The 230,686-nt window shown below is 52.4% G+C and carries 212 protein-coding genes and 3 pseudogenes (2 of these 215 running past the window's edge); 101 read left to right on the forward strand and 114 right to left on the reverse strand.

Annotated features, from left to right (window positions below):
• Positions 1-291: the 3' portion of a multidrug/spermidine efflux SMR transporter subunit MdtI gene (gene mdtI / locus FDX22_RS05110; protein ID WP_040233868.1), read on the forward strand. It extends 39 nt beyond the left edge of the window; 291 of the gene's 330 nt are visible here — the last part of the coding sequence; the start codon falls outside the window, past its left edge; its stop codon occupies positions 289-291.
• A 35-nt stretch (positions 292-326) separates the two neighbouring features.
• Here the strand turns inward: mdtI and FDX22_RS05115 are convergent, their stop codons facing one another.
• From FDX22_RS05115 to FDX22_RS05125, 3 genes are all read right to left on the reverse strand, one after another.
• Positions 327-1,148, reverse strand: a complete 822-nt coding sequence (locus tag FDX22_RS05115; protein WP_117343082.1) for a serine protease — start codon at positions 1,146-1,148, stop codon at positions 327-329.
• Between the two features lie 269 nt (positions 1,149-1,417).
• Positions 1,418-1,738, reverse strand: coding sequence for an acid resistance repetitive basic protein Asr (asr, locus tag FDX22_RS05120; RefSeq protein ID WP_115259947.1), 321 nt, complete (start codon positions 1,736-1,738; stop codon positions 1,418-1,420).
• Positions 1,739-1,875: 137 nt separating this feature from the next.
• Complete coding sequence (locus tag FDX22_RS05125; RefSeq protein WP_115258540.1) at positions 1,876-3,363, reverse strand: carboxypeptidase M32; 1,488 nt, start codon at positions 3,361-3,363, stop codon at positions 1,876-1,878.
• A gap of 178 nt (positions 3,364-3,541) precedes the next feature.
• Between FDX22_RS05125 and FDX22_RS05130 the strand changes: the two genes are divergently transcribed.
• Positions 3,542-4,231, forward strand: a complete 690-nt coding sequence (locus FDX22_RS05130; RefSeq protein WP_146716804.1) for a CPBP family intramembrane glutamic endopeptidase — start codon at positions 3,542-3,544, stop codon at positions 4,229-4,231.
• Positions 4,232-4,263: 32 nt separating this feature from the next.
• On the opposite strand, the gene FDX22_RS05135 is transcribed toward FDX22_RS05130, so the two are convergent.
• Positions 4,264-5,517, reverse strand: a complete 1,254-nt coding sequence (locus FDX22_RS05135; protein ID WP_115258539.1) for an MFS transporter — start codon at positions 5,515-5,517, stop codon at positions 4,264-4,266.
• 96 nt (positions 5,518-5,613) lie between these two features.
• Between FDX22_RS05135 and FDX22_RS05140 the strand changes: the two genes are divergently transcribed.
• From FDX22_RS05140 to bioD, 3 genes and pseudogenes are all read left to right on the forward strand, one after another.
• On the forward strand, positions 5,614-6,513 hold the full coding sequence (locus tag FDX22_RS05140) for a LysR family transcriptional regulator (RefSeq protein ID WP_117343086.1): 900 nt from the start codon (positions 5,614-5,616) through the stop codon (positions 6,511-6,513).
• Between the two features lie 128 nt (positions 6,514-6,641).
• Complete coding sequence (mlc, locus tag FDX22_RS05145; RefSeq protein ID WP_115259946.1) at positions 6,642-7,862, forward strand: sugar metabolism global transcriptional regulator Mlc; 1,221 nt, start codon at positions 6,642-6,644, stop codon at positions 7,860-7,862.
• Between the two features lie 125 nt (positions 7,863-7,987).
• Positions 7,988-8,654: pseudogene (gene bioD / locus FDX22_RS05150) on the forward strand (dethiobiotin synthase).
• On the opposite strand, the gene clcB reads toward bioD, so the two are convergent.
• From clcB to FDX22_RS05180, 6 genes are all read right to left on the reverse strand, one after another.
• Positions 8,610-9,899, reverse strand: coding sequence for a voltage-gated ClC-type chloride channel ClcB (gene clcB / locus FDX22_RS05155; RefSeq protein ID WP_146716805.1), 1,290 nt, complete (start codon positions 9,897-9,899; stop codon positions 8,610-8,612). The pseudogene bioD and the gene clcB sit on opposite strands and share 45 nt — an antisense overlap.
• Complete coding sequence (gene dmsD, locus FDX22_RS05160; RefSeq protein ID WP_115258537.1) at positions 9,899-10,513, reverse strand: Tat proofreading chaperone DmsD; 615 nt, start codon at positions 10,511-10,513, stop codon at positions 9,899-9,901. Before dmsD ends, clcB begins: the two co-directional genes overlap by 1 nt.
• A gap of 42 nt (positions 10,514-10,555) precedes the next feature.
• Complete coding sequence (locus tag FDX22_RS05165) at positions 10,556-11,410, reverse strand: dimethyl sulfoxide reductase anchor subunit family protein (protein WP_115258536.1); 855 nt, start codon at positions 11,408-11,410, stop codon at positions 10,556-10,558.
• Between the two features lies 1 nt (position 11,411).
• Positions 11,412-12,029 (reverse strand): DMSO/selenate family reductase complex B subunit, encoded by a 618-nt coding sequence (locus FDX22_RS05170; protein WP_146716806.1) that lies wholly within the window; start codon positions 12,027-12,029, stop codon positions 11,412-11,414.
• Positions 12,030-12,039: 10 nt separating this feature from the next.
• Positions 12,040-14,478 carry a selenate/tellurate reductase subunit YnfE gene (ynfE, locus tag FDX22_RS05175; RefSeq protein ID WP_117343091.1) on the reverse strand — a complete coding sequence of 813 codons (2,439 nt, stop codon included), beginning with the start codon at positions 14,476-14,478 and terminating at the stop codon, positions 12,040-12,042.
• Positions 14,479-14,626: 148 nt separating this feature from the next.
• Complete coding sequence (locus FDX22_RS05180; protein ID WP_146717033.1) at positions 14,627-14,875, reverse strand: DUF1161 domain-containing protein; 249 nt, start codon at positions 14,873-14,875, stop codon at positions 14,627-14,629.
• 163 nt (positions 14,876-15,038) lie between these two features.
• On the opposite strand from FDX22_RS05180, the gene FDX22_RS05185 reads away from it, so the two are divergent.
• On the forward strand, positions 15,039-15,749 hold the full coding sequence (locus tag FDX22_RS05185; protein ID WP_146717034.1) for a YnfC family lipoprotein: 711 nt from the start codon (positions 15,039-15,041) through the stop codon (positions 15,747-15,749).
• A 5-nt stretch (positions 15,750-15,754) separates the two neighbouring features.
• Here FDX22_RS05185 and speG read toward each other — a convergent pair whose 3' ends face one another.
• Entirely contained in the window at positions 15,755-16,315 is a 561-nt protein-coding gene (speG, locus tag FDX22_RS05190; RefSeq protein ID WP_115258532.1) for a spermidine N1-acetyltransferase, read from the reverse strand.
• A 37-nt stretch (positions 16,316-16,352) separates the two neighbouring features.
• Positions 16,353-16,694, reverse strand: a complete 342-nt coding sequence (locus FDX22_RS05195; protein WP_096757095.1) for a DUF1283 family protein — start codon at positions 16,692-16,694, stop codon at positions 16,353-16,355.
• A gap of 153 nt (positions 16,695-16,847) precedes the next feature.
• Here FDX22_RS05195 and FDX22_RS05200 point away from each other — a divergent pair, with 153 nt between their 5' ends.
• From FDX22_RS05200 to FDX22_RS05220, 5 genes are all read left to right on the forward strand, one after another.
• A complete protein-coding gene (locus FDX22_RS05200) occupies positions 16,848-17,174 on the forward strand; it encodes a YnfA family protein (RefSeq protein ID WP_115258531.1) in 327 nt (108 codons plus the stop codon).
• Positions 17,175-17,282: 108 nt separating this feature from the next.
• A complete protein-coding gene (rspA, locus tag FDX22_RS05205) occupies positions 17,283-18,497 on the forward strand; it encodes a starvation-sensing protein RspA (protein WP_096757093.1) in 1,215 nt (404 codons plus the stop codon).
• A 13-nt stretch (positions 18,498-18,510) separates the two neighbouring features.
• The gene (locus FDX22_RS05210) at positions 18,511-19,530 is read left to right on the forward strand and encodes a Zn-dependent oxidoreductase (protein WP_135912069.1); all 1,020 of its coding nucleotides are present in this window, start codon (positions 18,511-18,513) and stop codon (positions 19,528-19,530) included.
• Positions 19,531-19,583: 53 nt separating this feature from the next.
• Entirely contained in the window at positions 19,584-20,963 is a 1,380-nt protein-coding gene (locus FDX22_RS05215; protein ID WP_146716807.1) for an MFS transporter, read from the forward strand.
• A 155-nt stretch (positions 20,964-21,118) separates the two neighbouring features.
• Positions 21,119-22,585: a mannitol dehydrogenase family protein gene (locus FDX22_RS05220; protein ID WP_146716808.1), complete on the forward strand. Its 1,467-nt coding sequence runs from the start codon at positions 21,119-21,121 to the stop codon at positions 22,583-22,585.
• 76 nt (positions 22,586-22,661) lie between these two features.
• Here FDX22_RS05220 and ydfZ read toward each other — a convergent pair whose 3' ends face one another.
• From ydfZ to ydfG, 3 genes are all read right to left on the reverse strand, one after another.
• Positions 22,662-22,865: a putative selenium delivery protein YdfZ gene (gene ydfZ, locus FDX22_RS05225; protein WP_096757090.1), complete on the reverse strand. Its 204-nt coding sequence runs from the start codon at positions 22,863-22,865 to the stop codon at positions 22,662-22,664.
• A gap of 190 nt (positions 22,866-23,055) precedes the next feature.
• Positions 23,056-23,742: a GntR family transcriptional regulator gene (locus tag FDX22_RS05230; RefSeq protein ID WP_115258527.1), complete on the reverse strand. Its 687-nt coding sequence runs from the start codon at positions 23,740-23,742 to the stop codon at positions 23,056-23,058.
• 86 nt (positions 23,743-23,828) lie between these two features.
• Positions 23,829-24,575, reverse strand: coding sequence for a bifunctional NADP-dependent 3-hydroxy acid dehydrogenase/3-hydroxypropionate dehydrogenase YdfG (gene ydfG / locus FDX22_RS05235; RefSeq protein ID WP_096757088.1), 747 nt, complete (start codon positions 24,573-24,575; stop codon positions 23,829-23,831).
• 71 nt (positions 24,576-24,646) lie between these two features.
• On the opposite strand from ydfG, the gene dcp reads away from it, so the two are divergent.
• Positions 24,647-26,692, forward strand: coding sequence for a peptidyl-dipeptidase Dcp (dcp, locus tag FDX22_RS05240; RefSeq protein WP_146716809.1), 2,046 nt, complete (start codon positions 24,647-24,649; stop codon positions 26,690-26,692).
• 151 nt (positions 26,693-26,843) lie between these two features.
• Positions 26,844-27,764 carry a diguanylate cyclase gene (locus FDX22_RS05245; protein WP_146717035.1) on the forward strand — a complete coding sequence of 307 codons (921 nt, stop codon included), beginning with the start codon at positions 26,844-26,846 and terminating at the stop codon, positions 27,762-27,764.
• Between the two features lie 268 nt (positions 27,765-28,032).
• Here the strand turns inward: FDX22_RS05245 and mgtS are convergent, their stop codons facing one another.
• Positions 28,033-28,128, reverse strand: a complete 96-nt coding sequence (gene mgtS, locus FDX22_RS05250) for a protein MgtS (protein WP_096757085.1) — start codon at positions 28,126-28,128, stop codon at positions 28,033-28,035.
• 243 nt (positions 28,129-28,371) lie between these two features.
• Complete coding sequence (gene ydeE, locus FDX22_RS05255) at positions 28,372-29,559, reverse strand: efflux MFS transporter YdeE (RefSeq protein ID WP_146716810.1); 1,188 nt, start codon at positions 29,557-29,559, stop codon at positions 28,372-28,374.
• A 198-nt stretch (positions 29,560-29,757) separates the two neighbouring features.
• Here ydeE and eamA point away from each other — a divergent pair, with 198 nt between their 5' ends.
• Positions 29,758-30,657: an O-acetylserine/cysteine exporter gene (gene eamA, locus FDX22_RS05260; RefSeq protein WP_117343106.1), complete on the forward strand. Its 900-nt coding sequence runs from the start codon at positions 29,758-29,760 to the stop codon at positions 30,655-30,657.
• Positions 30,658-30,688: 31 nt separating this feature from the next.
• Here eamA and marB read toward each other — a convergent pair whose 3' ends face one another.
• Genes marB through marR form a run of 3 tightly spaced genes read right to left on the reverse strand, consistent with a single transcriptional unit; the run spans position 30,689 to position 31,774 of the window.
• Complete coding sequence (gene marB, locus FDX22_RS05265) at positions 30,689-30,907, reverse strand: multiple antibiotic resistance protein MarB (RefSeq protein WP_146716811.1); 219 nt, start codon at positions 30,905-30,907, stop codon at positions 30,689-30,691.
• Positions 30,908-30,937: 30 nt separating this feature from the next.
• Entirely contained in the window at positions 30,938-31,321 is a 384-nt protein-coding gene (marA, locus tag FDX22_RS05270; protein WP_138140554.1) for an MDR efflux pump AcrAB transcriptional activator MarA, read from the reverse strand.
• Between the two features lie 18 nt (positions 31,322-31,339).
• Positions 31,340-31,774 carry a multiple antibiotic resistance transcriptional regulator MarR gene (marR, locus tag FDX22_RS05275; protein WP_096757081.1) on the reverse strand — a complete coding sequence of 145 codons (435 nt, stop codon included), beginning with the start codon at positions 31,772-31,774 and terminating at the stop codon, positions 31,340-31,342.
• A 256-nt stretch (positions 31,775-32,030) separates the two neighbouring features.
• Here marR and FDX22_RS05280 point away from each other — a divergent pair, with 256 nt between their 5' ends.
• Positions 32,031-32,696, forward strand: coding sequence for a MarC family NAAT transporter (locus FDX22_RS05280; protein ID WP_096757080.1), 666 nt, complete (start codon positions 32,031-32,033; stop codon positions 32,694-32,696).
• A gap of 53 nt (positions 32,697-32,749) precedes the next feature.
• Here FDX22_RS05280 and FDX22_RS05285 read toward each other — a convergent pair whose 3' ends face one another.
• Both FDX22_RS05285 and FDX22_RS05290 read right to left on the reverse strand, forming a co-directional pair.
• A complete protein-coding gene (locus tag FDX22_RS05285; RefSeq protein ID WP_146716812.1) occupies positions 32,750-33,940 on the reverse strand; it encodes a sugar transporter in 1,191 nt (396 codons plus the stop codon).
• A 149-nt stretch (positions 33,941-34,089) separates the two neighbouring features.
• Complete coding sequence (locus tag FDX22_RS05290; protein ID WP_115258521.1) at positions 34,090-34,965, reverse strand: LysR family transcriptional regulator; 876 nt, start codon at positions 34,963-34,965, stop codon at positions 34,090-34,092.
• A gap of 102 nt (positions 34,966-35,067) precedes the next feature.
• On the opposite strand from FDX22_RS05290, the gene sad reads away from it, so the two are divergent.
• The 6 genes from sad (at position 35,068) to FDX22_RS05320 (ending at position 41,156) form a co-directional block, all read left to right on the forward strand.
• A complete protein-coding gene (gene sad / locus FDX22_RS05295; RefSeq protein WP_117343107.1) occupies positions 35,068-36,456 on the forward strand; it encodes a succinate-semialdehyde dehydrogenase in 1,389 nt (462 codons plus the stop codon).
• Between the two features lie 117 nt (positions 36,457-36,573).
• Positions 36,574-37,500 carry a glutaminase B gene (gene glsB / locus FDX22_RS05300; RefSeq protein ID WP_096757076.1) on the forward strand — a complete coding sequence of 309 codons (927 nt, stop codon included), beginning with the start codon at positions 36,574-36,576 and terminating at the stop codon, positions 37,498-37,500.
• Positions 37,500-37,859 carry a DUF4186 domain-containing protein gene (locus tag FDX22_RS05305; RefSeq protein ID WP_117343108.1) on the forward strand — a complete coding sequence of 120 codons (360 nt, stop codon included), beginning with the start codon at positions 37,500-37,502 and terminating at the stop codon, positions 37,857-37,859. Before glsB ends, FDX22_RS05305 begins: the two co-directional genes overlap by 1 nt.
• An 81-nt stretch (positions 37,860-37,940) precedes the next feature.
• Positions 37,941-38,468: an N-acetyltransferase gene (locus tag FDX22_RS05310; protein ID WP_146716813.1), complete on the forward strand. Its 528-nt coding sequence runs from the start codon at positions 37,941-37,943 to the stop codon at positions 38,466-38,468.
• 106 nt (positions 38,469-38,574) lie between these two features.
• The gene (locus FDX22_RS05315; protein WP_096757073.1) at positions 38,575-40,026 is read left to right on the forward strand and encodes a tagaturonate reductase; all 1,452 of its coding nucleotides are present in this window, start codon (positions 38,575-38,577) and stop codon (positions 40,024-40,026) included.
• A gap of 215 nt (positions 40,027-40,241) precedes the next feature.
• Positions 40,242-41,156: a bestrophin family protein gene (locus tag FDX22_RS05320; protein ID WP_161959037.1), complete on the forward strand. Its 915-nt coding sequence runs from the start codon at positions 40,242-40,244 to the stop codon at positions 41,154-41,156.
• A gap of 5 nt (positions 41,157-41,161) precedes the next feature.
• Here FDX22_RS05320 and FDX22_RS05325 read toward each other — a convergent pair whose 3' ends face one another.
• Positions 41,162-41,545 carry a GFA family protein gene (locus FDX22_RS05325; RefSeq protein WP_115258515.1) on the reverse strand — a complete coding sequence of 128 codons (384 nt, stop codon included), beginning with the start codon at positions 41,543-41,545 and terminating at the stop codon, positions 41,162-41,164.
• A gap of 327 nt (positions 41,546-41,872) precedes the next feature.
• On the opposite strand from FDX22_RS05325, the gene FDX22_RS05330 reads away from it, so the two are divergent.
• Together FDX22_RS05330 and FDX22_RS05335 are read left to right on the forward strand one after the other, a co-directional pair.
• Positions 41,873-44,632: an autotransporter outer membrane beta-barrel domain-containing protein gene (locus FDX22_RS05330; RefSeq protein ID WP_146716814.1), complete on the forward strand. Its 2,760-nt coding sequence runs from the start codon at positions 41,873-41,875 to the stop codon at positions 44,630-44,632.
• 369 nt (positions 44,633-45,001) lie between these two features.
• Positions 45,002-45,508 (forward strand): CaiF/GrlA family transcriptional regulator, encoded by a 507-nt coding sequence (locus tag FDX22_RS05335; RefSeq protein ID WP_117343112.1) that lies wholly within the window; start codon positions 45,002-45,004, stop codon positions 45,506-45,508.
• Between the two features lie 104 nt (positions 45,509-45,612).
• Here FDX22_RS05335 and tam read toward each other — a convergent pair whose 3' ends face one another.
• Positions 45,613-46,371, reverse strand: coding sequence for a trans-aconitate 2-methyltransferase (gene tam / locus FDX22_RS05340; protein ID WP_115258512.1), 759 nt, complete (start codon positions 46,369-46,371; stop codon positions 45,613-45,615).
• Between the two features lie 157 nt (positions 46,372-46,528).
• Between tam and FDX22_RS05345 the strand changes: the two genes are divergently transcribed.
• On the forward strand, positions 46,529-47,083 hold the full coding sequence (locus FDX22_RS05345; protein WP_115258511.1) for a GNAT family N-acetyltransferase: 555 nt from the start codon (positions 46,529-46,531) through the stop codon (positions 47,081-47,083).
• A gap of 343 nt (positions 47,084-47,426) precedes the next feature.
• Here FDX22_RS05345 and FDX22_RS05350 read toward each other — a convergent pair whose 3' ends face one another.
• The 3 genes from FDX22_RS05350 to FDX22_RS32550 all read right to left on the reverse strand — a co-directional run bounded on the left by FDX22_RS05350 (position 47,427) and on the right by FDX22_RS32550 (position 48,660).
• Complete coding sequence (locus FDX22_RS05350) at positions 47,427-47,741, reverse strand: hypothetical protein (RefSeq protein WP_135912058.1); 315 nt, start codon at positions 47,739-47,741, stop codon at positions 47,427-47,429.
• A complete protein-coding gene (locus tag FDX22_RS30875; protein ID WP_255432753.1) occupies positions 47,728-47,856 on the reverse strand; it encodes a hypothetical protein in 129 nt (42 codons plus the stop codon). The genes FDX22_RS05350 and FDX22_RS30875 overlap by 14 nt, the downstream gene beginning before the upstream one ends.
• 483 nt (positions 47,857-48,339) lie before the next feature.
• Positions 48,340-48,660 (reverse strand): phage baseplate protein, encoded by a 321-nt coding sequence (locus FDX22_RS32550; protein WP_370316937.1) that lies wholly within the window; start codon positions 48,658-48,660, stop codon positions 48,340-48,342.
• A gap of 106 nt (positions 48,661-48,766) precedes the next feature.
• Here FDX22_RS32550 and FDX22_RS05360 point away from each other — a divergent pair, with 106 nt between their 5' ends.
• On the forward strand, positions 48,767-49,021 hold the full coding sequence (locus tag FDX22_RS05360) for a hypothetical protein (RefSeq protein ID WP_117342769.1): 255 nt from the start codon (positions 48,767-48,769) through the stop codon (positions 49,019-49,021).
• 345 nt (positions 49,022-49,366) lie between these two features.
• Here FDX22_RS05360 and FDX22_RS05365 read toward each other — a convergent pair whose 3' ends face one another.
• Positions 49,367-50,392 carry an alpha/beta hydrolase gene (locus tag FDX22_RS05365; protein WP_242461268.1) on the reverse strand — a complete coding sequence of 342 codons (1,026 nt, stop codon included), beginning with the start codon at positions 50,390-50,392 and terminating at the stop codon, positions 49,367-49,369.
• Between the two features lie 274 nt (positions 50,393-50,666).
• On the opposite strand from FDX22_RS05365, the gene FDX22_RS05370 reads away from it, so the two are divergent.
• The 6 genes from FDX22_RS05370 (at position 50,667) to FDX22_RS05395 (ending at position 56,484) form a co-directional block, all read left to right on the forward strand.
• On the forward strand, positions 50,667-51,833 hold the full coding sequence (locus FDX22_RS05370; protein WP_186805280.1) for an aldo/keto reductase: 1,167 nt from the start codon (positions 50,667-50,669) through the stop codon (positions 51,831-51,833).
• 14 nt (positions 51,834-51,847) lie between these two features.
• The gene (locus FDX22_RS05375; protein ID WP_146716817.1) at positions 51,848-52,528 is read left to right on the forward strand and encodes a heavy metal response regulator transcription factor; all 681 of its coding nucleotides are present in this window, start codon (positions 51,848-51,850) and stop codon (positions 52,526-52,528) included.
• Positions 52,529-52,543: 15 nt separating this feature from the next.
• The gene (locus FDX22_RS05380; RefSeq protein ID WP_146716818.1) at positions 52,544-54,001 is read left to right on the forward strand and encodes a heavy metal sensor histidine kinase; all 1,458 of its coding nucleotides are present in this window, start codon (positions 52,544-52,546) and stop codon (positions 53,999-54,001) included.
• Positions 54,002-54,065: 64 nt separating this feature from the next.
• Positions 54,066-54,545, forward strand: a complete 480-nt coding sequence (locus FDX22_RS05385; protein ID WP_146716819.1) for a cupin domain-containing protein — start codon at positions 54,066-54,068, stop codon at positions 54,543-54,545.
• Complete coding sequence (locus FDX22_RS05390; protein WP_146716820.1) at positions 54,523-55,281, forward strand: carboxymuconolactone decarboxylase family protein; 759 nt, start codon at positions 54,523-54,525, stop codon at positions 55,279-55,281. Before FDX22_RS05385 ends, FDX22_RS05390 begins: the two co-directional genes overlap by 23 nt.
• 138 nt (positions 55,282-55,419) lie before the next feature.
• Complete coding sequence (locus FDX22_RS05395) at positions 55,420-56,484, forward strand: alpha/beta fold hydrolase (RefSeq protein WP_117342774.1); 1,065 nt, start codon at positions 55,420-55,422, stop codon at positions 56,482-56,484.
• A 52-nt stretch (positions 56,485-56,536) separates the two neighbouring features.
• Here the strand turns inward: FDX22_RS05395 and FDX22_RS05400 are convergent, their stop codons facing one another.
• Positions 56,537-57,409: an aldo/keto reductase gene (locus FDX22_RS05400; protein ID WP_146716821.1), complete on the reverse strand. Its 873-nt coding sequence runs from the start codon at positions 57,407-57,409 to the stop codon at positions 56,537-56,539.
• A gap of 220 nt (positions 57,410-57,629) precedes the next feature.
• Here FDX22_RS05400 and FDX22_RS05405 point away from each other — a divergent pair, with 220 nt between their 5' ends.
• Positions 57,630-58,529 carry a LysR family transcriptional regulator gene (locus tag FDX22_RS05405; RefSeq protein WP_117342776.1) on the forward strand — a complete coding sequence of 300 codons (900 nt, stop codon included), beginning with the start codon at positions 57,630-57,632 and terminating at the stop codon, positions 58,527-58,529.
• An 89-nt stretch (positions 58,530-58,618) separates the two neighbouring features.
• Here the strand turns inward: FDX22_RS05405 and FDX22_RS05410 are convergent, their stop codons facing one another.
• The 3 genes from FDX22_RS05410 to FDX22_RS05415 all read right to left on the reverse strand — a co-directional run bounded on the left by FDX22_RS05410 (position 58,619) and on the right by FDX22_RS05415 (position 60,732).
• Positions 58,619-59,410 (reverse strand): carboxymuconolactone decarboxylase family protein, encoded by a 792-nt coding sequence (locus tag FDX22_RS05410; RefSeq protein WP_146716822.1) that lies wholly within the window; start codon positions 59,408-59,410, stop codon positions 58,619-58,621.
• A 24-nt stretch (positions 59,411-59,434) separates the two neighbouring features.
• Positions 59,435-59,590 carry a cyclophilin-like fold protein gene (locus tag FDX22_RS29980; protein WP_161959027.1) on the reverse strand — a complete coding sequence of 52 codons (156 nt, stop codon included), beginning with the start codon at positions 59,588-59,590 and terminating at the stop codon, positions 59,435-59,437.
• Positions 59,591-59,682: 92 nt separating this feature from the next.
• On the reverse strand, positions 59,683-60,732 hold the full coding sequence (locus tag FDX22_RS05415; protein WP_146716823.1) for an NAD(P)-dependent alcohol dehydrogenase: 1,050 nt from the start codon (positions 60,730-60,732) through the stop codon (positions 59,683-59,685).
• Positions 60,733-61,194: 462 nt separating this feature from the next.
• Between FDX22_RS05415 and FDX22_RS05420 the strand changes: the two are divergent.
• Positions 61,195-61,467: pseudogene (locus FDX22_RS05420) on the forward strand (aldo/keto reductase); the annotation flags it as partial.
• A gap of 34 nt (positions 61,468-61,501) precedes the next feature.
• Here the strand turns inward: FDX22_RS05420 and FDX22_RS05425 are convergent.
• Positions 61,502-62,395, reverse strand: a complete 894-nt coding sequence (locus tag FDX22_RS05425) for a LysR family transcriptional regulator (protein WP_146716824.1) — start codon at positions 62,393-62,395, stop codon at positions 61,502-61,504.
• Between the two features lie 148 nt (positions 62,396-62,543).
• Here FDX22_RS05425 and FDX22_RS05430 point away from each other — a divergent pair, with 148 nt between their 5' ends.
• Positions 62,544-63,308, forward strand: a complete 765-nt coding sequence (locus FDX22_RS05430; RefSeq protein WP_146716825.1) for an SDR family oxidoreductase — start codon at positions 62,544-62,546, stop codon at positions 63,306-63,308.
• 100 nt (positions 63,309-63,408) lie between these two features.
• Here the strand turns inward: FDX22_RS05430 and FDX22_RS05435 are convergent, their stop codons facing one another.
• The 5 genes from FDX22_RS05435 to FDX22_RS05455 all read right to left on the reverse strand — a co-directional run bounded on the left by FDX22_RS05435 (position 63,409) and on the right by FDX22_RS05455 (position 68,678).
• Positions 63,409-63,891 (reverse strand): GNAT family N-acetyltransferase, encoded by a 483-nt coding sequence (locus FDX22_RS05435; protein ID WP_146716826.1) that lies wholly within the window; start codon positions 63,889-63,891, stop codon positions 63,409-63,411.
• On the reverse strand, positions 63,882-64,178 hold the full coding sequence (locus tag FDX22_RS05440; protein WP_168246960.1) for a DUF1778 domain-containing protein: 297 nt from the start codon (positions 64,176-64,178) through the stop codon (positions 63,882-63,884). The genes FDX22_RS05435 and FDX22_RS05440 overlap by 10 nt, the downstream gene beginning before the upstream one ends.
• A 112-nt stretch (positions 64,179-64,290) precedes the next feature.
• Positions 64,291-66,273, reverse strand: coding sequence for an alkyl/aryl-sulfatase (locus FDX22_RS05445; protein ID WP_137400165.1), 1,983 nt, complete (start codon positions 66,271-66,273; stop codon positions 64,291-64,293).
• Positions 66,274-66,581: 308 nt separating this feature from the next.
• On the reverse strand, positions 66,582-67,211 hold the full coding sequence (locus tag FDX22_RS05450; RefSeq protein ID WP_117342784.1) for a winged helix-turn-helix transcriptional regulator: 630 nt from the start codon (positions 67,209-67,211) through the stop codon (positions 66,582-66,584).
• Positions 67,212-67,490: 279 nt separating this feature from the next.
• On the reverse strand, positions 67,491-68,678 hold the full coding sequence (locus FDX22_RS05455) for an OmpP1/FadL family transporter (RefSeq protein WP_146716827.1): 1,188 nt from the start codon (positions 68,676-68,678) through the stop codon (positions 67,491-67,493).
• 850 nt (positions 68,679-69,528) lie between these two features.
• On the opposite strand from FDX22_RS05455, the gene FDX22_RS05460 reads away from it, so the two are divergent.
• From FDX22_RS05460 to FDX22_RS05480, 5 genes are all read left to right on the forward strand, one after another.
• On the forward strand, positions 69,529-74,868 hold the full coding sequence (locus FDX22_RS05460; protein ID WP_146716828.1) for a peroxidase family protein: 5,340 nt from the start codon (positions 69,529-69,531) through the stop codon (positions 74,866-74,868).
• Positions 74,869-74,878: 10 nt separating this feature from the next.
• Entirely contained in the window at positions 74,879-76,618 is a 1,740-nt protein-coding gene (locus FDX22_RS05465) for a type I secretion system permease/ATPase (protein WP_146716829.1), read from the forward strand.
• 2 nt (positions 76,619-76,620) lie between these two features.
• On the forward strand, positions 76,621-77,955 hold the full coding sequence (locus tag FDX22_RS05470) for an HlyD family type I secretion periplasmic adaptor subunit (RefSeq protein WP_117342788.1): 1,335 nt from the start codon (positions 76,621-76,623) through the stop codon (positions 77,953-77,955).
• Positions 77,956-78,112: 157 nt separating this feature from the next.
• The gene (locus tag FDX22_RS05475) at positions 78,113-78,400 is read left to right on the forward strand and encodes a VF530 family DNA-binding protein (RefSeq protein ID WP_096757060.1); all 288 of its coding nucleotides are present in this window, start codon (positions 78,113-78,115) and stop codon (positions 78,398-78,400) included.
• A 12-nt stretch (positions 78,401-78,412) separates the two neighbouring features.
• Positions 78,413-79,780, forward strand: coding sequence for a glycoside hydrolase family 10 protein (locus tag FDX22_RS05480; protein WP_096757059.1), 1,368 nt, complete (start codon positions 78,413-78,415; stop codon positions 79,778-79,780).
• Between the two features lie 40 nt (positions 79,781-79,820).
• Here FDX22_RS05480 and FDX22_RS05485 read toward each other — a convergent pair whose 3' ends face one another.
• Positions 79,821-80,459, reverse strand: a complete 639-nt coding sequence (locus FDX22_RS05485; RefSeq protein ID WP_135912040.1) for a helix-turn-helix domain-containing protein — start codon at positions 80,457-80,459, stop codon at positions 79,821-79,823.
• A 198-nt stretch (positions 80,460-80,657) separates the two neighbouring features.
• Here FDX22_RS05485 and FDX22_RS05490 point away from each other — a divergent pair, with 198 nt between their 5' ends.
• Both FDX22_RS05490 and FDX22_RS05495 read left to right on the forward strand, forming a co-directional pair.
• Positions 80,658-80,996, forward strand: coding sequence for a DUF3302 domain-containing protein (locus FDX22_RS05490; protein WP_096757054.1), 339 nt, complete (start codon positions 80,658-80,660; stop codon positions 80,994-80,996).
• 2 nt (positions 80,997-80,998) lie between these two features.
• Positions 80,999-82,138 carry an HlyD family secretion protein gene (locus FDX22_RS05495; RefSeq protein WP_115259944.1) on the forward strand — a complete coding sequence of 380 codons (1,140 nt, stop codon included), beginning with the start codon at positions 80,999-81,001 and terminating at the stop codon, positions 82,136-82,138.
• 48 nt (positions 82,139-82,186) lie between these two features.
• On the opposite strand, the gene FDX22_RS05500 is transcribed toward FDX22_RS05495, so the two are convergent.
• On the reverse strand, positions 82,187-84,127 hold the full coding sequence (locus FDX22_RS05500) for a methyl-accepting chemotaxis protein (RefSeq protein ID WP_146716830.1): 1,941 nt from the start codon (positions 84,125-84,127) through the stop codon (positions 82,187-82,189).
• A gap of 156 nt (positions 84,128-84,283) precedes the next feature.
• Complete coding sequence (gene hdeB, locus FDX22_RS05505) at positions 84,284-84,613, reverse strand: acid-activated periplasmic chaperone HdeB (protein WP_115258498.1); 330 nt, start codon at positions 84,611-84,613, stop codon at positions 84,284-84,286.
• 400 nt (positions 84,614-85,013) lie between these two features.
• On the opposite strand from hdeB, the gene FDX22_RS05510 reads away from it, so the two are divergent.
• The 7 genes from FDX22_RS05510 to FDX22_RS05540 are packed head-to-tail and all read left to right on the forward strand — an operon-like array spanning position 85,014 to position 91,939.
• Complete coding sequence (locus tag FDX22_RS05510) at positions 85,014-85,880, forward strand: MurR/RpiR family transcriptional regulator (protein ID WP_146716831.1); 867 nt, start codon at positions 85,014-85,016, stop codon at positions 85,878-85,880.
• Positions 85,881-85,894: 14 nt separating this feature from the next.
• The gene (ddpX, locus tag FDX22_RS05515) at positions 85,895-86,482 is read left to right on the forward strand and encodes a D-alanyl-D-alanine dipeptidase (RefSeq protein ID WP_096757050.1); all 588 of its coding nucleotides are present in this window, start codon (positions 85,895-85,897) and stop codon (positions 86,480-86,482) included.
• A gap of 16 nt (positions 86,483-86,498) precedes the next feature.
• A complete protein-coding gene (locus FDX22_RS05520) occupies positions 86,499-88,061 on the forward strand; it encodes an ABC transporter substrate-binding protein (RefSeq protein ID WP_096757049.1) in 1,563 nt (520 codons plus the stop codon).
• 48 nt (positions 88,062-88,109) lie between these two features.
• Positions 88,110-89,132 carry an ABC transporter permease gene (locus FDX22_RS05525; protein ID WP_096757048.1) on the forward strand — a complete coding sequence of 341 codons (1,023 nt, stop codon included), beginning with the start codon at positions 88,110-88,112 and terminating at the stop codon, positions 89,130-89,132.
• Positions 89,129-90,025 carry a D,D-dipeptide ABC transporter permease gene (ddpC, locus tag FDX22_RS05530; RefSeq protein ID WP_096757047.1) on the forward strand — a complete coding sequence of 299 codons (897 nt, stop codon included), beginning with the start codon at positions 89,129-89,131 and terminating at the stop codon, positions 90,023-90,025. Before FDX22_RS05525 ends, ddpC begins: the two co-directional genes overlap by 4 nt.
• Positions 90,022-91,008, forward strand: coding sequence for an ABC transporter ATP-binding protein (locus FDX22_RS05535; RefSeq protein ID WP_137400136.1), 987 nt, complete (start codon positions 90,022-90,024; stop codon positions 91,006-91,008). The genes ddpC and FDX22_RS05535 overlap by 4 nt, the downstream gene beginning before the upstream one ends.
• Entirely contained in the window at positions 91,001-91,939 is a 939-nt protein-coding gene (locus FDX22_RS05540) for an ABC transporter ATP-binding protein (RefSeq protein ID WP_137363310.1), read from the forward strand. Before FDX22_RS05535 ends, FDX22_RS05540 begins: the two co-directional genes overlap by 8 nt.
• A gap of 27 nt (positions 91,940-91,966) precedes the next feature.
• On the opposite strand, the gene FDX22_RS05545 is transcribed toward FDX22_RS05540, so the two are convergent.
• Positions 91,967-92,857 carry a LysR family transcriptional regulator gene (locus tag FDX22_RS05545; RefSeq protein WP_096757044.1) on the reverse strand — a complete coding sequence of 297 codons (891 nt, stop codon included), beginning with the start codon at positions 92,855-92,857 and terminating at the stop codon, positions 91,967-91,969.
• A 142-nt stretch (positions 92,858-92,999) separates the two neighbouring features.
• Here FDX22_RS05545 and FDX22_RS05550 point away from each other — a divergent pair, with 142 nt between their 5' ends.
• The 6 genes from FDX22_RS05550 to FDX22_RS05575 are packed head-to-tail and all read left to right on the forward strand — an operon-like array spanning position 93,000 to position 98,715.
• Entirely contained in the window at positions 93,000-93,707 is a 708-nt protein-coding gene (locus tag FDX22_RS05550; RefSeq protein WP_096757043.1) for a CoA transferase subunit A, read from the forward strand.
• Positions 93,708-93,709: 2 nt separating this feature from the next.
• Positions 93,710-94,366 carry a CoA transferase subunit B gene (locus tag FDX22_RS05555; protein ID WP_115258492.1) on the forward strand — a complete coding sequence of 219 codons (657 nt, stop codon included), beginning with the start codon at positions 93,710-93,712 and terminating at the stop codon, positions 94,364-94,366.
• A gap of 10 nt (positions 94,367-94,376) precedes the next feature.
• Entirely contained in the window at positions 94,377-95,582 is a 1,206-nt protein-coding gene (locus FDX22_RS05560) for an acetyl-CoA C-acetyltransferase (protein WP_146716832.1), read from the forward strand.
• A complete protein-coding gene (locus FDX22_RS05565; RefSeq protein ID WP_146716833.1) occupies positions 95,572-96,495 on the forward strand; it encodes a 3-hydroxyacyl-CoA dehydrogenase family protein in 924 nt (307 codons plus the stop codon). The genes FDX22_RS05560 and FDX22_RS05565 overlap by 11 nt, the downstream gene beginning before the upstream one ends.
• Before the next feature lie 43 nt (positions 96,496-96,538).
• Positions 96,539-97,933 (forward strand): GntP family permease, encoded by a 1,395-nt coding sequence (locus FDX22_RS05570; RefSeq protein WP_197970846.1) that lies wholly within the window; start codon positions 96,539-96,541, stop codon positions 97,931-97,933.
• Positions 97,934-97,944: 11 nt separating this feature from the next.
• Entirely contained in the window at positions 97,945-98,715 is a 771-nt protein-coding gene (locus FDX22_RS05575; protein WP_096757038.1) for a 3-hydroxybutyrate dehydrogenase, read from the forward strand.
• A gap of 42 nt (positions 98,716-98,757) precedes the next feature.
• On the opposite strand, the gene FDX22_RS05580 is transcribed toward FDX22_RS05575, so the two are convergent.
• Positions 98,758-99,189 (reverse strand): OsmC family protein, encoded by a 432-nt coding sequence (locus FDX22_RS05580; RefSeq protein ID WP_096757037.1) that lies wholly within the window; start codon positions 99,187-99,189, stop codon positions 98,758-98,760.
• A 228-nt stretch (positions 99,190-99,417) separates the two neighbouring features.
• Between FDX22_RS05580 and sra the strand changes: the two genes are divergently transcribed.
• The 5 genes from sra (at position 99,418) to FDX22_RS05605 (ending at position 104,210) form a co-directional block, all read left to right on the forward strand.
• Positions 99,418-99,558 (forward strand): stationary-phase-induced ribosome-associated protein, encoded by a 141-nt coding sequence (sra, locus tag FDX22_RS05585; RefSeq protein ID WP_096757036.1) that lies wholly within the window; start codon positions 99,418-99,420, stop codon positions 99,556-99,558.
• Positions 99,559-99,737: 179 nt separating this feature from the next.
• Positions 99,738-101,435, forward strand: coding sequence for a malate dehydrogenase (gene maeA / locus FDX22_RS05590; RefSeq protein ID WP_115258488.1), 1,698 nt, complete (start codon positions 99,738-99,740; stop codon positions 101,433-101,435).
• Between the two features lie 309 nt (positions 101,436-101,744).
• Complete coding sequence (locus FDX22_RS05595; protein WP_146716834.1) at positions 101,745-103,460, forward strand: ABC-F family ATP-binding cassette domain-containing protein; 1,716 nt, start codon at positions 101,745-101,747, stop codon at positions 103,458-103,460.
• 187 nt (positions 103,461-103,647) lie between these two features.
• Positions 103,648-103,926 carry a type II toxin-antitoxin system RelE/ParE family toxin gene (locus tag FDX22_RS05600; RefSeq protein WP_096757033.1) on the forward strand — a complete coding sequence of 93 codons (279 nt, stop codon included), beginning with the start codon at positions 103,648-103,650 and terminating at the stop codon, positions 103,924-103,926.
• A complete protein-coding gene (locus FDX22_RS05605) occupies positions 103,926-104,210 on the forward strand; it encodes a HigA family addiction module antitoxin (protein WP_096757032.1) in 285 nt (94 codons plus the stop codon). Before FDX22_RS05600 ends, FDX22_RS05605 begins: the two co-directional genes overlap by 1 nt.
• Positions 104,211-104,314: 104 nt before the next feature.
• Here FDX22_RS05605 and fdnI read toward each other — a convergent pair whose 3' ends face one another.
• Genes fdnI through fdnG form a run of 3 tightly spaced genes read right to left on the reverse strand, consistent with a single transcriptional unit; the run spans position 104,315 to position 108,909 of the window.
• On the reverse strand, positions 104,315-104,971 hold the full coding sequence (gene fdnI, locus FDX22_RS05610; RefSeq protein WP_096757031.1) for a formate dehydrogenase-N subunit gamma: 657 nt from the start codon (positions 104,969-104,971) through the stop codon (positions 104,315-104,317).
• Positions 104,964-105,848, reverse strand: coding sequence for a formate dehydrogenase N subunit beta (gene fdnH, locus FDX22_RS05615; RefSeq protein WP_115258486.1), 885 nt, complete (start codon positions 105,846-105,848; stop codon positions 104,964-104,966). Before fdnH ends, fdnI begins: the two co-directional genes overlap by 8 nt.
• 13 nt (positions 105,849-105,861) lie before the next feature.
• Positions 105,862-108,909, reverse strand: coding sequence for a formate dehydrogenase-N subunit alpha (gene fdnG / locus FDX22_RS05620; RefSeq protein ID WP_146716835.1), 3,048 nt, complete (start codon positions 108,907-108,909; stop codon positions 105,862-105,864).
• Between the two features lie 288 nt (positions 108,910-109,197).
• Between fdnG and yddG the strand changes: the two genes are divergently transcribed.
• The 3 genes from yddG (at position 109,198) to FDX22_RS05635 (ending at position 112,143) form a co-directional block, all read left to right on the forward strand.
• Positions 109,198-110,079: an aromatic amino acid efflux DMT transporter YddG gene (yddG, locus tag FDX22_RS05625; RefSeq protein ID WP_117342800.1), complete on the forward strand. Its 882-nt coding sequence runs from the start codon at positions 109,198-109,200 to the stop codon at positions 110,077-110,079.
• A gap of 460 nt (positions 110,080-110,539) precedes the next feature.
• Positions 110,540-111,619 carry a porin OmpD gene (ompD, locus tag FDX22_RS05630; protein ID WP_146716836.1) on the forward strand — a complete coding sequence of 360 codons (1,080 nt, stop codon included), beginning with the start codon at positions 110,540-110,542 and terminating at the stop codon, positions 111,617-111,619.
• Positions 111,620-111,762: 143 nt separating this feature from the next.
• Complete coding sequence (locus tag FDX22_RS05635; RefSeq protein ID WP_096759399.1) at positions 111,763-112,143, forward strand: GFA family protein; 381 nt, start codon at positions 111,763-111,765, stop codon at positions 112,141-112,143.
• Here the strand turns inward: FDX22_RS05635 and FDX22_RS05640 are convergent, their stop codons facing one another.
• Positions 112,144-113,631, reverse strand: a complete 1,488-nt coding sequence (locus tag FDX22_RS05640; RefSeq protein ID WP_096757025.1) for an MFS transporter — start codon at positions 113,629-113,631, stop codon at positions 112,144-112,146. It abuts the gene before it with no gap.
• Positions 113,632-113,747: 116 nt separating this feature from the next.
• On the opposite strand from FDX22_RS05640, the gene FDX22_RS05645 reads away from it, so the two are divergent.
• The 7 genes from FDX22_RS05645 to FDX22_RS05675 all read left to right on the forward strand — a co-directional run bounded on the left by FDX22_RS05645 (position 113,748) and on the right by FDX22_RS05675 (position 123,645).
• Entirely contained in the window at positions 113,748-114,326 is a 579-nt protein-coding gene (locus FDX22_RS05645) for a TetR family transcriptional regulator (RefSeq protein ID WP_115258482.1), read from the forward strand.
• Positions 114,327-114,533: 207 nt separating this feature from the next.
• Positions 114,534-115,919, forward strand: coding sequence for a NarK family nitrate/nitrite MFS transporter (locus FDX22_RS05650; RefSeq protein WP_135912030.1), 1,386 nt, complete (start codon positions 114,534-114,536; stop codon positions 115,917-115,919).
• 55 nt (positions 115,920-115,974) lie between these two features.
• Entirely contained in the window at positions 115,975-119,715 is a 3,741-nt protein-coding gene (locus FDX22_RS05655; protein WP_146716837.1) for a nitrate reductase subunit alpha, read from the forward strand.
• The gene (gene narH, locus FDX22_RS05660) at positions 119,712-121,256 is read left to right on the forward strand and encodes a nitrate reductase subunit beta (RefSeq protein ID WP_096757018.1); all 1,545 of its coding nucleotides are present in this window, start codon (positions 119,712-119,714) and stop codon (positions 121,254-121,256) included. The genes FDX22_RS05655 and narH overlap by 4 nt, the downstream gene beginning before the upstream one ends.
• Entirely contained in the window at positions 121,256-121,951 is a 696-nt protein-coding gene (gene narW, locus FDX22_RS05665) for a nitrate reductase molybdenum cofactor assembly chaperone (RefSeq protein ID WP_146716838.1), read from the forward strand. Before narH ends, narW begins: the two co-directional genes overlap by 1 nt.
• Positions 121,948-122,628 (forward strand): respiratory nitrate reductase subunit gamma, encoded by a 681-nt coding sequence (narI, locus tag FDX22_RS05670; RefSeq protein WP_096757016.1) that lies wholly within the window; start codon positions 121,948-121,950, stop codon positions 122,626-122,628. Before narW ends, narI begins: the two co-directional genes overlap by 4 nt.
• A gap of 120 nt (positions 122,629-122,748) precedes the next feature.
• Complete coding sequence (locus tag FDX22_RS05675) at positions 122,749-123,645, forward strand: PhzF family isomerase (RefSeq protein WP_146716839.1); 897 nt, start codon at positions 122,749-122,751, stop codon at positions 123,643-123,645.
• A gap of 51 nt (positions 123,646-123,696) precedes the next feature.
• On the opposite strand, the gene nhoA is transcribed toward FDX22_RS05675, so the two are convergent.
• On the reverse strand, positions 123,697-124,542 hold the full coding sequence (gene nhoA / locus FDX22_RS05680; protein ID WP_137363321.1) for an N-hydroxyarylamine O-acetyltransferase: 846 nt from the start codon (positions 124,540-124,542) through the stop codon (positions 123,697-123,699).
• A gap of 157 nt (positions 124,543-124,699) precedes the next feature.
• Between nhoA and FDX22_RS05685 the strand changes: the two genes are divergently transcribed.
• The gene (locus FDX22_RS05685; protein WP_146716840.1) at positions 124,700-125,272 is read left to right on the forward strand and encodes a flavin reductase family protein; all 573 of its coding nucleotides are present in this window, start codon (positions 124,700-124,702) and stop codon (positions 125,270-125,272) included.
• Between the two features lie 208 nt (positions 125,273-125,480).
• Complete coding sequence (locus tag FDX22_RS05690) at positions 125,481-127,457, forward strand: alkyl/aryl-sulfatase (protein WP_137363323.1); 1,977 nt, start codon at positions 125,481-125,483, stop codon at positions 127,455-127,457.
• A 39-nt stretch (positions 127,458-127,496) separates the two neighbouring features.
• Here the strand turns inward: FDX22_RS05690 and pptA are convergent, their stop codons facing one another.
• Both pptA and FDX22_RS05700 read right to left on the reverse strand, forming a co-directional pair.
• A complete protein-coding gene (gene pptA / locus FDX22_RS05695) occupies positions 127,497-127,724 on the reverse strand; it encodes a tautomerase PptA (RefSeq protein WP_146716841.1) in 228 nt (75 codons plus the stop codon).
• 22 nt (positions 127,725-127,746) lie between these two features.
• Positions 127,747-128,682, reverse strand: coding sequence for a LacI family DNA-binding transcriptional regulator (locus tag FDX22_RS05700; RefSeq protein ID WP_249420988.1), 936 nt, complete (start codon positions 128,680-128,682; stop codon positions 127,747-127,749).
• Between the two features lie 388 nt (positions 128,683-129,070).
• On the opposite strand from FDX22_RS05700, the gene FDX22_RS05705 reads away from it, so the two are divergent.
• Both FDX22_RS05705 and FDX22_RS05710 read left to right on the forward strand, forming a co-directional pair.
• Entirely contained in the window at positions 129,071-130,267 is a 1,197-nt protein-coding gene (locus FDX22_RS05705) for an L-talarate/galactarate dehydratase (RefSeq protein ID WP_146716842.1), read from the forward strand.
• A 74-nt stretch (positions 130,268-130,341) separates the two neighbouring features.
• Positions 130,342-131,652 (forward strand): MFS transporter, encoded by a 1,311-nt coding sequence (locus FDX22_RS05710; RefSeq protein WP_117342807.1) that lies wholly within the window; start codon positions 130,342-130,344, stop codon positions 131,650-131,652.
• A 139-nt stretch (positions 131,653-131,791) separates the two neighbouring features.
• Here the strand turns inward: FDX22_RS05710 and FDX22_RS05715 are convergent, their stop codons facing one another.
• The 6 genes and pseudogenes from FDX22_RS05715 to FDX22_RS05745 all read right to left on the reverse strand — a co-directional run bounded on the left by FDX22_RS05715 (position 131,792) and on the right by FDX22_RS05745 (position 138,407).
• Positions 131,792-132,565, reverse strand: a complete 774-nt coding sequence (locus FDX22_RS05715) for an amino acid ABC transporter ATP-binding protein (RefSeq protein WP_146716843.1) — start codon at positions 132,563-132,565, stop codon at positions 131,792-131,794.
• Complete coding sequence (locus tag FDX22_RS05720; protein WP_117342809.1) at positions 132,549-133,475, reverse strand: amino acid ABC transporter permease; 927 nt, start codon at positions 133,473-133,475, stop codon at positions 132,549-132,551. The genes FDX22_RS05715 and FDX22_RS05720 overlap by 17 nt, the downstream gene beginning before the upstream one ends.
• Positions 133,476-133,484: 9 nt before the next feature.
• The gene (locus tag FDX22_RS05725; RefSeq protein ID WP_115258469.1) at positions 133,485-133,994 is read right to left on the reverse strand and encodes a GNAT family N-acetyltransferase; all 510 of its coding nucleotides are present in this window, start codon (positions 133,992-133,994) and stop codon (positions 133,485-133,487) included.
• A gap of 9 nt (positions 133,995-134,003) precedes the next feature.
• Positions 134,004-136,262, reverse strand: a pseudogene (locus FDX22_RS29985) (NtaA/DmoA family FMN-dependent monooxygenase).
• 25 nt (positions 136,263-136,287) lie between these two features.
• Complete coding sequence (locus FDX22_RS05740) at positions 136,288-137,409, reverse strand: amidohydrolase (protein ID WP_115258466.1); 1,122 nt, start codon at positions 137,407-137,409, stop codon at positions 136,288-136,290.
• Positions 137,409-138,407 (reverse strand): MsnO8 family LLM class oxidoreductase, encoded by a 999-nt coding sequence (locus FDX22_RS05745; RefSeq protein ID WP_146716846.1) that lies wholly within the window; start codon positions 138,405-138,407, stop codon positions 137,409-137,411. The genes FDX22_RS05740 and FDX22_RS05745 overlap by 1 nt, the downstream gene beginning before the upstream one ends.
• Positions 138,408-138,903: 496 nt before the next feature.
• Here FDX22_RS05745 and FDX22_RS05750 point away from each other — a divergent pair, with 496 nt between their 5' ends.
• A complete protein-coding gene (locus tag FDX22_RS05750; RefSeq protein WP_146716847.1) occupies positions 138,904-140,445 on the forward strand; it encodes a PAS domain-containing methyl-accepting chemotaxis protein in 1,542 nt (513 codons plus the stop codon).
• 146 nt (positions 140,446-140,591) lie between these two features.
• A complete protein-coding gene (gene ansP / locus FDX22_RS05755; RefSeq protein ID WP_146716848.1) occupies positions 140,592-142,034 on the forward strand; it encodes an L-asparagine permease in 1,443 nt (480 codons plus the stop codon).
• Between the two features lie 43 nt (positions 142,035-142,077).
• Here ansP and FDX22_RS05760 read toward each other — a convergent pair whose 3' ends face one another.
• The 4 genes from FDX22_RS05760 to FDX22_RS05775 all read right to left on the reverse strand — a co-directional run bounded on the left by FDX22_RS05760 (position 142,078) and on the right by FDX22_RS05775 (position 145,387).
• On the reverse strand, positions 142,078-142,299 hold the full coding sequence (locus tag FDX22_RS05760; RefSeq protein WP_096756998.1) for a YgdI/YgdR family lipoprotein: 222 nt from the start codon (positions 142,297-142,299) through the stop codon (positions 142,078-142,080).
• 137 nt (positions 142,300-142,436) lie between these two features.
• Entirely contained in the window at positions 142,437-143,498 is a 1,062-nt protein-coding gene (locus FDX22_RS05765) for a YncE family protein (protein ID WP_115258463.1), read from the reverse strand.
• 209 nt (positions 143,499-143,707) lie between these two features.
• Positions 143,708-144,742, reverse strand: coding sequence for an NADP-dependent oxidoreductase (locus FDX22_RS05770; RefSeq protein WP_117342817.1), 1,035 nt, complete (start codon positions 144,740-144,742; stop codon positions 143,708-143,710).
• 69 nt (positions 144,743-144,811) lie between these two features.
• Positions 144,812-145,387, reverse strand: coding sequence for an XRE family transcriptional regulator (locus FDX22_RS05775; protein ID WP_096756995.1), 576 nt, complete (start codon positions 145,385-145,387; stop codon positions 144,812-144,814).
• A gap of 37 nt (positions 145,388-145,424) precedes the next feature.
• On the opposite strand from FDX22_RS05775, the gene mddA reads away from it, so the two are divergent.
• Entirely contained in the window at positions 145,425-145,943 is a 519-nt protein-coding gene (gene mddA, locus FDX22_RS05780) for an L-methionine sulfoximine/L-methionine sulfone acetyltransferase (protein ID WP_146716849.1), read from the forward strand.
• Positions 145,940-146,389: a DMT family transporter gene (locus tag FDX22_RS05785; protein WP_096756993.1), complete on the forward strand. Its 450-nt coding sequence runs from the start codon at positions 145,940-145,942 to the stop codon at positions 146,387-146,389. The genes mddA and FDX22_RS05785 overlap by 4 nt, the downstream gene beginning before the upstream one ends.
• A gap of 87 nt (positions 146,390-146,476) precedes the next feature.
• Here the strand turns inward: FDX22_RS05785 and FDX22_RS05790 are convergent, their stop codons facing one another.
• Together FDX22_RS05790 and FDX22_RS05795 are read right to left on the reverse strand one after the other, a co-directional pair.
• Entirely contained in the window at positions 146,477-146,710 is a 234-nt protein-coding gene (locus FDX22_RS05790; RefSeq protein WP_096756992.1) for a YdcY family protein, read from the reverse strand.
• Between the two features lie 17 nt (positions 146,711-146,727).
• Complete coding sequence (locus FDX22_RS05795; protein WP_146716850.1) at positions 146,728-148,326, reverse strand: ABC transporter substrate-binding protein; 1,599 nt, start codon at positions 148,324-148,326, stop codon at positions 146,728-146,730.
• A gap of 282 nt (positions 148,327-148,608) precedes the next feature.
• Between FDX22_RS05795 and FDX22_RS05800 the strand changes: the two genes are divergently transcribed.
• From FDX22_RS05800 to FDX22_RS05810, 3 genes are read left to right on the forward strand one after another with little or no spacing between them, the layout of a single operon-like run.
• Positions 148,609-149,919, forward strand: a complete 1,311-nt coding sequence (locus FDX22_RS05800; protein ID WP_146716851.1) for an SrfA family protein — start codon at positions 148,609-148,611, stop codon at positions 149,917-149,919.
• A gap of 4 nt (positions 149,920-149,923) precedes the next feature.
• Complete coding sequence (locus FDX22_RS05805) at positions 149,924-152,905, forward strand: virulence factor SrfB (RefSeq protein ID WP_096759398.1); 2,982 nt, start codon at positions 149,924-149,926, stop codon at positions 152,903-152,905.
• Positions 152,902-155,061 (forward strand): virulence factor SrfC family protein, encoded by a 2,160-nt coding sequence (locus FDX22_RS05810; protein ID WP_146716852.1) that lies wholly within the window; start codon positions 152,902-152,904, stop codon positions 155,059-155,061. Before FDX22_RS05805 ends, FDX22_RS05810 begins: the two co-directional genes overlap by 4 nt.
• Positions 155,062-155,069: 8 nt before the next feature.
• Here the strand turns inward: FDX22_RS05810 and FDX22_RS05815 are convergent, their stop codons facing one another.
• A complete protein-coding gene (locus FDX22_RS05815; protein ID WP_096756988.1) occupies positions 155,070-155,243 on the reverse strand; it encodes a GhoT/OrtT family toxin in 174 nt (57 codons plus the stop codon).
• A 192-nt stretch (positions 155,244-155,435) separates the two neighbouring features.
• Here FDX22_RS05815 and yncL point away from each other — a divergent pair, with 192 nt between their 5' ends.
• The gene (gene yncL / locus FDX22_RS05820) at positions 155,436-155,531 is read left to right on the forward strand and encodes a stress response membrane protein YncL (protein ID WP_115258458.1); all 96 of its coding nucleotides are present in this window, start codon (positions 155,436-155,438) and stop codon (positions 155,529-155,531) included.
• A 224-nt stretch (positions 155,532-155,755) separates the two neighbouring features.
• On the opposite strand, the gene FDX22_RS05825 is transcribed toward yncL, so the two are convergent.
• On the reverse strand, positions 155,756-157,486 hold the full coding sequence (locus FDX22_RS05825; protein ID WP_146716853.1) for a SulP family inorganic anion transporter: 1,731 nt from the start codon (positions 157,484-157,486) through the stop codon (positions 155,756-155,758).
• A 389-nt stretch (positions 157,487-157,875) separates the two neighbouring features.
• Positions 157,876-158,742, reverse strand: coding sequence for an arylamine N-acetyltransferase (locus FDX22_RS05830; protein ID WP_117342822.1), 867 nt, complete (start codon positions 158,740-158,742; stop codon positions 157,876-157,878).
• Positions 158,743-158,985: 243 nt separating this feature from the next.
• Here FDX22_RS05830 and FDX22_RS05835 point away from each other — a divergent pair, with 243 nt between their 5' ends.
• The gene (locus FDX22_RS05835; RefSeq protein WP_146716854.1) at positions 158,986-159,900 is read left to right on the forward strand and encodes a LysR family transcriptional regulator; all 915 of its coding nucleotides are present in this window, start codon (positions 158,986-158,988) and stop codon (positions 159,898-159,900) included.
• Positions 159,901-160,213: 313 nt separating this feature from the next.
• Here the strand turns inward: FDX22_RS05835 and patD are convergent, their stop codons facing one another.
• The 6 genes from patD to FDX22_RS05865 form a co-directional block, all read right to left on the reverse strand.
• Positions 160,214-161,641 (reverse strand): aminobutyraldehyde dehydrogenase, encoded by a 1,428-nt coding sequence (patD, locus tag FDX22_RS05840; protein ID WP_146716855.1) that lies wholly within the window; start codon positions 161,639-161,641, stop codon positions 160,214-160,216.
• Positions 161,642-161,662: 21 nt separating this feature from the next.
• Positions 161,663-162,469 carry an ABC transporter permease gene (locus FDX22_RS05845; RefSeq protein WP_096756981.1) on the reverse strand — a complete coding sequence of 269 codons (807 nt, stop codon included), beginning with the start codon at positions 162,467-162,469 and terminating at the stop codon, positions 161,663-161,665.
• Positions 162,459-163,403 carry an ABC transporter permease gene (locus FDX22_RS05850; protein WP_096756980.1) on the reverse strand — a complete coding sequence of 315 codons (945 nt, stop codon included), beginning with the start codon at positions 163,401-163,403 and terminating at the stop codon, positions 162,459-162,461. The genes FDX22_RS05845 and FDX22_RS05850 overlap by 11 nt, the downstream gene beginning before the upstream one ends.
• A complete protein-coding gene (locus tag FDX22_RS05855) occupies positions 163,404-164,420 on the reverse strand; it encodes an ABC transporter ATP-binding protein (RefSeq protein ID WP_096756979.1) in 1,017 nt (338 codons plus the stop codon).
• A gap of 16 nt (positions 164,421-164,436) precedes the next feature.
• The gene (gene ydcS, locus FDX22_RS05860) at positions 164,437-165,582 is read right to left on the reverse strand and encodes a putative ABC transporter substrate-binding protein YdcS (protein ID WP_117342825.1); all 1,146 of its coding nucleotides are present in this window, start codon (positions 165,580-165,582) and stop codon (positions 164,437-164,439) included.
• Positions 165,583-165,912: 330 nt separating this feature from the next.
• Positions 165,913-167,322, reverse strand: a complete 1,410-nt coding sequence (locus FDX22_RS05865) for a PLP-dependent aminotransferase family protein (RefSeq protein ID WP_146716856.1) — start codon at positions 167,320-167,322, stop codon at positions 165,913-165,915.
• Between the two features lie 350 nt (positions 167,323-167,672).
• Here FDX22_RS05865 and FDX22_RS05870 point away from each other — a divergent pair, with 350 nt between their 5' ends.
• The 4 genes from FDX22_RS05870 (at position 167,673) to FDX22_RS05885 (ending at position 170,628) form a co-directional block, all read left to right on the forward strand.
• Entirely contained in the window at positions 167,673-169,076 is a 1,404-nt protein-coding gene (locus tag FDX22_RS05870; RefSeq protein WP_115258451.1) for a cytochrome ubiquinol oxidase subunit I, read from the forward strand.
• On the forward strand, positions 169,076-170,086 hold the full coding sequence (gene cydB / locus FDX22_RS05875) for a cytochrome d ubiquinol oxidase subunit II (protein WP_146716857.1): 1,011 nt from the start codon (positions 169,076-169,078) through the stop codon (positions 170,084-170,086). The genes FDX22_RS05870 and cydB overlap by 1 nt, the downstream gene beginning before the upstream one ends.
• Entirely contained in the window at positions 170,086-170,211 is a 126-nt protein-coding gene (locus FDX22_RS05880) for a DUF2474 domain-containing protein (protein WP_096756972.1), read from the forward strand. The genes cydB and FDX22_RS05880 overlap by 1 nt, the downstream gene beginning before the upstream one ends.
• A 186-nt stretch (positions 170,212-170,397) precedes the next feature.
• Entirely contained in the window at positions 170,398-170,628 is a 231-nt protein-coding gene (locus tag FDX22_RS05885; RefSeq protein ID WP_096756971.1) for a DUF2554 family protein, read from the forward strand.
• A 3-nt stretch (positions 170,629-170,631) separates the two neighbouring features.
• Here FDX22_RS05885 and FDX22_RS05890 read toward each other — a convergent pair whose 3' ends face one another.
• Together FDX22_RS05890 and FDX22_RS05895 are read right to left on the reverse strand one after the other, a co-directional pair.
• Entirely contained in the window at positions 170,632-172,593 is a 1,962-nt protein-coding gene (locus FDX22_RS05890; RefSeq protein ID WP_146716858.1) for a U32 family peptidase, read from the reverse strand.
• A 78-nt stretch (positions 172,594-172,671) separates the two neighbouring features.
• On the reverse strand, positions 172,672-173,208 hold the full coding sequence (locus FDX22_RS05895; RefSeq protein ID WP_146716859.1) for a helix-turn-helix domain-containing protein: 537 nt from the start codon (positions 173,206-173,208) through the stop codon (positions 172,672-172,674).
• 105 nt (positions 173,209-173,313) lie between these two features.
• Between FDX22_RS05895 and FDX22_RS05900 the strand changes: the two genes are divergently transcribed.
• On the forward strand, positions 173,314-174,480 hold the full coding sequence (locus FDX22_RS05900) for a benzoate/H(+) symporter BenE family transporter (protein ID WP_146716860.1): 1,167 nt from the start codon (positions 173,314-173,316) through the stop codon (positions 174,478-174,480).
• Here FDX22_RS05900 and FDX22_RS05905 read toward each other — a convergent pair.
• A complete protein-coding gene (locus FDX22_RS05905) occupies positions 174,463-175,332 on the reverse strand; it encodes a helix-turn-helix domain-containing protein (RefSeq protein ID WP_146716861.1) in 870 nt (289 codons plus the stop codon). The genes FDX22_RS05900 and FDX22_RS05905 overlap by 18 nt on opposite strands.
• Positions 175,333-175,520: 188 nt before the next feature.
• On the opposite strand from FDX22_RS05905, the gene FDX22_RS05910 reads away from it, so the two are divergent.
• Positions 175,521-176,429 (forward strand): DMT family transporter, encoded by a 909-nt coding sequence (locus FDX22_RS05910; RefSeq protein WP_096756966.1) that lies wholly within the window; start codon positions 175,521-175,523, stop codon positions 176,427-176,429.
• 43 nt (positions 176,430-176,472) lie between these two features.
• On the opposite strand, the gene FDX22_RS05915 is transcribed toward FDX22_RS05910, so the two are convergent.
• The 3 genes from FDX22_RS05915 to tehA all read right to left on the reverse strand — a co-directional run bounded on the left by FDX22_RS05915 (position 176,473) and on the right by tehA (position 178,910).
• Positions 176,473-177,144 (reverse strand): DUF3313 domain-containing protein, encoded by a 672-nt coding sequence (locus FDX22_RS05915; protein ID WP_115258444.1) that lies wholly within the window; start codon positions 177,142-177,144, stop codon positions 176,473-176,475.
• Positions 177,145-177,312: 168 nt separating this feature from the next.
• Positions 177,313-177,909: a tellurite resistance methyltransferase TehB gene (tehB, locus tag FDX22_RS05920; protein WP_096756964.1), complete on the reverse strand. Its 597-nt coding sequence runs from the start codon at positions 177,907-177,909 to the stop codon at positions 177,313-177,315.
• Entirely contained in the window at positions 177,909-178,910 is a 1,002-nt protein-coding gene (gene tehA, locus FDX22_RS05925) for a dicarboxylate transporter/tellurite-resistance protein TehA (RefSeq protein WP_115258443.1), read from the reverse strand. Before tehA ends, tehB begins: the two co-directional genes overlap by 1 nt.
• 113 nt (positions 178,911-179,023) lie before the next feature.
• On the opposite strand from tehA, the gene ydcK reads away from it, so the two are divergent.
• Entirely contained in the window at positions 179,024-180,004 is a 981-nt protein-coding gene (ydcK, locus tag FDX22_RS05930; protein ID WP_146716862.1) for a YdcK family protein, read from the forward strand.
• Here the strand turns inward: ydcK and rimL are convergent.
• Positions 179,996-180,541: a 50S ribosomal protein L7/L12-serine acetyltransferase gene (gene rimL / locus FDX22_RS05935; protein WP_146716863.1), complete on the reverse strand. Its 546-nt coding sequence runs from the start codon at positions 180,539-180,541 to the stop codon at positions 179,996-179,998. The genes ydcK and rimL overlap by 9 nt on opposite strands.
• Before the next feature lie 218 nt (positions 180,542-180,759).
• Between rimL and alr the strand changes: the two genes are divergently transcribed.
• Entirely contained in the window at positions 180,760-181,986 is a 1,227-nt protein-coding gene (gene alr, locus FDX22_RS05940; protein ID WP_146716864.1) for an alanine racemase, read from the forward strand.
• A gap of 66 nt (positions 181,987-182,052) precedes the next feature.
• Here the strand turns inward: alr and FDX22_RS05945 are convergent, their stop codons facing one another.
• The 3 genes from FDX22_RS05945 to FDX22_RS05955 all read right to left on the reverse strand — a co-directional run bounded on the left by FDX22_RS05945 (position 182,053) and on the right by FDX22_RS05955 (position 185,637).
• Positions 182,053-182,277: a YdcH family protein gene (locus FDX22_RS05945; RefSeq protein WP_003833168.1), complete on the reverse strand. Its 225-nt coding sequence runs from the start codon at positions 182,275-182,277 to the stop codon at positions 182,053-182,055.
• A gap of 167 nt (positions 182,278-182,444) precedes the next feature.
• The gene (locus FDX22_RS05950; protein ID WP_117342838.1) at positions 182,445-184,100 is read right to left on the reverse strand and encodes a glucan biosynthesis protein D; all 1,656 of its coding nucleotides are present in this window, start codon (positions 184,098-184,100) and stop codon (positions 182,445-182,447) included.
• Positions 184,101-184,293: 193 nt separating this feature from the next.
• Positions 184,294-185,637 (reverse strand): VOC family protein, encoded by a 1,344-nt coding sequence (locus FDX22_RS05955; RefSeq protein ID WP_146716865.1) that lies wholly within the window; start codon positions 185,635-185,637, stop codon positions 184,294-184,296.
• 598 nt (positions 185,638-186,235) lie between these two features.
• Here FDX22_RS05955 and FDX22_RS05960 point away from each other — a divergent pair.
• The 6 genes from FDX22_RS05960 (at position 186,236) to FDX22_RS05985 (ending at position 189,368) form a co-directional block, all read left to right on the forward strand.
• A complete protein-coding gene (locus tag FDX22_RS05960) occupies positions 186,236-186,565 on the forward strand; it encodes a hypothetical protein (protein ID WP_115258438.1) in 330 nt (109 codons plus the stop codon).
• A gap of 11 nt (positions 186,566-186,576) precedes the next feature.
• The gene (locus tag FDX22_RS05965; protein WP_135912001.1) at positions 186,577-186,789 is read left to right on the forward strand and encodes a hypothetical protein; all 213 of its coding nucleotides are present in this window, start codon (positions 186,577-186,579) and stop codon (positions 186,787-186,789) included.
• A gap of 142 nt (positions 186,790-186,931) precedes the next feature.
• Positions 186,932-187,129, forward strand: a complete 198-nt coding sequence (locus FDX22_RS05970; protein ID WP_115258436.1) for a hypothetical protein — start codon at positions 186,932-186,934, stop codon at positions 187,127-187,129.
• Positions 187,130-187,193: 64 nt separating this feature from the next.
• Positions 187,194-188,228: a hypothetical protein gene (locus FDX22_RS05975; RefSeq protein WP_146716866.1), complete on the forward strand. Its 1,035-nt coding sequence runs from the start codon at positions 187,194-187,196 to the stop codon at positions 188,226-188,228.
• An 88-nt stretch (positions 188,229-188,316) separates the two neighbouring features.
• Positions 188,317-188,835 carry a hypothetical protein gene (locus FDX22_RS05980; protein WP_146716867.1) on the forward strand — a complete coding sequence of 173 codons (519 nt, stop codon included), beginning with the start codon at positions 188,317-188,319 and terminating at the stop codon, positions 188,833-188,835.
• A gap of 50 nt (positions 188,836-188,885) precedes the next feature.
• A complete protein-coding gene (locus FDX22_RS05985; protein ID WP_135911998.1) occupies positions 188,886-189,368 on the forward strand; it encodes a hypothetical protein in 483 nt (160 codons plus the stop codon).
• A gap of 580 nt (positions 189,369-189,948) precedes the next feature.
• Here the strand turns inward: FDX22_RS05985 and FDX22_RS05990 are convergent.
• The gene (locus tag FDX22_RS05990) at positions 189,949-190,851 is read right to left on the reverse strand and encodes a manganese-dependent inorganic pyrophosphatase (RefSeq protein WP_146716868.1); all 903 of its coding nucleotides are present in this window, start codon (positions 190,849-190,851) and stop codon (positions 189,949-189,951) included.
• A gap of 220 nt (positions 190,852-191,071) precedes the next feature.
• Between FDX22_RS05990 and FDX22_RS05995 the strand changes: the two genes are divergently transcribed.
• Complete coding sequence (locus tag FDX22_RS05995; RefSeq protein ID WP_135911996.1) at positions 191,072-191,995, forward strand: LysR substrate-binding domain-containing protein; 924 nt, start codon at positions 191,072-191,074, stop codon at positions 191,993-191,995.
• A gap of 46 nt (positions 191,996-192,041) precedes the next feature.
• Here FDX22_RS05995 and FDX22_RS06000 read toward each other — a convergent pair whose 3' ends face one another.
• The 10 genes from FDX22_RS06000 to FDX22_RS06045 form a co-directional block, all read right to left on the reverse strand.
• Complete coding sequence (locus FDX22_RS06000; protein ID WP_115258431.1) at positions 192,042-193,730, reverse strand: methyl-accepting chemotaxis protein; 1,689 nt, start codon at positions 193,728-193,730, stop codon at positions 192,042-192,044.
• 169 nt (positions 193,731-193,899) lie between these two features.
• The gene (locus FDX22_RS06005) at positions 193,900-195,018 is read right to left on the reverse strand and encodes an S-(hydroxymethyl)glutathione dehydrogenase/class III alcohol dehydrogenase (RefSeq protein WP_096756948.1); all 1,119 of its coding nucleotides are present in this window, start codon (positions 195,016-195,018) and stop codon (positions 193,900-193,902) included.
• A 32-nt stretch (positions 195,019-195,050) separates the two neighbouring features.
• Positions 195,051-195,326 (reverse strand): metal/formaldehyde-sensitive transcriptional repressor, encoded by a 276-nt coding sequence (locus FDX22_RS06010; protein WP_003833178.1) that lies wholly within the window; start codon positions 195,324-195,326, stop codon positions 195,051-195,053.
• Positions 195,327-195,494: 168 nt separating this feature from the next.
• Positions 195,495-196,757 carry a Y-family DNA polymerase gene (locus tag FDX22_RS06015; protein WP_135911994.1) on the reverse strand — a complete coding sequence of 421 codons (1,263 nt, stop codon included), beginning with the start codon at positions 196,755-196,757 and terminating at the stop codon, positions 195,495-195,497.
• Positions 196,758-196,759: 2 nt separating this feature from the next.
• Positions 196,760-197,179 (reverse strand): translesion error-prone DNA polymerase V autoproteolytic subunit, encoded by a 420-nt coding sequence (locus tag FDX22_RS06020; RefSeq protein ID WP_117342847.1) that lies wholly within the window; start codon positions 197,177-197,179, stop codon positions 196,760-196,762.
• Positions 197,180-197,387: 208 nt separating this feature from the next.
• Positions 197,388-198,494: a DUF4056 domain-containing protein gene (locus tag FDX22_RS06025; protein ID WP_135911993.1), complete on the reverse strand. Its 1,107-nt coding sequence runs from the start codon at positions 198,492-198,494 to the stop codon at positions 197,388-197,390.
• The gene (locus tag FDX22_RS06030; protein ID WP_117342849.1) at positions 198,495-199,625 is read right to left on the reverse strand and encodes a BamA/TamA family outer membrane protein; all 1,131 of its coding nucleotides are present in this window, start codon (positions 199,623-199,625) and stop codon (positions 198,495-198,497) included.
• Positions 199,625-200,563 carry a porin family protein gene (locus FDX22_RS06035; RefSeq protein ID WP_161959023.1) on the reverse strand — a complete coding sequence of 313 codons (939 nt, stop codon included), beginning with the start codon at positions 200,561-200,563 and terminating at the stop codon, positions 199,625-199,627. The genes FDX22_RS06030 and FDX22_RS06035 overlap by 1 nt, the downstream gene beginning before the upstream one ends.
• Positions 200,564-200,594: 31 nt before the next feature.
• On the reverse strand, positions 200,595-201,710 hold the full coding sequence (locus FDX22_RS06040) for a BamA/TamA family outer membrane protein (RefSeq protein WP_181491362.1): 1,116 nt from the start codon (positions 201,708-201,710) through the stop codon (positions 200,595-200,597).
• The gene (locus tag FDX22_RS06045; protein WP_137399058.1) at positions 201,707-203,323 is read right to left on the reverse strand and encodes a mechanosensitive ion channel family protein; all 1,617 of its coding nucleotides are present in this window, start codon (positions 203,321-203,323) and stop codon (positions 201,707-201,709) included. Before FDX22_RS06045 ends, FDX22_RS06040 begins: the two co-directional genes overlap by 4 nt.
• A gap of 311 nt (positions 203,324-203,634) precedes the next feature.
• On the opposite strand from FDX22_RS06045, the gene FDX22_RS06050 reads away from it, so the two are divergent.
• Complete coding sequence (locus FDX22_RS06050; protein ID WP_146716869.1) at positions 203,635-204,543, forward strand: DMT family transporter; 909 nt, start codon at positions 203,635-203,637, stop codon at positions 204,541-204,543.
• 49 nt (positions 204,544-204,592) lie between these two features.
• On the opposite strand, the gene cybB is transcribed toward FDX22_RS06050, so the two are convergent.
• The 7 genes from cybB to deoC form a co-directional block, all read right to left on the reverse strand.
• Positions 204,593-205,123: a cytochrome b561 gene (gene cybB, locus FDX22_RS06055; RefSeq protein ID WP_115258383.1), complete on the reverse strand. Its 531-nt coding sequence runs from the start codon at positions 205,121-205,123 to the stop codon at positions 204,593-204,595.
• 161 nt (positions 205,124-205,284) lie between these two features.
• Complete coding sequence (locus FDX22_RS06060) at positions 205,285-206,184, reverse strand: sugar phosphate isomerase/epimerase (protein WP_146716870.1); 900 nt, start codon at positions 206,182-206,184, stop codon at positions 205,285-205,287.
• Positions 206,181-207,311: a Gfo/Idh/MocA family protein gene (locus FDX22_RS06065; RefSeq protein WP_146716871.1), complete on the reverse strand. Its 1,131-nt coding sequence runs from the start codon at positions 207,309-207,311 to the stop codon at positions 206,181-206,183. Before FDX22_RS06065 ends, FDX22_RS06060 begins: the two co-directional genes overlap by 4 nt.
• Before the next feature lie 57 nt (positions 207,312-207,368).
• Positions 207,369-208,751 (reverse strand): sugar porter family MFS transporter, encoded by a 1,383-nt coding sequence (locus tag FDX22_RS06070; protein WP_161959024.1) that lies wholly within the window; start codon positions 208,749-208,751, stop codon positions 207,369-207,371.
• A gap of 121 nt (positions 208,752-208,872) precedes the next feature.
• Complete coding sequence (gene rbsD, locus FDX22_RS06075) at positions 208,873-209,373, reverse strand: D-ribose pyranase (protein WP_146716872.1); 501 nt, start codon at positions 209,371-209,373, stop codon at positions 208,873-208,875.
• A gap of 29 nt (positions 209,374-209,402) precedes the next feature.
• Entirely contained in the window at positions 209,403-210,314 is a 912-nt protein-coding gene (locus tag FDX22_RS06080; RefSeq protein WP_170974155.1) for a ribokinase, read from the reverse strand.
• Positions 210,315-210,385: 71 nt separating this feature from the next.
• Entirely contained in the window at positions 210,386-211,087 is a 702-nt protein-coding gene (deoC, locus tag FDX22_RS06085) for a deoxyribose-phosphate aldolase (RefSeq protein ID WP_115258376.1), read from the reverse strand.
• A 241-nt stretch (positions 211,088-211,328) separates the two neighbouring features.
• On the opposite strand from deoC, the gene FDX22_RS06090 reads away from it, so the two are divergent.
• Both FDX22_RS06090 and FDX22_RS06095 read left to right on the forward strand, forming a co-directional pair.
• Entirely contained in the window at positions 211,329-212,219 is an 891-nt protein-coding gene (locus FDX22_RS06090; RefSeq protein ID WP_161959026.1) for an AraC family transcriptional regulator, read from the forward strand.
• Positions 212,220-212,327: 108 nt separating this feature from the next.
• Positions 212,328-213,254, forward strand: a complete 927-nt coding sequence (locus tag FDX22_RS06095; RefSeq protein WP_146716873.1) for an alpha/beta hydrolase — start codon at positions 212,328-212,330, stop codon at positions 213,252-213,254.
• A gap of 42 nt (positions 213,255-213,296) precedes the next feature.
• On the opposite strand, the gene aldA is transcribed toward FDX22_RS06095, so the two are convergent.
• The 3 genes from aldA to hrpA form a co-directional block, all read right to left on the reverse strand.
• Positions 213,297-214,736, reverse strand: a complete 1,440-nt coding sequence (aldA, locus tag FDX22_RS06100) for an aldehyde dehydrogenase (RefSeq protein ID WP_146716874.1) — start codon at positions 214,734-214,736, stop codon at positions 213,297-213,299.
• Between the two features lie 199 nt (positions 214,737-214,935).
• Positions 214,936-215,733, reverse strand: coding sequence for a YdcF family protein (locus FDX22_RS06105; protein ID WP_186805281.1), 798 nt, complete (start codon positions 215,731-215,733; stop codon positions 214,936-214,938).
• 122 nt (positions 215,734-215,855) lie between these two features.
• Positions 215,856-219,758 (reverse strand): ATP-dependent RNA helicase HrpA, encoded by a 3,903-nt coding sequence (gene hrpA / locus FDX22_RS06110; RefSeq protein WP_146716876.1) that lies wholly within the window; start codon positions 219,756-219,758, stop codon positions 215,856-215,858.
• A gap of 201 nt (positions 219,759-219,959) precedes the next feature.
• On the opposite strand from hrpA, the gene azoR reads away from it, so the two are divergent.
• Positions 219,960-220,565, forward strand: a complete 606-nt coding sequence (gene azoR / locus FDX22_RS06115; RefSeq protein ID WP_115258370.1) for an FMN-dependent NADH-azoreductase — start codon at positions 219,960-219,962, stop codon at positions 220,563-220,565.
• Between the two features lie 49 nt (positions 220,566-220,614).
• On the opposite strand, the gene FDX22_RS06120 is transcribed toward azoR, so the two are convergent.
• From FDX22_RS06120 to FDX22_RS06175, 12 genes are all read right to left on the reverse strand, one after another.
• Positions 220,615-220,806 (reverse strand): hypothetical protein, encoded by a 192-nt coding sequence (locus FDX22_RS06120; RefSeq protein WP_096756937.1) that lies wholly within the window; start codon positions 220,804-220,806, stop codon positions 220,615-220,617.
• Positions 220,807-220,889: 83 nt separating this feature from the next.
• Positions 220,890-221,291: a hypothetical protein gene (locus tag FDX22_RS06125; RefSeq protein ID WP_146716877.1), complete on the reverse strand. Its 402-nt coding sequence runs from the start codon at positions 221,289-221,291 to the stop codon at positions 220,890-220,892.
• Complete coding sequence (locus FDX22_RS06130; RefSeq protein ID WP_146716878.1) at positions 221,267-222,571, reverse strand: phosphatase PAP2/dual specificity phosphatase family protein; 1,305 nt, start codon at positions 222,569-222,571, stop codon at positions 221,267-221,269. The genes FDX22_RS06125 and FDX22_RS06130 overlap by 25 nt, the downstream gene beginning before the upstream one ends.
• Entirely contained in the window at positions 222,561-224,321 is a 1,761-nt protein-coding gene (locus tag FDX22_RS06135; RefSeq protein ID WP_146716879.1) for a bifunctional alpha/beta hydrolase/class I SAM-dependent methyltransferase, read from the reverse strand. Before FDX22_RS06135 ends, FDX22_RS06130 begins: the two co-directional genes overlap by 11 nt.
• On the reverse strand, positions 224,314-224,952 hold the full coding sequence (locus tag FDX22_RS06140; protein ID WP_370316940.1) for a lysophospholipid acyltransferase family protein: 639 nt from the start codon (positions 224,950-224,952) through the stop codon (positions 224,314-224,316). The genes FDX22_RS06135 and FDX22_RS06140 overlap by 8 nt, the downstream gene beginning before the upstream one ends.
• A gap of 6 nt (positions 224,953-224,958) precedes the next feature.
• Positions 224,959-225,876 (reverse strand): phosphatidate cytidylyltransferase, encoded by a 918-nt coding sequence (locus FDX22_RS06145; protein ID WP_117342860.1) that lies wholly within the window; start codon positions 225,874-225,876, stop codon positions 224,959-224,961.
• Complete coding sequence (locus tag FDX22_RS06150; protein WP_096756931.1) at positions 225,873-226,478, reverse strand: CDP-alcohol phosphatidyltransferase family protein; 606 nt, start codon at positions 226,476-226,478, stop codon at positions 225,873-225,875. Before FDX22_RS06150 ends, FDX22_RS06145 begins: the two co-directional genes overlap by 4 nt.
• Positions 226,479-226,584: 106 nt before the next feature.
• Positions 226,585-226,908, reverse strand: coding sequence for a YdbL family protein (locus FDX22_RS06155; RefSeq protein WP_137399048.1), 324 nt, complete (start codon positions 226,906-226,908; stop codon positions 226,585-226,587).
• Positions 226,909-226,915: 7 nt separating this feature from the next.
• Positions 226,916-227,107: a YnbE family lipoprotein gene (locus tag FDX22_RS06160; protein WP_003020350.1), complete on the reverse strand. Its 192-nt coding sequence runs from the start codon at positions 227,105-227,107 to the stop codon at positions 226,916-226,918.
• Positions 227,104-229,743, reverse strand: coding sequence for a YdbH family protein (locus FDX22_RS06165; RefSeq protein ID WP_146716880.1), 2,640 nt, complete (start codon positions 229,741-229,743; stop codon positions 227,104-227,106). The genes FDX22_RS06160 and FDX22_RS06165 overlap by 4 nt, the downstream gene beginning before the upstream one ends.
• 231 nt (positions 229,744-229,974) lie before the next feature.
• A complete protein-coding gene (locus FDX22_RS06170) occupies positions 229,975-230,310 on the reverse strand; it encodes a hypothetical protein (protein WP_135911980.1) in 336 nt (111 codons plus the stop codon).
• A gap of 10 nt (positions 230,311-230,320) precedes the next feature.
• On the reverse strand, positions 230,321-230,686 hold the 3' portion of the coding sequence (locus tag FDX22_RS06175; RefSeq protein ID WP_135911979.1) for a hypothetical protein. 87 nt of this gene lie beyond the right edge of the window; 366 of the gene's 453 nt are visible here — the last part of the coding sequence; its start codon lies off the right edge, out of view — the gene reads right to left on this strand; its stop codon occupies positions 230,321-230,323.

The following is a 230,686-nucleotide window of genomic DNA, read 5'->3' on the forward strand; positions in this document are numbered from 1 at the left end:
ATGGCCATCGTGCTGGAAATTGTCGCTAACGTTTTTTTGAAATTTTCCGATGGTTTTCGTCGTAAAGCCTATGGTGTGCTGTCATTGGTCGCCGTGCTGGCAGCCTTTAGTGCGCTGTCTCAGGCGGTAAAAGGCATCGACCTTTCCGTTGCTTATGCCCTGTGGGGGGGATTCGGGATTGCCGCCACGTTGGCCGCAGGCTGGGTGCTTTTTGGTCAGCGCCTGAATAATAAAGGCTGGATCGGCGTGGCATTGTTGCTGGCCGGTATGATCATGATTAAACTCGCCTGATAAAAATGCTGCCTGTATCTGCGGGCAGCATGTTGTTATCCCTTCGCTAACGCGTCCAGTTTATCGCGAAAACCGGTGACCGAAATCGCGCGGTTATCGGCCCGCCAGCGATCTTTCGCCGCCGGCGCGGAACTCTGCACACCAATCAATTGCCAGCCCGCATCTGTCTTCAGCATCAATGGGGAACCGCTGTCACCCGGGAGCGTGTCGCACTGATGAGACATGACGGTGTTTTGCGCCCAGCCGGTCACTACACAATCCTGATGCGCATACAGATCGTCCAAATGGTCTTCCGGGTAGCCTGACTGAGTGACTTTGCGATCGGCGGCTTTCAGCGCAGCGGTTAATGCGGTTTTATCGCCTTCATACAAGGGAAGCGGTGTAATTCCTGATGGGGGGTAACGCAACACCACCAGACCAAAATCCCAGGGTGCCGCAGAAGGGGGCACAATCCAGCCGTCGCCATCCGCTTTTAAGCGCTTGCCAAGTGAAGGATCAACCCGTGCCTCAATGCCGTGGATTTCATAGCGCCAGACGCCTTTTTTTGACACAAAGCGCAGCGCAACGGCTTTATCCGGCTTGCCTTTAGGGGGCGTTAACAGACAGTGCCCGGCGGTCAAGGCCAGATGCGGAGAAATGAGCGTGGCCGTACACAGGTTACCGCTGGCGGTTTCCAGTTGTCCGATGGCGTCCCAGGGCGATTGAGTCGGGTCTGGGATCTGTACGCGATCGTCATGACCAAAGAAGAGCGTTTTAATGTCTTCAGCTTCAGTGGCGGGCGTTGCTGGCCGATCCGCATGCGCAACGACAGGAGAAAGACAAATAGAACCCAGTAATACCGCAATGGTTTTATGCATATCACACTCTGGTGGGGAATTATGATTATTAAAAGCAAACCCTCAATGAATACTATAGACGGGACGGTGGGAAAGTGGGAGTAAAATCAGGTAACTACACTCAGGAAAGATAAAAGTGCGTGGCAATAAGGCCGCAAATTATCAGTGTAATAAGAATGAACTCAAAGCGGTAATGGGACACCCTTTTACCCTCCGAACGCGGCGCTAAACCGACAAGAGCTAGCGCCGTAGGCGCTGGCGTGGGGGACGCCAGCGTTATTTCTGACGGATTATGCCGCTGGCTGAGCCGCAGGTTTAGCTGCGTCGTGTTTTACGGCTTTTTTGCTGTGCTTTTTAGCTGCCTGTGCTTTTTGCTCTGGTGCTTTTTGTTCTGCAGCAGGTTTAGCGGTGGTTTTTTTGGTGTGTTTCTTGGCAGATTGCGCTTTCTGCGGTGCCGCCTTGTGCTGTTTTTTATGATGTGTGGTTTTAGCCGGGGCTGCTTTGGTGGTGGCTGCAGCGGCCGGAGTCGTGGTGGCCGTTGTTTCAGCAGCAAATGCAGCAGAAGACAGACCCATAGCAGCGGCAACAACCAGAGCTAATACTTTTTTCATTGTCATACCCTCGATTTGGTTTTTCATTCAACCCCACTGCGGGGCCGTTGAAATAACTATATCGCTGTAATATCAAGGCTTCCGTGAGTCATTGGTTTCGGCGTGTAACCATATGTACAATGACTCACGGTAAGCAATTACAGATAACGGGCTTCCAGATGTGCGCGGAAATAGCGGCTACTGAGTGGTTCACCGGTGGCCTGCGTAATCAGCTGTTCGGTGGTAAAGCGGCTACCGTGCTGCCAGATGTTCTGGCGTAACCAGTCAAACAGTGCGCTGAAATCACCCTGAGCAATGGCCGTTTCTAACCCCGGCAACGCGCGATTTGCCGCACTAAACAACTGTGCTGCATACATGGCTCCAAGGGTATAGGAAGGGAAGTAGCCAAAGCCACCGTCGGTCCAGTGGATATCCTGCATACACCCATTACGGTAATTGCCGATGGTTGACAGCCCCAGCCACGCCTGCATTTTCTCATTCCACAAGGCCGGAATATCATCGACTTCAATGTCGCCGTTAATCAGTGCTCGCTCGATTTCGTAGCGCAGGATCACGTGGGCGGGGTAGCTCACTTCATCGGCATCAACGCGGATAAAGCCCGGCTTCACCTGCTGGTTCCAGGCGATAAAATTGCTTTCTTCAAAGGCGGGTTGATCGCCAAAATGCCGCTTCACCGCCGGGATTAACCGCGTCAGGAAGGCGCTGCTTCGACCCAGCTGCATTTCAAAGAACAGGCTTTGGGATTCATGAATGGCGGTAGAGCGTGCCAGGGCGATAGGTTGACCGGACCAGTTACGCGGCAGGTTCTGCTCATAGCGGGCATGGCCGGTTTCATGGATAACGCCAAACAGTGCGCTCAGCAGTTCGTTTTCATCATACCGTGTGGTGATACGCACATCTTCCGGTACGCCGCCGCAGAATGGGTGGGCGCTAATGTCCAGCCGTCCGCCCGCAAAGTCGAATCCCAACTGCGCCATGGTCTCAAGGCCTAACTCGCGCTGCACCGCCGTCGGGAAAGGGCCAACCGGCGCGATTAACGATTGCCGGGACTGTTTGGCGACCACCTTGCTTAACAGGTCCGGGAGCCAGCCTTTGAGGTCGGCGAATAACACGTCCAGGCGGGCGCTGGTCATGTCTGGTTCAAACACATCCAGCAGCGCATCATACGGTGAACAACCTTTGGCCTCGGCACGCAGCCTGGCCTCTTCGCGGCTGTACTTCACCACATCCTTCAGGTTCTCAGCAAAACCTTCCCAGTCATTGGCCGGGCGCTGGCTGCGCCAGGCGTGTTCGCAGCGGCTACCCGCAAGGGATTTGGCTTCAACCAGTGATTCCGGCAACAATGATGCCTGATGATGCAGACGCGACATTTCTCGCAAATTGGCCTGTTCAACATCATTCAATTCTTCGTGTTGCGCGCCGGCAATCCAGGTGGCGACCTTAGGATCGGTTAACAGCTGATGTTCCAGGACGTTCAGTTCCGCCAGCGCTTCGCCACGGGCCTGGCTGCCACCAGGAGGCATCATGGTGAACATGTCCCAACTGGCGATAGCCGAGAGGTGGGAGAAGCGAGAGAGCCGCTGGAACGTGCGGGTGAGCTGTTGGTAATTCGTACTGTTACTCATTATTTTCGTTCTCGTTCTGTTGGACCAGACCTGTGAGTCTAACGTGATTTACCGCATTTACCCATTCCTCGGCAGAGAATGCGAAATGTTGGTAGCTTGTAAGTGATAATGATACTTTTTATCATAAACAAAATTTGATGTTTTAAACTATGGCGTAATCTTTTAGCAGGGAGCCGGTATGCAACAGGAAATCAGTAGTGACTATATCGCCAGAACTCGGGCAGTATCCGGTTGTTTTTCGATGTTTATTCTGATGTTTGTCCTCACGTTTGTCCCCCTTTTTTTTGCTGAAAGCGCGCTGTTACAGGCGCAGGGATTACTGTTCCCACTGCTGTTTGCTGCGGAGTTCGTTGTGCTGGTACCGCTGTATTATTTCTTTTTTAGCAAAAGAGCAGGTCTGGGAAAGGGCACGTTTAACGTGACGTGGTTTGGTATTTTATTTGTCGCACTTTTGCTGGTGCAGTTTGCCGGGCCCTGGCTGCTGGGAATAAGACAAAATGAAGAATGGGTGACAACCCAGGTATCACTACGTAGTTATGCGCTGTGGCTGTCGAGTTTGTCGCTGATATTTATTGCCCCGGTTTATGAGGAAATGATTTTCCGCGGCTGCCTGTTCAATGCCTTTCAGTACTGGTTCAAGGATAAAACCTGGTTGACGTCAGCGGTGGTGTCCGCCATTTTCGCGCTGATGCACACGCAGTATGTGGATTTTAGGACGTTATTGCTGTTGTTTATCGTGTCACTGGTTCTGATTTATGCCCGAATTAAAAGTAACGGCATACTGATGCCAATTATGCTGCATATCTTGATGAACGGGACGGTGGTGGGCATGCAAATCGCGGCTCAGGCATTCGTGCCGTCCACGTAATGCGGTGTGCCCGGCGATACCGGGCATCACAATCAGGCGTGCAAACGGTGATGTAAACGGGACCCCACCAGTAGCGCAAGGATCAGCATCAACGCAATAAACCCGCCGACGCCGTTCCAGCCGTAGTTATGCCAGAAAACGCCACCCAGCGTACCCGCAATGCTCGATCCCAGGTAATAACAGAACAGATACAACGACGAGGCCTGACCTTTGGCGCGTTTAGCGCGCGGACCAATCCAGCTGCTGGCCACCGAATGTGCGGCAAAGAAACCGGCGGAAAAGAGCAGCATCCCGGCAAAAATCAGCCACAGTGAGGTGAACAGCGTCATCAACAAGCCTACGAGCATCACGCCAGTCGAGAACAACATCACCGGGCCACGACCGTAGCGGGTGGTCATTGACCCTGCTTTGGGGGAACTCCAGGTACCGGTAAGGTAAGCCACGGACAGCAGGCCGACCACCGCCTGACTGAGTTCCCAGGGCGACAGCATCAGGCGGTAGCCGATGTAGTTAAACAGCGTGACAAACGACCCCATCAATAAGAATCCGACCACGAAAAGTAGCGGCAATCCGGGGTCACGCCAGTGCAGGCGGAAATTAATAAACAATGACTTAGGCCGCAGTGACGTCGGTCTGAAGTGGCGGGATTCGGGTAAGATTTTCCAGAACATCAGCGCGGAGGCCAGCGCAAAACAGCCGATAGCCGCCAGCGCAATACGCCAGTTAAAAAAGTCGGTAAATACTCCGCTGATCAACCGGCCACTCATGCCGCCAATCGAGTTACCGCTGATATACAGCCCCATCGAAAAGGCGACAAAGCTAGGGTGGATCTCCTCGCTGAGATAGGTCATACCTACCGCGGCGACCCCGCTTAATGACAGGCCAATCAATGCACGCATGATCAGGATACCGTGCCAGCTGGTCATCATCGTTGAAAGTAAGGTGCAGCAGGAAGCCAGCAGGAGCGCGGTGACCATTACCGGCTTGCGGCCAATGGCGTCGGAAAGCGGGCCGGTAAACAGGAGACCGATTGCCAGCATGGCGGTGGAGATAGACAGTGAAATACTGCTGCTGGCAGGCGATACGCCAAACTCATGGGACAGTACCGGCAGGATCGGTTGTACACAATACAGCAGGGCAAATGTCGCCAGCCCGGCGGAAAACAGTGCCAGCGTGACGCGCATAAAAGAGGCGGTGCCGCGTTTTATAAACGCATCTGGCGGGGAGATATTCTGTTCATCAACATCGCTTGTCGGGGCAGTATCGACAGTAGTTGTACGGCTCACATGAAATCCATTGGGTATACAGGACTAGTCTTTAGAGTATGAAAATCACAATATTCTGTCTAATATATTAATAATCTCAAATAATATTTTAAAAATATGAATATTGAACTGCGTCACCTGCGCTACTTTGTGGCGGTTGCGGAAGAACTCCATTTTGGCCGTGCGGCGGCGCGGCTGAACATTTCCCAACCTCCGTTGAGCCAACAGATCCAAATCCTCGAGCAGCAGGTGGGTGCCAGATTGCTGGCGCGAACCAACCGCAGCGTGGCGCTGACCGCCGCAGGCAGGCAGTTTCTGGCCGACAGTCGGCAGATCCTCGGGCTGGTGAATGAAGCTGCAGCAAGAGCTGAACGTCTGCATTTGGGCGAAGCGGGTGAGTTGCGTATCGGATTTACCTCCTCAGCACCGTTTATTAAGGCGGTGTCAGATACGCTGTCCTTTTTTCGCCAGGCTTACCCCGATGTGCATATGCAAACCCGTGAAATGAATACCCGCGAGCAGATTGCCCCATTAAGCGAAGGGACGCTGGATATGGGACTGCTGCGCAATACGCAACTGCCAGACACTCTGCACCGGGAGGTTATCCTGCACGAACCGCTGATGGCGATGATCCCTCGAGCGCATCCATTGGCACAAAAGCCGGTTGTTACTCTGGCGGAACTTTCCCGCGAGCCGTTTGTCTTTTTTGACCCGCACGTGGGGACCGGATTGTATGACGATATTCTTGGCCTGATGCGTCGCTACGACCTGAAGCCGACTATAACTCAGGAGGTCGGGGAGGCGATGACCATTATCGGCCTGGTGGCGGCGGGGTTGGGGGTGTCTATTCTGCCAGCCTCCTTTAAACGGGTACAGCTGTATGAAATGTGTTGGGTACCGATAGCAGAAGAGGATGCTGTATCTGAAATGTGGCTGGTGTGGCCTAAACATCGCGAGCAAAGCCATGCTGCGCAACGCTTTCGCCAGCAGCTTTTAGCGGCGGTACAGCGTGCTTAAATTAGTTTAAAAACCGGTGAAAATGTGCGGTAAATCACACGGCTAAGTAAAAAGTTGACGGAAACCATTGAAGTACTTCACCATAGCCTACAGATTATTTCGGAGCGCGAAAATAAAGGGAGTAAGTGGTGGTTGCTGATAGTCAGCCTGGGCATATCGATCAAATTAAGCAGACCAATGCGGGCGCGGTTTATCGCCTGATAGATCAGCTCGGACCGGTATCGCGTATTGATCTCTCTCGCCTGGCGCAATTAGCGCCTGCCAGTATTACCAAGATTGTCCGCGAAATGCTCGAAGCACATTTGGTGCAAGAACTGGAAATCAAAGAAGCTGGGAGTCGTGGGCGTCCGGCCGTTGGCCTGGTTGTCGAGACGGAAGCCTGGCACTACTTATCTATTCGTATCAGTCGTGGCGAAATTTTTCTCGCACTGCGCGATCTCAGCAGCAAACTGGTGGTTGAAGATTGCCTTGAAATGGCGCTGGTCTCCGAGATCCCGCTGCTCGATCGTGTGATTGCGCAGGTCGATCAATTCTTCATTCGTCATCAGCAAAAGCTTGAACGCTTAACGTCCATTGCCATCACCATGCCGGGCATTATCGATACCGAGAATGGCATCGTTCATCGCATGCCGTTTTACGATGACGTTAAAGAGATGCCACTGGGTGACGCGCTGGAGAGTCATACCGGGGTACCGGTATACATTCAGCACGATATCAGCGCCTGGACCATGGCTGAAGCGCTTTTTGGTGCATCGCGCGGTGCCCGCGACGTGATTCAGGTAGTGATTGACCACAACGTGGGCGCGGGGGTGATCACCGACGGCCATTTACTGCATGCGGGCAGCAGCAGTCTGGTCGAGATTGGCCATACGCAGGTGGACCCGTATGGCAAGCGTTGTTACTGCGGGAATCATGGGTGTCTGGAAACGATAGCCAGTGTAGACAGCGTTCTTGAACTCGCACAGGTGCGTCTGAAGCAGTCGATGAGCTCCTCACTGCATGGCCAACCGTTGACGGTGGATTCAATATGCCTTGCCGCCATGCAGGGTGATTTATTGGCGAAAGATATTATTAACGGCGTCGGTACGCATGTGGGACGCATCCTGGCCATCATGGTGAATTTATTCAACCCGCAAAAGATTTTGATCGGTTCTCCGCTCAGCAAGGCCGCAGATATTCTGTTTCCGACCATTGCTGACAGTATTCGCCAACAGGCGTTGCCAGCCTACAGTAAGCACATTGTTGTTGAGAGCACACAGTTTACCAATCAGGGAACGATGGCGGGGGCCGCACTCGTGAAGGACGCGATGTATAACGGTTCTTTGTTGATTCGTCTATTACAGGGTTAACATTTTTTAACTGTTGTACAAAAAATTGCGCTATCTCAAGCTGATTCAGGTTCTCTTACCTTAGACTTTCTCCACTGTATTATTTTCCTGGCTTATATTTTCAAAGCATAACGGTGGAGTTAGTGATGCTGAAGCGTTTCTTTATTACAGGTACAGACACTTCTGTTGGGAAGACAGTGGTTTCCCGCGCATTACTACAAGCGTTAGCGTCAGGGGGTAAATGTGTTGCGGGTTATAAACCCGTGGCTAAAGGCAGCAAAGAGACGCCGGAAGGCTTGCGGAACAAAGATGCGCTAGTGCTGCAAAGCGTTTCTTCCCTGGAATTGCCTTACGAGGCGGTCAATCCTATTGCGCTGAGCGAAGACGAAAGTAGTGTGGCGCATAGCGGCCCGATCAACTACACCCTGTTGTCCAATGGACTCGCCAGCCTGAGCGAAAAGGTTGATCACGTGGTGGTCGAAGGGACCGGCGGGTGGCGCAGTCTGATGAACGATTTGCGTCCGTTGTCGGAGTGGGTGGTTCAGGAACAGCTACCCGTGCTGATGGTAGTGGGGATTCAGGAAGGCTGCATTAATCATGCCATCCTTACGGCGCAGGCGATTGCCAGTGACGGACTGCCGCTGATTGGTTGGGTAGCGAACCGCATTAACCCCGGATTGGCGCATTACGCTGAAATCATCGACGTGCTCGGCAAGAAATTACCTGCCGCGCGCAGAGCAGCGAGAGCTGTCTCAGTATATCCGACTGTCAATGCTCGGCAGCGTGCTGTCGGTAGATAGAGTCATGGCGTAACGTTCGCGACAGCACGGAAGCCACGACGCAAGCAATCAATAAGCCGGGGAGTAGACGATACTCCCCGGTCATTTCACAGACCATCAGCGTAGACATAATCGGTGCGTGCGTTGTCGCCGCCAACAACGTCGCCATCCCGGTTAATCCCAGCAGCACCGCAATCTCATCTGTATCGGGAAGCCAGAATCCCCACAGGCGACCCAACAGCATACCAACCGACAGGCCGACAAACAGGGTCGGTGTGAACACACCGCCCGGCGCGCCAGAACCACTGCTGGCCAGTACAGCCAGTAATTTGCAGATAAAAATCCCGGAGATAACCGAAAGCAGCGGCGGGGAGAGTAAAAACGACTGCACCACGCTGTAGCCATTTCCCCAAACGGTTGGTGTGAATATCGACAGCACGCCAACGATCAATCCCCCCAGCGCCAGCTGCCACGGTGGTGAAAGTTTCAGGCGTAAAAAACCGGTGTGGCTGGTGGTCATCAGCCACATAAAGAGAGGGCCGCAGATCCCTGCCGCCACGCCGGTACTGACAATCATCAGATAGTCCAGCGCGTGCAGCTCTCGCGACAAATGCACGGTATAAAGCAGCGCGTTGCTGTCACTGAGTAAATGAGTGGTGAGCAAGGCGACAACGGCGGAGACGACAACCGGTCCCAGCGATGCCAAAATTAACGTGCCAAACAGGACTTCAGCAATAAACAGGCTGCCGGCCAGTGGCGCATGGTACGCACCGGCCATGCCGGCGGCAGCACCGCAGGCAATCCATAACTTCCATTCCGTGCGTGGGGTAAAGCGTTGTGCAAAACAGGATGCTGCCAGCGCCGCCAGTAAGATCATGGCGCCTTCTCGTCCGATGGCACTCCCGCTGGCGACCACCAGCAATGACGCCAACGACTTCACCAGGCTGGCGCTAACGTCAAACTGGCCGTCAGTTTGCAGTGCTTCCATATAATCCGTAGGCGCCTGCGGGCGCTGCCGGTTAAATTTCTGCCAGCCCCACAGCAGTAAGCCTGCGGCAAGGCCGCCCAGAGCCGGGGTCAGCATGCGTCGCAGTGGTGACAGACTGGACGCCGCATTAACCAGACTGCCGGTGTCATTACTCAGGAAAAGCCACTCCAGGAGCAGCATGGCGTGGCGGAACCCGGCCACAGCCAGTGCTGCCAGGATACCAATCAGCGCGGCGAACACCAGACGGCGAAGCATTGCGCGCAGGTCGGGATAGGCGTGCAAATGATGCATTAACGAAATAATGGCTTCACAGCGACGGGGATCAACAACTGCGACTGCCAATGCGCCAGCGTGAGTCGGGCCAGTTCCCCCAGGGCCTGATAAAACGGATGATCGGCTTTCTCGATAAAGACTTCGAGGAAACGGCCCGACCAGGGTAACAGATGCCAGGCCAGCAGTTGTTCGCACGCGTTGTGATGGCCATTTTCAGCAAGCCAGGCGGTTAATAGCAGCAGAGAGCCGAAGTGATCTTCGGGTTCGTTTTGCTGCATGTCGAACTGGATACCGTTGTCGCGCATCCACTGACGCAATGCCAGCGTGGATTCACCAAACAAGACGTTTTCACGATCCAGCCAGACGGAACCCCATGGTGGAGAAGGCAGTGCGTACGGACCAACGAACAAACGCTGCCAGGCCTGTGAGAGTGATTCATCGGCTTCAATCTGAAACTGGCTAACCAGTTCGCACAGCGTATCGTCAGACAGTGGCCATTGCGTCTGCCAGCCATTGGCTCTTAGCGCACTAATGAGCGGGGCCGCTTCTGCGCTGTCTGGCGCATAGTAAAATAGTGCACCCAGCACGCGCGCTGCGGTGGAGAAGTTGTCACGTTGAGAAAAAGAGGTCATGCAAACAATCCTGAAAAGTGCGGGCTTCCCCGCACTCGTGAGTTAACCTGCAACAGCCATACCGACTGTCATATGCAGACCGTAAAACAATCCGCGGCCAATGATTTCACCGGCAAGCAGGAGAATTAAGCCGAGCGCCAGACCTGTAATATGAGGTTCTTTGCGGCGGATCAGGGGGCAAATCCAGCAACCCAGACCGGCGGCGAGCAACAGGATGCGCCAAACCTGCAAACGGCCATACTCGGGTACCAGCGCCGTTGCGTGTTGCACCGAACTGTGAATTTCACCGAGCGACACGCCCTGTAGAGCAATAACCCCAATGCAAACCAACAGGGCCAGAACGCTAATGCTGGCGTATGTCGCGGCGTTAAATGAGACGCGAACGGTACGCAGTAGCAGGGCAGCAAACAGCGGGCCACTCAGCAACACCGTCATGAAAAAGGCCACGGTGGTGTAACCATTATACCAGGTCGGCACGGTCTCTATCTGGTAAACCTGGGTCATCGCCCAGACAAATACAACGCCGAGGAGCATGCTCACCAGCAGCCAGATTTTACCCAGCGCTGCGGGCATTTTACCGAGAAAAGCCACCAGCCACCAGACGCCACCGATGGCGAAAAATAACGATCCGCTGGCTATTTCGTTACTCAGCGCCGAGGCACCGACCCGGTTTAGTGAATTAAGTGCCCGCAGTGGAGAGCCCAGGTGCATTACCGAGGCGAGAAACCCGATGCCCATCACCACCCACAGAAAGAACATGCTGCGAACGAGACGCTGTCTTGTCGCATCATCTTTGGCGGAGAGCCAACATAGCCCGCTCACAATCAGCGCGCCAACGACGCATTGTCCTAGTACCGTAAACAGTACCAGCGGCCATTCATGCCATCCATTGCCCATGTTACACCTCCCTCGGGTTTGCCAGATAACCGGTGGTATCCCCGGTTGGACGGCTGTTGGCGTTGGGTTTAATCACAATGTTCGGTTTGGTAAAGTGTGCACCCGGTAGTGGAGCCACCGCCGCCAACGTCCCGTGCTTTTTGCGCAGTTCATCAATGGGGCCAAAGTCCAGCGCGCGTAACGGGCAGGACTCAACGCAGATGGGTTTTTTACCGTCGGCAACGCGGTCATGGCAGCCGTCACATTTGGTCATATGTCCATTGGTCGCGTTGTACTGCGGAGCGCCGTAAGGGCAGGCCATATGACAATAGCGGCAGCCAATACACACGTCCTCATCAACAACGACAAAGCCATCTTCACGTTTATGCATGGCTCCGCTCGGACACACCTTAGTGCAGGCCGGATCTTCGCAGTGGTTACATGAGATCGACAAATAATAGGCGAAGACGTTTTGCTGCCAGACGCCGTTATCTTCCTGCCAGTCACCCCCTGCGTATTCGTAAATACGCCGGAAGCTAACATCCGGGGTTAAATCTTTATAGTCTTTACAGGCCAGTTCGCAGGTTTTGCAACCGGTGCAACGGGCGGAGTCGATAAAAAATCCGTACTGCGCATTCATGAGCTATTCCTTAAACCTTCTCAATCTCAACCAGGTTAGTGTGCTGCGGGTTACCTTTGGCTAACGGTGACGGGCGCTGGGTGGTGAGTGTGTTAACACAGGCACCATGGTCAATTTTGTCGCCAGACATATCAGCATCGTGCCAGGCACCCTGGCCCATTGCGCTAACGCCGGGGAGAATACGCGGGGTCACTTTTGCGGGAATACGCACTTCGCCACGATCGTTATAAACACGCACCATATCGCCATTGGAAATACCACGCTTTTGCGCATCCAGTGGGTTAATCCAGACTTCCTGGCGACAGGATGCTTTGAGAACGTCGATGTTGCCGTAGCTTGAGTGGGTTCGAGATTTATAGTGGAAACCAAATAGCTGTAGTGGGAAGTGACTGCGTTTGGGATCGTCCCAGCCTTCAAAGGTCGATGCGTAAACAGGCAGCGGACTAATCACGTCATCTTTCTCTAGTTCCCAGGTACGGGCAATTTTTGCCAGTCGACTCGAGTAGATCTCAATCTTGCCTGACGGTGTCTTCAGTGGATTGGCATCAGGGTCTTCGCGGAACTTCTTGTAGGCGACATAGTGCCCGTTAGGATCTTTACGCTTATAGATCCCCATTTTTTTTAGCTCATCATACGAAGGCAGTGCAGGGTCTTTAGCCAGCATTTTGGCATACAGGTACTGCAGCCATTGTTCTTGCGTGCGTCCTTCGGTAAACCGTTGGTGGATGTCGTCTCCAAGACGTTTCGCGATTTCGCTCATTATCCAGTAGATGGGTTTACGCTCGAATTTTGCGGAAGTCGCGGGTTGAATAAAAATCAGGTATCCCATATTCCCGGCGTAATCGTTCGGAATAATGTCTTCTTGTTCAACGGTCATCAGGTCGGGCAGCAGAATATCGGCATATTTGGCCGAGGAGGTCATGAAATTCTCAATGACCACAATCATTTCGCATTTCGAATCATCCTGCAGGATCTCATGCGTTTTATTGATATCCGAATGCTGATTGATAATGGTATTGCCCGCATAGTTCCAGATAAATTTAATCGGTACATCCAGCTTCTCTTTTCCGCGCACGCCGTCGCGGGTGGCAGTCATCTCGGTTCCACGTGCGATAGCGTCGGTCCAGCTAAAACAGGATATTTGCGTCTTGATGGGATTGTCGGGCAGCGGCATGCGCTCAATCGTAATGGTATAGGTGGATTCGCGTGCGCCACTGTTACCGCCGTTGATGCCCACATTACCGGTCAGGATGGGTAACATGGCAATGGCGCGGGAAGTCAGCTCACCGTTTGCCTGGCGCTGTGGCCCCCATCCTTGACAGATGTACGCTGGTTTGGCGCTCCCAATCTCTCTGGCCAATTTAATAATGCGCGCGGCTGGGATCCCGGTGATGTGCGATGCCCATTCTGGTGTTTTTGCAATGCCATCGTCGCCGTCACCCATTATATAGGCTTTATAATGTCCGTTTGCGGGAGCGTCGACCGGAAGGGTTTTCTCATCATAACCAATACAGTACTTGTCGAGGAACGGTTGATCGACAAGCTCCTCAGTAATCAGTACCCAGGCAATTCCTGCCACCAGTGCGGCGTCAGTGCCCGGACGAATCGGGATCCACTCATCTTCACGACCCGCTGCGGTATCGGTATAACGAGGGTCGATAACAATCATTCTGGCATTTGAGCGTTCCCGGGCTTGCTCCAGGAAGTAAGTAATACCGCCACCGCTCATACGCGTTTCGGCAGGATTATTGCCGAACATAACGACCAGTTTCGTGTTTTCGATGTCTGAAGTGCTATTGCCGTCGTTTGAGCCGTAGGTGTAGGGCATTGCGGCTGCAATTTGGGCCGTACTGTACGTCCCATAGTGGCTGAGGAAGCCGCCATAGCAGTTCATCAGGCGCGCCACTAGCGAGGCATAAGGGGAAGAACGGGTAATGTTGCCACCGACAATGCCGGAGGTGTAGTTAATGTATACCGCTTCATTGCCGTATTTCTGTATGGTATTTTTTAGACCGGCGCTGATGGTGTCCAGGGCTTCCTGCCAGCTAATACGTTCAAATTTACCTTCACCACGTTTACCAACACGCTTCATAGGATAATTAAGCCTGTCAGGGTGATTAATACGTCGGCGGATAGAGCGACCGCGCAGGCAGGCGCGGACCTGGTGATTACCATAGATGTCATCGCCGGTATTGTCGGTGTCTACCCAACAAACTTCGTCATCTTTGACATGTAACTGCAAAGCACAGCGACTGCCGCAGTTAACTGAGCATGCGCCCCAGACGATTTTTTCTTCAACCGGCGAGATTGATTGCTGTACCGCAGCGGCAGCGGTACGCATCCCGAAAGGCAGTGACACGCCTCCTGCGGCAAGCGCGAGTGTACCGATAGCCGAGGACTTCACTAACGTCCTGCGGCTAATACCTCCATATTGGTCAACTTCAGACATAACCCACTCCATTATAGTTATCGCTATATATTACGTGTCACAACGAAATTAATAGCATGCTAATGATGGGCTGAGTTTACCTATTCTGGGGTAGGGCTTATTAATGCATATCAAATTAAGCGTAACCCTCCGCGAACGGAGGGCAGGTTTATTGCGGTTCGGCGGGGTGACCGTCCTGAGATGGCGTACTATTGGCGGGGGCGTTGCCGCTGCTGGTACGCGCGTAAAGGATTTTATGCGTGTCGTTGGCACAATGTCCCACGACCAGAGAATCCGGTCGATCGGCCTGGTCGTTTGGCACGATACTTAAGGTGAAGCTGTCTTGTGCAACGCCATTATTAATAATACGCTGCTCAATATCGCTCCTGACTCTCTCGCACGATTCAGGTGCCGCCAGAACCTATGGGGAGGCGAGGATAAGCAAACTTGTGACAATTCCTGTAGAGAATTTCATCACCAACTCCTTTCATGACAGACATTTATTAAGATTAGCATTTCTGGTGTAAATAACTGTATTTGCTAATATGATTGAGAATAATCTCTTTATGCCGGTGAAAAATGTGAAGAAACAGACCTTGTTAGGTTTCCTGTGCGTCGTGTTGAGCGGCTGTGATAACGGCAAGGCGTTGGTTTCCTTCACGCCGGAAATGGCCAGTTTTTCCAATGAATTCGAGTTTGATCCGCTGCGTGGTCCGGTAAAAGATTTCAGCCAGACACTGCTGAATGAGAAAGGTGAAGTGGCCAAGCGTGTGCGTGGCACTCTCTCGCAGGAAGGCTGTTTTGATACGCTGGAATTACACGATATTGAGAGCAACAGCGGAATGGCGTTAGTGCTGGATGCTAACTATTACCTGGACGCCGAGACGCTGGAAAAAAAGATCCGTTTACAGGGGAAATGCCAGTTGGCGGAATTACCTGCTGCCGGGGTGGTGTGGGACACAGATGATAACGGCTTCGTTGTTTCAGGAACAGGGAAAGAAATGCAGGTGCAGTACCGGTACGACGCGGAGGGCTATCCGCTGGGAAAAACCACCATCAGTAAAGACAACACGTTACGTGTTAATGCGAAACCGTCAGCCGACCCGCTGAAAAAACTGGATTATACGGCAGAGAGTCTATTGAACGATCGTTCGTTGGGAAACGTCACGCAAACGTGTGAATACGATGATCATGCGAATCCGCTCAACTGCCAGCTTGTCATCGTTGATGATAGCGTGAAGCCGGCAGTTGAACACCATTACACGATTAAAAACACCATTGATTACTACTAACCGCGTTACTGTGCAGTAGCCTGCAACAGGTTGGAACCGGGTGTTTTATGTTCCGCCAGATACTGATGCTGGAAGATACACATGCGGATGGTGTTACGGTACTGTCCGTTAATAAAGAACTCGTGAATCAACTCGCCTTCCACCATAAAACCAAGTTTGCGGTAGATGTGAATGGCTTTTTCATTCTCTTTATCAACGATCAGATACAGCTTATATAAATTGAGTACGGTGAAACCGTAATCCATCGCCAGTTTTGCCGCGCGTGTGGCGAGACCTTTGCCCTGGAAATCTGGCGAAATAATGATCTGGAATTCGGCACGGCGGTGTACATGGTTAATTTCCACCAGTTCCACCAGACCGGCTTTTTCACCGTTGCACTCCACCACAAAGCGGCGTTCGCTTTGGTCATGAATATGCTTGTCATACAGGTCCGACAGCTCAACGAACGCTTCGTACGGTTCTTCGAACCAGTAACGCATCACGCTGGCATTGTTATCAAGCTGATGGACAAATCGTAAATCTTCACGCTCCAGCGGGCGCAGCTTAACACTGAGGGCGCTTGTCATAACGTATCCTTTCCATTTCCTTTATTGGGCATAAAAATTATGGCGCGACGGTACGGCCGGTGCGGCGGTCAAGGCAGCGCAGGGTGTTCGGTTCCCAGTAGGCATTAATGTTGGCGCTTTGCTCGCATTTATCGCGGCTGTCAAAGGCCACGTCGGCTTTATCCCACTCTTTCTCAGTGCGCGTATTTACTTTCTGGCGTAACTGACGCGTGTCGTTCCACTGTTCCTTTTCCATCGCCGCCTGTTGACGACTTTGGGCACTGTCGCCGGACTCAATGACCAGTTTGCTGGTTTCAGCAAAGGCGGAGGAGGTGTATACAACTGCCGCCAGCGTCAACATGGCCGTCAGGCACAGGCGCTTGCTCAGTGTGTTGTTCATGGTGAATTCCTTTAATGAGAAAGGCAAAAAACGATAAAACAGGGTTAAATTCTACACCATTCCTGTTCCGGGTCATACCCGCCTGGCGGATATGGATAAACTGCCCGCATTCTGTCGTATCATGTTTAAACCAAACGTCACTGAATACTGTCCATGCTTAAAACGACATTACTTTTTTTTATCACCGCGCTGTGCGAAATTATCGGCTGCTTTTTACCCTGGCTCTGGTTAAAGCGAGGCGCAACGGCCTGGTTGCTTCTTCCGGCAGGGGTGTCACTGGCCTTGTTTGTCTGGTTGTTGACGCTGCACCCGACCGCGAGCGGGCGCGTATACGCGGCGTATGGTGGCGTGTATGTGGTAACCGCACTGATGTGGCTGCGCATTGTTGATGGTGTAAAACTGAGCCTGTACGACTGGTCTGGCGCGTTGATCGCGCTGTGCGGGATGTTGATCATCGTGGCTGGATGGGGGCGCGCATAGCGCCTTTTTTTGTGATCAGCTAGCGATTTTACGATCATTATACTTGTATGGTAGTAGCTCAGTTGAGTAAATTTCCTGCATCAGACACAGCGATGTAAGGAATAGAGAATGAAGATTGTAGGGGCTGAAGTTTTTGTCACCTGTCCAGGGCGTAATTTCGTCACGCTAAAAATTACCACTGAGGACGGGATCACGGGGTTAGGTGATGCCACGCTGAACGGACGTGAGTTATCCGTTGCGTCCTATCTGAAGGACCATGTCTGTCCGCAACTTATTGGCCGCGACGCGCACCGCATTGAAGACATCTGGCAGTTCTTCTACAAAGGCGCGTACTGGCGTCGTGGTCCGGTCACGATGTCGGCGATATCTGCCGTTGATATGGCGCTGTGGGATATCAAAGCGAAAGCCGCGAATATGCCGCTTTATCAGCTGCTGGGTGGCGCGTCCCGCGAAGGCGTGATGGTTTACTGCCACACCACCGGCCGTACCATTGACGATGTGCTGGAAGATTACGCGCGCCATCAGGAGATGGGCTTTAAAGCGATTCGCGTCCAGTGCGGCGTGCCGGGTATGAAAACCACCTACGGTATGTCAAAAGGCAAAGGCCTGGCCTATGAGCCAGCGACCAAAGGGCAGTGGCCGGAAGAGCAGTTGTGGTCGACGGAAAAGTACCTTGATTTTACCCCTCAGTTATTTGACGCCGTGCGTAACAAATTCGGCTTCAACGAACACCTGCTGCACGACATGCATCATCGCCTGACGCCGATTGAAGCCGCGCGGTTTGGCAAAAGCATTGAGCAGTATCGTTTGTTCTGGATGGAAGATCCGACGCCAGCTGAAAACCAGGAATGTTTCCGACTGATTCGCCAGCACACGGTGACGCCGATTGCGGTAGGGGAAGTCTTCAACAGTATCTGGGATTGCAAACAGCTGATCGAAGAACAGCTGATCGACTACATCCGCACCACTATTACCCATGCGGGCGGCATCACCGGCATGCGTCGCATTGCGGATTTTGCGTCGCTGTACCAGGTGCGCACCGGCTCTCACGGACCTTCTGATTTGTCACCTGTCTGCATGGCTGCTGCGCTGCACTTTGACCTGTGGGTGCCAAATTTCGGCGTACAAGAATATATGGGTTATTCCGAGCAGATGCTGGAGGTCTTCCCGCATAACTGGACGTTCGATAACGGCTATATGCACCCTGGTGACAAACCGGGTCTGGGTATTGAATTCGACGAAAAACTCGCGGCGAAATATCCGTACGATCCGGCCTATTTGCCCGTCGCGCGCCTGGAAGATGGCACTTTGTGGAACTGGTAAGGAGTGGTTTGCTATGAAAAGTATTGTGATTGAAAAAGCGAATACGCTGGTGATTGAAGAAAGAGCAATTCCTACTCCAGCGTCGGGCGAAGTCAGGGTCAAGATTAAGCTGGCAGGAATTTGTGGCTCCGATAGTCATATCTATCGTGGGCATAATCCCTTCGCAAAATATCCACGCGTCATCGGCCACGAGTTTTTTGGCATTATTGATGCGGTAGGCGAGGGTGTTGATCGTTCGCGTTTAGGCGAGCGAGTATCTGTTGATCCCGTGATCAGCTGTGGACACTGTTACCCCTGCTCAATAGGTAAACCGAACGTCTGCACGTCGTTGGTGGTGCTGGGCGTCCATCGTGATGGCGGTTTCAGTGAATTTGCTGTTGTACCGGCAAAAAATGCCTGGCCGATCCCGGACTCAGTGAAAGATGAGCATGCCGTTATGGTTGAGCCTTTTACTATTGCGGCAAACGTGACCGGACAAGTTAAACCCACAGAAAACGACATTGCGCTGATTTACGGTGCGGGGCCGATGGGGCTGACGACCGTTCAGGCACTTAAACGTGTTTATAACGTAAAAACGGTGGTGATTGCCGACAGGATTGAAGAACGTCTGGCAATGGCTAAACAGTGTGGTGCTGACTGGACCATAAATAATGGTCAGCAATCGCTACAGGATTTTCTGGCTGAAAAAGGGTTAAAACCCACAATCATCGTGGATGCAGCTTGTCATCCATCTATTTTACAGGAGGCTATTACGCTGGCGTCGCCGGCGGCACGGATTGTGTTGATGGGATTCTCCAGCGAACCTTGCCAGATTGTACAGCAGGGCATTACCGGGAAAGAACTTTCCATTTATTCATCACGGTTAAACGCGAATAAATTCCCGGTGGTTATTGATTGGTTGGTTAAAGGGCTTATCGACCCGAATAAATTGATTACCCACACTTTTGACTATCACCACGTTACAGACGCAATCGAATTGTTTGAGAAAGACCAGCAGCACTGCTGCAAAGTTTTACTCACATTCGCTGAATAATATTAATTACTGCGAGTAAGTGGTACGCATCTTACCTCTTAGAGATAGCCAATATGAATCAAGAAAAACACGAAAGATCAACGAAAGATCTGGTGAGAGCCGCCGTTTCAGGATGGTTAGGCACGGCGCTCGAATTTATGGATTTTCAGTTATATTCTTTGGGTGCCGCACTGGTATTCCATGAGATATTTTTCCCGGAACAATCAGCCGCCATGGCGCTCATTTTAGCGATGGGCACGTACGGAGCTGGTTATATTGCTCGTATCGTTGGGGCATTTATATTTGGAAAGATGGGGGACAGCATCGGGCGTAAAAAGGTGCTGTTCATTACAATCACCATGATGGGGATTTGTACCACGCTAATTGGCGTGCTGCCGACCTATGCGCAGATTGGTATCTTTGCGCCAGTGTTGCTGGTGACGCTGCGTATTGTGCAGGGATTGGGTGCCGGTGCTGAAATTTCTGGCGCGGGAACCATGCTTGCAGAGTATGCGCCAAAAGGAAAACGCGGCATTATTTCCTCCCTGGTTGCGATGGGAACAAACTGCGGGACGCTCAGCGCCACAGCCATCTGGGCGGTGATGTTCTTCGCGCTTGATCGCGAAGAGTTGTTAGCCTGGGGCTGGCGTATTCCGTTCCTGGCTAGTGTGGTGGTGATGATTTTCGCCATCTGGTTACGTATGAATCTCAAAGAAAGCCCGGTATTTGAGAAAGTAAATGATGGGGAAAATGCACCTGCATTGAATGACCCTTCAGAGAATTCGCTGGGTGCGATGTTCAGCAGTAAATCTTTCTGGTTGGCAACCGGATTACGCTTTGGTCAGGCGGGTAACTCAGGTTTAATTCAGACCTTTCTTGCCGGTTATCTGGTACAGACGTTGTTATTTAATAAATCAATACCCACCGATGCGTTGATGATAAGTTCTGTTATTGGATTTATTACTATACCGCTTCTGGGGTGGTTGTCTGATAAATATGGTCGTCGTTTGCCTTATATCATCCTGAATATATCAGCCATCATTCTGGCTTATCCAATGCTGTCTATTGTGGTTGATAATTCGTATAGTCCTGGCGTCATCATGACCGCGCTGATTGTTATCCATAACTTTGCCGTATTGGGGTTATTTGCCCTCGAAAATATCACCATGGCTGAAATGTTCGGTGCTCGTAATCGATTTACGCGTATGGCCATTTCAAAAGAGGCTGGCGGATTAGTGGCCGTTGGTTTTGGTCCCGTGTTAGCCGGTATTTTCTGTAACATGACCCAGTCCTGGTGGCCTATTTTAGTGATGGTCATTATCTACTCACTGATCGGTTTAGTTTCAGCACTCCTGATGCCTGAAGTTAAAGATCGTGACCTGAGTGTTCTGGAAGATGCGGCTGAGGTGAGTAAAACCGAGAAGATCCGTGCCGGTGCGACTCAGGTCAGTTGATGCGCTAATCAGCATGGTCGGGAATTCGGCCATGCTGTCACATAACTTCAAATGATGTCATACCAATAGTAAAAAGTTTAATGCAAATCAAAACATACAACCATACAGGCGTTACTCTGAGACAGTCCTGATTTCATTGATAAGTAGGTCATACCATGCAAAACAAACTCTTGGCAGCTAAGGCTGCACTTCCTGACTACGATCGTAGCAAACTGGTCCCACGTATTGTTCATCTGGGGTTTGGTGCGTTTCACCGTGCGCATCAGGGCGTTTACGCGGATATCCTGGCGGCCGAGCACAACAGTGACTGGGGATATTGCGAAGTTAACCTGATCGGCGGCGAGCAGCAGATTGCCGACCTGAAACAGCAGGATAATCTGTATACCGTCGCGGAAATGTCGGCCGATGCCTGGACGGCGAGAGTGGTTGGCGTTGTCAAAAACGCGCTGCATGCGCAGGTTGATGGTCTTGAGGCTGTTTTTGCCGCCCTGTGCGAACCGCAGGTGGCTATCGTTTCTCTCACTATTACCGAGAAAGGATACTGCCACTCCCCGGCAACTGGACAACTGATGCTGGAAAACCCGCTGATCGCCGCCGATCTGCAAAATCCGCATCAGCCCAAATCTGCGCCGGGCGTCATTGTTGAAGCGCTTGCTCGCCGCAAAGCTGCCGGTCTGGCCGCATTTACCGTGATGTCCTGCGATAACATGCCTGAAAACGGTCATGTCATGCGTAACGTGGTTACTGCGTACGCGCGTGCGGTGGACGCCGGGCTGGCAGACTGGATCGAACAGCATGTGACGTTCCCGTCGACCATGGTTGACCGTATTGTTCCTGCCGTAACGCCCGATACGCTGGATAAAATTGAACAGCTTACCGGCGTGCGCGATCCGGCGGGCGTGGCGTGTGAACCGTTCCGTCAGTGGGTAATTGAAGACAACTTTGTTGCCGGTCGTCCACAATGGGAAAAAGCAGGAGCTGAGCTGGTGGCCGATGTTATCCCGTTCGAAGAGATGAAGCTGCGTATGCTTAACGGCAGCCACTCTTTCCTCGCCTATCTCGGCTATCTGGCGGGATACCAACACATTAACGACTGTATGGGGGACGACAATTATCGTGTTGCCGCCCGTGCGCTGATGTTGCAGGAGCAGGCCCCGACGCTGAAAGTGAAAGGCGTTGATTTACAGCAGTATGCCGATCGTTTGATTGAACGTTACAGCAACCCGGCACTGCGTCACCGTACCTGGCAGATAGCAATGGACGGCAGCCAAAAACTTCCGCAGCGTATGCTCGATTCCGTACGCTGGCATCTTGTGCACGGCAGCCGTTTCGACCTGCTGGCGCTGGGTGTGGCGGGTTGGATGCGCTACGTAGGTGGCGTGGATGAAAAGGGCGACGCGATTGAGATTAGCGATCCGTTACTGCCGGTTATCCAGAATGCGGTGCAGAGCAGTAAAGAGGGCGAAGAACGTGTTCAGGCGCTGCTGGCAATCGATGCTATCTTTGGTCGTGAGCTGCCGCAGGTTGAGTTGTTCAGAACCCGCGTTACCGAAGCGTATCTGGCGTTACTGGCGGAAGGGGCGAAGGTGACGGTGGCGAAGTATGCCGCGAAATTGAAGTAACGACGTAAAACGTTGATGTCGCCATCCGGCTTATACTCCAGCCAGATGGCGCGTTATTTGCTGGCACTCACACCAATCAGTTCATACCCAGACGAATCAATTCCAGAGGGGCGTATTTACCTTCACAACCCTCGATTTCCACTGTTTTCCCGCGGCGAATTTGCTCTGCGGTCAGGCCATCGGAATCAATAGCCTTGATGCGGCCAGTAATGCCAGTGTCACTGATCATGACGCGGCTGCCGGTGGTGATTGCGTTACGGTTACGATCGTATGTTTTCATGGTGGTTTCTCCTCTCCAACTTACCGTCAAAGCCCGTGGGCTTTTAGACCCACGTAACGGGCGCAATATAAATACGCTTCTCGTTAAAGAATTTTTTTGTTTTCGATCAAAATCACAGCTTTTTTTTGGCGGTTCAGAGGGGGAGATAAAGGGATGCATAAACTCACCCCGGAACGAGGTGAGGGAGTGATTAATCTTCGCTAAACCAGTCGCTATTTTCCTGACGAATCAGCTGAACAGATTCACCGATTTCCTGCAGGTGCAACATCATCGCGCGCTCAACGGCATCGCTGTCATGCTTTTCCAGCGCGGCAAAAATGTCGTGATGCTGACGCAGGAGCATTTCCGGCGGGGAGACGTGATCGAGGCTCATATAGCGAACGCGATCGATGGTTGCCTTGATGTTTTCCACTGTGTCCCAGGCGAGCTGACAATCCGCTATTAACGCCAGCTTCTGATGAAACTCATCGTCCAGCAGGAAAAAATCGTTAAGCTGTTTACGATCAATAGCGATGCGCTGCTGATGCAGATTCTGCTCGAGCTGATAACACTGGTTGTCAGTGATCATCGACGCGGCGCGACGGGCAACCGCGCATTCAATTGCCTGGCGAACAAAACACCCATTTTGCACCTGCGACAGCGAAATCTTGTTCACGTAACTGCCACGCTGAGGACGGATCTGAATCAGGCCGTTCTCAGCCAGTTTGATGAATGCTTCGCGTACTGGCTGGCGTGATACATTAAAGCGGACGGAAACCTCTTTCTCCGAAAGCGGCGTACCGGGCGCAATCAGACACTGCACGATGTCGCGACGAAGAATACGATAAATCTGCTGATTTACCGGCTGTGTAGGGTTGAGTTGCGTTTCTACGGTCATTCATTCTTACTTTTTAGAGAGTTAACCCGAATACTTTATCACTTATTCGGTGGTATCTATACCCGGCACAAGGCCGGGTATAAAAATTAACCCCGGTGGACGCTCAAGCCTGCAAAAGACTGTGCAACAGGCATCATTTCAAGGGTGTTAATGTTGACATGCGCAGGTAATGACGCCACCCACCACACGGCTTCAGTGACATCTTCCGGCGTCAGCGCGGTGGTGTTTTCGTAGGCTTTGACGGCTTTATCATCGTCGCCTTTGAAACGCACGTTAGAGAACTCCGTACCGCCAACCAGGCCCGGTTCAATATCGGTCACGCGCACGGCAGTGCCATGCAGGTCGGTACGTAAGTTCAGGCTAAACTGGCGAACAAACGCTTTTGTTGCGCCATAAACGTTACCTCCGGCATAGGGCCAGCTACCGGCGGTTGAACCGATATTGATAATATGACCACGATTACGTTCGACCATACCCGGCAGGACGGCACGGGTCATATAAATCAACCCTTTGTTGTTGGTGTCGATCATGGTTTCCCAGTCGTCAACGTTAGCCTTATGGGCCGGTTCAAGACCCAGCGCCAGACCGGCGTTGTTGACCAGAATATCTATGTTGCGCCATTCGGCTGGTAGGGCGGCCAGCATCTCTTCAATTGCGGCACGGTTACGTACGTCAAGTTGTGCGGTATACAGGTTATCGCCCAGCTCGTCTTTCAGCTCTTGCAGACGCTCATGGCGGCGTCCGGTGGCAATAACTTTATGCCCATTCTCAATAAAACGACGCGTAATGCACTCACCAAAACCTGCGGTTGCTCCGGTTACTAAAACGATCATCTCACTGTTCCTCAACGCTTTTTATGTGCTATTACCATACCACGTCAATAAATCGTTTTCAGGAGTGAAAGATGTCGTTAACGAATCCTTTTTTACGTCAAAGCACTTTGCCTTATCAGGCTCCGCCATTTGATCACATAGACGTGCATCATTACCGTCCCGCGTTTGACGAAGGTGTTCGGCAAAAGCGTGCCGAAATCGACGCCATTGTGCAAAATTCACAGCCCGCAAATTTTGCTAATACGCTGCTGGCACTTGAGCAGAGCGGGGCACTGTTAACACGCGTCACCAGCGTGTTCTTTGCCATGACGGCAGCGCATACCAACGATGAATTACAGCGTCTTGATGAAGCGTTTTCCGCTGAGCTGGCGGCGCTGGCGAATGATATTTATCTTAACGCGGCACTTTTTGCGCGCGTAGAGGCCGTCTGGCGACAGCGTGCCGTGTTAGGACTGGATGCAGAGTCCTTACGGTTGTTGGAGGTCGTCTATCAGCGTTTTGTACTGGCTGGTGCCCAATTGAATGAAGAAGACAAAGCGCGTCTCAAATTGCTGAACACCGAATCAGCCACGCTGACAAGCCAGTTCAATCAGCGCCTGCTGGCGGCGAGTAAATCAGGTGCCCTGGTGGTGGATAATGTCCATCAACTGGATGGATTAAGCCCGGAAGAGAAAGCCATGGCGGCTGCAATTGCCAGGGAGAAAGGGCTTCAGGACCATTGGGTTATCCCGCTGTTGAACACGACACAACAGCCTGCGCTTGCCGCGTTACATGACAGGCAGACCCGTGAGACGCTGTTTACCCGTGCATGGACGCGGGCTGAAAATAATGATGCCAACGATACGCGCGCCATCGTTCAGCGGCTGGCGGAAATCCGAATGCAGCAGGCGAAGTTACTTGGTTTTGCTCATTATGCAGCGTGGAAAATTGCCGACCAAATGGCAAAAACGTCGGAAGCAGCGCTCACTTTTATGCGCGCTATCGTTCCGGCTGCGCGTCGGAGAGTCCATGATGAACTGGCTGAAATCCAAAATGCCATAGATAAAGAGCAGGGCGATTTTAGCGTGCAGGCCTGGGACTGGGCCTATTATGCCGAACAGGTTCGCCGTGAAAAATATGCTCTTGATGAGGCACAGCTGAAACCCTATTTTGCGTTAGATACGGTGCTGAACGATGGTGTGTTCTGGACGGCAAACCAGCTCTATGGCATTACGTTTATCGAGCGTTTCGACATCCCTGTATATCACCCGGATGTACGGGTATGGGAAATTTTTGACCACGACGGCACGGGGCTGGCGTTGTTCTACGGTGATTTCTTTGCCCGGGAATCAAAAAGCGGTGGCGCATGGATGGGGAATTTTGTTGAACAATCGATGCTTAACGAAACCAGACCGGTGATTTACAACGTCTGTAACTACCAAAAACCTGCCCAGGGTCAGCCCCCCTTGCTGCTGTGGGATGATGTCATTACGCTGTTCCATGAGTTTGGACACACGCTGCACGGCCTGTTTGCCAGTCAACGTTATGCCACACTCTCAGGAACCAATACCCCGCGTGATTTCGTTGAATTTCCTTCGCAAATTAATGAACACTGGGCGAGTCATCCACTGGTCTTTGCCCGCTACGCGCGCCATGTTGAAACCGGGGAAAGAATGCCAGAATCGCTGCAGGATAAGATGCAGCGGGCCAGCATGTTTAACAAGGGCTACGATATGACCGAGTTGCTCAGTGCCGCATTACTGGATATGCACTGGCACGCGTTGGAAAACGGCGAGAGGATATTGTCAGTAGCGGAGTTTGAGCCGTGTGCGCTGACTGCGGAAGGGCTGAATATTTCTGCTGTGCCGCCGCGTTATCGCAGCACTTATTTTGCTCATATTTTTGGTGGTGGCTATGCCGCGGGATATTACGCCTATTTATGGACGCAAATGTTGGCCGACGATGGCTATCAGTGGTTTGTCGAAAACGGTGGATTAACCCGTGAAAACGGCCAGTATTTTCGTGAGGCAATCCTCTCGCGCGGTAATAGTGCAGATTTGCATGGTCTGTATCCCGCATGGCGTGGGCGTGAACCAGGAATTAATGCAATGCTGCGCAACCGGGGATTAGAACAGTAGCCGGGATAATACGGTCAGCTTACAATCTGACCGTATTATCGGTGGCCGAGACTGCGGCATATTAATTACTATTAATAAATTTACATAAATTTTCTTTATAGCCGCTAAACTATTGTCTATCAGCAATACTCACACAGGGAAAGGATTCGTGATGATGAGAAAAACGGCAGAAATAGATTCAATCTTGATGGAGTTGAATCACTCGATTGATGCGCACTATAAATGGCTAGTCAAAATGTTTCACTGCGTGGTGTCATCTGATGTCACTCAGGCGGATATTTCAGGTAAGAATTCGCACTGTGCCTGTCAATTCGGACAGTGGCTTACCCCGCGTCTGGTCAAAGATGACGCAGATTACAGTTATTTGAGTAAGATAAATGCGGCCCATGAAAAAATGCATTTATTAGGTAAGGACTTGCTATCGGTAATAGTAGAAGAACGCAGTCAGTCATGGCATTTCGACAGTTTTCAGGATGCGCTTCTGGCTTTTACGTCGGCGGTGATGGATTATAAAATACATTTACTGACTATCCGCAGTAATATCGATGTATTAACCGGTTTACCTGGACGAAGAATGCTGGATGAGTCTTTTGATCAGCAGTTACTTGACGCGCAACCGCTTAATTTATATTTATTATTGCTGGATATCGACCGTTTTAAATACGTCAATGATACCTACGGCCATCTGGTTGGTGACGTCGTACTGCGCAATCTGGCATCAAATTTATTGTCATGGACTCGTTATGATGAGATCGCGTATCGCTACGGTGGCGAAGAGTTCATCATTCTGATCAGAACAAAAACGGATGAGCAGGCATCTCTCGCGGGCTTGCGCCTGTGTCATCTCATTGAACAAAAAAAGATCCCTTACCCGCAGGGGGAGATTGATATTACGGTAACGGCCGGGATCACACGAGTTCGTCAGGGCGAAACGCTGGACACGGCTCTCGGGCGTGCTGACCGAGCCATGTATGAAGGGAAGCAGACTGGCAGGAATCGCTGCATGTTTATGGATGAACATGAGCAGATCACACGGGTGGGTGCCAAAGAGCGGGTAACGACGCAAGCCTGAGCGTGAATTTTGTTGAGATGATTTGGTTTCGTTTAACGTTCATTGGGGTTGTTGATGATACGTTGGGTGACTATTCGTTATCTGCGCAGGGAATTGCCTGATAGCGTATAAAGCAAAACACAAATCTATCCATGCAAGCATTTACCGCTGGTTTATCCGGCGGTTTTTTTTACCTGTCGTTCAGGTAGTCGGCATTCAGGACAAAAAAATGGCCCCTTGAGCAGTGATGCTACAAGGGGCCGGTTCGGTGCAGGACTATCGTCGTTCATCAATCATCCCATCTGTGGCTAAAGTAGGCGGCCAGAAAACCAGAAAATAAAATAATTCCCAGAACGGCCATAAAAACATTCATATTACCCAGCATTGTCTATGCTCCTTTATTTGTGAGTTTCCTCTCTTACCTTAATTTCACCTCGTTAAGGACTATACTAGCAATTTAATCTTAAACAAAGATTGAACCAGGTGAATTATTTCGTCTGAATAGTAAAGTTATCGCGTTATTGGCAGAGAAAAATAAATAAGGATGTCAAAATATGCGGAGCAGGGAAAATATATCGGGGTTTTCTGAAAAAGCGACAGGGCAGCACATGCTCTGTCGCCAGAGAAATTAACAGACTACAGGCTGGCCCCAGGGTTTAGCTCGCATGCCTTTTAGCATCAGCGCCCAGGCCAGAATGATGGCAATCATCAGCACCACAAACAGCGACCATGACGGCAGGGTCGTCAGAATAACGCCGCTGACTAACGGGTTAAATGCCGCGCCAAGCCAGCCCAGTGACTGGGCGGAGAAATAGCTCGCTTTCATCCCCGCGGGGGCAATGTTGTCGATAAGCATATATTCGCCCGGTGCGTAAATGATTTCGCCGATGGTAAAAAACGCTGCAGAAATGCCCCACATTAGCAGACTGTTGCCGGAAAAAATAAAACCCACTAATCCCAGCACAAAGAATAATGTTCCGCCGGCCATTAACGGGCGGATGTTGGCGCTGGAAAGACGGCGCCCGACGACATATTGCAATGTAACCACCATTGCCGCGTTGACGGGCAGGACCACGGCCACCACTTTTTCTGCGAAATCACCGTCAGCAACCACCATCACGTACTGAGAAATACAGGACGCAAATGCGCCGCCCACAAACGAGGCCAAAAACGCTGACAGGGTAAACCAGCATAACGCTTTATCGCGCAGCAGTACCGAGGGGGACCAGATGGATGCGTTCAGTCCCTCGGATGGCACTTCTGAATGTTTCACCCACGTCTGGATAAATACCAACGGGAAGGCTGAGCAAAGCGCTGCCAGCCAGAACGGCAGGTTGATACTTTGCATCACCAGCAGCGTGCCGAGCGGCGGACCCACGGTCCAGCCAATGTTGAGTACTGTATAGTTAAGTGAGAAAATTTTGGTCTTGTTGGTGGCAGAGAGGTTATCGGCAAACCAAGCTTTCAGCACGGTGGCAAAGACGGAGTAGGCGCAGTTGATCAGGGCAAAAAGCAACACCACTACGATAACATTATGCACCAGAGGGATCGCGATAAAGCCAGACGCAAAACCGGTAATCGCCAGCAGCATATAGCGTTTTTTATCGAACTTATCGGCCAGAATACCGAAGCCCAGACTGAAGATAACGCCAATAGTCAGGGCGACCGTCATGGCGTAACCAATCAGATCGACGCTCAGGCCGTACTGTCGGTTGAGATAGATGGTCATAAACGGGAGCGTGGCACCCCGCCCAATCGTCAGTAATAGTGAGGAGGCGAGTAAAGCGAGGGTGGATCTTCTCAGAGTGGTATTCATTTTCTTGCCCGACAATGCATGTTGTTATGTTTTTATTAAATTTCAGACAGAAATAGCACGGCAAAAGTGTGATGTACACTCAAAAAGTTGTCTGAAAATGCCCAGTTATACCTACCTGTATTAATGATCTGTTACCCGGCAACGATTTCCGCTACTTTAACTTGTTTACAAAAATTTAATAATTTCAGGGGCGGGTGAATGTCACGTAAAGACGGGTTGTTAGCACTACTGGTCGTGGTGGTATGGGGGCTAAATTTTGTCGTCATCAAAGTGGGCCTGCACAATATGCCGCCGCTGATGCTGGCAGGGCTACGTTTCCTACTGGTGGCATTTCCGGCTATTTTCTTTGTTGCCCGCCCGAAAATCCCTCTCTCATTGCTGCTCGGTTATGGCCTGACCATCAGCTTTGGCCAGTTCGCGTTTCTGTTCAGCGCCATAAAATTTGGCATGCCCGCTGGACTGGCGTCACTGGTATTGCAGGCGCAGGCATTTTTCACCATTGTGCTGGGCGCATTCGCTTTTGGTGAGCGTTTACAGGGCAAGCAACGGGTCGGCATCGCGCTGGCAGTGTTTGGCGTGCTGGTGTTGATCGAAGCCAGCCTGAATGGACAGCACGTGACGATGCTCGGCTTTATGCTGACGCTGGCGGCAGCGCTGAGTTGGGCCTGCGGCAATATCTTCAACAAGAAAATTATGCAACATGAATCCCGCCCGCCAGTGATGTCGCTGGTGGTGTGGAGTGCCTTGATCCCTATTTTACCGTTCTTTCTGGCATCGCTCGTCCTTGATGGCCCAGGTCTCATCGTACACAGCCTTATTGCTATTGATATGACGACTATTCTCTCACTGGTCTATCTGGCATTTGTGGCGACGATTGTGGGATACGGCATATGGGGTACGTTGCTGGGACGCTATGAGACCTGGCGCGTGGCCCCGCTGTCTTTACTCGTGCCAGTGGTTGGGCTGGCGAGTGCGGCAGTGTTACTGGATGAAACGCTAAGTGGGCTGCAACTTATCGGCGCGCTGTTGATTATGGCGGGGCTGTACATCAACGTGTTTGGTTTTCGTTTGCGCAGGACCGCTCAGGCGAGGGGATAACAGTAGCCCCGCCGTGGCGGGGCATCATGACTTATAAACTGCGCATGTTGTAATAAGGCACACCCAGTTCGTCGGACTTGTCGCTGCCGGCACCCATATGATTAAAATCAAACGGGAACTGTTCCTGCGTAGGAGGCATAATTATTGCGTCGCGATTATTGGGTGTTATGGGCTGCGCGGTTTGTTCCGCCATGCTCTGGCCCGAAACAACAAGCAGCAGGGCCAGCATTGCAGATGACAGAAGTTTCATGATTTCCTCGGTTACGTCTTTATCAGGCGATTAGCAGTTACATTGATTCAGCGGATGCAAATACCGGGATTCGCCGTGCATATTTGTCATACGGTACTTATGGGGTGGCACATCAAAATAGTTTTTGAAGGTCCGGGTCAGCGTCTGCTGAGACTCAAAGCCATAACGCTCCGCCAGGTAGAGGATCGGTTCGTTACTTTCTTTTAATTTTTGCGCTATTTCAGTCATTTTGCGGCTGCGGATGTATTGACCTAATGAATGGCCGGTTTCTTTTTTAAACATCCGTTGCAGGTGCCATTTGGAGTAACCTGAACGCTCTGACACCTTTTCCAGTGACAGCGGTGATTCAAGGTTATTCTCGATCCAGTCCAAAATGCTATGAATAGTGATTGTGTCAGTATTGCGTCTGGACATCGTCATACCTCTTTCTGTTTACGGCAGGATTTTCTTAAGCAAATGCTCAAGTGTTGCCACTTCGTCCGCCGTTAAGTTTTTTGTTAGTTCCTGGTGCAGGTCTTGCCCGACTAATTGATGGCACTGCTCACAAATTGTCGCGCCATGCTCGGTCAGTTTCACCAGCACGCCGCGTTTGTCATGTGGATTAGGAAGTCTTTCAATCCAGCCTTTACAGGCCAGTCTGTCGAGCATACGCGTCAGCGCACCAAGATCGACAGACAGCACTTTTTTCAATTCAACAGGGGTGATGCACACCGCGCAGCGGATGGAGCAAAGCACCTTAAACTGCGATGCTGTGATATCCAGCGGTGACAGGTAGTCGTTTAGCAAACGATCTTTTTTCTGATTAACCATATAGATCAAACGGCCCAGTGGGATGATTTCGTTGAACAGATCACTGGTGTTTTTCACAATGGTTGCCCTGGCAAGTAGTTAGTCACGGCTGATATTATTGCTTAGGCAAATATAAGTCAAATGAATGGGTCGGCAAATGCCACGTTTTGCTAAAACGTCAGCACCTGGCTAACCGTACGTTCGTTTCAATATTTTGATTTCACAGGCTTATGCGTAGAGGAGAAAAATGAATCCTTACATCGCGAAAATGGCTTAAACGGGTGTTTTCACCGTATACTTGCCGTTGACGATTAACGCACAGGAAAGATGAATTATGATGGATTTGTTTAAGGCCATAGGTCTGGGACTGGTAGTCCTGTTACCGTTGGCGAACCCGTTAACCACCGTGGCGTTGTTCCTCGGCCTTGCCGGTAATATGAACAGCGCAGAGCGTAACCGTCAGTCATTAATGGCGTCTGTCTACGTGTTTGCCATCATGATGGTGGCGTACTATGCCGGGCAGGTGGTGATGAATACCTTCGGGATTTCGATTCCCGGATTGCGTATTGCGGGTGGGTTAATCGTTGCGTTTATCGGCTTTCGGATGCTGTTCCCGCAGCAGAAGGCGCACGACTCTCCGGAAGCGAGAAGTAAGTCAGAAGAACTTGTAGACGAACCGACGGCCAATATTGCCTTCGTGCCGCTGGCAATGCCCAGTACTGCCGGTCCGGGTACCATTGCGATGATCATCAGTTCGGCCTCGACCGTACGTCAAGGCTCTGAGTTTCCGGACTGGGTTATTATGGTCGCTCCACCGATCATTTTTGCGGTGATCGGGGTCATTCTGTGGGGCTGCCTGCGCAGTTCAGGCGGAATTATGCGTCTGGTCGGCAAAGGGGGCATTGAAGCGATTTCCCGTCTGATGGGCTTTTTGCTGGTGTGTATGGGCGTGCAGTTTATTATTAATGGCGTACTGGAAATTATCAAAACCTACGCATAAAACCTACGCTTAAAAAAAGGGGCCGGTATAGTCTACCGGCCCCTTTTTTATGGCTAGTTAGGCTGTTCTTCCTGCGCGACCGGCCACTTGCGAAAGATAATCACGGACCATATCAGCGCAGCCAGTGCGGGTATCGCACCGATGTAACCGATTGTGGACATCGACCAGTGCAAACTGACCTGATTTCCCACCAGTGCGCCCGCGCCGATACCCAGATTAAAGATCCCGGAAAACAGCGCCATGGCGACGTCGGTGGCATCGGGTGCCAGCGCAAGCACTTTCACCTGCATCCCCAGACCTATCACCATAATGGCCACACCCCAGAAAATACTCAGTATGGCGAGGTGCATCTCGCTGTCAGCGGCTGGTAATAGCAGCACCAGGCACACCGTCAGTAACGCGATTGCCGCACTTATCAGCCCGGATGCATGCTGATTACCCAGCTTGCCAAAGATGAGGCTGCCGATAATGCCCGCCGCACCCAGAACCAGTAACAACACGGTCGCAAAATTGGCACTCAGTCCGGCAACGGTCTGAACAAAGGGTTCTATATAGCTGTAAGCCGTGTAGTGCGCGGTGACTACAATGACCGTCAATAAATAAATGCTCATCAGCGCCGGGCGGCGAAACAGCAGCGGCAGGCTTTTTAGCGAGCCTGAATGCTCACTGGGTAGTTTTGGCAGCAGTTTAATCAGACAGAGCAAGGTGACTAATGCGGCGACGCCGATAGCGAAGAAGGTTGTGCGCCAGCCACAATACTGGCCGACGATACGGCCAATAGGCAGACCCAGCACCATCGCCAGCGCGGTCCCGGTAGCAATCAGGCTCAACGCCTGCGCACGTTTGCCGGCGGGTGCCATGCGAATCGCTAATGACGCGGTAATCGACCAGAAAATGGCGTGTGCGAAGGCAATACCAATACGGCTAATGACCAGCACGGTAAAGTTCCATGCCAGGAAAGAGAGCACATGACTGGCGATAAACAGCGCGAAAAGGCAAATCAGAAGTTTGCGTCGCTCCACCTGACTGGTAAGCAGCATAAACGGCAGTGACATCAGGGCAACGACCCAGGCATAGATGGTCAGCATGATCCCGACCTGCGCTGTTTGCATATTAAAGCTTTGCGCGATGTCGGAGAGCAAACCGACGGGAACAAACTCCGTGGTATTGAAAATAAAAGCGGCAATAGCCAGCGTAACGACCCGTAGCCACGCGACCTTGCGGGAAACAGTGTGTGTTGTCATATCAAATAAATTGGATTAGCTGCGAAAAGGTGAGGTCACGATCTTAAAACGGTTACTGGTGAAAATACAATCATTTCGTGATTCAAATCACATTTTATGCCTGATGCCTGGAAAGGAGGGCCGGGTGAGCTTGCGTCACCCGGCGTCAACTAATCTGCATTCTGCGCCAGTTGGGGGTTCAACACCTCAATAAATGCTTCCAGCTGTCGCGTCATCGCTCCCCGACGCCAGACCAGCCATGTATTGAGCCAACGCCAGTTTTCACTCAACGGCCAGGCGTTAACTTGATGGTGTCCCGGCATACTTTCCAGCATCGATCGCGGAATCAGCGCAATTCCCGCCCCGGCAATCACGCAGGCGAGCATGCCGTGATACGACTCCATTTCATGGATGGTGCCCGGCATTGCGCGATCGGCGTGAAACCAGCTTTCAAAATGGCGGCGGTAAGAGCAGTTCGCGCGAAAGGCATAAATACTGCAGCCGTTGACGTCGCTGGCCCGCTGTATGGGGGCGTGTCCGTGAGGGGTAACGATCATCATCTCCTCAAGGTAGACCGGCATGCCTTCCAGTCCCGGGTGGGTGATCGGGCCATCGACAAAGGCGGCGCTCAGCGTCCCCTCCAGTACACCGTCCAGCATGGTGCCTGAAGGCCCGGTAGCCAACGCAAACTGGATTTTAGGGTAGCGTCGATTATATTCAGCCAGCGTCGCGGGAATGCGTACGGCAGCGGTGCTTTCCAGCGAACCGAGAGAGAACAGTCCCTGCGGCTCATCGCCAGCAACGACCATGCGTGCTTCCTCTACCAGGGCAAGGATCCGCTGGCTATAGCGCAAAAAATTGTGCCCGGACGGGGAAAGTCGCAGGCGCTGGTTTTCACGAATAAACAGATCGACGCCAAGGTCGGCTTCAAGCTGGCGAATACGCGTGGTGAGATTGGACGGCACACGATGTACCTTCGCGGCGGCCTGCGTAATGCTGCCGGTTTCCGCCACCGCATTGAACATTTCCAGTTGCGTCAGATCCATTATTTTTCTCTATTCGTGAATGGTGTAGTTAATATTATTCATTTTTCAGAAAGAGTAAATACGCTCATGATATGACCATACCCTGCAAAAAGAGAGACAGCTATGACCATCACATCAGCAACACATGCGATTTCCGTCAATCCTGTGAACGGCGAAAGGTTAACGGCGATGCCGTGGGCTAGTCGGGATGAGATTGCCCATGCGCTTGATCTGGCCGCCAGTGGATTTAATGAATGGAAACACACCACCGTGGCGCATCGGGCGCAGATGCTGCGCAAGGTTGGGCACGCTCTGCGCCAGCGTGCGGAAGAGATGGCGCAGTGTATCTCACGGGAAATGGGGAAACCGATAAAACAGGCTCGTGCAGAAGTGGCGAAATCCGCGGCGCTGTGTGACTGGTATGCAGAGCATGGACCTTTGATGCTTAATCCTGAACCAACACAGGTGGAGAATAACCAGGCGGTGATCGAATATCGTCCTCTGGGCACTATTCTGGCCGTTATGCCGTGGAACTTCCCGCTGTGGCAGGTCATGCGCGGTGCAGTGCCTATTTTACTGGCCGGGAATGGTTACCTGTTAAAGCACGCACCGAATGTAACCGGGTGTGCCGGTATTATTGCGCAGGCGTTTGCTGATGCCGGTATCCCGCAAGGGGTATATGGCTGGGTGAATGCCGATAACTCGGGCGTTAGCCAGATAATCAACGATCCGCGTATTGCCGCCGTTACGGTAACGGGAAGTGTGCGAGCCGGGGCGGCAATTGGTGCTCAGGCGGGGGCGGCGCTGAAGAAATGCGTGCTTGAACTGGGTGGATCCGATCCGTTCATTGTCCTTAACGATGCTGACCTCGATCTGGCCGTGAAGGCGGCAGTCGCCGGTCGTTATCAGAATACCGGGCAGGTTTGTGCGGCAGCGAAACGTTTTATTGTTGAGGAAGGGATTGCGGCAGAATTTACTCAGCGTTTTGTGGCGGCGGCCAGTGCGCTAAAAATGGGCGATCCTCTGAATGAGGAAAACGATCTCGGCCCAATGGCACGCGTTGATCTACGTGATGAACTGCATCAGCAGGTTGAGGCTTCGCTGGCTCAAGGGGCGACGTTGTTACTCGGTGGCGAAAAAATTGCCGGAAAAGGTAACTACTATGCCATCACGGTTCTTGGTGACGTGACACCTGAGATGACCGCTTTCCGCCAGGAATTGTTCGGCCCGGTAGCAGCAATTACCGTTGCGAAGAACGCAGAGCATGCGTTAGTGCTGGCGAATGAGAGTGATTTTGGCTTGTCGGCAACGATTTTCACCGCTGATGAGACGCTGGCGCAGAATATGGCTGCACGCCTGGAATGTGGCGGGGTATTTATCAATGGTTATAGTGCCAGTGATGCCCGCGTTGCGTTTGGCGGGGTGAAGAAAAGCGGTTTTGGTCGGGAGCTTTCGCACTTTGGCCTGCATGAGTTTTGTAACGTGCAGACCGTCTGGAAAAACCGTATCTAATCTTCGGGGTGTCTCCACACGGGACACCCGTCCACGCATATCATCTGCATCCTGACGCGGTGTATTCAGCTCTGTTATACTCGCAGGCCTTTCAGACCTGCGAGCAAGGAGCATGTTGTGGCCAGGGCCATGGACAATTCAATCTTAGAAACCATTGTGCAGCAGGTTCGCCCGCTGATTGGTCAGGGGAAGGTCGCTGACTACATCCCCGCATTAGCCTCCGTTGATGGTTCCAAACTGGGTATTGCCATTTGTACCGTTGATGGTCAGCACTATCAGGCGGGTGATGCGCAAGAACGTTTTTCAATTCAGTCGATCTCGAAGGTGCTCAGTCTGGTGGTGGCGATGCGTCATTATCAGGAAGATGAGATCTGGCAGCGAGTAGGCAAAGATCCGTCAGGACATCCGTTTAACTCTCTGGTACAGCTGGAAATGGAGCAAGGAATACCGCGCAACCCGTTTATTAATGCCGGGGCGCTAGTGGTTTGCGACATGCTGCAGGGGCGTCTGAGTGCGCCACGTCAACGCATGCTCGAAGTCGTACGGGCGCTAAGCGGTGTGCCGGATATCGCCTATGATGCGACAGTTGCCCGCTCTGAGTTTGAGCATTCGGCACGTAATGCGGCCATTGCCTGGCTGATGAAATCCTTTGGCAATTTTCAACATGATGTAGCCACCGTTCTGCAAAACTATTTCCACTACTGTGCGCTGAAAATGAGCTGCGTGGAGCTGGCGCGTACCTTTGTCTTTCTGGCTAATCAGGGGCATGCCTTTCATCTCAATGAACCGGTGGTCACGCCGATGCAGGCCCGACAAATTAATGCGCTGATGGCGACCAGTGGTATGTACCAGAACGCCGGTGAATTTGCGTGGCGAGTGGGGCTGCCGGCAAAATCCGGGGTGGGGGGTGGTATCGTGGCGATCGTGCCGCATGAAATGGCGATAGCGGTCTGGAGCCCGGAACTGGATCCGGCAGGGAATTCACTGGCAGGTATTGCGGTGCTGGAACAGTTAACCCAACAGATGGGGCGTTCGGTTTACTGATGAACTCGCTCGAACCGCTGTTTTCCCGACTGGCGAAATCGACCTTTCGTTCACGGTTTCGCCTTGGTGACAAAGAACGACGCTATTGTATGGAGAAAGGCGCGCCGGTGATTGAGCAACATGCCGCCGATTTTATTGCCAAACGCCTGGCGCCTGCATTCCCGGCCAACGACGGTAAGCAGACGCCGATGCGCGGGCATCCGGTATTTATTGCCCAGCATGCGACGGCAACCTGCTGTCGCGGCTGCCTGGCAAAATGGCATGATATTCCTCAAGGGCAGGCGCTAAGTGCAGAACAGCAGCGTTACGTTGTCACGGTAATTTATCACTGGTTAGTGCGGCAAATGAACCAGCCATAGATAACATAATCCTATGATAAGACCCCTTGTGTTGCGAAAAAGTTAAACGCACTATCATGGGGACTATCTGAGGAGAAAAAAATGGCCACTGGTACCCCCTGCATCGTGCTGAGCGCACAACAAATTGTGTCGAGAATCGACGAGCTTTGTGACGTTCTTGAACAGTGCGTGAATGACGGCGCATCTGTGAGTTTTATACACCCCTTCAATCGCGATAAGTCACTGCCATTCTGGACGGGCGTTGCGCAAAGCGTTGCCCGTGGCGAGAGAATTGTGCTGGCGGCTGAAAACACGCAGGGTATCCTGGTGGGAACCGTCCAGCTTATTGTCGATCAACCTGAAAACCAACCGCATCGTGCCGACGTCGCCAAATTACTGGTACATCCGTCTGCACGACGAACGGGTATCGCCCGGGAATTGATGAACGCGCTGGAAACGTGTGCGCGTCAACAGCATAGAACTACGCTGGTGCTCGACACGGCCACCGGTAGCGCTGCGGAGTTGTTCTACCACAATTGCGGCTGGCAAAAAGCGGGCATGATCCCCAACTACGCCCAAATGCCGGACGGAACGCTGACGGGCACCACACTTTTCTATAAATCATTGTAATTTGTTACCAGGGATTGATCAAAACAGGGTTTCAAGGTATTAAAGTTTGCTAACCTATTGGACCAATTCAATCAGGTTGTATGACTAATCAAAAAGGGAACCCATTGTGCAAACACTAAATCGTCGCGATTTTCCCGGTGCTCACTATCCTGAACGCATCATTCAGTTTGGTGAAGGAAACTTCCTGCGCGCCTTTGTTGACTGGCAAGTTGATTTACTGAATGAACATACCGATCTGAATTCTGGTGTGGTCATTGTTCGTCCTATCGAAAGTACATTTCCGCCATCACTGAGCACGCAGGATGGTCTCTATACCACCATCATTCGTGGTCTGAATGAAAAGGGCGAGGCCGTCAGCGACGCGCGTTTAATTCGCTCGGTTAACCGTGAAATCAGCGTCTATAGCGAATACGATGAGTTCCTGAAACTGGCGCATAACCCTGATATGCGTTTTGTTTTCTCCAATACAACGGAAGCCGGGATCAGTTATCACGCGGGCGACAAGTTCGACGATGCGCCTGCGGTAAGCTATCCGGCCAAGTTGACCCGCCTGCTGTTTGAGCGTTACAGCCATTTTGACGGCGCGCTGGATAAAGGCTGGATAATCATTCCTTGCGAACTGATTGATTACAACGGCGATGCGCTGCGTGAACTGGTGCTGCGTTATGCGCAGGAGTGGGCGTTGCCGGACGCGTTCGTGCAGTGGCTGGACAAGGCTAACGCATTTTGTTCTACGCTGGTGGACCGCATCGTTACCGGTTACCCGCGTGACGAAGTGGCCACGCTGGAAGCCGAGCTGGGTTATCACGATGCATTCCTCGATACTGCAGAGCACTTCTACCTGTTTGTGATTCAGGGGCCGAAGTCATTAGCGACTGAACTGCGTCTGGACAAATATCCGCTGAATGTACTGATTGTTGATGATATTAAGCCGTACAAAGAGCGTAAAGTTGCCATCCTTAACGGTGCGCACACCGCGCTGGTACCGGTAGCCTACCAGGCAGGGCTAGACACGGTGGGTGAGGCGATGAATGACGCAGAGATTTGCGCTTTTGTCGAAAAAGCCATTTACGAAGAGATCATTCCGGTGCTCGATTTACCACGTGATGAGCTGGCATCATTCGCCAGCGCGGTGACCGGACGTTTCTGCAACCCGTACATCAAGCATCAGCTGTTGTCGATTGCCCTGAACGGAATGACCAAATTCCGCACGCGTATTTTGCCGCAGTTGCTGGCAGGGCAGCAGGCCAATGGTCAATTGCCGGCGCGTCTGACGTTTGCGCTGGCGGCGTTGATTGCTTTCTATCGCGGCGAGCGTAACGGTGAGTCTTATCCTGTTCAGGATGATGCCCACTGGATTGAGCGCTTCCAGCTGCTATGGAGTCAGCACCACGATCGTCAAATAAGCACGCAAGCGTTGGTCCACTCGGTACTGGCGGTCAACGAGCATTGGGAGCAGGATCTGACGCAGGTTCCCGGTCTGGTTGAACAGGTTTCTGCCGATCTGGACGCCATTCTGTCCAACGGTATGCGCGAAGCCGTGAAGCCACTGTGCTAAAATAGTCACATAATCACCCGGTTTAGGCCGGGTTTTTTATACCTGTTTATTAGTTACAACATACAGTGTGCTTCTTAAATACAGTTACCGTCTGAGACTGTAGCGCCTCATTTGTTCAGACAGGTAAAAAGGCGGGATTTAGTGCGGTGAGGTGCTTGCAACATTGATCGCGATCACGTTTAATGGCGCGGCTTTCACATTTTCCGAAGATAACTATGATTGTTCGACCTCAACAACACTGGCTGCGTCTGATATTCGTCTGGCATGGTTCAGTGTTATCGAAGATTTTCTCGCGCCTGCTGCTGAATTTTCTGCTTTCCATTGCCGTTATCATCATGCTGCCATGGTATACGATGCTGGGTATCAAATTTACCCTGGCGCCATTCAGCATCCTGGGCGTTGCTATTGCTATCTTTTTAGGCTTTCGCAACAATGCCTGTTACTCGCGCTACGTTGAGGCTCGACACCTGTGGGGACAATTAATGATTGCCTCCCGTTCGTTACTGCGTGAGGTAAAAAACACATTACCGGACGACGTCGAGCTGGGGCAGTTTGTACGTCTGCAAATCGCCTTTGCCCACTGTTTACGCATGACCCTGCGTCGTAACCCGCAGGCGGAACCATTAGCGAAATATCTTAGTGCCTCAGATTTGCAAACTGTCTTTGCCTGCCAATCACCGGCCAACCGTATTCTGCTGTTGATGGGGGAGTGGTTAGCCGTACGCAGGCGTAATGGCGAGCTATCTGACATATTATTTCACAGTTTAAACAATAGATTAAATGATATGTCGGCGGTACTTGCAGGTTGTGAGCGGATTGCTAATACACCGGTGCCATTTGCCTATACCTTGATCCTGCATCGCACGGTCTATCTGTTTTGTATCATGCTGCCATTCGCATTGGTGGTCGATCTGCACTATATGACGCCGTTCATTTCCGTGCTGATTTCATATACGTTCATTTCTCTCGACACGTTGGCAGAAGAGCTTGAAGACCCGTTCGGCACGGAAAATAACGACTTGCCGCTGGATGCGATTTGTAATGCGATTGAAATTGATTTGCTGCAAATGAACGATGAAACGACTGTACCTGCTAAACATATGCCCGATAAGCACTATCAACTGACATAACCGAATCAATTTTCGCCATGTCCTTTTTGCCACCATACCGGCATCATATCGGAAAAAGAGTGAAACTGTGGCGCCAGATTCTCATCATCGGGATCGTCAAATCCCCCGGCTAACAGGGCAATAATCGGGGCGTCATCGATGGCGCCCACGGAACTACCACACTGTGGGCAAAAGGCTCGGCTGGATATTTCTGATGATCGCCAGGTAGCAGGTTGACCCGCAATGCCCGTCCATTCTACGTTTTCAGCGTTAAATTCAATCCACACTACGGTGGGCGCACCCGTATGTCTGCGGCAAATATCACAGGAGCAGGAATGTGAGTTGTTGGGATTCGTTGCGGTAAAGCGTACCGAACCACACAGGCAACCGCCAGAATAGATTTTAGACACGACGACTCTCTTCAGCGAAACGTTATCTGACACTAGCAGATGACAAGCCTCGCCACTAGAAGCACATCTTAAAAAAGCGATGGCACGCATATGCGATACCCGGTGTAAAGATAAAACAGACCATTAAATGAACGACAACCTGTGATTGTCAATACGAAGGCTTATTTATCTCCGCGGAGCGTAAGGCCATTCACAGAATAGATCATTGTCTCGATAAAACCGTTGAAAGTGTAATCATGGCGTTCGTATAAAAAATCCATGTCATCAGGGGGATTAACCTGCTGACGCTTTAAAAGGATGTACGCACGATAATCAGGAGGATTATCTATGAAAAACTTTCAGCTAATGCCTGCAAAACGCCCCGGCCGATTAGCGATTATTCCCGGACTGCTGTTAGCGTCAACAGGTCTGCTGGTACCTGTAGACGCCATCGCAGAAGAACGGCTATGTGAACGTGAATCAGCCGCGTTATGCACGGAAAATAAAAGTAAAACTACACTGCAAGCCAGCCGCATATTATTGGCGGCCCAACCGTATACACCCGCCAATGCCACCAGTGATGCGATCATTAATAATAACGCCAGTGTTCTGTTATCAAATACTGAAAATACTGACGACGTCTGGAATACTTTTCGTGGCCTGATTGTTGGTAAAGATTCTGCAGGTGCGTTGGTCATTGATGGGCGCCAAATTTCTTCGCTTACAGGCTCAATTGGTCGGGGAAGTGCCGGCATTGTGACCCTGACCAATGGGGCAATCTGGATACTGAGAGGGGGAGATCTCGTTTTAGGGACTAACAGCGGCAGTGGCCGCTTATTGGTGGAGCTTGGCAGCCAAATAAGCGGAATTAATGAACTCCGCATCGGCGAATTTTATGCCGGCGCCTACGGCAGCGTCATGATTGACGGAACGGGATCTACTGTTAAAACGAACTGGGTCGTGGTGGGCGATCAGGACACTGGTAAGCTCGATATTCTTAATGGTGGGCAGCTGGTCGCAACCGAACACATGAATATCGGCTATGTTGGTAAAACAGATCGCAATAACTTGTTTGGTAACGGTGCCGTCAGGGTTGATGGTGAGGATTCGTTACTGGACGTCGCTAAGCCGATTTTGCTAGGGGGATACGGAACCGGCAACAATGATGCACGCGGCGTGCTAACCGTGAGTAATGGTGGCACGGTAAAATCCGGGAAATATTTATGGTTAGGCGTCGGTAAGGGAAGTACAGGCATTGTCAACGTAGGGTCTGAAGAGGGGGACGTCGCGCAGCGCGCTGGCGTCATTAACGTTCCGTGGATCTATCTTGGCGATACTGCCGACAATACCAGCACTGTTCAACTGAATTTTAATCATAACAGTGACGATTTTTCACTCGCAGCAGATATAACCGGACGTGGTCAGGTCAATCATAATGGTCCGGGAACGACATTATTGTCGGGAAATAATGCCTACACGGGCATCACGTCGCTACGCAACGGTACGCTGCGGGCTGGCAGCACGGATGCCTTTAGCCGCAACTCAGATTTCACTGTGGATGAGACGGCGACTGTCGATCTGAATGGTTTTAGTCAGACTATCCGCTCGCTGTCGCTCGACGGTATGCTCAGTTTTGGCCAGCCGGGAACGGACGAGGCACTAAAACGTTCCAATAGTATCCTGACCGTTAGCGGTAATTACAGCAGCAACAACGGTCTTCTTTTCCTCAATACAACAGAAGATGCCGTGCAACAAAAAGCGGTGGTGAACCAACTTCACGTGATGGGGAATACATCAGGGACCACTCGTGTCGCTTTGCAGGCACTGGGCAGCCAGACGGTCAGTAATCTCAATGGTGCACGGGTAGTGCGGGTGGACGGCGAGTCAGGTGGTGAGTTTGTTGCAGTTGGCCGTTTGACCGCGGGCGCCTATGATTACGCACTACTGCGGGGAAATAATACGGATGACTCCGCACTCATTCCTGATTCGAATCATTGGTATTTGACCAATACGTGGACTCCTTCTGAAGAACCGTTACGCGATCCAGAAGAACCAATACGTGACCCAGAAGAACCGGCTATTGATCCCGACACACCGGTGTTACCTGTCCAACAAGAAGAACCCGCATCTCACGATTCGGTTTTACGCCCTGAATTAGGCGCCTACCTTGCGAATAAATCGGCGGGAAATACGCTGTTTACGACACGTTTGCACGATCGCCTGGGCGAAAGTCACTATATTGACCCCATAACGGGTGAGTCAGACGTGACCAGCATGTGGTTACGCAACGTCGGTGGGCATACCCGGTTTCGTGATAGTAGCGGGCAGCTGAAGACGCAAAGTAACCGTTATGTTCTGCAAATAGGTGGTGATGTCGCACAATGGAGTTCAGACGAGGTTGAGCGCTGGCATCTGGGCGTCATGTTCGGCTACGCAAACAGCCAAAGTAATACGCGGTCAGACGTCAGCCATTACCGCGCTGACGGTTCGATATCAGGTTACAGCGCCGGATTGTACGCAACCTGGTATGCCAACAATGTGGAGAAAAGCGGGGGATATCTTGACAGCTGGATGCTTTATAACTGGTTTGATAACACCGTTCGCGGTGAACAACTGGCGACAGAGAAATATCGTTCACGGGGGGTGACCGCCTCGCTTGAAGCAGGATATGCCTTTAAGTTGAAGGAGACGGCACGCCTGAGTTACTGGCTACAACCCCAGGTTCAGTTGACCTGGATGGACGTATCGTCTGACGATCATCAGGAGGCAAACGGCACCGTGATCCGAGATAAAGGCAAAGGGAATCTGCAAAGCCGGTTGGGGGTTAAAGCGTATTTGCGAGGCTATAACCAACGCGATGAAGGAAAAGAACGGCTTTTTCAGCCATTTATTGAAACTAACTGGCTACATAATTCCCGAAATTATTCGATATCAATGAATGAAATACAGGGTGACGTTGATGGCGCAAAAAATATCGCTGAACTCAGAGCAGGTGTTGAAGCGAAAGTAAATACGCGTCTGCACCTTTGGGGAAACGTAGGTCAACAAATTGGCGACAGTGGTTACAGTGATTCTCAGGCAATGTTCGGTGTGAAGGTGTTATTCTGACAACACCCCGCATCCTAAATCAGGATGCGGGGTGTTTATTTCGCCACTACCATTCGCACGCGGAAAACGTATTAACCAAAAGTGTTAATTCACAAATCGCATAATAATCTTACGGTGTGAAAATATACCGACAGGCGTGTTACAAGGTTATTTCATCTAACTAAAAGACAGTGGTTAAGATCAATTGATTCCTGCGTACTATCATGTAAAAAAGTAATGGCTCGTCGAATCGCTAATATCTCTTTATTGATCATCTTAAAATCAACACTGCATTAACCCATGAGATATATTTCATTCCCGCTTTTTACAATAAAGCATTTGACGTTGCTTATCCTCTCTTTATGAATAGTGAATAAACAGGTTAATTTTATGATAAATCAGTCAAATAGGGCAGGTGAACAGTCCCAACAAAAACACCATGGTCATTTTCATATTCCAGACGAGATCCGCCATCTTGGTGATATGTCGCTTTACAGGGCGGTAGCCTGGTGGGGTTTTCTGCGTAAAACTGAGTTTACTCGGGATGATGTTAGCCAGGCGTTTCAGATAGATTTGAGACGTTCCAGTGGCATACTTAGCTATATTTGTCATCGACATGGGTATGATGATATCACATTTGAAATGCGTAAAATCCCAGTACAGGGCGGTTGTTGTCAACTTGCCGTACGAATTCTCAAGGTAGCAACGTCCCCGACATCGGTAAGAAAACCAGAAAAAAGCAGCAATACCAGAAAGGACGTGAAAACAAACAATCAACTGGACCAGCTTATGGCCCGTTGGATGTTATCAAGGCCGACTGGTAATAATGCAACACAATTGGAAGCATGGAAAGCGGGGTGCCCAATTTATGATAATATCAAATTCATCGAAGAGTAATTGTTGAATAGTCACTTTCCGAAATAAAATAATACCAACTAAATACTATTTCTATTTACCTACATTAGCCTCTGCAATGAAAGGCCAATGCAAGTATAAGGGGATTAAAAATCGCGTCTGGCAACAATAAACAAGCGTGGGAATGCCAGCAGGATTTTGCCATTTTCCTGCAGCGGATATTGCTCCTGTAGAAGTTCATGGTATCGAGCCAGATACTTTCGTTGCTCACTTTCGCTCAGATCTTGCAACCAAGGACGTAAGCCTGTCGCACTGACCCAGTCGATAATCGACTGATGTGAATCCATAATGTGGTAATAGGTCGTGCGCCAAATATCAACATCACATCCCGCTTCAGTCAAAATATCATAATAAGCATGCACGCCGGGAAGAGCCGATCGACCGCGATCGGGATAATCCTGCTCATAGGCGACTTCACGCATTAAAATATGTGTTGGTTCCAGCCAGTTATCCGGCATTTGCACAGCAAGTACGCCGTTACGGTGTAACTGCGAGACAAGATATGGGAATAATTCGTAGTGATCGGGTACCCACTGTAATGAAGCATTCGCATAAAGCAGATCAAGAGGTTGCTCCGCCCGGAACTCGCTGATATCTGTTTCAACAAAATGACAGTTCGGTAAGGTTGCACGCGCCTCGTTGAGCATATTTGGCGAAGAGTCCACGCCTGTTATGTTGGCCGAAGGCCATCGTTGATACAGTAATGACGTGCTATTTCCCGGACCGCACCCCAGATCGGCGACTGAACGAACATTTTCTAACGCTACTCTGCTCAATAATTCTGCTGCGGGTCTTGAGCGTTCGCTGCCATATTGCAGATAAAGTGCAGGGTTCCAGTCGGCCATGTAGCTATCTCCTGTGTAAGATGAGATCGTATTCAATCTTCACGTTAAGCGTACGACATTATGGCTGTATTTGCTGAAGCGGGAAGGGCGCAGTAAAGTGTCTAGCACGTAGAATAACGCTGAGTGATGATGTAAACATAATGGTAAGGAATGCAATATGATTGAAACATCAAGGCTCATTTTAAGGCAGTGGGGAAAAACAGATATGGCAGCATTTGCCGATCTGAATGCAGACCCGGATGTGATGCGCTTCTTTCCGGCTCCGTTGACGAGACAGGAGAGCGACAGTCTGGCAGAGAGATTCAGGGACGGAATAGAACAACGCGGCTGGGGTTTTTGGGCCGTTGAATCCAAAGAAACGCATGAATTTGTTGGCTGTGTCGGTCTGCACCCGCAGCCTGATAAATTTCCATTTTCTCCCTGTACCGAAATTGGCTGGCGTCTCAGCAAAACGTACTGGCATCAAGGGTTAGCCATGGAGGCCGCTGAAGCCTGTCTGCAATATGCTTTTACGGTTCTGATGCTGGATGAAGTCGTATCGTTTACATCGGTACTCAACAAACCTTCAGAACACTTAATGAAACGGCTTGGTATGAAAAAAGTGGAAGAGTTTCCGCATCCAGCGTTGCCGGCAAATCATCGGCTGTCCCTGCATGTTCTGTATCGAATCCAAAAGATTTCTGTACTGGTTAATTCTGAAGGCCAAGGATGAAAATGAGAGACAGCATTCGAGCAAAGATAGTGAAGGTATGTGAAGCCAAGATAGCGTTCAGAGTCTATCAACAACCAGACCAAGGATGACCATAAAGTGCTGGATTCTGTCTGATCTCACATTGGTGCGCATAATGTATATTATGTTAAATGCAAAAGAACATGTAAAAAAGACGTGCTAATGCAGTCTGAATCGTGCTTGTCCGTTTGATCCCTTCCCTGTCGTGACGTTGCGTGAATTCTGCAGATTTTTACCAGTAATCCTGCACACGATTTCACGCAGCACACCACGCAGACATAAAAAAACTGGCCATTGTGGCCGGTTCGTCGTGACGGTTTCTGACTTAATGTATTTTTGCCTGGGCCGCTGCTTTCTCAGACTGACGCTCTGCAGCTCTGACAACAGCCATAAACGCTTTGACACCCGGATCCACATCCGGCGACAACATGCGCATAATTGATTTTGAATTCCTGCCGACCTCGTCTGAAATCGCTGGATAACCGCACGTGACCTTAATCAGCGTGCGCAGCATTCCTTTTGCGACTTCGATTTCACCGGCCAGGATTAACTCGTGGATCTCCTGGATAATCTGAACACGTGACCCGATGTCCTCTTTAAGCAGGTTTTCCCACATTTTTTCGATGTCATGCGCGGCCATGTTTTTTACTCCTCAGATAATCAGCCCGATATTTTTCGGCGGCGTCCAGGTCGTTATTTTGCCGGTCCTTGAAACCGGCACACAGTAAAATGACAATCTCGTCGCCGTCCTGCATCAGATACACCCGAATGGCAATGCAGGCAAATTATTTATCGTCTGAAATCGTTTTGCATTCACACTTGCCACCTACACTGGCAGCGGTCAGACATAATTCACCGGTTATCGGTTCATATTTTAGCGTTGCACCTGGCATGACCTGCGCGTGTGTAACTGTGCCGCCGCCTGACCTGTTTGTTTTTGTATACGACGCCGCCGAGAACTCAAAAAAGTGACAGTGTAACTTTTCCAGAATGTATTTACTGACCATCAGTGACCCTGCCAGAGCGTGCGACTTTTTCGGACGTCAACATGTGTGAATGTCGGATAAATACCGATCCCGCCTGTAGGTAAAAAAGTTTCGGTCGATTTTTTTTGCGCGATGATTCTTTCCCGCTCGCGCTTGCATCGCCGGATTTATTCTTCGCCGGTGGCGCGTTTTTTGTATATGCAAACGTTACTGTTTTTACTGATTGTACGCCGAAAAGAATTCCCCGCTATCTCATATCGCCTGCATATTCGCCACGGCGGCTGCAGCGGCGACAGAATCCCACACCCGACGCCCTGACGACCCCGCCTGATAAACGCTTGTGACGATGCCCTCGAAACTGATTTCAGGCTGATTCGTTACGATACCGTCAGCAATTTTATAACCTGTCTCCAGTGCCGCTTCCGCCACGTCGCGCGACAGCTCGTAACCCTCGCTCGTCTTGGCATCAAAGGTGATGGCAAGTCCGGATTCGGTGACAATAATTGCAGTGTTACTTTGTGAGGGTTTAACCTGCCGTTGCTGATTGCCGTCATATTTAATTAACGAATCAATTTAAATGTGTTTATATACTAGACATGATGCTTTAAAAAACAATTGCTATAGGTAGTGTGCGTAGGTGTATGATGACTGCACTTTTAATATTTCAAAGGGATTGATTATGGCTTTTAAAGAGTTTGCAACGTTTGGTACTTTAATAACACCCAAAATACTCGTCGCCGTTTACTGGGTATTAACTATTATTTATATTATCGCTGCTGTTATATTTGCATTTAACGGTAATTTTAGCGCCTGTGGTTTAAGTATTCTTGTTTTAGTTATTACTCGCATTTCATTTGAACTGATAATGATTTCGTTTAAAAATAACGAATTTCTGTTCCGCATTTGTAATGCACTAGAAAAAGACAAGCAATAAACATCAGCCCCGCATTGACGCGGGGCTTTTTTTAGTCTGACACAGCGCCCGCTGTTTCTGCCAGATTAAAAGGTAGCTGCCGAACATAGAAGAAAATATACTCCCGCCGTTCCCGTCCATCTATGATTTGAAATCACTTATCACTTCACACACAAGCCACACTGCCGCCCCAACCCACATCCACCACTCTTATGAATTCAGCTCATAGCGCCTATTTAAGCAGCGTAATTATCTTTAGCCGCAACTTCGTTAATCTGGGTCTATCGCGTGAACACGCAAGCGGAAAGTGGCGACAGCTAATGGACATACCCCAGCCTGCAAGGCTGGGGCTTCATTAGAGGCTAACTAAATATTCTTATCGAAGAAGACGTCTAACTTTTGCATTGCCTGGTCAACGTATTTGGGCACCCAATACGTCTCGATATGGGTAGCGCCATCGATCAGGAAGAGTTCTTTGTCCTTCGTACCGGTGGCTTTCGCGAACGCATCTTCAGTCATATAGAGCGTATCCGCTTTTGTACCGGCAATCATCAGCAGCGGTTTATTAATGAGATTGATATGGTCCGTGACGTCAAAGCTCATCAAATCCAGAAGACTACTGGTGGTGTATTTAAACGTGGAGTTTGGGTGCGCGTGGGTTTTCCAGTAGTACTCGTAGCCCTGGCGATACAAGGCGAAAGGTAATTTAGCAATCTGTTCATCAGTCAGGTTGGCATCACCGGAGTAAAGCACTTCGCCTCCGGCAGCTTCCTGAGCTCGAGCGTCAGAAGCCTGCTGAAGACGCTGCTGGATAGTATCCAGCTGTGAATCCTGCATACCGTTGCGGCGCACAAGGCCTGAATTAAACATGCTGATGGTGGCTATCGATTTAAACCGCTTGTCAGTTTCAGCCGCAACAAGTGAATACCCGCCGCCACCGCAAATACCCAGCAGACCAAGGCGGGCGGTATCTACACCAGGATACTGGCTGATGTAGTCAGCCATACCGTGGATATCCTCAATGCGATAAGCGGGTTTATCCACGCTGCGCGGCATCCCACCGCTGGCGCCCTGATACGCCGCGTCGGCGGTAATTGTGATGTAACCCTGCTCGGCTAGACGCTGGGCATACAACCCGGCGACCTGTTCTTTTACGCCGCCATTAGGATGCGCGACCACCACGGCAGGGTATTTTTTGGCGGGATCGTAGTTAGCTGGGGTATAAACATTCGCAGCAATCTGGATGCCGTGCAGATCGTATTTCACGGGGTGAATGTTGACCTTGCCTTTGACGTTCTCAGTAATGGCACCGTCATAAACGAGTGTGAATGGATTTTTTTTGTAATCAGCCGCATTGACTGAGGTCACTCCAGCCATTGCCGTGAGTAGCATTGCACTGATAAGCGTGAATTTCATGGTCTCTCCCGATGAGTGTCGGCCTGGTTATTCAGGCTCGCGGAATCGAATTTGCAGGCTCAGATTAGGTGGAGAGGACTGTCAGCATCGTGACAGGAAAATAACATTTTTGTCAGGAAACGGACTGGGATGGATAAATGTTTCTGACAGCGCTGTCAGGTAACCGTCAGCTTTATGTTGGCAATCAGAAGGCAGAATGGTCTCGCTTAAATGAGATTCACGTTCAATTTTCTGAGAAAAGGAGCGATCAATGAAAAGCCAGAATGACCCAACAATGCCAGAGCGACGCAAGCTATTAGCCGCCGGAGCGGGCATTGCCGCCGCTTCGCTGATTCCGCACGTATCAGCGGCGAGCCAATCATCTCAGGTAGATTCATCCAGACAAACCCGCCAACGCCCTGCTCCACCCAGCAAACGTAAACTCGGGCAACTGGAAGTCTCAGCCATCGGTCTGGGCGTGCAGAACATGAGTCGCAAATACGACACCTCTGCACCCTGGCGTCCCGAGATGATCAATATCATCCACCGGGCATTTGATGAAGGAGTCACGTTCTTCGACGCCGCTGAAGCCTACGGCCCGTTTGAAGTTGAAAAAATTCTCGGTGAAGGCGTCGCCCCGTTCAGGGATAAAATCGTTATCGCCACTAAGTTTGGCTGGAACATTGACCAACAAACGGGTAAGCGTCTGCCGGGCCTTAACAGCAGGCCGGAGCATATAAAGCAAGTCGTCGAGAACATGCTCAAACGCCTGCGTACCGATCGTATCGACTTACTGTATCAACACCGTGTTGATCCGCAGATCCCAATCGAAGATGTCGCCGGCGCGGTGAAAGATTTAATGGTTCAAGGGAAAGTCCTGCACTGGGGGCTGTCTGAAATGGGCATCAACACGTTGAGACGCGCCCATGCAGCATTACCCGTGACCGCCGTACAAAGTGAATACTCCATGCTCTGGCGCGGCCCTGAAAAGCAGGTCCTTCCGGTGTGTGAAGAGCTGGGCATTGGCTTTGTGCCATGGAGCCCACTCGGCGTGCAGTTTTTAACGGGCTGGATTGATGAGAATACCCGGTTTGCTACCGGTGATTTTCGTGCGACAGAAACGCGCTTCTCGCCTGAAAATCTGCCACACAACTTACAGCTGGTTAAACTACTGAAATCCTGGGCAATAAGAAAAAATGCCGCCCCGGGACAAATTGCGCTGTCATGGCTCCTGGCGCGTAAACCCTGGATTGTTCCCATCCCTGGCACCACCAATAAAGACCATATGCTGCAAAACACAGCGGCTACCAGCGTGTCGCTGACTCTCGCCGAGATGACCGAACTCACCCGCTCACTGGACGCCATCACTATCCAGGGGCAACGTCTGCCGGATGCCGTGCAGGTTTATTCCGATGTTGAAGCACCGATGAAAAGTTAAGAGGAAGTCCCGTTATGCGCCTGTTGTTAGTCGAAGATGAAGAAAAAACGTCAACCTATCTCAACCGTGCGTTGAGCGAGTCTGGATTTACGGTAGATGTCTCTGCAGATGGCGCGGAAGGTCTTCATTACGCGCTAGAGTTCGACTACGACGCGATAATACTGGATGTGATGCTGCCGGGGATAGATGGCTACCGGGTACTTGAGGGTGTGCGAGCAGCCAAACAGACGCCGGTGCTGATGCTCTCGGCACGCGGCTCGGTCGATGAACGCGTCAAAGGGCTTCGTCTTGGCGCGGATGATTATCTGCCCAAGCCCTTTTCGCTTATTGAACTGGTGGCGCGCATTCAGGCGCTAGTGCGTCGCCGCGCTACGGATGGCGCAGACATCACTCAACTGCAAATTCACGATCTGCATCTCGACCTGCTGGCTCGCCGGGTATTTCGTGGCGGAACACGGCTGGAGCTGACCGCGAAAGAGTTTTCCCTGTTGAGCCTTCTGGCCCGACATCAGGGAGAGATTCTGTCAAAGATGATGATAGCTGAGCAGATATGGGACATGAATTTTGACAGCGACGCCAACGTGGTTGAAGTGGCCATTAAACGCCTTAGAGCCAAAGTGGATGCGCCATTCGACGTCAAGCTATTACATACCGTTCGTGGTATGGGGTATGTCCTCGAAGTCCGGTCCGCATAAATGAAAGGGATAAGCATGCCTAAGCGTTCCATCTCCGTTCACCTGGCGCTGATGTTTGCCTTATCCGCGCTGCTGATTGTGTCCGTTATCGGTATCCTGCTCAGAAGCTCCTTGCATGACTCTTTGCAAAAGCAGATGCACAACGAATTGTTGTTCCGCGAATCATTAATGAGTCCGTGGATCACTGCACGAACGTCGGCTGACGGCTGGTCAACGCTTGCCAATAAATTTACCGTATTAACCAATTCTGAAGGTGAGCGCGTTCGCTACTGGATAGTGAGCGATAACCCGCGCTTTAGCATGGGGGGAACACCGCCGGTGGGCGTTAAGTGGTCTTCTTTGCAGGAGGGCTTTAATAAAGTACCGGGCGCATCGGAAGGCGCATGCTCACTGTTTCTGTTAGTGAAAACGATCCCCGCCAACGGTGACAGACCTGAGCTGCGCTATATTGTTGCAATCGACTCTACGCCATATATGGGCACACTGAATGCCTTCACCCGGACGTTGCTAATCATTACCGCACTGGGCGTCGTGATTGTCGCCTTACTGGGATACGTCGTTTCAAGGATAGGTCTTCGTCCCGTTGAAGCACTCAGTAAAGAGGCCCAGCATCTCGCACCGGGAGACCATAGTCAGCGCCTGAATACCCGCGCATTGCCCGAAGAACTACAGCAACTGGCATCATCATTTAATGGCGTGTTAGCGCGTCAGGAAATCGCCTGGCGGCAGCTCGAAAGCTTTAATGCCGATGTTGCACATGAACTCCGTACCCCACTGACTAATCTGATTGGTCAGACGCAGTTAGGGCTATCACGCCGACGCTCGCAGGATGAACTGGAAGAGTTATTGGGCTCTAATCTGGAAGAACTGGAACGCATGACGTCTATCGTTAACGACATGCTGTTCCTGTCTCATGCTCACGCGGGTGAACATGCTTCCCAGCTTACCCAGGTGTCTCTGCGAGAAGAAACCCTGAAAACAGCGGAGTATGTTGAACCCTCATTTGCGGAAAAACAGCTTTCTCTGGATGTGGAGGGGGACGTCACCGCGCATATCGACCGGCGGCTGTTCCACCGCTCACTGGCTAATTTACTGGAAAACAGCGCAAGACACTCCCCCTCCAACAGCACGGTTACGGTGCGCTTAAGCGAAAAATGTCATCAGGCCTGTGTTGAAGTTTCAAACCCAGGCGATCCGATAGCACCAGAGCACTTAAACCGGCTTTTCGAGCGCTTTTATCGCGTTGACACCTCCCGGCCCAGAAGTGATACCCATCATGGGCTGGGCCTGTCAATTGTACGCGCCGTCGCCATTATGCACCGGGGAGATGCCTTTGCCCGGAGCGAAAGTGGCCTCAATACTTTTGGCCTCACCTTTGCGATACAAGCGGATAAAGCGGCAGGCAATGCTCAATCCGACGCTGAACCGGGACCAGGGTTAACTGACAGAATTGTCAGGGGGGCGTCAGTCTGACGTCATCATACTCTCGATAAAATCATCGCAGGCAATCCCCTCTTCATTGATAAGGACGCTTTGTATGATTAGACATTTACGTTACCTCGGGCTGTTACTGCCCCTCTTCACATTTTCATCCTGGGCAGCGGAGCAAAATCCCGCTGTCCATATCGCCCCCGCAGGAAGTCAGAATGCGGTGTTCGGGCCAGCCGATAACTTTACCGGGCGCGTCAGGGTTGATCCTCTCTTCAAACCGGATAACGACATCCCTGTTTCCGGGGCTTATGTCACGTTTGAACCCGGTGCGCGTTCCGCCTGGCATACGCATCCGGCAGGCCAGCGGCTGATTGTGACCTCGGGTGTGGGGCTCACCCAACAAGAAGGCCAGCCGGTGCAGGTTATCCGCGCCGGTGATGTTGTCTCTTGCCCGGAGGGAGTTAAACACTGGCACGGGGCGGCACCCGGCAGCGCGATGACGCATCTGGCGATAACCGGGATTGTGGATGGCAAAAGCGTTAACTGGATGGAGAAAGTGACAGATGAACAATACCACGCCCATTAAGGCATTAACGGCAGCGGTACTGCTGACCTTTGGTTTTGGTCTCGCAGCGCATGCTGCGCCCGGCAACAAAGGAGCCTCAGAAATGAACCACGAACAAACGGTTTCAGATACGCTGTCAGCCAGCCAACAGGCCATCCCGTTGATTGCGGCATCGATGGCCAGCAGTCTGGATAAGCTGAATACAGCCCTGAATCAGGGGCTTGACGCCGGGCTCACGATAAACGAAACCAAAGAGATTCTCATCCAGCTTTATGCCTATACGGGATTCCCCCGTAGCCTGAATGCACTTAGCGAACTGATGAAGGTCGTCGAAGCACGTAAACAACGTGGTATCAAAGACGTTGAGGGTAAAGAACCCGTTGCTCCGATCCCTGTCGGGGATGAACTTCGCCGTGTCGGTACAGCAAACCAGACAAAAATCTCAGGCGCTCCTGTCCAGGGCCCGCTGTTTGATTTTGCCCCAGTGATTAACCAGTTCCTGCAAACGCATCTGTTTGGCGATATTTTCGCCCGCGATAACCTCGACTGGCAAAGCCGCGAGCTGGCAACGGTTGGCGCATTAGCCGCCACGCCGGGCGTGGAATCACAGCTGCTGTCGCATACGCGAGCCAGCATGCGGGTCGGCCTGACGGCAGCGCAGTTGCGCCAACTGGCACTGGTGCTGCGTGAACATGGCGAAAGTGATGCAGCCACGCGAGCTGAAAAGGTGCTACAGCAGGCGCTCGATAGCAAATAAGTTAAGTTGGTTAGAGACGATACGCAGTTAATCGTCCGCATTCATGAGTCTGCCAAATAAGGGCAATCAGGGGTGCTAAATAATTAACGCTGACAACTCAGATATGATTGAACGGCAAACATAACAGAGGATGTAATATTGAAGACAATCTTAAAAACGCTGGCCATCTGCATCATGGCGGGTGGCCTGGTGGCTCAGTCGGTCTATGCCGAGCCGCTGGTCATTCAGGAACAGGGAAGCTTTTCTGCAGGTGGCACTATCATCACCGCGCCTGGAACATTTGACGCGAAAAAGCCGCTGGATTCTGCTGGCCAAACCTATCATGGCGATCATGCATCTGTGTTCTACCAAATTCCGGAAAATCCGCATAAATACCCTATCGTCATGCTGCACGGCGCAGGTCAGTTCTCCCGTACCTGGGAAAGTACCCCGGATGGTCGCGAAGGGTTCCAGAACATCTTCCTGCGTCGCGGGTTCTCAACTTATCTTGTCGATCAGCCTCGCCGGGGCAGCGCCGGTCGCACGACTGTAGAAGGTACTGTTACGCCAAAACCGGATGAACAGATGTGGTTCAACCAGTTCCGCGTTGGCGTGTGGCCAGAGTATTTTAAAGGCGTTCAGTTCTCTCACGACAAAGAAGCACTGAATCAGTATTTCCGTCAGATGACCCCAAATACCGGGCCGTTTGATATCAATGTCATCTCTGATGCGATGTCCGCCGTCGTGGATAAATCCGGCCCCGCCATCCTCTTCACCCACTCTCAGGGTGGCGGACCAGGCTGGTACACGGCGATGAAAAATGACAAGGTCAAAGCCATTGTCGCCTTCGAGCCAGGCAGCAGCTTTGTCTTCCCGGAAAAAGAACTCCCTGCCCCTATGCCAAGCGCATTCGACACGCTGAAGGGTGAGCCTGTGCCAATGGCGCAGTTTATGGCACTGACCAAAATCCCGATTCTGATTATTTACGGCGATAACATACCGGATAAACCTGTCGCCATGCCCGCGCAGGACAGCTGGCGCGTACGTCTGGCAATGGCTCGTGAGTGGCGTGACGTGGTGAACAAACATGGCGGGGATGTGACAGTGACGCATCTGCCAGAAGTGGGAATCAAAGGGAATACCCACTTCCCGTTCTCTGATTTAAATAATGTGCAGATTGCTGATTTGGTGAGTCAGTTTTTGAAAGAGAAAAATCTGCAATAGAAAGAAGTCGTATTGAGCCTTCATTATTGAAGGCTCAATACTAATATCAGCATTAACGATCGTGAATTTTTACACCAAGACAGCCACGCACAAATTCAGGATTAAAGTGTTTCACAGCATCACCAACGTAGCCTAAATCGAGTGAGCTGATTTGTGCCATTTCGCGCTCAGTCAATGAGAAATCCCAGATGGCAAAGTTCTCTTCAATACGTTCCTGACGGGTGGATTTAGGGATGACAGTGACACCACGCTGTACATTCCAGCGCAGGACAACCTGAGCAACCGTTTTTTTGTGAGCATCGGCAATTTGTTGCAGCATTTCATTCTCATAGGGCTTATGTCTTCCGCCACCTAAGGGCGCCCATGCTTCCGGCTGAACGTTGTAATACTTCATAGTTTCAAGTGCAGCAGGCTGAGCAAAGTAAGGATGCAATTCAACCTGATTTACCATTGGCTTGATTCTGACGGTTTCGCAGAAGTTTGCTAATACATGAGCATAGAAATTGGACACCCCAATTGCCTTAAGCTTACCGGCATCATAGGCATCTTCCAGTGCACGCCACGCGCTGAAATAATCACGCATGGCCTGATGCAGTAAATAAAGGTCAAAATATTCCAGCCCAGATTTTTCTAACGACGCTTCAATCCCTGCTTTGGCCATATCGTAATTGGCCATGTCTTGTACCCACAGTTTTGAGGTAATAAATAGCTCTGCGCGGCTACATAACCCTTCGGCAATGGCCTCGCGCACTGCGTCACCAACGGCATCTTCATTACCGTAAACTGCTGCGGTATCGATAAGGCGATAGCCAGCACGAATAGCAGTCAATACAGACTGTTTACATTCTTCTTTATCTGTTACCTGAAAAACACCAAAGCCAGCCATCGGCATTTTCAGGTTGTTGTTTAATAATGAATAATCCACTATTGAATTCCTCTGTTATACCTAATCAATCATTCTAGAATAAAAAGACAGACATGAGTAAGGCGCGAAATCTGATATGACTTATGCACGATTTTCATAAATTACGCCCTCTGAAGCCGACCCGGTTAAAATCAGTAAATTGCCCATCCATTAAGTGCCCCTTCGCTATGCATTACGCTACACTACCCCTTCACTCTCTTTTGGCAGTAAGGGGCACAGGTTGGCACGGGAAAACCTTAATGATTTAATGGCGTTTATAGTCGTCGCGCGTGAAAAGAGCTTTACCAAAGCAGCGGCGCATTTAGGCGTTTCACAATCAGCCCTCAGCCATACCATTCGAACCCTCGAATCCCGTCTTGGGATGAAACTTCTGACCCGCACCACGCGCAGTATTTCGTTGACCGATATAGGGCAATCCATGTTGGATGACCTCGGCCCTTATATCGATGGGATCCAGGGGCGATTACAGTCACTGAAGGACCTCAACAGTAAAGCCGCCGGTACGGTACGTATATCAACGTCAGATTATGCGATCGGCTCTGTTATCTGGCCCAAGCTTGAGCCGCTACTCAAGGAATACCCGGATATTACTCTGGAGCTGATTGATGACTATGCGCTGACGGATATTGTCTCCGGCCGCTTTGATGCAGGAACGCGGCTCGGAGAGCAAATATCTAATGGCATGATCTCAGTGCGTATCGGCCCGGATGTACGCTTTGCCGTCGTGGGTTCTCCTGACTATTTTTCCCGTCACCCTTACCCGCAGCATCCTAACGATCTTATTGATCACAACTGCATCAACCTTCGGTTTCCAACTCACGGTAATTTGTATGTCTGGGAGTTCGAAAAAGAGGGTAAGAGCCTGAACGTCAAAGTTAGCGGTCAGCTTGTGTTTAGCCGTATCTATCAGAATCTACAGGCTGCCATAGAAGGATACGGACTGGCATATGTTCCCCGTGATATCGCTGAGAAACAGCTCGCCCACGGCGAACTGATTAGCGTCCTTGAAGACTGGTGTCCTTACTGGGATGGTTATTACATTTACTACCCGGAAAACAGAAATCACTCGAAAGCTTTCCAGCTCGTTATTGACGCGCTGCGCCACTACAAACATCCCTGAGTATTCCCTGGCAGGATTAACGACATATGACTCCAGGGAGAATAAAGCCAGCACCTGTTCAGGTCCTGGCTTTTGCTCATCGTCATCCGTCAGTCGTGATCTCTGCCTGTAAATACCTCTTTAAATACGGGTAATGCCGAGAAAATGTTTGGCCAGCCCGCCACAAAGGCCAGCTGTGTCAAGACCTCTGAGGCCTGAGTCTGGGTCAAACCATTATCCATCGCCCGATTAAGATGATACGGCACTTGCGCCACTTGTCCGGCGGTAACCAGTGCGCTGACGGTTATCAAACTTCGGTCCCGTGGTGCCAGACCCGGCCGCAGCCACAGGTCAAGGAATAGCGCATCCGTGGTGTATTTCACTACACCTGGTGATACCTTGCCAAAGTTTAACTCAACCATCGTGGCACGTTGGTTTTCCGACGCTTTATCAAGAGGCAGGAAATCCACTTTATCCCCTGACAATGACGCCGTATCGATATGGCGTTGCGCAAAGACGTTGCGGGCAACCAGCGCCGCAGAGGTGGCATTTGGCCAGCCAGCATAAAATGCCAGATGGCTAATTACTTCAGAGATTTCAGCAGGCTTAACGCCGCTATCCAGCGCCACGTTAAGGTAGTGCGGAAGCTCAGCCGTATCATTGCGGCTGATGAGTGCAGCAACTGTGACAAGGCTGCGGTCGCGACGCGACAACTCCGGACGATTCCAGAGATCCTTTTCAATAAATCGTTCAGCATACGCAGCCATAGCGGGCGCGACTTGAGCGACAGCACCATGTGTATCTTCTGGTGTCATTTTCAAACTCCTGTTTTGCGTGGTTTGGGAAACGCATCCGCTCATCAATAACAGAGAAACAATCGCCAGGAATGCCCTGTTTATCATTCATGTTCTCCCGCCGAGTGACGATTATTCTGTCATCAGTTCAAATCTGGCGCTGTAGGCATCAGGGGGGACGGGCAATGCGTCAGGCTCATCTAATTGCCCCAGTTTAATTAAGCCAGACACATAACTATGGGATTTATAAAAAATAGCCAGATTTCCCCATGGGGCATAAATCGTTATATCCCTTTTTTTGCTGTCGTTCCTTCGGGTGAACCTTCGGTGGTCAACCGGGAAGGTAAGTCACTTATTTTCTCCTCCCCTGCAGTATCTGCTTACTCTGCGCTCAGCGAGGCCATATCAATGACGAAACGGTGGGCCATGTCTCCCTGTGCAAGGCGGGTGAAAGCATCGTTTATCTGATCGATACTAATCATTTCGCACTCAGGATAGATATCATGCTTCGCGCAGAAATCCAGGACTTCCTGAGTTTCCGCAATGCCGCCGATCAGCGAACCCGCAACGCGACGGCGTCCCATGATCAGAGGTACCGTGAGCGGTTCATCCATCAGACCAACCTGGCCGACAATGACTAACGAGCCATCAATATCTAATAATGGGGTATAGATATTCAGGTCATGCTTAACGGGCACAGTATCAATAATTAAATCGAATGCGCAGGCTGAATCCTGCAATGACTGTGGATCAGAAGAAGGCAGAATTCCTTTCGCACCCAGTGCTTTTGCCTCTTCCTCTTTGTTCTTATTGCGGCTGATGACGGTCACCTCGGCCCCCATCGCCACGGCCAGCTTAACCGCCATATGACCCAGGCCACCTAATCCGATCACGCCAACGCGACTTCCCAAACCCACATTCCAGGTACGCAGCGGAGAGAAGGTGGTGATACCAGCGCAAAGGATCGGTGCGGTCTTTGCCAGGTCCATATTTTCCGGTACGCGCAGTACAAACTCTTCGCGGACGACAATATGTTTGGCGTATCCACCCTGAGTGACTTCACCGCTCAAGCGGTCCGGTGCGCCATAGGTAGGCGTCATCCCGTTACGACAGAATTGCTCTTCGCCATGCTCACACTGATCGCAGTGCATACAGCTATCCACCATGCAGCCAACGGCGACATGGTCGCCTACATGATATTTTTTGACGCGCGGTCCCACGGACGTGATGACACCCACAATTTCGTGGCCCGGGATCAAAGGATAAGACTGCGGGCCCCAGTCCCCATTGACCGTATGCAAGTCTGAGTGACAGACGCCGCAGTAAAGTATTTCAATGGCGACATCGTTTTCACGTAAATCGCGACGCTCAAAATGATAAGGAACCAGTTTCGCGTCATCAGTGTGCGCTGCATAACCAACCGTTTTCATAACTACCTCATATCGTGACGGAAAAATGGCGTTGTTTTAATATGCAATCAGATAATTATGACAGATGAAGCCGTATCGCCTGTTAACGATTGTTAATAACAACGCCCTTTTTCAATTTCAGAATCAGTAAAGCCTCTGGTTAGCGCGTGCAGTTATCTGGCAAGAGACGCGCCAATTAATGAATTGGTGCCATTTTGATGCGAAGATTATTCGTCAAAACGTTCATAAAGGTAACAACAACGACTTTCTCCGCACAACAGCACAATTGTGATATCAATAATGAACATAATTAATAAATCGCAGAGATCATCATAAACGTCCACGAGATTCACCGCTCTGTACTTAACAGTGGATTGCTGGTTTTTATCACACCGTTGTGGCTATCAGAAAATCGATCAGCGCTTTCACTGTTTTGGTTTTACCCGCGTTTTTATCCTCATCGCAACGTCTTCCCTTGATTAAGCCAATGAAAAGCTGGTCTCATTGCTGGGTGAACTGGCGGCAGAGAAAAGTGTGACGTCTGCACAAATCGCGCTGGCATGGCTGCTGGCACAAAAGGCGTGGATTGTTCCTATCCCGGGCACAACTAAACTGCACCGGCTGGAAGAAAACCTGGGGGCTGCCGACATCATTCTTTCGCAGAATGACTCACAGCAGATAACCCAGGCGCTTGAAACGATTAAAGTCGTCGGCGAACGTTACTCTCCTGAACACCAGGCACGCGTCGGCCGTTAATGCCCAAACGGGTCCACAGCAAAATGCGGGCCCGTTACTCTGAATAGCGAAGTGCATCGATCAACAGCGCAAAAGCCGGCGGATGCTGCTTACGGCTCGGGTAGTAGAGGTAATATCCGGGGAAAGATGGGCACCAGTCCTGCAAAACCTGAATAAGCTCTCCTGACTTGATATAATCCTGCACCCTGTCTTCAGGTATACAGGCGATGCCAAAACCGGATAACGCCGCATCAATCCTTTCTGCCTGCAGATTAAATGTGACCTGCCCTTCCACTCTGACCCGTAACGGTTTCCCTTCCTTCTCAAACTCCCAGTGGTAAAGCCCACCGGCTGTCGGCAGGCGCATATTGATACACCGATGATTTTGTAGCTCGTGCGGCGTTTCAGGTGCAGGGTTTGTAGCGAAATAGGATGGGGCTCCCACTACGGCCATTCTCATGTCCGGCCCAATTCTTACCGCAACCATGTCCTTATCCACGCTTTCACCCAGTCGGATCCCGGCATCAAAACGCCCCTCAACAATATCGACAAAGCCGTTATCCACCACCAGCTCGAGATTAATTTCCGGATATTCCCTGAGGAAGGGTTTTAGCTTCGGCCAGACCAGACTTCGCGCGGCATGCTCCCCGGCAGATAAACGGATATTGCCGGAGGCAGTACCGTTCAGTTGAACCAGCGATTCCAGCTCCTGTTCAAGATCGGCAATACGCGGTTCAAGGCAGGCAATAATTCTCTCACCGGCCTCTGTAGGGGCAACGCTTCGAGTCGTGCGGGTCAGAAGGCGGATATTCAGCCTTTCCTCCAGGGCCTTCATTGCGTGGCTGAGTGCTGACTGAGAAACCCCCAGTTTACCCGCTGCTTTGGTAAAACTTCGCTCCCTCGCTACCACAAGAAAGATTTGCAGTTCGTTGAAGTTTTCTTTGAGCATCGGCGATTTCCTTATGGAGGCATTCCCTTCATCGCACACTCATGAAGGGTGTTCATAGACACAATCATTTTAGCCCTATTACTGACAATAATGATAATTGATATTCTGGCTGTATCGAAAATAAGTCTGCATTATCAGAAGGTTTATCATGAAAATACTCGTTGCCGGGGCGACAGGAAGTATTGGTCTTCATGTCGTCAATACCGCTATTGAAATGGGTCATCAGCCCGTGGCGCTGGTCAGAAATAAACGCAAAGTAAAATTGCTTCCTCGGGGAACGGATATTTTTTACGGCGATGTTTCAATGCCTGAAACACTCACCGAATTACCGAAAGATATTGATGCCATCATCTTCACACTCGGTTCTGATGGTCAGGGTCGAATTGGTGCCCGCGCTATCGATTACGGCGGAGTACGCAATATTTTACGAATATTCAAGGGTGTACCTGTTCGTATCAGCCTGATGACCACGATTGGCGTGACTGAACGGCTCAGCACCTGGAATCAGCGCACTGAGGTTCATGACTGGAAAAGACGTGCCGAGCGTCTGGTCAGGGCCAGCGGTCATCCCTATACCATCGTCAGGCCCGGCTGGTTTGATTACAACAATGATGATGAGCACAGAATCGTGATGCTCCAGGGAGATCGTCGCCATGTGGGAACGCCGGAAGACGGTGTGATATCTCGAGAGCAAATCGCCCAGGTCCTGGTCAGTGCCCTGACCAACGACGAGGCAAAAAATAAAACATTCGAGTTGGTGGCTGAACGAGGCGAAGCACAGCAGGATCTTACGCCACTGTTTGCAGACCTGCAGGCTGATGATCCACATAAAAATGATGGGGTTTTAGACATAGACAATATGCCTCTCCGGGAAGAACCGGAGTGCATTATTAACGAGCTGAACCTGTATTAGATTTTAGAGGAGGTTATACCCAGCCGTTTTGACTTTCAGGACTTTCATTTGTAGTGGTCAAGTAATACGCATTCTGGCGATTCGGGAACAATACGGTTGCTTAAATTTTGTAGAACAACGTATTTGCCGCTATTGGGGACTGAACGAAACCAAAATATTCATAGAACGCTCTGGTCTTGCCATCAATAGCATGTACCATGATGGCTTTGATACCCACTTGATCGGCTAAGTTGGAAATGCGCAGTACAGCATCATTAAGCAGCCATTTTCCATAACTATGACCTTGCGTACTGGCATCAACAGCAAGACGGCCCAACAGAACAACCGGAACAGGATCGGGCATATTCTGACGTAAGCTACGCCCTAAGTCAGCGTGGCTCACGGATCCAGTTGCAATGGAATAGTAACCCACTACGCGCTGAGTAGACTCCAGACAAATGACGAATGTGCGCGATGCGTTGAGGTACTGATTTTTAATCGCCCGGCGACGTAGCCAATCATTTAACACCTCATTACCGCAATCGAATGGCTGCAGCTCATGCCCTTCGGTCAGCAACGCCGGCGCCGTGACGTTTATTTCCATTCTGGCTTCACATCCATCAGGCGTTGACGCCCCTCAACATTTTGTACAGGCGCTTCAAGCTGCTCAATGAAAGACTGATATCGGGCATCGTCCAGGACGAACACACGCTGATCCAGAATGATATTCTGGGCCTCATGCACGGCCTTCTCAATGATAAAGTCAGTGCGGTTTTTATTAACCAAACTTGCGGCATAATCAATCACTGCGCGTTCCTCATCAGTAGCGCGGATATTAATTTGCTTATCGCGAGTTGGCTTACGAGCGCTGGTTTGCATAAGTTTCTCCATATGGTAACAAATTGCTATACACAAACCTTAGCCCAATTGGTAGCAGATTGCTATACGAAACTTGAGTTGCACCCGCCTGATTCGGCGGGTTTTAACTTCACCTTCTACATAATCAAGGTGTTACAATATTAAACCAGAAGTCGAAGCTGTCTAAATAGCCGAGGAATTCGTCAAGTTTTGCGTGATTACCTCTGACGTGTAACTCGCCCTTTTCTTCTGCTTGTTTTAGCGACTCCTCTTTGAGGATGATTTTGTTCAGGGTCGCGCGGTTCAATACAATTGAAGCATCAGCGTTACTGGCCTGCACGTTAGCACTATGATTAAGCACGCCATTTTCCAGCTCCAGCTTATAGTTGCCACCGTCATTGCCTAAATCGACATTAAAGACCGCTTTTGCATTTGCTGCCTTTTCGCCGTTGATGTGCACCGCCAAATAATCAAAGAACATCTCCGGTGACATAGCTTTAACCGTATCTGGGCTGGCCGTATTTGGTGTCGCACCTTTCACCACGCCGTTGCGTAACTCCTGGGCACCGGTCAGATAAAAATTCCGCCACGGACCTGATTCAGCCTGATATCCCATTTGCTCCAGGGCATCGGCCTCGAGGTTGCGTGCCTCTTTGTTGTTAGGATCGGCAAAGACGATATTGTTCGTAACTTGCGCCACCCAGCGATAATTGCCCTGGGCATAATCTGCTTTTGCTTTTTGCATAATGACATCAGGGCCGCCCATGTAATCAACATATTTCTTTGCCGCTTCGACGGGTGGCAATTCATCGAGGGTTGCCGGGTTGCCGTTGAACCAGCCGAGGTAAAAAACATAGGTTGCTTTCACGTCATGGCTGACAGAACCGTAATAACCGCGGCTGGCCCATGATTTTGCCAGACCGGGCGGCAACGTGAAGTTCGCCGCGATTTCATCACGGGTCAGTCCCTGGTTAGCCATGCGTAAAGTCTGATCATTAATGTAGCGATACATATCGCGCTGGCTCTTCATTAGCGTCACGACATTTTCATTGCCCCATGTTGGCCAGTGGTGTTGAGCAATAATAATGTTTGCTTTACCGCCCCAGCGACCAATCACGTCGTTGATATATTTTGACCATGCCAACGGATCGCGAATTTTCGCACCGCGTAGCGAATAGGTATTATGCAGCGTGTGAGTCACATCTTCTGCCGCTTCAATCATGCCCTTCTCTTCTACATACCACAGCATTTCTGATGGAGCTTCCGAACCTGGAGCCATCATAAAATCGTAGGTCAGCCCGTCGATAACTTCTTTCTGCCCGGTGTGGGTGATGTAGTTGGTAGGTTCAATCAGCGTCACCGTCCCGGCGGAGGTTGTCGTCCCAAGCCCCGCCCCAACCTGTCCTTTCGCATCGGGCTGTAATAAGTTGCCGTACATATAACTTGCGCGGCGACTCATGGCATTACCTGCCATAATATTTTCTGACACCGCTTCTTTCATAAAACCAGCCGGTGCATACACCTTCACTTTCCCGGATTTTACGTCGGATTCATCAACGACGCCGCGAACGCCACCATAATGGTCAACATGGCTGTGAGTATAAATGACCGCCACGACGGGTCTCTTTCCACGATGTTGATAATAGAGATCCATCCCCACTTTTGCGGTCTCAGCGGATACCAGCGGATCAACCACCGTAATACCCTCTTTACCTTCCATTATGGTCATATTTGAAAGGTCCAGATTTCGGATCTGATAAACCCCTTCGGTTACTTCAAAAAGTCCACCGATATTGATCAGTTGTGACTGACGCCACAGGCTTGGGTTCACTGTATCGGGCGCTTTTTCACCTTCTTTAATAAATGCATACTGCTGCGGATTCCAGACTATATTGCCTTGTTTTCCTTTAATCAGGTCAGCCGGAAGCGGAGCAATAAATCCTTTGTGAGCATTAGAAAAATCAGTTTTATCATTGAAAGGTAACTGCCCGTACAATGAATCGTTTGCACTTTTCGTTTGTGCCGTGGCATCTTTCGCTCCCTCTTGCGCCATAACTGGCAGCGACATTAATGATGTGGAACACACACCAGCGATGACCATATAACCCACTATTTTATTAAGTTGCATAAATCCTCGGCTAATATACTTTATGAGCAGGGCTTCCCTACTCTTTTGAATGTTGAAAAATTGTATAAGGGTGAAAATGTAAGTCTGTATTATTCGATAATAAAAGACTAACACCAAAAACCAATGGGGTTAATTAAAAAGATGTTTAATTATAAATTTTCATTTACTCTTAAATGAGTGTGATGATTGTCTTTTTCATATCTTACCTATTGTGGAAATACAGCCATGGTTGATGGATATAACGTACCACCACAATAGAATATTCAAGCCCTGCTGATAACTGATATTTAATTTATTTTTGGATTTACTCAGAACCTCTCAGGTAATCTGCTGATTGATGTCAGATACCCCCCACGTTCGAAATCAATATAACCACCTTTTTTTAACGCGGAGACAACATTCAAAATGCTGCTACGCGATAAGTGCGTACGCTCTTGAATATAATCTAAAATAGCGACTCGCTGGCGTGTCTCCTCGGGTAAAAGCATCATCTCCTCCAGATGATTGCGTATTACTGAATAGGTACGCTGCTGTACCACTAAATCATCACGATAGAAGAGATAACCGGTATGGTAGGAAACTATGGAGGCAACGTCTTCCCATAAACCATTTTTATGAAACAGCTCTCGCGCTTTATGCGCATCGACGCGTAGTATTGTTGACTCTGTTTCTGCACGTAATAAATGACCGTGAATTGGTTGGAGCATCTCCGCGAGACCGAACAGATGAGGTTCATAGACCGTGACGATCAGTAGGCCATCCGACGAACGCAAAATAGAAAGCTCTCCTTGCAGAAAAAGATACAACTGAGGCTGATTTTTGTGCATCCAAAGGATACGCCGACGTGGCACAACCTTGAGTTTTTCTGCTATGGGTTCAAGCGCTTGCGTCAAGCGTTGGATGCTTTGTTCAGGACGTACCGGTGGTAAAATTTGCATGATAAAACCCGTACTCTTTCAATTGATCTAACGATGTAAACCAAGATAACTTCAATGAAGATAGACCATATTCCAGCCATAGGGTTCCTATTAATAAAAGAACAAATTTATTTTTATTAGGCTATGTCATATGGAAAAGTCCACCAGCCGGTAGCGACAGACGATTAATTATGCCGCTGTACGCTCCCTGTATGACACGGGAACAGATGTTGTGAATTCAATAGTCCACAACCGTTACTATTAGCATCATTCTAAAGCCGGGTTTATTAAAATGATGCGCTAAAATTGATAGCTGTAATTAACGCTGGCAAACCAAAGCCACGGTTTTTTATATTCGCCCGCAAAAGCATCTGATTTAACCTGAGAAGACTGCATATGCAAGTACTCCACGGCAAACCCAATATTACTGGCAGGTGTAATCTGGTATTGTGCCCCGGTGCCAAATCGCCATTCGTCGCCGGTAGGTAACGACAGAGCAACATCACTTTGTGTTTTGTACGGCGAACTGTCAAACGCAACTCCTGCATTAATTCGCCACTGCTCATCAGGGCGATACTGTACGCCTAACGCGGTATGCCATGTATCTCTCATACGATTGGCGTGTTCGTTCGATTGACCATTAACGGTTATTTGTGGGCTACCAAACTGACTCCAGTCCTGCCAGCCAAGATCGCCCATCACCGACCACTGCGTGTTGATATCGTGAACCAGACTCAACATCACCTGCTGCGGTGCACGAACTTGTGCGGAGATCGGCAGGTCATACTCAACATTTGGCAGGTTTGGGAAACGCGCTTTTCCATCGATATTGAAATGATAATCGGTCTTACTGGTCCAGGTAATACCTGCTCGGGTGCGATCGGTTAAATCCATTAGCAAGCCAAGACGGTAATTCGTCGCCCAGTCATGATCGTTTTGTTTCTCATCATTACCCCCGACATTTCGGGTTAGCGACAGAAAACCATAGTTTAGCCCCACAGCCGCACCCACTGAGACTTTATCATTCAACTTCCAGGCCATCCCAGGGCTGAGGGTCATTGCTACCATCGTACTTTTTTTAATTAACCGATCCCCTGCCCAGTTGCCAAAATCGATACCCAGTCCATAGTTGCCATATAATCCAATCCCCGCCGAAACGGAATCACTGAGTTGCTGTGTATAAAACAGACTGGCATTAGGAAAAATTGTCATGACGTTGCCGGGGCTTTGTCGATCCACCGATTCGTTATTCAACGAATAGGGAATATCTCCCCCCATTGCCTGCAATCCTGTGGTAACCATGTGGTCAGGTAAGCGAGTCATGCCTGCGGGGTTAGTGAATAGCGTTGACGCATCCTGGGCCCGGGCGGCCTGCCCGGCTCCCGCTAGCGCGGTATCTTCCGTACCTATTTCGTAAAAATAGAGCGCACTTGCATGACTGAGCGTTGAAAATAGCATCCCGGAGATGAGAATGATTTTTTTCTTCATTTGGTTACCTGCATTGATGGATAATCTTTTTGTGTAAGAAGTATGGCCAACAACGTGCCCGTCTCTCTAAAAACTATAGAGTTACCCCTCTGTTTCGCAAAGATTGTCTTACTGTTTTCGGTAACATCATAATCAGGGGACTGGCGTGGTGTCGTGACAAAATCGATCCAATATTAAATTTTCAAATTCAGTACTACGACTTCACTATTACAAAACACATTTAAATCATCTGTTTTACGTAGAGTATTAAGAATAAGACTACATTGACGATCGTCACAGGGTTTGCTTACCCTCAGTGGCTTAGTTTGTTAAATAATGACCAAAATACTTAAAGAATCATAGGTCCTCATACCTTACCACTACTCAATACATATTGGTCTTTGAAGCATTATTTGATGGTGGGCGTCAGCACCTCGTGGCGATAATTAACTCAAGTGTAAAGAAATGAAAATTTAATATTTTCATTATAAAGTATGAGTGAAGTCGCCACAGGAAAATCCATAGTTATGATCATAACAAAAATGTCATGTGAGATAAAAACGCCACTTTTAACCTTTGCGAAGACGTCGTCTTCGCAAAACTGTGTGTCCTGAGTATGTGATTAGATTCAATGGGTTAAACAGACTTCCATTTTTTTCAAACCTAATCAATAAGTGAGGTGAATATATTAGCACGCAAACCAGGAGAATAACTTTAATAATGACGCCAATATTTTAACTATTTGAAGAACGGAATCTGTACACGTAATAGCACACGAGAATCAAATAAGACTCATTCTCATATCTGTTTTAGTTAGTAACAGAGATGACAGATGATAGCTAATCCAAAGTAAAGATAGGGGTAATTAGTTATGGCCTCACAATATGACTTTACTGTCACACTCCACGATCTCGCTTTTATTCTTAAGCAGATCAAAATATCTGAAGCAGCAACTAATCCGGATGGTTCTATCAATGGCGATGCCCTTAGGGATTTAGTATCCAGCCCATTGTTGCCCTATGGGCTACGCACGGTAGATGGTTCGTGGAATAGCCTTTTGCCCGGCCAGGAGTTATACGGCTCTGCCGACCAGACAATGCCAAGGTTAACCGCATTGAATTGGCAGGATGCTGACGCGATGACCAGCTACATTCAACTCGGTGGCACGGTTATTGATGCAGACCCTCGTATTATCAGTAATTTAATATCCGATCAAACCGCCTCTAACCCAGCTGCGCAGGAGGTGTTTGACGCATTATCAGGCGTGCCAGGCGGTGGTACCATCACCGGGGAAGGCAATACCTTAACCATCCCAAACCAGTCACCGGATGTGGGGCTCTCCCCTGCTTTTAACGGCTGGATGACGTTCTTTGGTCAGTTTTTTGACCACGGTCTGGATCTTATCCCTAAAGGCGGAAACGGGATTGTCTTTATTCCCTTGCAACCCGATGACCCTTTATATGTGGAAGGATCACAAACTAATTTTATGATCTTAACCCGGGCCACGGTTGATGAAAACCGTGAAACGGTCAACACAACGACGCCTTTCATTGATCAAAACCAAACCTATACCTCCCACCCTTCACACCAGATTTTCATCCGTGAATACGTATTAATAGATGGCAAACCAGAGCCGACCGGAAATTTGTTGGGCGGTGCTAACGGCGGTCTGGCAACCTGGTCTGACGTTAAACATCAGGCTGAAACGCTGCTTGGCATTAAACTCACCGATCAGGATGTCTTTAATGTTCCACTGCTGGCGACCGACCGTTACGGTAATTTGATATTAAGTGACAATGGCAAAGTACAAATTGTTACCACCGGCGGATTAGTCGAGGCTAACGGAGGCCCCTTACCTGAGGGCACGTTCCGTACCGGACACGCCTTTCTGGATGACATTGCCCACACGGCTGCGCCAAAAGCGGGCCTGGTTGCAGATAGTGATGGTGCCGTTGGCAACGGTAACGCAACCGAGCAACCAGCAGGTACTTATGACAACGAACTGCTCGATCGCCACTTTATCACCGGCGACGGGCGTGGTAATGAAAACATTGGCCTGACTGCCGTCCATGCGGTGTTCCACAGCGAACATAACCGCCTGGTGGAACAATATAAAACCACCCTGCTGGAAACCGGCGATGTTGGCCTCATCAATCAGTGGTTGATGCCGAACCATCAAATAAAAGAGTTGCCCGCAGATACCAGCACCCTGGTCTGGAATGGTGAGTACTTATTCCAGGCTGGACGTTTCTCTACGGAAATGCAGTACCAGCACCTGGTGTTCGAGGAATTTGCACGTACAGTGCAACCTGCCGTCGACCCGTTTGTCTTCTCTAACACGGCGGATATTAACCCGCTGATCTTTGCCGAGTTTGCACATGTGGTGTATCGCTTTGGCCACTCGATGCTCACAGAAACCGTGGCGCGTACCGATATCGACAACGAAAACGGCGATCTCGATTTAATTACTGCGTTCCTCAACCCGGTGGCATTTAATCAAATCAACGGTGTGGGTGTTTCTGATGATGCGGCCATCGGCGCAATTGTTCGCGGCATGACGCGTCAGGTGGGCAACGAGATTGATGAGTTTATTACCGATGCCTTGCGCAATAACCTCATCGGGTTACCGCTGGACTTAGGTGCACTCAACATTGCGCGCGGTCGCGATACCGCAATGCCGACGCTGAACCAGGCTCGCGAGCAGTTCTTTGAACTCAGCGGTGATTCGCAGTTGCGCCCCTATACCAGTTGGGCCGATTTCACCACCTACCTGAAAAACCCGGCGTCCATTATTAACTTTATGGCCGCCTACGGTCAGCATGAGCTGATCCTTAACGCCACCACCCTCGTCGAAAAACGCGCGGCGGTTAACTTCCTGTTGTTTGGCGATAAAAACAATGCCCCACCAGCAGATGCGCTCGATTTCTTCAACAGCACCAACTCATGGGCTACCAAAGAAACCGGCCTGAATATGGTCGATTTCTGGATCGGCGGCCTGGCCGAGCGCAAAAACGAATTCGGCGGCATGCTGGGTTCGACCTTCAACTTTGTGTTTGAAACGCAGATGGAAATGCTGCAGGACGGAGACCGGTTCTATTACCTGAGCCGTGTTCAGGGCCTGAACCTGCTCAATGAACTGGAGGCAAACTCGTTCTCCGCACTGGTGATGCGTAACAGCGACCTTGGCGAAGCGAATTCCTCTCACCTGCCCGCTAACCTGTTCCAGACGCCGGATCATATCTTCGAAGTCAACACCTTGTTGCAAATGGAAAGTGATCCAACATGGGGGAATCCGCTGAAAGACCTGCTGACACCTTTACTGGTGCGACGGGCTCCGGGGAATGATGTGGATGGTGATACCCATGCCGACGGCGGCTACCTGAAATACATCGGCGATGGACATGTGGTACTCGGCGGCACTGCCGGAAACGACACGTTAATTGGTGGTAAAGGTATCGATAGCCTGTGGGGTGATGGTGGTGATGACCGTCTGGACGGTGGCGACGAAGCCGATGTGGTCCACGGTGGTGACGGCAATGACATTATTACCGACACCGGAACACCGGTTGGCGATGCTGATTTCCTGCACGGCGATGCCGGGCATGATGTCATCTTCTCCGGTAACGGTAACGACCTGGTCTTTGGCGGCAGCGGTAGCGACTTCGTGGTGGTTGGCGAAGATGCACAGGAGGTCTTCGGCGGTCTGGATAACGACTTTGCGTTGGGCGGTTCGGGTGCTGATACCCTGATGGGTAACGAAGGTGACGACTGGCTGGAAGGCGGCGACGGCTTCGACACGCTAGCCGGTGATAACTCTGAGCTGTTCTTCAACAGTACCATTATTGGTCATGATGTGCTGAACGGTCAGGGCAACGATACCGACTACGATGGTGAAGCTGGCGACGATATTATGGTTCAGGGCGCGGGTATTCAACGCAACAATGGTATGGCCGGTTTCGACTGGGCAATCCATAAAGGCGACCCGAACGGTGCGAACTCCGATCTCGGGATCCCGATTTTCGTTAATCAGCAGGAATTCATTCTGCGTGACCGCTTTGACCTGGTCGAAGGGCTTTCAGGATGGAAGCACAACGACATTTTGACCGGCACGGAACAGCCGATCGGCACCGCGCCGGTTCAGGGCACCCCGCTCTCCAATAACCTGACGCAGGAAGGTGCGGACAGGATCAACGGCCTACAGTCCATTCTCGGCGTCGAGCGTTCCTCTAACCCGAATGCGGTGTTGCTGAATCCGGATGACGGCAGCGACATCATCCTCGGCGGTGGCGGCAGCGACCGTATTATGGGTAAAGCGGGTAACGACATCATTGATGGCGATGCCTGGCTGAACGTGCGTATTGCCGTCACCGGCATGGCAGGACTCACCAGTGCAGAAAGCATGGCTGAGCTGAAGTCGTACATGCTGGCCGGCACCCTGAAACCGAACCAGCTGTCGATCGTGCGTGAGATCTTGCGTGAAGGTAACGGCACCGAAACTGACGTTGCGGTGTATCGCGATATCAGCACGAACTATGCCTTTACCCGTATGGCGGACGGTAGCCTTCGGGTCGACCACGCAACGCCGAATGCCGCCCTCAACCTGGATGACGGCACTGACCGCCTGCTGAATATCGAAAAACTGGAGTTTGGCGACGGTCAACAGCTGTGGGTCACCGCACAAAAAGCGACAGGTAACGTCAACATTAGCAGCGCGACACCTTCGGTCGGTGACTTGCTGCGCGTTAACGTGGCCAACTTGCTGGATGGTAACGGACTCGCGGCAAATACGGTGATCACCATGACCTGGCAGGCTCTGGTCAACGGACAATGGCGCGATCAGGCAACCGGCGTAGAGTTCAGAGTACCGGGCTCTATTCAGGGCGCTCCGCTGCGTGTGGTCGCCAGTTTTAACGACCAAATGGGCGATGCGGAAACCTTAGTCTCAGCACAAACCCAGGCCATTATGCCACGCAATCAGGCGACCACCGGCGCACCGGTGATTAACGACCTGACGCCGACTGAAAGCCTGACGTTGACCGCAGTGGTCTCCGGCATTGCTGATGCTGACGGTCTGAGTGGCGGCAACTTCAGCTACCAATGGCGAATGAGTTCCCCGACAGGGTTCATCAACATTGTTGGTGCAACATCGGCAACCTATACCCCAGGTCAGGCCGCTGTGGGACGCACGTTGCAGGTAGTGGTCACCGTCGTTGATGACGAAGGCAACCCCCCTGTTGTTCTGACATCAACCACCACTCAACCGGTGGGGGATCTGATTGTTGGTAATAACGGAAACAACACGCTGAACGGTACCGCATGGAGTGACATTCTGCGCGGTGAAAACGGCAATGACAATTTGTTTGGTGGTGCGGGTGATGACCTGCTGGTCGGAGGGGCCGGAAACGACAGCCTGTCTGGTGACGCGGGACAAGACACGCTGCAAGGCGATGCCGGAGATGACCTCCTCGATGGTGGTTTGGGGGCAGATAGCATGACCGGGGGTGCCGGTAATGACACCTACATCGTGAATGACGTTGGTGATCTGGTGATCGAAGGTCTGAACGGCGGGACGGACGTGGTTCGCACCAGCCTCAGCAGCTACGACATGACCGGTAACGTTGAAGAACTGGTGTTCACCGGCAGCGGCAGCTTTATCGGTACCGGTAATGGACTCGCCAACATCATTACCGGTGGTGCGGGCAACGATCAGCTGTTTGGTATGGGAGGCAACGATCAGCTGTTCGGTGGGATCGGGAATGACTTCCTGGATGGCGGAGACGGCAATGATAACCTGCAAGGTGGAAACGGCAACGACGTCATGATTGGCGGCGCGGGCGTCGATACCCTCACCGGCGGTAACGGTGACGACATCCTCAATGGTCAGGAAGGCAATGACAATCTGGATGGCGGTACCGGGAATGACATCTTCGCCTTTGCCGCCAACTTTGGGCGAGACCGCATCACCGGTTTTGACAGTAATCCTAATGGTGGTCAGGACTATCTTGACCTGGTTCAGTTGGGTATTAATGCGGGGAATTTTGCCAGCAGCGTGTCCATCACCGGCAGCAACGGCAATACCATCGTGACTATCGGGGCTGACAACATCACGTTGGTCGGCGTCAATTCAAGCACCGTCACGATAGGTGATTTTTATCTGGAAACGCCGAACACCCTTGCCAGTAATAACGGCAACGGTTCATTGATCGTATAAGGAGAAGACTATGTCGCGCCAGCATACGCCAACAGAACTGAATGATGCATTAAAAGGAACGAAACCTACTTTTCTTATCCTGTTATTTTTTAGTTGTGTGATTAATATGCTTATGCTGGCGCCGGCAATTTATATGCTACAGGTTTATGACCGCGTTCTGGTGAGTAAAAACACCACCACGCTGTTAATGTTAACCTTACTTATTTTCGGTTTATATACTGTCATTGCCATGATTGAATCAGCCCGTGCTAAGGTCATGGTTCGTCTGGGAAATCGGCTGGACGTGAAGTTAAGCCAGCTAATTTTTAACTCGGCGTTTAAAAGAAAGATTGCCACCGGAGAGAACAATCCCGCGCAGTCAATAGCAGAACTTGACCAGGTTCGTCAGTTTCTTTCTGGCAATAGCCTGTTTGCTCTGCTGGATATTCCGTGGACCCCCATTTATTTATTCATCGCCTTTCTTGTCCACCCTTTATTGGGATATCTCTCCCTCGGCGGGATATCCATACTGTTTATTCTCACCATAGTGTCTGAATTATCGACGAAGCGACCTATTCAGCAAGCCCATGCGTTGACCATCAACAATGCCACAAAACTCAATAAGCAGTTGCAAAACTCCGATGCCATTGAAGCGATGGGGATGCTCTCTACCCTCAAGTCCAACTGGCAAACCCAGCATGACAAGGTGCTGGTATTACAAACGCAGATCGCCGACAAAACGGCAGGATTAAGCAGCCTGAGCCGCTTCGTGCGAGTGTTATTGCAGTCCATCGCGCTGGGCGCCGGTGCGCTACTGGTGATCGGGGGACAAATTACCCCGGGCCTGATGATTGCCGCCTCGATTATTCTGGGGCGCGTTCTGAACCCGGTTGAACAGGTGATCGGCAGCTGGAAGCAGTTTGTGCAATTTCGCAGCGCGTGGCACCAGTTATCAAACCTGCTGAAGGAGTACCCGGCACCGAAAGATGTCCTGACGCTGCCAAAACCCAAAGGCAATATCAGCGTCGAAGCCGTCTTTGCGGCCGCCCCCGGTCAGCATACTCCGCTGCTACGCAATATTTCATTTCAGCTTGAACAAGGCGAAGTACTGGGGATTATCGGCCCGTCAGCCTCAGGCAAAACATCGCTGGCTAAAGTGCTGGTCGGCGTGTGGAAACCGTTATCGGGTAAAGTCAGGCTCGACGGCGCGGATATTTGTCAGTGGGATAAAGAACTGCTGGGTCCGTCCATCGGCTACCTTCCGCAGGATGTCGAGCTGTTTGACGGCACAATCGCGCAAAACATTGCCCGTTTTACGAAAAATGACAGTGAACTTATCGTGGCGGCCGCGCTGCTTGCGGGTGTGCACGAGATGATCCTGCGCCTGCCGCAGGGGTATGACACTTTACTGGGTTCAGGTGGATATCAATTATCAGGTGGTCAGCGTCAGCGTATCGGGCTGGCGCGCGCGGTGTATAACAACCCCGCATTTCTGGTCCTTGATGAGCCAAATGCTAACCTGGATGATGCCGGTGAATTTGCCCTCATCAAGGCGATTAATACCCTCAGAACCCAGGGGCAAACCACCGTAATCATTTCCCATCGCCCCACGCTGCTCGGTGTGGTGAACAAGGTTTTACTGCTCAATGAAGGGGCTATCCAGGAGTTTGGTACCCGTGATCAGGTCTTTACCACGTTACGCCAGGCCAATGTATTAAAACCAGTGGCGACAGCGTCTTCATCCAACAATGAACAAAAACGCGAGGCATGAAGATGAAAAAGAATACAAAAGGTTCTGGAAATCCGGGTTCTTCAGGTGTGGATACCAATATCTGGGCGCCGATTGTTCGGGGAATCATCGTCATCGTGCTCGGCGTTGGCGGCTTTCTGCTCTGGGCGGTACAGGCGCCGTTGGATGCCGGGGTGGTCGCGGATGGCACGGTGACGGTATCAAGCAACCGGAAAACAATTCAACATCTGAGCGGCGGACGTGTAACGGATATCTTCGTTAAAGAAGGTGACCAGGTCAAAAAAAATCAGGTCCTCGTCCGTCTGGATAAAATGCAGCTCGATATGCGTTTCAGTGCCTTAAACGCGCAGTATATTTCAGCAAAAAGTATTGAAGACCGGCTGATGGCAGAGCGAGACGGCCTGGAGGAGATTGCCTTCAATAGCGCGCTGACTCAGCAATTTTCCGGGAATAAACGTCTGACAGAAGTCAGAAATTTGCAGGCCAAACTCTTTGATACCCGGCGTAAAACGATTCAGGATGAATTGTCGATGATTCAGGAAACGCTTGATGGCCTGATCGGGCAGACGGAAAATCTCAACAAAATAAAAGGTTATCGCGATCATCAGTTCACGCTGATTAACCGCGAGCTCGGCGCAATTCGTGCATTGAGTGAAAAAAACTACTACCCGAAAGCGCAATTACTGGTGCTTGAACGTGAGGCCGCTGAAATCTCCAGCAGTGTATCCGAAGATATTCTGAACATTGCCAAACTCAAATCTCAGCAAAATGAGTTGAAAATCAAAGCATATCAGGCGCGTCATCAATACCTGCGTGAGGTAGAGTCTGAACTGACCGAAAACCAAAAAGAAGTCGCCATGCTGGAAGATGAACTGGTATCTACCCGTCATGAGCTGGATAACACAGAAATTCGCTCCCCCATTAACGGTGTGGTACTGGACGTTAAGGTCAGTACCGTTGGCGGTGTAATTCAGCCGGGCGAACATCTGATGGATATTGTTGCCGCCGGACAACCGATGCAAATCGATGCCAAAATACCGGTACATGCCATTGATAAACTGGCGCCAGGGTTAACCGTGGACGTCCTGTTCCCGGCACTTAACCACGCGTTGCTGCCGTCAGTACCTGCGCATGTGTTAACCGTCTCCGCTGACCGGTTAATTGATGAAGCCACTCAACAGCCCTATTACCTCGCCGAAGTGCAGGTTTCCTCTGAAGGTGCGCGCTTGCTGGGTGATTACAAGATTAAAGCCGGGATGCCCGCCAGCGTAACGATAAAAACCGGCGAGCGGACATTTTTAAGCTACCTGTTTAAACCCTTACTCGCCCGTCTGGAACTGGCGTTTAAAGAGTACTGATCGTCAATTCATTACCCTGACAGGAACCCTGGTGCTCATTGGCGAGCATCAGGCCTGTTTATGCCATTGCTGGTCGCCCTGCTTTCTTGTAACCTTCCCCTTCGCAAGCCTACTGCGTGCGTGAATGATTAATTTGCACCCCTGAACTGGACTTCATATGAATGCTCATACTTCGAAAGACCCTTTACACGGCGTAACGCTTGAAATGCAGGTCACTGCGCTGGTTGACCGCTTTGGTTGGGCTGAGCTGAGCCAACTCATCAACATCAACTGTTTTAAAAACGATCCCAGCGTTAAATCCAGTTTGAAATTTCTGCGCCGCACGCCCTGGGCGCGCGCTGAAGTAGAAGCGTTGTATCTTGATTCCCTGAATGATGACGCCCCGGAAAATACCGAGTCACCGGACTTCGATCCCTGGGCTAATAGTCGCGCTAATAAGAAATAAGAGCCCTTTCAGATGTCTGCACCCGGTTTTATTTCAGGTCATTACCAGAAAAAGCTGGCGAATCTCGTCGCCCGTTCTCGCAACATACTGCCAATAACCAACGTGAAATGGTTCGCCGTGCTCGTCGGCAGCATGCTCTTACTCGGCAGTTGCTCTTCCGAGCCGCCGGTGCCGAAAACCTCGCCACAGCCGCCGTTAACTAAACCGCAGCGTAGTCAGGAACCGATGCGTGGTGTCTGGCTGGCAACGGTTTCGCGCCTGGACTGGCCGCCGATCTCCTCGGTTAACGGCAGTTCGTCCGCCATCCGCATTAGCCAGCAGAAAAAAGCGCTGACGGACAAGCTGGATAATCTTAAACGTCTTGGGATTAACACCGTGTTTTTCCAGGTCAAGCCGGATGCCACCGCGCTATGGCAATCCAAAATTTTGCCGTGGTCAGATACCCTGACGGGCAAAATTGGTGAAGATCCGGGTTACGATCCGCTGCAGTTTATGCTCGACGAAGCCCATAAGCGTGGGATGAGAGTCCATGCCTGGTTTAATCCGTATCGCGTTTCTGTCAACACCAAACCCGGAACGGTAACGGAATTAAATAATACCTTGTCCCAGAATCCATCCAGCGTCTTTGTTCTGCATCGGGACTGGATCCGCACGGCGGGTGAGCGTTTCGTCCTCGACCCGGGCATTCCTGAAGTCAGGGACTGGGTAACCAGCATCGTGGCGGAAGTGGTTGAGAATTATCCCGTCGACGGCGTGCAGTTTGATGACTACTTCTATACCGAATCACCCGGTTCTGCGCTCAACGACAGTCAGACCTTCAGAAAATATGGTCAAGGATTTGCCTCGAAAGCGGACTGGCGACGCCATAACACAGAAAAGCTCATTGCGCAGGTCTCGCAGACTATCAAGAAACTGAATCCTGAAGTGGAGTTCGGCGTCAGCCCGGCAGGCGTATGGCGTAACCGTTCGCACGACCCGGCGGGTTCCGACACGCGTGGTGCGGCGGCCTATGATGAATCCTATGCAGACACACGCCGCTGGGTTCAACTGGGCCTGCTGGATTACATCGCCCCACAGCTTTACTGGCCTTTTGCCCGGGATGCCGCGCGTTACGATGTGTTGGCAAAATGGTGGGCGAACGTGGTCAAGTCAACCAACACGCGCCTGTATATCGGGGTTGCGCTGTATAAGGTTGGTGAGCCGTCAAGAAAAGAGCCCGACTGGGCGGTTAACGGTGGTGTTCCGGAACTGAAAAAACAGCTCGATATGAACGAGACTGAACCGCACATCAACGGTACGATCCTGTTCAGAGAGGATTACCTCAATCAACCCCAAACCCAGGATGCGGTAACCTATATCCGCAACCGCTGGGGGCAGTAATGTTGCCACTGTCCGCCGCTATGGCATCAAGCGGCGGATGTTAGTCGATACAGATGCACACCAGATGACCGCGCTGAAGCTGGATTGCCCCCTGCCGTTTGAGTCTGGCAAGGGTATCCATAACCGTGCTACGCGAAAGTCCAGTACGATCCCGAATGTATTGTGCTGCAGAGATCCTTTGTCTGATCTCCTCAGGTTCTTGTTGCAGCAGTTCGAGGTGTCCCCAGACCATATCTGTGGCACTCCGGCTGGTGATAAGGCGATCGCGTTGGCTCATTACCTGGATAATGTAGGCTTCAACGACCGCTACCGACTCCCATAACTGATCGCGATTCACGACCGTCATAAAATCTGTTTTCTTGATAACGTGTGTCGTACAAGGACTGACGGCCTCAATATCATAAAAATTTTGCCCGGTAGGAAGAAAAAACTCTGCCATTCCCAGCATTATCGGCGCCTGCTGGCTTGCCAGAATAAGACCATCAATGCGACGTCTTATCACGATTCTCCCCTCTGTCAGCAGCCAAATTCCGTTCTCTCCCTGCGAGTCCATAATAAAAGACCCACTGCGATATAAGGATTGTGGTTCGGAAAGTGGTAATAACGCATTGAAAAGTCGGGAAATATTTACCGACAGAAGTTCGTCACTGCGACCTGATTGTTCGGGGGGATTTGTCATAGCGTTCTCAAGATTATTTATATTGCCTCTCTTCAATAATTATCCTTCTGAACGGAAAAAGCAAATGAGGAAAATCCAATTTTGGATTGGCTTATATCGGATAATTTTCGAGAAAGTCTTATTTTATACTTTTAACATATTAACACTCTTTGCCATTAAAAATATGGCGATAATGTATCGCTAACAACGGGAGTTTTTATGGTACTCAATTATATTGCATTAGCGATGCTCATTTTCGTGTTCTTAGTTATTTTTTATGGCGTACTGATTTTGCATGACATTCCCTATGAAATTGCCAAAAAGAGAAATCACCCACATCTGGATGCGATCCATGTAGCTGGTTGGGTAAGCCTGTTTACGCTACATGCGCTCTGGCCATTTCTGTGGATATGGGCAACGTTATACAGTGATAAACAGGGTTGGCATGGTCATGTCTCGCGTAATGATACGCAGGAACTTACCGCGCGGATCGCCTCGCTGGAGAAAACACTCGAAAAAATAGCACCCGGTAATGTGCAGGAATCGAAGGTGAATTGATCGTGGAAACATTATTAGTATTAAGTTACGCCGCTATTGTTTATGCTATTTTCAAGATATTTAAAGTACCGTTAAATAAATGGACAGTCCCTACAGCGGTTCTTGGTGGGATAGTTATGCTGGGCGCGTTAATTCTCACCATGAATTACAACCATCCCTATACCGAGGATGCGCAAAAACTGGTAGTGGGTATTCCTGTTGTCCCACAGGTTACGGGCGTGGTGTCTGAAGTCACGGACAAAATTAATACACCGATCAAAAAAGGTGAGATTCTGTTTAAAATTGACCCTACCCGCTACAAAGCCAAACTGGAAAAACTGGAAGCGGACATTGTCACGGAAAAACATGACGTTATGGCGCTGGAAGAAAAACGCAACAGCGCGCGTCTTCAGTTTGAGCAGGCGAAAGCAGAGCGCGATAAGTATTACAAAAATTATCAGCGCTACCAGCAAGGAAGTCGGGCTAAGGTTAATCCTTTTACCGCCAATGATATTGATACCGCGCGTCAGGATTATCTGGCGCAGGATGCGGCGATGGATGCCGCCCATGCTGAGTTGAACAGCATTCAAAAAGAACTCGACAGCAGTATTAATGGTCAAAATTCACAGATTGCCAGTTTACAGGCACAAATTGATGAGGCGCGATTCAATTATGAACAAACGATTGTTCGTGCTCCAAGTGACGGTTATATCAGCCAACTCCTGGTGCGGCCCGGAACCTATGCCTCGAGGCTCCCTTTTAAACCGGTGATGGTATTTATTCCTGCCCATAAGAATCAAATTGTGGCGGCTTTCCGTCAGAACGCTATTTTACGTCTTAATGTAGGCGACGATGCAGAGATTGTTTTTAACGGGTTGCCGGGACAGGTGATCGAAGGAAAAGTGGTGAACGTGGCCCCGGTAATCCCTACCGGAGCCTATTACGCCCAAGGCACGTTACAATCGCTGAATATGGCGCCAGGAAGCAACAAAGTGCTAGTGAGCATTGATGTCGGTGAGAATCAGGCGGAACAGCAGTTGCCAGATGGCGTGGCCGCGCAGGTTGCGGTCTATTCCGCACATCATTTTGAAGCCTTGTCGTTGCTGCGAAAAATACTGTTGCGTATGACCAGTTGGATGCACTACCTGTATCTGGATCACTAATGGCGTATTCGGGCGCAGGCGTTGCGCCCGAATACCAGTTTTGCGGAATCAGGCCGCGGCTGGTTCAGGCAATTTGAATGTCGAAACCAGCAGCGCTAACTGCTCGGCCTCTTCTTTAAGCACCTGGGTACGTGCGGCAGCGTCATCGATTAACGACGCATTCTGCTGCACGGTGCTGTCCATTTCAGTTACCGCCAACGTGACTTCTGAAACACCTTTGCGTTGTTCTTCCCCCGCTACGCGAATTTCACCCATCAACTGGCGTACCTGGCGCACATTGCTGACCAGTTCTTCCAGCCGTTCGCCGGCAGTGTGAATTTGCTGACTGCTGCTGCCCACATGAGACACCGACTCATCAATCAACGCTTTGATTTCCTGAGCGGCTGTAGCGCTGCGCTGTGCCAGCGTACGAACTTCAGAGGCGACAACGGCAAATCCTCTCCCCGCATCGCCCGCGCGAGCGGCCTCAACGGCAGCGTTCAGGGCCAGAATGTTGGTCTGGAAAGCAATGCTGTCGATCACCGCGACAATTTCTACCATTCTGCCGGATGAGCCGCTGACGTTATCCATGGTGGAGATCACCCCCTGCATCACATCGCCGCAGCGGTTGGCCGTTTGCGCGGTATTGTCGGATAACTCATCTGCCAGCTGCGTATTGCTCGCATTTTGATGAACGGTCGCATTTAACTGTTCCATTGCCGCTGAACTTTCTTCCAGCGCCGCTGCCTGCTGCGTCACCCGTGAAGAGAGCTCCATATTGCTGTCTGCCAGGCTGACCGCGTTATTGGCGACCACCACGCTGCTGCTTCTGACGGTAATCAGGATGGCCGCGATTTTATCGACAAACAGATTAAACGCCTCCGCGATGGCTGAAATCTCATCTTTGCCGCGGACATCGAGACGACGGGTCAAATCACCTTCGCCCTGCGCAATATCATCCAGAGCGCGACGCGTATCGTCCAGACGCGAGATCAGTCTGCGCACCACCAAGGAGCCCACCAGCAGAACCGTCATAATCGGGATCAACACTTCCAGGACGTCCTGCATCATCACTTTTGCAAGGCCAACAATGCGTGATTCTGGCGTGACCAGGCCCACCACCCAGCCGGTGTCCGCCATCGGGAACAGCATCACTCGCGACGGTGTATTCAGCACGCCATCGTTTTCCAGCGTAATGGTTTTCACCCCGTCGGCAACGCGAAGCGACTTCAGGCCATTTTCGACCGGAGCCAGCCATTGCGCAGTGCGGGACAGATCGCTAAATGTTTTCTGTTTTGCGTTATCGGCCTGCGGGAAGTACAGGATTTGTCCCTGTTTATCGACCACAAACGCATAGCCACCGGTGCTGTTGCCCTGCTGCTGCATAAAGGTCGCGACGTTATCCAGACGAATATCGGTGGTCGCTACTCCGGCAAACGTGCCCGAGTGCAGGTATGGGATACTGCAGGTCACCATATTGACGCCAGAACTGGCATCCTGATAAACATCAGACCACAAACAACTGTTCTGCGAATGCCCTTTGGCATGCTGATACCAGCTTTCGTTGTGATAGCCATTTGAACCTTCGGCGTTATAGTCGTTGGAAAAATCCAGTTTCCCCTCCGCGTTACGCGCCCAGAAAAAGCTGCGCTTCTCCACGCCCGGAGTGAAAGCATTTGGCTCCGGCCAGATCCCGCCGCCGGTAATAATCGAATTCTTATCCTCGCCAATCAGGTGCGGCACCACGCTTTGGTACAGGGATTCATCGTTAGGTAATACTTCAGCCAGACGTGACAGACTAACGGTCTCGCCCTCAATACGCGATAACACGGTACTCAGTTGGCGGGTTAACCCTTGCCCCGTCTCTTCGATCAGGGCGGTATTGATCTCAACAACCCTGGGCTGACCGCGCCAGAGCATAATCGCGACAATCACCAGGGTGGTGACGGCAAGCAGCAGAATGCCGCCAATGGTTAAACGCGTGGAAATACGAGTAGGATACCAGGCCATACAAACTCCTTCTGCAAAAGGCTAACTTTTAAGCAGTATCGGCACGGGTGTTTATATCTTTATGATGATTTATCAGAGGATGTGAAAATATATATGTGACACTGTCACGTATAGCAAAACCCAGCACTGTGGCTGGGTTTTAATAAGTGTTTAATCTTATTTAGATAATTCTTTTTTGATCTCAGCTTTTATTTTACTTAATTCACTCTGTGGATTTTTTTTGCACATTTCAATGGTCAGGGGAACCGCAGTAGTGATCGTTTCGTTATAGTCTACGTAGTCACCCCCTTTGAAGTCTTCATCTTCGTTCAGCACCCAGAAGGCAACCGGCGCCATGGTTTGTGGGTTCAAATCAATAAACTCCTGGCAGCTCATCCCTTTAGGCGTCACTTCAGTTTTTGTGGTCTCAGTTGCTGCATTGACGCTGACACTGGTTAACAACGCGGCAACCAGAATACCTGCGGTAGAAAGGGAGAATTTATTCATTGTAGTACTCCATTTATAATATAGATAATATCTACACTTGCGCTTTAAACCGTTAATGTAGCTCGGGAAAAATAATACCCCTACTATTAAAAGAATAAAGATGATGGTCGTTGATATGGCTGAAATTTATATTTCGGGTTACCAATTCTGATGTCAGTGGGGAAAATATCGCTCACAATGTGATCGTCCCGACGAAATCCACCGATTCATACCCCGCTTTCCCTACCGTTGCACCAAAACTGAACTACGCTGCACAAATGTTGATCATTGGTTAATAAAATTACGCATTATTTAACAAATGGCGCCAGTAAACCGGGGGCGCAGACATGGCACGCGTCCTGCATTGTTAATCCAGTAACAACGACACGGCATCTGACAGGCAACTAACAGCGAGACGGTAATGACATCAAAACCTGAATTATTCGCCCGCGTAGAACATACCTTCAGCCAGCTTACGCCGAGTGAAAAGCGTGTTGCCGGTTGGCTGTTAGCACACGCTGCGCAGATCCCGTTTGAAACTGCAGACGGCATTGCTAAGGCCACGGGAACCAGTGGCATTACCGTTGGACGCTATCTGCGCAAACTGGGTTTTCGCAATCTGGAAGATGCTAAAGCCAGCCTGCGCGAACTGCCTGTTATCCCCTATCAGCCGTGGGGAATGAATGAACGGCTTGATTCCTGGCACCAGCAGCAACGTCTGCCGGACCGGGCGCAGCAGTCGCTGCTGCTGGAAATTGATGCCATTACCCATGTTTATCAACTGGCGCAAAGCGAGACATTTTTACGCATTGCGCAACAGCTGGCACACGCCGAGGCCGTGTATATCCTCGGCATTCAGTCGACCCGCGGGATTGCCAACGCCTTTTTCAGCCATCTGGAATACCTGCGACCCAAAGTCAGTTACTCCGAGGGCTTGTCCGGAAGCTGGGTTGAGTCACTGAATTCAGGGTTTGACCAGCCGTATGTGGTGATAACCGATATGCGCGCCTACTCGGCAACATCACGAAAATATTGCCGGGTCGCCCGCGACCGCCACATTCCGCTGGCGCTGATAACCGATGTCTGGTGTCCGTGGGCCAGAGACTACGGTATTGATTTACTCCAGGTGAAAACCGACACCGGGCATTTCTGGGACTCCCTTGCCCCCGTCAGCTGTCTGTTCAACTTATTACTCTCCGCGGTGGTGGCGCAACTGGGCGACGCTCTCGCCGGGCGCCTGCAAACCAATCGCCAACTCCAACAGCAGTTTGGTCAATTCGAACAATAAACAGGAATCGTGCTATGCCAGAAACCTCTGTTCTGGTCGATCTGTCGGTGATCTTTCCGTCACTGCATATCGATCTCAAATACGCTACCCGCGATAACATTACCGGCGCACCCGTCTACCGGGAAGCGCGCTGCCTGTTACACACCGATGCGGTCACGGGACTGGCCAAAAGCATCAGCATTGCGAAACTGGCGGGCCTGAATCTGGTGGTGTACGACGCTTATCGTCCGCAGCAGGCGCAGGCGATGCTATGGAATGCCTGCCCGGATCCGCAGTACGTTGTCGATGTCGCGATTGGCTCCAATCACAGCCGCGGCACGGCCATTGACGTCACGCTGATGGACGAACGTGGCAATGTCCTCGATATGGGGGCCGATTTTGATGAAATGCACGATCGTTCCCACGCCTGGCATCCTTCCGTTGCGCCACCCGCACAGCGTAATCGACTGATGCTGAATGCCATTATGTCCGGTGGCGGTTTTGTCGGGATCAGCAGCGAATGGTGGCATTTTGAATTACCAGACGCAGCTCGTTACCCCCTGCTTGATGACTGTATTGCGTGTTTCCCTGCCCCCCAAATAACAACACCACACCCCCTTTAATTTCTGGAGCCTGATTATGAAGACAACACACGCCTTAACATCGCTGTTTCGCCCCGCGCTGATTGCTTTAGCATTAGCGGCAGCCCTGCCCGCTGCACAAGCCGCGGTACCTAAGGATATGCTGGTGATCGGTAAAGCCGCCGATCCACAAACGCTCGATCCTGCCGTCACGATTGATAACAACGACTGGACGGTAACCTATCCGTCTTATCAGCGTCTGGTGCAGTACAAAACTGAAGGTGATAAAGGCTCCACGGAAGTAGAAGGCGATTTAGCCAGCGGCTGGAAGGCGTCTGACGATCAAAAAGAGTGGACCTTCACCCTGAAAAGCGAGGCCAAATTTGCCGATGGCACGCCGGTAACGGCTGAGGCGGTGAAGCAATCTTTTGAACGCCTGATCAAAATTGGTCAGGGACCTGCCGAAGCGTTCCCGAAAGATTTGAAGGTAGAGGCCATTGATGCCAGTACGGTGAAATTTACCCTCAGCCAGCCGTTCGCGCCTTTCCTGTACACGCTGGCGAATGACGGCGCGTCGATAATCAACCCGGCGGTGTTAAAAGAACATGCCGCCGACGATGCGCGCGGTTTCCTTGCCCAGAATACGGCGGGCTCGGGTCCCTTTATGTTAAAGAGCTGGCAAAAAGGACAGCAGCTGGTTCTGGTGCCGAACCCGCATTGGGCGGGCACCAAGCCAGTATTTAAGCGCGTATCGGTGAAAATCATCGGTGAAAGCGCCTCCCGCCGCCTGCAGCTGTCGCGCGGCGATATCGACATCGCTGATGCACTGCCCGTCGATCAGCTTGCCGCCTTAAAGCAGGAAGGCAAAGTCAAAGTAGCAGATTACCCGTCACTGCGCGTGACCTACCTGTACTTGAACAACAGTAAAGCACCGCTCAATCAGGTGGATTTACGCCGCGCTATTTCGTGGTCAACGGATTATAAGGGCATGGTGAACGGGATCCTCAGCGGCAACGGTAAGCAGATGCGCGGCCCGATCCCCGAAGGCATGTGGGGCTTTGATGAAAAAGCCATGCAATACAGCTTTGATGAAGCGAAAGCCAAAGCCGAGTGGGACAAAGTCGCAAACAAACCAGACAGCCTGAGCTTCCTGTACTCGGATAACGACCCGAACTGGGAGCCGATTGCCCTCGCCACCCAGGCCAGTCTTGGCAAGCTGGGGATCAAGGTCAAGCTGGAAAAACTGGCCAACGCCACCATGCGTGACCGCGTTGGTAAAGGTGATTACGACATCGCCATCGGCAACTGGAGCCCGGACTTCGCCGACCCGTACATGTTTATGAACTACTGGTTTGAGTCGGATAAAAAAGGCTTACCAGGCAACCGTTCATTCTATGAAAACAGTGAGGTCGATAAGCTGCTGCGCAGCGCGTTGTCAACGACCGACCAGGTGGCCAGAACCAACGATTACCAGCAGGCGCAAACCATCGTGATTGATGAAGCGGCCTACGTCTATTTATTCCAGAAAAACTACCAGCTGGCGATGAACAAAGACGTCAAAGGATTTGTATTTAACCCAATGCTGGAACAGGTCTTCAACATCTCCACCATGAGTAAATAATCTCACCACGTTTATGCGGAGCCGCATTGGCTCCGCAAGGGGAAGCCAATGACTTTCTGGAGCATTTTACGCCAGCGCTGCTGGGGACTTATCCTGGTGGTGGCCGGTGTTTGCGTCATCACCTTTATTATTTCGCACCTGATCCCGGGCGACCCCGCGCGGCTGCTGGCGGGCGATCGCGCCAGTGATGAAATTGTTGAGAATATTCGCCAACAGCTGGGTCTTAATCAGCCACTGTACGTGCAATTTTTTCGCTACGTCAGCGATGTGTTTCAGGGCGATTTAGGCACCTCGATTCGTACCGGACGTCCGGTGATGGATGAGCTGCGCGTGTTCTTCCCCGCCACGCTTGAGCTGGCTTTTTGCTCCCTGCTGCTGGCGCTGATTATCGGGATCCCGCTGGGGATTTTATCCGCAGTCTGGCGTAACCGCTGGCTCGACCACCTTGTGCGTCTGATGGCAATCACCGGTATTTCGACGCCGGCGTTCTGGCTTGGTCTCGGGGTTATCGTACTGTTTTACGGTCATCTGCAAATATTACCCGGCGGTGGACGCCTGGATGACTGGCTGGATCCACCGACGCACGTTACCGGGTTTTACCTGATAGATGCGCTGCTGGAAGGCAATGGCGAGGTGTTTTTCAATGCGCTCCAGCATCTGATCTTACCGTCCCTGACGCTGGCCTTTGTACATCTTGGTATTGTCGCCCGCCAGATCCGCTCCGCTATGCTCGAACAGCTTAGCGAGGATTACATCCGCACTGCCCGCGCCAGCGGTTTACCGGGCTGGTACATCATTTTGTGTTATGCGCTGCCCAACGCGCTCATTCCGTCCATCACCGTCCTGGGGCTGGCGCTGGGCGATCTGCTCTACGGCGCGGTACTTACCGAAACGGTATTCGCGTGGCCAGGCATGGGTGCCTGGGTCGTCACCTCCATACAGGCGCTCGACTTCCCGGCCGTCATGGGATTTGCCGTGGTGGTGTCATTTGCCTATGTGCTGGTCAACCTGGTGGTGGATTTACTCTACCTGTGGATTGACCCGCGCATCGGACGCGGAGGTACACAATGATGCTCTCACAAGAAACGCCCGCCACCTCGCCGAGCGCTCACCGTCGCCGCGACTGGGCCAAACTGTTCTGGATGATGAAAAGCAGCCCGCTGACGCTGATTGGCGGAGCGATCATCGTGCTGATGTTGTTGATGATGGTGCTGTCACCGTGGATAACGCCTTACGATCCCAATGCGATCGACCTCACCGCACGTCTGCTCCCCCCGTCAGCTACTCACTGGTTTGGTACTGATGAAGTGGGACGCGATCTGTTTAGCCGTGTACTGGTCGGCAGCCAGCAGTCGATCGTAGCAGGACTGGTGGTAGTGGGTATCGCCGGTGGGATTGGTTCACTGTTGGGCTGCCTGTCCGGCGTGATGGGCGGACGGGCGGACGCGATTATTATGCGCGTGATGGACGTGATGCTGTCGATCCCCTCGCTGGTGCTGACTATGGCGCTGGCCGCCGCGCTGGGGCCCAGCCTGTTTAACGCCATGCTGGCCATTGCGATTGTGCGCATTCCTTTCTACGTACGTCTGGCCCGGGGACAAACCCTGGTCGTCCGCCAGTTTACGTACGTACAGGCTGCCCGTACGTACGGCGCATCCCGCTGGCATCTGATTAGCTGGCATATCTTACGTAATTCGCTGCCGCCGCTGATCGTGCAGGCCTCGCTGGACATCGGCAGTGCGATCCTGATGGCCGCCACGCTGGGGTTTATCGGGCTGGGTGCGCAGCAACCGAGCGCGGAATGGGGAGCCATGGTGGCAATTGGCCGCAACTACGTGCTTGACCAGTGGTGGTACTGTGCGTTTCCCGGTGCTGCCATTCTGATCACCGCCGTGGGTTTCAATCTCTTTGGAGACGGTATTCGTGACCTGCTGGACCCGAAAGCCGGAGGAAAACAGTCATGAGCCAACCCGTCCTGGAAATTGAAAATTTGCACCTGAGCTTCCCCGGCTATAAAGCTGACGTGCATGCGTTGAACCATGTCTCGTTGCACATCAACCGGGGTGAGATTGTCGGCGTGGTCGGCGAGTCCGGCTCCGGGAAATCCGTTACCGCCATGCTTGCCATGCGCCTGCTGCCGGAGGGCAGTTATCGCATTCACCAGGGGCGCGTGTCGCTGCTCGGTGAAGATGTGCTGAACGCCAGCGAGAAGCAAATGCGCAAATGGCGCGGGGCGCGCGTGGCAATGATTTTTCAGGAGCCGATGACGGCCCTAAACCCGACCCGGCGCATTGGCCAGCAAATGGTAGAGGTGATCCGCCATCATCAATTACTCAGCCGCACGGATGCGCGACAAAAAGCCATCGCCTTACTGGAGGAGATGCAAATCCCGGACGCCGCCGAAGTCATGTCGCGCTTCCCGTTTGAGCTTTCCGGCGGTATGCGCCAGCGGGTGATGATCGCGCTGGCTTTTTCCTGCGAGCCGGAGCTGATTATTGCTGATGAACCGACGACCGCGCTGGATGTGACGGTGCAACTGCAGGTACTGCGCTTGCTTAAGCATAAAGCACGGGCCAGCGGCACGGCGGTGCTGTTTATCAGCCATGATATGGCGGTGGTTTCGCAACTGTGCGACCGGGTGTATGTCATGTATGCCGGAAGCGTGATCGAAAGTGGCCCGACGCAGACGGTGATTCAGCACCCGACGCATCCCTACTCCATTGGTTTGCTGAAATGCGCGCCAGAACACGGAGAGCCCCGCGCGCCGCTGCCCGCAATCCCGGGTACCGTGCCGAACTTAACCCAATTGCCTGCCGGATGTGCATTCCGCGAACGCTGTTATGCGGCCGGGACACAGTGTGACGCGGTCCCGGCATTACGCAGTCAGGGGCATGCGGATCAGCAGTCCGCCTGCTGGTATCCCCAACTGGAGACTCGTCATGACTGACATTTTGCTGTCGCTTCAGGATATACATGTCAACTTCCCGGCCCGAAAAAACTGGCTTGGCAAGGTCACCGAGCGCGTGCACGCGCTCAACGGGTTAGATTTACAGATTCGCCAGGGGGAAACATTGGGTATCGTTGGTGAGTCTGGCTGTGGCAAAAGTACGCTGGCTCAACTGCTCATGGGGATGCTCAGGCCGAGTCAGGGGCAATACGCTCGCAGCACAGAAAAACACAGCGGCATGCAAATGGTCTTTCAGGACCCACTTTCGTCGTTGGATCCGCGCTTGCCGGTGTGGCGGATCATTACCGAACCGGTGTGGATCCAAAAGCGCAGCGCCGAACGTCACCGCCGCGCCCTTGCGGAAGAGCTGGCGTTACACGTGGGGATTCGTCCGGAATACCTTGACCGCCTGCCGCACGCGTTTTCCGGCGGGCAACGCCAGCGCATTGCCATTGCCCGCGCGTTGTCCTCTGAGCCGGATGTGATTGTGCTTGATGAACCCACCTCGGCGCTGGATATTTCCGTACAGGCGCAAATCCTCAACCTGCTGGTGGCGCTACAGGCACGCAGAAACCTGACCTATGTGCTGATCTCGCATAACGTGTCGGTCGTGCGGCATATGAGCGACCGGGTGGCGGTAATGTACCTCGGGCAAATCGTCGAGCTGGGTGACACGCAGCAGGTATTAACCTCTCCCGCGCACCCGTATACACGTCTGTTGCTGGACTCGGTCCCTAAAACCGGAGCACCGCTGGCGGAAGATCTGGTGTTACGTAAAACCGAGTTGCCGGGGAATCGAACCCTACCGCAGGGATGTTATTTCCGCGATCGCTGCCCACTGGCGACTCAGGGATGTGAGAAGAAACAGGCATTATTGAACAACGAGACCGGGAGTGAAGTCCGCTGCTGGCGGGCAGTTAGCGAAATCTGACCGCACGGGCATAGTGTACCTGGTGTATCAGGCGCAATATGCCTTTTTCAGCGCATCCACCAACATTTCGGATGCAGTCGACAACTTATGATGCGAGGAACGTAGGATCCCAATACGACGCTGGATAACCGGGCCGTCCAGCTCAATACAGGTTGCGCCAAGTTCGGTCATCTGGGTGCGGCACAATGCAGGCACGGCACTGCCGCCTAAACCATTCGCCACCAGGCGTCCAATGGTCACCAACTGGTGACTCTCCAGCGCCACTTCCAGCGCATGGCCGCTTTGTACCAGTTGCTCTTCCAGCATCAGACGTACGGCAGAGGGACGTTGCAAGGTAATAAAATCCAGCGTCAGCAAGTCCTTCCATGCGATGCGTTCCCGGCCAGCCAGACGACTGGTCGGAGGGACGATGGCGATAAAACGATCCATCCCGAGCGGGGTAAAATGCAGGTGTCCGGAGTAGTCCGGTTCAAAGGCAATCCCCATCTCGACCCGCCCTTCGCTGACCATTTCAATCACCTGCTCGTTAATTACGTCGTGCACCGTGACATTGACACCGGCATAGCTGTCGCGAAAGGTCTTGAGCACCGGCGGCAGCACATTCGCGGCAAATGACGGCATCGCAGCAATCGAAATTTTGCCACGTTGCAGTGTAAAGCGCTGGCGCATGGCTTCTTCGGTATTTTCCCAGTCGGCAAGCAGCTGTCGCCCCATGGTCAGCAGCGTTTCGCCCTCCTGCGTCAGGGTCACCTTGCGGGTGGTTCTTAACAGTAAAGCGCCCCCTAACGACTCTTCCAGTCCTTTGATCGCCAGGCTTAACGCGGGTTGCGACATATTCAGCCGTTCACTGGCATGAGCAAAATTCAGAGTGTGAGCTACCGCTAAAAACGCGCGTAACTGTTTGATGCTCATTCTCATTACTCATTCCTTTAACTTGTTGAATACCTTTAATTAACATTAAATTGATAAAAAAACCCAATGAGTGAGTCACAAATTTAAAATTAACAAATCATTTTTCACCCCTAATGATGTCGCCAGGAACAACTGGAGGGGCAAGTGTATGGCTGGACTGGATAAACGGGTCGCCACGTATCAACAGGCGTTGGAAGGGCTGACTGACAACATGACACTGCTGGCAGGCGGTTTTGGCTTATGCGGTATTCCTGAGAATTTGATTGCAGAAGTGCGTCGTCGGAACGTTCAGGGACTGACCGTGGTGTCGAACAACTGCGGCGTGGACGGGTTTGGCCTCGGCGTGCTGCTGGAAGCACGCCAGGTACGCAAAGTGGTGGCGTCCTATGTCGGTGAAAATGCCCTGTTCGAAAAGCAGGTGCTGAGCGGAGAGCTGGAAGCCATTCTGACGCCACAGGGCACGCTGGCGGAGCAGCTACGAGCCGGTGGTGCGGGCATTCCCGCCTTCTTCACCGCCACCGGGTACGGAACCCCCGTCGCCGAAGGCAAAGAGGTGCGCGAGTTTGCCGGCCGGCCTTACATCATGGAGCAGGCGATTACCGGTGATTTCGCGCTGGTCAAAGGCTGGAAAGCCGACTGGTACGGCAACGTCATCTACCGCCATACCGCACAAAACTTTAACCCACTGATGGCAGCAGCCGGACGCATCACGGTAGTCGAAGTGGAAGAAATTGTCCCTCCCGGCGAGCTGGATCCCGCCGCTATTCACACCCCCGGAATTTTCGTCAATCGCATTATTCAGGGGCAGTTCGAAAAACGTATTGAACAACGCACCCTACGCCATCAAGGAGCCTGACCATGTTAACGCGTGAACAAATGGCGATGCGTGTCGCTCGCGAGCTGCGCGACGGTTATTACGTCAACCTCGGTATCGGTATCCCGACCCTGGTGGCCAATTATATCCCCGACGGCATGGACGTGATGCTGCAATCAGAGAACGGCTTGCTTGGTATGGGGCCGTTCCCTACCGAGGACGACATTGATGCCGACATGATCAACGCCGGTAAGCAAACCGTGACGGCGCGTAAAGGCGCGGCAATTTTCGACTCCGCACAATCCTTCGCCATGATCCGCGGCGGCCACGTCGACCTGACGGTTCTTGGCGCATTTGAAGTGGATACCAATGGCAATATCGCCTCGTGGATGATCCCCGGAAAAATGGTGAAAGGTATGGGCGGCGCGATGGATCTGGTCGCTGGCGCTGAAAACATCATCGTTGTGATGACGCACGCCTCGAAAAGCGGTGAGTCCAAACTGCTTCCCAGTTGCACTCTGCCCTTGACCGGCGTGGCCTGTATCAAGCGCGTGCTGACCGACCTGGCGCTGCTGGAAATTGCCGACGGCGCGTTCATTCTGCGCGAACGGGCTCCGGGCGTCAGCGTGGACGACATTGTTGCCAGAACCGCCGGCAAGCTGATCGTTCCCGACCATGTCCCCGAAATGCACTTCAACTAAGGATCTGACCATGATGGATGTTGTTATTGTCGCAGCAACGCGCACGCCAATTGGCAGTTTTCATGGTGCCCTTGCCCCGCTTTCTGCCGTTGAGTTAGGGACAACGGTCATCCGCGCTCTGCTGGAAAAGACCGGGGTTGCACCAGAACAGATAGACGACGTGATTTTAGGTCAGGTTTTAACGACCGGCTGTGGGCAGAATCCGGCCAGACAGACGGCAATTCGTGCCGGTTTGCCGGTAACCACCCCAGCGATGACCCTCAATTTACTGTGCGGTTCAGGACTAAAAGCGGTTCATCTGGCGGTGCAGGCCATTCGCTGCGGCGATGCGGACATCGTGATTGCCGGCGGTCAGGAAAGCATGAGCAATGCCCCCTATTTTCTCGACGGTGCCCGCGCAGGATTACGTCTGGGTCATACCAGCCTGAAAGACAGCGTGGTGCATGACGGGCTGTGGGATGCGTTCAACGACTACCATATGGGTATTACCGCCGAAAATCTGGCGGATAAATTCGCCATCAGTCGCGAGCAACAGGATGCCTTCGCCCTGCACTCCCAGCAAAAAGCCGCCGCCGCCCTCGAAGCCGGTCGGTTTAACGCAGAAATCACCCCAGTTAGCGTTCCGCAAGGGAAAAAAGCACCGCGCGTGGTGGAGCGTGATGAGCAACCTCGCCCGGAGACTCAGGCGGAAAAACTGGCGCAGTTGAAACCGGCATTTCGTCCCGGCAGCGGCACGGTGACGGCGGGCAATGCGTCTTCCCTAAACGACGGTGCGGCGGCAGTAATGGTAATGAGTGCCGCCAAAGCCGCTGAATTAAACCTTCCGGTGTTGGCAAAAATCACCGGTTACGCCGTCTCGGGCGTTGATCCAGCCATTATGGGGATCGGCCCGGTGGAAGCCTCGCTGAAGTGCCTGAAGCGCGCCGGGTGGACGCTGGATGACGTTGATCTGATCGAAGCCAACGAAGCCTTTGCCGCCCAGGCGCTGGCGGTCGGCGAATCGCTGAATTGGGACAGCAGCAAGGTTAACGTTAACGGCGGTGCAATTGCGCTGGGCCACCCAATCGGGACCTCAGGTTGCCGCATTCTGGTTACCTTGCTACATGAAATGGCGCGGCGCAATGTGGCCAAAGGGCTGGCCACGCTGTGTGTGGGTGGTGGCCATGGCGTGGCGCTAACGGTGGAACGTCCAACAGGAGCACACTATGCAGACTAATCACATTAGCGTACTGGGCGCCGGGCTAATGGGCATCGGCATCGCGACCCACTTTGCCCGTTTTGGTCATCCTATCTGGCTGTTTGATACCGACAGCAACCGTATTGCCGAGATAACGGCTGTTGCCAGCAGCATTCTGGACGAGCTGATTGTCACCGACCAGTTTGCCGCCGCAGATAAAGCATCGGTTCTCGCGCGACTGCACGGCACAACCTCTCTGGCGGATATCGCCGCGTCTGGATTATTAATCGAAGCGATCCCGGAACGGCTAGAGCTGAAGCACGCGCTGTACGCACAGCTGGAAGCCGTTATCTCACCCGAAGCGATTATCGCCAGCAACACCAGTGGCCTGCCGCCGGATGCGTTGGCGGAAAAACTCGCGCACCCGGAGCGGTTGCTGATCGCACATTTCTGGAATCCACCGCACTTTATTCCGCTGGTTGAAATCGTGCCGGGCACAGCAACCAAACCTGAATATCTCAGTGAATTGCAGCAATGGCTGGTCGCGATGCAGCTTGAGGCGGTGGTGCTCGATCGCGCCGCACCGGGCTTTGTCGGCAACCGCCTGCAGTTTGCCCTGCTGCGTGAAGCGCTGCATATCGTCAAAAGCGGTATTGCCAACGCCGAGGTGGTAGACCAGGTGATGCGTGCGTCGCTGGGCCGCCGTTACGCGATGGTCGGCCCGCTGGAAGCGGCGGACATGACCGGACTTGCCACGGTGCAGGATATTTGTCGCCATCTGCTTCCAACACTCGCCACCGGCAGCGACATGATGTCGCTGGTCGCCGACAAGGTTGCTCGCGGTGAAACCGGTTTACGCAGTGGTCAGGGGTTTTATCACTGGGATGATTCGCGCAAGGAATACATCCAGCAACGCAGAGAGCATCAGCTGCGTTTTGCCCTGAAACCGTAACTTCTCTTTCTGTACCCCACTATAACAATGATATTGAGGAGTCATGATGAGTGTATTAATCGCCCTGGCCGCGCTGGGCCTGCTGATGCTGGCAGCCTATCGCGGATACAGCGTCATCCTGTTTGCCCCCATCGCGGCATTAGGTGCTGTTTTGCTGACTGAACCCAGCGCCGTCGGTCCTGCCTTTACCGGCCTGTTTATGGAAAAAATGGTCGGTTTTGTGAAGCTGTACTTCCCGGTGTTCTTACTGGGTGCAGTGTTTGGCAAGTTAATCGAATTATCGGGTTTTTCCCGTTCAATCGTCGCCGCCGCCATCAACATCCTCGGGCGGCGTCACGCCATTCCGGTGATCGTGCTGGTGTGCGCGCTGCTGACTTACGGCGGTGTCTCGCTGTTCGTGGTGGCGTTTGCGGTGTATCCGTTTGCCGCTGAGCTGTTCCGTCAGAGCAACATTCCGAAGCGACTGATCCCGGCAACCGTGGCGCTGGGCGCCTTCTCTTTCACCATGGATGCACTGCCCGGTACACCGCAGATCCAGAACATTATCCCGACCAGCTTCTTTGGCACCAACGCCTGGGCCGCGCCCTGGCTGGGGCTGATAGGCTCGCTGTTTATTATCTTTGTCGGCCTGATTTACCTTGAGCGTCAGCGCCGAAAAGCGCAGGCAAAGAACGAGGGCTATGGCACCGAACTGCTTAACGAACCGGAAACGCCGGATAATATTAATCTGCCAAACCCGATTATTGCGATTTCGCCGCTGATTCTGGTGGGGGTGTTTAACCTGTTGTTCACCCGCTGGATCCCGGTGTTTTATGGCTCGACTCATCAACTGGAGCTACCGGGTCTTGCCAAACCGATTACCACTGAAGTCGGCAAAATTACCGCTATCTGGGCGGTGGAAGCCGCGCTGATTGCCGGGATCCTGCTGGTCGTGATTTTTGGTTTTCGCAATATAAAAGGTCGCCTGGCGGAAGGCAGCCGAACGGCGGTGGGCGGTGCGATCCTCGCGGCAATGAATACCGCTTCAGAATACGGTTTTGGCGCAGTGATCGCCGCGTTGCCGGGCTTCCTGGTGCTGTCAAAAGCGCTAGCGGCCATTCCCGACCCGTTGCTCAACGAAGCCATCAGCATCACCACTCTGGCCGGGATCACCGGTTCAGCATCCGGCGGGATGAGTATTGCGCTGGCGGCAATGTCCGACACCTTTATCGCCGCCGCACATGCCGCCAACATTCCACTGGAAGTCTTTCACCGCGTGGCCTCTATGGCCAGTGGTGGCATGGATACTCTGCCGCATAACGGGGCGGTAATCACGCTGCTGGCCATCACCGGTCTCAGTCACCGTCAGGCATATGGCGGGATCTTCGCCATCACCATAATCAAAAGTCTGGCCGTTCTGTTTGTGATCGGCGTCTTCTACACCACCGGCATTGTTTAAGGAGAATCATCATGAACTTAACGGGAAAAGTGGCCCTGGTTACCGGCTCCACCAGCGGTATTGGATTAGGCATTGCGCAGGTGCTGGCAAAAGCCGGCGCCACTCTGATTCTTAACGGCTTTGGTGATGCTGAAGCGGCAAAAGATGCCGTGGCGAAGTATGGCAAAACACCGGGGTATCACGGGGCGGATCTCAGCGATGCAGCGCAAATTACCGAGATGATGCGCTACGCCGACAGCGAGTTCGGCGGCGTGGATATTCTGGTCAACAACGCCGGGATCCAGCATGTTTCACCGCTGGAGACGTTCCCGGTCGATAAATGGAATGCGATCATCGCGATTAATCTGTCCTCCGTTTTTCACACTACCCGTCTGGCGCTGCCCGGCATGCGTCAACGCAACTGGGGCCGCATCATTAATATCGCCTCTGTGCACGGGCTGGTGGCGTCAAAAGAAAAATCGGCCTATGTCGCGGCTAAACACGGCGTGGTGGGGCTAACCAAGACCACCGCACTTGAGACGGCGCAGACCGGCATAACCTGTAACGCACTGTGTCCCGGCTGGGTGCTGACGCCGCTGGTACAACAGCAGATCGACAAGCGCATTGCCGAGGGCACCGCGCCGGATGTTGCGCGCGATGCTCTGCTCGCGGAGAAGCAACCGTCACGCGAGTTTGTCACCCCGGAACAACTGGGAGAGCTGGCGCTGTTCTTATGTTCAGACGGTGCGGCGCAGGTGCGCGGTGTGGCGTGGAATATGGACGGCGGTTGGGTGGCGCAGTAAGTTATGTCAGCCGGATGCGCTCTCGCATCCGGCACATCATCGTTAAGACTTCAGCTGGTAATCCAGCGTAATTTCCGCGTTCAGAACCTGTGACACCGGACATCCGGCTTTCGCTTTCTGGATAATACCGTCAAAGGTTGCGGCATCAATGCCGGGCACGGAAACGTCACTGTGCAGCGCCACTTTGGTGATGGCAAAACCCGCATCCACCTTATCCAGAGAAACATCGGCAGTGGTATCAATGGCGTCTGGCGTGAAGCCCGCCTCACCCAGCATTAACGAAAGTGCCATCGAGAAGCAGGCCGCATGAGCCGCGCCAATCAACTCTTCAGGATTGGTGCCTTTCGCACCTTCAAATCGCGTATTAAACCCATACGGCTGCTGGTTCAACACGCCACTTTCGGTCGACACGGTCCCTTTACCGCGTTTAATGTCGCCTTCCCAGTGTGCCTGACCTTTCTTATGGATAGTCATTACCGCTCTCCTGTGTTGTCGTCGGAGTAACAAGTATAGGACGCCGAGGAAAACACATGACGCATATTGGATAGTTCTGTATTAACTGCTTAAGCATTGACCTTTCAGATGAAATGACCGACCATCCAGAAAGCCGTTATTTTAGACACCGGCTGTTAATCAGGTTGTATTTCGTCCGTGCTTACGCGGGCTCGCCCTTGAAACCAGTAACAGGATTAAGGAGTTAGAATGAAATCGAACCGTCAGGCCCGTCATGTTCTTGGACTGGACCACAAAATCTCCAATCAACGTAAAACCGTGACCGAAGGCGACAAAACCAGCGTGGTCAACAACCCTACCGGAAGAAAACGCCGCGCTGACGCCAAGTAATACCCCGCACGTTATACTGAATAATGATGATATACACCATTGCAACCGCAGTGGTGTTTTTGCTTATAAAACCCCTTAACCCATTCACAATGCTTTATACTTCGGCCGTTTCCCTGGCGGAAGGCAACCTACGATCATAAACAGTGCCAGGGAGGGTTATTCAAAAAAGAGTGAGTGACATGGAAAACGAAACTAACAAACTGCGTTCCCTTTACATCCCTTACGCTGGCCCGGTACTGCTGGAATTTCCCTTACTGAACAAAGGGAGTGCTTTCAGTGTGGAAGAACGCCGTAACTTCAACCTGCTGGGGTTACTGCCGGAAGTGGTCGAGACGATTGAAGAGCAGGCCGAACGCGCCTGGATCCAATATCAGGGATTCAAAACGGAAATCGACAAACATATCTACCTGCGCAACATTCAGGATACCAACGAAACCCTGTTTTACCGACTGGTACAAAACCATCTTGATGAGATGATGCCGGTTATCTATACCCCGACGGTGGGTGCCGCCTGTGAGCGTTTCTCCGAGATTTATCGTCGCGCGCGCGGCGTGTTTATCTCCTACCAGAACCGCCATAACATGGACGATATCCTGCAAAACGTCCCGAACCACAATATCAAAGTTATCGTCGTGACCGACGGTGAACGTATTCTGGGTCTTGGCGACCAGGGGATCGGCGGGATGGGCATTCCTATCGGCAAACTGTCGCTGTACACCGCCTGTGGCGGCATCAGCCCGGCCTACACTCTGCCGGTAGTGCTGGATGTCGGTACCAACAATCAGCAGTTGCTGAACGATCCGCTGTATATGGGCTGGCGTAATCCGCGCATCACCGACGATGAATACTACGAATTTGTTGATGAGTTCATCCAGGCGGTGAAACATCGCTGGCCCGAAGTGCTGCTGCAGTTTGAAGACTTCGCGCAGAAAAACGCCATGCCGTTGCTGACCCGCTATCGTGATGAAATTTGCTCGTTTAATGACGATATTCAGGGCACGGCGGCGGTTACCGTCGGGACGCTGATTGCGGCCAGCCGCGCGGCGGGCAGCCAGTTGAGCGAACAAAATATTGTCTTCCTTGGTGCGGGGTCCGCTGGTTGCGGGATTGCCGAGCAGATCATCGCGCAGATCCAGCGTGAAGGATTAAGCGAAGAAGCCGCGCGCCAGCGCGTGTTTATGGTTGACCGCTTTGGTCTGTTAACCGACAAAATGCCGAACCTGCTCTCGTTCCAGACCAAACTGGTGCAAAAACGCGAAAACCTGCAGCACTGGGATACGAAAGAAGATGTGCTGTCTCTGCTCGACGTGGTTCGCAACGTGAAGCCGGACATTCTGATTGGTGTCTCCGGTCAGACGGGCCTGTTTACCGAAGAAATTATTCGCGAGATGCACAAGCACTGTCCGCGCCCAATCGTCATGCCGCTGTCTAACCCGACATCGCGCGTGGAAGCCACACCGCAGGATATTATTGCCTGGACCGAAGGCAATGCGCTGGTGGCCACCGGTAGCCCGTTTGCCCCGGTCGCCTGGAAAGATAAAATCTACCCGATTGCCCAGTGTAACAACGCCTATATCTTCCCGGGTATCGGTCTTGGCGTGATCGCCTCTGGCGCCAAGCGCATCACTGATGAAATGCTGATGTCGGCCAGCGAAACGCTGGCACAGTATTCACCGCTGGTATTGAACGGCGAAGGGCTGGTATTACCGGAACTGAAGGATATTCAGACCGTTTCCCGCGCCATAGCCTTTGCCGTAGGTAAAATGGCCCAGCAGCAAGGCATGGCAGTGAAAACATCGGCTGAAGCCCTGCAGCAGGCGATTGACGAGAATTTCTGGCAAGCAGAATATCGCGACTACCGTCGTACCTCTATCTGACGGTTTACCCGGCGGCGCCCTGCCGCCGGGTGTTCAACACTTGCACAATTCAGCGACTTGCGATTACACTTTCACCATCGATTAACATTCGGGAAAAACTAAGGAGGATACTTATGCTGTACTGTGAACGTTTGATCGTTTCACATGCTTTTGGCGATCGCCAGTGCTCAAGCGTTATCGGTATCGTGCTGCGATAACTTCTGCTTGAGCGAAGCTAACTTCTAAATCCCCTTCTCTCGGGCTTACCGGGTTATCGTCAGCGATGTTTGACGAGGCGTTTTTACGTCTGTAACTCTTGAGTAAGCAACAATGAGCACATTACTAACCGCACAATCCTTACACGTTGATACGGCATTTGGCACGCTATTCGACGATCTCACTTTTACCCTGAAAAAAGGCGACCGCATTGGGCTTATCGGCTACAACGGCTGCGGCAAAAGCACGCTGTTAAAACTGCTGGATGGCACGATTTCTCCCAACAGCGGATCCATTGCCCAGGCACATCACTGTCATCTTGCGCGCGTAGAACAGCATTTGCCGGATGAGATCCTGCCGCTAACACTCCAGGAAGCCGTACTGGCACAACTTCCCGAGCATGAACGCGCGGGTCAGCAATGGCGGGTTGAGTCACTACTCGCAGAAATGGGCTTTACGCCGGAGAATTTGCACCTCACCGCACAAACACTGAGCGGCGGCCAGCACACGCGCCTGCTGCTGGCCCGCGCGCTGATGCGCAATCCCGACCTGCTGTTGCTGGATGAACCGGGTAACCATCTGGATTTGCCCACATTGCTGTGGCTGGAGCAGTTTTTACAGCGCTGGTCCGGCAGTTTTGTGGTGGTGTCTCACGATCCACAATTGCTGGATGCAGTGACGCACGGAACGTGGATCCTCCGGGATCATTCCCTGCATGCGTTCGATCTCCCCTGTAGTGCGGCGCGCCAAGCGTTGGTGGACAGAGATGCCAGCGATGCCTTGCGCCATAAGGCAGAACAAAAGGAAATCGATCGCGTTACTGCCAGCGCCAAACGTCTGGCCACCTGGGGACGGGTCTACGACAACGAAGATTTGTCTCGCAAAGCCAAACAGATGGAAAAACAAGTGCAGCGCCTGAAGGATGACCAGACGGATGTCACCGCCGGAAGTCAGTGGTCACTAACATTGAATGGCGATGCCCTGCGTGCTGACCGCTTGCTGGAAATGACAGACCTCCCCGTCTCTCCGGCAGCGGATGCGGCAACGCTGTTTTCCATTGCCGGTATTCGCATCAAAAGCGGCGATCGCGTGGCGATTGTCGGGCGTAACGGCTGTGGAAAATCGTCGCTATTAAAGCTTATCTGGCAGCAATATCAGACGCAAATGACCTCGACATCGCTGGTGCTGCACCCGCGGGTGACGCTGGGGTATTACGACCAGTCGCTCAACCAGCTTGCGGATAACGATTCGTTGTTCGAGGCTCTCGAGCCGTTTGCCCCGCAGCCGGATGTGCGCAAAATGGCACTGATTAGCGCGGGGTTCCCGTGGATCCGCCACGCTCAACGGGTCAGCACCTTAAGCGGCGGCGAACGTTCGCGCCTGCTGTTTATCGGGCTGACGCTTGCCCGCTATAGCCTGTTGATGCTCGACGAGCCGACCAACCATCTGGATATGGAAGGCAAAGAAGCGCTGGCGCACACGCTGCAACACTTCAGCGGCGGCGTGCTGCTGGTCAGTCACGACCGTCAGCTTATCCGCCAAAGCTGCAACCGCTTCTGGTTTATTGATGAGGGTGAACTTAGCGAATGGCACGACCTGGAAGCGATTAACGCCCGCATTCAGGAAACCGCCAGTGAGCTAGCGGCGAGCAAAACGGTGGCAGAGGTTGTTCCTGATCCTCATCATCATGGCGACGAAATACTGGAGAAACTTCTCGAGCTGGAGCTGCGGCTGTCTGATGACCTGGCACGCAAAACCAAACATCAAAAACCGCAGTTGCAGGCACAATGGCGCAAGGAGATTGAGCATCTGAATTCACTACTGGAGTAAAACGGTTGCCGGATGGCGGCATTATGTCGCCGTCTGGCGAATCTTGCGCGCCGCTTTCCATTTATCCCCCTGCCCGCTTTTCCTTTTACCGCACTCGCTGCACACTTTGGCAAAATTCGGCTATTAGTGTTGCGTTCAGCGGAACATTAATGATAGTGTTCCTTTTGAGGGAACAAGGAAGGTATGGATGATCATGAACTTCAGACACAAAGGATTGCGCGACTTGTTTCTTCAGGGGCGAACATCAGGCGTGACGGCGAAGCATGTCCGGCGATTGCGGCACCGACTTGCCGTTATTGATGCAGCGAGCCATGTAACAGATATCAATATGCCTGGTTATAAACTGCATGCGTTAACGGGCGATCGCGACGGCGTTTGGTCGATTTCTGTTTCAGGCAACTGGCGTATTACGTTTGAATTCGTTAATGGCGATGCATATATACTGGATTACGAGGACTATCATTGATGAAAATGGCTAATCATCCCCGTCCGGGGGATATTATTCAGGAAGCGCTGGATGAGTTAAACGTCAGCCTGCGCGAATTTGCCAGAGCAATGGAGATTGCCCCCTCAACCGCGAGCCGACTGTTAACGGGCAAGGCAGCATTAACCCCGGAAATGGCGATCAAACTTTCAGTGGTGATCGGCAGTTCGCCCGAAATGTGGTTGAATCTGCAGAATGCCTGGAGTCTGGCTGAAGCGCAAAAAAGCGTGGATATCTCACGTCTGCGCAAACTGGTAGCACAGTAACGGTATTGTAGGCTGGATAAACCTGCGCTATCCGGCAGGTCTTAATGGACAAAAAAATGGCGCTACATCGGTAGCGCCATTTTTATCAGCAGAACGTCAATGGGTTATTGCAGCCCTTGCTCGTTCTCTTTTTTGGCTTCGGCTTTTTCGACTTCGCGATACCAGCGTGGGTGATGCTTCTTCGCCCAGCGGCGGCTGACCTTCCCTTCGACCATGCCTTTAATCGATCCTTTCACCCAAAATGCCATGTACATATGGATGAGGATGGCGTGCATCAAAATAATACCCGCCGCAGCGTGGATCAGCAGGCTGTAACGCACAACCTGCATTGGGAAGAACTGCGCAAAGTACGGACGCCAGATAATCACCCCGGTGATCAACAGCACAAAAATCATGCTCATGATCGACCAGAACATCATTTTTTGTCCGGCGTTGTACTTACCGACGTCCGCCACTTTGTGTTCATTGCCCTTCAGCACTTCCACAATGTTTTTCAGCCACGGAATATCTTTCTTATCCGGGATGTTGTGGTGCACAAAGCGCACAAACATGAACATCAGCGCGACGAAAATCAGCAGACCGAAGAATGGGTGCAAAATGCGGCCCATTTGCGGTGTACCGAAGGTCTGCGTCAGCCACTGCAGCGTCGGGAAGAAAAACGAAATCCCCGACAGCGACACCAGAAAGAAGCAGATCACCACTGTCCAGTGACAGGCGCGGTCGATAAACTTCGTGCGCACAATCATTTTCGACTTACTCATGATGATCCTCCTCGTCGTCGTCCACTTCCTTGTTCGGGCCAATACCGATGTAGTGATAAATCAGCCCGGCGAAGGTGGCGATAAATCCGGCGGCGGCCAGCGGTTTCAGTGCCCCTTTCCACAGATTGATAGAAGTATCTATCTGCGGATCTTTTGGCAAACCGTGGTACAACTCCGGCTGGTTGGCGTGATGCAGGACGTACATAACGTGCGTTCCACCCACACCCTGCGGGTTGTAGACACCGGCATGTTCGTAGCCGCGCGATTTCAGTTTCTCCACGCGCTGCTCGGCCATTTCCAGCATCTCTTGCTTGGTGCCGAAATGTATCGCCCCGGTCGGACACGTTTTCACGCAGGCAGGTTCCTGCCCGACGCTCACGCGATCCACACACAGCGTACATTTATACACGCGGTTATCCTCTTTATTGAGGCGCGGAATATTAAATGGACACCCGGCAATACAGTAACCGCAGCCAATGCAATGCTCTGACTGGAAATCAACAATCCCGTTGGCGTACTGGATGATGGCTCCGGCAGACGGGCACGCCTTCAGGCAGCCCGGATCTTCACAGTGCATACAGCCGTCTTTACGAATCAACCATTCCAGCTTGCCATTCTGTTCGGTTTCGGTAAAACGCATCACCGTCCAGGATTTGGCGCTGAGATCGGCAGGGTTGTCGTACACCCCGACGCAATGGCCGACTTCATCACGGATATCGTTCCACTCTGAACATGCCACCTGACAGGCTTTACACCCAATACAAGTGGAAACGTCAATCAGCTTCGCGACTTCTGCTTTGTAATCACGTGCCTGAGGAGGCGGCGTGATGGAGTTGGTAGCGGACCTTTTGATGATGTCCTGCGTTTCCATAGACATATGATCGCCTCCCTTACGCCTTCTCGATGTTAACTAAAAACGCTTTGTATTCCGGCGTTTGCGAGTTTGCATCACCGACATTTGGTGTCAGGGTGTTGGCGATAAAGCCTTTACGCGCGACTCCTTCAAAGCCCCAGTGAATCGGGATCCCCACCGTCTCTACCTGCTGACCGTTGACGTTCAGCGAGCGCAGACGACGCGTCACCACCGCAACCGCACGAATGAACCCGCGCTTGCTGCTGACTTTCACGTGATCGCCGTTGGCAATCCCTTTCGCCGCCGCCAGCGTTTCGCTGATTTCCACAAACTGCTCTGGCTGGGCAATCGCATTCAACAACGCGTGCTTGGTCCAGGTGTGGAAATGTTCGGTCAGACGATAGGTCGTACCAACATATGGGAAGTCATTCTTGTTCCCCATACGTAACGCATCCGCTTCGTACAAACGTGCAGCCGGGTTAGAGATGACGTTCGGGTGCAGCGGGTTGGTGCCCAGCGGCGTTTCCATCGGCTCGTAGTGTTCCGGGAACGGCCCTTCCGCCAGCTTGTCGATGGCGAACAGACGACCCAGACCTTCCGGTTGCATGATAAACGGATTGGTCGCGCTACCTGGCGGTGCGTTGTTGAAGTCCGGGATATCGTTACCCGTCCACTTCGTTCCGTTCCACTTGATCAGCATACGCTTCGGATCCCACGGTTTACCCTGCGGATCGACCGATGCGCGGTTATACAGCACGCGGCGGTTCAGTGGCCATGCCCATGCCCAACCCAGCGTATTCCCCAGCCCCGACGGGTCAGAGTTATCGCGGTTAGCCATCTGGTTGCCCTGCTCGGTCCAGCTACCGGTGTAAATCCAGCAGGAGGATGCCGTGGTACCGTCATCACGCAGCAGCGCAAAGCTGTTCAGCAACTGGCCTTTCTTCGCAACCAGCACGCCGTTGGCATCATAGAGATCTTCCAGCGCATAGCCGTTGTTCTCTTTCGCCACTTCTTCTGAATGCGGTTCGTCCGGCTGCTTGTAGCTCCAGCTCATTTTCAGTACTGGCTCTACGCCTTTACCACCTTCAGTGCGATACATAGTGCGCAGACGATGGTAAATACCGGCCAGAATTTCGCCGTCATTGCGCGCTTCGCCCGGTGCATCCTGACCTTTCCAGTGCCACTGCAGCCAGCGTCCAGAGTTGGCAATTGAGCCGTCTTCTTCCGCAAAGCAGGTTGATGGCAGACGGAACACTTCGGTCTGGATAGTCGACGGATCGACATCGTTCGACTCGCCATGGTTTTGCCAGAACGTTGAGGTTTCTGTCACCAGCGGATCGATAACCACCAGATACTTCAGTTTGCTCAGCGACTGCACCACTTTGTTTTTGTCCGGGAAGGACGCAACCGGGTTAAAGCCCTGACAGATGTAGCCGGTGACTTTCCCGCTATCCATCATGTTGAAGTATTTAATGACGTCGTAGGACTGATCCCACTTCGGCAGCCAGTTAAAGCCCCAGTCATTGTCTTTTTGCGCCGCATCGCCGTAGAAAGATTTCATCAGGCTAACGAAGAACTTAGGATAGTTACCCCAGTAGTTCACCTGATCGGCCAGCGTGGCTTTTGGCGTATTCGCCGTCAGATACGTTTGCAGATCGGTCTGTTTCTCAGACGGCAGCGTCAGATAGCCCGGCAGGCTGGTAGACAGCAGACCTAAGTCGGTTAACCCCTGAATGTTGGAGTGACCGCGCAAAGCGTTGACGCCGCCACCGGCCATCCCCATGTTACCCAACAGCAACTGGATCATCGCCATGGTGCGGATGTTCTGCGCACCCACGGTATGCTGAGTCCAGCCCAGTGCGTACAGGAAGGTGGTGGTACGATCGGCCGCGCTGGTAGAGGCCAGCACTTCACACACTTTCAGGAAGTCGGCTTTTGGCGTACCGCAGATGTTTTCCACCACGTCCGGCGTATAGCGGGAAACGTGCTGTTTCAGCAAGTTCCAGACACAGCGCGGATGGGACAGCGTTTCATCGCGTTTGGCGTAGCCGTTTTCATCGAACTGGTAGTTCCACGACGATTTATCGTATTGACGTTTTTCTGCGTCGTAGCCGCTGAACAGACCATCTTCGAAAGCAAAATCATCCCGCACCAGCAGGCTGGCGTTGGTATAGTGCTTAACGTATTCAGCGTTAATTTTGTTGTTTTCAATCAGGTACAGCAACACACCGGAAAGGAACGTAATGTCCGTACCGGAACGAATCGGCGCGTAAATATCCGCGACGGAGGCTGTACGTGTAAAACGGGGATCGACAACAATCAGCGTGGCATCATTGTTGTTCTTGGCTTCCATCGCCCAGCGGAATCCCACCGGATGTGCTTCAGCGGCGTTACCGCCCATCACCATCACGACGTTAGCGTTTTTGATATCAACCCAGTGGTTGGTCATCGCACCGCGACCAAATGTTGGAGCAAGACTTGCTACCGTTGGTCCGTGTCAGACGCGCGCCTGGTTATCTACCGCCAGCATGCCGAGTGAGCGCACAAATTTTTGCGTCAGCATGCCAGTTTCATTACTTGCCGCAGATGCGCACAGCATCCCGGTTGAAAGCCAGCGGTTTACCGTTACGCCCTGCTCATTCTTCTCAATGAAGTTGGCGTCACGGTCAGCTTTCATTAATTTTGCAATGCGGGTGAATGCTTCATCCCAGCTAATGCGCTGCCATTTATCGGAACCCGGTGCGCGATATTCAGGATAACGTAAACGGTTTTCACTGTGTACGTAGTCCAGCAATCCTGCGCCCTTCGGACATAATGCCCCACGGCTCACCGGATGATCCGGATCCCCCTCGATATGGTAAATCGATTCTTTGGCATTTTTTGCTCCATCACCCAGGCTATACATTAATAGCCCGCAACCTACGGAACAGTATGTGCAGGTGTTTCGGATCTCTTTCGCGCGTATCAGCTTGTAATTTCGCGCCTGAGCCAGAGCCATCTTGGGTGCAAAACCCAGTGCGGCTACTGTTGTTCCCGCCATACCGCCCGCGCAGATTTTAAAGAATTGTCTGCGGCTGACGTCCATTGCTTTCCTCTTTTTTGCAGGGATGCGTACACTGGCACCTTCTCGTTGCACTAAAGCGGCAGCTTGAAAGGTGATGCGTACAACTTCGCGACGAAACTAACAGCTATATCCATAAATTTTTTGCGTCAAATCAATAACGAAACGGTTCCGCTACTAAATAGTGCAGTTTGTTTAACCCTCATACCCACAAGGGGTTAGCCAAAAGCTAATTCGTTAGCGTGCTACGACCTAAAAGTGCTATACATTTCAGCTCCATTTTTTTGCCAGTACTATGGACAGACAAACCGAATGACAAAACAAAAAGCAACGTTGATTGGGCTTATCGCCATCATACTCTGGAGCACCATGGTTGGGCTGATCCGTGGCGTTAGCGAGGGACTGGGGCCTGCAGGCGGCGCTGCCATGATCTTTTCTTTAAGCGGTCTGCTGCTAATATTCACCGTTGGCTTCCCGAATATCCGTCAGTTTCCTGTTCGCTATTTAATCGCCGGCAGCGTACTGTTCGTTAGCTATGAAATATGTTTAGCGTTAGCGCTGGGCTATGCCGCCACCCGCCACCAGGCGATTGAGGTCGGTATGGTTAATTATCTCTGGCCCAGCCTGACCATATTGTTTGCGATATTATTTAATGGTCAAAAAACAACCTGGCTGGTTATCCCCGGATTAATCGTGGCATTGACCGGCGTTTGCTGGGTATTAGGTGGAGATAATGGACTTAACTTAGGTGAAATTATCAGCAACGTCGCCAGTAGCCCGCTCAGTTATTTTCTCGCTTTTCTTGGCGCATTTATCTGGGCGACCTATTGCACTGTGACCAATAAATATGCAAAAGGCTTTAACGGCATCACCGTGTTCGTTTTACTGACGGCCACCAGTTTGTGGATTTATTATTTTATTACGCCACAACCTGAGATGGTGTTCAGCACGCCAGTGACCATTAAACTGTTTACCGCCGCATTAACCTTAGGATTTGCCTATGCGGCGTGGAATATAGGTATCCTGCACGGGAACGTCACGGTTATGGCCGTTGGCTCTTATTTCACACCGGTCCTCTCTTCAGCACTTGCCGCCGTGCTGCTGAGCGCCCCGCTGTCATTTTCGTTCTGGCAAGGTGCACTAATGGTCTGTGCTGGCTCTTTGCTGTGCTGGCTGGCAACACGCCGCGCCTGAAAAAAGACGCCGGGTGGAGCCTAAAAACGAAATCCGGTTATATTATCGTCACATTAATGGATATTTATTGTTCATTCTGCTTGTGTTTTATGTTTTATTTTGTTTAATTAAATGTTAAATATATGGTAATTAATTAACCCATGAAAGTATTGCATGGTTATCTATATCCCTCTAAATGTATATATTACACATGCGCAATTAACGCTAATTAAACCATAGTCAGCATAATAGTTCCTTGTGTAAATATACCCATATCGATAAATCACATATTACGACTAATATAATCAGTTGTATTAAGTAGATCTAGATCACACAACTTCAAATATTCTGCAATATTATGAAACTTATTATTGAACTCATACCACAAGGTCATTTAAAAATAGTTCGCCATTGACGAACCCCTTCGTTTAGCAATGGTTTAGGAATCACACCAAGAAGAAAATTATAAGGATTATTTAGAATGAAACTTAAATTAGTTGCAGTGGCAGTGACTTCCCTGTTGGCAGCAGGTGCGGTAAACGCAGCTGAGGTATATAACAAAGACGGCAATAAACTGGATCTGTACGGTAAAGTTCACGCTCAGCATTACTTCTCTGACGACAACGGCAGCGATGGCGACAAAACTTACGCACGTATGGGCTTCAAAGGCGAAACTCAGATCAATGACCAACTGGTTGGTTTTGGCCAGTGGGAATACGAATTCAAAGGCAACCGTTCTGAAGATCAGGGTTCCGAAGCAGACAAAACCCGTCTGGCATTCGCTGGCCTGAAATTCGCTGAATACGGTTCTTTCGACTACGGCCGTAACTACGGCGTAGCCTACGACATCGGCGCATGGACCGACGTTCTGCCTGAGTTCGGTGGCGACACCTGGACCCAGACTGACGTGTTCATGACCAGCCGTACCACTGGCGTTGCAACCTACCGTAACACCGATTTCTTCGGTCTGGTTGAAGGTCTGAACTTTGCTGCTCAGTACCAGGGCAAAAACGACCGCACCGATGTTAAAGAAGCAAATGGCGACGGTTTCGGTCTGTCTACCACTTATGAGTACGAAGGCTTCGGCGTAGGTGCAACCTATGCGAAATCTGACCGTACCGACCGTCAGAACAACCATAACAGCATCTACAAAGCTAACGGTGAAAACGCAGAAGTATGGGCTGCTGGCCTGAAATATGATGCGAACAACATCTACCTGGCAACCACCTACTCCGAAACCCGCAACATGACCACTTATGGTTCCAAAGTTGCAGGTATCGCTGAGAAAGCACAGAACTTTGAAGCAGTGGCTCAGTACCAGTTCGACTTCGGTCTGCGTCCGTCCATCGCTTACCTGAAATCCAAAGGTAAAGACATTAATACTTATGGCGACCAGGATCTGGTTGAATACGTAGATCTGGGTGCGACCTACTACTTCAACAAAAACATGTCCACCTTCGTTGATTACAAAATCAACCTGCTGGATGACAATGCCTTCACCAATGCTGCCGGTGTAAGCACCGACAACATCGTGGCTGTTGGCCTGAACTACCAGTTCTAATTTTGTTGTAAGTGAAATACAAAGCCAGTCCTCTACGGGCTGGCTTTTTCTCTTGAAGTAGACTCGGTCATAAGGAGTATGACGTGCAGACGTTCACAGGTCGTTGTCTTTGCGGACAAAGTCATTTTACCGTTAACGTCGACATGCTTGATGTCTATGCCTGCCACTGCACGCTGTGCCAGAAGTGGTCTGGCGGCATCGCCATGTATCTGGAAGCCAGCGGTCATCCGCTGATGTCGCCAGAATCTGCGGAACCTTCGCACTTTCCTTCTTCAAATCGTGGTGAACGTTTCTTCTGTTCCGGTTGCGGATGCCCGCTGTGGTTTACGTTGACCGACAGCGAACGCTACTTTATTCCGTGGACATTGCTGGAACTGAACGAAGTAGACCGCCGCCGCCTGATTTTAGCGGCAGAGATCTACACCGAAACACAGCCTGCGTTCTGGAGACTGACGGGGCAATACGCTCGACTGAGTGGAAAAGAAGTCGAAGAGATGGATTACCCCTGCCATTTAGCCCACTAGTTATTGCTGTTTCACTTTTGCCAGACTGAACCACATTCCTACCGCCAGGACGATCAGCATGCTGCCCGCGCTGCTCAATGCCACGCTATGCGACCAGGTAAAGGCGTCTCTGGCGGCCGTCAACAGCGCCTCACTGAGTGAGGGCGGAAGCGAGTGCGCCAGCTGTACCGCTTCCCCCATCGATGATGAGGCGCGCTCAAGTTCCTGCGGGTTAAGTCCTGCTGGCGGCAGAATTGACGCGGAAAAACTGCGGCTTAGCAGTAAACCAAAAATCGCGATCCCCAGACCCGCACCCAACTCGTAGGCCATGGTTTCGATAGCCCCGGCAGCGGCCGCTTTTTCTGCGGGTGCCGCCGCCATAATGGCCGCCGTGGAGGCTAACAGCGCGCTGGCGGCACTGAAGCCCAACAGGGCCATTAATATCCAGGCCTGGATCTGCTGGGTGCTAAAATCGGTCATCGCCAGCCCATAGAAGCTGACGGCACTCAGCGCCATGCCCGCGGTAGCCACGCAACGTAGTCCCAGACGCGATACCAGCATCCCGGCAATCGGCCCGCTGAATCCACTGGCCAGCATCACCGGCAGCATAAAGAGACCCGCCTGATACGGTGTTAATCCGTGCACAAACTGCAGTTCCTGGGCCATTAATAGTTCAAAGCCTACCAGGGTTATCATCGCGGTCATTGCCATGACAACGCCGCTTAAGATAATGCGATGGGTAAACAGTCGCATATCGATCATCGGGCGCGATGCGGCAAGCTGGATGCGCACGAACTGCCCCAGCAGTAAAGCGCCCACCAACAGCGTCAGCACAATCACGCCCGTCGCGATGTGTCCCTTCAGCGCCGTTTTCGCGCTATACACCAGCAGCAGAATGGCGACAATCAGCATAATCGCATGACCGAAATTTAATGACTGATCGCGACGACCGGTTTGGCGCGGAACGTAACGCGCGGTCAATGCCATCACCACTAATACAATCGGCACATTGATTAAGAATACAGAACCCCAATAGAAGTGCTCCAGCAGCATACCGCCAACCAGCGGACCAAATGCTGCCCCGCCGGAACCGACCGCCGCCCAGACGCCAAGCGCCATATTACGGTGGCGCTGTTCAGCAAAGGTCGCACGAATACCGGCCAGCGTCGCCGGGACGATCATTGCCGCACCAATTGCCAGCACGGCGCGCGTGGCGATAAGCCATCCGGCGGTATGGGCAAAGGCTGCAGCCAGCGAGGCCAGACCAAACAGGCCTCCGCCCAGCAGCAGCAGGCGTTTAAAGCCAATGCGATCGCCCAGTGCCCCCATCGGCAGCACCATCCCTGCCATCACCAGGGAATAAATATCAATGATCCACAGCAGCTCGTTACCACTGGCACCCAGCGTCATACTCAGCGTGGGCGCGGCAACGTGCAGCACCGTTGCATCAATCGCAACAGGGATGTAGACCAGCACAATAATCACTAACGTTAACCACTGACGAAACATAAAACTCCCTACAAAACTTAAACTGGACACATGTCCAGCTTTAACGATCCTACGGAAAATTGAACATATGTCCAACTTTTTGTTAGACTGCTTTCAACGTAGGTAGGGGGGGATATATGAGTTATTTGAATCGGGATGAACGTCGGGAAGTGATCCTGCAGGCGGCAATGCGCGTCGCGCTGGAAGAAGGGTTTAGCGCCATGACGGTACGACGCATTGCAACCGAGGCGAAAGTGGCGACCGGCCAACTGCATCACCATTTCACGTCAGCCGGTGAGCTTAAGTCTCAGGCGTTTGTTCGTCTGATTCGTACTCTGCTTGATGCGGAACAGGTCAGCGAAGGTGCGACCTTCCGCGAGCAACTCCACGCTATGCTTGGCAGTGATGACGGCGGGTTTGAGCCGTACATTAAACTCTGGCGAGAAGCGCAGATCCTGGCTGACAAAGACCCCGAAATCAAAAGCGCCTACCTACTGACCATGCGCATGTGGCATGAAGAAACAACGGCGATCATTCTTCGCGGCCAGCAAGAAGGTGAGTTTTTGGCCGAACCGGATGCCGCCGACGTCGCCTGGCGCTTGATCGGTCTCGTGTGTGGCCTCGACGGTATGTATGCGCTGGGGATGTCAGAAATGGCGGATCCGGCCTTTACACGGCATCTGGATCGAATGATTCGTCTGGAGCTGTTTAGTTAATGTTATTGATACATTAATAATGTATCTTTTATATTTACAATTAGTAACACATAAGCAACGCTTAATTCTCCCCACACTCCGCACTATTGCGCTTTTTTATCTATCCTTTCATTCAATATTCTTAACGCTTTTCAATAATTTCTAATCAGGGCCAGTACGGCTCTGTATGCGTTTATTTCTTGAACGACGTGCGCATGTGAGGATAATATGTCACCTTCAAATGAGAAAAATAATCGTTATCTTTTAACCGACTGGAAACCAGAAAATGCCGCCTTTTGGGAAAATAAAGGTAAGCATATTGCCCGAAGAAACCTCTGGATATCAGTCAGTTGTCTCCTTCTTGCGTTCTGTGTCTGGATGCTATTTAGCGCCGTAGCAGTAAACTTAAATAAAATTGGTTTTAATTTCACCACCGATCAACTTTTTTTATTAACCGCATTACCGTCCCTTTCTGGTGCAATATTACGCGTCCCCTACTCCTTTATGGTGCCTATATTTGGCGGCCGCCGCTGGACGGTTTTTAGCACTGCGATTCTTGTTATCCCGTGCCTGTGGCTCGGATTTGCGGTGCAAAATACAGCTACTCCGTTTGGCGTATTTATCGTTATTGCGCTGATGTGTGGTTTTGCTGGCGCCAACTTTGCCTCTAGCATGGGCAATATCAGTTTCTTCTTCCCGAAAGCGAAGCAAGGCAGCGCACTCGGCGTTAACGGCGGTCTAGGCAATCTGGGCGTCAGCGTGATGCAATTGATCGCTCCACTGGTGATTTTTCTGCCTATTTTTACCTTCCTCGGCGTCCAGGGCGTGCCGCAACCTGATGGTTCGTTACTGTCATTGACCAACGCCGCCTGGATTTGGGTGCCGTTGCTGCTGCTCACCACTCTGGCAGCGGGCATCGGCATGAACGATATCGCCAGTTCCAAAGCCTCTATTGCCTCACAGCTGCCGGTACTGAAGCGTTTTCATCTGTGGCTGTTAAGCCTGTTGTATCTCGCCACCTTCGGTTCATTTATCGGTTTTTCCGCCGGGTTTGCCATGCTGGCCAAAACCCAGTTTCCTGACGTAAATATTCTTCAGCTGGCGTTCTTTGGGCCGTTTATCGGCGCACTGGCGCGCTCAGCGGGCGGCGTTATCTCGGACAAGTTTGGCGGTGTGCGGGTGACGTTAATCAACTTTATGTTTATGGCACTGTTTAGCGGCCTGCTGTTCCTCACCTTGCCGGGTTCGGGTTCTGGAAACTTCACCGCCTTCTACCTGGTGTTTATGGGACTGTTTCTGACCGCCGGTCTGGGCAGCGGCTCAACTTTCCAGATGATTGCGGTGATCTTTCGCAAAATAACCATTTACCGCGTGAAATTGCACGGTGGTACGGAAGAACAGGCCCAGCGCGAAGCGGTAACCGACACCGCAGCGGCCCTTGGTTTTATCTCGGCCATTGGCGCAGTGGGTGGTTTCTTTATTCCAAAAGCCTTCGGTACCTCGCTGGCGCTGACTGGATCACCAGTGGGCGCCATGAAAATATTTTTAGTGTTTTACATCGTCTGCGTGCTGGTGACCTGGCTGGTCTATGGCCGCAAATCACAAAAAAAATAACAACTATTTGGCCTGCAGATCGTAGGCAGCGTCCATTAGGAGCAGGAGAAATGTCATGAGTAAACTGTTGGATCGCTTTCGTTACTTTAAACAAAAGGGCGATACGTTTGCCGACGGGCACGGGCAAGTCATGCACACCAATAGGGATTGGGAAGACAGCTATCGTCAACGCTGGCAGTTCGATAAAATTGTCCGCTCGACCCACGGCGTCAACTGTACCGGCTCATGCAGCTGGAAAATCTACGTTAAAAACGGCCTGGTCACCTGGGAAACCCAGCAAACTGACTATCCACGCACCCGCCCGGACCTGCCCAACCATGAACCTCGCGGATGCCCGCGCGGTGCCAGCTATTCCTGGTATCTTTACAGCGCCAACCGCCTGAAATACCCGCTGGTGCGTAAACGCCTGGTCGAACTGTGGCGCGACGCCCTTTCCCGCCAGCCCGACCCGGTGCTGGCGTGGGAATCCATTATGCACGATCCGCAAAAGTGCCAGAGCTACAAACAGGTACGCGGACGTGGCGGATTTATCCGTTCCAACTGGAAAGAATTAAATCAACTGATCGCCGCCGCTAACGTCTGGACGGTGAAAACCTACGGCCCGGATCGCGTAGCCGGATTCTCCCCCATCCCTGCCATGTCGATGGTCTCCTACGCAGCGGGGACACGCTATCTGTCGCTACTCGGCGGCACCTGCCTGAGCTTCTATGACTGGTACTGTGACTTGCCTCCGGCCTCGCCTATGACCTGGGGCGAGCAGACTGACGTGCCGGAATCCGCTGACTGGTATAACTCCAGCTATATCATTGCCTGGGGCTCAAACGTTCCGCAGACCCGTACGCCAGATGCTCACTTCTTTACCGAAGTCCGCTATAAAGGCACCAAGACCATCGCTATTACGCCGGACTACTCGGAAGTTGCCAAGCTGTGCGATCAGTGGCTGGCACCGAAGCAAGGCACTGACAGCGCGCTGGCGATGGCCATGGGTCACGTTATCCTCAAAGAATTCCATCTTGATAAGCCCAGCGACTACTTCATCAACTATTGCCGCCGTTATACCGATATGCCGATGCTGGTGCTGCTGGATGCCCGGGAAGACGGTAGCTTTGTACCAGGACGGATGATGCGCGCCTCGGACCTCGTCGACGGACTGGGTGAAAGTAATAACCCTGAATGGAAAACCGTGGCCTTCAACAGCGCCGGTGAACTGGTGGTACCGAATGGTTCTATTGGTTTTCGCTGGGGCGAAAAAGGCAAATGGAACCTCGAGTCGCTGGCTGCCGGCACGGAAACAGAACTGTCCCTGTCGTTACTCGGCCAGCATGATGAGGTGGCGGGTGTGGCGTTCCCCTATTTTGGTGGTAACGAAAATCCGCATTTTCGCAGCGTGAAGCAGGAGCCGGTGCTGGTGCGTAAACTACCGGTTAAGCACCTTACCCTCGCTGATGGCCGCCGTTGTCCGGTGGTCAGCGTTTACGATTTAGTCCTGGCGAATTACGGGCTCGATCGCGGACTCGATGATGACCTCGCGGCCCGTGATTACAGTGAGATTAAAGCCTACACCCCGGCCTGGGGCGAACAAATCACCGGCGTGCCTCGCCGTCATATCGAACAAATTGCCCGTGAATTTGCCGATACCGCGCACAAAACCCATGGTCGTTCGATGATCATCCTCGGGGCAGGCGTCAACCACTGGTACCACATGGACATGAACTACCGTGGGATGATTAACATCCTGGTGTTCTGTGGCTGTGTCGGTCAAAGCGGCGGCGGCTGGGCGCACTATGTCGGACAGGAAAAACTGCGCCCGCAGACCGGCTGGTTACCGTTGGCCTTTGCGCTGGACTGGAACCGCCCTCCGCGTCAGATGAACAGCACCTCGTTTTTCTACAACCATTCCAGCCAGTGGCGCTATGAAAAAGTCACCGCCCAGGAGTTGCTCTCTCCGCTGGCCGACGCGTCGAAATTTACCGGACATCTGATCGATTTCAACGTCCGTGCCGAGCGTATGGGCTGGCTGCCTTCTGCCCCACAGCTCAACCTGAACCCATTAACCGTTAAAGCCCGAGCGGAACAGGCGGGATTATCTCCAGCGGAATACACCGCGCAGGCGCTGAAGTCCGGTGATATCCGCATGGCCTGTGAGCAACCGGACAACGGCAGTAACCACCCGCGTAACCTGTTTGTCTGGCGTTCGAACCTGCTTGGCTCCTCCGGCAAAGGGCATGAATACATGCTCAAATATTTGCTGGGTACCGAAAGCGGTATTCAGGGTGAAGCGCTGGGCGAAAGCGAGGGCATTAAACCTGAAGAGGTGGAATGGCAAACGGCGGCCATCGAAGGCAAGCTTGACCTGCTGGTCACGCTTGATTTCCGTATGTCCAGCACCTGCCTGTTCTCCGATATCGTGTTGCCGACCGCCACCTGGTATGAAAAAGACGACATGAATACCTCGGATATGCATCCGTTTATTCACCCCCTGTCAGCGGCGGTTGATCCGGCCTGGGAATCCAAAAGCGACTGGGAGATTTACAAGGGCATTGCCAAAGTGTTCTCCGAGGTCTGCGTGGGGCATCTGGGCCAGGAAACCGATGTGGTGCTGCAACCGCTCCAGCATGACTCTCCGGCAGAGCTGTCGCAGCCGTTTGATATTCAGGACTGGCGCAAGGGTGAATGTGACCTCATTGCCGGTAAAACGGCGCCCAATATTACGGTTGTCGAACGCGACTACCCCGCCACTTACGAACGCTTTACCTCGCTCGGTCCGCTAATGGATAAACTGGGTAACGGCGGGAAAGGCATCTCGTGGAACACCCAGGCTGAAGTCGATTTCCTCGGTAAGCTGAACTACACCAAGCGTGAAGGCCCAGCGAAAGGCCGACCGATGATCGACACCGCGTTGGACGCCTCTGAAGTGATCCTCGCGCTGGCACCGGAAACCAACGGTCAGGTGGCGGTGAAAGCCTGGCAAGCCCTGGGGGCGATGACCGGGCGTGATCACACGCATCTGGCTCTGAACAAAGAAGACGAGAAGATTCGTTTTCGCGATATTCAGGCACAGCCGCGCAAAATCATCTCCAGCCCCACCTGGTCGGGTCTTGAAAGCGAGCATGTCTCCTACAACGCCGGCTATACCAACGTACACGAACTGATCCCATGGCGCACCCTGTCCGGTCGCCAGCAGTTGTATCAGGATCACGCGTGGATGCGTGCCTTTGGCGAAAGCCTGGTGGCTTATCGACCGCCAATCGATACCCGTAGCGTGACGGAAATGCGTGAGGTTCCACCGAACGGCTTCCCGGAAAAAGCGCTGAATTTCCTGACGCCGCACCAGAAATGGGGCATCCACTCCACGTACAGCGAAAACCTGCTGATGCTGACGCTGTCGCGCGGCGGGCCGATTGTCTGGATCAGTGAAACCGACGCCAAAGAGCTGGGGATCGAGGATAACGACTGGATCGAAGCCTTCAATGCCAACGGCGCGTTGACCGCCCGTGCGGTGGTCAGCCAGCGTGTACCGCCGGGAATGACCATGATGTATCACGCGCAGGAGCGAATCATGAATATCCCCGGTTCTGAAGTTACCGGCATGCGAGGTGGTATTCACAACTCAGTGACCCGCGTGTGTCCGAAACCGACGCACATGATCGGCGGCTATGCACAGCTGTCCTACAGCTTTAACTACTATGGCACCGTCGGCTCTAACCGCGATGAGTTCATCATGATTAGAAAAATGAAAAATATTGACTGGCTGGATGATGAAGGTCGCGATCAGGTACAGGAGGCGAAAAAATGAAAATACGCTCACAGGTAGGCATGGTTCTTAATCTGGATAAGTGCATCGGCTGCCACACCTGCTCCGTCACCTGTAAAAACGTCTGGACCGGACGTGAAGGTATGGAATACGCATGGTTTAACAACGTCGAAACCAAACCGGGGATTGGTTACCCCAAAAACTGGGAAGATCAGGAAGAATGGCAAGGCGGCTGGATCCGCGACGTTAACGGTAAAATCAGACCGCGCCTGGGCGGCAAGATGGGCGTGATCACCAAAATTTTTGCCAACCCGGTGATCCCGCAAATCGATGATTACTACGAGCCGTTCACCTACGATTACCAGCATCTGCATAGCGCACCGGAAGGCAAACATCAGCCCACCGCCCGTCCGCGTTCGCTGATTGATGGCAAACGGATGGACAAGATTATCTGGGGGCCAAACTGGGAAGAACTGCTCGGCGGCGAGTTTTCTAAGCGCGCACGCGACCGTAACTTCGAGAAGATGCAAAAGGAGATGTACGGCCAGTTCGAAAACACCTTCATGATGTATCTGCCGCGCCTGTGTGAACACTGCCTGAACCCGAGCTGTGTGGCGACCTGCCCGAGCGGTGCCATCTACAAGCGTGAAGAAGACGGCATTGTGTTGATCGACCAGGATAAATGCCGCGGCTGGCGTTTGTGTATCAGCGGTTGCCCGTATAAGAAAATCTACTTTAACTGGAAGAGCGGCAAGTCGGAAAAATGTATTTTCTGCTATCCGCGCATTGAATCCGGCCAGCCGACGGTGTGTTCAGAAACCTGCGTCGGACGCATTCGCTATCTCGGCGTCCTGCTGTACGACGCCGACCGCATTGAAGAAGCGGCCAGCACCGAGCATGAAACCGATCTCTACGAGCGCCAGTGCGACGTGTTCCTCAACCCGAACGATCCAGCGGTCATTGAAGAAGCGCTGAAACAGGGTATTCCGCAAAACGTGATTGACGCTGCCCAGCGCTCGCCGGTCTACAAAATGGCAATGGACTGGAAGCTGGCTCTGCCGCTGCATCCGGAGTATCGCACCCTGCCAATGGTCTGGTATGTGCCGCCGTTGTCACCGATTCAGTCGATCGCCGACGCCGGTGGCCTGCCGCACAATGGCAATATCCTGCCCGCGGTAGAATCGCTGCGTATTCCGGTGCAGTACCTCGCCAACATGCTCAGCGCGGGCGATACCGGCCCGGTGCTGCGCGCGCTGAAACGTATGATGGCGATGCGTCACTACATGCGCTCGCAAACCGTTGAAGGTGTCACCGATACCCGCGCCATCGATGAAGTCGGGTTGAGCGTGGAGCAGGTCGAAGAGATGTATCGCTATCTGGCGATTGCCAACTACGAAGACCGCTTCGTGATCCCGACCAGCCACCGCGAAATGGCCCGTGATGCCTTCCCGGAGAAAAACGGCTGCGGCTTTACCTTCGGCGATGGCTGCCACGGTTCAGATACCAAATTCAACCTGTTCAACAGCAGCCGCATTGATGCTATCGACATCACCGAAGTGCGCGATAAAGCGGAGGGTGAATAATGCAGATCCTCAAGGTTATCGGGCTGTTGATGGAGTATCCGGATGAATTGCTGTGGGAATGTAAGGACGATGCGCTGGCGCTGGTCGCCAGTGATGCACCGATGCTGAGCGAGTTCACCCGCGAATTGTTAAGTGCCCCGCTGCTGGATAAGCAAGCCGAATGGTGCGAGGTGTTTGACCGGGGGCGCGCCACCTCGCTGCTGCTGTTTGAACATGTTCATGCGGAATCACGCGATCGCGGTCAGGCGATGGTTGACCTGCTGGCACAGTACGAAAAGGTCGGGTTACAGCTCGCCTGCCGTGAGCTGCCTGATCACCTGCCGCTGTATCTGGAGTATTTGAGCGTGCTGCCGGAGGCAGAGGCTAAAGAGGGATTGCAAAATGTCGCGCCGATCCTGGCGCTGCTTGGCGGGCGCTTAAAGCAGCGTGATACCCCATGGTATCAGCTGTTTGACGCCCTTCTCATGCTGGCGGGCAGTCCGCTTTCAAGTGACAGTGTCACGAAACAGGTCGGCGCAGAAACCCGTGACGATACCCGCCAGGCGCTCGACGCTGTATGGGAAGAGGAACAGGTGAAGTTCATTGAGGATAACGCCACCGCCTGTAACAGTTCACCGTTGCAAAGCTACCAACGGCGCTTTAGCCAGGACGTGGCGCCACAGTATGTTGACGTCAGCTCGGGAGGCCCGAAATGATACAGTACCTGAACGTCTTTTTTTACGACATCTACCCGTATCTGTGTGGGACAGTGTTTATCCTCGGCAGCTGGCTACGCTACGACTACGGCCAGTACACCTGGCGCGCCTCCTCCAGTCAGATGCTGGACAAACGCGGCATGGTGTTGTGGTCAAACCTGTTCCACATCGGCATTTTGGGGATTTTCTTCGGCCATCTGTTTGGCATGTTAACCCCGCACTGGATGTACGCCTGGTTCCTGCCTATCGCAGTGAAGCAGCAAATGGCGATGATTGCGGGCGGGATTTGCGGCGTGCTGACGCTGGTCGGCGGCGCGGGTTTGCTGGTTCGTCGTCTGACGAATTCGCGAATTCGCGCGACATCCTCTACCGCTGATATTCTGATCCTGTGTGTTCTGCTGGTTCAGTGTATCCTCGGTCTGACCACCATTCCGTTCTCAGCACAACATCCGGACGGCAGTGAAATGCTGAAACTGGTGGGCTGGGCGCAGTCGGTGGTGACCTTCCAGGGCGGCGCGTCTGCGCATCTGGATGGCGTGGCGCTAATTTTCCGCGTCCATCTGGTTCTGGGGATGACCATCTTCCTGCTGTTCCCGTTCACTCGTCTGGTCCACGTGTGGAGCGCGCCGGTCGAATATTTCACCCGTCGTAACCAGATCGTCCGTTCTCGCCGATAAATTCGCGTTGTATTGCCAAATCCGGCCTACAGGGAGATTCCGTAGGCCGGATAAGACGCAGGGCGTCGCCATCCAGCATTTTGCACGTTATGATGCTTCTCCACTCCAGGGAGAACGCCAATGAAACCACAGGTTTACCACGTCGATGCCTTTACTCCACACCCGTTTCGCGGCAATTCCGCAGGCGTTGTGCTGCATGCTGACGGACTGAGTGAGGCGCAGATGCAGCTGATTGCGCGTGAACTGCGTCATTCTGAAACCGCTTTTCTGCTCACCAGCGACGACAGTGACGTGCGTATTCGCTATTTCACGCCAACGGTCGAAGTACCTATCTGTGGGCACGCCACCGTCGCCGCACACTATGTTCGCGCCAGCGTGCTTGGACTGGGCACTACGACCGTCTGGCAAACGTCGTTGGCCGGGCGTCACCGCGTTGATATTCATGCTGAAGATAACGGCTATCGCATCAGTCTGGAACAGGGTACGCCGACTTTTGAGCCGCCGCTGGAGGGACCCACGCGTGCAGCCATCATCGCCGCCCTGCATCTGACCGAAGACGATATACTGCCGGAACTACCGCTCCAGATTGCCTCGACCGGACATTCGAAAGTGATGATCCCGTTGAAACCGGAGGTCGACCTCGACGCCCTGTCCCCGGACCTGTCGGCATTAATCGCGATCAGCCAGCACATTGGCTGCAACGGCTTCTTCCCGTTTCAGATTCGACCAGGGGAAAATGCCACTGATGGTCGGATGTTTTCACCGGCGATTGGCATTGTGGAGGATCCGGTCACCGGCAATGCCAATGGTCCAATGGGCGCATGGCTGGTGCACCACAACCTAATGGCTCATGACGGAAAAATCTTGCATGTTCAGGGGCATCAAGGCCGTGCGCTGGGACGCGACGGCATTGTCGAGGTGACGGTGGCAATCCAGGACAATCAGCCGCAAAAAGTGACGATTACCGGTGCGGCGGTGATCCTGTTTCATGCCGAATGGGCGATAGATTTTAATTGAGTCGGTAGGCCGGATAAGACGCATCGCGTCGCTATCCGGCAAATCATCACCCTATTTACCCGCCTCCGGATGCGTATCAAACGCCGCCATCACCGTTGCCAGTTCCGCCTCGGTAAAGCCGTGTTTGGCATCATCAACTCCCAGACCAAAGCGGTCCTGTAACAGGGCATACAGGCTCGCGACGTCAGGTAAGTTAATCTGCTCTACCGCATGGCCCGCTTCATAGTGCGTAAAATGGAAGTTGGTCAGGGTCAGCTTACCGCCGTCTGGCAGATGACGACACATCAGCAAGTGATGGCGAAAATGCGACTGTGGCCAATGCGCGGACCAGAAGTTACCTATCAGATGATCGCTCTGATGCTGAGTGACCAGATCGAAGTGGTACATCGATTGCCAGTGCTCATGATGACGGAACTGCAGGATCCAGTCCTCGTCTTCCCGAATCAGCCGATATTCACCGTGCGGTGTCTGCTGTTCAATGTCGGCCTGCAGACGAATCGGCGCGGTTAGCGTTTGTCCGCCAAAACCAACATCGGCAATCCACGCTTCACCTTGCAATTCGACCAGTAACAGTCGATGCGTGCGCGGCGGCAAGCTGGGCGGATTTGCCAGCACCACCCGCCCAAGTAAACTGCGCACGGTAAAGCCAATCTCCCGCAGCGCACGCTCAAATACCCCATTCTGCTCAAAGCAATAGCCGCCGCGACGCGCGCCCACCAGTTTCTCTTCCAGCGACTGCTCGTCGAGCTGCATTTCTCGCGGCAGCAGCACATCGAGATTTTCAAACGGAATCGCACCGTTGTGCAGTAAATGCAGCGCCTGCAAAGTGTCAATGTTGACGTTAGCCGTACCTGACCAGCCAATACGGGAAAAATAAGCGGTTAAAAAAGGCGTCATACCGGATCCCTGTGCGTTGAATGTTGTACTTATAACGCATTTTTCATTTTCCGCCGTCGATTTTGTGCGCTCTCGCCGTATGCCGGGCGACAAAATCGCTAATCCCGTTAATATCTATATTAATTGTGCGCATTATCCACTCAACTGAGGATCCACCATGAGTCATTTCCGTCCGGTTGAATTACACCATGCCAGCCGACTGTTAAATCACGGTCCAACGGTCTTGATAACCAGTCGTGATGAAAATACGCAGCGGCGAAATGTGATGGCGGCGGCGTGGTCCATGCCCGTTGAGTTTGACCCGCCGCGTATTGCCATTGTGGTGGATAAGACCGCCTGGTCGCGTGAACTCATTGAACGTAGCGGCATGTTTGGCATTGTCATTCCCGGCGTGGCGGCAACTAACTGGACCTACGCGGTGGGCAGCGTTTCTGGTCGCGTGGAAGATAAATTTAACTGCTACGGTATTCCGGTAGTCAAAGGCCCGGTGCTGGGCTTACCGCTGATAGAGGCTAAATGCCTGGCGTGGATGGAGTGTCGCCTGCTGCCTACAACATCTGCGCAAGAGAAGTATGACACCCTGTTCGGCCAGGTTGTTTCCGCTGCAGCGGACGATCGCGTCTTTGTCGACGGACGCTGGCAGTTCGATGATGACAAACTCAACACCCTGCATCATCTCGGTGCGGGCACCTTTATCACCAGCGGAAAACGCATTACTGCAGGTGAGTGATCGGAACGGATGACAGCCCCCCTGTCATCCACGTTTTTTTATTCTACTTTTTCTTAAAACTTCCAAAAAAAACAATTGGATAAAACAGCCACCGTGACCTTGCCGATTCATTCATGTGAATTATAGTTAAGTTTGCTCTAATTCAAATATTTAACCAAAACGCTATCCGTAGACACCGCACGTCCTGAAGTCTCTGAGAGGATTTACGATGCAACTTAATAGAATCGCACAAAGTTTACTCCTGGCTGGGTTATTAACATCGTTTGCCGTCCCTGTTATGGCTGCTGAAGCGCCAAAAGACGCCACTGCCGCCACGCAACAGGCCAACAATGCGCTATACAATCAACTGCCCTTCTCTGATAACACCGACTTTACTGACGCCCATAAAGGCTTTATCGCCCCGATTCCTCAGGAGGTGATTAAAGGTGAGCAAGGTAACGTGGTCTGGAACCCGCAACAGTACGCCTTTATTAAAGAAGGTGATAAATCACCGGATTCGGTTAACCCAAGCCTGTGGCGACAGGCTCAGCTAATCAACATCAGCGGACTGTTTGAAGTAACGGATGGCGTCTACCAGATCCGTAACCTCGATTTGTCGAACATGACGATTATCGAAGGTAAAGAAGGCATCACCGTGGTTGATCCGCTGGTCTCTGCTGAAACAGCTAAAGTAGGGATGGATCTTTACTTTAAAAACCGGGGTAACAAACCGGTTGTAGCGGTAATTTACACCCACAGCCACGTTGACCATTATGGCGGCGTACGCGGCGTTGTTGATGAAGCCGACGTGAAAGCGGGCAAGGTGAAGATTTATGCGCCAGCTGGCTTTATGGAAGCCGCGGTGGCAGAAAATATCATGGCCGGTAACGTCATGAGCCGTCGCGCCAGCTATATGTACGGTAACCTGCTAAAACCGGACGCCAAAGGCCAGGTCGGCGCGGGACTCGGCACCACCACCTCTGCGGGCACGGTTACTCTGATTGCACCCACCAATATCATTGAGAAAGATGGGCAAAAAGAAGTTATCGACGGTCTGACCTATGATTTCATGTTGGCACCAGGCTCTGAAGCCCCGTCGGAAATGCTGTGGTACATCGAAGAGAAAAAGCTGATTGAATCTGCCGAAGATGTCACCCATACCCTGCACAACACCTACTCGCTGCGCGGCGCTAAAATTCGCGAACCGCTGCCGTGGTCCAAATACATCAACGAAGCAATTGTGCGCTGGGGGGACAAAGCGGAAATCCTGATGGCGCAGCACCACTGGCCAACCTGGGGTAACGACAAGGTCATGACACTGCTGAAAAGCCAGCGTGACTTGTACCGTTACATCAACGATCAAACGTTACGTATGGCCAACGAAGGTCTGACCCGTGACGAGATCGCCGCGAACTTTAAACTGCCGGACTCGCTGGCACATACCTGGGCCAACCGGGGCTACTATGGCTCTGTTAGCCACGATGTGAAAGCCACCTACGTGCTGTATCTCGGCTGGTTTGACGGCAACCCGGCAACGCTTGATGAATTACCGCCCGAAGAAGCCGCGAAGAAATTCGTCGACTATATGGGCGGTGCCGATGCTATTTTGCAAAAAGCGAAAGCCGACTATGACCAGGGTAACTACCGCTGGGTGGCGCAGGTCGTGAGCAAAGTGGTGTTTGCCGATCCGAACAACCAGGCTGCGCGTAATCTGGAAGCCGATGCGCTGGAACAATTAGGCTACCAGGCTGAATCCGGACCGTGGCGTAACTTCTATCTCACCGGCGCACAAGAATTGCGTAACGGCGTGATCAAAGGGCCAACCCCGAATACCGCCAGCCCGGATACCGTCCGCGCGATGACGCCAGAAATGTTCTTTGACTATCTGGCCGTGCATATTAACGGGCAGAAAGCGGGCGACGCGAAATCAGTATTCAACATCGACCTCGGTAGCGACGGCGGTAAATACAAGCTGGAGCTGGAAAACGGCGTGCTAAACCACACCGCCAATTCTGAAGCCAAAGACGCAGACGCAACTATCACGCTCAACCGTGACACGTTGAACAAAATCATCCTTAAGGAAGTGACGCTGAAACAGGCTGAACAGAGTGGCGATGTGAAGGTGACCGGTGACGGCGCTAAACTTGATTCTATGCTGGGCTACATGGATAAATTCGAGTTCTGGTTCAATATCGTTACCCCTTAAACATAACGTACAACGGGCGGATTATCCGCCCGTTTTCTCTCACATACTGTAACCCGGTTTTTTAATCAGCGTATCCATGTGCGGTGCGATTTCCCTATCCCACACCTGCTGCCAGGCTTTTGGGTCAACCTCATTGAGCGCGACGCTCACCGAGCTGTCTTTACTTTGCAGATGGCGAACGATCACCTCGGTAATCTCCGCCGCCAGCGCGGATTTTTGTTTGTCATTCAAATCGCGGGGAAAACATTTAATATCAACGTGCGGCATAGCAGGTTCCTTATTATTGTCTTTACGCGGACTCGCGTACGATAAGATGAAATCCGACATCGATAATATCGTCTTCACGAGGAATGTGCTCAATTCTGTCGGCGAGCAGCGAGGCGGCACGCTGTCCAATGGCGCGGCGGTCTACGCTGACGGTGGTAATTGCCGGGCGATTGCTAGCGGCAAAATCAAGATCGCCAAAGCCCACCACTGCTAAATCGTGTGGTACCGCCAAACCACGGCTTTCCGCCTCCATAATTGCCCCCTGCGCGAGGGTATCCGAGCTACAGACAATCACATCAAATTCGCTGTCGGCAAAAAGCTGCGTCAAGCCACTGCGTCCCAACGCCAGCGAAGCCGGAAGCGGCACATCCACCTGCGGCACCGTGGTAATGCCATGGCGACTCAACACATCACAGAGTCCGTGTTTACGCTGACCTGCGCGGCGATCGGCGGTCCATAACAGGCCCGGGCGACGATAACCTTTTGCAAGGAGATAATCAGCCACCGCCTGCCCAACTTTTTCGTGCGAGAACCCCACCAGCATATCGATGGGGGTTGGCGTCAAATCCCAGATTTCCACCACCGGAATGGCGGCGTTGAGGATCACTTTTTTCAGCTCAACGGTGTGGTGGATACCCGTGAGCACCACGCCGTCCGGTCGACGAGAAAGCAGCGTCGCTACCAGCTCGGCTTCGGTTTGCTGCGTATACCCAGCCACGCACAGCAAGATGTGATACCCACGTTCAGCCAGTTCGTCGCTCAACGACTGAATGGTATCGACAAACATATTGTTGTTAATTTGTGGGACCACTACCGCAATCAGTTTGCTGCGGCGTGAGGCCAATCCCCCCGCCAGTGCGTTGGGAATATACCCGGTGGCGCGAACGGCCTGCATCACCTTTTCTACTGTTTTCGGGCGCACCATTTGCGGGGTATTCAGCGCCCTGCTTACGGTCATTGGCGATAATCCCGCGGTGCGGGCAACATCTTCCAGCGTTGGTGCGCGGGGAGGTCTGGAATTTTTCACGGTTGATGCCTTTGTAAAAATCGCCAATGGATTTGTGCATTATTCATCATGATTTCAGCCATTGCCAGCATCCCTGGTGCATAACGCAGAGAAAACAGCAGCTTAGTGAAATAACACCTTGTAAAATGTTAGCGCCATCATAATGATTTGTGCATTTTCACACAATGCATTGGAATGTGATGCTGTTTATAAAAATAGCCCCTGCCATCTCAGCATTTGTGATCGATTGTTCAAATCAGAAGCAATTTACTGGTGTAATGATTGCGCCACCATTAAAAATGTTAGCGCAATCATTTCATAGCTACCTGGAGAGAACAAGATGTCACTAAGTGCGAATTCCGATGCCGTAACTTATGCCAAAACGGCCAACGCAAAAACATCGGCTGAAACAGGCGACCGTATTGAGTGGGTAAAACTGTCTTTAGCCTTTCTGCCGCTGGCAACGCCAGTAAGCGATGCCAAAGTGCTCACCGGTCGCCAGAAACCGTTAACTGAAGTCGCCATTATCATCGCTGAGATCCGTAGCCGTGACGGATTTGAAGGGGTGGGATTTAGCTACTCGAAGCGCGCAGGCGGTCAGGGTATTTATGCGCATGCCAAAGAGATCGCCGATAATCTGCTTGGCGAAGATCCGAACGATATAGACAAGATCTACACCAAATTGCTGTGGGCCGGCGCTTCCGTTGGCCGCAGCGGGATGGCGGTCCAGGCCATCTCCCCTCTCGACATCGCCCTGTGGGATATGAAGGCCAAGCGCGCGGGCCTGCCGCTGGCAAAACTGCTGGGCGCACATCGCGACTCCGTTCAGTGCTATAACACCTCCGGAGGATTCCTGCATACGCCGCTGGATCAGGTGCTGAAAAACGTGGTTATCTCCCGCGAAAACGGCATTGGCGGCATCAAACTGAAAGTCGGTCAGCCAAACTGCGCCGAAGATATTCGTCGCTTAACCGCGGTGCGTGAAGCGCTGGGCGATGACTTCCCGCTGATGGTTGACGCCAATCAGCAGTGGGATCGGGAAACCGCCATTCGCATGGGACGCAAAATGGAACAGTTCAATCTGATCTGGATTGAAGAGCCGCTGGATGCCTATGACATTGAAGGCCACGCTCAACTGGCTGCTGCGCTTGATACACCGATTGCCACCGGCGAAATGCTGACCAGTTTCCGCGAGCACGAGCAGTTGATCCTCGGCAACGCCAGTGATTTTGTGCAGCCCGACGCCCCACGCGTGGGCGGTATTTCTCCATTCCTTAAAATTATGGACCTGGCGGCAAAACACGGGCGCAAGCTGGCTCCACACTTTGCCATGGAAGTGCACCTGCATCTGTCCGCCGCTTACCCACTTGAACCGTGGCTGGAGCATTTTGAATGGCTGAACCCGTTATTCAATGAACAACTGGAACTGCGCGATGGTCGGATGTGGGTTTCAGATCGCCATGGTCTGGGATTCAGTATTAGCGAACAGGCACGCCGCTGGACGCAGTTAAGCTGTGAATTTGGCAAGCGCCCTTAACGTATCTGGCGGGGAATAATACCCGCCCTCTTTCCCTACAGAAACGCTCTCAAACCTAATAACAGGAGTGGGTGATGAACACAATAATAAAGCGCACTAAAGTGCGTTACAGTATTTTGATATTTCTGTTTCTGGCCACCGTATTTAATTATGCCGATCGTGCAACGTTATCCGTTGTCGCACCGATTATGAGTAAAGAGTTGGGTTTTGACCCTGAAGCAATGGGGCTGGCCTTTTCTGCATTTGGTATTTCATACGTCATTATGCAATTGCCAGGCGGCTGGTTACTGGACCGCTACGGCTCTCGCCTGGTGTACGGCTGCGCGCTGATCGGCTGGTCGCTGGTGACCATGTTTCAGGGCACCATTTATCTGTACGCCAGTCCGCTGATCGTATTGATTATCTTACGTCTGATGATGGGCGCTATCGAAGCCCCCGCCTTCCCCGCCAACAGTCGCCTGAGTGTACAGTGGTTTCCTAATAACGAGCGCGGGTTTGTCACCTCGGTTTATCAGGCAGCGCAATATATCTCGCTAGGCATTATTACGCCGCTGATGACCATCATATTGCATAATTTGAGCTGGCATTTTGTCTTTTATTATATCGGGGCAATTGGCGTTATTCTGGGTATATTCTGGCTGGTTAAGATCAGAGATCCTATGCATCACCCGAAAGTTAACCAGCAGGAACTTGACTACATTCGTAATGGCGGTGGCGAACCATCGTTGGGAAATAAGAAAGAACCACAAAAAATCACCTTTGCGCAGATTAAAAGCGTTTGCGTCAACAGGATGATGATCGGTGTTTATATCGGGCAGTTCTGTGTCACATCCATTACCTGGTTCTTCCTGACCTGGTTTCCGACTTATCTGTACCAGGCTAAGGGAATGTCGATTCTCAAGGTCGGGTTTGTCGCCAGTATTCCTGCGATTGCCGGTTTTATCGGTGGATTGTTAGGTGGCGTATTCTCTGACTGGTTATTGAAACGCGGCTACAGCCTGACGGTTGCCCGCAAGCTGCCGGTCATCTGCGGGATGCTGCTTTCCTGCGTGATTGTTATCGCCAACTACACCTCTTCAGAATTTGTGGTGATTGCCGCCATGAGCCTGGCATTTTTCGCCAAAGGTTTTGGCAATCTGGGCTGGTGCGTACTCAGCGATACCTCACCAAAAGAAGTGTTGGGCATTGCCGGAGGTGTGTTCAATATGTGCGGCAACATGGCCAGTATCATCACCCCACTGGTTATCGGCGTCATCCTTGCCAATACCCAGTCGTTTGATTACGCCATTTTATACGTCGGCTCGATGGGGCTGATTGGGCTGTGTTCGTATCTGTTTGTTGTCGGACCGTTGGATCGGATTACCCTGACGCCGTCCGTCGCGTGATTTAACCGTATGGCGATATTTCGCCCGCTGTTCCGGGACTTGCACTCCTGCGGAACAGCGTTTTTTTACGGCTAGGATTTGCTCAGCGCTCGCTGCATCGAGGTTAGCCATTTTCCCGCGGCACATAGCGCGCCCCGGTTCACAGCACCTTCGACAAAAACTGCTGCGTGCGCGTATGACGCGGATGATTCAGTACCTGCTCGCTGCTGCCCTGCTCGACGATTTTACCATCAACCATAAACACTACCTGATCCGCCACCTCCCGGGCAAAACCAATCTCGTGCGTCACCACCACTAACGTGGTACCGGACTTTGCCAGGGCTTTAATGACATCCAGCACTTCGCCCACCAGTTCAGGATCAAGCGCGGATGTCGGTTCATCAAACAGCATCACACGCGGGTTCAACGCCAGCGCACGAGCGATGGCGATACGCTGTTGCTGCCCGCCAGATAAGTGTCGTGACCAGGCATCGGCTTTATGCCGCAAACCTACCGCATCCAGCAGGGTTAATGCCCGCTCGGTAGCGGATTTCCGTGACGCGAGTCCGTGAGCCACTGGCGCTTCAATCAGGTTCTCCAGTACCGTTAAGTGTGGGAAGAGATTAAAGTTCTGAAACACATAACCCACGTTAATGCGCTGGCGCAGAATGTCTGCCTCTTTCAGTTCATACAGTTTGTCTCCCTGACGGCGATAACCTATATAGTCGCCGTCGATCTGAATGAAGCCTTCATCGACGCGCTCCAGATGGTTGATGGCCCGCAGTAACGTGGATTTTCCCGAACCCGATGGCCCGAGAATAACCGTTACCGTACCAGGCGGGATCTCCAGCGACACGTCATCCAGCGCTTTATGGCGGCCGAAGGACTTGCTGACGCCAGTAATGGAAATATGGCCTTCAGGCGAGTGGGACATGGACGACCTCCTGAGGCGTAAGTTGACGGCGACCTTTAACTGCGCGGCTGACGCGGGTGGTATTGATGGCTGAGCGCCGTTCGCTGCGGGCCAGCGCGCGTTCAACCAGGTGTTGAATCAGAGACAGAACGCTGGTGATCGCCAGATACCACACCGCCCCAACCATCAGCAACGGGATCACCTCCTGGGTACGGTTGTAGATCATCTGGATGGTGTAAAACAGCTCCGGCATCGCCAGCACGTAAACCATCGCCGTGCCTTTCGCCAGGCTAATAATTTCATTGAAGCCGGCAGGCAAAATGGTGCGCAGCGCCTGCGGCAGGATAATGCGCAGCGTGCGTCGCCAGGCAGGTAAACCCAGCGCTGCCGCAGCCTCATACTGGCCGTGATCGACACCGAGAAATCCGCCACGAATAATCTCGGCGGTATAGGCGCTTTGCACCAGCGTCAAACCCACTACCGCGGTAGAAAACTGACCCAGTACATTGATGGTCGCGAAGCTGCCCCACTGAACGTGGGTGAAAGGAATGCCAATCGTCAGCGTGTCGTACAGATACGAGAAGTTGTATAAGATTATCAGCACCACGATCAGCGGCAGCGAGCGAAACAGCCAGATGTATCCCCAGGCCAGGCTATTCAGCAGCCACGATGATGAGAGACGTGCCAGTGCCAGCAATCCACCGAACACCACACTCAACAGTGTGCCGATAAGGGTCAGCAGCAACGTTTGCCCCAGACCGGACAAAATCACCGGGTCGAAGAACCAGCGGGCAAACACGCCCCACTCCCAACGCGGATTAAACGCCACCGACTGGATAATCACCGCCAGCACAAACAGCGCGACTATCGCACCTGCCGTGCGCATCGGATAGCGTGCCGGGACGACTTTGATGGTTTCCGTCGTTTTCATTTTTTCTCCTCAGGCAATTTTTGCCTGACCTGCGATGGTCAACAGTTTGGTAAAGCGCAGCCGACCGTCAAACGGCGGCAGGCTGTACTCTTCCGGGTTACGTGCAATATCAAATTGTGGATCGTACCCCTGACGCAAATAGAGCTGAACGGCCTCCGGTTGGCGAAACCCTGTCGTCAGGTAGATACGGCTGTAGCCCGCCAGTAGCGCCCGTCGTTCCAGTTCCTGTACCACGTGCGCCGCCAGCCCCTGCTTACGCAGGGTGCTTTGGGTCCAGATGCGTTTAATCTCAGCCGTGTCTTTGTCGTAAGGTTTGTAGGCCCCGGTGGCGATAATCTCGCCGTCACGCTCCAGCACCACAAAGATCCCCTGCGGCGCCAGATACCATTCGGTCAATTCAACTTCAGCATCACGGGAAAAATAATCGCCATAGCGCGCGGCATATTCAGCAAACAGACCGTTCAGAATCGGCTGCAGTTCTGCCGCCTCCGGCGAGACCACGCGGAATTGATCGCTCACGTTACCTCCTTAGTCGCCTAAACCGGCCGGGTTGATTTCAGATTGTGGAATGCGTTCCACCCCCTCTCCCCAGCGATTCAAGACTTTGTCGTAGTCACCGTTGGCGATCACACCGTTAAGCGCGGTTTGCACCGGATGTACCAATCCGCTGTCTTTTTTCAGCGTTACGGCGATATGCGCGGCCTTTGGCCAGCCACCGTCGACGCTACCCACGAGTTGCGTTTTTCCATTGAGCGCTGCTTTCCACGCGCCGATAACGTTAGGGCCAAAATAGGCATCGGCGCGGCCTGACTGTAGCGCCAGCGTCTGGGCGGCATCATCCTTGGTATAGACTGGCGTAAACGCCGGTAACCCTTTCTTCAGGTTCTCTTCATTCCATGCCAGAAGAATGGCTTCCTGGTTGGTCCCGGAGCCGACAATAATGCGCAGCCCGGCGATATCTTTTGCCTGTTCAATTTTGGTCAACTTACTGCCGGTTTTGACGTAAAAACCGAGTGAATCTTTACGATACGTGGCGAAGTCGAATTTTTCTTTGCGCGCTTTGGTGACGGTAATATTGCTGATCGCAGCATCATATTTGCCGGAAGCTACGCCCAACGGCCAGTCTTCCCATGACGTTGGCACCACGTTCAGCTCCAGCCCCAGACTGTCGGCCACCAGACGGGCGATATCCGCCTCGCTGCCGATCAGCGTTTTATTGTCATCTGCAAACACCGTCAGCGGCGGCTGGCTCAGTCCGGCAATCGCCACCGTGAATTTACCCGGTACGGCCAGCTGCAGCCTGGCGGGCAACTGCGCGATCGCCTGCGCGTTTTTCACCGTGTTAATCGGCGTTTTATTGGCCTCCAGGCTTACGCCCGTGCCGTTGATGGTGACATCGTTTGCCCAGACGGAAGCGCTGAAAGCCAGGGACAGCGCCAAAAGTAATGATTTTTTCTGCATCGTATTTGTCTCTTATTGTGTGAATTGATTGGCAGGTGTCGCTAAGCCAAGGCTGGCACGCAAAGTCGTGCCGGGGTAGTCAAGACGGAACAGACCGCGCGCCTGAAGTAACGGGATCACCTGTTCAACAAAGCGTGGGAAGGTGTCCGGCGTGCCGCCCTGAATGATAAATCCGTCGGCGGCTCTCTCATCGAACCACTGCTGCAGGCCGTCAGCCACCTGTTCCGGCGTACCGCTAAAGCGGGGGCGTGGGCTGGCCGCTTCCAGCGCAGCCTGGCGCAGGGTTAACCCGCGCTCACGTGCATTGCGCTTGATTTCATCGGTGGTGCTGCGAAAACTGTTTTGCCCGAGATCGCCGAGCTCCGGGAACGGCGCATCAAGGGAATATTGCGCGAAATCGTGATGTTCAAAATAGCGGCCGAGGTAATTCAGCGCGTCGTTAATGGAAACCAGCGCTGCGGTGGTTTGATATTGCTGTTCAGCATCCTGCTCATTGTCACCCACAATGACGCTGATGCCCTGGAAAATATGCAGATCATCGTCACCCCGCCCCGCTATTTCCAACTGGCTTTTCACATCCTGATAAAAAGCTTTGGCCTCTGCCAGTGATTCCTGATGGGTGAAAATGGCGTCAGCGTGTGTTGCTGCTAATTTCTTGCCATCCTCAGAAGCGCCAGCCTGAAATATAATCGGCCGTCCTTGTGGTGTACGGGAAATATTTAAAGGGCCGGCAACCTGGAAATAATCGCCATGATGATTGAGCGTATGCAGTTTCTGCGGATTAAAGAATTCACCGCTCGTTTTATTGCGGGTAAACGCATCCTCTTCCCACGAATCCCACAATCCTTTGACCACCTGCAAATATTCATCGGCAATACGGTAGCGTTGAGCATGTTCCGGGTGCTGCGCGCGAGAATAGTTCTTTGCTGAACCTTCCAGGGGCGATGTCACCACATTCCATCCAGCGCGCCCCTGGCTGAGATGATCGAGGCTGGCAAATTGCCGCGCGGTGGTAAACGGTTCGCTGTATGACGTTGAAACCGTGCCCACCAGTCCCAGATTGTTGGTGATGCTCGCCAGTGCCGACAATACCGTTAGCGGTTCAAAGCGATTTAAAAAATGTGGGATGGATTTCTCATTGATATACAAACCATCGGCAACAAAAATAAAATCCAGTTTGCCTTTCTCGGCAATTAATGCAGTGTCTTTGACAAACTCAAAATTAATACTGGCATCGGCAAGTGCTGCCGGATGACGCCATGCTGACATATTTCCGGAGGCACCATGCAGAATAGTGCCCAACCGTAATTGCCTTTTTTTAGCCATAGTACCCCCTACCCAACAGGTAAAATTAAAGGTGTGTGAATGCCGTTTTCGCTAAATGCGTAAAGTACTGCGCGGCGGGTTCAATTAATCGTTCGTCAGGATTAAATCCCGGATGGTGTAATCCGTATTCGCTGGCGCTGCCAATACTGACAAATGCCCCGGGCGTATTTTGCAGATAGACGGCAAAATCCTCTCCCCCCATATGCAGATCGGCATAGTGCGTCGTGTACCCGGAGGTTTTTGCCACCTCGGTGGCAATCTCTGCCCAACGCGAATCGTTGACCAGCGCCGTGGGGCCCGCGTGCCAGATAACATCAATTTGTGCGCCAAAGGCGTGGGCAAATCCGGCGGCGATGTCATTCACCCGTGATTTGACCTGCTGCTGAACGACTGTGCGATGGGTTCTGAGCGTCCCTTCCAGCTCAACGGATTCTGGCAGCACGTTCCACGTGTTGCCGCCCTGAATACGGGTCACGCTCAACACCACTGAATCCAGCGTGTTAACCTCCCGGCTGGCCACGCCTTGCAACACCGTCACCAGTTGGCTGGCAAGCAGAATGGCATCTTTGCCTTCATGTGGCCGAGCGGCATGTGCGCCTTTGCCATGGATACGCAGCACGACACGATCGACGTTGGCATAAAATGCGCCGCCACGCGTGGCAAACTCACCCACCGGTAACCCAGGCTCGTTGTGCATACCGAAAATCGCCGCTACGTTTTGTAGCGCCCCGGCGCGGATTAACGCTTTCGCGCCACCAAAGTTTTCTTCCGCAGGCTGAAACAGGATACGAACCCGCCCCGGTAATGCGCTTTCTTGCTGTTTCAACAACAGCGCAGCACCGAGCATGACGCTGGTATGCACGTCGTGTCCGCAGGCGTGCATGACCCCCGGCGTAACGGAGCGAAACGCCACATCGGCATTCTCTTCTATCGGTAAGGCGTCGATATCGGCCCGCAGGGCGATAACATCGTCTCCTCGCCCAACCTCAGCCACCAGACCGGTGCTCAGTTCAAAGGGCAAAATGTTGACGTCGGCAGCACGCAACCAGTCGCGAATACGTGCTGTAGTCGCCACCTCCTGTAAGGACAGCTCCGGATACTGGTGCAGTTCACGGCGCCAGCCGATAAGCGTTGAGGCCAATGACATCAGACGACCTCCACAGCGGAATGGGCCTGCGCCAACAAATGCAGCGATGTCAGACGCGCATGACCTTCTGCTAGCGGGGTATCGATAATAAATTCATCAATGCCGTACTGCGCGTGCAGGCTGTTCAGCTTTGCGGCCACATCTTCGGCCGTTCCGTGCAACAACGCCTGCGCTCGACGGGCAATTTTTCGTGGCACGCTACCCGCCTGTGCGGCGAATGCCAACGCCTGCTCTTCACTGGCCACCGTCACGCGTTGACCATCTTCCAGCTCAACGCCCCATATTTGTACGTTCTCCGCCAATTGCGCGGCAGTCTCCGGATTGTTCGCCACAATCACCTGCACGGCGACAATCGTCGGGCGCACACTGCTGGCTTGCCAGTAAGTCAGAACATCGCGTAGCAGCGCCGGATCACCGTTCAGGTGCGCGGCAAAGATAAAATTCCAGTCAGACTCGGCCGCCAACTGTGCGCTTGGCACGCTGGCCCCCAACACGAATCTTTGCGGCGGAGAGGGCGGGATCGGCGTCGGAAATACCGCGTGCCCGGTTTCCGTCCCGGTCAATGCCAGCCAGGCATCGAGCTGCGAAAGCTGCTCGGCAAAGCTGCCCTTTTCACTCTGATGTAGCCCTTGCTGGAGCGCCTGCGTTGACAGCGGTAGACCGCCTGGGGCTTTCCCCACGCCGAGATCAACGCGCCCTGGGGCCAGTGATGCCAGTAAATTGAAGTTTTCCGCTACTTTATACGGGCTGTAATGTTGCAGCATAACGCCACCAGAGCCAACGCGGATACGTTGTGTTTGGCCAAGGATCCAGGCGATCACCAACTCCGGTGACGGACTGGCTAGCTGCGGCGTATTGTGATGCTCCGCTATCCAAAAGCGGTGGTATCCCCACGCCTCTGCCTGCTGTGCCAGCTGTAGCGTACGGGCAAGCGCAATGGCGGCAGTTTCGGTTTCCCCTATGGGGCTTTTATCGAGAATACTCAGGCGATATGACATGTTACAGGCTCACGATTGTTAACATGTCGTCATTATTAAATTATCAAACAACCATTCAGAAACATTTAATCCACATTTACTCAGCTAAAAAATCGCTAACCAACCTTACTTCTACTACGGGTAAGGTCTCTCCTGGGCAGGTATAAGAAGCAGAAAAAACATACCCTACAAAATATAATAGGGTTACTGTTTATGCCAGAAACCCAACAATATCATTTTGCGGTAGTTTTATTTTTGCGCACTATATTTATGCTGAATTTAATTTAAGTCAGCTGAAGAATCTCTTTAGGTTATACACTTGTATTTATTGTTTCATATTTATGACCATTAACAACCTGCATACAACAAAATTTTTATTTGAAATACTTTCGTCAGGCTAATGATTAGTAGAGAATGCAGCGTTTCTTATTAAAAATGGTTTAAAACAGCTTTTTAATATCCCCTGGTATTATTCCGGGGATTTTTGTATGACTTGAACATACCACCAGGGACCGCTATGAAAAGTAACATGCCCGTTACACAAGTTGAGCACACACTTAACGCGAAAGCGACGCTGCTGTCGACGACGGATAAAGAGAGCCATATTACCTATGCCAACACGGCTTTTATTGAAGCCAGCGGCTTTAATGAAACCCAGCTCATGGGCGAACCCCACAATATTATTCGCCATCCCGATATGCCCTCTGCCGCCTTCGCCGACATGTGGCACACTCTCCAGCAGGGTGACAGCTGGACCGGGATGGTGAAAAATCGCCGGGAAAATGGTGACCATTACTGGGTTCGCGCCAATGTCACCCCCGTCTGGCACCGCGAAAAATTAACCGGCTACATCTCTGTGCGTACCGTTCCATCACGAGAAGAAATAGCCCAGAGTGAGCAGCTGTATGAAAAAATAAATAGCCAGCAATTTAAAGGTTTCCGACTTTTTAAAGGCATTATTATTCGTCGTGGCATACTGGTATGGACCTCTGCGTTTAAATGGTTAAGCATAAGTCAGCGCGTCAATTATGCTTTAGGGGTAGTAGCCCTGCTCTGCGTATTATTAACACTCGCACCGGTGAATTCATTTATTCAGGCTGGCGGAATGATCGTGCTATTTCTGCTATTTGGTATTTACCTTAAGTGCCAAATTTGTCAGCCAGTTAATACGCTGCTCAGTCAAATGAAAAAGGTTGTCTCCGGCCGTAAACCCGATAACTGTCATTTAAATCGCGTAGATGAAATCGGGATGCTGATGCGACTGGTTAATCAATCCGGGCTGAATCTAAATTCTCTGGTGGATGATGTCAGTACACAAATCGCCGGGATCCGCGAAATCAGTCAACGGGTATCAAAAGAAGGCGTTGCACTGCATACACGTTCCGAAGAAACCTCCGCCGACCTGCAGCAAACCGCTGCCGCCATTGAAGAAATTGGCAGCGCGGTGCAACAAACCGCCGATACCGCCGCACAAACGATGACCATGGCCGATAAAACCAGCGTCAACGCGACGGAAGGCGGCGATATCATGAAACAGACCATCGGCATGATGCAGGCTATCTCGCGTGATAACAGTCAGATCGTCGACATCATCGGTGTTATCGACAGTATCGCCTTTCAGACCAATATTCTGGCGCTGAATGCTGCCGTCGAGGCCGCACGCGCCGGGGAGTCCGGTCGTGGTTTTGCCGTTGTGGCGGCGGAAGTACGCAACCTGGCGCAGCACTCCGCCTCAGCCGCCAAAGAGATCAAGCAGCTAATTGAAAAGAACGTCGCGAACGTCAACTCCGGCGTAAAAATGGTGGAGCAGACGGAAACGCATCTCACGGGCATGATCGGTGACGTATTGCAGATGTCGATGATGATTAAAGACATCAGCCTCGCGACGCGGGAACAAACCCAGGCGCTGGATCTGATCAATGACTCGATTTCACGCGTCGGCACCATGACCCACACTAACGCCGAGATGGTGGAACGTGTCACTGATGCCACCGCCGATTTAACTCAGCGTTCCTCACGACTGCAGCAGGCCGTTCAGGTCTTTGGCGTATCGGCATGATGCAGGCTTTGCGTCACTGATTAATTGACTGTAGGATGCTCGGCCGACAGTTTTCCCCTCTAACACAATGAAGGGTAACGCTGTTTTCGCCGCTGCACGGGCGGCAAAAAGGATTTTGTTAATTTGTCAGGCCAACAGGAAACGCAATGAACACACACAACACGCAAGCCGCAGAACAACATGCGGCGAAACGACGCTGGCTGAATGCTCACGAAGAGGGGTATCACAAAGCGATGGGCAACCGACAGGTACAGATGATCGCCATCGGCGGCGCGATTGGTACCGGGTTGTTTTTAGGGGCCGGGGCACGTTTACAAATGGCTGGACCCGCTTTAGCGCTGGTGTATCTGGTATGCGGTATTTTTTCATTCTTTATTCTTCGTGCGCTCGGAGAACTGGTTCTGCACCGCCCTTCCAGCGGCAGTTTTGTCTCCTACGCCCGTGAGTTCCTGGGAGAGAAAGCGGCCTATGTGGCTGGCTGGATGTACTTTATCAACTGGGCGATGACCGGGATCGTCGATATCACTGCTGTCGCGCTGTACATGCACTACTGGGGGGCGTTTGGCGATGTGCCACAGTGGGTGTTTGCCCTTGGTGCGCTGGCGATTGTTGGTACCATGAACATGATTGGCGTGAAATGGTTCGCCGAGATGGAGTTCTGGTTTGCGCTGGTCAAAGTGCTGGCAATCGTGATTTTTCTGGTGGTTGGTACGGTCTTTTTAGGTACCGGACAACCGCTGGACGGTAACACCACCGGGTTTCATCTGATCACCGATAATGGTGGCTTCTTCCCGCACGGTCTGTTACCCGCGCTGGTGCTGGTACAAGGTGTGGTCTTTGCTTTTGCCTCTATTGAACTGGTGGGTACGGCCGCCGGAGAATGCAAAGATCCGCAAACCATGGTGCCAAAAGCGATCAACAGCGTGATTTGGCGCATTGGCCTTTTCTACGTCGGCTCCGTCGTACTGCTGGTGCTGCTGCTGCCATGGAACGCCTATCAAGCGGGCCAAAGTCCGTTTGTGACCTTCTTCTCGAAACTCGGCGTGCCGTATATCGGCAGTATCATGAACATTGTGGTGCTGACCGCCGCCCTTTCCAGCCTCAACTCGGGGTTGTATTGCACCGGGCGAATTTTACGTTCGATGTCGATGGGCGGTTCAGCCCCCAAATTTATGGCGAAAATGAGCCGTCAGCAGGTCCCCTGGGCTGGGATCCTCGCCACGCTGGTGGTGTATGTGGTTGGTGTTTTCCTCAACTATCTGGTGCCTTCGCAGGTGTTTGAGATCGTGCTGAACTTCGCGTCGTTAGGGATTATTGCGTCGTGGGGATTTATCGTGGTGTGCCAGATGCGTTTGCGTCGGGCCATTAAAGACGGCAAAGCGGCAGACGTCAGCTTCAAGCTACCGGGCGCGCCGTTTACCTCATGGTTAACGTTGCTGTTCCTGCTAAGCGTGCTGGTGCTGATGGCCTTTGATTATCCGAACGGCACCTACACCATCGCGTCGTTACCGTTGATTGCTATTCTGCTGGTTGCCGGATGGTTTGGCGTGCGTAAACGCGTGGCGGAAATCCAGCGCACCGCGCCGTAATCGCATTCAGGCCTGACAGCGTATCCCCGTCAGGCCTGCTTTCTTAGTTGGCTTCGATTAACTGCGCAACATCATTGCTGTTAATTTCCCGCGCGTTGCCATCCTGATCGGTATAGCTGGTCATCCCGGTGTCTTTATCCAACTGCGGTTTGCCCTGGGTGACGATAGTTTGCCCACTTTTCGTGGTCATGACGTAATCCGTTGAACAACCTGCCAGAGTAAACAGCATTACGCCTGCGCAAAGGCAGATAAATGGCTTTTTCATGATATTCCTGTGTTATGCAATGAGCCGATAAGGACCTAGTGTAAGTCCCTGATGTTTATCAGGCCAGCGATGGGGTGTAACGAGGCGTATCGTGGGGTATGGATAAATAACAGGAGGGGTTTCCCCCTCCGGGTAAATTACAGCGCGATGCGAATCACATCATCCGGCTGTGTGGCTTCCTGCTCACGTGAAGATTTTTGTTTCACGCTAACATACAGGGTTTTGCCATCAGCGGAGAGCGCCAGGCTGTTCGGGAACGTCGGGGTGTCGAATGTTTTGACGACTTTATAGCTTTTCGCGTCAATCACGCTGACCTTACCGGCCTGACGATGCGTCACGTAGGCTTCATTGCGCGCAGGGTTGAACAGCACAGCCAGAGATTCCGGCGCGGCGACTTTCGCCAGTACTTTGCCGTCACGGGTATCAATCACCAGCACTTCTGCCGCTTTAGAATCGGTAATAAACGCGCGGTTACCAGCGGTATCCAGGCTCAGGTTGATAAAGAAATGCTCTTTGCCGTCATCCAGCAGCTTTTTGCGGCTGAGAATTTTATTGTCTGCGGTATCGATGGTAATAAACTCACCGTCAGCATTGGTGGTGTACAAGCGTTTAGCCTTGCTGTCGACAGCCAGACCGGTGCTCATTTTACCGGTGTTAGCAATGGTGGTTTTCAGTTTGATGGTTTCACCGTCGACCACCCAGATCACGCTCTCTTTACCAATCCCGCTGATGTAGACCGTGTTGGTGGCGTCATCGGCTACCAGCTGACGCGGCTGCAGCGGACGGACATCTTCCGAACGTTTACGCGCATCCAGTACCAGACGGCCTTTTACGTCGCCGGTTTTAGCATCCATCGCGGTGACTGCACTGTTGACAGTATTACCAAACCACAGGGTCTGTGTCGCATTGTTGATGGTGGCGCCAAACGGTTTCAGGTCGTTATGAATCGCCTGAGTCACTTCCAGCGTGATCGGATCGAGACGGTAAACCACCCCGCCCTTATCCAGCTTACGACTCTGGGAGGTGGCAAGCCACAGCGCGTTTTCCTGTTGGCTGTACGCCATTTCGTAGGCGCCTTTGCCTACCGCTTTGCGCAGCAGTTCTTCCGCAGCCTGCGTACTAAAAGAGGATGCAACAAGCAGTGAACCTAACAGTAAAGAACCACGCAGACGCGGTGAAAACAGATGACGTAAAGACATGACGACTCCCTTTGATAAATTCATTTGTTACTGCTTCACAATGCTTCAATCAGCAAAATCATGGTTTTGCCTTTTTAAGAATGAGAATAGTAATCATTATTTATCTCAAAGTGGAGTGTTTATTCGCTTTCTGGCAACAACCTTCTTATTTTCTCCATAAATGCTTAACGTGCCGCTCACAAACAGAGCGGCACAGCGGATTTTCGCGATTAATCTTCAGCGAGCCGGATCACAACCTTGCCAAAGTTTTTCCCGGTCAGCAGACCAATAAAGGCTGCCGGAGCATTCTCCAGCCCTTCCGTAATCTGTTCCCGGTACTGGATTTTGCCTTCTTTGACCCAGCGTCCCATCTCCTGCTGGAACTCATGAATGCGATGACCGTAATCCTGACCAATAATAAAGCCCTGCATCCGGATGCGCTTTTTCAGTATGGTGGCCATCAGCAGCGGTAAGCGGTCGGGACCTGCCGGTAACGCCGTGGCGTTATAACCACTGACCAGCCCACACACCGGAATGCGCGCAGAGGTGTTGAGTAACGGCAGCACCGCGTCGAAGACTTTGCCGCCAACGTTTTCATAATAGATGTCGATCCCCTGCGGACAAGCCTGCGCCAGCTGTTGCGCGAAATCAGGCGCATGGTGATCGAGGCAAAGATCAAAGCCGAGCACCTCGGTGGCATGACGGCATTTTTGCGCTCCACCGGCCACGCCGACTACCCGACACCCTTTGAGTTTGCCAATTTGCCCGACGGTTGCGCCTACCGGCCCGGTGGCTGCTGCCACCACCAACGTCTCTCCGGCTTTAGGTTGGCCGATATCCAGCAGCCCCATATACGCGGTAAAGCCCGGCATGCCTAACAGACCTAACGCCCAGGATGGATGTTCAGGGTTATCGCCTAATTTTACCAACCCGCTACCATCGGAGATGTCGAAATCCTGCCAGCCGCTGTAGCTCAACACCCATTCACCAACGTGATAATCAGGATGATTTGATGCCATCACCCGGCTGACGGTACCGCCGACCATCACCGCGCCAATCTCCACCGGGGGAGAATATGAAGGCTCATCGCTCATGCGACCGCGCATATAGGGATCGAGAGACAGATACACGTTGCGCAGTAAAACTTGCCCTTCCCCGGGAGTGGCGACAGCCCCCTCTTCCAGACGGAAATTACTGAGTACCGGAGCGCCATGGGGGCGTGAAGCCAGTACCCAGCGGCGATTGCGTTGCAGTTGTTGACTCATTGATGTTCTCCTCTGCTTTTGGCATGAATCCATCAATAGTAGACGCCCCGCGCTAGCGATGCTTTCACATTAATTGCCGACGGCGTTTAACCGCACAACCAGATAAACACAGGGTTGCGCGGTTTCATTAATAAATCGGCAGTCATTCGGCGGGCCGAGTTCCAGACAATCACCGGCCTTCATTTCGTGGCGCGTGTCCCCTTCGACAAACACTAACTCCCCCTGCTGCAGCCAGATAAGCTGTCTGGCCTGCACGTAGGACGAAGCGGGCATGGGAATGTCGCTCCCGGCTGGCAGTTCTATCTGCACCAGATCGATGGGCAGATCGCTGCGCGGGGAGACGTGGCGGCGCAGATAATGGCTTTGCGGATCGTGCCAGACTGGCTGGTTGGCGAAGCGCAGCAGCTTGCCCTCCTGCATTTCAGCCCGCGCCATCAGCGTTGACATGCTGATGCCAAATGCCCCGGAAAGCCGCCCCAGCAGCGTTGCCGTTGGACTACTCTCGCCACGCTCAATTTTATGGATCATGGCCCGCGACACGCCCGCGCGCTCGGCAAGTTCCGTCAGCGACCAGCCGCGAGATTCCCGTTCTATGCGAATTCTTGCACCGATCCGTTGATTTATGCTGTCTTCAATAGTATTCATATTGTAATACTATAGTGAACAATACCAGAGGTTCAACATGTCAATTCGCTTTGCCAGTAAAGAAGACTGCGCCGCCATTGCAGAAATCTATAATCACGCGGTGCTGCATACGGCGGCTATCTGGAACGATCAAACTGTCGATGCCGAAAACCGTATCTCCTGGTACGAAGCCCGGCAAATACTGGGGTATCCGGTGCTGGTGAGTGAAGAGAATGACGTGGTCACCGGGTATGCGTCTTTCGGCGACTGGCGTAATTTTGATGGTTTTCGTCATACCGTTGAGCATTCGGTGTATGTGCATCCGGATCATCAAGGCAAAGGCCTGGGGCGCGCATTACTCAGCCGGTTGATTGATGAGGCCCGCAGGTGCGGTAAGCATGTGATGGTCGCGGGCATTGAGTCGCAGAATCAGGCATCGTTGCACCTGCACAGCACGCTCGGTTTTGTCTTAACCGCGCAAATGCCGCAGGTGGGGACGAAGTTTGGCCGCTGGCTGGATCTGACCTTTATGCAGCTACAACTGGACGATCGCAGCGATCCGGACGCACGCGGATGAACTCGACGCTAACCCTCTCCTTTCTGATTGCCGCCGGCATCGGTCTGGTGGTGCAGAACACCTTAATGGTACGTATTACTCAGACCTCTTCAACCATTCTGATTGCCATGCTGCTCAATTCGCTGGTGGGTATTGTGCTGTTTGTCAGCATTCTGTGGTTTAAGCAAGGTATGGCGGGGTTTGGTGAGCTGGTTTCCAGCGTACGCTGGTGGACGTTAATTCCCGGTTTATTGGGTTCGTTTTTTGTCTTCGCCAGTATTAGCGGCTATCAAAATGTGGGGGCTGCCACCACCATTGCGGTGCTGGTTGCCAGTCAGTTGATTGGCGGTCTGCTACTGGATATCTTGCGAAGCAACGGCGTACCGCTGCGTGCGCTGGTGGGGCCAGTTTGTGGCGCGGTGTTGCTGGTAATCGGCGCCTGGCTGGTGGCCAGACGCGCGTTTTAACTGCCTGATGGCGCTTTGCTTATCAGGCCAACGGAATATGCCTGTAGGCCGGATAAGGTGTGAGCACCGCCATCCGGCAAGGAAATATCAGAGAATAGTGCCACCTTTGGTGAGCTGCTCGCGGCGGGCCTCCATATCCTCTTTATACTGACGACCATGATGCGCAATCGCCGTGCGCAGACGCTGTTGCTGGGTGTAGCGATCTTCCCGGCTCAGTTCTGCATCATCGCTGAGCGCAATCAGCAGTTCGTTCATATGCGTAATGACGCTCTCTTCAATGGCGGCGTCGACGCGGGCGCTGACCTCATCCAGGTGCGACATACTTTCTCCTTAACTGATTAATTTAATTTAGCTTTTGAAAAATCACTGCCCATCAGGCTAACGCTGTATCCGCTGACGTTACTGCGTGTGGCATAAAACGTTTTGCCGTTTGCCAGCGCGATCCACGGCGCCTGCTGGTAGAAAATCTCTTGCGACTGCTGGTAAAGCGCGGCACGTTCTTGCGGCTTGCTCACCTGTTTCGCCTTTTGCACCAGCGCATTATACGCTTTATCGCACCAGCGTGCGGCGTTGGATCCGGTTTTAATGCTGTTGCAGCCCAGCAGGACATCAGCGAAGTTATCCGGATCGCCGTTGTCAGACATCCAGCCAAACAGCGCGGTGTCGTGCTCGCCTTTACGCATTCCGGAGAGGTACTCACCCCACTCCCAGGAAACGATTTTCGCCTTCACGCCAACCTTCGCCCAGTCGCTTTGGATCATCTCCGCGATCCGCCGGGAGTTCGGGTTGTACGGACGTTGAACCGGCATCGACCATAGCGTCGCCTCAAAACCGTTCTCCAGCCCAGCTTTCTTCAGCAGTTCTTTCGCTTTTTGCGGGTCGTAATCGTAGTCTTTCAGATCTTTGTTGAAGCCCAGCATATTCGGCGGAATCGGTGATTTTGCCACCGTCCCCGACCCTAAAAAGACGGCGTTAATGATCGCTTTTTTATCGGTCGCGTAGTTCAGCGCCTGACGTACCAATACGTTATCAAACGGTTTTTTCTCGGTATTAAATGCCAGATACCCGACGTTCAGTGCGTCGACCGAATGCAGCGTCAGGTCGTTGTTTTTCTTAATTTCCTCAAACTGCACCGGCGCAGGCGCGGGAATTATCTGGCACTCATTGGTTTGCAGTTTTGCCAGTCGCGTTTGCACGTTTGGCGTAATGGCGAAGATCAGGTGTTTGGTCGGAACGTCACCATCCCAGTAGTTCGGGTTGGCCAGATAGCGGATCTGTGAATCCTGCTTATACTGTTGCAGCACGTAAGGTCCGGTGCCAATCGGCCAGGTATCGACGTTTTCCGGTGTACCTTTTTTCAGCATCTGGTCGGCATATTCCGCAGAGAGAATGGACGCGAAGTCCATCCCCCAGTCGGCCAGAAACGCCGCATTAGGTTCGTTCAGCACAAACTGGACATGATAATCATCAACCTTCTTCACCTCTTTGATAAGCGTGTCCAACCCGACATCGTTGAAGTACTCATAGCTGCCCTGCGAGACGTTATGGTACGGATGTTCGGCATCTTTCTGACGTAATACCGAGAACAGCACGTCATCCGCGTTGAGATCACGGGTCGGTTTGAAGAATTTATTGCTGTTGAACTTCACGCCCTGACGCAGGGTAAAGGTATACGTCAAGCCATCCGGGGATATCGTCCAGTCGGTAGCCAGAGACGGCACCGGGGTATTTTTCACCGGATCAAAGTTAATCAGTCGGTTATACAGCACCTGAGAACTGGCCACAAATGATGGGCCGGAGCTGGCGATTTGCGGGTTAAAGGATTCGGGAGACGCTTCAGAGCAGTAGATAAGGGTGTCGGTATTGGCAGCAAATACAGCACCGGTTGGTAATCCCGCGCTGAGCGCCAGCGCGAGCAACGTTTTCCTTGCAATCATTGTTGTATGCCTTCTTATTTTATTATTCATCTCATTATCAGAGCATAGCTGACAAAAACTGACTAATAACAAATCACTATCAGGTTATTCTTATCCGGTGGTTTTCGCTGATTAATTCGACAGCACCGGTGAAATAATTTCCCTTAAGTCTTTTTCAAAACGTCAAGATTTTTCCCCGTGCTCTATGCCATGAAAATTCGCCCCTTTTTGCCTCTCTTCCACCGTTTGCTCGCGTTTATAAGCCGTAAAGTAGATGTGTGAAGAAGTCTAAGGGATAACAACGTGGCAAAAACTCTCTTGCGCAGCGGCAATTTGGATGACTATCAGGCCGTGGGCGGCGGTGGTCAGGCCGTTTTTGATTCAGCATTGCAAATTCGTGAAACGCTTCGTCTGCGAAAACAGCAGGCCATGGCCGATTGTCTGGCGATCCCGCAAGTCAATGATAATGGCGATCGGGTTGACTGGTATTCCCCGATTGAAGGACAAGCCGTCGCCTGGAAAACCGCAGATGAAGACGCACGCTTTCGGGCATTACGCTATCTGGCCAGCACGCTGGACAGCGCGGCGACTCTCAGTCGTAAAAGCCTGCAATCGGGTAAAACCTCGCTGCAATTGTTTGGTTCTCTGCTGGAAAAGGCCGTTCAGTTTCCTGGGGAAAATCACGTTTTTCTGGTTGATGGCAAACCGGTGATAACGTTCTGGGGATTCGTCAATCTGAACGAAAACACGCGTGACGATGTGCTCGACTGCTTGCGGATTGCCGATGTTCCTCCGGTCATGCCCGCACCGCAAGCCGAACCTGAAGAAGATATGGTCGTCCCGGAAATCACCTTTGCCGAAGCCGATGCACCTTTACTGACTCCGGTCGTGGAAACACCCAAGCCCGCAGAACCTGAACCGCAGCCCCCGGTCATCGTAAATGAACCCGAGGCCTCACCACCGCCCATATTGCCAACACCTGCGCGTAAACTGCCGCTGTGGAGCCTGCCGGTTGCCGCGGTCATTATTGCCGCTATCGTTGGACCGTTACTGTGGAAACAGCAGGCGACACGCCCTGCGCCCGCGCTGCAGCCGATTGAGGTTGCGAAGGTCGACATCAAGCCGCTACCCGTACTGACACCTTCGCTGCCGCTGCATCGCGCGGAAGTTGTCCCGGTGGTAAAAAAAGAGAAGCCTGCCGAGGGGCCGGTGGTGATTGCCGCGATCCCGAAAGATGCGCTGGTCATGGACGCGAACCAGATGAAGGTCGGCACCACCCGCTTCCTCAACGGTAACTGGCGCGTGATGGTCGACATCAAAGATCCGGTCAGCGGTAAAGCGCCCTCGCTGCGTTATCAGATCCAGACCAATAAAGGCACTGCGCGAGTCGTCCACGGCGACAATGTGGTATGTCGTGCGGAGATTTTCTCCGGTCTGCACCAGTCGGGTGAATTAATGATTAAAAGTCGTGGGAACGCGCGTTGTACGGACGGCTCGCGTTATCCGATGCCGGAAATCACCTGTAAAGCGGGAACCAACGACGTAGCCGCCTGTACCGCACGTTATGACGATCACGCGGAGATCCCCATGACCATCAAAAAGATAGGTGCCTGATTTTATGTTGGTGAATCTGTGTGATTACAAACAGAGCGTGACGCTCATTGCCAATAGCGGCGTACAGTTTCTGGATTTTGGCCTGACGCCGCAGGAATCCGCGCATCACGGGCGCTTTGTGCGCAAAACGGCCAACGGCCCGCTGCTGCGACTGGATTTCGACCTGACAACGGGCCGCTATACGTTACCAGGTAGCACTGGCGGGCAACCCGAAGTGGTCAAGCCAGAAAGCACCCAAACATTACATTATTCACTGGACGTGCTCGACGGCGTCTGGCTGCCGCTGCCGTTCCTGCGCTTTAACCCGCCGCGCACATTTGTCGAAGGCCCGGATAACTGGGCGCGCGTACAGGTGCGCAAGCTGGCACAACCGGACAGTGCGGGCAACACGCACCGTGTGACCGTGGCGCTGGACAGCCAGTTAACCGAGCATGCCCCCGCCGTATTGACGCCAAATGAAAACGATTTGCTCAACGGCACGCGATTTGCGCTGGCCTGGCACGATAAAGAAATCGCTGATTTTCTCGACCAGACGTGGATTGACGGCTGGCTGCGCGAGTCTTTTTTGCACTATGTGACGCAACAAGAAAACCGCGCCGAACAAGAGATCCAGCTCGCGCTGCGAAATTTCGAATATCAGGCGCACTGGCTGAATGTGCTGACCCTGTTAGGCGAGCAGCTTGCCATTCCGGAAGTAAAGCTGGTGACGCACACCCTTAGCACCCCGGCCATTCCCGTCGATCTGATCTTGGATATCGGCAATACCCATACCTGCGGCGTATTGATTGAAGATCACGGTGATGCCAATGACGGGCTACGCCAGACGGCAGAATTACAGGTCCGTTCATTAAGCGAGCCGCAATACCTCAACGATCCGCTGTTCACTAGCCGACTGGAGTTTTCCGAGGCGCGTTTTGGGAAACAGCACTTTTCCGTGGAGAGCGGTCGTGACGATGCCTTCATCTGGCCGTCGATCGTTCGTGTCGGCGATGAAGCCCGCAAACTGGCCATGCAGCGCGTCGGCACCGAAGGCAGCAGCGGGATCTCCAGCCCGCGTCGGTATCTGTGGGATGAAACACCGGTGTTGCACGACTGGCGCTTTAGCCAGATGAATGGCAAAACTCAGCGCGAACCGCTGGCAACTGCCTTCCCGCTGATGAATCTGATGAACGATGATGGCCAACCGCTGTTTAGCCTGCCGCAGGATGACCGGCTGCCGGTATTCTCACCGCAGTACAGTCGCAGCACGCTGATGACTCATATGCTGTGCGAAGTTCTGGCGCAGGCGCTGGGGCAAATTAACAGCGTGGCGACACGTCTGCGCCTTGGTTTTCCGGCCTCGCCTCGCCAGCTGCGTACGCTGATCCTGACCCTGCCGTCGGCGATGCCAAAACAAGAGCGTGAGATCTTCCGCCTGCGCATGTTTGAGGCTATTGCATTAGTGTGGAAAGCGATGGGCTGGCATCCGCAGGATGACGATTTTACCACCCGCAAGCAGCAGGAAAAAAGCGTGGTCCCCGTCCCTGAGATCCAGATGGAATGGGATGAAGCCAGCTGTGGGCAGCTGGTTTGGCTATACAATGAAGCGATTTCACACTACGACGGGCACACCGAATCGTTCTTCAACGCCCTCGCCCGCCCGGACCGCCTGCCGGAACCGGGTGAAGTCAACGGTCGCGCCCTGCGTGTGGCATCAATCGACATTGGCGGCGGCACCACGGATATGGCCGTGGTCCATTATCAGTTAGATGATGGCGTGGGGGCGAATGTCAAAATCACGCCGCATCTGTTGTTTCGTGAAGGATTCAAGGTTGCCGGGGATGACTTGCTGCTCGATGTTATCCAACGCTGCGTGCTACCTGCCCTGCAAACCCGCTTACAACAGGCGGGGGTTACCGACGCCGCCGCCCTGCTGGCCACGCTGTTTGGCGACTCCGGGCGCATCGACACCCAGGCGATTTTACGCCAGCAAACGGCGTTACAGCTGTTTATGCCGCTCGGGCATGCGGTGCTCTCCGCGTGGGAGCAAAGCGATGTTAACGACCCGGTAGCGGGGCTACATGCCACCTTTGGTGAACTGCTGGCCCAGCCGCCAACGCGTAACGTGATGAACTATATCCAGCAGGCCATCGATCATGCGTTGCCTGCGGGCTCGCCGGTTTTTGACGTGCTGAGCGTGCCGCTGCAAGTGCAGTTCAGGCCATTACAGGAAGCCTTGCTGGCCGGGCAGTTTACCCTGACCTCTCCGCTGCACGCCGTGTGTGAAGCCATCTCGCACTATCGTTGTGACATTTTACTGGTAACCGGCAGACCCGCCTGTTTACCAGGTGTACAGGCGCTGATTCGTCATCTGCAACCTGTTCCGGTTAATCGTATGATTTGGATGGACAGCTACCGCGTGCATGAGTGGTATCCGTTTAGCCAGCAAGGGCGCATTGGCAATCCGAAGTCCACCGCCGCCGTGGGCGCCATGCTGTGCAGCCTGGCGCTGGATTTGCGTCTGCCGCGTTTTAACTTTAAAGCCGCCGATATCGGCGCGTACTCGACGGTACGCTATCTCGGCGTGTTAGATAACACGGTTAATACGCTGCGCGATGAGAATATCTGGTATCACGATATCGACCTCGACAAGCCAGGCGCAAAGCTGGACGCGCGCCTGAATTTCCCGCTGCGTGGCAATGTGACGTTAGGTTTCCGCCAACTGGAGAACAGCCGCTGGCCCGCCACCCCGCTGTATACGCTCAGTATCAACTCTGCTGAGCTGGCGAAAACCATCGCCGGTGATGGCGTATTAAATGTGCGTCTACAATTACGTGGCGGTAGCAAAGAAACCGGCCCGGAATACTTCGTCCTCAGCGATGCCTGGCTGCAGGATGGCACACCCGTTGCCGCTAACGCCTTAACCTTAAAACTGAATACGCTGGCAGACCGCCGCCACAGCGGCAGCCATTACTGGATTGATAGCGGGAGTGTGTACCTGAAATGAGCAAGACGTTAAACACCGCACAGGCCGCCATCGAATGGGTAACGGACGTACGTACACGCGCGGCACGCCTGGATGATGAAGCAGATTCCCTGCTGGCTCAGCTCACGTTAGCCGCGGTCAATGAAACCGCGCTCAATGAGACATTCGCCGCGCCGGGTTGTGTGGGATTGTACGGCCACTCACAGGCGGCGAAAGCGCATTTGCTCTGCGCATTGTGCAGCGATTCGGGTGGCAAACTGAACATCACCACGCCGGATCGCAGCATCGATTACTTTACGCACATTAACCCCGGCCATGCGCCAACCAACATGGCTATTCGCTTCACCCGCGACGAAACACCATTGGACAGCGCATGGCCGCTGCGCCTGCGGTTGATGAGCGAGGCGGATCTGGTTCAGCTGTTTATCGCCCAGTTCTGTGCGTTACCTGACAACCGTCAGGTTGAAAAAGCGATCATTGAGACGCGGTTAGAAAAATGGCAGACGCTGCGCCAGCGCCATCCTGTGGCGGGGATCTGCGCACAAGACGTGGCCACCATCGCGCGTTTCTGGCGTTCTCGTGTTCCCTCAAACCAGCAGCAAATTGACGATGCGCTGTGGCACCAGTTTGCCATGCTGCTTCCGGCACTGGATCTCACCACCCGGGCACATGCCTGGGCATTACTGTGGGGAGAACAGCCAGAACTCACGCAGCAGTTTCTGGCACTGGCGCATACGCTGCAGCAAACCGGGCATGCCAAAGAATTAGCTGCGCCGTTTAGCCTGCTGGTCGACCATTTCGGCTTGCCCGCCGAAAGCTTTCTCACTCAGGCGGCACTGGCCGGGAACGACGCGCTAAGTGATGTGGTGGTGCATCCCATTGCCGAAAATCAGTTGCTTAATGCGGTCAGCCTGTCACTGGAATCACTGGCGCTGTTGACCCGCGAACTGGTACTGACGGTAGAAGACACAGTACTGGAGAGCACGGACCTGCTGGATATCCCCCTGGCACCGGATGCGCATCCACACCCGCTATGGCAAGCAAAATTAGGGTGGATGCTGGAGCATTACCGCCAGTGTCTGCAACCCGATGTGTTAGTCATCTGCAACGCGGTATCCACCCGTTCGCAGACGCCGACCGTCACCCGCACACTACTCGGTTGGATCAACGATACCCAACCGCTGCACGATGCTGCGTTACCGGGCGTGGTGTGGGCCATTACCCCACAGGATGCACGTTTTAGCACCCAGCAGAACCTCGATGAAGCCGTTCAGCAATTACTGGGCAAACCCGGACTGCACTGGGGCACGCTACAGGCGCTGGATAAGCACAGTTTACAGCGGCTGGTTGAATGGTTGTCGCAGGCCACTTCGCCCGCTCAGCGTCAGGCTCGGTTTATCTCTCTGCACGAGCAAATCCAGCAGCGAATTCGCGCCACGTTGATGAGCTGGCTACACACGGATGACGAGACGACCGGGGCGAGTGAATCACTTATTCGTCAGTTGCAAGCTCAGGCGGCAAAACATGGCGAGCTGCTGGAGGGACTACTGCCGCCTATGCGCAGCGTGGAGTCGTTGTTACGTATTCAACAACCGCGCGAGGAGCAGGTTAGCGGCTTATTTAATGATGCGATCGACCTGTTTGCTGACGCGCGAGATACGTCTCACCCGCAAGAGAGTGAAGAGACCGGATACCTGGCGCATAAAATGTGGATCAACCATGTGCGCCAGTGGTGTCGTAATGAGAATAACGCGCGTCGCCTGCACCTGGAGCCGGAAACCTTAAGGCAGGTTGCCGACATCCTGGTGACCACCAGTTACCGGCTGGAGATGCCACAACGCCTGCACGCTATTATGCAGCGCGAGAACGTCTGCGCAGCGCAGTTGCACGCGGATATCGGTGATTTTATTACCTGGCTTGGGTTTGCTCGCGTTGCCGAGGAACAGCGCCCTGCCAGCAGGATCCTAAAAGGTGCCGCTATCTTTAGCGCCCCGCCGCAACAACCGATGCGTCGACTGGCAAAACTGGACGAGCAACCTCGGCATGGTGCCAGCCGATACGTGTATGACTGGTTGGTTGCCCTGTACACCCGCGCCAATGAAAACGTCGGCTATCAGCATCCGCTGGACGTGACTGACGCTGACAGGTTGCGATTAATCGCGCTGCTAAAGGCCTGACGACGTCATTAGAAAAGAGAAAACAGGAGTGCGACGGGAAAGCTCATCGGCCACGTCGCCCCGACTAATACCGCGCTGAGAAAGCGAATACGCTTTTTATCGCGCGATAGAAACCAGGTGATGATAGCCGCGATGGCGGCCATTACCGCATAAAAAACCAGCATGTTTTGATACAAAGACATTTAGGGCATCCGGGCCAGAAGGGAAAATCGCGCGCAATATGCTCTTTTTTATGACACACATCAAGTTTTATTCATTTTTTTAAGAAAACTGGCGAGAAAACAACCGCTCTCCGTAATGTTCAGATTTCGTACTATTGCGGATAGTTTTAACCCGTACTATACCCATAAGGGTTAAATCGAAAGGTGGCAAAAATGAATGTTTCCAGTAAAACCGTAGTACTGATAAATCTCTTTGCTGCTGTAGGACTTTTCAGCCTGATATCCGCAAGGTTTGGCTGGTTTGCTTGATGTGACTCTTGTTGATTAATTGCAGCGTCTGCTGGCAGAGAGAACATTCTCTCTGCCATTGATGTGCGATCTTCCCACTGCTTCACCTGCCAGTAAATTATACTTAGTGTGTAATAGCCCTAACCTTTCTGCGGTAATGAGATAGCGAAACCCGGCATGCATTGCCCCCTAAGCGGCCCCGTATGAAGTGGTCTACTGAATTTGGACCCCTTTCAAGAATTGTGTCACTGGGATGGTACATCACCGTCTGATTCGCCCTCACCCGCACTCTCTTTGCTTTGAATGAACCGGAGTGCCAAATAGAGGTCTGGAGCCAGAAGCATGTCATCATCATTCATTGTTGGTCGGCTTTCTTTAAACCAGCGTGTTAATTCCGTTTTCCGGCCCGCAAGGATTAACGTAATCTGTCGACTTTTCAGGTCACGCTTTAACTCATTAATGGTGGCCAGGACACTTATATCTGAATAGGTGAAGCAGGCAACGGCATCAATAACCACCCATTTAGGTTGTAATGTTGTACCATCAACTAAGTTCAATACCCGACGTTTAAAATAAGCCACATTAAAATAGGTCAACGGGGAGTTAAATCGATACATCAACACGCCCGGAACCATTTTAATATCGGTTGAATTACCTAATGAGTGAATCATTCCATTTTCGTCAGTTCCCAGTAAGTGCTCAGAAGGACGAAAGACTGTACGCAGGAACTGTAACAGACCGAGCAACACGGCAAGCCCGATTCCCTGGATTACGCCGATAATTAACACACAGCCAAAGGTGAAGAAGGCCAAACGAAATGCCTGTTTATTTCTTCGCCTCAGGTTCCATAGCCCACGTAAATCAATCAATGACCACGAGGCATACATTAGAACAATACCTAATGCAGAAACCGGAATAAACTGTAATGGCTGAGTAAAAAATACGACTACGATACCGATGAGTAAGGCTGCGACCACGGAAACCAGCTGACTTTTCCCCCCAGTTGAATCATTAACAGCGGTTCGGGAATCGGCTCCACTGATAGCAAACCCCTGAGATAATCCAGACATGAGATTCGCAATACCCAGAGCTCTAAACTCAGCATCAGCATTAATGTCATAGCCATTTTTCGCGGCGAAACTACGGGCGGTCAGCATAAGACTGACAAAACTGACCAAAGCCAGGTTCAGCGCCGGGATCACTAAATCACGCATCAGACCTGGCTGGAACGCCGCCCAGTTAACGACGGGTAAACCAGGCTGAAAACCGTCGCCTCCAATAGTGGTAATCCCATGATTTTGTGCTGATGTTCCCCATACCAGCGCCGTTGTTATCACAATGGCAATCAACGGTGCTGGCCAGTGGCTGCGATACGTTTTGATAACCATTAAAATAACTAACGTTAAAAGTGATAGCCCTAAGGTTAATAAATGACTGTCTGCGATTCGGCCTGGCAAGGCAATTATTTTTTCAATAACCTGCGCCTCATCAAGTGTGATCCCTAAAACCTTACCTAATTGCCCGACAATAATCGTCACGGCTACGCCATTAAGCAAACCAGTAAGAATGGGATGAGAAAGCAGATCGGCAAGTGCGCCCAGGCGAAATTTACTGGCAAGCAGGCACCATCCGCCCATCATCAATGTCATGATGATCGTCAGTTGCCAGTGCAGTTCGGGATTACCTGCAGAGAGGGGAAACACGACGGCCGCAATCACCGCGCAGGTTGTTGCATCAGGGCCAACAATAAGCTGACGTGAAGAACCAAACAGTGCATAAGCGATCATCGGTAAAACGCAGGAATACAGCCCTACGATTGCCCCAACACCCGCCAACTCAGCGTAAGCAATAGCAACGGGTAGTGCGACAGCCGCAACAGATAACCCGGCTTTAACATCATGTTTTAGCCAGCTTTTATCGTAGGCTAATAAATTTTGTAAACCAGGCATGTAATTTAAAAAAAATTTTCCGAACACTTTATTCTCCGGATATTGTTCTTACCCACGCAATGTTGGCACACTTCTGAGTGAGGTTCTGGTTATCTAATGCTCCCGGAATGAGGCCGCCACCGTTCAGGCCCTAATAACCTCAACCATCTTATTATTCTGACTGGTGTTAAACATAGTTCAAAACCGACCGTGCCTTCTGACCCCAAAAATTGTCCGCTGAGTGCCAGCAGCGGACATTAAGCATGGATTTATGTAGGGGAAAGTGCGATTAGTGCAGTTGTAATATTAATAAGATTTCGCTCGCTGCCGAATAATGAGCAAATCCAGTATACGATTGTTGGTACTCCGCTCAATGATACTGCTCCGGCCGATAACATCAACGTATGTATCGGGCCGGTCGTCAACAACTTGCTGTTTTACGTACTTTCGCGAGTCTGGACCCATTCTTCATGGATCTTCTGTACTTTGACCCACAGTTTTTTAAGCGATATCTCAGGAACGTTTTCGAAAGTCAGACCGAATTCTTCATCAAGCACTTCCTGCCACTCTGGTAAAGACGTTGAAATGTGAGTCGTAACGACTTCGCCATCGGTTTTTGTTAAAACGCAACCTCGCAGTATCGTTTTGCCGTGTGGCTTCCGGAGTTGTGCAGTAACAACTTTTGCATATCCGGATTCAGGGGAATGCATATTAAAGTGATGACGGTCTACGAAATCACTCATAGAAGCGGGTTGCTCAGCCATATTCACGCCTGCGATCCAGCACGATGGATCGGCAATGAGATGCCAATCGCCCACGCCGTCCTTGTCCATGGCTTCCATGCCAAACTGCATCGAGTCTTGGTTAACGGTAGTATTCATCAGAGGCATTTGCTCATGAAGCGCATCGCCAAGACCGACATCCACCCACCATCTCCCGTTGGGATTATTTTCACTCGGCAACCCCTCAGCGATGATAGCTGCATGGTTTTCCAGTTTTATATGCTCAGGGCCTTCAGCGCCGTGGACGTTTGCTGGGTGAATACTCACACGATAACCAAGGTGGGTGAGTAGCGTATGTAAGCCGCCATTGAGCTGAAAACAATAACCACCTCGTCGGGTTGTTGCCGCTCTTCTGAAACTTTCCATGGCGTCAATTCCCCAACCCTGACCAAGGTGGATCCAGAATGTTTCGTAAGGGATCCGCTCTACATGAGCTTGATGTAAACGGGTAAGTGCCTCAATGGAGGGTTTTTCTGCGTCAAGGCCAAGGCGAGCCAGATAGGCTTTTACTAAATCGTTCATGTTAATGTCATATTCCTAAGTCTGTGCATGTTGAATTTTCATTTTTGAGAGTTTATCAGAGGGAAGGTTTGGAGCTTTAAAAAGGACTGATGGCGTCAGATAGATTCTAACTCTGCTCCAGGCAATACATTTTCTCTATAATTACGGGCATTGCTAACTGAAAGTGGCTGTATTTTAATATCCACATTCAGTACTGTGTAGCGTCTAAATTGAGAATAATGTTTTCATATTTGAGAGGAGTCGATGGACTTAAATGCCTTAAAGATGTTTGTTCTGACAGCCCGCTGCGGTAGCCTTTCTGCAGCAGCGCGGGAAAACAACATACCGCTTCCGACGCTAAGCCGTAGGATCGCTGAACTTGAGCATGAGCTGGATGTTGTTCTGCTAGAACGCACTGTGAAAGGTTGCAGAGCAACAGAGGCGGGTAAAAAATTGCTGGATCAGGCCAGTTCGGCTATTGATACGCTTAATGATGCCGAGCAGTTCCTCACCACTGCCGATTCCCGCATTACAGGCCGATTACGCCTGACAATGCCTCAATCACTTGAACCGTGGTGGGAAATCATCAGGCAGTTTCAGCGTATATATCCGGGTATTGCCATTAACGTTTATACGACTGAACGTCGAGTGGATTTAGTTTCTGAAGGTATTGATGTCGCGCTGAGAGTTGGAAGCATCTCTGATGATGATGTCGTTGCGAGCCATCTCATGGATTTCAGGCATATTCTGGTCGCCAGCCCGGCGCTTTATCAGGGCAGTGAGCCCCCCAAAGAGCCATCAGACCTGATGAAGTATCCCTGTGCCGCCTGGGGTTCGGTGATAGGCGCGCGTCCGGTGTGGATGCTCGGTGAACATACCTACGATGTTCCAGCGACCTTCATCGTCAATGATTATCTTCATTTGCGCTCTGGAGCCCTTGCTGGCGACTACATTACTGAGTTACCTGCTTTTTTTGCTGCGGAATACATTAATAGTGGAAAACTGATTGAGGTTTTACCCCAGACACGTTTGCCCTACTCATCATTGCATCTGGTTTATAAAAAACACCGACATGTTTCCACGGCGGCCAGAGCCTACATAGAATTCTGTAAGGCTAATGTACACATACTAAAAGAAAAAAGCCGCGTACCCTCAGATGATGAAAGTATGTATCCATGAATTTGAATTATCAGTCAGATAGCGTATGTAGGTAAGGCGGTGACCGATTCACGCTGTGAGTTCAAGGGGTAGATGCAACGCTATCCTTAATCGAAGGGATGTTGCCATGAAACCCAGATACCGGGCATCAGCGAAGTGATGTTCATTAAGAGAACGGAACGCGACTCCAATGTATGTAAATTAGCCTGACCTCGCGGATATTTCCAACTTACCGCCGTCCGATGGCGACGAGGCCAGTGCCGCGCATAGTATAGACCCCCTTCTACTAGTAATTAGCTATCCGTGCGTCTATGGCCATGCGCGGGTACTGATTTTACTCGTGTTTAATCATCACATGGCGGATAACAGTGTAATCCTCGAGTCCATAAACCGACATGTCCTTACCGTAACCGGAGAGTTTTTGCCCGCCGTGCGGCATTTCGCTCACCAACGTGAAGTGGGTGTTGACCCAGGTACAGCCATACTGCAAGCGGGCGCTGAGGCGATGGGCACGACCGACGTCTCGCGTCCAGACCGAAGATGCCAGCCCGTATTTTGAATCGTTAGCCCATGCCAGGACCTGAGCCTCATCATCAAACTGGGTGATGCTGACCACCGGGCCGAAGACTTCCCGCTGAACGATAGCATCGTCCTGCTTCGCGCCCGCCAGCAGCGTTGGGGCAAAATAGTAGCCTGCACCCTCTACTTTTTTACCGCCGGTGATGACTTTGATGTGCCCGAGCGCTTTGGCCTCATCCACCGCTTTGGTGATGCGATCCAAATGAGCCTGAGAGCTTACCGGCCCCAACTCTGTTGATTCATCATTCGGTGAACCGGTTTTCAGGCTGGCGACCGCCGCACCCAATTTTTCGACCAGCGCGTCGTAAATGCCTTTCTGCGCGTAAATGCGACAGGCTGCGGTGCAATCCTGCCCGGCGTTGTAATAACCGAACGTGCGTACGCCGCTCACCACCGCATCGAGATCGGCATCATCAAAAATAATAACCGGGGCCTTGCCGCCCAACTCCATATGCGTGCGCTTAATCGATGGCGCAGTATGCCCAATGATGTGTTCACCGGTAGCAATAGAGCCGGTCAGTGAAACCATGCGCACTTTTTCATGACCGGTCAGCGGATCGCCCACGGTTTTACCACGACCAAACAGCACGTTAATCACGCCTGCCGGGAAAATATCTTTCGCCAACTCCGCCAGCTTCAGTGCCGTTAATGGGGTAATTTCGGATGGTTTAATCACCACGCAGTTACCTGCCGCCAGCGCCGGTGCCAGTTTCCACGCGGCCATCATCAGCGGATAGTTCCACGGTGCGATAGACGCCACCACCCCCAGCGGATCGCGACGGATCATGGACGTATGCCCTTCCAGATACTCCCCGGCCGCCAGGCCGTTGACCGTACGTGCGGCACCGGCAAAGAAGCGGAAAACATCCACAATCGCCGGAATTTCATCATTTAGCACGCAGTGAAAAGGCTTACCGCAATTCAAGGATTCCAGCTCAGCAAATGTCTGCGCGTTTTCGGCGATAGTGTCCGCCAGCTTCAGTAACAGCTCTGAACGCACTTTCGGTGTGGTTTGCCCCCAGCTGGCAAAAGCCTCGTCGGCGGCACGGACGGCTGCATCAACCTGCACGGTTGACGCCTCGGCAATTTCCAGGATCACGTCACCGGTAGCAGGGTTATAGACCGGCTGCTTTTCACCTTCACCGTTGACCAGTTCGCCGTTAATCAGTAATTGATGTTGCATAGCAATTTCCCATATTGTCGTTTATTTACCGTTTCCGGCGAGAGTGTCGCCTTCACGCGTCAGCCACCAGGCCCCTAAAATCGGCAGTGTTGTGACCGCCATCACCAGCAATGCCACTACGTTGGTCACCGGGACATCACGCGGACGTCCCAGTTGATTGAGTAGCCACAGCGGAAGTGTTCTTTCGTGTCCGGCCGTGAACGTTGTTACGATGATTTCATCAAACGACAACGCAAACGCCAGCATGCCTCCGGCCAACAGCGCCGACGCAAGATTCGGCAGCACCACATAGCGGAAGGTTTGCCAGCCGTTCGCCCCCAGGTCCATTGACGCTTCAACCAGACTCCATGATGTGCGACGAAAACGGGCCACAACGTTGTTAAATACCACTACCACACAAAACGTCGCATGCCCCACCACGATGGTCAGGAAGCCGGGTTCCAGATTGATGGTTTTAAATGCAGTCAGCAGTGCCAGACCGGTGATAATGCCCGGTAGCGCAATAGGCAAAAGCAACAACAGCGATATTGCGTTCTTGCCAAAGAAATCCCGCCGCCACAGGGCCGCCGCCGCCAGCGTTCCTAGCACCAGTGCGATGGCCGTCGACAGCGCGGCGATCTTAAGTGACAGTGTCACTGATTCCAAAATATCGCTACGCTGTGCCGCCACGCTAAACCACCGTAGCGTAAGCCCCTGCGGTGGAAAGCTAAAAGCGGCTTCCTCAGTATTAAACGCATAGGCGGCGATGATGAGGATGGGAAAGTGCAGGAAAATCACGCCACCCCATGCGGCCAGTTTGAGTAAAAACGGTGCGCGTTCAGAGTGCATCAAACGCTCCCAGACGCTTCACGAACGCCAGATACAGTGCGATTAATACAATCGGCACCAGGGTGAATGCCGCCGCCATTGGCATGTTGCCGATAGCCCCTTGTTGCGAATAGACCATGTTGCCGATGAAAAAACCCGGCGGCCCCACCAGTTGCGGCACAATAAAATCACCCAGCGTCAGCGAGAAGGTAAAGATTGAACCCGCAGCAATACCGGGGATAGCCAGCGGCAGCACTACATAGCGGAATGTCTGACGCGGGCGGGCGCCCAAATCCGCCGAAGCCTGCAGCAATGACGGCGGTAACCGTTCCAGCGCAGCCTGTACCGGCAGGATCATAAAAGGTAGCCAGATGTAGACGAAAACCAGAAAACGCCCTAATCCTGACGTCGACAGCGTATTCCCGCCCACGGCTGGCAGCGTCAGAAACGCGGTCAGGATCGGCTCCAGCCCGAGATGGGTTAAAAACCACTGCGCCACGCCGTCTTTAGCCAACAGCAACGTCCACGCGTAGGCTTTGACGATATAGCTGGCCCACATTGGCAACATGACGGCGATGTAAAAAAAGGCTTTCATCTTGCCGCTGGTGTAACGCGCCATATACCACGCCATAGGAAACGCCAGAATGGCGCTGGCAATAGTCACCGCTATTGCCATGGTCAACGTGCGTAAAATGATGTCGTAATTCGCCGGGTTAAACAGCGCCTGCAGGTTCGCCAGCGTCAGATCTGGCGTAACGGACATGGTGAAATCGTCAAAGGTATAAAACCCTTGCCACAGTAATGTCAGCAATGAGCCAAAGTAGACGACACCAAACCACATCAGCGGTCCGAGCAGCAGTAAAAACAGCCCCAGCCCCGGATTACGCCAGAAATAACCTGAGATTTTGTTCAACCTGGTGGTCTGGGGAGGTGAATGTAAAACGTTCATCGCCATTCACCTCTCCTCAACCAGCGGGACCATCACGTCACGTGACCACGAGGCCATGACCTGCTGACCCGGCGACAGCGTTGACGGCAGCGTTTCTCCCGTCAGGTTCGCCTGGCTTACCAGCAACTTTTCGCCACCAGCCAGTTTTAGCTCAAACCGCGTCGCGGCCCCCTGATACTGCACCGCCTGAATAACGCCCGGCGCCTGCACTTCTGCGCCAGGATCATTCAAGCGAATGTGTTCCGGGCGCAGAGAGAACATTCCCTGCAGGCCGCAGACATTCGCCGACATGGCGGTATCAAAGACGTTTGATGTCCCGACAAAGCTCGCCACAAACGGCGTGCGTGGGCGCATATAGAGTTCACGGGGAGAGTCCACTTGCTCAATGCGGCCGTTATTAAACACCGCCACGCGATCGGACATCGACAGCGCCTCACCCTGATCGTGGGTAACAAAAATGAAGGTGATGCCCAGCGCCTGCTGTAGTTTTTTCAATTCCAACTGCATCTGTTCACGCAGTTTAAGATCCAGCGCCCCAAGCGGTTCATCCAGCAGCAGCACGCGTGGTTCATTAACCAGTGCGCGAGCGATCGCCACGCGCTGGCGCTGTCCACCGGAAAGCTGCGACGGTTTACGCTCATAAACGAAGCCGAGCGCCACCTTCTCCAGCGCTTCTCGCGCTTTGGCATGGCGCTGTTTTTTATCCATCCCTTTGACCATCAACCCATAGGCCACGTTATCGAGGATCGACATATGCGGAAACAACGCGTAATCCTGAAATACCGTGTTGACGTCCCGCTCCCAGGGCGGCAACTCGCTGGCCTGCTTGCCAAAAATGCTAATTGCACCGCCTGACAGCTGTTCAAAACCAGCTATCAGGCGCAGACAGGTAGTTTTGCCAGAGCCGGATGGCCCCAGCATAGAGAAAAACTCACCATCGTTAATCGCAATACTGACCCCATCGACGGCACGAACATCCCCGTACAATCGCGAGACATTGTTAAATTCCACTGCGTACGTCATAAAACCCCCAGCGGAATCAGCGACCGCCCATAATGGCTATGTAATCTTGCGTCCAGCGACTGTAAGGAACGAACTTGCCCCCTTCGGCGATCGGCGTTTTCCAGAAGGCGATTTTGTCGAAATAGCTATAGCCATTGGTTTCACATCCTTTTTCACCCAGCAGCGGGCTGGCTTTGCATCCCTCAGGCACGACCGGCAGCGATCCAAACCAGGCGGCAACGTCGCCCTGCACTTTCGGGGTTAATGACCAGTTCATCCATTTGTAAGCACAGACCGGATGTTTTGCTTCGCTGTGCAACATGGTGGTATCCGCCCAACCGGTAACCCCTTCTTTTGGGAAGACGGTGGCGACAGGTTGCCCTTCAGCCTTCAGGGCGTTAGCCTGATAAGGCCATGCGCTGGAAGCGACAACACCTTCGTTTTTAAAATCACTCATTTGCACGGTGGTGTCATGCCAGTAGCGATGGATCAGACTATGCTGATCTCTCAGGACCTTAATGACGGCCTGATACTGTTTCTCGGTCAGCTGATAGGGGTCGGTAATGCCCAGTTGTGGTTGGGTGGCTTTAACAAATAACGCCGCATCGGCGATATAAATCGGACCGTCGTAAGCCTGGACGCGCCCTTTATTGCTTTTGCCGTCTTCCAGGGTTTGCGCTACAAACACCACTTTCCAGCTATCCGGCGGCGTTGGGAAGGTCTTGGTGTTGTACATCAGCAGGTTTGGCCCCCACTGATACGGTGTGCCGTACACTTTTCCCCCGACATTAAACCATTCACCGTTGACTACACGCGGATCGATGATTTTCCAGTTCGGAATAAGTGCAGTATTAATAGGTTGAACACGTTTCCCCATAATTAAACGCAGTGACGCGTCACCGGATGCCGTGACCAGGTCATATCCGCCTTTTGCCATCAGGCTAACCATTTCGTCTGAGGTGGCCGCCGTTTTCACATTCACCGCGCAGCCCGTTTCCTTCTCAAACTGTGAGACCCAGTCATATTGTTTATCCGTTTGGCCACGTTCGATATACCCCGGCCAGGCAATAATATCCAGGCGTCCTTCTGGTTTATCTAATGATGTTGGGGGTTCAGCTGCGTGGGCGGTCATCAGTGTCATACTGAGCGCACACAGGCTCGTGAGGGCAAATTGCTTGCTCATAACGTCTTACTCCTGTCGAAAAAAAATAATGAGCGGCAGCCTTGCCGTAAATATATGTCCTTTCCTAAAAGTAGTCGGGGTGTTGGCAGCGTTCCTGCTGGCGCAAGGAAATTTAATCAGGTTGTGAGCTAACGCTCATTACGCTGTCAGTTATTGCAACGTTATTTAATCTTCTGGAGTATAGACAACGAGTTAGATGCACGGAGGGGAATAATTAGAGGTATTGATATTTTGTATGGTTGCACCTGAAGAAATAACATCGTGATTTTACTGGTGCTATTTCAAAAATAAGAATGGGCTATTCTTTTATATTGAATAGCCCATTCATTATTATTTCATCATCTCGCGAATTAATTTCCCAAGTTGTTTCACGGACTGCTCTTCGCGTTCTCCCCAGTGCCATGCGGTATTGAAGCGAAAGAAGCGTGTCCAGGTTCCTGACGTCGAGAACATTTTCCCCGGTGCAATGCTGATATGGTGCGCCAGTGCCTGCGTGCTGAGCTCGCCCGCATCAAGCGGTTCAGGCAGTTCGAGCCACAGAAAATAGCCGCTATCGCTATGATGAATTTTGACTTCCGCCGGAAGATGGCGCAGTAGCGTTTGCCAGGCTTGCTGTTTGCGTTCTGCCAGTTGACGACGTAGCCGACGCAAATGCGCGTCATAACGCCGGGTAGAGAGGTAATCCACCAATGCGAGTTGCATCGGGGAACTGGTTGATAAGGTGCTCATCAACTGAAGCCGCTGAATGCGCCGCGCATGCTTCCCCGCCGCCACCCAGCCAACGCGAAATCCGGGCACCAGGCATTTTGAAAACGACGAACAGTGTAGCACTCTGTCGCCACGATCCCAGGCTTTGGCGGGCAGCGGTTTTTCACGGCCAAAATACAGCTCGCTGTAGACATCATCCTCGATCAGCATCACGTTGTATTTTTCCAGCAACGCGACCAGATGGGCCTTTTTCTCTGCGCTGAGCGTAAACCCCAACGGGTTTTGGCTGTTGGTCATCAGCCAGCAAGCCTTCACCGGATACTCTTGTAAAGCCTGCTCCAGTGCGACGAGATCGATCCCGTCCTTGACGTCGGTGGCAACAGACAGCGCTTTTAAACGCAGCCTTTCAAGCGCCTGCAAGGCGCCGTAAAAACAGGGATTTTCGACAATCACCCAGTCGCCAGGTTCGGTCACCGCCTGCAGGCTCAGGTTGAGGGCTTCCAGCGCCCCGGCGGTAATCACAATGTCATCCGGCGAAATAGTGATCCCCTGCTGTGCATAGCGACGTGCAATGGCATTACGCAATTCGGCATTACCCGGCGGCAGGTTTTCAATCACGCTCATTGCCGTCGCCGTTTTGCTCACCTGCGCCAACGAACGGTTAAGCTGCTGCAGGGGAAATAAACGGGGGTCGGGAAATGCGGACGCAAACGGCATCACCGAAGCATCCCGGCTGGCCTGCAGCATGTCAAAAATATACGTGTTGATATCGACCGCTTCATCGCGCACAACCTGCGATTGCGGGGTTGCCGACTCACGTTCGGGCCGCGCGGCAACATAATAGCCGGATTGCGGCCGCGCAATGATCCGCCCCTGACTTTCCAGCAGCTGATAAGCATGGCCGACGGTCATAAAACTCATCCCACTGGTCGCCACCTGTTCACGTAAAGAAGGTAGACGATCGCCGGGTTGCCAGACGCCAGAGGCGATTTGATCGCGAATTTGTTCCGCCAGCCGTTGATATTTTTTCATGATGATTCTCGGGAGTCAGATGCAGGTGACGCTCGCAGTGTATATCAGTCAATAAAATTAACAACATTCTGACAACTGTTATGGGATTGTGTTTTTACTGCACTGTGAACGAAAGCGGTTAACCACATGCTCACACCGCGAGCCTGCACAGCATCAATTTTCGTCGCGTGCTTTAAATAGAATAAATAATTGATTTTATGGGTGTTTAAAAAATGAAGTTTTCATATCAGTACCACTAACAAATAACAGCACTGCAACTGTTATGGTTAAAAAGAACTGTTCTGTTTCTGCCCCCCACTGTTCCTCAGGCATAGAATTGCGCTAAATCAATTTTGCCTGCGGAGTTAAGCATGTTCGGTCTTGACGCGTTTCACCTGGCGCGCATCCAGTTCGCGTTTACGGTGTCGTTTCACATCATCTTTCCGGCCATTACTATCGGTCTTGCCAGCTATCTGGCGGTGCTTGAAGGTCTGTGGCTGAAAACCAAAAATCCCACCTGGCGTTCGCTGTATCATTTCTGGTCTAAAATATTCGCCGTCAACTTTGGTATGGGCGTGGTTTCGGGCCTGGTAATGGCCTACCAGTTCGGTACCAACTGGAGCGGTTTTTCCGAGTTCGCCGGGAGTATCACCGGGCCGCTGCTGACCTATGAAGTACTGACCGCCTTCTTCCTCGAGGCAGGATTCCTTGGCGTGATGCTGTTTGGCTGGCAGCGCGTAGGTCCAGGTCTGCACTTCTTCGCCACCTGTATGGTCGCGCTGGGCACCATTATTTCAACTTTCTGGATCCTCGCCTCCAACAGCTGGATGCAAACACCGCAGGGTTACGAAATTATCAACGGACAAGTCGTGCCGGTGGACTGGTTTGCCGTCATCTTCAATCCGTCCTTCCCCTATCGTCTACTGCATATGTCCGTCGCCGCCTTCCTGAGCAGCGCCCTGTTTGTCGCGGCGTCGGCGGCCTGGCATTTATTACGTGGAAATAATACGCCGGCAATTCGTGCCATGTTTTCAATGGCCCTGTGGATGATGCTGATCGTCGCCCCGTTACAGGCGTTGATTGGCGATATGCATGGACTTAACACCCTGAAGCATCAACCTGCCAAGATTGCCGCCATTGAAGGTCACTGGGAAAACGTGCCCGGTGAACCGACCCCGCTGTTGCTGTTCGGCTGGCCGGATATGGAACAGGAGCGCACCCGCTACGGACTGGCAATACCCGCGCTGGGCAGCCTGATTTTGACCCACAGTCTGGATAAACAAGTTCCGGCTCTGAAAGAATTTCCGAAAGAAGATCGTCCTAACTCCACCATGGTGTTCTGGTCATTTCGCATTATGGCGGGGCTGGGGATGTTGATGATCTTGCTCGGCACATTTGCCCTGTGGCTGCGCTACAAACAACGCCTGTATACCTCGCGTCCTTTCCTGCGCTTCGCACTATGGATGGGACCCTCCGGTCTGATTGCCATTCTGGCCGGATGGGTGACCACCGAAGTCGGTCGTCAGCCGTGGGTTGTTTATGGCCTGCAACGGACGGCGGATGCGGTTTCCGCACATGGCGATTTGCACATGAGCATCAGCCTGATGGCCTTCTTTGTGGTTTACAGTTCGGTCTTCGGTGTGGGCTACAGCTACATGATCCGCCTGATCCGTAAAGGACCGCAGGAAGATGACCCGACGAGTCCGCCAACGGGTACTCCTGCACGACCGCTTTCCGCTGCGGTCCTCGATTCTCAACCGGAGGCACATCGCTAATGGGTATTGATTTATCAGTTATCTGGTTCGTTATCATCGTGTTCGCCACCCTGATGTATATCGTGATGGATGGTTTCGACCTTGGGATTGGCATTTTATTTCCGGTCATTCAGGACCCCGACGATCGCGATGTGATGGTCAACAGCGTCGCGCCGGTCTGGGACGGCAATGAAACCTGGCTGGTGCTGGGGGGCGCAGGCTTGTTTGGTGCCTTTCCGCTGGCCTACGCGGTGATCGTCGATGCGCTGACCATCCCCTTAACCCTGATGCTAATCGGCCTGATTTTTCGCGGTGTGGCCTTTGAGTTTCGTTTCAAAGCAACGCCCGCACACCGGCCATTCTGGGATAAAGCGTTTATATGCGGTTCAATCCTCGCCACCTTTACCCAGGGCGTTGTCGTCGGTGCGGTGCTTAATGGATTCTCAGTCAGCGGACGCAGCTACAGCGGCGGACCTTTCGACTGGCTCACCCCTTTCACGCTGTTTTGCGGCGTGGGCCTGGTAGTAGCCTATGCGCTGCTGGGTGCGACATGGCTGGTGATGAAAAGCGAAAATCCACTACAGGATAAAATGCGCAACGCCGCCAAAAAACTGCTGCTGGCGTTGCTGGTCGTCATTGCCATTATCAGCCTGTGGACACCGCTGGCGCACAGCGCCATTGCCGATCGCTGGTTTAGCCTGCCAAACCTGTGGTTCCTGATGCCGGTTCCACTCCTGGTCGCGCTGACCAGTCTGTGGTTGTGGCGTTCGCTGGGCCAGCAGCACAGCCATGCACTGGCGTTTATCCTGACGCTGGGGCTAATTTTCCTCGGTTTCAGCGGACTGGGGATCAGCATCTGGCCGCATATCATTCCACCGTCCATCACCCTCTGGCAGGCGGCAGCCCCGTCACAAAGTCAGGGCTTTATGCTGGTAGGTGCCTTGTTGATTATCCCAATAATCCTCGTCTACACCTTCTGGAGCTATTACGTTTTTCGCGGCAAAGTTCAACCTGGTGAGGGGTATCATTGATGCAACAATCAATCTGGAAACGCCTGATGTGGCTGGTGATCCTGTGGGGCGGCAGCGTGCTGGCCCTGGCCGCTGTTGGCATGGTCTTCCGTGTGCTGATGACGGCAGCAGGTTTTAAGTCCTGAGTCTGCATTCATATTGGTCGGGTAGCGTAGCGTTACCCGACAGCTAAAATCCCAACGTTATATAAACAAAAATGCAATAACCGGCGAATTGATGAAACATCGATTGCCTTTAACTCGATTAAATAATGAAATAGTCACTCGACGAAATTACCGCAATTTTTGTTAAAACGTACCAGAGGGTGAATGATGTTTAAGAAAGGGTTAACGGTGTTATTGCTGACCAGTGCGCTTTTTTCTGGCCAGCTTTTCGCTACTAATCAGGGACATGAATATCTTCAGGTGCAGGATGCCGATCACTTATTACGTCACACGGCTGACAGCGATGAACTGCGTATGACGGCGGAAGAATCCGCCGCCGATCTCCGCGAACACCATCACTGGCAAAAATCACGCAAACCCGATACCCATCAAAGTTAACGCTTAGCCTTTACGCTTCGGCAGCGTTTTCATCAGTTCATCCGGACTGACGGAAGCCACGATGCTGCCCGGCAACGGCATTTTCAAAATGTGATGTTTCATCTTGCCGATGACGTGCATTTCGCACGGTCGGCAATCAAATTTCAGCGTCAGCACATCGTCACCGTTGACCAACTGCATTGGCGTCGCTTTCCAGCTTTTGATGTTACCTTTAGCCTGTTTTGGGCATAGATTAAAGGCAAAACGCAGGCAGTGCTTGGTGATCATCACCGGCACCTCGCCTTTTTCCTCATGCGCTTCATAAGCAGCATCAATCAGCTGAACACCATAACGGTGATAAAACGCGCGCGCTTTATGGTTATAGACGTTTGCCAGAAAACTCAGATGCGTTTGCGGGTAAACCGGGGCCGGGTCGGCTACCGGTTTGCGGCGGCCACGCTGGTAACTGGCCAGTCGCGCTGCGTCCAGCATTTCAACGGCGTCACGACGCAGCTGATTAAGCTGACCGTTCGGCACAAACAGTGCGCCCGGCAGATTCACCTGAATATCACGGGCGTAATACAGCGTCTGCCCAAGCTTTGCCAGCCCCTCCTGCAAATTGCTCAGCGCTTTTTCCGCGTTGTTCGCTTCCTCAAACTGGCCGTCCAGCGTGTGGGTGATGCTCACGCCCTCTTCGCTGGTGAGCGTCAGGATCAGCTGTTCCTGCCAGCCGCCCAGTTCAATATCGACCGCCACGCGACGTTCGCTGGACGTTTTGGTCAACGCCTGCTGCCAGTTATGATCGAGGTTACGATTCAACGGATGATGCGGACGCACTTTATGCAGATCGGTCGGCATTTCATTCGGCCAGACCCGATAGCGGTTGTTCCCCGTTTTCTCGACGGTATTGGCGCGAAATCCAACCACATCGCGTTTGATCAACACGTTCAGGCCATCGCCGTTAGCCAGCGGCTCCGTCACTTCAACATCAAGGTGATCTTTTGCTACTTTCAGCACTTCGCCTACCGGCAAGCCGATAAACTTCGGCGAGTCAAATGCACCGATATCCCCTTTGCGGGCGGTGACAAAGTAATCTGTGCTGCCACGGTGGAACGTTTTGTCCGTTGAGGGGGTAAAGAAATGTTCTGTACGACCGGCTGAGGCACGGGCCAAATCACCGCGCTGTTCGATAATCGCATCCAACATCTGGCGATAATGGGCGGTGATATTTTTCACGTAGCTCATGTCTTTGTAGCGGCCTTCAATTTTGAAGGACCGCACGCCTGCGTCGATCAACGCGCCCAGATTAGCGGTCTGATCGTTATCTTTCATCGACAGCAGGTGTTTTTCGTATGACACCACCCGCCCCTGATCGTCTTTCAGGGTATACGGCAGGCGACAAGCCTGAGAGCAGTCACCACGGTTAGCGCTGCGCCCGGTCTGGGCATGGGAAATATAGCATTGGCCGGAATACGCCACACACAACGCACCGTGAATAAAAAACTCAAGGGTCGCGTCGGTAGCCTGATGGATGGCGCTAATCTGTTCCAGACTCAGCTCGCGCGCCAGTACAATCTGGGTAAACCCCACATCGCCGAGAAACTTAGCCTTCTCGACGCTGCGAATATCACACTGGGTGCTGGCATGCAGCTCAATGGGCGGAATATCCAGCTCCAGAATCCCCATATCCTGTACAATCAGGGCATCAACGCCGGTCTGATACAGGTCGGTAATCAACCGCTGAGCGGGTTCCAGCTCATCATCGTGTAAAATCGTGTTCAACGTCACAAAGATTTTTGCCCCATAGCGATGGGCGAAAGGCACCAGTTCAGCAATATCCTTCAGGCTGTTACTGGCATTATGACGTGCACCAAACCCCGGTCCACCAATGTAAACGGCATCTGCGCCGTGCAAAATGGCTTCGCGCGCAATCGCGGTATCACGGGCCGGGCTTAACAATTCAAGACGATGAGGTTGCTGAGGCATACGGTTGTTACCATCCAAAAGCGGTAAAATGGCGGCTATTGTAGTCAGAAGCGCGACGTTGCGAAATAGTTTTCCCTATTAACTCCGTGGGTAATGGATGAGCGAATGAAAGTGAACCGGCAGTTCACTGCTGTTCCGATAACTGTGTGCGGTATCCCCGGCAAAACGCACTCCCTCACCGGTTTTTAACGTTCGCCATCTGCCGTCAATGTCCATATCCAGCAGGCCATTAATCACCACCACATGTTCAATAACGCCGGTCTCATGCGGGGTAGATTCGCTAAGCGCTCCCGGTGCCAGCAGTATCGAAAAATGGTCAAAGCAGAGCTGTGGATCCCACGGGAACAGCGGCGTGACGATCATCGCCTGCTGCTGCGGGTCGAATGCGGGCGTGCTCTCCGCTTCCGGCTGCGTGATAAAGCTCGAAAAGGGAACGTTCAGTCCGGTGGCGATTTTCCATAATGTCGCCACCGTTGGGCTGGATTCGTTGCGTTCAATCTGCCCCAGCATGGCTTTTGACACGCCGGTCTCCTGCGCCAGACGTGCAAGGCTCCATTCCCGCTGCTGACGTAACGCCCTGAGCGTGGTCGCCAGATAGTGGGTAACATTGTCCATTCGTTATCTCCCTCGATCTCATGTGGCAAAGCACTAGACTATCACTTGTACGCTATAGCGCACAGTGCTACAGTGACCGACCGTTATAACGCACGCGGAGTCGCTATGCGCACATATTCACTCCCTCTGCCTACCGTACTGTCTGGTTTTGTTGCTGTGCTGGTCGGCTACGCCAGTTCAGCGGCGATTATCTGGCAAGCGGCGATAGCCGCCGGGGCAACTACCGGGCAAATTGCCGGCTGGATGACCGCGCTGGGCATCGCCATGGGCGTCAGTACGCTGGCATTAACGTTACGGTACCGTGCGCCGATATTAACCGCGTGGTCAACGCCCGGTGCAGCGCTGCTGGTCACCGGTCTGCAGGGTGTCACTATTCAGGAGGCAATTGGCGTATTTATTGTCGCCAATGCGCTGATTGTCCTGTGCGGCGTGACGGGATTGTTCGCCCGACTGATGCAAGTCATCCCTCACTCGCTGGCGTCAGCGATGCTGGCGGGGATCCTGCTGCGTTTTGGCCTACAGGCATTTAATAGTTTGAACAACGAGCTGCTCCTGTGCGGCAGCATGCTGCTGGCGTGGTTGGTGCTCAAAGTTGTCGCCCCGCGCTACGCGGTCATTGCTGCGATGTTGGTAGGAATAATGATTGCCTTGATAAAAGGTGACGTTGTCACTAACAACATCACTCTCTCACCGGTGATGCCGGAATTTATCGCCCCCCACTTTTCCCTCGCCCACAGCATCAGTATTGCTCTGCCGCTGTTTCTGGTCACCATGGCCTCGCAAAATGCTCCCGGCATTGCCACCATGAAGGCCTCCGGCTATTCATTACCCGTTTCGCCGTTGATCGTGTTCACCGGCCTGCTGGCGCTGTTGTTTTCCCCGTTTGGCGTCTACTCCATCTGTATTGCCGCCATCACCGCCGCGATATGCCAAAGCCCGGAAGCGCACCCGGACGCCCAGCGACGCTGGTTAGCGGCCGCTGCCGCGGGGGTTTTCTATCTGCTGGCAGGCGTATTCGGCGGTTCAGTGACCGGGTTAATGGCGGCCCTGCCGGTGAGCTGGATCCAGATGCTGGCCGGTTTGGCGCTGCTGGGGACGATTAGCGGCAGCCTGTATCAGGCGCTGCATCACGAAGCCGAGCGTGACGCGGCGATTATCACTTTTCTGGTCACCGCCAGTGGTTTGACGCTGCTGGGGATTGGATCTGCATTTTGGGGATTAATTGCCGGAGGGGTGTGCTACACGGTGCTGAGATTAGCGCGCCGCACGTAGCTGCGAGGGCGTTTTGCCCGTCACCTGCTTAAAACGGTTGCTGAAGTGGCTGGCGGAGCTAAACCCGCAGGCCATCGCGATATCAGACAAGCTGCGGGAAGAGTAACAAACCAGCTGCTGCGCCAGCGCCATACGGCGCTGCATGACATACTGATGGGGCGCCATGTTCATCGACTGGCGGAACATTCGGGCGAAGTGAAAATCGCTCAACACCGCTTCACCTGCCAAATCGCTCAGGGTGATGGGGTACGCCAAATGCGCGTCGATATAGGCCAGCACATTACGCAAGGTGACGGGCGCGAGTCCGCCCGTCACCACCGGCGGTCGCCATTGTACGTTACTGTAATGCTGGATCAGGTGCGTTAATAACAGCGAAGATGCGGCGCTCAGCGTGAGATGGTTAGCAGGCTGTTGCCAGTCATTACCAAGCAGAAACTGGCGGTACACAGCGGTGATCCCCGGATCGCTGCCGAAAGTATGTTCGTCCAGCATGACGCTATAAGGGCTCTTATCCCAGACTTTCTCCCCCACCTCACGCAAATGCGCGTCGGTGCAGTAGAGATGCACAAACGACAGATCGTCGCGGATATCCCAGCTGGATTCACTCTCTTTAGGCATCAGGCAGAAGCGGTCCGGGCCACCGCCGTTCTTCCAGCCGCCCGCCGTTTTGTGGTAACTCTCATAGCCATCTGCCACATACAAACTGAGCGTATGGTGATCGCAATATTGGGTGATGGTATCGCGTTTGTTCGACCACGCCGCCAGCTGGATCCCAGAATGTAACGCAACCGATTCATGCAGCACGGCATTATGTTTGCGTAAGTTTTCAAAGGCATCGTAGGGCTGAGGCATACCATCACTTTCAAAGACGTTGTGAGCAGACTTTCAGTCTATCTCAGCAACAGGGTGTTAACAGCCCTCTTTTCCGCTTTGCATAAAAAAAAGCGCAAGATTTTGCAAGTCTCCCGCAATCGGATGAAAGCGCCCTCGGAAGTGGCGTGGCACAGTCTGCCTTTGAATAGGCAAAATGAGAGCGATGTATGAACGCACTGCTGTACAGTCTGGTGGTGGTGATATGGGGCACGACATGGATTGCCATTTACCTGCAACAAGGCCCGGTTGCCGCCCCTGTTTCTATCTTCTGGCGCTTTGCCGTTGCCAGCACGGTGATGATAGTCATTCTGCTGGTCAGCGGAAAATTGCGTAAGCTTTCCGCACGTGACCATCTGTTTTGTTTGTTACAAGGCGGATGCGTTTTTTGTTTTAACTTCTGGTGTTTTTACACAGCCGCCGCATGGATCAATACCGGACTCGAATCGGTTATTTTCTCAATGGCAGTCCTGTTCAACGCGGTTAATAGCTACTTGTTTTTTGGTCAAAAACCGCCGCGACGTTTTTATGTCGCCGCCGGACTGGGCCTGACAGGCATCGTCACCTTGTTCTGGCAAGATTTAGTCAACAGCGGGTTAAATCATTCGCTGCTGCTGGGCATTGGCTTGAGCGCCCTCGGCACGTTTGGTTTCTCACTGGGCAACATGATAAGCCTGCGCCATCAGAAAAATGGCCTCGAGGTGATGACCACCAACAGCTGGGCGATGTTATACGGCACCGTGTTGATTGCTACCATTGCCCTGGTGCGCGGCGACAACTTCACACCTCAGTGGACCTTCAGTTATCTTAGCGCGCTGTTGTATCTGGCAATTTTTGGTTCGGTGATTGCCTTTGGCGCCTATTTCACGCTGGTCGGACGTATCGGTCCCAGCAAGGCGGCCTACAGCACGCTGCTTTTTCCACTGGTGGCACTGACGCTGTCTACGCTGTATGAGGGGTATGTCTGGCAGATTAATGCCATTGCCGGATTAGTGCTGATTTTACTGGGGAATTTGGTGATGTTCACCCGCCCGGAAATGCTGATGGGGAAACTGCTGTACCGCCGCCGGGTCGCCTGAAAAAAATCGCACCATCCGCAGAAAGCAGACGGTGCGTTTTTCATTATTGCTTTTTATTTACGTCAAACATGGAGGCATCGGTCGCCATGTCATCAACAACTTTCTTCAACGTTTCGAACGCCATCGGCGTACTCTCGTTATTCAGATCTTTGCCTTCGCCCTTACGGACAACTTTAATTACCGGCTTATTGGTTGCCGCATCGATCAACTCACCCTCAAAATAGAGGTGGGTATCCATGGTACGGTGCCCTGTTGCCATTTGTGTACCGGCAACAACCAGTGCAACCGGAACCACTTCATAGAATTGCAGCCCTTCTTTACTGGTATCAACACCAGTGATCGCCCCGCGGAAAATCAAAGTACGTGGGCCAGGCGTTGTCACCAGCGGCTTACGCTTACCAATGGAGGTTTTCATTTGAGTATTGGTATAGCTCAGCAGCCTATCAAGAACTTGTTGTCCAACCTGAGTGGTTGGTTTAGGAACCGGATAATACGTAATCGGGTTATAAACGATATTGTCGTATTTAGATTCATTAAAGCTAGGGTCAACCCAACGAAGCACCGGTTGCCCCGTTGCTGATTTAGTTTCCTTCAGGCCAGAATAGTCTTTTAAAAACCCAGAGTATTTCTCCGGCTGAGTCACTTTTGATGCACAGCCAGATAATGCCAACAGGCCAGTAAGCACTGCAACTTTAAATAAAGTTTGAGTACGCATGAAACGGTCCCTTTAGTTTTCGCAATGGTGCCTGAAAAGAATAGCAAATCAGAATCATTTTGGATGCACTAAAAATGGTAAGGACCGCACAATTTTATCTTAACGTTATCTTAACGTTCAGCACAAAAAAAATGCTGAACGTAGAAAGGCTTATCACAAATGGGTAGGTTAACCAGCTTTACGCGCCAACATTGTTGCAAAGCGCAGTTTAATACGGTTGCCGTTCTCATCCGTACGATGAAGTTCACCCACATCTTCGTTATATTTCAGCAGATCCCATCCGGTGTAATAGCGGCGTAATTCTCCGGTTTTAAACGCAAACGGGAACCCAACGGTGCACGGAAAATCATCGGTATCCATTGCCGCGACGATCAGGTTATATCCGCCCGGTTTGGTGCAGCGTTGCATATTTTCAATCAAGCCCGGGATGGTTTTTGCTTCGAGGAACATCATCACCACGGTGGAAAGAATAAAATCATATTCACCGTCAAAGCGTAACGCATTGAGGTCCGCTACCTCAGCGTGCAGATTGGTCAGCCCTTCTGCGTCTTTAATGCGCTCAAGGTTGGCAATGCTCATTGGGTTTTTATCCCACGCCGTCACGTCATAACCGTTAGCCGCCAGGTACAGGCTATTACGACCATTCCCACAGCCTAAATCTAATGTTTTGCCTGGCGTAACAATTTTTGCCGCCTCGACAACATCGGAATGCGTGCGGGTTAAATCATATTTCTCAGTAAAGTAGTTTTCGTCACAACGGGTCATTATTTATCCTCAGATTTCAGTAATGCTGCACGCTCCGTGCGAATAAGCAGTTTTCCCTGCATCAGCAATGCAAACGTGCGTATCAGTAATAGCGCAATGATAAAATTGGTAAAAATAAACAGCGGGATCGCCAGCGTATGAAAAAAACCTGACTCGCTGCCGTGGCCTAAATGCAGCCCCGTCGTTGCCAGCGCCGAGACACCGAACGAGAAGCTCCAGAATGATGCATTAAACGGCTGAGACAGATACCACGGCATGAGACGCAACATGAACAGCAGTTGCAGCAGGCCATAGCCGAACAACATTTTTGCCAGCGTATCGCCTTCGCCACCGTTGACGCTGAGCCAGGCACTACAGGCCACCAGCGCCGGAGCCAGTTGAATACCCAGCGAGGTACGTAATACCGCCGGCAGTTCACCAGAACTGCGTAAACGCTGCAGAATAACCGGCTCAAGGCTTAACCAGGAGAAGACGCCCGCCCCGAGAAACACCAGCCCGGCATCAGTGTAACCAAGCGCGCCGCAGGCCATGGCGCTGATAAAGTTATTGGCCACGGTCGGCAGATACAAACCCGGCGTGGTAGCTTCTTCCGGATGAGAACCCCGCCACAGCCCTGCCGTTTGCCAGGCTGCGTACGACAGCTGGATCACCACCCCAATACCAAACAAGACCACGGCTAAGGGCCGGCACCAGGGTACAAAACCAATCGCCACCAGCATGGTGGTGGCAGGGAAAAGACTGACAAAGCTGCTCATCACCGGGTGGCGTATTTCCGCCAGCACGCTGTGGGGAAAACGCACCAGACGGGTCATAAATGCCAGTGTCAACAGCCCCCAAATGACCATCGCGAGGATCACCAGACCGTCACCTATCCAGTGACTCACCGGCCATATCTGACTGGCATATCGCCAGGCAAAACCCATCCCGATGGTTCCCAGTACCATGCCAAAATAACCGGCCGGAAGATTAAGAACTCGCTCACTGTATTTGTTATTACTCATTTTGTTTATTTTTTAAAGTATATTTGAAATACATTTTATGGAATTTACGGCTGTTTAGCCAGTGCTGAAAACTTTGCTACGTTTAACTAAGGTGTGCAACTGGGAAATTCTTTATGACCAAATACCGTCTGAGCGATGAGCCACGTTCCTTCAGTTATCAGGATAATGGCCACAAAAAAAACGTATTGCTACACCAGGTCATCGCCCTCACCGACTTTAATGATGTGCAAGCCGGTACGCCAGGCGGCTGGATTGACGACGAAAGCGTGCTGGCGCAAAACGGTGATTGCTGGATTTACGATGAGAATGCCATCGCCTTTGCCGGGGCGGTTATCTCCGGCAACGCCCGCATTACCCGTGCAAGCGTGATCAGAGAGGGAACGCAAGTTGGCGATAACGCATGGATTGACCAGGCAGAAATCAGCCATGGCGCAGAAATACGTGACAACGTCACGATCAAAGATTCGACTGTCCGTGGGGAATGCCTCCTTTCCGGTGAGGCTCGCGTGTTGAGTGGTTCAGAAATCATTGCCGCCAAAGGATTAACCCGTGAAAGCGACCAGATTTTGCACATTTATGACCGCGCAACCGTCAGCAACTCGCGCGTTGTGCATCAGGCGCAAATCTATGGCGACGCTGTCGTCAATTATGCCTTTATCGAACACCGCGCCGAAGTGTTTGATTTTGCGCGAATAGAAGGCAATGAAGAAAATAACGTCTGGATCTGCGATTGCGCGAAAGTTTACGGCCATGCTCGGGTTACCTCCGGAACTGATGAAGATGCCATTCCTACCCTGCGCTACAGCTCACAGGTGGCGGAGCACGCCGTGATCGAGGGTAACTGCGTCCTGAAGCATCACGTGCTGGTTGGGGGGCATGCGCGCCTACGCGGTGGCCCAATCCTACTTGACGATCGCATTCTCATTGAAGGCCACGCCTGTATCCAGGGCGAAGTGCTAATCGAACATCACATTGAGGTTACCGGCCAGGCTTGCATCGAGGCCTTTGAAGGCGACGCAATTCATCTGCGCGGCCCGAAAGTGATCAACGGCGAGCAACGTATTACCCGCACGCCTCTGGCAGGCTTATTCTGAGGCGCAATCAATGATACGGGCGTAGAGATTCACATCATGGTACTCACCGTTGAGGAACTCCGCCTGCTTCAGACAACCTTCCAGCAGGAAACCATTGCGCTGTGCGACCTGATTGCTTTCACGGTTATCTACCCGGCATTTAATGATAAAACGGCGGATCTCACCGCGCTGCGCGTAATGTTGAATAAACGCCTGTAGCGCCCGGGACAGTATGCCTTTCCCCTGATGTTCTTCATCCAGCCAGTAACCAATATAGGCAGCTTTGTTCAACGGTTCTATCTGGTTAAACGAGATCACCCCCACCACGTTCTGCTGTTCAAAAATAAGGAACATTTTGGCGTAGCCGCGCTGGTGCAGCATCATATTGCCCTGCAAGTTCTTGCGTGTGTCATCCTCGGATTCGACAAACTGTGGCCAGTTCAGCGACTGCTGCAACCAGCGCTTATTTTTGAGTACCAGTTGATGCAATGGCGTGACGTGTTGCTCTTCGACTGCCCGCAGTTCCAGCGTGTCGCTGACGGGGATGACTTCTGGCATGTTTATCTCCTTCACTTTCGTTAACGGGGCATTTCTGACTGGCATCCGCAGATATTAATCTATTTATCATCCCGGACATCATACTTTTATGCTGTAACAGCAATCACTTAGCGACAATCTACCGCGCCGAACCCGCTAATCTGATTAACCGGGCATCCTCATGGGGATGATCCGCAATGATGACAATAATACCGCTATTTTTTTGCTAAGGAGCAAGCATGGCAGCACCTTTGGGTCGTTTAGCACTTATCCCGCTGTTTCTGATCACCGCCTGTCACCAACCCGTTCCCACCTCGCAGACCGGTCCCGTGCCTTATGCAGTCAGCAAGCAGGTGGTGGTGGATAATACCACCCTGGAGATCTCCCGCAGCGCGCTGGAATATAATATCCACAAAGTTCAGCAGTTGCTGGGAGATAAAACTCGCTTGTGCGCCATTCTCAAAGGCGACGCGTACGGGCACGACCTGTCTCTCGTCACGCCAGTGATGATGCAAAACGGCGTGCAGTGTATTGGCGTCGCCAGTAATGAAGAAATCAGCATCGTGCGTCAGGCCGGTTTTACATCACAACTGATGCGCGTGCGTAATGCCACGGAAAAAGAGATGCGTCAGGCGGCAGATTTTGATACTGAGGAGCTGATTGGCAATCTGGATATGGCGAAACGTCTGAGCGCCATTGCTCAGGAGAAAGGCAAAACCATCCGTATTCATCTGGCGTTGAACTCTGGCGGGATGTCGCGCAACGGTCTGGAAGTCAGCACGGCGGCCGGACTGGAAGAAGCCCACGCTATTTCGGCCTTACCCGGACTGAAAATTGTCGGCATCATGTCGCATTTCCCGGAAGAAGATGCCGCGGTGGTCAAGCGCGATTTGGCCCGCTTCAATACCCAATCAGCCCAGGTTCTCAAGATTACCGGACTGAAGCGCGAAGACGTGACGTTGCATGTGGCCAATACCTTCGCCACGCTGACCGTGCGTGAATCATGGCTGGATCTGGTGCGCGTTGGCGGAATTTTTTATGGTGATACCATCGCCAGCACAGAATACAAACGCGTGATGACGTTTAAATCATCGATTGCGTCGGTAAACCATTACCCGAAAGGTAATACCGTCGGCTATGACCGTACATATACACTCAAACGCGATTCCGTTCTCGCTAACATTCCGGCAGGTTATGCTGACGGCTATCGTCGCATGTTCAGCAACGCAGGGCATGTGCTGATCCGCGGCCAGCGGGTACCGGTGCTGGGTAAAACGTCAATGAATACACTGATTGTCGATGTGACCGATTTGCCGCTGGTGACCTCTGGTGATGAGGTGGTGCTGTTCGGTAAACAGGGCAAGGCGCAGGTTAGCGCAGAGGAAGTGGAAGAAATCAGCGGCGCGCTGTTCACCGAAATGTCGATTCTATGGGGCGCGACGAACAAACGGGTTATGGTCGATTAAGTCTTAGACAGGAAGGGCTTCCCATTTTTTGCGGAAAGCCCTTTTACACAGTGAGAGCCGTACTATTTAGCTCTCACTGACACTTTCTTTTTGCAGGATTTTGAGCAGATCTTCCTTCAGGTGAAGTTTCTGTTTCTTCAGGCGAACAATATCCAAACTGTATCCCCGACCATCCGAACCTTCCAGTCTGGAAATCTCATGATCAAGGCTGTTGTGTTTTTCGAATAAAGACAGAAAGCGAGGGTTCTCGGATTTCAGTCGGGAAATGAGGTCTCTGTATTCTGGAAACATACTTTCTCCCTGTTAGTGGACAAAAAGCGTGTATAAGAAATACACACCTTCAGCTTACCCATTTGACATAGGGAAAAATGCGAACAGGATCGAGTAAATAGCGTACAGAATGTTTCAGCAGAGATGAGGTCTGTGACTCCCCTTCAGGAGAGCCACAGACCGTGCGATTAACGCATTTCGCGGTCGTCAACGTACTGACGTTTATCCGGTGCTGGCGGGAAATACTGATACAGCCAGGTCTCGCTGATCGCATCGCCCTGACAACGCAGGAACATGCGCATATCTACCGGTTCGGTTGAGTCAGAGGTCGGATACCAGTCAAACTGAATACGATAGCCATCGATCGGCTCAACGTAGAGGATTTCAATCTGCTTCGCTTCGCCGCTTGAGAGCGTAATCACCGGCTCAATACCTTTCGGCGCAGCGGCTTTCAGATCGCCACCGACGAAGTCAACGGCAAAGCGGCGCGCCCATTTTTCCGGGTAATGCTCGCCCGGTGCCCACCCTTCCGGGAATCCTCCCATGCCAGTGCGGGTTGCCAACACACGCGCCAACGGTGAGCGTACCGGTGGCTGTGCGCTCCAGTACAGGCGATATTTGAACTCCAGATCGTCACCGGCTTTGATCGCCTTCTCCGGCTGCCAGAAGCAGACAACGTTATCCAGCGTTTCACCGGTGGTTGGGATCTCCATCAAGCCAATGGTCCCCTTGCCCCACTGGTTACGCGGCTCGACCCACAGGCTTGGGCGCTTATTGTACCAGCCCATGATGTCCTGATAGTGGGAGAAGTCACGATCCAACTGCAACAGGCCAAAGCCGCGCGGGTTGTTATCGGTGTAGGCATTGAACTGCAGTTTTTGTGGATTGTTCAGCGGACGGCAGATCCACTCCCCGTTGCCGCGCCACATTGCCAGGCGGTCGGAGTCATGGATTTGCGGGTGAATGGTATCGCACATCCGACGTTCGTTATTACCGCAGCTAAACATGCTGGTCATCGGCGCAATGCCGAGCTGTTTGATGTCTTTACGGGCGTAGACATGGTTCTGCACATCCATGATCACCTGCGTTTTCTCACAGTGGATCACAAATTTAAACGCACCGGTTACGCTTGGGCTGTCGAGCAGCGCATACACCGTAAAGCTGGTCGCGCCCGGTTTGACCGTTTCGAACCAGAACGCGGTAAAGTCAGGAAATTCTTCTTTGCTGTCGGTATAGGTATCCACCGCCAGGCCACGCGCTGACAAACCGTACTGATAGGTGTCATCGACGGCGCGAAAATAGCTGGCACCGAGGAAAGAAACCACATCGCGACGGGCCAGTTCCGGCGCTTTAAACACGCGGAAACCAGCGAATCCGAGATCGGTTTGCCCTTCGAGCTGTTTGGTATCTACGCCCGCATCGTTGTATTTGAACAGTTCAGGGCGGAAGTGGATCTCACGCGCCAGATGCGTACTGTCATCAACCGAGAACATGCGCACGCGGCGACGAAACCCCATGCCGACATGGAAAAACTGCGCGTCCAGCTGACGATTTTCAACGTTATTCCACAGCGACTGCTCGGCGTCGTACTGAATACTGTTGTAAGCCTGAGGCGTGAGTTTCGCCAGCGTATCCGGCAACGCGCGCGGCGCACCGCCCCACGGTTTTTGTGCCAAATCATGGGCCATTGATTGCAGTACGGAAAAATCAAAACGTACGGTTTTTCCGTCTGCAATGTCAGACTCTGCCGCATAGGCAGCACGGGAAAAGAGTGATGCAATACCACTGGTTCCGCACACGGCGGCCATTGCCATTGAACCTTTAATAAATCGTCTACGATTCATGCCTGAAAGTAAGTCCTTCTGGTCGTGTGAATGGTCCCGCGCCGGTCAAAATCTGCGGCAAGAGAGTGCACATTTCTGACCGCTCACTCTAGACAAAATTCATTAATAATCCAATTGTTGGTCGCCGATTATCTGTACAAAATCGAAAATATATTATGTCGATGGGAACAGACCGAATCCCGTGTAAATTCCATTAAAGTAAACCACAGCGCCGTTTACTGCGCTCTTCAGCCTCCCGATACAGCACAAACTCATCATAAACCGCACAGCCCAGTGCCTGTTCAAACGCATCCCGACTGGCGTTACCATGACTGCGCGCCTGGGTTTCATTGCCCAGATTAGACTGGAAAATGCCCGCAGCGCTCACCGGTAAGAAATCTTCGTAGGTGATCGGTTGAGCCACCAGCCAGCCTCGTTCGATCAGCGGCTGCGGGTCATCCTCCGGTCGGATCGCCTGACGATGCGCCTCGCCCGACGGCGTTAGTCGATAGCGGAACCAGGCCAGCCCCTGCTGGCGTAGCAAAAACTCACTGTCAGGGAAGGCTTTAAACACCTCTTGAAGATGCAGCTGGTGCGTCAGGTTGTCTTTACCCGTTCCCGCGTGACTCAGAAGTTCATCATATAACTGCCTGCCTTTTGGGGTCAGCGCCACGCCACGCTGTTCAATCTCGCCAAAACGTGCGGTATGCGTACCACGCATTTCACCGGCAAACAGCACCGCCTCCTCCAGCGCTTTAAAGCTGGTCTGGCGCAGCAGAATAGGCACCTCGCGACGCGGCGGCCCTTCAATGAGGATTTTCGGTTCAATGCCACATTCCGGCATCATCGACTGCACACGGTCGATATCCAGCGTGCGTGGCGTCAGGTGGTTGATGTGGCAACCGGGGAAACACACCACATCAGCAATCAGTCGATGTTCGTTGTGTAGCGCGTGATAGGTCTCTTCATCTACCGTAGCGTGCTGATGCCAGCGGAAGGTTTCCAATGCTTCATGCACAAATTCCTGAGTCTGGGCAGATGTAAAACTACCCTGCGCATCAAACTCATCCAGTAATTCGTGGCAACGGCGCGTAAAAGTATCGCGTTTTGCGAGAATATCCGCAGCCCGCTGGCGTAATGTTACGTTATCGATCAACTCGAGACGCAATAGCGAGGTAAACACCCGAAACGGATTACGCGAAAGCGAAGCATCATCGATGGGGCGAAACGCCGTGGAATGGACGGGAACGCCCGCCTGGGAGAGATCGTAATAGCTGACCGGGTACATGCCCATAATGGCAAACATCCGCCGCAGCGTGGATAATTCCTGCGCGGTCCCTACCCGGATCGCACCGTGGCGCTCAACGTTAAGACGCGCTAACTCATCCGCATTGGCCAGTTTTTCATGCAGCGTCGGGTTATTTTCCAGTACCGCCAGATTCACATCAGCGACAAGTTCCAGCAACGTGCCGTACTGCGGGACTTCCTGCTGGTACATTGCTGACATTGCCTGCGAAAATTGTTCCCGAATCTCATCTGCCGTGATGGTGTTCGCCATAATGTCATGCCTCCAGTGAATATTACCTGGAGTGTAGAGAACGCTACCGAGTCCGGTGGGAAGAATTTACAATCTGTGATTAGCACCCAAATTTTTGATAAGCACGGAGACATTAAAGATCCAGCAATCATGCGGGTCACACTGGAATCATAGAAAACACGAGGCGATTCAGTGTACCCTACCCTGTGACATGGCCTGCAGGTAATCGATCACTCTTGCTAAACTATCTCGTTCTCTCACCGTGATAATCTCCTGTTATCACTTCATCGCAGACATATCATACACTTAACCACATGCACACTATGTTCTGTGTATGCCTCTTGTATGTTGTGTATTGAGTAGGCCATATCATACACAGGTGGGTATAGATTTACTTTTAAATAACTCACGCGTTATAAAACCCTCCCCGTACTACATGCCTCATTGCCATCACATACTGGCTAACACAATGCGCGGAAACGCACCACTCAATACCTCCATGGTTTACCCGTTGATTTACCCATTGAAAGTTAACAATTATGCAGAGCATGAATGGCACTTAAAATAGAACACATATCAACCACAATTAGCCATTCGTGCTCATATCATATGCTTCGCTATGTTTATCATTGTGTTTGCTTTTGTGTTTATTGATAATGCACTTCCCCCGTCACTGATGACGGCTAACTTTGAATGCCATGCAATGATTAAGGTAACAGAGTCAAACATAAAGCAAGTGCAAGGGGCCATTCGTGCAGCTACTGATAAGCGTGGTTTTGAATACGTTGTTGCTTCCTTCAATGCGTGTCAAGAACGAGGAGAAATGGATATTGTGTTTAATCTTCCTGTTGGTGAATACCGTCGTTATGCTGCCCTGTTAGCTGATCTTGTTCGCATCGAAAAACAGATGATAGACATGATTTCAGCTACAGCAGCCGTAATGTTGTAGAGGTGTACACAATGAATGTGATAGCGGGTGATGTTGCTATTCATCCTGTTTCATTTATCAATCTTGTTGTGGTCGCTTTTTGGCAAATTATTGAAGATGTGTTTATCTCATATGATGACGGAATGACAGAAACCTATCTGCACAATGCAACTGTACTTATTCAAGATAAGAAGGAAGAAAATCTGACTAACTCACTGATAACCACTCTGATCACGCCTATGTAGAACATAATGGACAAGTTCTAACTTATGTTGATATACAAGGTAAAACTAAAGCACCAAGTGAATAAGCAATTAATATTGTTCAAGAGTTTCTATATAAATAAATCTCAACAGAGGATTTGAAGTTGGAGGCTGGTTTGTTCTCGTGAGCTTTATTATGTTCATGGAATATGGAAGTGATCGTGTTTATTGGTGGTTAGCTTGGCTGACAGACGATCAATTTTATATGGCTGGTTTAGGCGCGGGATTTATTGCTCTAATTGCTTTCATTCCTGCTGTTTGGGTTGGTGCTCTTATGGCTATCACAGCTTCAATTACTTATGTGAAAGACGGCATACGATAAATAAAACGATAAATAAAGAATTAATGATGATAGCACCCTATTAATCCTAAATGGAGTTTTCATAATGTTTAAGAAATCAGTGGTTGCAATGTTAATTGTTCTTCCAATGTCTGCTTTTGCTCATGGTCATGGTGGTCATGGCGGAATGGGTGGTCACAACTTTGGTGGTCATGGTCATGGTGGTAATATTGGTCATGCGTTTGGTAGCCACTCCTTCGGTGGTAAACTGGCAGGGCGTATGAACGCTAGTGGCGGATTCACTGGCTTCTCTAAAGGTTCTATCAACATGAGCGATCATCCTGTTGCTCAGAACATTGCAGACCATACCACTCATACCGCGTCTTTTAAAGACGGCACTTTCATGGGCACAACTACCACCACCATTGGTGATATAACTCGTGAAACTTCTACAGTTGTGTCTGCTGATATGCGTTCTCACACTAAAGCCATCACTAACGGTGAAGTATCTCATGTGAGTATTCGTAGCTATGCTGACGGTATTGGTGGTCTGAGTGTTCATGCTACCAAAGACGGCGACACTGCGATTGGGACAGTGAAAGCATATAACGATGTAGCAAATGCTGGCGTCGTTAACCACATGCTGAAATCTGGTGACATGACTCGTGTTGCTCAGACAGCAATCGCACCAGACTTCCGTAGCCGTACGGTAGCGGTTCGTGACGATACTGGCGTAACTGTCCACATGCAAGGTTATGTGGGCAATGAGCAGGCTGGTATTGGTTATAACAAGCATGTTGCCACCTATGGTGAGTATGGCTTTGAACGTTCAGTGAATACGCTGGGTATTGCAACTGTCGGCATGTATGGTCCAGCTCACTATGCTGAGAAAGTTGCCAACCTGAAAACTGGTACAGTGAAAACGATCACTGACATTACACCACCTGCACCAACTCCTGTGGTGATTCACGTTGTTCCACTGACTCCGCTGACTCCTGTTGTACCACAGCCAACTCCGGTTGTTATTCATGTAGCACCAGCAGCCGATGTAACACCTGCTGTCGATCCTACTCCAGCAAATGTTACTACTGTGTACAACGATAAACACGGTGATAGTGTCATCTTGTATTGGAATATCTAACTAAAAGCACGGTTTTATACAACATTAGGGCTGGAGAAATCCGGCCTTTTTTTTAGTGGAAATAAATTTGTGAATGGAGATATTGCAAATGATGCTTAATGCGGGTGATTTTCTAAAATTGATTAATCTTGATCCATTTAAGAAATCTAACAATGAAGCAGGTGTGTCTGTTTCTCGTGGTGTTGAACTGGCTAAGCTGCGTGATGCTGTAAAAGAGAAACGTGTTAATTTGCGAGTTCTCTTGAAGTGGTTAAATGCTTCTGCTGGCTGTCGTTTACAAGAACGTTGGTTAACTAACTTCTTCGCTAACGAGCTAGGAACCTCTCAGCAACGTTCAGGCAAGAGTAAAGAGGACAAGCTAAAGGAAGAGGTTAACCGCCTTACGGAGCTTCTCAGAGCGTCACAGGAACAGAATCAGATGATTGCTATGGTTGCTTCTGAGGACAATCAGAAATCTATTTTTGCTGGTATCGTGGAAAAGATTGAACTTGAGACTCAATCAGAAGTAGCAGCCTTTGTAGAACAAGCTGCAACACGAGCTAAACAGAAAGCTATCGATCAGATGAAAGCTATCTTTCCAGACTGGGAACCAGCAGAGGACGCTTGAACGTAAAAGGCAGTGTGTATTAACATACGGCCTTAACTTTTTAGGGGCATATGATGAAGAACGTTAATTTAATATTGCTCGGAGATAGCACACAGCCACAAGAGAAGCGTATGAAGGAAGCGCTCAAGATAAGCAAGGGTGTGAAACCTGCTGCTGTGTTGGATGCTGTGAAAGAAGCATATGATGGTACAGGGAAGAAACCTAGCCTGAACTATGCACAGCTTGCACGATGGAGAAAGGGTTTAACCTACTATCGCTCACCTCCTACTGTAGACGCTATAGATCCCTATACAGAATTATTTACTCCCCTGTACCAACTGCTAGAGAATCCAGTGGTGGTAGCTTCCATCGATGTAGAAGAATTCGAACAACGATTAAGAAAGCAGGTTGAAGAACGTGAACGGCTATTGAGTACGGCAAGACGGGAAGAAGCAGAACGTATTATGAAAGAATCAGAAGAACGTGATCATAATAGGTTGATGGAGGAATTAAGTAAGCTGATGGATAAGCTGAGAGAGCTTAGGAAAGATTAATGCACATTTTTGTGCATTTAGAATAGTTGAGAAGGGGTAGCCTAATATTATGGTTCCCTTTTCTGTTTTTATTTCACCGGAAAGAGTTTTGATACTACTACTGCGTTAATTATTCCCCTTCTTACTACCGCACTAATAAGCACATTCACCGCTGTGAGAATTATCACACCGCCTACATGGTGAATAGCTTTGGCTATGAAAGATCAAAATGGTATAGAGTCCGAAGGACGACTAACCAGACAGCCTACAGAGCGTTTAAATGATGCAAGGCAGGCAATCACCTTATCTACTCACAAAACCGCTTAAAATGGCTTAATTTCAATGGACAAAATTGTCCAGAGAAAACTATTCTTTCTCGGGGATTTCCCCGAGAAAGTGAGGAGTATTCCCGCTAGACAAATTTGTCCAGCGCTATGAATACTACGTACTCCTGTGTATGTTCTTGCTTGCTGCTATCACAACAGTTTCATACAATAACTACCTGCACAAGCTCGCAACTGGTTGTTTTTAATATTCATACCGAATATCAAACTGTGATCCCGCATGAATTCCCCCCACCCGCGTAGACGATGAACGGTGCTTACTGGCGTGGTTTCAGATGGTTTTCCAGCCACGGCAGCATCTGTTTTTTACGACTCAGCATCCCTTCAACCTTGCAGGGCTGCGCGATATCTGTCAGTTCTTTTCCGGCAAACCACAGGCTGGTATCGCCTTTGTTGATATCCGTCAGCATCAGCACGACCAGCGCAGCGTGGCGTTCCTCAGCATAGCGCACCATTTCCGCACGCAAATCGTCCAACACCGGCGCCACCTGATCCAGTGCGTAAAGCTCGAGCTGCGCCACGCAGACCTGGTGCCCATGAATCGTGAACGTTTTGCAATCTTTATTGAGAAGTTGCCGGGCGCTCATCCCCTCCACGCTGGTTTTAGCTGATAGCAGGTCGCGGCAGAATGCCTCCCGATCAACTCCCGTTTTTTCGACCAACGCGTCCACCGCCTGGCAGTCGTCTGCCGTAGTGGTAGGTGAGCGTAGCGTGACAGTGTCACTCAAAATGGCCCCCAGCAGCAACACGGCCTCGGAGGAAGAGATCTGGCGACGCTCCTCTTCCGACATTAGTTGCCATAACAGCGTCGCGCTACTGCCGACCGGTTTCACCCACACTTCCGGCGGTAAACGCGTCATCAAACCGCCGAGGCGGTGATGATCGATAATACCAACGACATTACTCTCAGCCAGAGAGTCTGGACCCTGAGCGGGTTCAGTAAAATCCACCAGCCAGACATCGCTGTCGGTCAACGGAAACGTCAGCAGTTCGGGCATCGAGAGTCCCGCGTGCTCAAAGATAAATTGCGTTTCACGGTTAGGTTCACCCGCGCGCCATGCCGTCGCCTGCTGGCCGCGTAAGGTTAACCAGCGCGCAGTCATCGCGGCGGTGCAGATGGCATCGCTATCGGGATTAAGGTGCCCTATGACATGTATCATTAATCAGTGCCTTGTAATGTGAAGAGAACAATAGCCAAAGTATACCGATCGGGTACATTCCCTTCCATGATCCCGCTGCGCAGTCAGGCAGTACAAAACATAAGCAAAATAAATCAGTTGTAAGTAAAATACGATAAATGTTAATAATATTTTGCTATCAGGTTATCAAAAACCAACAACTTTACTTGCTACCGATACGGCTCTGTTTTTAACATCGCTTATGGAAAAAAATGTTCTGTTCAATCAGCGTATTCGCTTGCGCCATCTTCACACTTTTGTCGCCGTTGCCCAACAGGGGACGCTGGGGCGCGCGGCTGAAACCCTAAACCTGAGTCAACCGGCTCTCTCCAAAACACTCAACGAACTGGAGCAACTGACCGGGACACGCCTCTTCGAGCGCGGTCGCCTTGGTGCGCAGTTAACGCTACCCGGCGAACAGTTTCTTACCCATGCGGTAAGAGTGCTGGACGCGCTCAATACGGCCGGTCAGGCATTAAATCGTCGGGAAGAAGCACATAATGATGTCGTGCGCATCGGGGCACTACCGACGGCTGCACTGGGTATTCTTCCCGCCGTCATTGGTCCGTTCCACAAGCAGCAAATGGAGACCACGCTGCAAGTTGCCACCATGAGTAACCCGATGATCCTCGCTGGGTTAAAATCCGGGGAAATCGATCTCGGCATTGGCCGGATGGCCGATGCGGAACTCATGGTCGGGCTAAACTACGAATTATTATTTCTCGAGTCGCTCAAGCTGGTAGTACGCCCTAACCACCCGCTGTTGCAGGAAACCATCACGCTAAGCCGGGTGATGGAGTGGCCGGTCGTGGTATCGCCAAAAGGTACCGCGCCGAGGCAGCATGCGGAAGCCCTGCTGCTAAGCCAGGGGTGTGAACTGCCGCGAGGTTGTATTGAAACGCTGTCGGCATCGCTGTCGCGCCAGTTGACAGTGGATTACGACTACGTATGGTTTGTGCCGTCAGGCGCGGTGCGGGAAGATTTACGCCAGGCCACACTGGTGTCATTACCGGTACCGACGCAAGGATCCGGCGAACCAATTGGCATTTTGACCCGTAGCGACGTTCAGCTCTCTACCGCCGCACAGATCCTCATCGCCGCGATCCGCAAAACTGTCCCGTTTTGATATTTCCCGCCGCCAAAAATAAAGGGACCCGCGGGTCCCTTTATCGTTAAAACGTTTCCCAATTCTCACCGTGGGATGGCGACGTTTGCGGCGACGAATAAACCGGTGTGGCAGCAAGGGGCGCGCGTTTTTTCACGCTGCCGCCCTGCAAGCGAAAGGTGCCAACCGCCTGGGTTAAACGTGCAGCCTGCTCCTCCAGCGAGGCCGCAGCAGCAGACGCTTCTTCGACCAGCGAAGCGTTTTGCTGCGTGACTTTGTCCATCTCTGAAATCGCCTGGCTCACCTGCACGATGCCCCGACTTTGCTCATCGGAGGCGGCAGCAATCTCCAGCATAATATCGGTCACGCGTTTTACCGCATCGACGATATCCGTCATGGTATTGCCTGCAGCCACCACTTCCCCGGAGCCTTGATCAATCAGCCGTACGGATTCGCTGATTAATCCTTCAATCTCTTTTGCTGCCTGGGCACTACGGCTTGCCAGTGTACGCACTTCGCTGGCCACCACCGCAAAGCCGCGCCCTTGCTCGCCTGCTCGCGCCGCTTCCACCGCCGCATTCAGCGCCAGGATGTTGGTCTGGAAAGCAATGCTGTTGATAACGGCGGTAATTTCAGAGATTTTCTTCGAGCTGGTCGAAATGTTGCCCATGGTATGCACCACGCCAGAAACCATCTGACCACCCCGACTGGCTTTGCCAGAAGCATCTTCCGCCAGTTTACTGGCATGATGTGCATTATCGGCGTTCTGTTTCACCGTAGCCGTCAGCTCTTCCATACTGGCCGCCGTCTGTTCAATCGCCGCAGCCTGCTCTTCCGTACGCGATGACAGGTCCGTATTCCCCATAGAGATTTCACTGGTCCCGCGATAGATTTCTTCTGCCCCCTGACGCACGGTTCCCACAGTTTTTACCAGCGAATGCTGCATGGCCTGCAAATGACGGCTCAAACGACCAATCTCGCTGCGCCCGGTGGGCTCATCCTGCATGGTCAGATCGCCCGCTGAGATTTGCTCAATGCGTTGGGCGGCACGCAGCAGCGGATGGATCACGGTACGACGCAGCACCATAAACGTCATCAGCGTCAATGCCAGTGCCAGACCGAATGCGCCCAGCATAAAGACCATGCCAATTTGTGTCCGATGATGGGCCTGCTCACTGAGCTGGTTTGCCCTTGCGGTGCGGATCTCAATGGCCTTCAGCAGCGCTTTGTTGTAGGCGGTATCCAGCGGTCTGGCCTGTTCATTTTCATGGTTAATGATCGCTTCAAACATGCCGTTTTTGGCGTACTTGAGCATCGGCTGCAAACCGTCGATATAGGCTTTAAAACTGGCGCTCAGTTCAGCGTCCAGCGCTTCATCTGCCGGCGTTTTCACCGCCCGAGACAGATAGGCATTAAAGCCCTCCTGCGACTGCTTAATCCGTTTTTCCGCCTCCGCAATATTGGCCTTCATATCGTCCATTTCGGCAATACGACTCGCCGCACCAGCATGGATCATATTGATACGCGAGGTGCGCAAGTGGTTAGAGCTGTTCGATAACCCCATCCTGACCTGAATTTCATCAGTCACATCGCGCTGATCGCGGTCGGCCTGCATAAGAAAATAGCTCGCCAGCCCGGAACTTAAGGCGAACAGCAGAAGGATGCCACCGAGAATGGAGGAAAACAGCGGAACCAGTCGGATTTGATGCAGGAAGCCCAGTTTATGCTGGGCCTGCATCGATGTTGTGTTGTCCATGACCGTCGACTCTCTTGTAGGGTTTATGCGTGAAAACACGCCCGATAGATAGTCATCGGCAATCCGCCAGGATTGCTTACCGCGAAAAGCGCCGGTTTCGTCACACTTTCACAACATCATTCTAAAAAATTCAGGAAAGTGCCAGCGGAGAGTTCCGCTGGCGGATGGATCAGTTATCGCCAAAGTGGATAACAGTACGAATAGACTTACCCTGATGCATTAAATCGAACGCCTCGTTGATCTGCTCCAGCGGCAGGCGATGCGTAATAAACGGATCTAACTGAATTTTCCCGCTCATTGCGTCTTCGACCATGCCCGGCAGCTGCGTACGCCCTTTTACACCACCAAATGCGGAGCCGCGCCAGACGCGTCCGGTCACCAGCTGGAACGGACGTGTTTTGATCTCCTGCCCAGCGCCCGCCACGCCAATGATGATGCTCTCGCCCCACCCCTTGTGGCAGCACTCCAGCGCAGCACGCATCACGTTCACATTACCGATGCATTCAAAGCTGAAGTCCACGCCGCCGTCGGTAAGCTCAACAATCACGTCCTGCACCGGCTTATCGTAATCGTTCGGATTGATGAAATCGGTCGCACCCATTTCACCGGCCAGCTTGAATTTCTCCGGGTTGGTATCGACCGCTAAAATGCGCCCGGCTTTCGCCTGTACCGCGCCCTGGATCACCGCCAGACCGATACCGCCCAGACCAAACACCGCCACGGTGTCGCCTTCTTTTACTTTTGCCGTGTTATGGACGGCGCCTATCCCGGTGGTAACGCCACAGCCCAGCAGACAGACTTTGTCCAGCGGTGCCTGTGGATTGACCTTCGCCAGCGAGATCTCTGCGCACACGGTATATTCACTGAAGGTGCTGGTGCCCATGTAGTGATAAATCGGCTCGCCGTTGTAAGAAAAACGCGTTGTGCCGTCTGGCATCAGACCTTTACCCTGGGTCGCGCGCACGGCCTGACAGAGGTTGGTTTTGCCCGATTTACAGAACTTACACTCGCCACATTCGGCGGTGTACAGCGGAATCACATGGTCACCCGGTTGCAGGCTGGTGACGCCTTCGCCCACTTCAACCACAATGCCGCCGCCTTCATGGCCCAGTACTGCCGGGAATACACCTTCCGGATCGTCGCCCGAGAGCGTAAATGCGTCTGTATGGCACACACCGGTGTGGGTGATTTTAACCAGCACTTCCCCTTTTTTTGGCGGCGCGACGTCGATTTCGACAATTTTTAACGGTTGGCCGGGGCCAAATGCAACTGCAGCACGTGATTTCATTTGTCTCTTCCCATTATTGCGAGGTGATGGTGTTATTTTAGATAAGCGCGCAGAAGATGGCCGATTTCAGCCATACGCACGGCACGCTGGTCCGGGGTGGTCTCCCCACTGACCAGTTCATCCTTCAGGTGGATCTCAACCATTTCGCCCATCAGGCCGTTGGATGCACCGCGTACGGCGGCAATTTGTTGCAGGATCGCCAGACAGGGTTCGCCTGACTCCAGCGCGCGCTCGAGCGCATCAACCTGCCCACGAATACGTCGTACACGAGTGAGAATGCGTTTTTTATCTTCAGGTGAATGCGGCATACGCCCTCCGGATACTATAGGGGGGTATGGTATTTCATTTAATAGCCCCGTGTAAACGGTGAAATTTATGGGGTCATGAGGAGAGGCGCCATTGGCCGCCAGTATCGGTTTTTTAAATAAATGCGAGGCGTCTCCAGAAAATAAATAACATCTCCCTGTTTTATACAATCAACTCACCCGCAGCAAATCCGCAAAACGCGTGGTATATCGTGGGGATAGCATTCCTCGTTTCATTTTCCACTGCTGTTCTATTCCCTGCCCGGCAAACCAGAGCGTTCCGCGCCCTTCTTTATTGAGCCGATCCACCACGGTCATCAACTCCGCGCTGTTGCGTCGAGGGCCATTGTCATCAAACAGATTCAACTGCGCCACGCCTGAACTGAAAAAATCCCCCAGCATCACGCCCGCTTTTTGATAGCGCAGTCCGTCTCGCCAGATAACGTCCAGGCAGCGTGTTGCCGCATTGATAATATCCCGACTATCCTGGGTGGGGATCAGCAATTTGGTCGACGCGCTATTAGCATAATAAGGTTCATTCGGGGCAAATGGACTGGTTTTAATAAACGCAGAGATAAACTGACAATACTGGTGTTCCCCGCGCAATTTTTCTGCTGCACGCGCGGCATAGGCGCAAATCGCCTCCCGCATGGCGTTGTAATCCGTGAGCCTCTCACCAAACGATCTTGAGCAGATGATTTCCTGCTTCACCGCTGCAAACTCTTCAAAACCCAGGCAGGGTTCACCGCGTAGTTCACGTACAGTACGCTCCAGTACCACGCTGAAATGCTTGCGGATAACGTCAGTGTGGGTATCCGCCAGATCCAGCGCACTCTTGATACCCATCGCGTCGAGTTTCTTGCTGGTACGGCGACCAACGCCCCAAACATCATCGACCGGAAGCGCCGCCATCAGCTTACGCTGGCGTTCCCTGTTCGAGAGGTCCACTACGCCGCCCGTCTGCTGTTGCCACTTTTTGGCCGCATGGTTCGCCAGCTTCGCGAGGGTTTTGGTGGGCGCAATACCTACGCCGACGAGCAGATGTGTGCGCTTGTGCAGCGTGTGTCGAATTTCACGTCCAAACGCCGCCAAATTGCAGCAATTCCTGACTCCAGAGAGATCGCAAAACGCCTCATCAATTGAGTAGATCTCCACCCGTGGCGCGATCTCTTCCAGGGTGGTCATCACCCGCTGGCTCATATCGGCGTACAGTTCATAGTTGCTGCTGAAGGTAACAATCCCGTGCCGGCGGAAAATTTCTTTCTGTTTGAAATAAGGTGCGCCCATTGTTACCAGCCCTTTGGCTTCGGCGCTGCGGGCAATGACGCAGCCGTCGTTATTCGATAGAACCACCACCGGGCGGCCTTTCAAATCCGGGCGAAACACGGTCTCACAGCTGGCATAGAATGCATTTACATCACAGAGCGCAAACATTCTCACCCCGTCGATTTGACGATAAAAGTCACAACACCAAAGATATCGAGCGTATCTTCACTGCTGATCCGAATCGGTGACCAGGCGCGGTTCATCGGATTAAGCTGCACGGTAGGTCTGAGCTGGAGACATTTTACTGTAAACTCACCGTCCACCGCGGCAATCACAATATCCCCGTGAGCGGCGGTTCTGGCGCTGTCAACAATCAACAGATCGCCCTCATTGATCCCGGCATCAACCATCGAATCGCCTGCCGCTTTCACAAAGTAGGTCGCGCTGGGGTGCTTGATCAACAAGGCATTCAGATCAATACGCTGCTCCACGTAGTCCTGTGCCGGGCTGGGGAACCCGCACGCGACAACATCACTGAAAAGGGGTAGCGCGATCGCCTCGCGCGGCTCTGAAGGTCTGTACAACATCATGACGCATCCCTCACATACTGTTTTTATATACAGTAGTTGTAGTGAGGCATGCAATCAAGTGATGGGAAGACGGGCGCTGTTTATTGCTTAACCACCTCACGTGTAAGTATGGGTTGCGGTTAAAAATATCGGTTTTGTAAATTATTTCGGGAGGCCCAAATGTTGACGTTTTTTCAGCCAACCCACACCACCGCTGCGCTGAATTTAACTATTTCTGAAACCGTTCACGTTGTGTTTTATCCGCCTCTTCTGCCTGGTTTGCCAACGGCTGGAATTGAGCCGGACCATAAAATACTTTTGGTAAAGGAAGTGATTCCATCGACGTCCCCGGATATATTTGCAATTCCCCCAGTCGAGACAACTGATACCCCAACACCACGGCGGGCATTGTGAGCATATAAGGTGCCGTTTTTTCGTAAGAGACCGGGGTCGGTAAGCGATTGTGGTCGAGATTATAGTTACGCTTCAGCACCAGAAATTTATCAGGCACCCTGCGTTTGCTATTCCACCAGTCACCGTCCAACTCACGAAACTTTCTTTCGGTTTCAGTTCCGGTGACCACCCCGAGCTGCAATAGCGCATGGCGCAGTTCACCGTCCATCGCGGCGTTATAAGCATCGATAGTTTCTGCTTTTCCTTGCAAAATCACGTTGATGGCAAGCCGTGCCCCCAAAAGATTTGAATATAAATCTTCCGGTGAAAATGCAGATATCTCTTCGGAAAATCCGGGAACAGACTGAAAACCGTACCATTGTGCAATTTCGTGCCACTGTGCCAACTGAAACGCCAGATGACCTGCCAGCCAGGCCGCCAGGGTATAGCGCTGGGGCAGTGAAGACGGCGGCGTAAATGCCAGGAGCTGCACTCGGCGAACGCCCAACTCTTCACTGTAGAAATAACGCCAGCGCTGACCCAGTTTGGGAAGAATACGCGAGAAAATATAGAACGTATTATCCGCCGTATCGCGAACATGGGCGATATCAATAAACCCACCGCGATGGGTATAAATAAGACCGCTTTTTTCTGCGCTGAGCCCGACAATATTCTTCACGGCACCCAGCGCACTATCGTTATAATGATGGCTACCCAGCGTATCCAGGGTCAGGACGTTGCCAATCTGGTAAACCGGAATCGGGACCCCAATCGCACGGACGTGAAGATCATAGCCAAACGCACAGCAAGGACGTAACGACTCCGGCGGCGAAAGCTGACTGACGACCGGGTAAACCTGGCGCGCGTGCTTTATCGGAAACAGGTCCCCTTCTGCACAGGCCAAACCCGCCACCAACCACAAAAACATTAACCCTTTACGCATTCAGAAAGCCTCCGCAACCTGAAAATAAAAACCGGCACTTTCTTTACCAAACCCCAGATCCAGACGCACGTTCATCGCGGGCTTCACTTCAAACCGATATCCCACGCCTGCCGTGGGTAACAACGGATGATCGTCCAGCGCGCTGATGTTTTTTCCCAGAGTCCCGGCACCCAGCCACAATACATATCCGTGTCGCCAGTTCAGCTTTCGTCGGTACTCTACCTGCCCACTGACAACATCGTTGTCCCGGTAGCGGCCCTGATAATAGCCACGCATCCGCCGATCGTCGCCAGCCATCGACAACCGATCCCAGGGAACATCCCCTCGCGTAAAACGGCCCCAGAGATCAAAGGCCAGTACCGTTTTTTCATTCAGTAAGTGGTAGTAATCGTATTGCCACTCAGTTGCGTTGAAATGGGTGTCAGACCCTACCGATGGATCGAACCAGGTGTATTCCACTTTAAAGAACTGTCCTCGTTGCGGGCGAGTGATCGCATCGCGAGAATCGTAATTCAGGCTGATGCTGGCACCCGATGCAAGTGAGGAGGACTGCGCGTCATAGCGTGTAAAGGTGTCATCCGCGCGGGGATCATCAATAGTCGCGTGCAACGTTGAAAAGTCCCAACCGGCGCCAAGATAAAGATTTTTAACGACCTCCCGCATAATAATCGGATGCACGCGGATGGCGTTATTGGTGTACTCCTGCTCATTGCCCTGCGCCGCATCGTAGCCAATGCCCCAGAAACCAGTCGGCACTCTGTTTACCGAACCGTCAACAAACAGCCGCCAACGATCGTCAGTAAAAAAGGTGTAACTGCTTAACCCAATCCCTAGTGCACCGCTGCTACTGACATAGCCGGTAAAAGACAGCGACGAGTTCTGGGTGGTTTTATCATTGGGATCGACCCGATAAATCCCCGCCACGGCCATCCCCAGACCCAGCCTGAGCTCAGGGGTATAAAACGGGCCCGGCAACACGCTCCAGTTAACGCCCTTCTGCGGATCATAGTGGTTATCGGCCCCCAGGCCGGAAAGCAGTTTATCTACTGATTTTTGATCCAGCGCTACTGCCGCCGAAGGCCAGGCGGTCAGCGTCAGTGACAATGTCAGCATGATGCGATGGGGTCTCATCAGAAACGGTACTCTCCCGCCACGAAGAAACTGTTACGCTCATTGAAACCGAATTCTGTGAGGACATTAAATTGCGGCGTCATTTCAAACTGGGTACCAATCAGCATATTCCAGGGTGATGTTAGCTTCTGTTTAACATCAAACCGCCCTTCATTATTCTGGTTCACGGTGTCAATGAGCGGTTGCAGTGCAGCGGGCATATGCAAGTCGGAAAGGCTGCCCCGGAACTCCTGCTGAACATTCTGGTACATACTCCCCAGCCAGACGCTAAGGTGAGACTCTCCGACGGGCCCCTGGAAACGAAAACGGTATCCCACCCGAGGTGACACCGTTAGCGCCGAAATTTTGCCATCCAGAATGTCGAAATCAGTACGGGTGTAGTTGGTGTCCACTAGCGCAAACCAATTTTCATATCCGCCCGCCAGCGTGATCCCGGTTCCCCAGGTCGTGCCTTTGAAGTCGAGAGTAAAATCGATATCCTGCAATTCACCACTCTGATAAAGCTGATGCACCGACGAGGCAATCACCCTGTCAATACCGGAATAGCGTGTCGGATCGGCATCGACGGAAACGTTCGATACCGATGAACCGCGCGTATGTCCCACTAACCCGTAGATATTGAGAAACGGAAACACCCACATATCGATACGCAGGTTTTCTGATTTACTTTGCTCACGGGTATGCCCGGCATCAATATTAAACATATCGGTCGGGATCGCATGGTTACCCAACGCCAGCCCTGAAAAACCAATGCTGTCGACGTCAATGTTCTGGCGCATATTCATATAGCTGAGATTGACGCCAAACGGCAACGGAATCGAGTATCCACGGGCTTTGGCCTCTTCTCCCCAGATGGGAAAGGTGCGCTCTTCCGTATCCGCGGCACACGCCACACCAGAAACCAGCAGAAGCGGCACCATCGTATTAGTCCATCTCATTATTATCCTCATTTATGTCTCGCTTCATTGGTTACAGGCCAGCGCCCACATTGAAGTAAACCGCCTCTTCGTTGTCACTAAGGGCAACATCAATGCCGGTATGCAGACCGTATTCCCGGGCGATTAAATAGCGGAATCCCGCGCCCCAACCAACTTCGGTGCTGGAGTAAAGATCGCCTGCATTGTCGGTAGCACTCCCCGCGCCTACGAATCCCTGAACAATCCAGCGCGACGTCATTTGCCAGGCAAGCTGTGTTTGCACGGTGCTGACATCATTGCCTTGATAGCGATAACGGGAGATCCCACGCAGCGCGATATAAGGACGCGTCATCGGTGGGAGATGTTGGTCATGTCGGGACAGCATTTGATAATTAGTTGCCAGAGAAAGCGTCCAGTCCCGACTTAGCGGCAGGAAAAATTTGCCATCAAGCGTCAGTAAATCGTAGCGGTAATCGCCCCCAAGGTAGTGACCGTAAAACTGATATTCACCGCTGAGCGACACACCGTGTCCCGGCCAGAAAAAGTTATCGGTGGTGTCGTATTCTGCGACAATCCCTAAGCCCGATGACGTGCTGCTGTCACCGAGGACGTGTTTCCAGACGCGGTCGATAACCGGGTTGTTTCGCGCAGAAATATCCATTTTCGCCCAAAACTGTGAGGCCCCTAAAAACACCGGAGAATCACTGACACGAAACAATAACTTTTGTATCCCGCCATAACCTTTGGTCTCAGTTTCAATCGCGCGATTGTTGCCGAAACCCGCGAGGTCACCCGAATAGATATCCAGATCGATATTTGCGTAACCTGCCGCAATAAAGTAACGAATATGATCATCCGTCCAGGTATGCCGGTGGCCGCCCCCCACAAACCAGGTACCGTTATCCGTCGCGCCGCCGCCCAGCGCGGTCATGGCCGGGGGAATGAATTGCCCGTCAACCTGCTGGCCTTTTCCATGAAGAAATAAACCAAACACGCCGCCGCCATAGCCCACGGCAGGTTCTGTAATCACCACAGGGATGGGTAAAAAGCCGTACCGGTTTTCTTGCAAATAGCGGCTCATATCCAGCATCCCATCTTCAGGATCGATCAGGCCAACGGCGTGCGCTTGTCCGCAGAAAATCAGCAGCAAAAGGGAGGTTTTTTTCATGGTGCGGTTCCTTCCGGCGGTATGGCAGGCGCGGCATACCAGTTTTCTTTCGGCACCCTCACCGCATCATCGGGTTGCAACACAAAATTCGGCGACATGATCTGTACGTTAAATTCGTTGAACACATCCTGAATATGGCTGTACAACGCGTTGCGCGCCTCAGCCAATGACTGCCCCGGTAGTAACCTGACCTGCAATTCATAAGAGACATACCAGTCCATTAACGCCAACTGGCGCACAAGCGGCGGCTGGGATAGATCGATTCCTTTTGCCCGCTTGGCAGCCAGTTCCAGCATGGCATGCACCTGCCGCCAGGGGGTGTCATAACCGATGGTGACACCGACAGTCAGATTGATACCGCCCCCCGAGTTTTGTGCGCTGAGATTGGTAATTTTGCCGCTGACCACCACCGCGTTCGGCACCGTGACGACGTAATTTTCACGGGTAATGATTTTGGTAGCGAGCATGCCTATCTCGCTCACCAACCCTTCGTTATCCGCAACGCGAATAACGTCACCTTTACGCAGGGCGCGGGAGTAGATCAGCACCAGCCCGCTCATGGCATGATTCATTACCCCTGCCGACCCGAGTGTCAGCATCAGACCAAAGAACACGCTAATCCCTTTGAACGCCAGTGAATTGGCACCAGGAAGGAAGGGATAGGCTGCTGAAAGGGCGAACAACCACACCACCACGGAAATCAGCTTACGCGTCGCCCCCACGGTTTCAGGGTGAATACCGGGAAGCTGTAAGCGCCCTGCTTCTACCTGATTAAGTACAACTTTAAGCAGCTTAAGAATAAACGCGGTGATAAGAACAATAATCAGGACAATCATCAGCCCCGGTAATGCCGACGCAATCGACAGCGCGATTTCACGCAGCACCCGTATCGACCAATCACCCAAAGATGTCCCCCAGACACGCGTCCAGGGAAACAGGCTAAATACCCAACTGAGCCAGACATACAACGCGACGATGCCCAGCAGAATCATCAATAAGGCATACAAACGTGCCTCGATTGCACCAGTAAAACGCCGCCAGCGCTGGGGGAGCCAGCTTCTGTTGGCAATGATTCGACGCCGGTAATAACGGCGAACCCATCGCCATGAACGGTACGCGCCATAGAAAAAAAGAATCAGCCCCAGCAATCCCGCGGCTGTTTTCACCGCAGACAGCGCCAGCCAACCGCCGTCAAATTGATCGCGCAACGCCGTCCGCTGGGTCTCCATGCGCACCAGCACCCGCTGAGCGGCCTGATCGAGGGTCAGATCGTCGCCTTCATCCAGATCGGCTTGCGCCAGCAGCAGCAGCGGTTTGCCGTTCATGACGATCAGCCTTCCCGGCTGGTTGTAGCGGGTTATCGGCACAATTTTCAGCGGTTCACGCAGGTCCGCCTGCGTAAAATTACGCAGCGTATTACGGATGCGCAACACCCGCTCTTCTGGCGTGGTTAAGCCAAATTTTGCCTGCAGCATCACAATCGGCTGGTGAAAGATATACACCGTCCGCGCACGTTCCTGTTCCGATGGCTGCTGTCGGGGCTCCGCCGCGAATGAGGGAAAAGCCAGAGCGCTAATAAAACCCATCAAAAAAATGAGCAGTACCTTGTTCATACTCACCATCCCGCATGTGTAAACATACTGACCAACACTGTCCGCTTAAATGGAACGGTCTTGAGCATGGTGGAACTCCTTTCATTAGCGGCAAAAAAAGTATAGGAAACAAATTGATGAAAGACGCAGTTAAAAAAAACAATATTTTTACAATTTTAAACATATCAATATTGTTTATAAAAAAGTGCATGCATGATTAGTAGTCTATTGATTAGAAAGGAGGTAATAAAAAACAATGATTTTTCGATAAACGGTATCGCGGTCATAAACCGGGTATAGTGGCGCCATAAAATCATTAAAACGGATACACCATGAGCACTGCAGGGAAAAGTAACCCACTGGCGATTGGCGGCCTGGTCGCCTTGACGCTCATCTGGAGCTACAGCTGGATCGCCATGAAACAGGTCACGCTGTACATCGGCTCGTTCGACTTCACTGCCCTACGCTGCACTTTCGGCGCACTGGTCTTATTTATTGTCCTGATACTTCGAGGCCGAGGGATGCGCCCGACGCCTTTCCGCTATACGCTGGCAATTGCTTTGTTGCAGACCTGCGGCATGGTTGGGCTGTCGCAATGGGCGCTGGTCAGCGGCGGGGCTGGTAAGGTCGCGATCCTGAGCTATACCATGCCATTCTGGGTGGTGATTATGGCGGCCATGTTTTTGGGCGAACGCATGCGGCGTATACAGTATGCCGCGATTGCGGTAGCGGCATCCGGACTGCTGCTGGTTTTACAGCCGTGGCAGATGGACTTCACCTCAATGAAAAGTGCGTTGCTGGCGATCCTGTCGGGGATCAGTTGGGGGGCGAGCGCCATTGTCGCCAAGCGCATGTATGCCCGTCATCCGAATATCGATCTGCTCGCGCTAACCTCATGGCAGATGCTGTATGCCGCACTGGTAATGAGCCTGGTGGCCTTCCTGGTCCCTCAGCGCAGCCCTGACTGGCAGCCGGTGGTCTTCTGGGCGTTAGGCTATAGCGCCATACTGGCAACGGCGCTGGCATGGAGTTTATGGCTGTTTGTCCTGCGTAATTTACCAGCCAGTATTGCCAGTTTAAGCACATTGGCGGTACCCGTTTGCGGGGTCCTGTTTTCCTGGTGGCTGCTGGGTGAAGAGCCCGGCGTAGTTGAAGGGTGCGGGATTGTATTGATTGTTGTGGCGCTGGCGATCGTCAGTCTGAAAAAACGGTCCCCTCAGGTGCAGAGCATCAAAAAATAAGTGGCCCAAAACACACGCCCCGCATAATGCGGGGCGTTGATTATCGACATTACGAACGCTTGCGCGGCATCATGCGTAGCAGGGTATTATCCCGCCAAAAATAGTGATGCATCAGGGCGGCGGCGGCATGAAGACCAATGACAAAATAGCCCAGTTTTGCCAGCGTCACATGCCAGGACTTCAGCATATCCACAATATCAAAGTTGGCTTCCGTCGCATGTGGCATAACGATGCCAAAGGCGATCCACGGATTCCCTCTGTTGTACATCATCACCAGACCAATTATCGGCAGGACGATGAACAACAGATAAATAACCAGATGCCCAAGATGCGCCATACCGGTCATCATTGGCTTCGGTTTTGGCACAATCGGCGGCGTCGGATATTTAAGTCTGACCAGCAGGCGCGTTACCATCAGCGCTAAAATCGTGATGCCGCAGGACACGTGTACCATGTTGAACCCGGGGCGATAGCTGCGCGGGAAAAATCCGCGGAGTTCCATGGCACAGTAGGTCACAATCACCAATAAAAAAACCAGCCAGTGGATGCCAATTTGCAGGCCAGAATACTTATTCCCCATAACACTTCCTGAGTAAAAACAATAATGCGTCAACATAACCAGCTTTTGTTAAAAATTCATTAACTTTGTTAGATCCTTTTCCGTTGATTACGTGTAACCGCAAAAAATAACGATTGCCGGTACCCCGCCAGTACAGCGGAATACCGGTTGCAGATGAAGCATTACGTCCCGGTCACCATCAGTACGTCATCAACAAAATTTTTGGCGCGCGGAATATCCGACTCATCCACATGTTCAATAATCAGCGGAATATTCGGATGGTTTTTAGCGAGCAGTTCCACATACAGCAGATAGTTGAGTGACCCGAGGCCGGCAGCCGGCAGTTCCACCGAACCGGCCCCACGGAAGCTATTATGCTCCGCGGCACCGTCGCCGAATTTCTCAATAACCACATCAGTTTTTTTGCAGTCCTTGGCGTGGGCAATTTTAATTTTACCGTCGAGCACGTTGAAGATGCTGTGTAGTGTTTCATCAATAGCATCAATGTTTTTGTCGTCGAAATAGTTGGTGGGATCCAGCGCCAGCCCAAGCCCTGGATGTTCAACATCATGCATCAACCGCGCAACCTGGCTTACCGAACCGATGATGTTGTTGACGTAGTTTTCCACCAGGAAAACCGCCCCATGCTCCCAGGCAAAGGTCGCCAGCTCTCGGGCGATACTTTTGAATTCCTGATACGCCTCTTCGGTGCTGTTTTGGGGATCGTATAACCAGTCGCTGTCGACGTTATAAGTCCCTGTTTCGCTGATCACATACGGCGTACCAAAATCCCTTGCGTGCGCAAGGATCTCTTTTACCGCCGCGATGTTCTCCGCGCGTTTTACCGGATCAGGATGCACGAGATTGGTATAAGCTGAAATGGCAACAATGGGCAGATTCGCCTGACGAAACGCGTCACGCACCTGGTGCGCTTTCTGTTTGGTAATGTGTCCACGGCTGAGATCAATATCAGTGAATTCGAGGTCGAGCTGTACGCAGCCCATGCCCGCCTGCTTAATCTTCGCAATGGTCTCTTCCAGCGTGTAAGGGTAATAACCGGTAAAAATGCCGACGTTAATCATTTTGTATTCTCCTGAAGGATTTCATTGAGATAAACCGTTCGTTCTTCCTGTATTGAGAGGTAACAGGCTTCAATACAGGCCAGCGTGCCTACGTTATCTTTTGCGCTGATGTCCGGTTCGACGCCGTGCTCCAGAGCGCACATCAGGTTCGCCATGGTGCCGATAAACGCATCCGGGAACCACTGACGTTCCCATTGCGGCATCACCCAGCGATCCGGGTAGTCGCGCGATGCAAGTTTCAACGTGCTGCCGCAATACTCCGGCGGTCGGCGGTGCCAGCCGAAATCGCCTTCTGCCAGCCCATCGGTACCTTCCACACGCCAGTTGATGTAGTTGTTTTTGGCACAGGGTTCCCCCGGCCAGGCCCAGACATCATCCAGGCTGGTCGCGATCAGGCCATTGGCATACTGGAAGGTGTATTGCGTAATACCATCGGTGTGTTCAAAGGTGGTTCGCGGATCAGTGCGGCACACAGCGGTCACTTTTATCGGATGACCAAATAAAAAGCGGAAGGCATCGATATGGTGAATCGCCATCGCATACAGCTCGAGCTTTTTGTATTGCTGCAGGAAGTGCTGCCAGTCGGGTATAGCGCGCATATCAATACTGGCAATCACCGGCGTGCCGATGAGTTGATTATCGAGAATGTACTTCAGCGCCCGCATTGATGGGTCATAGCGCATATTGGAGTTCACTGCGATGGGAATACCACTCTGTTGACTCAGCCGCACGATTTCACGCCCGGCCTCCAGCGACATCGCCAGCGGTTTCTGACAAAGAATGGCTTTCACGTTTTTCGCCGGGGAATCTTTAGCGCAGATAAAGCGCACGATCTCTAACTGAATATGCGGCGGTACAGCGATATCAATAATCTCAATCTGCGGATCACACACCATCTCCTTCCAGGATGCATACACTTTCGGGATGGCAAACATGTCGGACAGGCGCTGGCTATGGGTGGTATCCAGCGAAGTGATACCGTAGGTCGTAAAACCGGCTTTCTGATACGCCACCAGATGGCAGTGCTCAACAATAAAGCCGGCCCCGATAATACCGATTCTATAATCTTTTCTCTGCGGTAACGCCGGACGAGTCGCCTGTTCTAATAAGCGTTCTAACGAATCCATGATGCCCCCGTTGATGATGATATGCGTTGGCGGCGAGGATCACCTCGCCGCTGTTGTTTAGTGCAGCGCACGGCCTTTCACCACCGAACGCTCTCGCTGTGGTGCTGCACTCCGCTGTTTTTGCAACCAGAATTGTTCAATTTCTTCCAGCGATTTGCCTTTGGTTTCCGGCAACATCCGTTTGGTGATAATCAGTTGGATCAGACACATCACGGCAAAGAAATAGAATGTGTTGTTACCGCCAAAGGTGGCGAGCGTAAAAGGAAACAGCCAGACCACCAGGAAATTAAAGATCCACTGGGTAAAGGAGACCAGCGCCACCGCTTTGCTGCGGATCGCGTTAGGAAACATCTCCGAAACCAACGTCCAGAAAACCGGGCCGATACAGGCAGAAAAACAGGCGATATACGAGAACAAAAAGAACAGCGTCACCCCCGCTGGCAAGGCATGATGGAACGAGAAGCCGAGGAAAAACAGCGACACACCCATAATCAACGAGCCATAGAGATAAAGCGGGCGGCGCCCTACTCGATCAATTAACACCACGCCAACCACGGTGGCTGTCAGGTTAATAATGCCCATAAAGATATTGAAATAGAGCGCGGAGCTTATTGAGAACCCGGCAGCCATCATAATTTTCGGCGCATAATCGAGGGCGGCATTACAGCCGATCAACTGCACCAGCACAGCCAGAATCAGGCCTAGCATAATGCTGCTGCGCGCGTCTTTATGAAACAGCGTGCTGGACTGAGTAGCATGATGGGCCGCGAGGTTTTTCTCCACATCAGCGGTCATTCTTTGCGCTTCATCAGCAGAATAAAAACGTTGCAATATATTTAGCGCTTTTTGCTTTTGGCCTTTCAGGGTAAGCCAGCGTGGGCTCTCCGGGATAAACAGCAGCCCGACAAAGAATACGACCGCCGGGACAACGCCAGAAATAAACATCAACCGCCAGTTATTTTCCAGATCCTTAAGAAAATAGTTGGTCAGATAGGAAAGTAAAATACCCAGCATGATGCACAGTTGATATATCGCAGTCATCCGCCCACGCATGGAGGCTGGGGCCATTTCCGCGACATACATCGGCGACAAAACCGAAATCGCTCCCACGCTAATCCCACCCAGCAAGCGGTTCAGGATAAATGTGGTTTCATTCGTGGCGATGCCGGTGCCCACACAGGAAAGACCAAAGATAATGGCAGAAATAATTAAAACACGTTTGCGGCCAAATTTATTAGTGATATACCCCGAGCTGAACGAACCGATAATACAGCCAACTAATAATGAACTGACTCCCCAGCCAAGCTGGAGTTCATTCCAGTTAAAGTAAGTCTGAATAAAAGGAATAGCACCGGCAATAATCGCGATATCAAAGCCAAACATGATCCCGCCAAAAATAGCCGTGCAGCAGCTAAAGTACAAATAAAATGGATATTTCATCGTCACAATCCTTACCAGCATACGGGCTTAATGAGGAGAGAACATTGCCCATATCGCCTTGTCGTGTGCCTGCAATAATCCGCTAATGACCAGGCTGTTGCGAAACGCAACAGCCGCCACATTATTTAAGTTGTGGTACGTAATTTTCTTTAATCCGCTGACGGCGTGTTACGTAGGCGGGTAGCGGCTGCACGTTCGAACCCTCGGAAAACCAGGCGAAGGGGTCGGTACTGGCCACCAGCGCGAAATTGGCCCACGGGTTAAACGATCCCGAACGGATAATCACTTTGGCTTGGTGGGCAATCTCGCTGCACAGTCTTTCATGGCTGGCTTCGCTAAAGTCCGCGCCGGAACCGGTATAAATATCCTGTACCTGACAGTACAGATCCGGATTACAGTCGCGCACTTCGCGAGCGAACTGAATATCTTCGACAAAAACCTCCTGGCGCAGGACGCGGAGAATATCCGTCACGTCCGGGATACCTGGCCAAAAACCAAGATCGATACGGTTAGCGTTCGCCGGGATCGGGAAACCAGCATCGGTCACCAGAATAATATCGGTGTGGCCCAGGGTAGACAGCGCTGCTGCCAGTTGAGGATGTAGGATACGTTCAGGTCTCATTGTTATCTCTCCGAATGGAATTTTTATAATTAACAACCGAGAAAATCTTCAACGTCTTTGCGTGTTTTGTAGGAAGGGACCGTTTCCCAGTCACAGCAGCACAGTGCGGCGGTGGCATTGGCGAAATATGCGGCTTTATCAATAAGTTGACCTTCGCTTAAGGCGACTGCCAGCCCGGCGTTAAAGCTGTCACCCGCGCCGTTACTGTCCACCACGTCGACCTTGCAGGACGGGATTTCCAGGGTGTCGGTACGGGTAAACACCGCGCTACCGGCATCCCCCAGCGTCATCACCACATGGCTGCAGCCGGTTTCCAACAACAGATCGGCAATTTCACGGTTACTGCGCCCATCGTCCGGAGCCAGTCCTAGCGCAACGCGCGCTTCGGTTTCATTCGGCGTCAGGTAATCGATATGGCGAAGATTCACGCCGCGCAGGTCACAGGCGGGCGCCGGATTCAAAATGGTAATCTTTCCAAGCTGTTTGGCGAGTGTCAGGCCATAGAGTGCGGTTTCTAGCGGGATTTCCAGTTGTGCCAGCACAACTTTGCTCTGCGCCATTTGCACTTGTGCTTCGTCCACCCGCGCCGGAGTGAAAAGCTTATTGGCCCCCATATCCACGACGATCACGTTACGGGCCTGATTATCTTTAATGATCAATCCAGCGCCGGTGGGCAGCTCGGGCGTTAAGGTCAGCGCTTCAATATTGACGCCTTCTTCACGCATTAACGCGACGAATTCATGGCCAAACGTATCGTCGCCGACCACACCTGCATAGGCCACGTGGGCTCCGAGTCGGGCCGCCTGTACGGCCATATCCGACCCCTTTCCTCCCCAGGTCTGGCGGAAGTCGGTGCCGATTAATGTCTCGCCCGCCAGCGGAATACGTTCAGCCGTCATGACCAGCGCTTTGGCATAGCTACCAAGGATAAAAATACTCATCAGTCATTCTCCTTTTCACCTGACAATGGCATAACAATGCGCCATCGCAGCCAGGCTGCGACGGCCATACGTTAATAAGCGTTAATATCCCCTGTCAGACCTTTTACCAGTTCAGGTCCGGAACTGGTGCCGACCAGTTCCGCCCCGGCTTCGAACATCGTTTTCATTTTTTCCAGGGTATTGACCTTACCGGATACTTTTACCCGACACGGTAACTGAATATGGGCTTTGAGAAGCTGGACATCTTCTACCGTCGCTTCACACCCCCCCTTACCCCAACCGCTGGACTGCTTCACCCAGTCAATACCAGCTTCGAAAGCATAGCGTGTTGCTTTGATTTTCAATGCCTCTTCGGTAATAAATCCAAACTCCAGCATGGCTTTCACCTTCATACCGAGGTCATGGGCCACATGGGTCACGGTCTTCAACTCATCAAAATAGAGATCGTCCTGGCCGCCCAGCAAATAGCCAGGATTCGGCGGGAAGTCGAACTCATCCGCGCCCTGCTTCGCCAGTTCGCGCACCACCGCCACTTTCATTGCCGTCGTATCGTTAGCCATCGGGAAATTAACGGTCGTCGCCACGCGCACGCCGCTTCCTTTCAGTATCTCTTTTGCAAGAGCCACCCAGCAAGGTGCAATCATGGCGGCATCAAACTGGTACTGCATGCAGGTTTCCAGATGTTGAATCACCCCTTCACGCGTCAAATCCGGGTTGACGTTGGTGTACTGAATCGCCTTTGCGATCTGACGCGGGTCGTTAAAATCAATCATGGACAGCTCCTGTGTGGTAAGTAAAAAAATTGTAAGAACACAGTGAAGATGACGTTACTTTAGCCGGGGCTGACGATAAGCGTGATGGGCAGGATTCCCTGAAACATGGATGAAATTTTCATGTCAATGGAAATGTGAGTGAGTTCAAAAATTGTTCATGTAAAAGGCATGCTGGCTGGGAAAAAGTGCCACCATGGTGAGTACAACGGACGCATCAAAAACACAATGCCAAAGGCCAGCCATGCCCACGCAAAAACAACGGACCCGCATAATTGCCAACTGGTATCGTGGCTCCGATGAGTTTTCACCCTTGATTAACTATCGAATTTTACGCGCCGGCCATATAGATACTGCCGCAGATTTCCGCGTTCATCGCCAGTCGGTCGTCGGCCATGAGTTGATCTTTTGCCTGCGCGGTGCGGGTTTTATTCGTATTGAGGATCGGTTATATCCAGTGAGTCAGGGGCAACTGGCCTGGCTGCCAGTACGCTGGCCGCACGAACATTTCCCCGATAAAGGCGACCCATGGGAGATCCTCTGGCTGCGAATAGAGGGATCGAAATTGAATAATATCATGCAGATAATGGATGTCCCTCAGCGCCCAGTATTCCAGTTTGCGGATCCAGAAAAAGTTGTTGAAATTTATCACCATATTTTTGCTCGTATGAACAGCTACACCCTGGTGACCGACGCTTACTGCGATATGCTGTGCAGCCAGCTGATTTTTACCCTGCTGGAAAACCGGAGCCACGACGCCGCGCAGTCACAGGTGATCACCCATCGGGGGCTGGGCAAACTGCTGTACCAAATCCACAGTCATTACAACGATGAGTGGGATATCGAAAAGTTTATGCATTATTGTCAGGTGAGTAAGTCGCAGCTTTTTCGCTTATTCCAGGCAACGTTTAATCAAAGCCCGCTCAAATGGCTGAAGAATTATCGTCTTTCCCAGGCACGACGCTTACTGGTGGAAACTCAGGAAAGTATCAGCCGAATTGCGGTTCAGGTGGGATACAACGATCCGCTGCATTTCTCACGGGATTTTCATCGTGCGGTAGGTCTGTCACCCAGTGCATTTCGCAAACAGGAACAGCTGGAAGGTGCCCACGCGTCCAGGCATGAGGTGGAATAACGTATACCCCTTTTTATTTCTCGCGAATTCAAGACGTTGTGAATCGTTCCCCGTTTTCAATGTATTAATTATGTTATAGCTACCCTTTGCCACTGAGGGAGCAACGTAATGGAAGCACTGAGCCGTGAAACATTAGAGAATATGATGGCGCAAGCCGTTGCCCACGCGACCACCTACCCGATATGGCCGCAGGGCGAAGCCCCCGGAGCAAAAAATAGCGATGCGGTATTTACGCCTGAACCCCGGCACACCGGAACGTCAGACTACGACCGCGCGGTAACCGGCATTCGCGCCCCTGAAATTACCGTCTACGCCCCCGCCAAACCGAACGGCGTGGGGATCCTGGTCACCCCTGGCGGTTCTTATCGTCGCGTTGTGATGGATAAAGAAGGCAGCGCGCTGGCACCGTTCTTTACCGCGCGTGGCTATACCCTGTTTGTGATGACCTATCGCATGCCGGGAGACGGTCACGAGGAAGCATCAAACGCACCGCTGGCCGATGCCCAGCGCGCCATCCGCTACATTCGCGCCAACGCACAGCAGTGGAAAATCGATCCGCTCCGTCTCGGCGTACTGGGGTTTTCCTCCGGGGGGCACGTCGCCGCCAGCCTGGGAACCCGCTTTGCAGAATCGGTGTATGCGCCGATGGATAGCATTGATGAACAGCCCACTCGCCCTGCTTTCATGGCGCTGGTTTATCCGGTGATTAGCCTGCGGGAAGGTGTCGCCCATCCGGGCTCACGTCTTGAGCTGGTTGGCGCCGCGCCCGCAGAGCAAGACATTCACCACTACTCCCTGGAAGAAAGAGCGGATGACACCACGCCGTCCGCCTTCCTGCTGCATGCGATTGACGATCCAGCGGTCAAAGTCGAGAACAGCCTGGTCTTGTTTACTGCGCTGCGCAAGCTCGGCGTACCGGTTGAAATGCATCTGTTTGAACGGGGCAAGCATGGGTTCGGCATTCGTGATACGCAAGGACTGCCGCTGGCCATCTGGCCGGAGATGATGATGAACTGGATAGCCAGCAAGGTGTAATGATTATGCCGGGTAGGTCGCTAAACCAACCCGGCAAAAATATCAGGATTGCAGATAAACCACCTGCGTTTGCAGGTACTCGTTCAGACCGTGCTTGCCATCTGCCCCGCCGATACCGGACTTGCGCCAGCCTGCGTGGAAGCCCTGCATCGCTTCGAAGTTTTCACGGTTGATATAGGTTTCGCCGAATTTCAGCCCTTTAATCGCCTTCATCGCCGTGTTCAGGTTTTGCGTGTAAATCGATGAGGTCAGACCGTAGTCGCTGTCGTTAGCCATCGCAATCGCCTCATCCAGGGCGTCAAACGACACCACTGGCAGCACCGGGCCAAAGGTTTCTTCGTGCATAATCGCCATCTCCTGGCGCACATCCAGCAATAACGTTGGCGGGTAGTAATACCCTTTCCCCTCAACCGCTTTGCCCCCCAGCGCCACGCGGGCCCCTTCCTGCACCGCACGCGCAACTTTCTGCTCCACACGCTCCCGCGCCGCGGCGTTAATCAACGGCCCCATCGCAATGTCCTTACGTTCCGCAGGATTGCCAAACTGCACCGCTTTCATCGCCTCGCCCAGGCGATTAACAAACTGATCGTAAATCCCCTTCTGGACATACACGCGCTCGGCGCAGTTACACACCTGCCCGGTATTAATCACGCGGGAATCGACAATCGCCTTCACGGCCAGCTCGAGGTCCGCATCATCCATCACGATAGCCGGGGCTTTACCGCCCAACTCCAGGCACACTTTGGTGATATTTTTCGCCGCCGCTGTCATAATTTTCTCACCGGCCACTACGCTGCCGGTCATGCTGACCATCGCCACTTTCGGGTTCCCGGCCAACTCCTGACCCACCGTTTCTCCCCGTCCGAGCACCAGGTTAAACACCCCGCGCGGCAGGCCGATGTCATCGACAATTTTGGCAAAAGCGATAGCGTTGTTCGGCGTAAACTCGCTTGGCTTAATGACAATGGTATTCCCGGTCAGCAAGGCGGGAGCCAGCTTACGGGCAATCAAGAAAAACGGGAAGTTCCACGGCAGAATGCCCGTGGTTACGCCAAGGGCGCGTTTAAACAGCAGGATGTTCTCGCCCGGACGATCGCTTTGCAGGATCTCGCCTTCATAGCGGCGAGCCCACTCCGCCATGTAATCGATATAGTCGGCGGTAAACGCGACTTCAACATCCGCCAGTTGCTGGATTTTGCCGCCTTCCGCCACGATAAGCGCGCTAATTTCACCAGCTCGCTCACGGATCCCGGCGGAAATCTTGCGTAGCCAGCTGGCGCGTTCAATGGCGGGCAGCGCCTCCCACTCAGGCTGGGCGCGATGCGCTGCGTCAATCGCTTTGCGCGCATCCTCAGCACGTCCATCAGGAATACGGGAAATGACCTCTTCCGTCGCCGGATTGACGACATCAATCCAGGCGTCATCGTGCCAGGTCACGAACTGCCCATCGATATACATAGGATGTTGTACGGGTACTGACATGCGTTGCTCCTGTGATTGATTTGTTTTTAAAAAGTAAAACTATTGTTAATTAATATCAATCATGCATAACACATTGCCACTGCGATGGTGGTTCTGTGAGCCGCTTCATAAAAGCGTCAAGCAACGTCGTGGTGACGAGAAAAAACCGGCGGGATGAATGCCCGTTTGCACAAAAAAAGCGACAAACGGGCAGCAGAGATTACAGAGAGCGGCTGTTCAGGAAGTCAATCAGCGCGGCATCGCGTTGCAGATGTAACCCTGCTTGTTCGACGGTCGGCGGAATATCCACATGCGTAATAAAATCGCGACCACGGGGTCCATAGCCAGTTTCATCATCACGCAGACGCGGAAGCTCACCGGTAATAAGAGACAGGTAGCGGTCCACCGACCACAGACCTTCAGCGGTTGGTGCGAAATCCACGCCGTCGCCCTGTAGCGTTAACGCAGGGACAAAACCAGGGAAGCTGAGCCAGCGCGGCGCCTGCGGATCGTCACGCGTGACGCGCTCAAAAGTCGCCATGGTGCGGCGCTGCATGGTGGGGTCCTGCACCACAATCACGGTTTCCATGGTCTGGGTTGCCTGACGCAGTAACGCACAGCTAAAGCGGGCATTCTCCCCACAGTTGGTGGATTGGTCCTCCACCCAAATCGTCTCACCGGGAATGTGCCAGAACTGGTGTGCGATATCGGCAAGGATCGCCGCTTCTGTGCGTCCGGCGGTACGCAGGGTGTTATAGCGTGGGTGCTGCGCGATGGCGGCGTACAGAAAGGTCGTGGAATGACCGATACCGCCACTAATCAGCAACGGAACCTGTTGTTCTTTCGCAATCCGACACGCCGCGTCGATGGTCGGGATCACCGCATTCCCGGCCAGAATCACGCAATCAGCCTGAACCGTGATATTTTCGGCGAAATCATTCTGCGCCAGCCATTGCCCCACGGTGTTAATCGCCGTAAGGGTGCTGGCGGAGAGTGGCGGAAACTGTCTCATGTTCATGACTCCTGGTGTTTATTCTTTACCGGGTTCAGTAAGCCTGATAAGTGCAGCACCATCAGGCACTGCACCGTATATCGCCGGATGGCGGCGTCGCCTTATCCGGCCTACAGCCCCACCACGCGTTAACCCGTAATCTGATCCATCGCCTGCAGGATACGCTTATCCGAAATCGGATACGGCGTACCAAGCTGCTGGGCAAAGTAGCTGACGCGCAGTTCTTCTATCATCCAGCGGATCTCTTTGACATCGTCATCTTCGCGACGCGCGGGCGGCAGTTTATTGAACCACTGCTGCCAGGCCTGCTGCACGCTGTCCACTTTCAGCATCTGCGCACGATCGCGGTGCGGATCGATGGCCAGTTTCTCCAGACGTTTCTCGATAGCCTGCAAATAACGCAGCGTATCGCCCAAGCGTTTGAAGCCGTTGCCGGTAACGAATCCACGGTAAACCAGTCCGCCCATTTGCGCTTTGATATCCGAAAGCCCCAGCGCCATGGTCATGTCCACGCGGCCTTTCAGGCGTTTATTGATATTGAACACCGCCGTCAGGATCTGTTCGACCTGCTTGGCAATCTCCACCACGGTGTCGTTCAGTTCGGCGCGCACTTTTTCGTGCAGCGCCGCAAAGCCCTCTTCCGTCCACACCGGGCCGCCGTTGGCGTCGATTAATCGATCCACACCACAAGAAATACAGTCATCAATCAAATCCAGCACTTTGCCGTACGGGTTAAAGTACAGCCCCAGCTTGGCTTTATTCGGCAACTTCTCGTGCAGATACTTGATGGGCGACGGAATATTCAGCAGCAGCAGACGGCGTAACCCGCTCCACATAGCCTGCTGTTGTTCCAGCGGATTATCAAACAATTTGATAGCCACGCTGTCGCGTTCATCCACCAGCGCGGGCCACGCTTTGACTTTATAGTTACCGCGTTTTTGCTCGTAGCTTTCCGGCAACTGGCCGAAGCTCCAGATGTGCAGCCCGCTCTGTTCGATGCCGTCATCCGCCACCGCCGACAGCGTTTCCTGCACTTTGCCTTTCAGCGTGTCTTTCAACGCCTGCAGCGAACGACCTTCCTGCAGCTTCTTGTTTTTATCATCCACCACCCTGAAGGTGATTTTCAGGTGATCGGGCACCTGATCCCAGTGCCAGTCGTCGCGGTCAACGGTAACGCCAGTCATCCGGCGCAGTTCGCGCTCCAGCGAGTCCAGCAACGGCAGTTCCAGCGGCGTTACGCGGCCTAAAAACGCTTCCGCATAGTTTGGCGCTGGCACAAAGTTGCGTCGCACCGGCTTCGGCAGCGATTTAATCAAGGCGATCACCAGTTCACGACGCAGCCCCGGAATTTGCCATTCAAACCCGGACTCTTCGACCTGGTTTAACAGCGGCAGCGGAATATGTACGGTGACACCGTCGGCGTCAGCGCCGGGTTCAAACTGATAGCTCAGTCGTAGCTTGAGATTGCCCTGATGCCAGAAGTTCGGGTAATCCAGCTTGCTGATTTTTTCCGCGCCCTCTTTGATGAGCATGCTCTTTTCAAAGTTGAGCAGGTCCGGCGTTTCACGGCTGACCTTTTTCCACCAGCTATCAAAATGGCGGGCAGAAACCACATCATGGCTGATGCGCTGGTCGTAAAATTCAAACAGCGTTTCATCATCGACCAGGATATCGCGGCGGCGTGATTTGTGTTCTAACTCTTCCACTTCCGCCCGCAGCTTCAGGTTGTCGCGGAAAAACGCATGCCGGGTCTGCCAGTCGCCTTCCACCAGCGCGTGACGGATAAACAGTTCGCGTGACAGCGCAGGGTCTATCAGGCTGTAGTTGACCTTACGCGCCGCGACAATCGGCAGCCCGTAGACGGTGACTTTTTCTGTCGCCATCACCGCACCCTGCGCGCGCTCCCAGTGCGGTTCACTGTACGAGCGTTTGATCAAATGCTGGGCAACCGGCTCCACCCACTCAGGGTCAATACGCGCGGCAATACGTCCCCACAGTCGGCTGGTTTCCACCAGTTCTGCCACCATCGTCCACTTCGGCGGTTTTTTGAACAAACCGGAGCCGGGGAAGATCGAAAAACGAGCGTTACGCGCGCCGGTAAATTCCTGCTTATCGGCATCTTTCATCCCGATATGCGACAGTAAACCGGTCAGCAGCGCGACGTGGATCTCCCGATACTCAGCAGGCTCGCTGTTAACCGGGATCCCTAACTCTTTCACCACCTGACGTAGCTGGGTGTAAACATCCTGCCATTCACGCACGCGCAGATAGTTGAGGAAATCGAGTTTACACTGGCGGCGGAACTGATTCGACGACAGCGCTTTTTGCTGCTCGCCAAGGTAATTCCACAAGTTCACAAAGGCGAGGAAGTCGGACTCTTTGTCGTGGAATCGACGGTGTTTTTCGTCAGACGCCTGCTGTTTGTCCATCGGACGCTCACGCGGATCCTGAATGGACAGCGCCGAGGTAATAATCATCGCCTCACGCACGCAGCCATGCTTCTGCGCTTCCAGCACCATCCGCGCCAGACGCGGATCCACCGGCAACTGACTGAGCTGGCGGCCCAACGGCGTGAGTTTATATGCGGTTTGCTGTTCATCAGTGGTGATTGCGCCCAGCTCTTCCAGCAGGCGCACACCGTCCTGAATATTGCGTTTATCCGGCGCTTCCACGAACGGGAACGCGGCGATATCGCCCAGCCCCAGCGCGGTCATTTGCAAAATGACGGAGGCCAGGTTGGTACGCAAAATTTCCGGATCGGTAAATTCCGGGCGCGACAGGAAGTCGTCTTCGGAATACAAACGAATACAGATCCCTTCAGATACGCGTCCGCAGCGGCCTTTACGCTGGTTGGCGGAGGCCTGCGATACCGGTTCAATGGGCAAGCGCTGAACTTTGGTGCGGAAGCTATAGCGGCTGATACGCGCGGTACCCGGGTCAATGACGTACTTGATCCCCGGCACGGTCAGTGAGGTTTCCGCCACGTTGGTCGCCAGCACAATACGGCGTCCGCTGTGCGACTGGAACACCCGGTTCTGCTCGCTGTTGGAGAGTCGCGCATACAACGGCAACACTTCGGTGTGGCGTAAATCCAGCTTATTCAGCGCATCGGCGGTGTCGCGGATCTCACGCTCGCCACTCATGAAGATCAGAATATCGCCCTGGCTTTCACGTCCCAGTTCATCCACCGCGTCAAAAATCGCCTGCAGCTGATCGCGCTCGGTGTCGTCCGCATCTTCAACAATCGGACGGTAGCGCACTTCCACCGGGTACGTTCGACCGGAGACTTCGATAATTGGCGCGTTATTGAAATGCTTTGAAAAACGCTCAGGGTCGATGGTCGCCGAGGTGATAATGACTTTCAGATCCGGGCGACGCGGCAGCAGCTCTTTCAGATAGCCGAGCAGAAAATCGATGTTCAGGCTGCGCTCGTGGGCTTCATCGATGATGATGGTGTCGTACTGCATCAGCATGCGATCCTGCTGGATCTCCGCCAGCAGGATACCGTCCGTCATCAGCTTAACCATGGTGTTATCGCTAACATGGTCGCTGAAACGCACTTTATACCCGATGCAGCCGCCCGGCTCAGTTTGCAGCTCTTCGGCGATACGGTTAGCTACGGTACGCGCCGCCAGTCGACGCGGCTGGGTATGGCCGATAAGCCCCTTCACCCCACACCCCAGCTCCATACAGATTTTCGGTAACTGGGTGGTTTTACCGGAGCCGGTTTCCCCGGCAACAATCACCACCTGATGGTCGCGAACCGCGTCCAGGATGTCTTGTTTTTTCTGGCTAACAGGCAGGTTTTCCGGGTAGGTAATGTCCGGTCGTGCCGCTTCACGCAGCACAACTTTACCGGCAGCCTGTTCAATCTCTTTTGCCATCTCCTGGTAAATGGCCTGTTGTGCATCAGGATTTTTAACCTTCTTCACGCCGTGCAGGCGGCGGGAGAAACGCTGTTTGTCGCGCAGCATCAGTGATTCCAGCTGCTGCTGTAGCATGTTGAAGGTTATTTTTTGTTGTTCTGTCATAGCGTTAGAGGGCAGTGCTCTGCCGGGTTAAATCTCTTTAAGATGATAGGTATAGAGTACCACATCGGCGCTTTTCATGTGTTGTTCAATAATTTCGAACATAGGATTCGATATATTGCGCTATCACTGCGGCAGGATTGTGAATAAAGTGTCAACAAGCAACGGGGCACATCCCCTTCAAACACATAAAAGGAAACACCCATGAGCAAGGTATTAGTTCTTAAATCCAGTATTCTGGCAGGGTACTCTCAGTCTGGTCAGTTGTCTGATTATTTTGTTGAACAGTGGCGTGAAAAGCACTCTGCTGACGACATCACCATCCGTGACCTGGCGGCAAATCCTGTTCCGGTACTGGACGGCGAACTGGTAGGTGCAATGCGCCCGAGCGATACGCCGCTGACGCCGCGTCAACAGGAAGCACTGGCGCTGTCTGATGAGCTGATTGCTGAGCTGAAAGCCCATGACGTGATTGTGATCGCCGCGCCGATGTATAACTTCAACATCCCGACGCAGTTGAAAAACTATTTCGATCTGATTGCGCGTGCTGGCGTAACCTTCCGTTACACCGAGAAAGGGCCGGAAGGTCTGGTGACCGGTAAACGTGCAGTTATTGTCACCAGCCGTGGCGGTATCCATAAAGATACGCCGACTGACCTGGTTACCCCATATCTGTCGACCTTCCTGGGCTTTATCGGCATCACCGATGTGAACTTCGTGTTCGCAGAAGGTATCGCGTACGGTCCGGAAGTGGCGACCAAAGCACAGTCTGACGCCAAAGCCGCCATCGATAGCGTCGTCGCTGCCTGATAATTCACCCTCTCGCCATCCGGTGGGAGGGTTTTTAACCCACCCAATTTTACTTCTTTGCCCGCATCCGCATCTGCTTGCCGTGAATACGATTGATATCACGCCAGATTATCGAATACTCCCGGCATTTCGCCAGATTCTCTTCCCAGCAATGGCACAAAAATTGTTCAGGCTCCGCAACATCCCGGCTTAACAGTTTGAACAGCCAACGATTCCAGACATACCACTTGAGAAGCCACATGTTTTCACTCCAGGAGACACAGGAGAGGGAATATATCAGCATCAACACCGTCTAGTGTGGCAACTATTGCGCTGGCGAAAACGCTACACCAGCATCATCAACCAGGCCGCCCACAGCGCAGCAACCCAATAAAGCGTACGCCGAAACTGCGCCAATGCCCCCGCCTGGCGCTCGGTCAGGCTCAGCGTCCTCAGCTTGTCGCGCTGCCAGATGGCAAAGAGTGCCTCTCCGGCCTGCACGTTGTTTTGCACATTGAGCAGCGAAAAGTAGCGGGCATCAAGCCACAGGCGCCAGCAGCCAAACCAGACAATGGCGCACAACAGCGCGATAACCGCACGTAGCCCCCCCGACGGTGCGACAACGATCGCCCACACCATGGGTGGGACGCTAAAAAGCAGGATGAAACGCCAGCTTTCCAGCGTGTGTCGTAGCAAATCGCGGTGCAGCGCCTCATCATTCGTTACACCGTCACTTTCTGTTGCCATTGCTGCAGCCTCTCCAGATGTTTATCCGTCAGCACCACCTGCGCCCGACGTTCGCGAATATACGCCACCGCCTGCTCAACGGTTGCCACATGGCCGCATTGCAACAACCACGCCGCAACCACCATCGCACTGCGCGACAGCCCCAGCGCGCAGTGTACCAGTACGGTCCCCTGCTCTTTATGTAGCGTTTCCAGCCAGTCTACCGCCTGTTGTAACTCGGCGTCGCTCGGGATCACCAGATCCAGCATCGGGACGCAAGCGTAGGCGCGCATGGAAGTAGCATGCCCGCGCGCAAATTCAAAGGTCAGGTCAAGTACCGCGTTTTGTTCAGGTATGCGGCGTGGAAAACTACCGAGATAGACGCCAGCGGTAATGTTGCTCAGCGGTGGCAGACGGCGGGTAAATCCGCGCATCGACAGCCACATCCCTACTCGCCAGGGCAGCGTCAGCCCGTACACGGCAGGCGGCAGTCGCCCTTGTTCATCTTTGCCCGTGGTCGCCGCGCCGAATCCGCCGTAGCCATAGCTCACCATCAGCAACGATACAGCAGGCCACAGCAGCCAGGGCGTTAGCCATACGCTGGCAATAGTGCATAACGCGGCACCCGACAAATAACGACGCATCAGCCTTAAGCGCGCCGCATCCGGTTTGCGCCAGCGCCAGCAACGTTTTTCCGGCACCATCCAGTCAATCAGCATGCCTGCCGCCAGCCCGGTAATGATATCGATAAAATGATGCTGCCAGGTGGTGAGTACCGACACGGCGATCAGCAAGAACCAACCGTCACATAACCTGCGCCAACCCCCACTGAGGTGATGACTGAAATGCCGCCACAGCAGCCAGCAGAGAATAATATGCAGCGACGGGGACTGGTTATACGGCAAGTCGAACTGTTCAAGCTGAGCAAACAGCCAGCCTGCCGCGCCGCTGACCTCCGGGCGCGTAAAGCTAAACTGGAGTGGAAACAGCAAAAAACCGACGCAGGCAATCACCGACGCCAGGAACAGACGCAGCACCAGCCGCCGCTGTTCAACGCGCGTGGTGCAGACAAACAGTGACAATCCGTAAAACAGATCCAGACTCCAGTACGGCAGAATAGTCCACGGAAGAAAGGGAATGGCGGACTCCCAGCCAAACACGATGCTGCCCACATTGTCATGCTGCGTGTCCTGCCAGGCAGTAAACTGATTGACCTTGCCATAGGTAAGAAAGAAAAAAGGCGCCAGCAGCATTAGCCAGCCCACCGCCTGTACCATCACCTTACGGCGTTCAGCCCCCACGGCGCACCGCCAGCGAGACAGTGAAAATCCCCCACTCATCAATCAGCTGCGTGCACTTATCAAACCCGGCTTCCCGCACCAGCGCATCCATTTCCCCTTGCGTACGCACGCGCATCACCCAGGCTTTGCCATCTTTGTGACTGGTCAACGACCAGGCGATGGTTTTTAACTGCGGATGCCAGGGCTGCCCGGTGTAGATCAGTACGCCTCCAGGGGCAATCGCGTCAGCCAGCCCGGCGAGCGAATTACGTACCAGCGTATTTTCAGGGAAGAGTTCATATAACCCAGAAACAATACCTAATGTGGGACGCGGTTCCAGCGACGCCAGCTGTTCGCGGTTGAAGGCATCGCCCTGCTCGAAGCGGGCAATTTCAGCCATACCGCGGCTGGCGATCATCTCACTGCCTTTCTTAACATTCAGTTCGCTGTAATCGCGCAGCAAAATCGAGTTGACCGCCGCTTCGCCTTCCAGTGCGTCAAGCACATAGCGCCCGTGTCCGGCCGCGATATCCACTACATGCACTGCGGTTCCTTGCTCTGCCAGTTGCGCCACCGCCTGGCGGATCAGCATCTGCAAATGAACCTTGCGCTGGCGGATCCCCTTCCAGCCCACGCTGTTCAGGTAGTTTTTGTCAATCAGCCGACCCAGCGCGCTGCTGCCCTGAGGCTGGTTGCGATAGACATAATCCAACGTACTACCCGAATCAAAACCGGTCTCAAACCCCAGACGCACGCCCGTTGATTGCGTCCCGAGTAATTTCATCCCATAGCGCAGGCCACGATAGGCAATATCGTCAAGCGAATACGGCGCAGGTCCGCCACTAAGCAGCCGCCAGCTATCTGCTCCGGGGCTCCAGCGGTCTTCATTACGGTAGTCAAAGCGCTGCGGCGGCATCGCGTACAGCGTGTCGATAAAATCACGCATTTTGTCGAACGCCAGATGCCGGTCTTTTTCACCCAGTGTGTCGTGATAAAAACCCGGCAACACGTACAGTTCCTTGAGTGGGCTTCTGAGGCGTTGGTAAAAATCAATTTGCGGCTGGCGATGGACCACAAAATCATCCCCGGAAACCAACAGCTGTACAGGCAGAGTAATGGCGCTGGCATCGCTGACAATACGCTCCGCCGTTTTATAGAGATCGAGCAGGATGTTCACCGCAATCGCCCGGGTGATCTGTTTATCCTGGTTAAAACTCGCCACGCGCTCAGGATCGTGCGTCAGGTATTTGCCCTTGACGTAGGAGTTGACGAAAAACAGGCCGCGCAGGCGATGCATTAAGGCCAGCCCCGGACGGGCAAACGGTACGTACAGTTTGACTTTGAACGCCGGGGACGCCAGCACCAGCCCACGAATGGAAGGCGCATAATCATGAGCCCAGGTCGCTGCCAGCACCGCACCCACGCTTTGCGCCACCACCACCACATCCTCCATTGCAGCCTGGCTGTCAGCAGCGGCAAAGCGCACGAACTCCTCGACATCCTGCACCGAACGTGCAAGCGACGGGCTATATCCGCGCGGTCCTGGCGACTGCCCGTGACCGCGCGCATCCCAGGCATAGAACGCGGTGTCCGGCATCGCAAGCTCATCGACAATGTGTTGCAAACGCCCGGAGTGTTCGTGTCCGCGATGAAACAGGACAATCACTTTTGGCGCAGGACCTGCTGCTAATGCCGGCCAGTGGCGGAAAAACAGCGCGGTGTTGTCGCTGGTCAAAAATGGACGTTCATCGGGCACTCGAATGTTAGTCATGAGGGTGCGGTCCTGTAGTTTGTTGCTGTAGCAGCACCAGCTGCTGTCTGAGATCGTCCATAAAAACGCGTTTATCGCTCTGCGCGACCAACGGTCTGCCAATGTTGACGTCAATAAACAGCGGCAGAGGAATACGATTCCCCTTCGCCATCACGTGCTCCGTTCCGCGCAGCCAGACGGGAATAATCGGTACCGACGGCATACGCTGACTGAGGTGCCAGATGCCGGATTTCAGTGGTGCCAGTATTCCCGGTTCGCCGCGGGTACCTTCAGGGAAAAGGATCAAGATCTTGCCGTCGCGTAAGGCCTGTTCACACTGTGCGAGCGGGTCAGCTTCGCCGCCCTTACGCGTAATCGGAATAATGTTGAGAATATTAAGCGCAAACCAGGCCATCCATTTATTACGCAGAAAATAGTCAGCGGCGGCCACCGGATGGATGGCCCCCTGACGGCGCAGCGCAAACAGCGACAGCAGCGCAAAAACATCCATATGACTGTTGTGATTCGCAACCACAATCGCCGGCCCCTGCTGCGGCAAGCGATCACGGTGCCTGACGCGCAGCCCAAGCCACAGCCAAATTACCGGCCAGACGATGCACAGCGTAAACAGCGTTCGTAGCAATGTGTTGATCATACGTTAATAGTAAAAATAGCGAATGAAGTGGAAAAATACCGGGGCGGTGAAGATCAGCGAGTCCAGCCGGTCGAGAATACCGCCGTGACCTGGCAACAGTGTACCGCTGTCTTTCACGCCAATATCGCGCTTAATGGCCGACATCACCACATCGCCACAGAAACCGCTGATGCCGATAATAAGCCCTGCCAGCATCGCCATCGGGATGCTTAACGGTGTCATGAGCGGGCCCAGCACCGCCGCCGCAAGCGTGGTGGTTGCCACACCGCCAACCAGTCCCGCCAGGGTCTTATTGGGGCTGATCTTAGGGATCACCTTGATACGGCCCATTGATTTTCCCCACAGGTACTGGGCAATGTCGTTGAATTCCGTTAAGCCGACGAGGAACAGCACCAGCAGTGCCCCGGTCTGCTTGCCGTCATCAGGCAGCACCAGCAAAAACGCCACGTGACTGAACGCAAACACGGTGGTCATCAAGCTCCAGTGATGCTGGGAGGCGTAGCGTAAAAATCCCTGCGTATCGCCAGCAATCACCATGCGCACCGGCAAGAATAAGAACGCATACACCGGAATAAACACCACGAACATGCCGTACCAGTTGATACCAATCAGCCAGTAGTTAATGGGGATCGCAATAAACATCCACAACAGCGGCATACGGTCGGTCTGGCGCGATGGGGCCAGCGTTAAAAACTCTTTTAACGCCATAAAGCTCACCAGCGCGAAGAAGGTCAACGCCAGCCAGGGCGGGCTTAAGATAGCCAGTGAAAACAGTACAATGATCACCCACCAGGTGCGAATACGCAGCGTCAGCTCACGCCAGTCTTTACCCGGTCGACGCCACACCAGCAGACCGTTTGCCAGTGTCGCTATCACCAGCAGGGCAAAAATCACCGCCAGCGATTTTTCCAGCAGCATCATTTCGCCCCCTCGTCACGTAATGCGCTCTTACAGCGGTTAACGATAGTCCACAGCAGCAATAGCGTGGCAATGCCCCAAATAACGTTATTCCACTGCGCCACCTGCGGCCACAGCGCCAGCACCAGCCCCCATGTACCGAACACCAGCGCCCTGTCGCTTTTGCCGAACGGTCCGGCATAGCTGCGCACGCCATTGATGGTTTGCGCCAGCACACCGCAGAATTCCGTCATCAAAGCACAAAACAGCATAACCAGTACCAGCAGCGCATTACTGCCGGAAAGCAGCATAAACGGCAGATACAACGCGAGATCGGAGAGAATATCCCCGGTTTCATTGAGAATAGCGCCCAAGCGGGATTGTTGGTTACATTCACGCGCCAGCATGCCGTCCAGCGCATTGAGCGCCATGCGTATAAATAAAACGATGGGTAAAAGAATGAAAAGTTTAGGTTCGGGGAAGATAAACAGCACAGCACCAGTGATAAAAGAAAGCGCCATCGCGGCCAGTGTGACGTGATTGGCGGTGACGCTTTTTTTATCTAACCAGAACATGAGCGGGCGTAAAAGCGCCTGGAAAGCAGGCTTTATCTGATAAAGCGTCATCATCACTCCTTGATAATTTATTGATGCAATTATAGTGGATTAATTAACCATTACCTGCCTGATACTTGCCATTATTTCAAAATGAGATTTAATAAACATATGTTGATTACTTTTTCAACCACTTCCCGTTAATGCCCTGGACGTACTCCCCCGGTTTAGCGCGCGCCACCAGTTTTTGTCCGGCCATTTTTGCCACTTCATCAACAGGAATATTGTTACTCTCAGCCAGTTGCTGGTAGCTGGCGCTACGCGCCTTGTTTATCTCACTCACCAGCGTCTGGGTCTCAGCATCGGTTTGCAATGCCACAAGGTAGCCATTGAGCGTTTCACCCACCCGCCCCTGGTTTCTGGCTTCATTCAGGGTCAGCGCAAACGCATTGGCGCTCAGTAAACTCAGGAGCAACAGGGTCACTTTAAGCGTTTTTTTCATCGTCACCTCAGAATAAATCACTGCGTGATTTCAACAGGCTCTCGACGTCTTTATCGACTTTAATATGGATCTCATGCTCGATTTTGACGTTCATATTGATGGTGATGGGCTCTTTCGGCGCCGCGACTTCAATACGCGGGGTGCAACCTACCAGCAAAGATGACGCCAGCAGTCCCAGCATGGCCGCAATAGTTTTCATTGTTGTTCCTCACATTCCTTGCCTTCCAGGCAATGGGTTTCTGGCAGCGCTGCATTTTGCTCAAGCCATGCCTGTAAATTGTCGCCAAAACGCAAACTGCGCCATAACGTAAAGACGTTTTCTTCATGGGTGTAATTCAAATTCACCGTCCCGACTTTGCCATCTACCCGGCTATTGCCGGTGACGGCTGCCTGCATGGTTAATACGCCAAGGTTATCAAGATTTATTTTCGTCCAGGAATGGGTGATTTCCATATAACGCAGCCAGTTTATCGCCGCACCGGCCGCCATATTGTCTTTGACCACCGCATCCGCCGTGTCTTTATCGATGCGCAACGTCATCGGCCCAGGGTTGGTCAACCAGCCGTCTTTGATAATCCATTTTTCATTGTTTAACCAGAGCGGCAATGCGCCGCTGACCGGCCCGGACATGGCAAACTGTTTGGGATTAACCGCGCTAATCAACTCGCTGGACGAGATATTCTGCACCCGCACTAATGCCGGATCGTGTTGTGGCATACGCAGTTGCTGCATCACTACCTTGCCGCCCAGCAAATCGGCGCTAACATCGCTCAACAGTAAGGGATTATCTTCGCTCCAGGGATAGCCGCCTTGCAGATCCGCGGTGATATTTTTCACCGTGACCTGGTTCACCACCTCTGCAATACGCAATGAAATCGGCCCGCGCGTGCCCAGTTGCCATGCTCCTTCGCTAAAACGAAACGGCAGCACAAAATCGACGCCATTAATCTGGTTGTCGGGCATCCAGGCGCTACCGCCTTTTAATACGCCATGACCGCCTGCCTCAAAGCCTTGTTCTGCGGCGGCGGAGAAGGCAACCTGAGCATACAGTTCGCCTTCGCGCAGGTTCATCTTCCAGTCCGGTGGCACCAGCGGCTGAAATACAGTGAGCGACTGTTTTGGCCACCAGGCCTGACCACGCAAGCGGATCCCGTCCCAGCGACCGTTCAACTGGACCGGGCCAATGGCGCCAGCATGCAGTTGGCCTTTGAACTGGAATATCGTCGGGTCGCTCCCTTCTACGCTGAACTTCAGGGTTGAAGGCGGCAGAGTACTGCCACCGGAGAAGGTGGTTTTCCCGGCGTCCAGCGACAGCGCCCCGCTAAACGTGGGCTGGATCGGGTCTCGCACCCAGACGATCGGCTCATCCATCACCAGACGCGGATTTTCCACCAGCATGGTGCCGTATTGCAGATGGTCAAATCCGGTAGAAAGGTCAAACAGTTTGACGGTGTTGTCGTGCCATTCCCCCTTGCCTGCCACGTCCCAGCGAGCGTGCATCGGGGTAAAACTGCCCTCTCCCCAGTACCGCCACTGCCAGCGACCGGCGTCAGGCAGGAAATCATTAGCCAGACCATCAAGATGCAGCTCAAAACCGCCCATCTGGTTTTCATGGGCGCGTAAAATAGCCTGTAACCGCCCATCCACCCCGCGTTGGGTCACCTTGACACCGGCCAACGGCCAGCGAATTTCGTCTATATCCAGCGAGTCGATAATCCGACCACGAGAACGTAACAGGGCGCCGGGTTCAAAAGCCAGCTGCGGATCGCTCAGACTGCCGCTGAGCGTCGCGGGTAACATCGCATAAAAGATCAGATCACCCTGCTTCGCCTCGCCGGTTAGCTGTAACGGCATGTCGCTGTTGTCCATGCCAAGCGTGCCGGGACCAAAGGTTAACACCGCGTTACCCTTGCCTGCATCACCCTGCGTCAGAATGTTCAAACGCCCGCTGACTACCGCGTTTTCCACACCGGCCTGCCAGTTTTCGACGTTTAAGCCTAAACGACCGCTTAACGGGAAGCCCTGATAGGGCCAGTTCCAGCGCCCGTCGCTCACCGTCAGCCGCTGGCGGGTGATTTCCCACGGCAGATCCAGCAACGGATCTGCATTGTCCCGCGCCATCACGATCAGCTGTCCGCTGTTTTCTCGCCATTCCAGCTCTGCATCCACAAGCGTTGGCTCCTGCGGCAGGCTTAGGGTGGCAACCGCGTGACCGCCAACCGGCAGTCCGTCGGGCACCAGCGGCATCGTAAACTCCCCGACCAGCTTCACCGGTGGTTGCTCTTCAAAAGCCGCCACAGACAGTTCGTTGACCGTCAGATTTTGTCCGTGCAGACGTCCCTGAAATTTAACCTTTTCGCCCTGATAACTGACTTGCTGGATGGCAGGCGTCAGCGAAAGTGACAGTTTGCCCTGCCACTCCTGCCACGGAGATAGAATAAGTTTATCGATGTTAATCCAGGTGTTGGGCAGCATGGATTGCCATTCTGCCAGCGTTTTCGGCGCGGCGGGCGATGGCTCCGTCTGCGGCAGTTTAGCCAGGCAAGCGGAATCCAGTTCAATACTGCCGACGTTCAGCAACCAGCGGCTGGGGTGGGATAAATCCGCCTCGGTGATACGCGCGAGTGGACAATCATCCACCAAATAACGGAGTTCGGGAATATGCAGCCCATGTCGGGTAAGCCGTGGACTCTCGTCCAGCGCAATGCGCGTATCGACAGGCAACCAGATGCCCGCCAGTGTAGGAACCCACAAGCCCAACGTCATCAATAACGTCAGCGGCACAAGGGTCAATAATAAGAGTAGAGCCAATACGGCTTTATATTTACCCTTCATGGGTAGTTAATATCCTGATTTAGCGAAAATTTAAGCCGGTTTCGGCGTCTATTGTGGCATGTTTAGCTAAACATGCCCACCTTAAGAATAGATGCCATTGAAATATATGTAATATTTATAGGTTGTGGGTAATAAAAAATAGTGGTCTCTCAGTGAGATACCCCTGTACCACGTCCGTCAGTGACGCAGAAAACCGACTGTTTTTTCTCCCTATTCGCCCTATACCGTGCCTCATTTCTGGTGAAAGGCAATGCCCAATAATTTGTCGAGAACAATATTAACCAGCGAAATAGCAATCTTCTCAACCTGAGCTCTTGCTGTAATTGCCGCCGTGTTTTTATATTGTCGCAGCAGTTGATCTCTGGCGTAGAGCAACGCCTCCAGTTCACTGTCACTCAGTTTTCCCTGCCCACGAAGACGCAGCCAGTACGCAATTTTCTTACCTGTATCGTTTATTACCTCATCCATATCTTTTGCTGCCGAGAGCAAGAGCGCTTTCAGCTGTTCTTTAATAGATTCAGCAACCTCATTTTTAATCGCATTCATGGCATCATCAATATCTGACATTTTTCATCCCCTATTTTACAACAGACCCCACGCGGGAACTTTCTCCCCGAATGGCCAGATCGTAGCTCAACTTAACTACATCAATTTTTTCGTTCACATAGACGACGCTAAATAACTTTTTATCCTTCATCGCCATTCGGCAATCACTCTCAAAGACATTATCGAGGTAATGAATAGCCCGTACACGTGAGTCATCATGTTTGCCTGCAGCATATTCGGTCGCCTCACGGAACTTGAGGTCCCCGGTATCGCAGGTAGCCTTTACCTTAGCTTCATCAAAGGTATTCCCGGGTTTAGCGGTATTATCTTCGAGAAATTTAAGGTGGAACGCCTTCAAATTTGTGAAGTTCTGGTACGCTCCTGCATCATAGTGTGA

The organism is Citrobacter sp. TBCS-14 (assembly GCF_005280805.1).
In the GTDB taxonomy this organism is placed as follows: domain Bacteria; phylum Pseudomonadota; class Gammaproteobacteria; order Enterobacterales; family Enterobacteriaceae; genus Citrobacter; species Citrobacter gillenii.

Excerpts from the sequence above, each read along its gene's own strand:
- FDX22_RS05115 (WP_117343082.1), bottom strand. The coding sequence starts at position 1,148 with ATGCATAAAACCATTGCGGTATTACTGGGTTCTATTTGTCTTTCTCCT.
- asr (WP_115259947.1), bottom strand. The coding sequence starts at position 1,738 with ATGAAAAAAGTATTAGCTCTGGTTGTTGCCGCTGCTATGGGTCTGTCT.
- FDX22_RS05125 (WP_115258540.1), bottom strand. The coding sequence starts at position 3,363 with ATGAGTAACAGTACGAATTACCAACAGCTCACCCGCACGTTCCAGCGG.
- FDX22_RS05130 (WP_146716804.1), top strand. The coding sequence starts at position 3,542 with ATGCAACAGGAAATCAGTAGTGACTATATCGCCAGAACTCGGGCAGTA.
- FDX22_RS05140 (WP_117343086.1), top strand. The coding sequence starts at position 5,614 with ATGAATATTGAACTGCGTCACCTGCGCTACTTTGTGGCGGTTGCGGAA.
- clcB (WP_146716805.1), bottom strand. The coding sequence starts at position 9,899 with ATGCATCATTTGCACGCCTATCCCGACCTGCGCGCAATGCTTCGCCGT.
- dmsD (WP_115258537.1), bottom strand. The coding sequence starts at position 10,513 with ATGACCTCTTTTTCTCAACGTGACAACTTCTCCACCGCAGCGCGCGTG.
- FDX22_RS05165 (WP_115258536.1), bottom strand. The coding sequence starts at position 11,410 with ATGGGCAATGGATGGCATGAATGGCCGCTGGTACTGTTTACGGTACTA.
- FDX22_RS05170 (WP_146716806.1), bottom strand. The coding sequence starts at position 12,029 with ATGAATGCGCAGTACGGATTTTTTATCGACTCCGCCCGTTGCACCGGT.
- ynfE (WP_117343091.1), bottom strand. The coding sequence starts at position 14,478 with ATGTCTGAAGTTGACCAATATGGAGGTATTAGCCGCAGGACGTTAGTG.
- speG (WP_115258532.1), bottom strand. The coding sequence starts at position 16,315 with ATGACAAGCGCCCTCAGTGTTAAGCTGCGCCCGCTGGAGCGTGAAGAT.
- FDX22_RS05195 (WP_096757095.1), bottom strand. The coding sequence starts at position 16,694 with ATGAACAACACACTGAGCAAGCGCCTGTGCCTGACGGCCATGTTGACG.
- FDX22_RS05200 (WP_115258531.1), top strand. The coding sequence starts at position 16,848 with ATGCTTAAAACGACATTACTTTTTTTTATCACCGCGCTGTGCGAAATT.
- rspA (WP_096757093.1), top strand. The coding sequence starts at position 17,283 with ATGAAGATTGTAGGGGCTGAAGTTTTTGTCACCTGTCCAGGGCGTAAT.
- FDX22_RS05210 (WP_135912069.1), top strand. The coding sequence starts at position 18,511 with ATGAAAAGTATTGTGATTGAAAAAGCGAATACGCTGGTGATTGAAGAA.
- FDX22_RS05215 (WP_146716807.1), top strand. The coding sequence starts at position 19,584 with ATGAATCAAGAAAAACACGAAAGATCAACGAAAGATCTGGTGAGAGCC.
- FDX22_RS05220 (WP_146716808.1), top strand. The coding sequence starts at position 21,119 with ATGCAAAACAAACTCTTGGCAGCTAAGGCTGCACTTCCTGACTACGAT.
- ydfZ (WP_096757090.1), bottom strand. The coding sequence starts at position 22,865 with ATGAAAACATACGATCGTAACCGTAACGCAATCACCACCGGCAGCCGC.
- FDX22_RS05230 (WP_115258527.1), bottom strand. The coding sequence starts at position 23,742 with ATGACCGTAGAAACGCAACTCAACCCTACACAGCCGGTAAATCAGCAG.
- ydfG (WP_096757088.1), bottom strand. The coding sequence starts at position 24,575 with ATGATCGTTTTAGTAACCGGAGCAACCGCAGGTTTTGGTGAGTGCATT.
- dcp (WP_146716809.1), top strand. The coding sequence starts at position 24,647 with ATGTCGTTAACGAATCCTTTTTTACGTCAAAGCACTTTGCCTTATCAG.
- FDX22_RS05245 (WP_146717035.1), top strand. The coding sequence starts at position 26,844 with ATGATGAGAAAAACGGCAGAAATAGATTCAATCTTGATGGAGTTGAAT.
- mgtS (WP_096757085.1), bottom strand. The coding sequence starts at position 28,128 with ATGCTGGGTAATATGAATGTTTTTATGGCCGTTCTGGGAATTATTTTA.
- ydeE (WP_146716810.1), bottom strand. The coding sequence starts at position 29,559 with ATGAATACCACTCTGAGAAGATCCACCCTCGCTTTACTCGCCTCCTCA.
- eamA (WP_117343106.1), top strand. The coding sequence starts at position 29,758 with ATGTCACGTAAAGACGGGTTGTTAGCACTACTGGTCGTGGTGGTATGG.
- marB (WP_146716811.1), bottom strand. The coding sequence starts at position 30,907 with ATGAAACTTCTGTCATCTGCAATGCTGGCCCTGCTGCTTGTTGTTTCG.
- marA (WP_138140554.1), bottom strand. The coding sequence starts at position 31,321 with ATGTCCAGACGCAATACTGACACAATCACTATTCATAGCATTTTGGAC.
- FDX22_RS05280 (WP_096757080.1), top strand. The coding sequence starts at position 32,031 with ATGATGGATTTGTTTAAGGCCATAGGTCTGGGACTGGTAGTCCTGTTA.
- FDX22_RS05285 (WP_146716812.1), bottom strand. The coding sequence starts at position 33,940 with ATGACAACACACACTGTTTCCCGCAAGGTCGCGTGGCTACGGGTCGTT.
- FDX22_RS05290 (WP_115258521.1), bottom strand. The coding sequence starts at position 34,965 with ATGGATCTGACGCAACTGGAAATGTTCAATGCGGTGGCGGAAACCGGC.
- sad (WP_117343107.1), top strand. The coding sequence starts at position 35,068 with ATGACCATCACATCAGCAACACATGCGATTTCCGTCAATCCTGTGAAC.
- FDX22_RS05305 (WP_117343108.1), top strand. The coding sequence starts at position 37,500 with ATGAACTCGCTCGAACCGCTGTTTTCCCGACTGGCGAAATCGACCTTT.
- FDX22_RS05310 (WP_146716813.1), top strand. The coding sequence starts at position 37,941 with ATGGCCACTGGTACCCCCTGCATCGTGCTGAGCGCACAACAAATTGTG.
- FDX22_RS05320 (WP_161959037.1), top strand. The coding sequence starts at position 40,242 with ATGATTGTTCGACCTCAACAACACTGGCTGCGTCTGATATTCGTCTGG.
- FDX22_RS05330 (WP_146716814.1), top strand. The coding sequence starts at position 41,873 with ATGAAAAACTTTCAGCTAATGCCTGCAAAACGCCCCGGCCGATTAGCG.
- FDX22_RS05335 (WP_117343112.1), top strand. The coding sequence starts at position 45,002 with ATGATAAATCAGTCAAATAGGGCAGGTGAACAGTCCCAACAAAAACAC.
- tam (WP_115258512.1), bottom strand. The coding sequence starts at position 46,371 with ATGGCCGACTGGAACCCTGCACTTTATCTGCAATATGGCAGCGAACGC.
- FDX22_RS05345 (WP_115258511.1), top strand. The coding sequence starts at position 46,529 with ATGATTGAAACATCAAGGCTCATTTTAAGGCAGTGGGGAAAAACAGAT.
- FDX22_RS05350 (WP_135912058.1), bottom strand. The coding sequence starts at position 47,741 with ATGGCCGCGCATGACATCGAAAAAATGTGGGAAAACCTGCTTAAAGAG.
- FDX22_RS30875 (WP_255432753.1), bottom strand. The coding sequence starts at position 47,856 with ATGCAGGACGGCGACGAGATTGTCATTTTACTGTGTGCCGGTTTCAAG.
- FDX22_RS05360 (WP_117342769.1), top strand. The coding sequence starts at position 48,767 with ATGGCTTTTAAAGAGTTTGCAACGTTTGGTACTTTAATAACACCCAAA.
- FDX22_RS05365 (WP_242461268.1), bottom strand. The coding sequence starts at position 50,392 with ATGCTACTCACGGCAATGGCTGGAGTGACCTCAGTCAATGCGGCTGAT.
- FDX22_RS05370 (WP_186805280.1), top strand. The coding sequence starts at position 50,667 with ATGAAAAGCCAGAATGACCCAACAATGCCAGAGCGACGCAAGCTATTA.
- FDX22_RS05375 (WP_146716817.1), top strand. The coding sequence starts at position 51,848 with ATGCGCCTGTTGTTAGTCGAAGATGAAGAAAAAACGTCAACCTATCTC.
- FDX22_RS05380 (WP_146716818.1), top strand. The coding sequence starts at position 52,544 with ATGCCTAAGCGTTCCATCTCCGTTCACCTGGCGCTGATGTTTGCCTTA.
- FDX22_RS05385 (WP_146716819.1), top strand. The coding sequence starts at position 54,066 with ATGATTAGACATTTACGTTACCTCGGGCTGTTACTGCCCCTCTTCACA.
- FDX22_RS05390 (WP_146716820.1), top strand. The coding sequence starts at position 54,523 with ATGAACAATACCACGCCCATTAAGGCATTAACGGCAGCGGTACTGCTG.
- FDX22_RS05410 (WP_146716822.1), bottom strand. The coding sequence starts at position 59,410 with ATGATAAACAGGGCATTCCTGGCGATTGTTTCTCTGTTATTGATGAGC.
- FDX22_RS05415 (WP_146716823.1), bottom strand. The coding sequence starts at position 60,732 with ATGAAAACGGTTGGTTATGCAGCGCACACTGATGACGCGAAACTGGTT.
- FDX22_RS05425 (WP_146716824.1), bottom strand. The coding sequence starts at position 62,395 with ATGCTCAAAGAAAACTTCAACGAACTGCAAATCTTTCTTGTGGTAGCG.
- FDX22_RS05430 (WP_146716825.1), top strand. The coding sequence starts at position 62,544 with ATGAAAATACTCGTTGCCGGGGCGACAGGAAGTATTGGTCTTCATGTC.
- FDX22_RS05435 (WP_146716826.1), bottom strand. The coding sequence starts at position 63,891 with ATGGAAATAAACGTCACGGCGCCGGCGTTGCTGACCGAAGGGCATGAG.
- FDX22_RS05440 (WP_168246960.1), bottom strand. The coding sequence starts at position 64,178 with ATGGAGAAACTTATGCAAACCAGCGCTCGTAAGCCAACTCGCGATAAG.
- FDX22_RS05445 (WP_137400165.1), bottom strand. The coding sequence starts at position 66,273 with ATGCAACTTAATAAAATAGTGGGTTATATGGTCATCGCTGGTGTGTGT.
- FDX22_RS05450 (WP_117342784.1), bottom strand. The coding sequence starts at position 67,211 with ATGCAAATTTTACCACCGGTACGTCCTGAACAAAGCATCCAACGCTTG.
- FDX22_RS05455 (WP_146716827.1), bottom strand. The coding sequence starts at position 68,678 with ATGAAGAAAAAAATCATTCTCATCTCCGGGATGCTATTTTCAACGCTC.
- FDX22_RS05460 (WP_146716828.1), top strand. The coding sequence starts at position 69,529 with ATGGCCTCACAATATGACTTTACTGTCACACTCCACGATCTCGCTTTT.
- FDX22_RS05465 (WP_146716829.1), top strand. The coding sequence starts at position 74,879 with ATGTCGCGCCAGCATACGCCAACAGAACTGAATGATGCATTAAAAGGA.
- FDX22_RS05470 (WP_117342788.1), top strand. The coding sequence starts at position 76,621 with ATGAAAAAGAATACAAAAGGTTCTGGAAATCCGGGTTCTTCAGGTGTG.
- FDX22_RS05475 (WP_096757060.1), top strand. The coding sequence starts at position 78,113 with ATGAATGCTCATACTTCGAAAGACCCTTTACACGGCGTAACGCTTGAA.
- FDX22_RS05480 (WP_096757059.1), top strand. The coding sequence starts at position 78,413 with ATGTCTGCACCCGGTTTTATTTCAGGTCATTACCAGAAAAAGCTGGCG.
- FDX22_RS05485 (WP_135912040.1), bottom strand. The coding sequence starts at position 80,459 with ATGACAAATCCCCCCGAACAATCAGGTCGCAGTGACGAACTTCTGTCG.
- FDX22_RS05490 (WP_096757054.1), top strand. The coding sequence starts at position 80,658 with ATGGTACTCAATTATATTGCATTAGCGATGCTCATTTTCGTGTTCTTA.
- FDX22_RS05500 (WP_146716830.1), bottom strand. The coding sequence starts at position 84,127 with ATGGCCTGGTATCCTACTCGTATTTCCACGCGTTTAACCATTGGCGGC.
- hdeB (WP_115258498.1), bottom strand. The coding sequence starts at position 84,613 with ATGAATAAATTCTCCCTTTCTACCGCAGGTATTCTGGTTGCCGCGTTG.
- FDX22_RS05510 (WP_146716831.1), top strand. The coding sequence starts at position 85,014 with ATGACATCAAAACCTGAATTATTCGCCCGCGTAGAACATACCTTCAGC.
- ddpX (WP_096757050.1), top strand. The coding sequence starts at position 85,895 with ATGCCAGAAACCTCTGTTCTGGTCGATCTGTCGGTGATCTTTCCGTCA.
- FDX22_RS05520 (WP_096757049.1), top strand. The coding sequence starts at position 86,499 with ATGAAGACAACACACGCCTTAACATCGCTGTTTCGCCCCGCGCTGATT.
- FDX22_RS05525 (WP_096757048.1), top strand. The coding sequence starts at position 88,110 with ATGACTTTCTGGAGCATTTTACGCCAGCGCTGCTGGGGACTTATCCTG.
- ddpC (WP_096757047.1), top strand. The coding sequence starts at position 89,129 with ATGATGCTCTCACAAGAAACGCCCGCCACCTCGCCGAGCGCTCACCGT.
- FDX22_RS05535 (WP_137400136.1), top strand. The coding sequence starts at position 90,022 with ATGAGCCAACCCGTCCTGGAAATTGAAAATTTGCACCTGAGCTTCCCC.
- FDX22_RS05540 (WP_137363310.1), top strand. The coding sequence starts at position 91,001 with ATGACTGACATTTTGCTGTCGCTTCAGGATATACATGTCAACTTCCCG.
- FDX22_RS05545 (WP_096757044.1), bottom strand. The coding sequence starts at position 92,857 with ATGAGAATGAGCATCAAACAGTTACGCGCGTTTTTAGCGGTAGCTCAC.
- FDX22_RS05550 (WP_096757043.1), top strand. The coding sequence starts at position 93,000 with ATGGCTGGACTGGATAAACGGGTCGCCACGTATCAACAGGCGTTGGAA.
- FDX22_RS05555 (WP_115258492.1), top strand. The coding sequence starts at position 93,710 with ATGTTAACGCGTGAACAAATGGCGATGCGTGTCGCTCGCGAGCTGCGC.
- FDX22_RS05560 (WP_146716832.1), top strand. The coding sequence starts at position 94,377 with ATGATGGATGTTGTTATTGTCGCAGCAACGCGCACGCCAATTGGCAGT.
- FDX22_RS05565 (WP_146716833.1), top strand. The coding sequence starts at position 95,572 with ATGCAGACTAATCACATTAGCGTACTGGGCGCCGGGCTAATGGGCATC.
- FDX22_RS05570 (WP_197970846.1), top strand. The coding sequence starts at position 96,539 with ATGATGAGTGTATTAATCGCCCTGGCCGCGCTGGGCCTGCTGATGCTG.
- FDX22_RS05575 (WP_096757038.1), top strand. The coding sequence starts at position 97,945 with ATGAACTTAACGGGAAAAGTGGCCCTGGTTACCGGCTCCACCAGCGGT.
- FDX22_RS05580 (WP_096757037.1), bottom strand. The coding sequence starts at position 99,189 with ATGACTATCCATAAGAAAGGTCAGGCACACTGGGAAGGCGACATTAAA.
- sra (WP_096757036.1), top strand. The coding sequence starts at position 99,418 with ATGAAATCGAACCGTCAGGCCCGTCATGTTCTTGGACTGGACCACAAA.
- maeA (WP_115258488.1), top strand. The coding sequence starts at position 99,738 with ATGGAAAACGAAACTAACAAACTGCGTTCCCTTTACATCCCTTACGCT.
- FDX22_RS05595 (WP_146716834.1), top strand. The coding sequence starts at position 101,745 with ATGAGCACATTACTAACCGCACAATCCTTACACGTTGATACGGCATTT.
- FDX22_RS05600 (WP_096757033.1), top strand. The coding sequence starts at position 103,648 with ATGATCATGAACTTCAGACACAAAGGATTGCGCGACTTGTTTCTTCAG.
- FDX22_RS05605 (WP_096757032.1), top strand. The coding sequence starts at position 103,926 with ATGAAAATGGCTAATCATCCCCGTCCGGGGGATATTATTCAGGAAGCG.
- fdnI (WP_096757031.1), bottom strand. The coding sequence starts at position 104,971 with ATGAGTAAGTCGAAAATGATTGTGCGCACGAAGTTTATCGACCGCGCC.
- fdnH (WP_115258486.1), bottom strand. The coding sequence starts at position 105,848 with ATGTCTATGGAAACGCAGGACATCATCAAAAGGTCCGCTACCAACTCC.
- yddG (WP_117342800.1), top strand. The coding sequence starts at position 109,198 with ATGACAAAACAAAAAGCAACGTTGATTGGGCTTATCGCCATCATACTC.
- ompD (WP_146716836.1), top strand. The coding sequence starts at position 110,540 with ATGAAACTTAAATTAGTTGCAGTGGCAGTGACTTCCCTGTTGGCAGCA.
- FDX22_RS05635 (WP_096759399.1), top strand. The coding sequence starts at position 111,763 with ATGCTTGATGTCTATGCCTGCCACTGCACGCTGTGCCAGAAGTGGTCT.
- FDX22_RS05640 (WP_096757025.1), bottom strand. The coding sequence starts at position 113,631 with ATGTTTCGTCAGTGGTTAACGTTAGTGATTATTGTGCTGGTCTACATC.
- FDX22_RS05645 (WP_115258482.1), top strand. The coding sequence starts at position 113,748 with ATGAGTTATTTGAATCGGGATGAACGTCGGGAAGTGATCCTGCAGGCG.
- FDX22_RS05650 (WP_135912030.1), top strand. The coding sequence starts at position 114,534 with ATGTCACCTTCAAATGAGAAAAATAATCGTTATCTTTTAACCGACTGG.
- FDX22_RS05655 (WP_146716837.1), top strand. The coding sequence starts at position 115,975 with ATGAGTAAACTGTTGGATCGCTTTCGTTACTTTAAACAAAAGGGCGAT.
- narH (WP_096757018.1), top strand. The coding sequence starts at position 119,712 with ATGAAAATACGCTCACAGGTAGGCATGGTTCTTAATCTGGATAAGTGC.
- narW (WP_146716838.1), top strand. The coding sequence starts at position 121,256 with ATGCAGATCCTCAAGGTTATCGGGCTGTTGATGGAGTATCCGGATGAA.
- narI (WP_096757016.1), top strand. The coding sequence starts at position 121,948 with ATGATACAGTACCTGAACGTCTTTTTTTACGACATCTACCCGTATCTG.
- FDX22_RS05675 (WP_146716839.1), top strand. The coding sequence starts at position 122,749 with ATGAAACCACAGGTTTACCACGTCGATGCCTTTACTCCACACCCGTTT.
- nhoA (WP_137363321.1), bottom strand. The coding sequence starts at position 124,542 with ATGACGCCTTTTTTAACCGCTTATTTTTCCCGTATTGGCTGGTCAGGT.
- FDX22_RS05685 (WP_146716840.1), top strand. The coding sequence starts at position 124,700 with ATGAGTCATTTCCGTCCGGTTGAATTACACCATGCCAGCCGACTGTTA.
- FDX22_RS05690 (WP_137363323.1), top strand. The coding sequence starts at position 125,481 with ATGCAACTTAATAGAATCGCACAAAGTTTACTCCTGGCTGGGTTATTA.
- pptA (WP_146716841.1), bottom strand. The coding sequence starts at position 127,724 with ATGCCGCACGTTGATATTAAATGTTTTCCCCGCGATTTGAATGACAAA.
- FDX22_RS05700 (WP_249420988.1), bottom strand. The coding sequence starts at position 128,682 with ATGACCGTAAGCAGGGCGCTGAATACCCCGCAAATGGTGCGCCCGAAA.
- FDX22_RS05705 (WP_146716842.1), top strand. The coding sequence starts at position 129,071 with ATGTCACTAAGTGCGAATTCCGATGCCGTAACTTATGCCAAAACGGCC.
- FDX22_RS05710 (WP_117342807.1), top strand. The coding sequence starts at position 130,342 with ATGAACACAATAATAAAGCGCACTAAAGTGCGTTACAGTATTTTGATA.
- FDX22_RS05715 (WP_146716843.1), bottom strand. The coding sequence starts at position 132,565 with ATGTCCCACTCGCCTGAAGGCCATATTTCCATTACTGGCGTCAGCAAG.
- FDX22_RS05720 (WP_117342809.1), bottom strand. The coding sequence starts at position 133,475 with ATGAAAACGACGGAAACCATCAAAGTCGTCCCGGCACGCTATCCGATG.
- FDX22_RS05740 (WP_115258466.1), bottom strand. The coding sequence starts at position 137,409 with ATGTCATTGGCCTCAACGCTTATCGGCTGGCGCCGTGAACTGCACCAG.
- FDX22_RS05745 (WP_146716846.1), bottom strand. The coding sequence starts at position 138,407 with ATGTCATATCGCCTGAGTATTCTCGATAAAAGCCCCATAGGGGAAACC.
- FDX22_RS05750 (WP_146716847.1), top strand. The coding sequence starts at position 138,904 with ATGAAAAGTAACATGCCCGTTACACAAGTTGAGCACACACTTAACGCG.
- ansP (WP_146716848.1), top strand. The coding sequence starts at position 140,592 with ATGAACACACACAACACGCAAGCCGCAGAACAACATGCGGCGAAACGA.
- FDX22_RS05760 (WP_096756998.1), bottom strand. The coding sequence starts at position 142,299 with ATGAAAAAGCCATTTATCTGCCTTTGCGCAGGCGTAATGCTGTTTACT.
- FDX22_RS05765 (WP_115258463.1), bottom strand. The coding sequence starts at position 143,498 with ATGTCTTTACGTCATCTGTTTTCACCGCGTCTGCGTGGTTCTTTACTG.
- FDX22_RS05770 (WP_117342817.1), bottom strand. The coding sequence starts at position 144,742 with ATGAGTCAACAACTGCAACGCAATCGCCGCTGGGTACTGGCTTCACGC.
- FDX22_RS05775 (WP_096756995.1), bottom strand. The coding sequence starts at position 145,387 with ATGAATACTATTGAAGACAGCATAAATCAACGGATCGGTGCAAGAATT.
- mddA (WP_146716849.1), top strand. The coding sequence starts at position 145,425 with ATGTCAATTCGCTTTGCCAGTAAAGAAGACTGCGCCGCCATTGCAGAA.
- FDX22_RS05785 (WP_096756993.1), top strand. The coding sequence starts at position 145,940 with ATGAACTCGACGCTAACCCTCTCCTTTCTGATTGCCGCCGGCATCGGT.
- FDX22_RS05790 (WP_096756992.1), bottom strand. The coding sequence starts at position 146,710 with ATGTCGCACCTGGATGAGGTCAGCGCCCGCGTCGACGCCGCCATTGAA.
- FDX22_RS05795 (WP_146716850.1), bottom strand. The coding sequence starts at position 148,326 with ATGATTGCAAGGAAAACGTTGCTCGCGCTGGCGCTCAGCGCGGGATTA.
- FDX22_RS05805 (WP_096759398.1), top strand. The coding sequence starts at position 149,924 with ATGTTGGTGAATCTGTGTGATTACAAACAGAGCGTGACGCTCATTGCC.
- FDX22_RS05810 (WP_146716852.1), top strand. The coding sequence starts at position 152,902 with ATGAGCAAGACGTTAAACACCGCACAGGCCGCCATCGAATGGGTAACG.
- FDX22_RS05815 (WP_096756988.1), bottom strand. The coding sequence starts at position 155,243 with ATGTCTTTGTATCAAAACATGCTGGTTTTTTATGCGGTAATGGCCGCC.
- yncL (WP_115258458.1), top strand. The coding sequence starts at position 155,436 with ATGAATGTTTCCAGTAAAACCGTAGTACTGATAAATCTCTTTGCTGCT.
- FDX22_RS05830 (WP_117342822.1), bottom strand. The coding sequence starts at position 158,742 with ATGAACGATTTAGTAAAAGCCTATCTGGCTCGCCTTGGCCTTGACGCA.
- FDX22_RS05835 (WP_146716854.1), top strand. The coding sequence starts at position 158,986 with ATGGACTTAAATGCCTTAAAGATGTTTGTTCTGACAGCCCGCTGCGGT.
- patD (WP_146716855.1), bottom strand. The coding sequence starts at position 161,641 with ATGCAACATCAATTACTGATTAACGGCGAACTGGTCAACGGTGAAGGT.
- FDX22_RS05845 (WP_096756981.1), bottom strand. The coding sequence starts at position 162,469 with ATGCACTCTGAACGCGCACCGTTTTTACTCAAACTGGCCGCATGGGGT.
- FDX22_RS05850 (WP_096756980.1), bottom strand. The coding sequence starts at position 163,403 with ATGGCGATGAACGTTTTACATTCACCTCCCCAGACCACCAGGTTGAAC.
- FDX22_RS05855 (WP_096756979.1), bottom strand. The coding sequence starts at position 164,420 with ATGACGTACGCAGTGGAATTTAACAATGTCTCGCGATTGTACGGGGAT.
- ydcS (WP_117342825.1), bottom strand. The coding sequence starts at position 165,582 with ATGAGCAAGCAATTTGCCCTCACGAGCCTGTGTGCGCTCAGTATGACA.
- FDX22_RS05865 (WP_146716856.1), bottom strand. The coding sequence starts at position 167,322 with ATGAAAAAATATCAACGGCTGGCGGAACAAATTCGCGATCAAATCGCC.
- FDX22_RS05870 (WP_115258451.1), top strand. The coding sequence starts at position 167,673 with ATGTTCGGTCTTGACGCGTTTCACCTGGCGCGCATCCAGTTCGCGTTT.
- cydB (WP_146716857.1), top strand. The coding sequence starts at position 169,076 with ATGGGTATTGATTTATCAGTTATCTGGTTCGTTATCATCGTGTTCGCC.
- FDX22_RS05880 (WP_096756972.1), top strand. The coding sequence starts at position 170,086 with ATGCAACAATCAATCTGGAAACGCCTGATGTGGCTGGTGATCCTGTGG.
- FDX22_RS05885 (WP_096756971.1), top strand. The coding sequence starts at position 170,398 with ATGTTTAAGAAAGGGTTAACGGTGTTATTGCTGACCAGTGCGCTTTTT.
- FDX22_RS05890 (WP_146716858.1), bottom strand. The coding sequence starts at position 172,593 with ATGCCTCAGCAACCTCATCGTCTTGAATTGTTAAGCCCGGCCCGTGAT.
- FDX22_RS05895 (WP_146716859.1), bottom strand. The coding sequence starts at position 173,208 with ATGGACAATGTTACCCACTATCTGGCGACCACGCTCAGGGCGTTACGT.
- FDX22_RS05900 (WP_146716860.1), top strand. The coding sequence starts at position 173,314 with ATGCGCACATATTCACTCCCTCTGCCTACCGTACTGTCTGGTTTTGTT.
- FDX22_RS05905 (WP_146716861.1), bottom strand. The coding sequence starts at position 175,332 with ATGCCTCAGCCCTACGATGCCTTTGAAAACTTACGCAAACATAATGCC.
- FDX22_RS05910 (WP_096756966.1), top strand. The coding sequence starts at position 175,521 with ATGAACGCACTGCTGTACAGTCTGGTGGTGGTGATATGGGGCACGACA.
- FDX22_RS05915 (WP_115258444.1), bottom strand. The coding sequence starts at position 177,144 with ATGCGTACTCAAACTTTATTTAAAGTTGCAGTGCTTACTGGCCTGTTG.
- tehB (WP_096756964.1), bottom strand. The coding sequence starts at position 177,909 with ATGACCCGTTGTGACGAAAACTACTTTACTGAGAAATATGATTTAACC.
- tehA (WP_115258443.1), bottom strand. The coding sequence starts at position 178,910 with ATGAGTAATAACAAATACAGTGAGCGAGTTCTTAATCTTCCGGCCGGT.
- ydcK (WP_146716862.1), top strand. The coding sequence starts at position 179,024 with ATGACCAAATACCGTCTGAGCGATGAGCCACGTTCCTTCAGTTATCAG.
- rimL (WP_146716863.1), bottom strand. The coding sequence starts at position 180,541 with ATGCCAGAAGTCATCCCCGTCAGCGACACGCTGGAACTGCGGGCAGTC.
- alr (WP_146716864.1), top strand. The coding sequence starts at position 180,760 with ATGGCAGCACCTTTGGGTCGTTTAGCACTTATCCCGCTGTTTCTGATC.
- FDX22_RS05945 (WP_003833168.1), bottom strand. The coding sequence starts at position 182,277 with ATGTTTCCAGAATACAGAGACCTCATTTCCCGACTGAAATCCGAGAAC.
- FDX22_RS05950 (WP_117342838.1), bottom strand. The coding sequence starts at position 184,100 with ATGAATCGTAGACGATTTATTAAAGGTTCAATGGCAATGGCCGCCGTG.
- FDX22_RS05955 (WP_146716865.1), bottom strand. The coding sequence starts at position 185,637 with ATGGCGAACACCATCACGGCAGATGAGATTCGGGAACAATTTTCGCAG.
- FDX22_RS05960 (WP_115258438.1), top strand. The coding sequence starts at position 186,236 with ATGTTTATCATTGTGTTTGCTTTTGTGTTTATTGATAATGCACTTCCC.
- FDX22_RS05965 (WP_135912001.1), top strand. The coding sequence starts at position 186,577 with ATGAATGTGATAGCGGGTGATGTTGCTATTCATCCTGTTTCATTTATC.
- FDX22_RS05975 (WP_146716866.1), top strand. The coding sequence starts at position 187,194 with ATGTTTAAGAAATCAGTGGTTGCAATGTTAATTGTTCTTCCAATGTCT.
- FDX22_RS05980 (WP_146716867.1), top strand. The coding sequence starts at position 188,317 with ATGATGCTTAATGCGGGTGATTTTCTAAAATTGATTAATCTTGATCCA.
- FDX22_RS05985 (WP_135911998.1), top strand. The coding sequence starts at position 188,886 with ATGATGAAGAACGTTAATTTAATATTGCTCGGAGATAGCACACAGCCA.
- FDX22_RS05990 (WP_146716868.1), bottom strand. The coding sequence starts at position 190,851 with ATGATACATGTCATAGGGCACCTTAATCCCGATAGCGATGCCATCTGC.
- FDX22_RS05995 (WP_135911996.1), top strand. The coding sequence starts at position 191,072 with ATGGAAAAAAATGTTCTGTTCAATCAGCGTATTCGCTTGCGCCATCTT.
- FDX22_RS06000 (WP_115258431.1), bottom strand. The coding sequence starts at position 193,730 with ATGGACAACACAACATCGATGCAGGCCCAGCATAAACTGGGCTTCCTG.
- FDX22_RS06005 (WP_096756948.1), bottom strand. The coding sequence starts at position 195,018 with ATGAAATCACGTGCTGCAGTTGCATTTGGCCCCGGCCAACCGTTAAAA.
- FDX22_RS06010 (WP_003833178.1), bottom strand. The coding sequence starts at position 195,326 with ATGCCGCATTCACCTGAAGATAAAAAACGCATTCTCACTCGTGTACGA.
- FDX22_RS06015 (WP_135911994.1), bottom strand. The coding sequence starts at position 196,757 with ATGTTTGCGCTCTGTGATGTAAATGCATTCTATGCCAGCTGTGAGACC.
- FDX22_RS06020 (WP_117342847.1), bottom strand. The coding sequence starts at position 197,179 with ATGATGTTGTACAGACCTTCAGAGCCGCGCGAGGCGATCGCGCTACCC.
- FDX22_RS06025 (WP_135911993.1), bottom strand. The coding sequence starts at position 198,494 with ATGCGTAAAGGGTTAATGTTTTTGTGGTTGGTGGCGGGTTTGGCCTGT.
- FDX22_RS06030 (WP_117342849.1), bottom strand. The coding sequence starts at position 199,625 with ATGAGACCCCATCGCATCATGCTGACATTGTCACTGACGCTGACCGCC.
- FDX22_RS06035 (WP_161959023.1), bottom strand. The coding sequence starts at position 200,563 with ATGAGATGGACTAATACGATGGTGCCGCTTCTGCTGGTTTCTGGTGTG.
- FDX22_RS06040 (WP_181491362.1), bottom strand. The coding sequence starts at position 201,710 with ATGAAAAAAACCTCCCTTTTGCTGCTGATTTTCTGCGGACAAGCGCAC.
- FDX22_RS06045 (WP_137399058.1), bottom strand. The coding sequence starts at position 203,323 with ATGAACAAGGTACTGCTCATTTTTTTGATGGGTTTTATTAGCGCTCTG.
- FDX22_RS06050 (WP_146716869.1), top strand. The coding sequence starts at position 203,635 with ATGAGCACTGCAGGGAAAAGTAACCCACTGGCGATTGGCGGCCTGGTC.
- cybB (WP_115258383.1), bottom strand. The coding sequence starts at position 205,123 with ATGGGGAATAAGTATTCTGGCCTGCAAATTGGCATCCACTGGCTGGTT.
- FDX22_RS06060 (WP_146716870.1), bottom strand. The coding sequence starts at position 206,184 with ATGATTAACGTCGGCATTTTTACCGGTTATTACCCTTACACGCTGGAA.
- FDX22_RS06065 (WP_146716871.1), bottom strand. The coding sequence starts at position 207,311 with ATGGATTCGTTAGAACGCTTATTAGAACAGGCGACTCGTCCGGCGTTA.
- FDX22_RS06070 (WP_161959024.1), bottom strand. The coding sequence starts at position 208,751 with ATGAAATATCCATTTTATTTGTACTTTAGCTGCTGCACGGCTATTTTT.
- rbsD (WP_146716872.1), bottom strand. The coding sequence starts at position 209,373 with ATGAGACCTGAACGTATCCTACATCCTCAACTGGCAGCAGCGCTGTCT.
- FDX22_RS06080 (WP_170974155.1), bottom strand. The coding sequence starts at position 210,314 with ATGAGTATTTTTATCCTTGGTAGCTATGCCAAAGCGCTGGTCATGACG.
- deoC (WP_115258376.1), bottom strand. The coding sequence starts at position 211,087 with ATGATTGATTTTAACGACCCGCGTCAGATCGCAAAGGCGATTCAGTAC.
- FDX22_RS06090 (WP_161959026.1), top strand. The coding sequence starts at position 211,329 with ATGCCCACGCAAAAACAACGGACCCGCATAATTGCCAACTGGTATCGT.
- FDX22_RS06095 (WP_146716873.1), top strand. The coding sequence starts at position 212,328 with ATGGAAGCACTGAGCCGTGAAACATTAGAGAATATGATGGCGCAAGCC.
- aldA (WP_146716874.1), bottom strand. The coding sequence starts at position 214,736 with ATGTCAGTACCCGTACAACATCCTATGTATATCGATGGGCAGTTCGTG.
- FDX22_RS06105 (WP_186805281.1), bottom strand. The coding sequence starts at position 215,733 with ATGAACATGAGACAGTTTCCGCCACTCTCCGCCAGCACCCTTACGGCG.
- hrpA (WP_146716876.1), bottom strand. The coding sequence starts at position 219,758 with ATGACAGAACAACAAAAAATAACCTTCAACATGCTACAGCAGCAGCTG.
- azoR (WP_115258370.1), top strand. The coding sequence starts at position 219,960 with ATGAGCAAGGTATTAGTTCTTAAATCCAGTATTCTGGCAGGGTACTCT.
- FDX22_RS06120 (WP_096756937.1), bottom strand. The coding sequence starts at position 220,806 with ATGTGGCTTCTCAAGTGGTATGTCTGGAATCGTTGGCTGTTCAAACTG.
- FDX22_RS06125 (WP_146716877.1), bottom strand. The coding sequence starts at position 221,291 with ATGGCAACAGAAAGTGACGGTGTAACGAATGATGAGGCGCTGCACCGC.
- FDX22_RS06135 (WP_146716879.1), bottom strand. The coding sequence starts at position 224,321 with ATGACTAACATTCGAGTGCCCGATGAACGTCCATTTTTGACCAGCGAC.
- FDX22_RS06145 (WP_117342860.1), bottom strand. The coding sequence starts at position 225,876 with ATGATGCTGCTGGAAAAATCGCTGGCGGTGATTTTTGCCCTGCTGGTG.
- FDX22_RS06150 (WP_096756931.1), bottom strand. The coding sequence starts at position 226,478 with ATGACGCTTTATCAGATAAAGCCTGCTTTCCAGGCGCTTTTACGCCCG.
- FDX22_RS06155 (WP_137399048.1), bottom strand. The coding sequence starts at position 226,908 with ATGAAAAAAACGCTTAAAGTGACCCTGTTGCTCCTGAGTTTACTGAGC.
- FDX22_RS06160 (WP_003020350.1), bottom strand. The coding sequence starts at position 227,107 with ATGAAAACTATTGCGGCCATGCTGGGACTGCTGGCGTCATCTTTGCTG.
- FDX22_RS06165 (WP_146716880.1), bottom strand. The coding sequence starts at position 229,743 with ATGAAGGGTAAATATAAAGCCGTATTGGCTCTACTCTTATTATTGACC.
- FDX22_RS06170 (WP_135911980.1), bottom strand. The coding sequence starts at position 230,310 with ATGTCAGATATTGATGATGCCATGAATGCGATTAAAAATGAGGTTGCT.